The following is a 195169-nucleotide window of genomic DNA, read 5'->3' as shown; positions in this document are numbered from 1 at the left end:
GGTTATCAAAACCATCGCCCGCGACGCCTACGGCTTCCGAAACCCCGAAAACCAACGCCTACGCACCCGCACCACCACCACGCGACGCCACCGCGGACACCTCAACCCCGCTTAAGTTCGAAGAGCCGGCATACCCTGGAGTCACGCATTGCCCCGGCCGTCCACAAGACGGGTGATAGCTAAATGTCGGCGGGTTCAGTGAGCACCTGCAAGATCGATGATAATGCCAGTGAGGCACCGCCTCGGACCGCTCAATCGGGTAATCTGGCCTTCTCGGTCGCTGGCTTCGGTGTCGAGGTAGCCAATCATCAGGGCTGGTCGCCTGGCCGACAACCGGAGGCGATGGGGCGTTACTGAAGGCAGGAGGTCGACCAAGCCTCCGCACGCTCAACGGCATCCCACCAGCCGACCTCTGGGCTCCCGACCCCGGCGGCGCTGGCCAGATCGGCTACGTCTATACCGCCCAATTCCGCAGCCGAGGCTGCAGCTCGGTCCGGCTACAGACCTCGCCGTACCCGAGATGACAGATGGCCCCGTCACGCTGTCGCCTTGGATCGCCATCCAATGGGTACTTGCCGGCTATGGCACGCGATGGCAGGTCGGTAGACGGCGAGCACTCTCGGCCGGAGGGCGTCGATGACACCGCAGTCGAAGCACTGGGCGAACTGAGCAAGGCCCTGGAGACGATCCACCGGGTACGAGGTCATCTGTACTCGGCGCACCAGCTCGTCGGCGGCGCGGATCTCACCCTCGACCGGGTGGTGAAGCTGCTCCGCGAGGCCGGGCACGACGAGGTGGCCGACCGAGTCGAGTACGAGTTGTTGGGGCGCAACGTGCTACCCGGCCGGTGGACCTTCCAGATCGTGGAGGAGTTCGACGACGGCTACTACGCCGCGTTCCAGGAGGTCGAGCGGGACGCGCGGGAGAAGCTAGCCGGCGGCCGGCGGCACATCTACGAAGCGGAGATGAAACAACGGCGGCGTACCCACGGGATGCCGGGGCACGAGGCTACGCCGTAGCTCCAAGCGGCAGGCCGCTCGGGAGCATCGAGGCCAGCGTGTTGGCTCTGGCCTCGATGATCCTCATTCGCGCCTGATACTCGGCCGGTTCCCGATGCGCGGCCTGGCTGGTGACCTGACCGGGCCACTTCCGGTAGAGCAGGCCGTACTCCCGCGTGAAGTAACCCTCGCTGACCGCGTTGGCGGCGAGTAGGAGGCCGGTGTCCTCGGAGGCGGGCAGGGCCATCCAGCCGCCCAGGGCGAAGACGAGATCCCTCCGCAGGCATAGCGTCGCCGGGTGCACCGATGCGCGGTAGTCGTTCGCCTGCCAGAACGACAGGACGGCGCCGCGGGCGATGACCCCGCCGGCCGGGTCCTTGTCCCAGCCAGCGGTTGACCCGTCGGGCAGCAGGTCGAGTACCCGCGAGGTAGTCCAGCCGATCTGCGGATGCGCGGTGAACGCGGCAATGTCCCGGGCGAGCGCGTCAGGGGTCAACTGGTCGTCGGCGTCCAGGACCTTGATGAGTTCCCCGGACACCCGGGACAACGCCAAGGTGCGAGCCACACCAGGCCCACCGGGACGGCCGGTGCCGAGACTGATCCGGGGATCATCGGGCAGCGCGTCGACCAGGGCGCCGGTCTGCCCGTCCTCCTGGACGAGCCACTGCCAGTCCCACCCGTCGGGCATCTCCTGCTTGAGCAATGAGGCGTAAGCGCCAGCAAGGTGCTCGATGCTGGGCGCGTGGACTGGCGTGATGACTGAGACGATCTGCGTCAAGTTTTCCACCGTTGGAGTTTGTGGGAGTACACAAGCTCTGTGCGGTCACCCGGCATCACGGCGTCGGCGACCTCGACGACGCGACCTGTGGTGTCGACCGAGGTCTTCCGCACGGTGAGCACGGAGACGCCCGGGTCGATGTCCAGCAGCTCGGCCTCATCAGGTGACGGCGGCCGGGCCCGAACCACGTCGTCGATCCGGTCCAGCTCGATGCCCAGCGTGTAGAGCTGGTGCTGCGTGCCGCCGGGCCATGGTTCCTTGCTCTCGTCGAGCAGGTCCGGGTTCGCGGCCACCAGGTCGTACGGCAGGTAGGAGTACGACAGCGTCAGCGGCGCGTTCTCGTGGCGGGAGGACGTCCAGTAGACCCGACGCAGCAGCGGCGTACCCGGCTCGACCTGCAAGGCCGTCGCCATCTCCTCGTCCGCGTCGACGCGGGTGTACTCGGCGTGGAACTTGAGGTCGTCGACGGTCAGGCCGGTGTCGTGCTCGATGGCGCCGGTCTTCAACCGCTCAGCCTCGTCGAGCAGGACCCGATCCTTCTCCCACTGGTACCGCTCGGTGTTGCGACGGCGTACCCGCTGGCGGGGTGCCCGCACGTAGGTGCCGCGCCCCTGCTCGGCCCGGACCAGGCCCCATTCTCGAAGCTGCCGGATCGCGTTGCGCACGCTGGTGCGGGACAGGCCGGACGTCTCGGCCAACTCGGTCTCGCTGGGCATAAGCGTGCCGGGGGCCAGCTCGCCGCTCATGATTTTCGCCCGCAACTCCTCCGCGAGTTGCAGGTAGCGTGGGCGCCAGTCCCGGCCATGCACACCGGTCACCGTACCCCCTAGACGTTCCAACGTCTGCCAGGTGGTCCCACCGGCGGGCCGCTCCGGCACCGCGGGCACCGTTATCCCTGGTCGCGGCGAGCAGGTACGACGTGGGCCGGCGGTACGAGGGGTGGCCATGCCCCGACGGTTGTTGGCGGTCACGGCTTCTCTCCCGTCCGTCCGCGCCAAGTGGCCAGCGCTCGCATTACCTGCCGTGCCTGCGTCAGTTCCTCAATGAGCCGGGTCAGTTGCGCTTCCGACAGGAGCACGGCTTGGGTTGCGCCGTACCGGGTGGCGTCGATCTTGACGGCCAGGTCCCGGCGCGCGAACCGGTCGACGAGCAGTTGAACGCTGATCCAGCCGGTCCGCTCCCGCCCGATGGTGGCCATGAAGCCGCGATGCATCGGGTCGTTCGGTCCGCAGCCCCGGCACCATGTCGGGCAACAGGCCGGCACAGTTGACGCCGCGTGCCTGCTTTCGGCCATGGCCTCGCCCTCAGTCATCGTCGGCCCCCTGTTCGCCGCCGGCTTGCAACAGCAGGGCGCGCAGCCGCTCGACCAGTTGAGCGGCCTGCGACATGGACAGCTCGGCCCAGGCGTTCCCGCCCCGGCACGTCGCGTGAACCGCGATCAGGGGCGCCTGAGCGTCGGCGCCGATGAGGTAGATGATGACCGTGCCGCTCGTCCGGGTGTCGCCGAACCGGTAGATCGGGCCGCGATGGCGGCGGGCCATGTGCGTCATCAGCGGTGGCACGAGGTGGCCGCAGCGATCCGGGGCGCACCAATCGGGGTGACCCGTGATCTCAGCTGGCTTGGTCGTTCGCGTCATCGCTGCCACCGCCCACCATTGCCCCGGTAGGACTGCGCCAGCGTCATCAGCGGCGCGTACCGCATCGCGGGCAGCTCCCGCGTCGGCGCGGCAGACCACCAGTACGTCGGCGCAGCAGAGTTCGTCAGGCGTCGAACCGGCACTGCATTGCTGCTGGCAGCCCGGGTCTACGGACGCCTTCGGGACCACCAGGACGAGAACCAGCCGCGCCGACGATGAGAGCCAGACATCGCACCTCCACAGGTAGGCGGGGGCCGGTGGCCAGCCACGGGGGGAATGCAGCCGGCCACCGGCCCGGATGAAGGCACGGCGCACCGTCCGACGCAGACGGGTCGGGTATCGCCGAGCCAACTTGTCCGCGCGGCTACCGCAACCGGTCCGACAGGTAGTTGAGTCGACCGGACTCCCCGGCCCTGACCTCCGTTGCACCGGACTTCCGGCGCACTTCGATGATGCTCACCCCCTCGCGCATCGTCAAGCAATTGCGTGCAATTGCTTCAGACCTGGGGTTGCCAGGTTCCGCTACCCGCACCAGATCGCCCCGGTTGCCCTGTTCTGCAGCCCGGGGCGATTGCGTGAAGATGCACGGCAGTGCAGCATCGGGATACGCGCGTCACGGGGCGCGGCAGGAAGGGGTTTGAGGATGCGGAACCTGGAGTTCCTGTGGAAGGACGTGGTCTCTGGCGGCGGCGGATGCCCGGCGCTGTACAAGACCGAAGGCGGCTACGTCGTCCAGGGCATCAAGCTGGATGACGCGACTCGCGCGCAGTTGCGCCAGCTCGCCGACGACGAGGACGGCGTCTTCGTCCCGGCGAACGTGCTCGACCGGCTGCGCGAGATGGGCTGAGGATGGGGACACCGCTCACCGACGACGAGTTCGCCGAGCAGCTCCGCACGTTCGCGCACACCGCGTTCCGGCTGGAGCTCCAGCCGGCGTACCTGGAGCCCAGCGAGCACGACACGGTGGCGAAGTTCCTGGCCGGCGACCCGGAGCCCCCGACCGAGGTTCCCGGGCTTGCCGCCTGGTTCGAGCAGATCACCGAGTTGACGCAGCAGGGCAAGCGGATCGAGCGCGTGCGGGTACACGAGGATCCGCCGACCGACTACCAGCGGTGGGAACGCTGGATCGGCCGGTGGAACGTCGAAGCCGGCGAGACGATCCACTACCTCACCCGGGCGAGGGCACACGAGATCGGTTTGCTGCCCGCAGCCGGCAACGTCGACTGGTGGCTACTCGACTCCAGCCGACTCATCCTGATGCGGTTTGATGAGGTGGGCCACCGGATCAGCAACGAGCTGGTGACCGATCCGGCGACCGTGGTGCAGGCGTGTGCGTGGCGGGACCTGGCAGTCCACTACGCCGCTCCGACCGACGTGCGGAGCGCAGCCGCCTAGCCCGAGGGAGTCATCCCGTGAACCCGATCGAAGAGTGGCTGACCCAGCCCGAAGGACTGGCCGATCGCCTGCGTGCCCTGCGCACGCAGGCCGGCCTGTCCGGCAAGCAGCTCGCCGAGGCGAACGGCTGGGCACCGTCGAAGGTCTCTCGACTGGAGAACGGCCGCCAGATGCCAGCCCCCGCCGACATCCACGCGTGGGCGCGCGCCTGCGGGGCCGACGACACCGCCGCTCAGGAACTACTGCGGATGCTCGGCGAGGTCCAGGCCGTGCACCGCGACTGGCGTCGCCGGATGCGCCAGGGCCAAGCCGCGGTGCAGGACAGCTACAACCAACTTGTCGCCGAATCGCGCCTGATCCGGCACTTCGAGACGGTGTACGTGCCGGGCCTGCTCCAGACCGCCGAGTACGCCCGTCGCGTCTTCACCGAGATGGTCGAGCTGCACAACCTCGACATCGCCGACGTGGACGCCGCCGTGGCCACCCGGATGCAGCGCCAGCAGCTCCTGTACGACACCAGCAAGCGATTCGAGTTCCTGCTAGCCGAGCCCGTGCTGCGGTGGCTACTACCCTCGCCCGAAGTCATGCGCGGGCAGCTCGACCGCCTGCAAACCGTGGTCGGCGTGCCGAACATCCGCTTCGGCATCCTGCCCCTCGGCGTCCCGCTCGCCACCACGCCGCAGAACTCCTTCCAGATGTACGACGACGTCGCCATCGTGGAAACCTTCGTCGGCGAAACCACCCACCGCGACGACGAAGCCGCCGCCTACGCCAAGGCCATCGAACGACTCTGGAACGAAGCCACCACCGGAGAAGACGCCCGAAGACTCATCGTTCGCGCTGCCCAGGACCTGCGGGACTAGGCCGAGGCCCTGGTGTTCGATCGCCTGCGCGACATGCGGACCGTGCGCTCCTGGTGGGGGTGGCCCGTGCCGGCCACCGTCCGCACTGTCACCGCCACGCGTTTCCAGGAGCTGGTCCAGACCGCCGCCGCGAGCGGCTTCAGCCGGTGTGCCAGGGGTGTCCTGGTCGAGCAGGACCTGGAGTACCTGCTGTTCCCGCAGCTCCCCGAAATGTCGCCGTCACCGTGCTGGATCTGCACCGTGGTGGCGATCCCCGCCTCCAGTGCGCTGGTCGGCGGCAGTGACCGGGAGATCCGGTATGACCGGCTCGACGTTTCCGTGGAGGACTTTCGCCGGCTGCCACACGTGCGCCGGCACCGGCGCGAAGAATTGTTGAACTGGCTGGCCTACGCGGCTTTCCAACGGCGCGGTTGAGCGACGACGACGGACACAAGCGGGCCGCCGTTCGCACACTGGGCTGGCGATTGCGCTGCCGAATTGGCCTCTTAAGGATCAAGGCGGCCCGCAAAGCGGGCCGCGCCGGCCCGGCCCCGGCCTGCTGGCGACCTCCGGCCGGCATCGGCCGGGCCGGCCGGCCGCGCTTACGAGCCACAAGAACGGAAGACCTCGGGGCTCCGCCCCGAACCCCGGCCCTCCTCAGAGATGCCGCCGCAGATAGCGCCTTATCACCTTTCTCCGGGGCTTGCTGCTGCCGCGTCGCGGCTTACTCGGCTTGTGCCTCTTCGCACGACTCACCGCCTGGGTACCGCCCACAACGCCGAGGAACACACCCAGGAGGCCCAGGGGCGTGCTTAACCGGTCGTTGATCTTCTCGATCAGTTTGGGATCCTTCGCCTCGACCACGCCGACCGCCACTACGAGCAGGACGGAGAGCGCAATGATTGGCCCAAACCGCTCGATCGTCTTGGCAGAAGGGTCGAGCCGTCGAGCAAAGAGCAGGAAGCACCCGAAGAGGTACTGGACTAGGAAGAGGGCATCCTTGGCGCTCTCGACGCCGCTGCGGGCCGCGTCTGCGATATCCGTGAGCCAGCCCGCCGGGTCGGATATCAGTTCAGCCGACTCCTGACGGAGCACGTCCGCGGGCTCCAAGCCAGCCGGGAACGATATCCCCTCCAGCGCTGCTAGCGCCGCCTCCATCGACCGCCCCAGGCTCGCCACATCCACCGCCCGGGCGAAGTTCGCCGTGGAGAACGCCGCCTCCATCGACCGCCCCAGGCTCGCCACATCCACCGCCCGGGCGAAGTTCATCGTGGAGAACGCCGCCTCCATCGACCGCCCCAGGCTCGCCACATCCACCGCCCGGGCGAAGTTCATCGTGGAGAACGCCGCCTCCATCGACCGCCCCAGGCTCGCCACATCCACCGCCCGGGCGAAGTTCGCCGTGGAAGACGCCGCCTCCATCGAGGGGGATTTGGACTCTGGAGGCGAAGTCACCTCCTGCGGTCGCCGTGCCTCTTCCTGCTGGTCGTCCTCAGGAAGCTCGTCTGGGTGGGGAAGTTCTGCCATCACGATCCTTTGATGCAGCGTGCCCGATGCGTGCCCGATCACCCGGTCGATCAGGGGTAACGATGGTCAAGAACAGCCGGAGACGACGAAGGCCCCTGATCTGCGTTTCCGCAGGTCAAGGGCCTTGCCGTTCCCTGGTGGCGGGTAGAGGATTCGAACCTCTGTAGCTTTCGCGACGGATTTACAGGCGACGCCCGATCGGAGGGGCTACACCGCCACTGACCAGCATCTTTGCGTCGATCATGGACGGTAGCCGGCTGATGTTCCCGTGGTGTTCCCGTAGAGGGAACAGCTCAGCCGAGCGCGTTGCCGATGCGGTCGTTGGCCCCGCCCTCTTCCCCGTCGATGCAGTTGGCGTAAACCCGCAACAGCACCGCCACGCTGTGGCCCAGCCGTCGAGCGACCTCGGTAGCCGTAACGCCAGCGTTCAGCCAGAGCGAGGCCGCCGCGTGCCGCAGGTCGTAGGGACGACGGGCCAGAGGCGAGGCAACCTGAGCCGGAGTGAACGCCTTCTTCCTCGCGAGCTTCCACCACCGGTCATAGACCGACTCCGACAACGGCCCGCCGTGCAGGCCCCGGAAGAATCGGCCGTCCGCAGCGACGCCGTGACTCCGCACATGCGCGGCCAGCAGTTCGACCAGCCGGGGCGGGATCGGTACTGGGCGCGTGTCGGTTCGTGCCCGGTGCTTGAGTCCCCGCCGCTCGTGAGGTTGGCCGTCATCGGTCCACGCCGTACCGGCCCGGGGCGCGGTCTCTGCGAGAGTGATTCGACCCCAGCCGTATTCGATCTTCTCGTGTTGGCATGGCCCGATCCCGGAAACGGTCACGTCCGCCAGGCGCTCACCGCAGTCGAGGCAGCGGCCTGGCAACTGACAGTCATGCCGCCGCAGGCCCGCAGCCTCAGAGGGACGGGTACCGGCGTAGTAGAGGCAGCCGAAGAAAGCCTTCATCCGGTCAGCGCGATCACCAAGCGCCGTCACTGCCTCCAGAATCGCGGCAACCTGCACCGGATTTGCGACCACCCGCCGGTCAACGGAAGAAGCGACCTCGGGCGCGGTCCACTGCATCCGGTCGATGGGATTAGCTTCCAGACGTCCCACCGCGACGGCATATCCGAGAGCGTTGTAGAAGATTGCCCTTTTCCTGCGAACGGTACTCGCGGCAGCGGGTTTCCCGTCGAGCCTGACGCAAATCCCATCGAGAACTTTTCGCACCGTGTCATGATTCTCCAACTCACTGACGCGCACTGACACCGATTCCAGCCAGGAAAGAGCGTTAGCGTGTGCCTCAGGCAACTCATCATCCCAGCTACGGGGATTCAAGGGCGGGCCGCAAGCGGCCCGCCGCCGTGTCGCGCCGGGGCGCGCGTGCGGCCTGGCGGCCGGTCACGCCCCGGCGCACACGGCGCGACATGTGATCACCAGAGACAGCAGCAGCGACGGCCAAGCCGCGGCCGGCATCGACGATCGGTCAGCGCGCCCGCGTCCAGGTCAGCCCGGCCAACGTCTACCGCTCGGTGGTCTGCGGGCGCACGCTAGGACGGGCAAGTGCTGTTTTGCCCTCCGGGCAGGGATCTTCGACAGAGATGGCCGGAGGACCGTACGGAGCTTGCGGCCGTGGGTGGTTGCGCTGGTCGCCATCTCCACCGTGAGTCCCAGGCGGAGCCGAGCAGGCGCGAGCCCAGGTGTCAAACTGAGGAGCGTTTGACACCTGAACTCCCGCCCGCTCCACGGTGTGTGGGACTCACGGCGGAGATGGCTCTGGTGCCCGGCGTGCGTCGTTGTGGCGGTGTCCGTCGTGGGTGGGGTCCGTGGCACGGGAGCCGACTTAGTCGATCTATCGTGTGGAAGCCGTAGAGTGGCGTCCCTCGATGCGCAGCCATGATCGTCGGGCACAGATCCGGCACAACTGAGACCGAAAACCCGTGTAAAACGTCGAGAGGCGTTGAGGGGCGCTGACCTGGTCAGACGCCGGGTCTGCCCGATTTTGAATGATCCTCATTCCACGTGCCGCATTAGTACGTGCAATCCCTGATTGGCCGGAACCGACCCGCTGTGAGCTGTAAGAACGCCCAGAAAAGATCATCCGGCACAACCAGGGCACAACCTAGCGTCGATCTTGGTCCACCAGGGCGGCTGCTAGCGCTCCTGGTCCGCGTCGCGCTGGGTCAGCACAGCTTGACGCTGCTGGCGATGTCGTTCCAGCCGTAGTTGCGGAAGTCATGGATCTGCGAGTTCGGCGGGAACACCAAGCGCCGGCCACCGTAATTTGCGTGCTCGTAAAGGCACCAGGTTGCGCTCGAGCGGTTGTAGGCAGAGCTGATTTTGTCGTTAGCGCCTATGTACGAGAGGTTGCTGGAGGGGCCGTGGATGTAGAGAACGGGTCCGCTGAAATTGATGTCGCTCCAGAGGCAGAATACCGTCGTCGTGCAGTCCGACCGGGCAGCGTTTGCCGGAGACGGGCTGAGGAGAGGGGCAAGCAGACCCGCTAGGCCGACGGTAAGCGCGGTAGCTAGGAATGTGCGCATTCGCTTCATGTGGTTCCATCCTTCACACTCGGTGATGTACTGGGACCTTGCTGTGGATCAGTTGCGCCTGACACGCGCGCAACACCTCTTCAACATCAGATACGGGTGTATCCGGTGCTGAGTTCACGGAAATTCGCAGAGCTCATACCCAATCGGCCCGGCTCTTCGTCGCGTCCGGCTGTCAAGCCAGAACACCGGGCGCCCGCCCCTCGAAGGTGGAAACGGTCGGCGGGATCACGGCCGAGAAGCGCGGAGCATCGCGCCCTGGTCGTCGCGCAGGTACGCGGGAGTCTGGTGGGACGGACCCAACGCGATGGCCGGCACAGCGCACCCGTGACGGTGGGAGATGCGGCGGGATGCCGGTGGGTGGCGTGTCTGGTCGGCCGAGCTACCGCCGTGGTGCGGGACGCATGTCCGGGCCGAACTCTGCCCCCAGGAGCGACCGCAGCAGTAGTACTTGATCGCAGTCATCGATGCTGCTGCAAGATCATCGGGCGCAGATCCGGCACAACTGAGCCCGGAAACGCCTGTAAAACGTTGAGAGGCGATGAAGGCCGCCGCCCTGCCCAGGGGCCGGATCTGTCCGATTCAGGATGATCTATCGGTGGCATTCGGCATTAGGGGTTCAAGTCCCGTCCCCTGGGCTCCACCAGCATTTTTGGCCGATGTTGCCGCCGTTGTTGGATGGTCAAGGGCGACGTCGGACGCGCTCACGCGGTCTGGGCCGCGCTGGATTACGGCGCCTACTACCTTACCGCCGAGCCGCACCTGGCCCCGTCGGTAATCCCCGCCGACATGGTCCACCCCATCCCGGCCGACGACATCTGACCTCGGACCCCCGCCCCGTTGGCCCGGCCGCAGAGACGGGTCGACGGCCCGCCGGACACACGACGTCGGCCAGCCCGGCACAGCGCCCGGCACGGCCGCGCACGCGGGGTCCGCTGAGGATCTGACCCGTCAGGCCGACGACAAGCGGGCATGACGAAGCCGCCCCCTGCCCGGCCCGAAGGCCAGGCAGGGGGCGGTGTCGGCGTTGTCAACGTGTTGGGACTCGGGGGAGTTGGAGTGTGCTGGGTGCTGGGTGCTGGTGGGACTGTGCGCCGGTGTTGTGCTCAGGCCGCTGTGGCCAGGCCGGTGACCTGGTTCCAGGCGGTGAACGCCATCAGGAGAAGGTGTTGATGGCCTGATCGAAGTTCAGGCGGGACAGCCCCGCGGTGGCGCAGTCGACGTTGGGAGTGACGACGCCCGCGACGAGGGTGACGGTGTCGCCCTGCAGGGTGCCGCTGGTGATGATGGCGCTGCCGCCCAGGGTCGCGGGGTTGGCGGGGTCGGTCTGGAGGGTGATCTCGTCGTCGCTGGTGGTGCCGTCGGACCAGGTGATACGTCCGGTGCCGGTGAGAGTGAACAGCAGACTACAGATGCCGCCACCGCCGACGCCGCTCACCGTGGCGGTGCCGTTCATCACCTCGTCGTACCAGTCCAGCTCCGGGTGGCTGCCGTTGGGCGAAAGACAGGGCGTGGGGCTGTTGGTGGAGACATGGGAGGTAACGGTCGAGGTGACGCCGGGCCGGAGCGGCGGCTCAAACAACACATAGCCCGCGGAGTCCGGGCAGAGCAGGTCGCCGAGGGCGGCCTGGGCGGGGGCCGGGCTCACCACGACGGCCGTAGCCGCCATAGCCAAGACGGCCATCAGGATGGCACCACGGTGACGGGAACGGCTGTGGATGGATGTCATGCGGGCTCCTTGCCCTCGCAGATCCGGCGCCACCGCCGCGATCCAGGGGCGGCAGCACCGGCATGGCGTTGTCAACTCGATTCGACAGCGCCGGGTGTCGGCGGTCAACCCTTCCCGTGGTGCGGCGGTCTGTCGGTGCGGTCGATCTCGATGGCGATCGGTGGGCCGTCGAGCCGCTGACACACTACGTCGAGGTAGCCCGGCCGGTCGGGGTGCGGACCGGGTAGGTCGGCGATGCTGGGCACCTCGCGTCGGACCCGCCACCCGTGCTCCACACCCCAAGCCACGACCCGCCGGGTCAGCTCGGCCGTAACCCGTGCGGCGGACCAGTTGGTGAACTCCAGCGGCGCCAGGTAGCGCTCCAGCGATGCCGCCGCCCGCCTTGACCGCTCCGCAAGGTCCACACTGGAACGATACGGCTCCGCCCCGACAACGCCGTCTGGCTACGTCGAGCGGAGTTCTTCGGCGCGGTCGGTATCCAGCGGGCAGCGCCATGGGCCGGCGGAGGGATGCGCACCGACGGCCGTCGGGGTGAACGTGCCGTGATACGGAGGTCGATAACCACCGACGCGGCAGCCGCAGCGGCCGTCCACCTGCTGCGCTGCCCGGCGGACGCGGCGGCCCCCGGCGCGGCCCCCGGCGCGGCACGTTAGCGTCGGGGCGTGAGCACCACCGGAACCCCGCGCGTCCTGCCCGTCGACGGCGGTATCGCCGAAGCCGCCTCCGTCCTGCGCGCGGGAGGGCTCGTCGCGTTTCCCACCGAGACCGTCTACGGGCTGGGCGCCAATGCCCTGGATGCCCACGCGGCGGCCCGGATCTTCGCGGCGAAGCAGCGGCCGAGCTTCGACCCGTTGATCACGCATCTGGCCGACGCGGCCGACCTGGCTTCCCTGGTGGGGGCGGTGCCTCCGGCGGTCGCCGAGTTGGCCGCGCGGTTCTGGCCGGGGCCGCTGACGCTGATCGTGGACCGTCCCGCCGCGATCCCGCACATCGTCACGTCGGGGCTGGAGACGATGGCCGTGCGGGTGCCGGACGAGCCGTCCGCGCGGGCGCTGATCGCCGCGGCCGGGGTGCCGGTGGCGGCGCCCAGCGCCAACCGGTTCGGTCAGTTGAGTCCCACCCGTGCCGAGCACGTGGTGGCCGGGCTGGGTGCGGCGGTCGACGTGGTGCTCGACGGCGGGCCGACCCGGTGTGGCATCGAGTCGACGATCGTCGACGCCAGGGAGGGGCAGCCGGTGGTGCTCCGGCTGGGCGCGCTGCCGGTGGAGGCCCTGGTCGAGGCGGTCGGTCCGGTGGCCGTACGGCCGGGCAGTTCGGGCCAGCCGGTGGCACCCGGCACGCTGGCGGCGCACTACGCCCCGCGTACCCCGCTGCGGGTGGTCGAGAAGGCGGAGTCGGCGGCCGGCGACGGCGGCCGACGGGGCGTGCTGGCCTTCCGGGAGCGGCCGGTGGGCGGTGCCTGGGCGGCGGTCGAGGTGCTCTCGCCGGAGGGCGACCTGACGGTGGCCGCGGCCCGGCTGTTCGACGCCCTGCACCGGCTGGACGCGGCCGGGGTGACCGAGATCGTGGCCGAGCGGGTACCGGACGTCGGGGTGGGGCGGGCGGTCAACGACCGGCTGGGCCGGGCGGCCGCCACCTGGCACGAGGGCTGACGACGCAGGGTCGGGGCGGCACCGCACGAGGGCTGACGCCGGCCGGCCGGACCAAGCCGGCCGGCCGGAGCGCTGGCCGGCGGGCGCCGGGCGGGCCGGGGCGCGCATGGGAAGCCGGGGTCGGGGTAGGAGGAACGGCAACAAACCCCCGAAAGTGAGGTGTGATGCCAATGCCGACCGCGCGCGACATCATGACGAGCGACGTGGCCTGCGTACGCGAACAGGACGACCTGCGGACCGCCGCCCGGCAGATGGCCCGGCTGGGGGTCGGCTCGCTCCCGATCTGCGGCGACGACGACCGGCTCAAGGGCATGCTGACCGACCGTGACATCGTGGTGAAGGTGCTGGCCGAGGGCCGGGACCCGGCGCGCGTGACGGCGGGCGAGCTGGCCCAGGGCGAGGCGGTGACCATCGGCGCGGACGACGACGCCGCGGAGATCCTGCGCACCATGGGCGAGCACAAGGTACGCCGGCTGCCGGTGATCGACGGGCACGAGCTGGTCGGGATCGTGGCCGTCGCCGACGTGGCCCGGTCACTGCCGGAGCGGCCGGTGGGTGACCTGATCGAGGCGATCTCCGAACGCTCCTGACCGAGGCGATCTCCGAACGCTCCTGACCGAGGCGATCTCCGAACGCTCCTGACCGAGGCGATCTCCGAACGCTCCTGACCGAGGCGATCTCCGAACGCTCCTGACCGCGGCGATCTTCGGACGACGCTCCAACGGCGGCGGGACACGGACGGGCGCGCGCACCTGACGGCAGGGGCGCGCGACCTACCGTGTGCCGGACAGGCGTCAGGGGTGGGGCCGGACGTGGACCTCGGTGGGCGGGGTGAGGCGGTCGCTGTCGCCGACCACGGGTGGGGCGAGGGGAACCGTTTCGCCCCGGGCGATGGCGCACACCCGGTCGCCGAGCCCGCGCCGCCTGATCTCGGCGAGGAAGTGGCCCAGCGGGGAGCGGAACACCGGGTAGTCGGGGTGAGGCGTTACCCGGGATCAGCCGGCGCATGCGGCGGGTCAGGAGGTGCCGGAGGAGCAGGAGGCCCTTCCTTGCCGCCGGGCGCTTCCTTGCCGCCGGGCGGCGGCAGGCGCTCCAGGAGGCGGGTGAGGGCGCCGTTGGCGAACGTGGCGCCGAGCGCCGACCCGGTGGCGATGCCCCAGCCGACGGGCCCGAGCGGGGTGCAGCCGAAGAACTGGCTCACCCCGGGTGTCTGCACCACGGCGGCCAGCACCCCGAGCGACGCGGCCGTGGACGCGAGCACGGCCGGGCTCGTCCCGCCGGCCAGGACGGTCTGCCCCAGCTGGGTGCCGACGAGCGAGGCGAGCGCGATCGTTCCGGCGCGGCGCGGCCGGCTGCCGGTGTACCGGGCGAGGGTCCAGCCCGCCGTCGCGCCCAGCGTGGTGGACGCCGCCCGCAGCCCGATCTCCCGGGTGAGCGACTCGCCGAGCGAGGTGTCCGGGCCCTCCCGCAGCAGGTCGTCCATGTGGTCGGAGGCGGGCGGCCGGATCGCGATGGCCAGCGCCGGGGCGAGGTCGGTGAGCAGGTTGACCAGGAGCAGTTGCCGCCCGGTGAGCGCGGACCGGCCGGTGGCGGCCGCGCTCAGCACGCTGAACGCGATCTCGCCGAGGTTGCCGCCGACCAGGATGCTCAGCGCGTGCCGGACCGACGACCACATGGCCCGCCCCTCGACGAGCGTCGCGATGATGGTCTCCAGCCGATCGTCGGTCACCACCAGGTCGGCGGCGGCGCGGGCGGCCGGGGTGCCCCGCTGGCCGAGGGCGATGCCGACGTCGGCCAGCCGGATCGCCGGGGCGTCGTTGGCCCCGTCCCCGGTCATGGCCACCGTGCGCCCGACCTTCTGCAACGCCTGGATGATCCGGACCTTGTGGGCGGGGGTGCAGCGGGCCACCACGTCGGTACGGGCCAGCCGCTCGGCGAGCGCGTCGTCGTCGAGGCGGTCCAGTTCGGTGGCGGTGGCCACCCGCTGGCCGTCGTCGGGGCTGATGGTGGCGGCGATCGCCTCGGCCGTCGCCGGGTGGTCACCGGTGATCATGATGGTGTGCACGCCGGCCTGCCGGATCCGGCGGACGGCGGGCGCGGCGGACTCGCGTACGCCGTCGGCGAGCGCCAGGAAGCCGACGAAGACCAGCCCGGTGACCTCGTCGTCGGCCACCGTCTCCCCGCTCACGGGGCGCTCGGCGACGGCCAGGATGCGGTGTCCGGCCCTCGCCCGGTCGGCGAGCATCCGGTGCAGCTCGTCGCGGCTTGCGTCGTCCAGCGGCTCGTCGCGGCCGTCGACCCCGCGCCGGGCGGCGCAGCGGGGAACCACCGTCTCCGGCGCGCCCTTGACGCTGAGCAGCAGCCCGTTCCGGGGCCGCCCGGTTGTGGCGTGGTAGCCCCGGGACGGCTCGAACGGCAGGCCACCCACCGCCCGCCACCCGTCCGCGCCCACCTGCTCGTCGATCCCGGCGGCCAGGGCGCCCCGGCGGACCGCCCGGTCCGTCTGTTGCGGCAGCTCGTCCGGGTCGTCCGCCTCGGGGGTGGCGCGCAGTGCCGCGGCGAGGGTCAGCCGTGGCGGCCCGTCCAGCTCTTCCGGGCTGGCGTACCGGGTGCCGGTGGAATCACCGACGCCGGCGAGCCGGAGCTGTCCCTCGGTGAGCGTGCCGGTCTTGTCGAAGCAGAGCACGTCCACCCGCCCCAGCGCCTCGATGGTGCGCGGGTTGCGGACCAGCGCGCCGTGCTCGGCCAGCCGCCGGGCTGCCGCCAGTTGGGCGGCGCTGACCAGGAACGGCAGCCCCTCCGGCACGGACGCCACCGCCAGGTTCGCGGCGGTCGCCGCGGTATCCGCCAGCGGTACGCCGCGCAGCAGGCCCGCTCCGGCCACCGCCACGGCCGACCCGGCGGCCAGTGGGATCGCGGCGTTGGTCAGCCTGCCGAGCCGGGCCTCCACCCCGCCGCGCGGGGGCGCCTGCCGGGCCATGGCCAGGCTGCGGCCGGCCTCGGTTTCGATGCCGGTGGCGACCACCACGGCGGTGCCGTGTCCGGCGGCGATCGTGGTGCCCTCGTACACCATGGAGTGCCGGTCGGCGACCGCGGCGGCGACCACCGGCTCGCTGGTCTTGCCCACCGGCAGCGACTCACCGGTCAGCGACGACTCGTCCGTCTCCAGCCCGTCCGCGGTGAGCACGCGGCAGTCCGCCGGTACGGCGTCCCCGGGGCCGAGCACGATCACGTCCCCCGGCACCAGGTCCTCGGCGGCCACCGTCCGCTCCCGCCCGTCCCGGCGGACCAGGGCGGTGACCGCCGAGCGGGACAGCAGCTCGGCCAGCGACCGTTCGGTGTTGCGCTGGTGCACCGCCCCGATCAGTGCCGAGCCGGTCACCACCCCGCCGACGAGGGCGGCGTCGACGAGGGAGCCGAAGCTCGCGGAGAGCACCGCCCCGGCGGCGAGCACCGGCGTGAGCGGGTTGGCCAGCTCGTCGACGAACGCCCGGAGCAGGCCGGCCGATCCGGGCGCGACCGCCGTGTCGCCGCCGTGGCGGCGTTCCGCCTCGACCGAATCGAGCCCGTCGGCGTCGGAGCCGAGCCGGCGGAGCACCGCGTCGGCCGGCATCAGGTGCCACGCGGTGACCGCCGGCGCCGGTGACTCGGCGTGGTGGGGCAGCCGGCCGGCGCGCCACACCCCGTGCAGGAAGGCCAGGGCGGCGGCCCCGTTGACCGCGGCCAGCGTCCGTCCGGGGAGCAGGTGCGGGGGCGCGGTGAACGCGTTGAGCGCCCCCAGGCCGGTCCCGGCCATCGACAGCCGGATGTTCTGGGCGGTCATCCGGCGGGCCACCCCGGCGGCCTCGATGATCAGGGCGGGGACCCGCAGGTCGGTGCCGACGAGCAGGTGCGCGCCCCAGGGCGGCAGGTCCTCAGGGCCGGCCAGCCCCAACCCGCAGTCGGACGCGCCGAGCGCCGCCCGGTCGGCGGAGAGCAGCATCACGACGGCGCCCTGGCGCTGCAACTGCCGTACGGTCTGGGCGAGCCGGGGGCCGCCGGGCAGCACGGCGTCGGCGAAGCCGTACCGGCGGTCGTCGTCGCCGGCCACCACCAGGCGTAGTCCAGCGCGCCGGGCGGCGGCTGGCAGGGCGTCGACCCCCGGGGCGGGCTCCGGCTCCACCCGCAGCAGGGCGACCAGGGTGTCGTCCTCGGCGAGGCCGAGCAGCAGGCCGTCGCCCTCGCGCAGCCGCCGGCTGTCCGGGGTGTCGCCCGGGTCGGTGGCGTCGATCTCGTTCAGCGGGCCCAGCTGCCACCCGTCGGCCTGGTGCACCCGATCGGGGGCGTCCGGGTCGAACAGCGCGAAGGCACGGCCCGCCACCTGCCCGGTGTCCGCCCCGGCCAGCGGGGCCAGGTCGGCGAGCACGCCCCGCTCGGAGCCGAGGACCGCCGCGTCCAGCACCACCGTGTCGATCCGGTCCAGCTCCCGCAGCACCCTGCGGTCCATGGCGACGACGCCGCGCCTGGCGAGCATCCGGCCGAGCTGGGCGGCGTACCCCTCGCGGCCGCTGCCCGGGGCCTTGGGCAGGCTGGACAGCGCCACGGAGGCGGCCCGTTTCGGGCCCACCACGGGGATCGCCGCCACGCCGGCCGCCGCGCCCGCCGGGAGGACCCGGGTGGCGTACCGCTCGGTCGGGCCGTCCGGCTTCGGGACCACGCGGGTGGTCGTCGGGGCGCGCGCCACTGCCCGGTCCGGGTCGCCCGTGAGCCGGGGCTCGGCCTTTGTCCAGGCCGCGAGCTGGGCGTGCGCCTCGCCCCACTGCACGACGCGCTGCGCGCCGTCCAGCACGATCCCGGCCCAGCCGCCGGTCAGCCCCTGCACGACCGCCTCGGCGAGGGGGAACAGCACGTCGGCGCGGGGATCGGCGCGCAGCCCCCGGTCGGCCAGGGCGTGCAGCTTCGGGTGCAGGTCGACGGCGCCGAGCAGCCCGGCCACCTCCCCCGGCACGGGGGTCAACGGCAGGATGCGCATCGCCGCGGAGATGGTCAGGCCGAGCGCGTCCGAGGCGAGCCCGCCGAGGGTACGCGGGGTGCGCGGTCCCTCCTCGGGCGGGTGCGGGGGCGGGATCTCCGGGTTCGGCTCGTGCTCGCAGGCCTGTTCGGCCCGGGCGACGGTGGCGATCAGGTCGCGCAGCCTCGGCTCCGGCGGCTCGACGGCCACCACCACGCGGCCGGAGGGGGCGTTCACCCGGGCCCACGCCACGCCGGGCATCCGTTCCAGCGCCGCCTCCACCTGGCGCGCCAGCTGGTCCCCGCCCTGCTGGCAGACGCCGTGCACCTCGATGTGGTGCCGGCCGTCCCGGGATCTCACCCGGCGCCGGGTCAGCCCCGCCGCGTGGGCCAGCCGGGTGGCGGCCGAGCCGGCGGTACGCGACGCGTCCCCGAGGAGGCGCGGGACGGCCCGGGACGCCTCACCGGCCAGGTGCGGCACCGCCACCGACGGCAGCAGGCGGCCGGCCATCCGGCCCAGCAGGGTCATCGAGCGGTACGGCCGGGGCGTCGCCGGCCAGGCTCCCCGCTGCCGCCGTTGCTCCCGCCGTACGCCATCTCGCCTCCCACGCTCGGTCCCGGCGGCCTGCCTTCCCGGGCGGGCGTCCGTTATGCCTCCTGTGTGGGGAACTTTCCGCCGGCGGCGGGGCATGTACGCGACCAGCGGTGGAACCCGGACGACGTCGTCGACAGCGCGGACGAATCGGGGAGGCCGGAATGAGCGTGATCACGCGAAACCTCAGCGACGCACGCGAGATGATCAAGACGTACTCCCGTCGGGTCGAGGTGCCGGTGCTGGGTGAGGTGGCCGTGCCCCCGCCCGACAAGGTCGCCTACTACGCCGGGCTCGGGGTGCTCGCCGCCGTCGGGGTCATCGAGTGGCCGATGGCCCTGGTCATCACCGCCGGCCACCTGCTCGCCGACCAGCACCTCTCCGGGCTGGCCAGGGGACTCGGGGACGCGCTGCAGTCGGCCTGACGGTCCGGCCGAGCCCCGTTCACCTCTGGGAGTTGACCTCAATCCGGGTTCAGGTTGCAGGCTGGTTGCATGCCGATCGAACTGCTGAGGTCCGAGACCGTGAGCCGGGAACCGCGGCCCCGCGGCGACCGCCCCCGTCGGGACGTCCACGGGCCGGGTCCGGCCTGGGTGTCCCGTACGGCCGGTCGCCGGTGACCTCCGCCGTCGCGCCCCAGGCCGCGCCGGAGCACCTGTTCGCGCCGCGGCTGCGGGCCATGACGGTCGGCGTGGTGGCCCTGGTCTCGTTGCTGGCCTTCGAGGCGCTGGCGGTCGGCACCGCGATGCCCACCGTCGCGCGTGGCCTCGACGGGCTGGCGCTGTACGGGCTCGCCTTCGGCGGGGCGTTCGCGTCGGGTGTGCTCGCCATGGTGGTCTCCGGCATCTGGTGCGACGTGCGGGGCCCCCGGCCGCCGGTGTGGCACGGGGTGGGCTGGTTCGTGGCCGGGCTGGTCGTCGCCGGGACGGCGTCGACGATGGGCATGCTCGTGCTCGGGCGGGTGGTCCAGGGGTTCGGCTCGGGCCTGCTGTCGGTGGCGCTGTACGTCGTGGTGGGACGGGTGTACCCGGAGGCGCTGCACCGCCGGATCTTCGCCGCCTTCGCGGCGGCGTGGGTCGTACCGTCGCTGGTCGGTCCGGCGCTGGCCGGGCTGGTCGTCGAACACCTCGGTTGGCGCTGGGTCTTCCTGGCGGTGCCGGCGCTGACGGTCCCGGCGGTGCTGCTGATCCAGCCCGGGCTGCGGACCGTCGACCCGCCCGTCGGGGTCCGGCTGCCCGCGGGCGCGATGGCCCGGATCGGCTGGGCCTGCGGGGCGGGCGCGAGCGCCGCGCTGCTGCACTACGGGGGGCAGCAGCGCGGCGTGCTCGCGGTCGGCCTGGTCGGGGCGGCCCTGGCCGGGCTGCTGTGCTGCGCCCCGCGCCTGCTGCCGGCCGGTTTCCTGCGGGCTGGCCGGGGCCTGCCGACGGTGGTCGGGCTGCGCGGGCTGGCGTCCGCCGCGTTCGCCGGCGCGGAGGTGGTGATCCCGCTGATGCTCTCCCGGGAGCGCGGGCTCTCCCCGACGGCCGCGGGCGTGGTGCTGACCGTCGGGGCGCTCTCCTGGGCGGCCGGGTCCTGGCTCCAGGGTCGGCTGCCTGCCCCCCGCTCCGCACCGAAGGACGGCCGACGCTGGCCGCCCACACCCCGCTCGGCCGCGACACTGGTCCGTGCCGGGCTGGCCTGCGTCGCCGTCGGGACCGCCGTGGTGGCCCTCGCGGTGCGGCCGGAGGTGGCGGTGCCGGTCGGGGTGCTCGGCTGGGCCGTCGCCGGGTTCGGCATGGGGATGCTCTATCCGTCGCTGTCGACGCTCACCCTGGAGCTGTCGGCCCCCGGCGAGCAGGGGCGCAACAGCTCCTCCCTGCAACTGTGCGACTCGCTGTTCGCCGCGACCGTGCTGGCGCTGGTCGGCGCGGTGCTCGCGATCGGGTCGGCCCCGGGCCCGGGCAGCTACACGGCGACCCTGGTGCTGGCGGCCGGCTTGGCCGCGGTCGGCGCCCTGCTCGCCGGCCGGGTACTGCCGGCCCGCGTACGGGGCGGCGCGGCCTGACGGCCCGCCACGGTGCCCACGCCACGGCGGCCGTGATCCGCGCCGGGGGCGGACCGCCTCACCGACTCGTACGGGGGAACCGGCCGGAAGTGAAAACTTTCCCCGTTCATGTTCGGCCTACGGTGACGCCATGTTCGTCTTCGTCACCACCGTCATGCTGTACGTCTTCGGTTTCGTCTTCCTCTACGGGGTGATCCGGATCGCCGTCCGGCACGCCTGCGAGGACCTGGAGGTCCGTCGCGCCCAGATGCTGCACGACGAGCGCAGCGCCGCCGCCGACGACCGGTCGTTCGTCCGGGCGAACCCGTTCGTCACCAACGGCTGAGCCCGACCGTCGAGCCCGGCTCTGAGCCCGGCTGCTGAGCCCGACCGTCGAACCCGGCTCCTGAGCCCGACCGTTGGACTTCGGGGCCTCCCGCGAGCGGCCGACCTGCGCTGGTGCGAGGATCGCACCCGTGATGGGGACGCTGAAGACCGAGCCCGCCCGGACCCGACTCGACCTGCTGGCACCGCCGGTCGCCGCCGCGATCGGGCAGTGGCCCGTCGACGCGCCCGTGCATGTCGACGACGTGCTCGTCGCGCCGATCGACGCGGAGCTGGCCGACACGGCTGCGTTCTGCGCCGCGTACGAGGTGGGGCTGGACGTGTCGGCCAACTGTGTGGTGGTCGCCGGCAAGCGGGAGGGCGAGATCCGGTACGCGGCCTGCATCGTGCTCGCCACCACCCGCGTCGACGTCAACGGGGTGGCCCGCCGGACGTTGGACGTCCGCAAGGCGAGCTTCGCGCCGATGGCCGACGCGGTCGAGCTCACCGGCATGGAGTACGGCGGGATCACGCCGATCGGGCTGCCCGAGGACTGGCCGATCCTGGTCGACGCGCGGGTGATCGCCACCCCGCACGTGATCGTCGGCTCCGGCGTACGGCACAGCAAGATCGCCCTGCCCGGGCCGGCGCTCGGCGCGCTCCCCGGCGCCCGCGTGGTGGAGGACCTGGCCAGGCCGGTCTAGGTAATTACATGCATCGATGCTGTTGCACGTGAAACATCACGGCGGCCACCCAGGGATGGCGTGCCGGCGCGATCGGCCGGCGGTCGACTCCCGGCACGATCGGCGACCCGGTCGCCCGGCGGCTGACCCCGGCGCGGCTGACCCCGGCGCGGCCGGCCCCGGCGCGGCTGACCCGACGCGGCCCGGCCCCGATCAGCCGGCGGTCGACTCTCGATGCTCGACCTCGGCCAGCGCGGCCAGCAGCGTCTCCGGCTCCTGCGCGCCCGCGACTGCGTACTTGCCGGCCAGCACGAACGTCGGGACGCTGGTGACCCCGAGTTCCCGGGCGGCGGCCAGGTCGGCGGCGACCTCCAGCACCCCCTGCGACGAGTCGAGGTAGGCGCTTGCCTCGGCCTCGTCGAGGCCGAGCTCGGCGGCGATCCGGGCCAGCGCCTCGCGCGACCCCACGTTCACGCCGTCGGTGAAATGGGCCTTGTACAGGGCGTCCACCGTCTCGGCGGCGTGCCCCCGCTCGGTGGCGTACCGGACGAGCCGGTGGGCGTCGAACGTGTTGGCCATGACCGCCCGGTCGAAGTCCAGCCGCAGCCCGGAGTCCGCGGCGACGCGGGTCACGTGGGCGAACATCTGCTCGGCCCGCTCCCGCCCGCCGAACTTCGCGGCCATCCCCTCGACCAACGGCTGGGGCGTCGGCACCGGCGACGGGTCGAGCTGGAACGGGCGGTACCGGACGCTCACCTCGCCGTCGTACGACGCCAGGGCCTGCTCCAGCCGGCGCTTGCCGATGTAGCACCAGGGGCAGACCACGTCGGCGTAGATCTCGATCTCCATGACCGGCCACAACCTCCTGGTCAGCGGTTCTGTTCCCGCCTGTGGCGCGCTTGCCGGGCTCAGTCCCCGGTGGCTGGCTCGCCGGCCACCCGGCTGCGCCGCGCTTCTGGCTGCGCGGCCTCGCGGCCTCCCGGCCTCGCAGCCTCCCGACCCTGCAGCCTGCCTGCTTACCGTCCCTCAGCCTGCCTGCTCGCGGACCTGGCGCTTGAGCCGGGCCAGGATGGCGCTGCCACCTCGCACCCGCAGCGGACTGATCGCCTGCGCGAGCCCCATCCGGTGGTAGAGGTCGTCCGGCACGGCGAGCACCTGCTCGGCGTTCGCCCCGGCCAGCCCCTCGGCGAGGATGCCGGCGAACGCGCGGGTCGTGGGCGCCTCCGGCGGGCAGTCGAACCAGGTGGTGACCGTCCCGTCCGGGGTCACCTGGGCGCGCAGGAAGAACGGCGTCTGACACTCGACGACCTGCTCCATGCCCTCCCGGCCGGCCAGCTCGGGCGGCAGTGGCGGGATGACGTCGGCGAACTCCAGCAGCATCTCCAGCACCACGTCGCGGGGCGCGGCGGCGAACTCGTCGACGATCTCGGCCAGCTTGCTGGGCATCTCCGGCATGCCGTCAGGCTACCGCCGTCCGGGTTGCCCCCTCCGCCACCCGAGCCGTCGCGGAGGGGGCAGCGAGGTTCAGCTGGTCGGGGCCTTCTCGCTGATGTCGCTCAGGGCCGAGTCGGGGTCCAGCCGCATCGCCAGGTCGCCGAGGGAGACGATGCCGACGAGCTTGCGGTCGCCGTCGCAGACCAGGACCCGGCGGATGGCGCGCTCGCGCATCAGCGCGGCGGCCTCCCCCGCGGTCGAGTGCTGCTCGATCATCACCACCTCCCGGGTGACGATCGACCCGATGGTGGTGGTGGCCGGGTCGCTGCGCTCGGCCACCGCCCGGACCACGATGTCGCGATCGGTCAACATGCCGGCGAGGCTGGCCCCGTCGGTGACCACCACGTCGCCGATGTCCGACTCCTTCATCACCCTGGCCGCCTCGTCCAGTGTGGTCTCCGCCGGCAGGTAGACCACCTGCTTCGTCATCACGTCGCTGACCCGGTAACCGGTCATGAGAGCCTCCGAATGCACCTGCGCCGATTCGGAGACCCGTACCCCGTGACGCCGTCGCTACACCAGGGCACCGCGCCCGACCATCAGGCGGTCGACCAGTCCGTCCACCGGCAGCTCGGTGCGCTCGCCGGTGGCCCGGTCGCGCAGCTCGACGTACCCCTCGGCGAGGCGGCGGCCGACCACGACGGCGCGCGGGATGCCGATCAGCTCCGCGTCGGTGAACTTCACCCCCGCCGAGACGTTCGTGCGGTCGTCGACCAGCACCCGCAGGCCGGCGTTTGAGAGGCGTCCGCCGAGGTCAAGCGCCGCGTCGAGCTGCGGCCCCTTCCCGGCCGCCACCACGTGTACGTCGCACGGCGCGACCGCCGCCGGCCAGACCAGTCCCCGGTCGTCGTGGTGCTGCTCGGCGACCGCCGCCACCGCCCGCGACACCCCGATGCCGTAGCAGCCCATGATGGGCCGGACCGGCTTGCCCTCCGGCCCGAGAACGTCCACGGCGAACGCGTCGGTGAACCGGCGGCCGAGCTGGAAGACGTGCCCCACCTCGATGCCCCGGCGCATGGTCAGCTCCCCGGCGTCGCAGGCCGGGCACGGGTCGCCGGGGCGTACCTCGGCCGCCTCGATCGTGCCGTCCGGGACGAAGTCCCGCCCGCAGACGACGTCGACGGCGTGCCGGCCGGGCTCGTTCGCCCCGGTCAGCCAGGCGGTGCCCGGCACCACCCGCGGGTCGACCAGGTACCGGACGCCGAGCTTGCCGAGGATCTGCGGCCCGATGTAGCCGCGAACCAGCTCGGGCCGCCCGGCCCAGTCCTCGAAGACCGCGACGGCGGCCGGGTGCAGGGCCGCCTCGACCCGCTTCAGGTCCACCTCCCGGTCCCCGGGCAGGCCGATCACCAGCAGCTCCGCCGCCTCCGCGCCGGGGCGCCGGACGGTCAGCACCACGTTCTTCAGGGTGTCGGCGGCGGTCCAGTCCGTCCGGCCGCCCAGCCCGCGCGCGTTGGCCAGCTCGACCAGCGAGGCGATGGTCGGCGTCTCCGGGGTGTCGTGCAGCTCCGCCGCCGGGTGCGCGTCCGGGTCCCCGGCGGCCGGGGCGCGGGTCACCACCGCCTCGGTGTTCGCCGCGTACGCGCAGGCGGTGCAGCCGACGAACGTGTCCTCGCCGACCGGCGCGGCCGCCAGGAACTCCTCCGACGCCGAGCCGCCCATCGCCCCGGACATCGCCCGCACCACCGTGTAGTCCAGCCCGAGCCGGTCGAAGATCCGCTGGTACGCCTCCCGGTGCCGGTCGTACGCGGCCCGGAGCCCGGCGTCGTCCAGGTCGAACGAGTACGCGTCCTTCATCAGGAACTCGCGCCCGCGCAGCAGCCCGGCCCGCGGCCGGGCCTCGTCCCGAAACTTCGTCTGGATCTGGAACAGCGTCACCGGGAAGTCCCGGTACGAGCTGAACAGGTCCTTCACCAGCAGCGCGGCCATCTCCTCATGGGTCGGGGCGAGCAGGTGCTCGGCGCCCCTACGATCGGCCAGGGTGAAGATGTCGTCGCCGTACTCGGCCCACCGGCCGCTGGTCCGGTAGGGCTCGGCCGGCAGCAGCGCCGGGAAGTGCACCTCCTGGTCGCCGATCGCCGCCATCTCCGCCCGGACGATCTCGGTGACCCGGTCGAGCACCAGCTTGCCCAGCGGCAGCCAGGTGTAGCCGCCCGGGGCGGCGCGGCGGACGTAGCCGGCGCGGAGCAGGAGCCGGTGGCTCGGCACCTCCGCGTCGGCCGGGTCCTCGCGCAGGGTCCGGAGCAGCAGAGTCGACATGCGCAGCAGCATTGGCGCAGCGTACGACCGGCGCGGCCGGGCGGGCGAACCTATTCCGGGCTCGGTGGGGGCTCGGCGAGGGCTCGGCGGGGGCTCGGCGGGGGCTCGGCCGTGAGGCCATGTCGGCGACATGGCGGCATCCCGGTCCCCGGATACCGCAATGTCGCCGACATGGAGTGGATCAAGCTCCGATCACACGGATTTCGCAGCGAGCGATAGGTGGTGTTCAGAGTTGGATGCGGCTCCGAATGTCCCGGGCGAGGGCTGCCTGGCTGTCGTCGTCGACCCCCAGGATGCCGTTCTCAGCCATCACGGCGTGGAACTGCTGCTGGTCGTAGGGCACCCCTGGAGGCAGGGGCGCAAGGTGCCAGTGCAGGTGGGCGTTGCCCTCCTGGCTGCCGAGGCTCATGGAGTACATCCGCTCGGTCGGTAGTGTCGCCGCGATGGCACGCGCGACCGCATGCACGATGCCTTGGAATCGGAGGAACTCGCGCTGCTCCATGTCGTGCACCCAGCTTTCCAGGTGACGCTTTGACGCAACCAGGCAGTAACCGAGCAGCGTCGGGTAGCGGGCGAGGAAGGCTATGGAGTCCTCGTTCTCGTAGACGAGGTGATGCCGATAGCCGGGGTCGCCAGCGATGAACGCGCAGACGAAGCAAGGCCCTCCGCTCACCCGGCGCATGTACTGCTCGAAGTCGAACGCGGCCTTCGCGAGTTGTGGATTCCCCATCCGAGGTGGCTAGACCCGGGCCGCGCTGTGAGGGCCATGTCGGCGACATTGCGGTATCCGAGGGGCAGGGATGCCGCAATGTCGCCGACATGGAGTGGATCAAGCCCGAGCCTCGACGGTGTAGACAGGCCGCCGGCCCTCCCACGTCGACCCGTCCACTGTCAGCAGGAAAACCAACGGCCGACCTTCTACCACTTTGCTGCCACACCGCCGACTGGTGCTGGACATCTGCCAGCCGTTCGCCTGCCCGAGATCGCGGTAGTAGTCGTAGACCTCGGGAAGGGTTTGCATCTGCTCGGGGTACGCATACACGGCGTAGGCGCCGCCGATGTAAGCGCTGTCGGCGATGCCTTCGCAGGGTTGGCCGTGTTCGGCGAAGACCTGGGTCATGCCCGGAGGCGCCTCGGTTATCAGGGGGTCCTTCGCAAGTCTGGCGGCGAAGGATTCTTCGGCTGCCAGACACGAGGGCCCCGACTGCGGTATCGAGATCGGGCCCCTGAATGACAGAGGCAGCGCGACGATGATGATTCCCGGGGGGATGGCGCCCAGCGCCATCAGGCCCAGGGCCTTCGCTGCTTTGCTCAACACGTCAACTCGCCTCCCCGCGTCCGAGGACGCTACCGCAGCTGCGGTTTCGGTCGGCTGAACCGTCTCCGGGTTGGTGTAACGGCACATCCGGGATCCGACGTGCGGATGGCCCGAACGACAAGGCCGGGGCCATCCCTGTCGTGTCCTTTGTCAGGGGCGCTTGGTGTACTCGATGAAGGCGCGCCAGGTGTGGGGGGCGAAGGTGAGCACCGGGCCGGTCGGGTCCTTGCTGTCGCGTACGCCGACGACGCCGGGCAGGTTGTCGGCCACCTCCACGCACTCGCTGTTCCCGCTGCGAGCGGCTTTGCGCCAGATTGCGCCGGTCAACTCCATGACGTCATCACTTCCTTCATCAGCAGCATCGACTGCCGCTGAGGTAGGGCCTCACTGCGGATGCTCTCCCATCTGGAGATCAGGGTAGCCACGTCCTCATCCTTGTCGACCGGTGTGCCGCCGAGCTGGTTCTCCAGGTAGCCGACCCAGCCGCCGTCGCCGTCTCGTGCAAGGGTGAACGGACCAGCCAGTCCAACATGCACGCTGACCTCTGCCGGGATGACGTGCACGCTGATATGCGGACGCTCGACGCACTCGATCAGGTGCGTGATCTGCTGCGCCATCAGGCCCCGGAACCCCTCGTCCACGCGGCGGAGAGCGGCCTCTTCGATCACCGCCACAAGCTTGGGCGGCTGCTGCTGGCCGAGAATCGCCTGTCGGTCCAGCCGGATCGCCACCCGCTTCTCGACCTCGTCGTCGCTCAGCATGTCGTCTGCTCGAATCACGGCTCGGGCATAGTTCTCCGTCTGCAAGAGGCCGGGAATGAGCGTCGGGTGGTAGCACCTGAGCTGGCGGGCGTTGCGCTCGGCTTCCAGCCACGGCCGGAGATAGTTCGGCTGGCGGTCCAGTTCCGCCATCTTGAGCAGCGACATCAGCAGGCCGCCCGTGTTCAGGACCTCGTCCGCCCGCTTCAGGAAATGGCGGTCGGCTGGTCGTTGACCTAGCTCCAACGCGGACACCTGCGAGCCCGAGAAGTGAACGAGTTTCCCGAAATCCTCCTGGCTGAGCCCGGCGTTCTGGCGTAGCCGGCGCAGTTGTGCCCGGATCAGCTCGACGGTCTCACCTTCCACGCTTCCTCCACGATTCTTCCGGCGCTTTCCACGGCCGCTCGGGGCGCACGAAACAGCCGACCGGACCCTCTCCAGCCCGACCCTCAATGCCTTCCGACAGTAGTGCCGTCCTCAGCAGACTGTTACACGACGGGCCGCCTCCCGTCCGGCCCGTCTCGGGGCCGTGCGCGAATCCATTCCCCCGGTGCGGCGCACGGCCCCGTCCCAGATCGCTGAAGGAGTTCGAGATGCGCAACCCGCTGCGCCTGTTCCGGTGCCGTACGGCCGTGCCGCCGCCACCGCTGCCCCGCCGGGTCCGGGGGGACAACCTGCCGGACTGGATGCGCGAGCCGACCCGGATCCTGCCGACGATGGACGCCGGGCGCCCCGGCCGGCTGACCCGGGCTCAGGAGTGGCGGGCCAACGGAGGGCGCTGGTGATTGCCGGGCGCCTCCCGGTGCCCCGCCTCGGGCCGTACCCGGACCGGCCGCGGGCGTACCCGCCGGGTCACCCGCCGCACCTGCCGCTGCGTCCGCTGTGGGTGTGCCGGGCCTGCGGGTCGCCGTGGCCGTGCGCGGAGGCGCGGCTGCTGCTCCGCGTCGAGTACGACGGCAGCCCCGTCGACCTGGCGATCTACCTGTCCGGGCTGTACCACGAGGCCACGCACGACCTGTTCCGGCTGAACCCGTACGACGGCCCGACCCCGCGCGAGCTGTTCGATCGCTTCGTCGCCTGGGCCCCGTACCGGAAAGGGGTGGCCGACCGATGACCGCGGCGGTGCCGCGAAAGGGGCGGCCCACCCACCGGTGGCCGCCCCTCTGCCGTGCCCTGCGCGACGCCGGCCGGGTCAGCGCACCTCGGCCTTCACGTACGCTGCCCACTGCTTGGCGAAGTCGTCGTACGACACGCCGAGAACCTCTCGCGTGACGTCCTGGATCTTCTTGCCCCGGTAGTGCTCGATGACCAACTGGAAGAGCTTCTGCGCGCCGTACCGTTCCGCGATGAAGCTCATCGTCGAGTGGGCGAGCCAGTAGTGGTAGCTCCCGCGCCCCGCCATGTTCCACAGGCCGTTGCTCGGCAGGGGTAGGTCGTAGTTGAGGGAGCGGAGCACCGCCTTGCCCGAGGCCGCGCGTTCGCTGGCGGTGAAGGGCTGCTGTTCGTAGCCCAGGTACTCGGCGAACCCCTCGACCACCCAGTGTTCCCGGCCGTCGAGGGACGTCGCCCCCGGGCCGTGGTCGGCGAAGTTGTTCATGAGCGCGTGGGCCAACTCGTGCCGGAACAGCACCGACGGGGACTCCTGCGCGCCCGCGCCGAAGAAGGACCGGTCCGTGACGTCGACCAGCACACGGCTGCCCCCGACATCCGGGCCCTCGTCGTCGTCGACCGCCGACGCGGGCGGGAAGCCGAGGGCCATCCCGGACTCGCTGGTCGGCGCCTCCTTCCTCGTCTGGTAGAGCGCGCCCAGCTCCTTCTTCCCCTTCACCAGGCTGATGACGAAGCCCTGCGGGAACTCGCCGGTCACCCCGCCGGCCCGTACGGCGTCGAGGGTCTGCTCGGCGGCGCGCTCGGCCACCGGCGCGTACCGCTGCGCCTCCGCCCGCAGCGACGCATCGACGATCAGCACCGTGTGCGGCGTCTTCTCCACGTGGATGTTCTGCCACCTGTCCCAGGGCGCCGGGTGGTAGCTCATCTCCGTCTGCTTGAAGCCCTGCGGGACGTGCCCGGCCGCGGTGATCTTCAGTGGGGCGCCCTTGCCGGTACGGACGACGGTCCAGGTGTACATCTCGCCGACCGCCGCGCGGTCGTACTCGAACCGGTGGTTGAACGACACCGTCAGCTCGAAGCTGTGCCCCGCCCCGAAGGGCTTGAACTCGCCCTTGCGCAGCCGCACGAAACTGGCCTCGACCAGCGGGACCTTGCTCAGATTCTGGAACAGGGTGGTCTGCTGGGCGACCAGCCTTTTGTCGGCCGGGTCGAACGGGGCCAGGAACGCCTTCAGGTCCCGATCCTTGAGCGCCCTGGTGTGCTCGGCGAGCAGGGCCTCGATCTCCGCGGGCCGGACCGGGCCGTCCCGCTCGTCCAGCGCCTCCGCCGAACTGCCGTCCTGCCGGTCGACGTAGGCCTTCAGCCCGAACGCCGACCCGGCGCAGAGCGCCAGGACCACCACCACGGCCGTGAGAGAGACCCAGAGCCAGCGCTTCGACCTCTTGGCCGGAGGCGGCGGACCGTACGACCCCGCGGGGCCGACGTGCGCGGGCGGCGGGTAAGGCCCCGGGCCGTACGGGCCCGCGGGCGTAGATGTCGCCGGCCCGGCGGGCGGTGGCGCCGGTGGGCCGTACGGCGGGGGTGCCGGCGTCGGGTACGGCCCGGGCGGGGTGGGCGGCGGCGGCCCCCACGCTCCCGGCACCGGTTGACCCGGCGGGGGCGGGACAGGCGCGGAGGGCGGTCCCTCGGTCATGTCGGATCCTCGCTGGTGTTCGTCGGATCGGGGAGGCATCCACGGGCGACCGCCGATGCGTGACCCCCGGACGGGATCCGCGACATTATTTCTGGAGCCCCGCGGTCAGTTCTGCCCCGCCCTTCCGGTTCTGCCCCGCCATTCCCGCGAGCCGACGCCCGCCGCCCCTGTGGAGCTGCCCCGCCTGTGCGCCCGGGACGCCGTGCCCCGCCAGTGCGGGACGGCCCGGGACGGCCTGGGAGTTGGGACACGTCCCCTCGGGCCGGTACGTCCGGCCGCGGGGGCGGTGCCAGACTGGGCGCCGCGGGGCGATCCGAGGACGTGGGAGGGACGCAGTGCGCTGGCGCAGCTTCGTGGCGGTGGGCGACAGCTTCACCGAGGGCATGGACGACGCGTACCCGGACGGCACCTACCGCGGCTGGGCGGACCTGGTCGCGACCCGGCTGGCCGCCGAGGCGGGCCCCGACTTCCGGTACGCGAACCTGGCCATCCGGGGCCGCCTCTTCCCCAACGTCGTCGCCGAGCAGGTGCCGGCCGCCCTGGCGATGAAGCCGGATCTGATCAGCTTCGCGGCGGGCGGCAACGACGTGCTGCGCCGCACCTTCGACCCGAACGCCCTGGTCGCCCGCTTCGACGACGTCGTCGGCGAGCTTCGCTCCACCGGCACCGACGTGGTGCTGTTCCGGTTCGCCGACGTGATGGCCCGGCTGCCCGGCCAGCGGCTGGTCGCCCCCCGGGTCGCGCTGCTCAACAAGGCGGTCGGGGAGACCGCCGAGCGCCACGGGGCGATCCTCGTCGACCTGTACGCCGACGACACGTACCTGAACCCGATGCTGTGGAGCACGGACCGGCTGCACCTGTCGCCGGCCGGGCACCGGCGGGTCGCCGGGCAGGTGCTGGCCGCGCTCGGGGTCGGCTGCGACGAGGAGTGGCTGATGGTCCCGCCGTACCCCGCCCCGACGCCCTGGCTGGCCGCCCGCGCCGCGGACCTGCGCTGGGCGGGGCAGCACCTGATGCCGTGGATCAAGCGCCGACTGACGGGCCGCTCGTCGGGCGACACCGTCATCGCGAAGCGCCCGTCACTCAGCCCGATCAGCGACTGACCGGTCGCGCGGCGCGAACCGGCGTACCTTGGGGATCATGGCTGTGCCGAGTGATCCCGACCCCCGCCTCCAGTCGTACGCCGACCCGCGGCGACTGGTCACCACCGAGTGGCTCGCCGAGCACCTGGGCGACGCGGGCCTGGTCGTGATCGAGTCCGACGAGGACGTGCTGCTCTACGACACCGGGCACATCCCCGGCGCCGTGAAGGTCGACTGGCACACGGAGCTGAACGACCAGGTCACTCGCGACTACCTGGACGGCCCCGCCTTCGCCGAGCTGTGCGCCGCCAAGGGCATCGGCCGGGACGACACCGTCGTCTTCTACGGCGACAACTTCAACTGGTGGGCCGCGTACGCCCTCTGGGTCTTCTCCCTGTTCGGCCACCCGGATGTGCGGCTGCTCGACGGTGGCCGGCAGAAGTGGGTGGCCGAGGGGCGGGAGCTGACCCGGGAGCGGCCCACCCGGCCCCGCGCCCAGTATCCGGTGCCGGTGCGCGACGACGCGCCGATCCGCGCGTACCGGGAGCAGGTGATGGCGCATGTCGCCGCCGGCCGGCCGCTGGTCGACGTGCGGTCGCCGGGCGAGTACACCGGCGAGATGCTGCACATGCCGGACTATCCGCAGGAGGGCGCGCTGCGCGGCGGGCACATCCCGGGCGCGGTGAACAAGCCGTGGAAGTCCGCGGCCAACGACGACGGCACCTTCAGGTCGCCGGACGAGCTGCGCGCCATCTACGCCGACCAGCTCGGGCTGAGCCCGGACGACGACGTGATCGCGTACTGCCGGATCGGGGAGCGGTCCAGCCACACCTGGTTCGTGCTGCGGCACCTGCTCGGCTGGCCGCAGGTGCGCAACTACGACGGCTCGTGGACCGAGTGGGGCAACCTGGTCCGGGCGCCGGTGGCGAAGGGCGACCAGCCGGGCGGCCTCAGCGGCTGACCGACGCGCCGCCGGCCGGCTCGGCCGCGTTGTTTCCAGCAGGCCCGGTCTCGCCGGCGGCGTCGGCGTCGCCGGTGGGGCAGGGCACCCCGGCGACCTTGTTCGCGGCGATCCGCTCGCCCCGGAGGGCGCGCCAGCCGAGGATCGTGGCCAGGGCGAACGTCGCCGCAGCGGCCCAGCCGACCGGCGCCACCCCGTACGCGCGGCCGGCGAGCCCGGCCAGCGTCGCGCCGACCGGTGCCGTCAGCAGCCCCGCCACCCGTTGCGCCGCGCCGACCCGGCCGAGCAGCGCGGGCGGTACGTGCCGCTGCCCGTACGACGCCGACAGGCTGTTCCAGACGGAGGTGCCGGCGGCGAGGACGGCGAGCGCGAGCCCGCCCGGCACCGGGTGCCGGGACAGGGCGAGCCCGACCAGCGCCAGCGTCTGCCCGGCGAGCACCAGGCGCAGCACGGGCAGTGTGCCGTACCGGGCGGCGAGGCGGCCGGCCCCGAGCGCGCCGGCCAGCCCGCCGAGCACCACCCCGGCCAGGAACACCCCGTACGCCTCCTCGGGTACGCGGAGCACGTCCAGGGCGTAGAGCACCAGCACCGCCATCAGCCCGCTGATCGCCAGGTTCGTGAGCGCCGCGAGTCCGGTGACCCGCCCCACCACCCGGTCCCGCCGTACCCAGCGCACTCCAACCCACGCCTCCCGCCACACCGCCCCCCACCGCTCCGCGATCTTGCACTTTCGGCCCTTGTTCTGTCCTGTTTCGACGAATTTGTCGGGGCCGTAACTGCCAGATCGCGGGAGGGATGGGGTGAGGGTGAGGGCGAGGAACGCGGCTCCGGCGAAGGTCAGCGCGTCGAGGGCGAAGGGGAGGGGCGGGGCGGCCGCGAAGAGGAGGCCCGCGACCGGGGCGCCCAGCAGGCCGCCCGCGACCGCCGTGCCGGCCTGGAGGCGACCGTTGGCGGCGGCGAGCCGGTCCGGGCGTACCACGGCGGGCAGCACCGCGAAGCTCGCCGCGTCGAAGAGCGCGCCGAGCGCGGCGAGCAGGAACGCGGCCAGCGCCAGCAGCCCGACGCCGGCCCGGCCGGTCGCGACGACGACGGCCAGCGCGGCCACCACGACGGCGCGCAGCCCGTCCACCGCGGCCATCGTCCGCCGCCGGTCCCAGCGGTCCGCGTACACGCCGCCGAGCAGGCCGAACAGCAGCGGCGGGAGCTGCCCGGCGACGGTCACCACGGCCAGCGCGCGGGGGTCGCGGGTCAGGGTCGCGGCCAGCAGCGCCAGCGCGGGCGTACGCAGGCTGTCGCCGAACCGGGAGATGACGGTGGCGGACCAGAGCAGCCGATAGTTGCGACCGAGCCGGGCCGGCCGGTGCCCGGCAGCGACGCGGGTCGGGGCGGTAGGCGTCATGCCCCGGGACCCTCGGGCCTCGACCCGGTCGAGGGTCAAGTCGAGGGTCAAGCGGACACGGGCCGAAGGACGGGTGGCGCTGGTCAGGGTCAAGCGGCACGGGCCGAGGGCGGGCCGGGGCCAGCGCGTCCCGCCCGGACGGCGAATTGGGGCAGGCGCGCGTCGGGGATCACCGGTACGGTGAGCGCCGGCATCGGACCCTGGAGCAGACAGCGTGGACCGCACCTTCCAGGTCGACCTCCGCGGCGTGGTCGACCTGCTCAGTCACCATCTCTACGGCAGCCCGCGGGTCTACGTCCGCGAGCTGATGCAGAACGCGCTGGACGCGATCACCGCGCGTCGGGCCGCCGAGCCGGACGCCCCGGGGCTGGTCCGGATCGAGCCGCCCGAGCTGACCGGCGACGGCACGCTGCGGGTGCACGACACGGGCATCGGGCTCACCGAGGCGCAGGTGCACGAGCTGCTGGCCACCATCGGGCGCAGCTCGAAGCGCGACGACCTCGGCTTCTCCCGCCACGAGTTCCTCGGCCAGTTCGGCATCGGGCTGCTCTCCTGCTTCCTGGTCGCCGACGAGATCCGGGTGGTCACCCGGCACGCCGACCAGCCCACCGTGCTCTGGACGGGCCACTCCGACGGCCGGTACTCCGTGGCACTCGCCGCGGCCGGCGAGCAGCGGCCGGAGCCGGGCACGACGGTGATCCTCGTGCCGCGGCGCGACGCCGACCAGTGGTTCGCCACCGCGACCGTCACCGAGCTGGCCCGGCTCTACGGGTCGCTGCTGCCGGTGACCGTCCGGGTGGGCGACGTGGTGACCACCGCCGGCGACCCGCCGTGGCCCACCACCCCGGGCGCGCCGGTCGACCGTCCGGCCCTGGTCCGGTACGCCCGCCAGGCCCTCGGCGTCGACCCGTTCGACGTCGTGCCGCTGTCCGTGCCCGAGGCGGGGCTGACCGGCGTCGCCTTCATCCTGCCGACCCCGGTGAACCCGGCCGTCCGCGCCGGCCACCGGGTCCACCTCAAGCGGATGCTGCTCACCGAGCACGCCGACGGGCTGCTGCCCGACTGGGCGTTCTTCGCCCACTGCGTCGTGGACGCCACCGAGCTGCGGCCCACCGCCAGCCGCGAGGCGCTCTACGAGGACGGCCTGCTCACCGCAACCCGGGACGCCCTGGGCGAGCAGGTACGCGGCTGGCTGGTCCGGCTGGCCCGGCACGACCCGCGCCGGCTGGCCGAGTTCCTCCAGGTGCACCACCTCGGCGTCAAGGCGCTCGCCCTGCACGACGACGAGATGCTCCGCCTCGTCGACCAGTGGTGGCCGATGGACACCAACGTCGGCACGCTCACGCTGGCCGAGTTCCGGCAGCGGCACGGCCTGGTCCGCTACGCCGCCAGCCTGGACGAGTTCCGCCAGCTCGCGGCCGTCGCCGCCGCGCAGGACCTGGCCGTGGTCAACGCCGGCTACACGTACGACACCGAGCTGATCGAGCGGCTGCCCACCGTGGACCGGTCGGTGCTGATCGAACGGCTGGAGCCCAGCGACGTCACCACCCGCTTCGACGGCCTGGACCCGCAGGTCGAGCTGGCCCTGCGGCCGTTCCTCGCCGGGGCGCAGCGGGCCCTGGAACGGCTCGGCTGCGAGGTGGTGGTCCGGGCGTACGATCCGGTCTCGCTGCCCGCCCTCTACCTGGTCAGCCGGTCGGCGGCGTTCCACGACCAGCTCGCCGCGAGCCGGGACCGGGCCGACGAGCTGTGGGGTGGGGTGCTCGACGCGCTGGCCGCGTCGGCCCCGCCGGACCGGCCGCAGCTGGTGCTCAACCACCGCAACCCGCTGGTCCGCCGGGTCACCACGCTCGACGACCCGGACCTGGTCGCGCTCGCGGTCGAGGCGCTGTACGGGCAGGCCCTGCTGCTCGGGCACCACCCCATCCGCGCGGCCGACGCCGCGCTGCTGAACAGTTCCTTCCTCGGCCTGCTCGGCCGGGCCGTGCCGGGACGGGAGGTCGGGCAGTGAGCGACGACGAACTGTGGCGGATGCTGCACGAGGTCAGCGCCATGCCGTTCGGGGCCGGGCAGGTGGCGGCCGTGGAGCAGCTGCTGCGCCGGGCCGACGCCGGCGACGACCGGCACCTCGCCTTCGCCGCCCGGATGCAGGCCACCACCGCGTACGTCTACGGCGGGGAGCGGGCCAAGTCGTTCGTCACCTTCTCCTGGTGCCTGGCGGAGTTCGACCGCGACCCGCAGCCGTACCACCGGCGCTACAGCCACCAGCTGCTCTGGCACTTCAAGTACATGGTCAACGCGATGTTGAAGTTCCCGGAGCTGCCGCTGGACCGCACGTACGCGGTGCTCGACGACATGGAGCGCCGCTACCGGGACTCCGGGCACAGCCTCCAGGCCGTGTACAAGCACCGGTACCGGGTCGCCGACCACGTGGGCGACGCCGAGGCGGCCGAGCGGTGGTACCGGCTGTGGCTGACCACCCCGCGCGACGAGCTGTCCGACTGCGCCGGCTGCGACCCGAGCACCCAGGTCGCCCACCTCAGTGACGTCGGCCGCCACGAGGAGGCGGTGGCGCTGGCCGAGCCGGTCCTGGCCGGCCGGCTGACCTGCGCCGAACAGCCGCAGGCGATTCTCACCGCGCTGCTCGTGCCGTATCTGCGCACCGGCCGCCACGACGCGGCCCGGGACGCGCACCGGGAGGCGTACCGGCGGCTGCGCGGCAACCTCTCCGACCTGTGGGACATCGGCGACCACGTCGAGTTCTGCACGCTGACCGGCAACGAGGCCCGGGCGGTCGAGATCGTCGAGCGGCACCTGGACTGGCTGGACCGGGCGCCCACCCCGGCCGCCGCGATGCACTTCGCGGCCACCGCCTCCGCCGCGCTGCGGGCGGCGGCCGAGACCGGCGACGTCGTGCTGCACCGCCGAGCCTCCGGCGACCGGCCGGCGGGCGAGGTGTCCGCCGACGCGCTCGCCGCCGAGCTGGCCGGGACCGCGACCGCGCTGGCCGCCCGCTTCGACGCCCGCAACGGCTCGTCGCGCCAGTCGGAGTGGATTGCCCATCGGCTGGCCGTCCGGCCCACCGGGGAGCACCTGCCGCTGTCGGCCAGCCTGCGCCGCCGTCCCGCCCCGCCGGGTGGCCCTGCCCGGGTCCCGGCCCAGGCGGCCGCCCCGGCCGTCGAGGTGACCGTCCCGGCCGAAGCCACCGCCGACGAGCTGCTCGACCTGGCCGAGGAGTGCCTGCGTACCCACCGCCGCGACGGGCTCGTGGCCGCCCTTGCCGCGTACGACGAGCGGTTCGGCGGGGCCGAGCTGCCGCCCCGGACGGCGGCCCGCCGGGTGGAGCTGCGCTCGGGCGAGCTGACCCAGGCCGACGGCCCGGAGGCGGCGCGGGCGGCGAACCGGGCGGCGCTGGCCGCGTACCGGGAGCTGTCGGACCCGGTCCGGGAGCAGGTGGTCGCGGGCCGGCTCGGGGTGCTGCTCTGCATGGGCGGTGAGGATCCCGAGGAGGGACTGTCACTGGCCCGGGGGGCCGTCGACTTCTTCGACGGGCACGGCGACATCCGGGAGCGGGCCTCCGCGTACGACCGGCTCGCCCTGGCGCTGGTGCACCTGGGACGCTGGGAGGAGGCGCTCGCCGCCGTCGACCGGGCGGCGGGCGAGGCGGACGTCGACCCGTGGCTGGCCGCCCGGGTGTCGGTGCACCGCGCCCACATTCTGGAGGAGCTCGACCGGCCCGAGGAGTTCCGGGCGGCGGCCGAGCTCGCCCTCCGGTCGGCCCGCGAGGTCGGGGTCGGCGAGCTGGTTGCGGACGCCGCCCTGGCGTACGCGCGGGCGGTGGACGACCCGGCCGAGATGGTGGCCGCCTGCGACGAGGCGCTTCCGCACGCCCCGGCGGGGAGTCGCCTGCCGGTGCGGGTGTTCCGGGCGAGGGCGCTGCTGGCCGCCGACCGCGCGGCCGAGGCGGTGGACGACTTCGTCGAGGCGGTGACCCTCTGCGTGGAGCAGGGCGCCGACGGGGATGCCCTGCTGCGCTGGGAGCTGGCGAACGCGTACCGGGTGGCCGGGCGGCCCGCCGAGGCCGCCGAGGTGGCCGAGGAGGCGGTGCTCGGGCTGGACCGGCTCGGCGCGCAGGCCGAGGCCGACCGGTGCCGGCACCTCCTGGCCGGGATCTACGTCGACCTGGGTGAGCTGGACCCGGCGCTCGCCCTGCTGGAGCAGCTGGCCCGCAACCTCGACGGCCCCGACAACCTGCCGCACCGGGCGCAGGTGCTGGAGGAGGCCGGCGACCTGCTCTACGACGCCGACCGGGACGCGCTGGCCGCGCAGCGGTTCGCCGAGGCGGCGGTTGCGTACCGGCTGGCCGGGGCGGCGGTCGACGAGCTGCGTGCCCGACGCCGGGTGGCCGACGCGCTGTCCTGGTCCGGCGACGTGCCGGCGGCGGTACGCGCGGTCGAGGTGCTGGACGGGCTCGCCGCCGCGTTGACCGGGCAGCCGGAGGAACCGCCGGTGGTGACGTACGAGTTGGCGCTCGCGACCGAGGTCGCGGCCCGGGTGCTGGCCGGCGACGGGCGCCCCGACGAGGCGCTGGATCGGCTGGCCGGGGTGCCGGCGCGGTTGCGGTCGATCGAGGCGTTCGGGGAGGCGGCGCGGGTCGAGCTGCTCACCGGCGAGCTGCTGGCGCGCGCGGGCCGGCTCGGGGAGGCCGAGCGGCTGCTGCGCGAGGTGCTCGGCGGGCTGCCGTCGGGTTCCCGACCGGCGGCCCGGGCCGCGTGGCTGCTGGCCGGTGTGCTGGACGAGCTGGGCCGCCCCGACGACGCGGCGGCGGTGCGCGAGGAGCACGGCCTGACGGCCGACGGGGACTGAGCCCGTACGCAGGAGCACGGCCTGACGGCCGACGGGGACTGAGCGCGTACGCAGGAGCACGGCCTGACGGCCGACGAGGATGGAGCCCGTGCGCAGGAGCACGGCCTGACGGCCGACGGGGACGGCGTCCCGTGCGGCGATCGACCCGGTAACCGAGCATCCACCCCGACCAGGCGCGGGTCTACGCTTGCCCGGTGACGGTGGAACAACAGGCGCGAGGAGCGGCAGGCAGCGGACGGCGACGGTCCCGGCGGGACGAGATCCTGGAGATCGCGGTCGGGCTGTTCGCCGCGCGGGGCTACCACGGGGTGTCGATGGACGACATCGGGGCCGCGGCCGGCGTGACCGGGCCCGCCCTCTACCACCACTTCGCGGGCAAGGAGGCCATGCTGGCCGCCGCCCTGATCCCGGTCAGCGAGGGACTGCTCGCGGGCGGCCGGGAGCGGGCCGCCGGCCACCCGGACGACCCGCGCGGCGCGCTGGAGTCGCTGATCGACTTCCACGTCGACTTCGCGCTGGCCAACCCGGCCGTGATCGCCCTGCACCTGCACGAGCTGGACCGGCTGCCCGAGGAGCCGCGCCGGCGCATCCGCCGGCTCCAGCGGCTGTACGTCGAGGAGTGGGTGACCGTGCTGACCGCGCTGCACCCGGCTCTGCCCGACGGCGAGGCGCGGGTGCTGGCGCACGCCGCGTTCGGTCTGATGAACTCGACCCCGTTCCTCGGTGGTGAGGTCGACCGGCGGCGCCGGGCCGCGCTGCTGCGCGCCGCCACGCTGGCCGCCCTGCTCGCCGAGACGGACGCCTGAGCCGAAACACCCCAACGGGGCCCTGACCCGCCGCTGCCGACCCATGGGTAGCGACGCGGTCATGGTTGCCCACATCCGTCCCCACCCCTGGACGCTGGAGGAGAACATGATCGAGTCGCTGCTGGTCGCCAACCGGGGCGAGATCGCCCGCCGGATCATCCGTACCGCGAAGCGGCTCGGCGTCCGCGCGATCGCGGTGCACTCGGACGCCGACGCCGGCCTGCCGTTCGTGACCGAGGCCGACGAGGCGGTCTGCGTCGGCCCGGCCAACCCGGCGCAGAGCTACCGCAACGTCGAGGCGATCCTCGCCGCCGCCGAGTCCACCGGCGCGCGGGCCGTCCACCCCGGGTACGGCTTCCTGTCGGAGAACGCCGAGTTCGCCCGTACGGTCGAGGCCAGTGGGCTGATCTGGGTGGGGCCCGGCGCGGACGCGATCAGCGCGATGGGCGACAAGATCAACGCGCGGAACCTGATGGCGGCGGCCGGCGTGCCGGTCGCGCCCGGGACCACCGACCCGGCCGCCGACCTGGACGCGGCCGTCACCGCCGCCGCCGAGATCGGGTACCCGGTGATGGTCAAGGCCGCGGCGGGCGGCGGCGGCATGGGCATGGGCGTGGCGAACGACGAGGCCGCGCTGCGCACCGAGTACGACAAGGTGCGCTCCTTCGCCGAGCGCATGTTCGGCGACGGCTCGGTGCTGATCGAGCGGTACTTCCCCCGGGTGCGCCACGTCGAGGTGCAGATCCTCGGGCTGGCCGACGGCCGGGTGGTGGCCCTCGGCGAGCGGGAGTGCTCGGTGCAGCGGCGTAACCAGAAGCTGGTCGAGGAGTCGCCGTCCCCGGCGGTCTCCCCGGAGCTGCGGGCGCGGATCCTGGCCGCCGCGGTGCGGGCCGGGGAGGCGGTCGGGTACCGCAACGCGGGCACGGTGGAGTGTCTGCTCGATACTGCTACCCGAGAGTTCTTCTTCCTGGAGATGAACACGCGGCTGCAGGTCGAGCACCCGGTGACCGAGCTGGTCTACGGCGTCGACCTGGTGGAGGAGCAGCTCCGGGTGGCTGCCGGCCTCGCCCCGACCGTCGACCCGGACGCGCTCGCGCCGCGCGGGCACGCCATCGAGCTGCGGATCAACGCCGAGGACCCGAAGCGCTTCCTGCCCGGCCCCGGCGCGATCACGACGTGGAACGAGCCGGCCGGCGAGGGCGTACGGGTCGACTCCGGGTACGTCGCCGGCAACACGGTCACCCCGTTCTACGACAGCCTGATGGCCAAGCTGATCGTCAGCGGCAAGGACCGCGCCGAGGCCGTCGAGCGGGCGAGGGCGGCGGTGGCCGGTTTCGAGATCGTCGGCCCGAAGAACAACCTCCCCTTCTTCGCCGAACTGCTCACGAACGACGAGTTCCTCTCGGGCGACTACGACACGGGGATCGTCTCCCGCATGCGCTGACGCCTTCGTCGACCCCGGCGTGGATGCGGGACCGCCGGGCCGGGTGGGAGGCTGGAGTGACCAGCCAAGCACAGCACGCGTCACAGTGAGGTGGCCACTTATGACGGAACTGCCGGACTTCGTGTCCATTCGGGAGGTCGGGCCGCGCGACGGGCTCCAGAACGAGGACCCGATCCCCACCGACGCCAAGGTGCGGCTGCTCGACGCGCTCTCCGGCACGGGCGTACGGCGCATCGAGGCGGTCTCGTTCGTGCACCCGAAGGCGATCCCGCAGATGGCCGACGCCGACGAGGTGTGGCAGCGGGCGGCGAGGGCAGACGGCGTCCGCTACTCGGCGCTGGTGCCGAACACCCGGGGCGCGCAGCGGGCGCTCGCCGCCGGGTTCACCGAGATCGAGGTGGTGGTGTCGGCCAGCGACACGCACAACCGGCGCAACGTCAACCGGTCCACGGCCGAGTCGCTGGACGACATCGCGGAGCTGATCGACGTGCTGCACGGCGCGGGCGCCCGCGCGGAGGTGATCGTGGCGACCAGCTTCGGCTGCCCGTACGAGGGGGACGTCGATCCGCAGCGGGTGGCAGGCATCGTCGACCGCGTCGTCCGCGACGGCGCCGACCGGGTCGCGTTCGGCGACACCACGGGCATGGGCACGCCGCGCCGGGTCCGCGAGCTGATCACGGCGGTACGCGACCGCAACGCGCACATTCCGGTGCTGCTGCACTTCCACAACACCCGGGGCACCGCGCTGGCGAACCTCCTCACCGCCCTGGAGTTGGGGATCACCGAGTTCGACGCCAGCGTCGGTGGCCTGGGCGGCTGCCCGTACGCCCCGGGTGCCAGCGGCAACCTGGCGACGGAGGAGGCGGTGCACATGCTGCACGACATGGGCATCGACACCGGCATCGACCTCGACGCCCTGATCGAGGCGGCCGAGCTGGCCGAGGGCCTGGTCGGTAAGAGGCTCCCCTCCGGCGTGCTGCGGGCCGGCCCCCGTACCCGCCTGACCCCTCTGCCGGCGTAGGCGCCACCTCTCGCCGGCACGCGCCTCCATGCGCTAGCCTAACGATCGTTCAGGTCACTTGCCGTGCGGCTCCTGAGGCGGCACGGCCGGGTCAGGCGGCGAGGGAGTCGGCGTGACGCTCGACGGTGAGGCACTGGAGCAGCTGCGCAAGCGGGCCCGGGCCGGCGGTGCGGACAAGTACCACGCGGCGAACGCCGCCAAGGGCAAGCTCTTCGCCCGCGAGCGGGTGGCGCTGCTGGTCGACGAGGGCTCGTTCGTCGAGGACGGCCTGTACGCGAACGCGATGGCCGAGGGGCTGCCCGCCGACGGCGTCGTCACCGGCACCGCCACGATCGACGGCCGCCCCGTCTGCCTGATGGCCAACGACTCCACCGTGAAGGCCGGGAGCTGGGGCGCCCGCACGGTCGAGAAGATCATCCGGATCATCGAGCGCGCGTACACGACAAGCGTGCCGATGGTCTACCTGGTCGACTCGGCCGGCGCGCGGATCACCGACCAGGTCGAGCTGTTCCCCGGCCGGCGCGGCGCCGGAAAGATCTTCTGGAACCAGGTCCGCGCCTCCGGCTCGATCCCGCAGGTCTGCGCGCTGTTCGGGCCGAGCGCCGCCGGCGGGGCGTACATCCCGGCGTTCTGCGACGTGGTGGCCATGGTGGACGGCAACGCCAGCATGTATCTCGGCTCCGACCGGATGGTCGAGATGGTCACCGGCGAGAAGACCACCCTGGAGGCGATGGGCGGGGCCAAGGTGCACTGCGCCGAGTCCGGCGTCGGGCACTTCCTCTGCAAGACCGAGGCGGAGGCGCTGGACGTGGTCAGGCGCTACCTGTCGTACCTGCCGGCGAACTGGACCCAGCAGCCGCCCACGGCGCCCGCGATCGAAGCGCCCGAGAAGGCCGACCTGGCCGCCCTGGTCCCGGCCAGCGAGCGGCAGGCGTTCGACATGCGCCGGTACGTCAAGGGGCTGCTCGACGAGGGGTCCTTCTTCGAGATCCAGGCACTCTGGGCCAAGGAGCTGACCATCGGCTTCGGCCGGTTGAACGGCGAGGTCGTCGGCGTGGTCGGCAACAACTCGATGTTCAAGGGCGGCGTCCTCTTCGTCGACTCGGCCGACAAGGCGACCCGCTTCGTGCAGCTCTGTGACGCGTTCAACGTGCCGCTGCTCTTCCTCTCCGACGTGCCCGGGTTCATGGTCGGCAGCGCGGTGGAGAAGCAGGGCATCATCCGGCACGGGGCCAAGATGATCACCGCGATCTCCGAGGCGACGGTGCCGAAGATCTGCGTGGTGGTCCGCAAGGCGTACGGCGCGGGCCTGTACGCGATGGCCGGCCCGGGCTTCGAGCCGGACGCCACCATCGCGCTGCCGACCGCGAAGATCGCGGTGATGGGCGCGGAGGCGGCGGTCAACGCGGTCTACGCCAACAAGATCGCGGCGATCGCGGACGAGGCTGAGCGGGCCGCCTTCGTGGCCGCGAAGCGCGAGGAGTACGAGCGCGACATCGACATCGTCCGGCTCGCCAGCGAGCTCGTCGTCGACGCGATCGTCGAGCCGCACGAGCTGCGCGCCGAGTTGGTCCGCCGGTTCGCCGCCGCCCGCACCAAGGACCGGCACTTCTCCCGGCGCCGGCACGGCGTGACCCCGGTCTGACCGGGCCGCACCGCAATCCGGCCGACCCCGACCCGCCCCGGCCGCCACCGCATCCGGCCGGCCCCGGCCCGCCCCGGCCGCCACCGCATCCGGCCGGCCCCGGCCCGCCCCGGCCGCCACCCGCGCCACCCCGACAGAGGCCGTACCGACCCGGCGTCACGAGCGCCCGGCGGAGCAACCCGTACAGGAGGAACCGATGGACTTCCGGCTCACCGAGGAGCACGAGGCGCTGCGGCAGAGCGTGCGGGAATTCGCCCGCGAGGTGGTCGCCCCGGTCATCGCCGAGCACTACGAGAAGCACACCTTCCCGTACGAGATCATCCGGCAGATGGGCAAGATGGGCCTGTTCGGCCTGCCCTTCCCCGAGGAGCACGGCGGCATGGGCGGCGACTACTTCGCGCTCTGCCTGGCCCTGGAGGAGTTGGCCCGGGTCGACTCCAGCGTGGCGATCACCCTGGAGGCGGCCGTCTCCCTCGGCGCGATGCCGATCTACCGTTTCGGCACGGCGGAGCAGAAGGCGCGGTGGCTGCCGAAGCTCGTCAGCGGCGAGGCGCTCGCCGGTTTCGGCCTGACCGAGCCGGGCTTCGGCTCCGACGCCGGGGGCACCCAGACGAGGGCGGTCCTGGACGGCGACGAGTGGGTCATCAACGGCTCGAAGGCGTTCATCACCAACTCGGGCACGGACATCACGGCGCTGGTCACCGTCACGGCGGTCACCGGCACCCGCCCGGACGGCGCCAAGGAGCTGTCCACGATCATCGTGCCGTCCGGCACGCCCGGCTTCACCGTCGCGCCCGGGTACTCCAAGGTCGGCTGGACAGCCTCGGACACCCACGAGTTGACCTTCGACGACTGCCGGGTGCCGGCGGCCAACCTGCTCGGCGAGCGCGGCCGGGGCTTCGCCCAGTTCCTGCGCATCCTCGACGAGGGGCGGATCGCCATCGCCGCCCTGGCTGTCGGCCTCGCCCAGGGCTGCGTCGACGAGTCGGTCCGGTACGCCAAGGAGCGCCACGCGTTCGGCCAGCCGATCGGCAACTACCAGGCGATCCAGTTCAAGATCGCGGACATGGAGATGAAGGCGCACACCGCCCGGCTCGCGTACTACGACGCCGCCGCCCGGATGCTCGCCGGCGAGCCGTTCAAGCGCCAGGCCGCGATCGCCAAGCTGTACGCCAGCACGGTCGCCGTCGACAACGCCCGCGAGGCCACCCAGATCCACGGCGGCTACGGCTTCATGAACGAGTACCCGGTGGCCCGGTTCTGGCGGGACTCCAAGATCCTGGAGATCGGCGAGGGCACCAGCGAGGTGCAGCGGATGATCATCGCGCGCGACCTCGGCATGTGAGGCGAAGGGCCCTCATATAGAAGGCGGTCGCTCGCACCGCAACCCATTGTCGGATATCCGCGCCGTCAGGCGTCGGCAGGGCGACGGTTGGCTGCCCACCGTCGTACCCGATCCGTACCCTTCCTGCCCATGACGCCCGATCATGATCGTTCGCCGGATGGTGCGGGCGGTCGTACCGGACTGTCGGACCTGCTGCGCGCGTATCGCCGCGCCGCCGGCCTCACCCAGGTGGAGCTGGCGGTACGGGCGGGCATCGGCGTGCGGACGGTCCGCGACCTGGAGCGCGGCCGGTCCGCGCGGCCCCAGCGGACCACCGTCGACCTGCTCGCCGGAGCGCTCGACCTCTCCGGCCAGGCCCGCGCGGAGTTCGTCGCCGCCGCCCGGGGCGTCCCCCCGGCTGGCGCCACGTCGTTCGCCGTCTCCCCGCCCCCCGGCCCGGCGTCGGCGCCGTCGTGGGCCGGGCCGCCCGCAGCCGGCGGCGGGCCGTCACCGGTCGCCCTCTCCGCCGGTACGCCGATCGCGCTCCCGCCCCCGGTCGAGCTGATCGGCCGGGAGCGGGACGTGACCGAACTGGTCGACCTGGTCACCGCCGACGACGGCCCGACGGTGACCAGCCTGGTCGGGCTGGCCGGGGTGGGCAAGACCGCGCTTTCCCTGGCCGTCGCGCACGCCGTCCCCGACCGCGCCCCGGCCGCCGTCGCCGGGGTGCTCGTCGGGGAGGGCTCGGACGTCGCCGACGTGCTCTCCACGGCGGCGGCCGTCTTCGGCGCGGCCCGCCCGGGCGATCTCGTCGCCCGGCTCGCCGGCCGGCCGGCGCTGCTGCTGATCGACGCGGTGGAACGGGCGCCGGACCCGGTGGCGGAGGCCCTGCACCGACTCGCCGGGGCCGTTCCGACGCTGCGGATGCTGGTGACCGGTCGGCATCCGGTCGGCCTGCCCGGCGAGCGCGTCTGGCCGGTGACGCCGCTGGACGTACCGCCGCCGGAGCTGGACCTCGCCGGGCCGGAGGCGCTCGCCGGCTACCCGGCGGTGGCGCTGTTCGCCGCGCGGCTGGCCCAGGTGCGGCGCGAGCCGCCGGAGCCCCCGGAGCTGCCGGCCCTCGCCGCGCTGGTCCGCCGGCTGGGCGGGCTGCCGCTGGCCATCGAGCTCATGGCCGCCCGGGGGCGGATCCTCGACCTCAACGAGCTGCTCGACCGGTACGGCGACCGCGTCCTCGACCTCGCCGCCCCGCCCGCTCCGGTGCCCCGGGCGGGCTGGGCGGCGACCGAGGCCGGGGGCGCCCACGTCCCCCGGCCGCGCGACCCGGTCGCCGGGGTCCCACCCCGCGAGCCGGCGGTCGGCACCGAGGCGGCGCGGGGCGGGGCGGTCACCCTGCGGGACGCGGTGGCGACGAGCTACCGGCTCCTCGCCCCGGACGAGCGCGCGGCGCTGCGCCGGCTCTCGGCGTTCCGCAACCGCTGGTCCGTGGAACTGGCCGAGGAACTGCTCGCCGACGACCCGGAATCCGTCCCGCTGGACCCGGTGCCGCTGCTGGATCGGCTGCTCCAGCTCGGCCTGCTCAGCGTGCGGGGCGCCGGCCCGGTCCGGTTCCGGCTGCTCGACGCGGTCCGGGAGTTCGCCGCGGAGCAGGCCGTCGGCGCGGGGGAGCTGACCGAGGTCCGGCGGAGGCACGCCCAGGTCGTCGCCCGGCTGGTGGCCCGTACAGCCGCCGAGCTGGTCGGTCCCCAGTTGGTTCCGGCGCTGCGCCGGCTCGACGAGGCCACCGGCGACATCAGCACGGCGCTGGCCCATGCCGCCCTGGACGACCCGGTCACCGCGTTGCGGCTGGCCACCGGTCTGGTTCCGTGGTGGCGGTTCCGGGGCCGGGACGTCGTCGGGCGGCAGTGGCTGCGCCGGCTGCTGGCCGACCCCCGTACGGCGGACGTCGACCCTGGGCAGCGCGCGTGGGCGGCGCTCGGCGCGGCCCGGCTGGCCGCCGAGCACGGCGCGGCGGGGCAGGAGCTGCCTGCGGCCCGGGCCGCCTGGGCGGCGTTCCACCGGGCCGGCGACGTCAGCGGGGAGTTGGCGGCGCGGACGGTGCTCTGCGCGCTGCTGACCGCCACCGGGGCGTACGACGAGGCGCGGGAGCAGGCGACCGCCGCCCTCGCCCTGGCCACCCGCAACGGCCGGGTGCGCGACATGGCGGTGGCACAGGGCGAACTCGCGCGGCACCAACTCCGGGTGGGTGACCTGCCGGCCGCCCGGCGTCGCCTGGCCGCAATGGACCGGCTGGCCGCCCAGTGCGGGGAGCGGCGGCTGCGGGTGCTGGCCCGAGCCGACCTGGCCGAGGTGACCCGGCTGGAGGGCCGGTACGCCGACGCCGTCGAGCAGGGTCGACGGGTGGCCTCCGCGCTGGCGGAGCTGGGCGATCTGGGGCACCGGCGGCGGGTCCTCGGCACGGTCGGGCTGGCGCTGGCCCAGGACGGCCGCCCGGACGAGGCCGTCCAGGTGCTGGCCGACCTCCGCTGCTACTCGGAGGGGGAGGACCCGCCGGGGCGCGCGTGGCTGGGCCGGTCGAGGACGGTCCGCCCTGAACCCGTGGGGCAACGGCACGGCGATCTTCAACAGGACGGCATCTGCGCGCTGATCGAGGCGTACGTCGCCCTGCATCGAGGGGACCGGGAGTTGGCGGCGGAGTGGTTCGCCGCGGCGGCGGAGGCGGGCGTCGAGGAGGGGGCGCGACGGCCGGCGGAAGGGTGAAGCGGGGGTGGCGCGAGCGAAGGAGCCCCCTGGCGTTACCCCTCACTCATCGCTCGCGCCGGCACCCCCCGGTGCTCCCCCGCTGGAAGCACAGTAACCACAGTCGGCCAGCCGGTTTGTCCGCTACGGCCGGATAGCTCCAGCTGGGCGGGCAGGTTCTGCCGGTCTTTCTGCCGGTGCGCCTGGCCGCCGTCCTGGCCGGCTCCGGCGCCACCGCCGGAACGCGCCCGGGACGGTGGGTCAGCAGTCTTCCTCGACGGCCACCCCGGTGCTGCCCGCCGTCGCTCCGGGGTGTACGGCGTCGCGTACCTGCCGGAGACCTTCGAGGAGCACGCCCAGTGTGTCCGGCTCCAACTGCCCGACGAACCACTCCTCGATGATGCGCAGGTGCCCGGGGAGTGTCTCGTCCAGGCGCTCCAGGCCGGCGGTGGTGACCACCGCGTACGAGCTGCGCCGGTCGGACGGGCAGGCCCTGCGTCGGATGAGCCCGTCGCGTTCCATCCGGTCCACCACCCGGGTCACCCCGCTGGTGGAGAGCGAGGTCTGCGCGGCGAGGTCGGTCATCCGCAGTTGGTTGCCGGGAGAGCGGGCGAGGCGGGTCAGCACCTCGAACTCGACCGGCGAGAGCCCGTGCTCCTCGAACTGGGCGGCGAACCGGGCGGACAGCCCGGCGTGCGCCTCGACGAGCAGGCCGACCGCCGTGATCCGGGGGTCCTCGAACACGTTCTGGTCCACGTGCCCATCCTAGCAGTACTTGACACGGGGAATATTGCTGTAGCTATAGTTGCTGCGTCAGCCATTGGGCTACTGAAACGATTCCCCTGGAGGAGAGCACCATGACCAGCAGCACCGGATCGGTTACCCGCGAGTGGGACGGCCTCACCATCCCGACCGCCGGCACCTATCTGCTGGACGCGGCTCACAAGCGGGTCGGGTTCGTCGCCCGGCACATGATGGTCAGCAAGGTCCGCGGTGAGTTCGCCGAGGCGACGGCCACGGTCACCATCGCCGAGGACCCCGTGGAGTCGTCCGTCGTCGCCACCATCCAGGCCGCCAGCATCAACACGGCGCAGGCCGACCGCGACGCCCACCTGCGCAGCCCCGAGTTCCTGGACGTCGAGGCATTCCCGACCCTGGAATACCGGAGCACGGGCGTCAAGTCGCGCAACGGGAACGAGTTCGTCCTCTCCGGCGAGCTGACGATCAAGGGCGTCACCCGCCCGGTCGACCTGGAGGTCGAGTTCGAGGGCGTCGGCCACACCCCGTTCGGCACCGACGTGTTCGGCTTCACCGCCACCACCGAGATCGACCGCGAGGAGTTCGGCCTGACCTGGAACGTCGCCCTGGAGACGGGTGGCGTGCTGGTGGGCAAGAAGATCAAGATCGAGATCGAGGGGGAGGCCGTCCGCCAGGCCTGACCGCCGAGATCCACGAGGACCTGGGCCCGCGCCGCACCAGTCGGCGCGGGCCCGCGGCCGTCTCCGAGTTGCCCGCGTCGCCGAGAACGGCACCGAACGGTGCGATTCGTCACGCGCCGTTCCTCGCCGGGGACGGTGGCGGGGCCCGCCACCTGGGTAGTGATTCCGGCCGGGAGCGTCTTCCCGCCCGGCGCGGTCGTCCGTCGCGGTGATCGCCCGGCGTCGGCCTCTGGTCCGGCGCGGTGGGCGCTCTTACCGTAGATATTTCACAGTCCGCTTCGGGGTGATGTCGCCCCGTAGCGCCTCGGGCCGGGAGGGCACATGGGCAGGGACGTCGAGCAGGGTGCCTTCTCCCGGGAGGACCGGGTCCGCTACCGACAGAAGGTCCGACGGTGCCTGGACGTCTTCGCGTTGATGCTGGACGACTTCGGGTTCGACGCCGACCGGCCGATGACCGGCCTGGAAATCGAGCTGAACCTGATGGACCCGGCCGCCGAGCCGGCGATGCGCAACGAGGAGATCCTCGCCGCCATCGCCGACCCGCTCTTCCAGACCGAGCTGGGGCAGTTCAACCTGGAGCTGAACGCCAAGCCCCGGCTCATCGAGGGGACCGGCTTCTCCGACTACGAGCGCGAACTGCGCGCCAGCCTCAGCCGGGCGGACGAGCGGGCGGCCAGGTCCGATGCCCGCATCGTCCTGGTCGGCATCCTGCCCACCCTCACCGGACGCCACCTGGTGGCCGACAACCTCTCCACCAACGCCCGGTACCGGGTGCTCAACGACCAGATCGTCGGCGCCCGGGGCGAGGACATCGAGCTGGACATCCGGGGCGTGGAGCGGCTGCGTACGCACAACGACTCGATCGCGCCGGAGGCGGCCTGCACCAGCCTCCAGTTCCACCTCCAGGTCGCCCCGGACAGCTTCGCCGACTACTGGAACGCGTCGCAGGCCATCGCCGGCGTACAGGTCGCGGTCGGCGCCAACTCCCCCTTCCTGTACGGCCGGCAGCTCTGGGCCGAGACCCGGATCGCCCTGTTCGAGCAGGCCACCGACACCCGGCCGGACGAGCTGAAGGCCCAGGGCGTCCGCCCCCGGGTCTGGTTCGGCGAGCGCTGGATCACCTCGATCTTCGACCTGTTCGAGGAGAACGTGCGCTACTTCCCGCCGCTGCTGCCGATCTGCGACGACGAGGACCCCGTCGAGGTGCTGCACGCCGGCGGGGTGCCCGAGCTGAGCGAGCTGCGGCTGCACAACGGCACCGTCTACCGGTGGAACCGCCCGGTCTACGACATCATGGCCGGCCGCCCGCACCTTCGGGTGGAGAACCGGGTGCTGCCGGCCGGGCCGACCGTGGTCGACATGCTCGCCAACGCCGCGTTCTACTTCGGACTCGCTCGGGGCCTGGCCGAGGCGGACCGGCCGATCTGGAGCCAGCTGACCTTCAGCTCGGCGGAGGAGAACTTCCACGCGGCCGCCCGGCGGGGCATGAACGCCGTACTGCACTGGCCCCGCCTCGGCGACGTGCCGGTGGCCAGGCTGGTGCTGGACACGCTGCTGCCGACGGCCGCGGCCGGGCTGGACCGCTTCGGCGTCGCCCCGGCCGAGCGGGACCGGCTGCTCGGCATCATCGAGCAGCGCTGCCGTACCGGCCGCAACGGCGCGGTCTGGCAGACCGAGACGGTCTGGGCGGCCGAGCGCCACCGGGGCATGGACCGCGACGCGGCCCTGCACCACATGGTGCGGCGCTACGCGGAACTCCAGCGCGGCAACGAGCCGGTGCACACCTGGCCGGTCGACTGACCGGCCGCCCCGGCCGGCTCCGACCCGTCCGGCTCGGTCGGCTCACCCGACCCGGCCGACCCGGACGCCTGCGCGGTGGGCGCGTCGTCCGCCTCGCCGGTGCGCTGTCGCGGGATCGCCGCCGGCGTGTCGGGACGGCGGTGCCCCGCCCGCTGGGCCAGCGCGGCGGTCAGCATCGACCCGGCGAAGCCGGCGACGACGGCGTACGGCGCGACGAGGTGCGCCGACACCTGCTCCCGGCCGATCGCGGTGAGCCCGGGCGCGGCGAGCAGGTAGGCCAGCGCGACGAGCAACGGGCCGGCCGCGCCCGAGGCCGCCGCCCCGAGCCGGCGCTGCGGCGACCGGGCGGCACGCCGGGCGGCCAGCGCCCCGATCAGCGCCGCCGAGCCGAGCGCCAGCAGCGCTCCCGGCCAGTAGAACCAGTCCCGGATCCAGAAGCTCGGGCTGTCGGCACCGAGCTGCCAGATGCCGAGCTGGGCGCTGGTCAGCCCACGTCCGGACAGCACGTCGTCGAGCACCGCGACCACCGCGAGCCCCCAGAGCCAGCCGACGGTGGCGATGACGTTGGTGGCGGCGGCCGGCGAGCGCAGCGCCCAGACCGCTGCCAGCAGCCCGAGCAGCAGGCCCACACCGGCGTAGCAGGCGGCCACGGTCTGCGGCGCCGAGACGCCCGGCAGGCTGGCCGCCCGGGCCGGCACGGCCACCAGCAGTACGGTGAGCAGGGCGCCGACGGCGCCGGCCAGCGCCAGCACGACGGCCGTCCCCGGGCCGCCGTCGCCCGTCGGACGGGCCGTCCAGCCCTCGGCCGGCGAGGACGGGCCGACGGTGGCGTCGGCCCCCACGGTCACGGTCTCCGGGGCCGGCGACGCCAGGAGTTCGTCGCGTCCGGCGGACACCGGCTGCCGCAGCCGCTGGGCGCATACCGCCCCCGCGATCGTCGAGGTGCCCGCGATCCAGGTCGACCAGGCGAGGCCGGCCACCCAGACCGCCTCGCCCGCGGTGGCGTCCGCCGCCGTCCAGTTGATGATGCCCAGCCCGTAGCCGACGCCCAGTTGGGCCGCGCCCGCGCCGGCGGCGACGCCGACAGCGGTGGCGATCGATCCTCCCCAGCCCAGTCCGGCCATGCCGGGCAGCGTAACCTTCCTGGGCCGGCGCGGCGAGTCGCGGCGGAACGGCCCGGGGCCGGAACGCTTGGCGCGGCCCCGATACGGTCGCCGGTGAAGAGGTGGTGGGCGCGATGACCGACGGGAACACCGGTGCGGAGACGTACCCGGATGGGCCGGCGACCGACGGGCCGGGCCGGCTGACGAAGGTGCTCGGCGGCGGCCTCGCCGTCGCGCTGCTGGCCACGATCGGCGCGACCGGCGGCTGGCTGCTCGCCGGTGAGGACAGCAGCCCGCCCGCGCCACCGGACGCGCGTGCCAGCGCCCCGCTGCAGCCCTCCACCGCACCAGCGCGCCCGCCCAGGCCACCGGCCTGACCGTGCCGCCCGTCGTCGGCACGGACTTCGAGGACGCCCGGGAGGAACTGCGGGAGCGGCGCCTCGGCTGGCGGCTGGTGTTCGGCACGGGGACGGGGCGGCAGGTGTCCCGCAGCGCCCCTTCGCCGGGTACGCCCGTGAACCGGGGCACGACCGTCACGCTGTACGTCGCCGGGCCCGCGCCCGCGCTCACCGTGCCGGACCTGCTCGGCGAGGACTGCGACGACGCGGTCGACGAGCTGGTCGACGAGGGCCTGTACCCGCGCTACCGCACGGGGCGCGAGGGCACCGTCACCGCCCAGCACCCCGGCCCTGACGCCCCGGCCGCGTGGAACGACGAGGTGGCCCTGACCTGCGGCGAGGAGGGGTCCGACCCGACCGGGGAGCCGACGCCCACCCCGTGACCCGGAACGCGGCGGCGATCCCGGCCGATGTGGCGGACAGCGACTAACGTGGATGCCGAGCCGCCCGGTGGGGAAAGGACGGTGCCATGCGCGACGACCACGACGAGCCGTCTGCCGCCGACGACGGCGGCGACCGCACCCGCCCGTTGCCCTCCGGGACGGGCGACGAGACACGCCAGCTGCCCCCGGCCGGGGGTCGGGAAGGGCCGGGTGACGAGACCCGCCCGCCGCCCCCCACCGGGGGCCGGGAAGAGCCGGTGGACCCGACCCGCCCACTTCCGCCGGCCGGGGCGGACGCCCGTCCGGAGCCCGCACCCACCGTGTGGTCCGGACGGGCCGGGGTGCCGCCACCGCGCCCGGCGGAGTACCGCGAGCCGGCCGGCGGCGACTGGTACGCCGAGGAGCAGGCCGGCCGGCGTTGGTGGACGCCGATCGTGCTGGGCATCGTGGCCCTGCTGCTGCTCGGTCTGCTCGGCGCCGGTCTCTGGCTGATCCTCCAGGCGGAGGACACCCCGGCTCCGCGGCGGAGCGCGTCCGCTCGCCCGACCACCGCTCCGGCGACCAGTGGGGTGCCGACGGCCGAGGCCACGACCGAGCGCCCGAGCACGACGCCGCCGGTCACGACCCCGGCCGCGGTGCCGATGCCGCCCCTGGTGGGGCTGCCGCGCGCGAGCGCCGAGCGGGTTCTGGACGAGTTGGGCATCGATCACCGGGTCGAGACGCGGGTGTCCGACCAGCCGGCCGGCACCGTGATCGAGACCGACCCGGAGGCGGGCCGACTGGTACCCGCCGACGAGGAGGCCGTCCTGGTGGTCGCCGCGCCGCCCGCTACGACCGGGGCGACACCGTCGACCACAGCGGGGCCCACCACCACCCCCACGCCCTGACGGCCCGGCGGCCGGCGTCCCGGCCGCGACCGTGCCGAGTCGGACCGGCGGGCAGCGGGTCGCACCTGCGGTCGACGGCCGGCGCGAGGGTCACCACATCCGGCGTCTGGTCCCCACCAGGCCCAGCCCGGCGAGGGAGATGGCGAGGCCGATGACGCCCGACCAGAACAGCGATCGGCTGACGGCGTCCTCGCGGGAGTCCGCCGCCGTGGCCGTCGCCTCGCCGTCGGCCTCCGCGTCGGCCCGGCCCGGGACGCCGCCGTCGTCCTCGGGCTGCTGGGCGGGGCCGGGCCAACCCGACTCGGTGGGGACCCGCCACCCCGGCTCGGAGCCGGCCCGCTCGTCGATCACGGTGATCTCCGGCGCCGGGACCGGGATGCCCGGTTCGGTGGCGGACACGGCCGGGTAGCGGGCCACCATCACGAGGGTGGTCGCGGCGCCGAGGAGCGCCAGCAGGGCGAAGGCGTAGAGGGTAAGGGACCTGCGGTGCCGCCGCGCGGTGGGCAGAGTGACCATGACCATCCCAGGTTCAGGGTCCGGGATGCGCGGGGTGGAGACGTTCGCCGGGGTGGCGTACCGATTCTATGGCGCTCCCGCGCGCCCTGACCTGGGATTGGGCCGCTCAGCCCACCCGGACCGGAGTGCGGGCCACCGGGCGGCGCTGGCGCACGGGGGTGTGCTGTCGGGGCTGCGGGGCGACGCGGAGTTGGCGCAGCCCGGCCGCCTGCACGAAGATCGACCGCCGGTTGACCGCGTCCCCCGTGGCGTTCAACTCGTAACCGTCGAGCCACACCCAACCGTCGTACGTGGGCCAGTCGTGCACCCGGATCACCCGGAACATGATCGGCCTGAGGAACTGGACACTCGCCGCACGAGTCACGTGCAGGACGTCACCGGAGCGGGGAAGCACAGAGGGCTCCTGGGGAAGATCGGCCGGCATGGGAGGCCGGCGGGAGCGGGTTTTCGGGGGATCGTGTGGCCCGGCGTCGGGGTCGTGCCCCTGGGGACGGGTCCTGCGGGTGGCGGTGGTCGGGTCGTGCCCGCTGGTGGCGTGCCGTTGCCCGACCATCACCCGGCTGCTCCCCGTCGTCGCGCCCGCCGCCACAGCCATCCGGCGTCCAGCGGCGGGGTCTTGAGCTCGAGGGCAGTCTGTCGTGTGGTGCCGGAGCCGGGACGCTCGACCGGTGCCCTCCGCCGTGACGGAGGACCCCTTCTCCGGCGGCCGACCGGAACGGTGAGTGACCCAAGCCCTACGGACAGACTGCATCAGTGGCGTCCGACATGCAAGTTGCACGTAGACTTTTGCCGATACGTGAACGCCTTCCGCAAATAGAAGGTTGATGCGGCCGTCGCGAGAGCGGCAGACTGGACGCCGGTTTCGCCGTCGCGGCCGGCCGATGACCGGCACCATCCCCCGCCGCGAACGCTCGCCCGCCGCTCGACGGTCGCGCCCCCGGCGGGCGTCGAACCCGGGCGCGATCGACCGGAGGTAGCCGGGTGAGCCCGAGCAGCGAGCGGTCCCGCCAAACGGTCCGACAGGTGACACCGTGAGCGAGCGGCGCAGCCCCACGATCCGGCGTCGTCGGCTCGGTGCCGAACTGCGCCGCCACCGCGAGAAGGTCGGCATCACCATCGAAGGGGTCGCCGAGCGGCTGGAGTGCTCCGCGTCGAAGATCTCCCGCATCGAGACCGGCCACACCACGGCCACCCCGCGCGACGTCCGCGACATGCTGCTCATCTACGGGGTGACCGGCGTCGAGAGCGACGAGCTGGTGCAGATCGCCCGGGAGGCCCGACAGAAGGGCTGGTGGCACCCGTACAGCACGGTCCTGGTCGGGGCGTACGTCGGCCTGGAGGCGGCCGCCAGTTCGATCCGGGCGTACGAGCAACAGGTCGTACCGGGGCTGCTCGAGACCGAGGAGTACGCCTCTGCGATGATCCGGGCCGCGCGGCCGGACTTCACGGCCGAGGAGGTTCGGCAGCGGGTGCGTGTCCGTCTGGGCCGTCAGTCGTTGTTGACCCAGGACGATCCGGTCGATCTGTGGGTGGTGCTCGATGAGGCGGTGCTGAGCCGGCCGGTGGGCGGCGACGCGGTGATGCGTGGCCAGCTCCAGCGGCTGGTGGAGGTGGCGCAACTGCCGAACGTGACGCTTCAGATCCTGCCTTTCGAGGTCGGGGCGCACGCCGGCATGGACGGCACATTCACCATCCTCAGCTTCCCCGAAGCGGGTGATCCCGATGTCGTGTACGCGGAGAACGCCACGGGTGGGCTCTTCCTCGAGAAGAGCGACGAACTGCAGAAGTACAGCTTCATCTTCGATCACGTTCGAGCGGCGGCCATACGCCCGGAGGAATCCATAGCACACATCGCGAAACTGGCAGAGGAGCCGTCGTGGAAATGGCGACCAAGGGGTCCCTGGACCTGACGCAGGCAGCGTGGTTCAAGAGCTCGAAGAGCGGACCGAACTGCGACAACTGCGTCGAGGTGGCGTACGTGACCGGTGCGGTCGGAGTGCGGGACTCGAAGGACAAGACCGGGCCGGCTCTGATCTTCACGCCGGCTGGCTGGCACGCCTTTGTCGCCGGCACCAGGGGCGGTGCGTTCGTCCGGGACTGACCGACTCGGGCAACGGCGGGCGCGGCCCGTCCGGCAACGTCGCCGGGCGGTCCGCGCCCGCTGCGCGTCCGGCCCGGACCAATCGGAGCGCGCCCTGCTCACTGCCCCGACCGATCGGCGCGTGAGCCGTCGCCACCGCCGTCCCGGCTCGTTGTACCCCTCGATACGGCGCTGGTCGACAACCCGCCGCACGGATCGGCAACCGAGCGAGGCAGGCGAGACGATGACGACGATCGGGTCAGACAACCTCACCAACGGCCCAGGCAAGCCGGAGCGGTTCGGCGGCAAGTACCGCGGGGCCCGGCGGGACACCGTCCTGACCGAGGTGGTCTCCGGCGACACCGAGATCGGCGACCGGGACGGCGGGCCGGGGGCCGCCGAGCAGTCCGCCCCGCTGACGCTGCCCTCGCTCGACCCGAACCCGCTCACCGAGCCGTCGTTCCCGCCGGCGGGCTGGTCCGTCGAGCCGGCGGTCGCCGAGTCGCTGGTGGACCACCCGTTGCTGCGCGGCCTGCTGATGGAGTTGCCGCCGAAGGGCAGCGTGCCGCCACCCGGCTGGCTGGACCGCTGGTTCGAGGCCACGCGGGCGATCCTGGAACTGCTGTACGTGCAGGGCCCCGGCCGCGCGCGGTGACGGCCACGCCGGCCGGTGACGGCCGAGGTGCGGTGACGGCCGACGTGTCCGGTCGGGTGAGCCCGGTCAGACGGCGAACGTGGCGGGGCGCTCGGTGGCCGGGGTGGGCGGCTTCGCCTTCCACAGCCCGGTCTTCTGCGCCGCCAGGCGCCCGAGGTAGGCCGGGTTGAGGATGACGTAGCGGCGCCAGAGCCGCTTGGGCTCCAGGCCCAGCCGCCAGAACCACTCCAGGCCCGCCCGCTGCATCCAGGCAGGGGGCCGCTTGAGCAGGCCGGCGTGGTAGTCGAAGGCCGCCCCGACCGCCATCAGCGGCATGTCGAGCAGCGGCCGCATGGCGTACGTGAAGATCTCCTGGCGTGGGCAGCCGAGCCCGACCAGGACGAGCCGGGCACCGCTGGCCCTGATCCGGTCGGCGATCTCCACGTCCTCGCCCGGCTGCACGGCGCGGAACTTCGACGGCTCCACCCCGGCGATCTTGAGTGCCGGGAACATCCGCTCCAGCGCCGGGATGAGCCGGGACAGGGTCTCCTCGGTGGAGCCGTAGAGGTAGACCGGCAGGCCCTCGTCGGCGAACCGCCGCAGCACGTGCAGGGTCAGCAGCGGACCGTAGACCCGGTCGGCGAGGTTGGCCCGGTGCAGCAGGTTCAGGGCCCAGCGCACCGGCTGTCCGTCCGGGGTGACCACGTCGAACGAGTTGAGCCGGGCGTTGTGGGCCGGATCGAGGACGCCGGTCATCACGCCGTGCACGGCGAGCGCGGTCAGCGCCAGGGGCCGGCGCTCCCGTGCCGCCGCCAGCACCTGCTCGGTCGCCGATTCGTAGTCGGTGGCGTCCACCAGGACGCCGAGGACGTTGCGCTTGGTGGCGGTCATGCCTTCGGCACCCACTTGTCCACGTTGGCCTCGTAGATCTCACGCATGATCATGGGTACGTCGTAGACCTGCTTCCAGTCCGGGTAGTCGGCCTGGAACGCCTCGTTGGAGCCGATCCACCACTTGTGGTCGCCGATCCGGTTCGCCTCGACGTACTCGGTGATCATCTCCTGCCCGCTGATCCGCTCGGCCAGCGCGAACGCCTCCCGGTTCGAGGTGTTCGAGTGCCGGCCGCCGCCCAGGTTGTAGACCGCGGCGGAGCGCGGGTTGCGGAAGAACGCCTCGAACGCGGACACCACGTCGGAGCTGTGGATGGCGTCGCGCACCTGCTTGCCCTGGTAGCCGAAGATCCGGTACGTCCGGCGTTCCATGTTGGCCCGCATGACGTACCCGAGGAAGCCGTGCAGCTCGGTCGCGGAGTGCGCCGGGCCGGTCAGCGTCCCACCCCGGAAGCAGGCCGTGCGCATGCCGAAGTAGCGGCCGTACTCCTGCACCATCACGTCCGCGGCCACCTTCGAGGCGCCGAAGACCGAGTGCAGGCACGCGTCGATCGACATGTCCTCGCGGATGCCCTGCTCGTACGGGTGGCCCGGCTCGATCTCCCAGCGGGTCTCCAGCTCGACCAGGGGAAGGCTGTTCGGCCGGTCGCCGTACACCTTGTTGGTCGAGCAGTGGATCACTGGCGCCTCGAGGCAGTGCTCGCGGACGTTCTGGAGCACGTTGAGGGTGCCCACGGCGTTGACGTCGAAGTCGGTGAACGGGTCCTGGACCGCCCAGTCGTGCGACGGCTGCGCGGCGGTGTGGATCACCACGGCGATGTCGCGGCCGTACCGGGCGAACAGCTTCGCCAGCGAGTCGCGGTCCCGGATGTCGATGCTGTGGTGCGTGTACGCCCCGCCCAGCTCGTCACTCAGCCGACGGACGTTCCACGCGGTCGACGCCTCCGCGCCGAAGAACTCCTGCCGCATGTCGTTGTCGATGCCGACGACGTCGAGACCGAGGCCGGCGAAGTGCCGGACCGCCTCGGAGCCGATCAGGCCGCCCGACCCGGTCACCAACGCGACACTCACACGCCACTCCTGGTCCATCGGAGGCAGGGAACGATTCGGAGCATAGCGTGACGTCCGGCACGGCCGCCGATGCGATGGACGGCCCCGACACGAAGCGAGGGCCCCGCGATCGCGCGGAGCCCTCGTGCTGGTGGGGAAGGAGGGAGTTGAACCCTCACGCCCTTTCGGGCACACGGACCTGAACCGTGCGCGTCTGCCATTCCGCCACTTCCCCGTGGCCTGACCTGGGAAACTGTAGCCTGCCCCGGTGCCGCTGTCGCCAGCGGGCTCGGCACATCCTACGGCCTCCTCGGCCCTCGCCACGACCGGTTATCGCTCGCGGCGGACGAAACTGTAGCACGCCCGGGGAGGCCCCTCGGAACGGACCGGCCACGGCCGGCCGAGCGGCGTGTGAGCTGCGCGCGCGCCGGCCGGATACCATCATGTCCTCGGGACCCGAGGAGGAGCCGGTGAGCGTGCTGCAACGCTTCGAGAAGCGTCTGGAAGGCCTGGTGGAGGGAGCCTTCGCCAAGGTCTTCAAAGGGGTGGTCCACCCCGTGGAGATCCTCAACGCCATGCAGCGGGAGGCCGAGGCGCACAAGGCGATCCTGGCCGGCGGGCGCACGTTGGTGCCCAACCGCTACGTGATCGACCTCTCGCCGTACGACCACAGTCGTCTGGCGCCGTACGCCGCCGCGCTGGCCCAGGAGCTGGCCCAGTCGCAGGCGGAGTTCATCGGCGAGCAGGCGTGGACGGTCTACGGCGACGTGATCGTCGAGATCGAGCGTGGCGAGGGCTTGGACACGGGCATGTTCCGGGTGACCGCCGAGGTCTACACCGGTGGCGACGTCGCCCCGGTCTCGGCGCCCGGCGGCTACGACCAGGGCGGCTATGACGCCGGCCCGCCCGCGTACCCGGCCTACGACCAGGGTGGCGGCTACGGCCCCCCGCCCGGGCACGGCGGCGGGCGCAACGTCCGGCTGGTCTCCGGCGACGGCCGCACCTACCCTCTCCAGATGGGCTCGACGGTCATCGGCCGCGGCGACCAGGCGAACCTGCGCCTGCCCGACGTCGGCATCTCCCGCCGCCACGCGCGGCTGGACTTCGACGGCGGTCAGGTCGTGCTGACCGACCTCGGCTCGACCAACGGCACCATGGTCAACGGCCAGCGGGTGTCGGCCGTGGCGCTCAACCCCGGCGACATGATCCAGCTCGGCACCACCACCCTGACCTTCCGCGTGGACGGCTGATCCGCCTTGCCGGAACTCGTCATCACCGTCGCCCGGTTCGGGTTCCTCATCCTGCTGTGGATCTTCGTGTTCACGGTGGTCGGCGTGATCCGCCGGGACCTGTTCGCCGGCGCCCGGTCGGGCCGACTGGTCGCCGCACCCCGGGGTGTGGGGGCCTCGACCGGGCAGGCGGCGAAGCCGGCGAAGGTGAAGCGGGGCAGGGCCGCGCACCAGCTCGTGGTGACCGCGGGTCAGCTGGCCGGCACCCGGATCACCCTGGGAGAGTCCCAGATCACCATCGGTCGGGCCGAGGATTCCACCCTCGTCATCACCGACGACTACGCCTCGGCGCGGCACGCCCGGCTCGTGCCGCGGGAGGGCCAGTGGTTCGTCGAGGACCTCGGTTCGACTAACGGCACCTACCTGGATCGCGCTAAGGTCACCGGACCGACCCCCGTCCCCCTCGGCGTGCCGATCCGGATCGGCCGCACCTCTCTCGAATTACGGCCATGACTCTGACCCTGCGCTATGCGGCCCACAGCGACCGCGGTCTGATCCGAGACGGTAACCAGGACTCCGTCTACGCCGGGCCGCGGCTTCTCGCCGTCGCCGACGGCATGGGCGGCATGGCCGCCGGTGACGTCGCCAGCAACATCGTCATCGGTGCCATGGCGCCACTCGACGAGGACGTCCCTGGCGACGCCCTCGTCGACGCGCTGCGTTCCGCCGTGGGCACCGCCAACCAGCAACTCCGCGACACCGTGGACGCCAACCCGCAGCTGGAGGGGATGGGCACCACGCTCACCGCCACCCTCTTCTCCGGCAGCAAGCTGGGAATGGTGCACATCGGTGACTCGCGGGCGTATCTCCTGCGCAACGGCGAGTTCGCGCAGATCACCAAGGACGACACGTACGTCCAGATGCTCGTCGACGAGGGGCGGATCAGCGCCGAGGAGGCGAGCAGCCACCCCCAGCGCTCGCTGCTCACCCGGGCGCTCGACGGCCGCGACATCGACCCGGAGTACAGCGTCCGGCAGGTGCTGCCCGGCGACCGCTACCTGATCTGTAGCGACGGCCTCTCCGGCGTGGTCAGTGCCGAGACGATCGCCGACACCATGCGCGAGTACGCCGACCCGCAGCAGTGCGTCGAGCGGCTGGTGCAGCTCGCGCTGCGCGGCGGCGGCCCGGACAACATCACCGTGATCATCGCGGACGCCACCGACGCGGACATCGTCGAGGCGAGCCCGATCGTCGGCGGCGCCGCCGCCCGCGACCGGGGGATGGCCACGTCCGCCGACGTCTCCACCCCCGCCGCCCGCGCGTCGGCGCTCTCCGCGCCGCGTCCGCCGGCGCCGGAGGACCCGGCGGACGTCGACGACGACGCGGACCGCCCGCGGCGCCACCCGCTGCGGGCCGTGGCCATGCTCGTGGCCCTGCTGGTCATCCTCGGCGGTGCGCTGTTCGGCGGGTGGAGCTACACCCAGCGGCAGTACTACGTCGGGGCCACCGAGGACGGCCGGGTGGCCGTCTTCCGGGGCGTCCAGGGCCAGGTCGCCGGCCTGGACCTCTCCGCCGTGCACTCCACCAGCCCCGCCAAGCTGGACGACCTCACCCTGGCCGCTCAGGAGCAGGTCAAGCAGGGCATCCCCGCCAGGAGCGAGCCCGACGCCGAGCGCCGGCTGGCCGAGCTGACCAGCGACGACCCGAACAACCCGAACCTCAAGCCGATGTGCCCGCCCAGCCCCACCGCCATGCCTGCCCCGGTGACGGCCGCCCCGACCCCGCCGGCGGCCACTCCGAGCGCGAGCCGTACCGCCGCCGCCAGCGGCCGGCCGTCCGTCTCCCCCAGCGCCATCGCCCCCGCGCCCACCACCACACCCGACGCGCCGCCCTCCGACACCGCCCCGCCGGCCGATCCGGCCGGATGCCGGTCGCCGGAGTGAGCGTCGGCTGAGAATCCGAGGACGCATCCGTGACCGCAACGGCCACACCGGCAGCCTCGCCCGGCGCGACGGGCGAGCAGCCCGGCGTACGCCTGGCCCGGTCCCGCCGCAACGCCGAGCTGTCGCTGCTGCTGCTGGCGCTGGTCCTGGTCGCCGCGTACGGGGCGACGGTCGAGGCGACCGTGCTCGACACGGTCACCCCGGACTTCTGGGTCCCGGCGGCGGTGCTGGCCGCGGTCTTCCTCGCCCTGCACGTGGCCATCCGGTTCCTGGCGCCGTTCGCCGACCCGGCCCTGCTGCCGGCGGTGGCGCTGCTCAACGGGATCGGCGTGGGCTTCCTGCGCCGGCTCGACCTGGGCAGGGCCGCCCCGGAGGACCGGGAGTCGCTGGCCATCTTCGCCGGGCAGGGTGGGCGGCAGTTCGCCTGGACGCTGGCCGCGGTGGTCCTCGCCGCCGGGCTCCTCGCGCTCATGCGCGACCACCGCGCGGTCTCCCGGTACGCGTACACGCTGGGCCTGGCCGGCATCGTGCTGGTGATGATCCCAGCGGTGCTGCCCGCGAAGTACTCGGAGATCTACGGCGCGAAGCTGTGGATCAAGGTCGGCGGCTTCACCATCCAGCCGGGTGAGTTCGCCAAGCTGGCGCTGCTCGCCTTCTTCGCCTACTACCTGGTGCGCAAGCGTGAGGTGCTGTCGCTGGCCAGCCGCCGGGTGCTCGGCATCGACTTCCCCCGTGGGCGCGACCTCGGGCCCGTGCTCGCGGTCTGGGCGCTGAGCCTGCTGGTGCTCGTCTTCGAGAAGGACCTCGGCACGTCGCTGCTGTACTTCGGCATGTTCGTGGTGACCCTGTACATCGCCACCGAGCGGGTCAGTTGGCTGCTGATCGGCCTGCTCCTGTTCTTCGGCGGCGCGTACCTGGCGTACGTGCTGGGCGGCACCATCGGCGGGCCGTTCGCGAACTTCCACCTGCGGGCCGAGATCTGGCTGGACCCGTTCGCCAAGCCGTACGACGACGGCTACCAGCTCGTCCAGGGGCTGCTCGGGCTCGGCAGCGGCGGCCTGTTCGGCTCCGGCCCGGGCGGCGGGGAGCCGCTGGAGATCCCGGAGGTGCAGAACGACTTCATCTTCGCCGGCATCGGCGAGGAGATCGGCCTGTTCGGGCTCTCCGCCCTGCTGGTGGTCTACCTGCTGATCGTGGAGCGGGGGCTGCGCGCCGCGCTGGCCGTCCGGGACTCGTTCGGCAAGCTGCTCGCCGGCGGCCTGGCCTTCACCCTGGGCCTCCAGGTCTTCGTGATCGTGGGCGGGATCAGCAAGCTCATCCCGCTGACCGGGCAGACCACCCCGTTCCTCTCCGCCGGTGGTTCGTCGCTGATGGCGAACTGGCTGCTCATCGCGGTGCTGCTGCGGGTTTCCGACGCCGCCCGTCGGCCGGTGACCCCCGGCCCGGCGGCCCGACCCGGGGGCGGCCCGCCGGAGCAGCTGCACGGGGCCCCCACGGAGGTGATCCGCACGTGAACGCACCCCTGCGCCGCGTCGGTGTGGTCGTCATGGTCCTGTTCGGCCTGCTCTTCGCCAACCTGAACTGGATCCAGGCGTACAAGGCCGACGAATACCGCAACAGCGACTACAACGGTCGCGTCCAGGTGGCCGAGTACAAGCACCGGCGGGGCAACATCGAGGCCGGCGGCACGGCGCTGGCCACCAGCAAGGAGACCGACGGCAAGTACAGGTACCTGCGCACCTACCCCGGCGGGGAGAAGTACGCGCACGTGCTCGGCTACAAGCCGGTCAACCTGGCCGAGCGCGGCATCGAGCAGGTCGAGAACGACTACCTGGCCGGCACCAGCGACGCGCTGATCGCCAACCGGATCAAGGACATGTTCACCGGCAACGAGACCGGCGGCGGCAACGTGCTGCTGACCCTGTCCAAGCGGGCCCAGGACGCGGCGTACAACGGGTTGGCCGACAACCAGGTCGGCGCGAAGAAGGGCGCGGCGATCGCGATCGACCCGCGTACCGGGGCGGTGCAGGCGCTGGTCTCCATGCCGAGCTTCGACCCGAACCCGCTGGCCAGCCACGACTCGGAAGAGGCGCAGGCGGCGTACGACAAGCTGGACAAGGATTCGGACAAGCCGCTGACGAACCGGGCGCTGGAGGAGGTGCTGCCCCCGGGCTCCACCTTCAAGGTCGTGATGGCCGCCGCCGCGCTGGAGAACGGCATCGGCAAGAACACCAAGATCCCGGCCGGCTCCAGCTACACCGCGCCGACCTCGGGCACCCCGATCCGCAACGCCGCGCCGGGGATCTGCCCCGAGTCGGAGGTGTCCCTGGCCGAGGCGGTCCGGGAGTCCTGCAACACCGGCTTCGCCCAACTGGGCGTGCGGCTGGGCGCGGACACGGTCAAGGAGAAGGCCCGCCAGTTCGGCTTCGAGCAGGACGACCTCTCGGTCGGGCAGCTCGGCAAGGGCGGCCTGTCCGTGGCGGCCAGCCGCACCGGGGACATGCAGAACCCGGACGGCGGCACCGACCCGGCCGCGCTGGCCCAGTCCTCGATCGGGCAGAACAACGTGCGGATGACCCCGCTGCAGGGCGCCCTGATCGCCGGGGCGGTCGCCAACAACGGCACGCAGATGCGGCCGTACCTGGTGAAGCAGCTCCTCGCGCCGGACCGCACCACCACCTACACCGCCGACCCGAAGAAGCTGCGGGAGCCGGTCAGCGCGCAGGTCGCGTCGGACCTGCGCGACATGATGGTCGGCGTGGTCGAGGGCGGCACCGGCCGCAACGCGCGCTTCAACGGCTACACGGTCGGCGGCAAGACCGGCACCGCCCAGTCCGCCCCGGACCGCCCCGACCACGGCTGGTTCATCGGCTTCGCCCTCGACAAGAACGGCACCCCGGTCTCCGCGGTCTGCGTGGTGCTGGAGCAGGCGGGCAGCGGCGGAAGCGCGGAGGCGGCCCGGATCGCCGGCAAGATCATGCAGGCGGCCGCCGCCGACGCCGGGGGCCGCTGACATGCTCAGCCCCGGCGTCCAGCTCGGCAACCGCTACCGCCTCGACGAGCGGATCGCCAGCGGCGGCATGGGCGACGTGTGGCGCGGCACCGACCAGGTGCTGGGGCGTACGGTCGCGGTGAAGAGCCTGCTCCCGGCGCTGCTCGACGAGCCGGGCTTTGCCGAGCGGTTCCGGGGCGAGGCCCGCACGATGGCCACCATCAACCACCCCGGGGTGGTGGACGTCTACGACTTCGGCAGCGACCAGCAGATCGCCTTCCTGGTGATGGAGTACGTGGAGGGTGACCCGCTCTCCGCCACGCTCAGCCGGGTGGGCCGGCTCACCCCGGCCCGCACCATGGCCCTGGTCGCGCAGGCCGCCGACGCGCTGCACGCCGCGCACCTCAAGGGGATCGTGCACCGGGACGTGAAGCCGGGCAACCTGCTCGTCCGGCCCAACGGCACCCTCGTGCTCACCGATTTCGGCATCGCCCGGTCCGACCTGGTCGGGCAGCTCACCGCCGCCGGCTCGGTGCTCGGCACCGCGTCGTACATCTCGCCGGAGCAGGCCACCGGCGCGGTCGCCACGCCGGCCTCCGACGTGTACGCCCTCGGCGTGGTCGCGTACCAGTGCCTGGCCGGGCGGCGGCCGTTCGAGGGTGACAATCCGCTCGAAATCGCCATGAGGCACGTTCGGGACGCTCCCCGGCCGCTGCCGGCGGACATCCCGCCGCAGGTCCGGGCGATCGTCGAGCGGGCGATGGCGAAGGACCCGGCCGCCCGCTGGCCCAGCGCGGCCGCCCTGGCGGGGGTGGCCCGGCAGGCGAAACTGACCCTCGGCCAGCAGTCCCGTACCGGCGGACACCTCGGCCAGGTCTCGGCCGCGCCGGCGTCCCCGGCCGGCCCGCAGGCCCGCGCCCAGGTCCGGCCCGTGTCGCACCAGCAGCCCCGCCCGCCCGCGGTCGCGCAGCGGCCGGTGGCGGCGTCCGCGCCGCCGCAGCCCCGCCCGCCGGTCGCCCACCAGCCGGCACACCCGCCGGTCGCCGCGCCGCGCCCGCCGGTGGTCGCCACTCCGGCGTACCCGCGCGGGGCCGCGGCGGTGCCGGCGGCCCCGGTCCACCCGGCCGGCCCGGCGTACGCCCGTCAGCCCGGCCTGCCGCCCGCCCCGCCGGCGCGTGGCGGGCCGGGCAAGGTGCTGCTCGTGCTGCTGCTGGCCGTGCTGGTTCTGATCTGTTCGGGCGTGCTTTCCTACAACCTGCGGAAGAACACCGGTGCGGGGGACCTCGGCCCACGGACAGTGACGTCCGGCGCGCTGAGGACCGACGGACGCGACGATGCTCCCGACACGTCGTACCGTCGGATGGAACGGCTCCTGCCGGGCGGCGGCGAGACGACGACGAGCGAAGGACGACAGACGCGATGACAGCGCAGGCCCGCCTGCTCGGTGGCAGGTACCAGGTCGGCGAGTTGCTCGGCTACGGCGGCATGGCCGAGGTGCACCGCGGCCGCGACCTCCGGCTCGGTCGGGACGTCGCGATCAAGATGCTCCGGACCGACCTGGCCCGGGACGCGACGTTCCAGATGCGGTTCCGCCGCGAGGCGCAGAACGCCGCGTCCCTCAACCACCCTGCCATCGTCGCCGTGTACGACACCGGCGAGGAGACCGCGCCGACCGGCGAGACACTGCCGTTCATCGTGATGGAGTTCGTCAACGGGCGGACCCTCAAGGAGGTGCTGGGCGCCGAGGGCCGGCTCCAGCCGCGCCGGGCGCTGGAGATCTGCGCCGACATGTGCGCCGCGCTGGAGTTCAGCCACCGGCACGGCATCATCCACCGGGACATCAAGCCGGGCAACGTGATGCTCACGCAGACCGGCCAGGTCAAGGTGATGGACTTCGGCATCGCCCGGGCGTTGGCCAGCGGCGCCACCACGATGACCCAGACCAGTGCCGTCATCGGCACCGCGCAGTACCTCTCCCCGGAGCAGGCGCGCGGCGAGGCGGTCGACGCCCGCTCCGACGTGTACGCCGCCGGCTGTGTGCTGTTCGAGCTGCTCTGCGGGCACCCGCCGTTCGTCGGGGACAGCCCGGTCAGCGTGGCGTACCAGCACGTGCGGGAGGCCCCGCCGACGCCCAGCGACATCAACCCGGACGTGACCCCGGCGATCGACGCGATCGTGCTCAAGGCGCTGTCCAAGAACCCGCTCAACCGTTACCAGAGCGCCGGGGAGATGCGCGCGGACCTGCTCCGCGCGGCCGCCGGTCGACCGGTGCTGGCCACCCCGGTGATGCGCGAGAGCGAGACCGTCCCGATGGCGCAGGCCGCCGCGGGGGGTTACCAGACCCAGGTGTTGGGCCCGCAGACCCGGCAGCAGGTGCCGGCCCGGGTCGGCGACCCGCGCAAGCGGAAGAGCTCCTCCTGGGTGATCGCCGTCTTCGCCGCCCTCGGCGTGCTCGCGGTGATCGCCCTGGTCGCCGGCATCCTGCTCAGCCAGGGCGCCGGGAAGGTCCGGGTGCCGAGCCTGGAGGGCAAGGCCAAGGACGCGGCCGTGGCCGAGATCCAGAGCGCGGGGCTGGTGCCCACGGAGGGCGAGCAGGTCTTCAACAGCACCTGCAAGGTCGACACGGTCGCCCAGCAGAACCCGGCTCCGGACACCGAACTGGAGGAGGGCCAGGGGGTCACCTTCCAGCTCTGCGGCGGCAAGCCCGAGGTGACCATCCCGGACGCCCTCGTCGGATCCCAGTTCAAGAACGTCGAGCAGCAGCTCGAGGGCCTGAAGCTCGTGGTGAAGGAGAAGCCGGTCGACAGTGCGCAGCCGGAGGGGACGGTGACGAAGGTGACCCCGAAGGAGGGCACCAGGGTCCCCGAGGACACCGAGGTGACCGTGGAGGTCTCCCGGGGCAACATCCGCGATGTGCCGCGCGTCACCGGGCTGACGGAGGATGAGGCGAGGCGGGAGCTCCGGCAGGCCGGCTACAACGTGCAGGTCCGCGACGGCGACGAGGTGCCGGCGGACCAGGCCGGCCGGGTGACCGGCCAGAGCCCGGCCCCCGGCGCGAAGCTGGAGAAGGGGAAGACCGTCACCATCGAGGTCTCCATCCCGCTGCCTACCGCGGAGCCGTCCGAGTCGACGCCGACGCCGTCGAGCAGCCCGACCGGTGGCGGGGGCGGGCTGTTCCCGTTCCCGCCGGCTCGCCTCAACGAGGGCTGACGCCAAACCAGTCCTTCAGACGCCGAACCCGGCCCTCGACAGGGGGCCGGGTTCGCGCTTTCCGGCGTTGTGCCGCCTTGGCCGCCGGTGGGTCAGGCGGCGGCGAACGCGGCGCGGCGGCGGGCGTCCACCTCGGCGGCCAACTCCGGGGCGCGCTCCAGAGCCTCCGGGTGGCCGCAGCTCGCCAGCCAGTTCGCCAGCATCAGGTGCCCGCCCTCGGTGAGCACCGACTCCGGGTGGAACTGGACGCCCTCGACCGGCAGCGTGCGGTGCCGCATGGCCATCACCACCCCGGAGCCCGTCCAGCCGGTGACCTCCAGCTCGTCCGGCAGCGTCTCGGGCAGCACGGCCAGCGAGTGGTAGCGGGTGGCGGTGAACGGGTCCGGCAGCCCGGCCAGTACGCCGACCGACTTGTGCCGCACCTCGGAGGTCTTGCCGTGCAGCAGCTCCGGCGCGCGGGCCACGGTCGCCCCGAACGCCTCGCCGATCGCCTGGTGGCCGAGGCACACGCCGAAGATCGGCAGCTCGCCCGCGTACCGGCGGATCACGTCCAGGCAGATGCCGGCCCGGTCCGGGCTGCCCGGCCCGGGCGAGAGCAGCACCCCGGCCGCCCCGGCCCGGCCCACCTCGTCCAGGCCGATCTCGTCGTTGCGCCGGACCTCGCAGTCCACGCCGAGCTGGCCGAGGTACTGCACGAGGTTGAACACGAACGAGTCGTAGTTGTCGATCACCAGGACGCGCATCGGTTCACCTGCTCGGAGAGGGGGGCGGGGTGTTGTTCTGCTGGGTGTCGTAAGGCAGCTCGTGCCCGTCGCCGGAGGTGTCCCCGGTCACGCCGGAGTCGGCGCCCCCCGGGTTGCCGGAGTCCTGGGTCACCTGCACGTCGTCGAAGGGGAGCAGCGGCTCGGCCCACGGGAACACCACGTACCAGAGCAGAGCCACCGTCGCGGCGACGAGCGCGAGCGAGCCGATCAGCTTGCCGGGCAGGCCCAGCGGAAGCTTGCGCCAGATCCAGGCGTACACGCCTCAGCCCCCCAGCTCCGCCGGTCGCCCGGACGCCTTGGCCTGCGTGCGCTTCAGCTCCGCGTGGACGATCAGCCGCTGGTAGTTGTCGAACTTCGGGTTGCAGGTGGTCAGCGTGAGCAGCCGCTTCTTCGGCGGCTCGCCCGGCTCCATCGGCACCGGCGCGACCACCTCGACCTGGTTCGGCCGGACGATCCGGCTCTTGTACACCTCGTAGACGTACCACTCGGTCTTGCCCTCGACCACGATGGCGTCGCCGTCGTGCAGCTCGTCCAGCCGCCAGAAGGTGGCGCGGTTGCGGTGGCCGGCGACGGAGAAGTTGCCCAGCTCACCCGGCATCGCGCTGTCCGGGTAGTGGCCCGGGGCGTACCGGATGTCCTGCTGGGTGACCCCCTCCACGACGACCCAGTGCTTGTCGAGCTTCGGGATGTACAGCCCGGCGAGCGGCTTGCCGTGGGCCGGCGGCTTCGGCTTGGTGGTCGGGCCGGTCGGGGCGACCGTCGGGTCGTCGCTCGGGTCCCAGGCCTGGGCGAGCTGCTGGGAGAGGTCGTTCTGGTGGGCGTCGACGATGGCGGACTTGCCCCACACCTCGTAGCCGGCGAACAGGAGCACCACGAGGCCGAAGGTGATCATCAACTCGCCGGTGACCCGTACGCCGGTGCGCAGCCGCGACCAGACGGACGGGCGGGTCAGCTCGGAGTACACGCTCCGGTAGCCCTCGCCGGTCTGCGTCGCCCGGAGCTGGATCACCCGTTCGCCGCGTCGAAGCTTGGACGGCTCGGTGGGAGCCGCGTCGGCGGGGTCGTCGGAGACCGGGGGCCGGGGCACCGCGCCCATGAGTGCGGTCGTGTCGAGGCCGGGACCACGGGCCGGGTTCCGGCCGGGAACCGCCGGGATCAGCGCGGTGGCCGCCGGATCGGCGGGGTTCGGAGTCGGGCTCGATCCCGGCGTGCCCGCGGTCTGGAGCGGGGCGGCCGGCGGGGGCGGCGTGGGACGGTCGGCCGGGCGGGGGCCGATGGTCGGGATGAGGGCCGTGGGAGCGTCCGCCGGGGCCATCGGGTGGCCGCTCCCCGATTCGACGCCCTGGCCGCCGGGCGGGCCGTACGGCTGGGCGGCCGGACGCGGCGTGGGCCGCCCGGGGTCGGCACCGGCCCACGGCGGCGGGGCGGGCTGCCGGTGCGTCTGCGGGGGCTGGGGGGCCGCCGGCCGGGGCGGCAGCACCGGGTCGGGCCAGGGGCCGCCGGTGTTGTGCGGCTGGGGCGCGTCCTGCCAGCCGTCCCAGCGGTCGTCCGGTGCCCGGCTCACCGGGGCACCGTCGCGGAGCGCAGGGCCGTCGAGTCCTCGAACGCGGGCACCGTGACCGTCGAGACGGTCTCCCGGTACCCCAGGTGGAAGTCGCGGACGTCGTCCATGAACCACTGGACTCCCTCGGAGGCGGCGAGGGCATGCTTGAGGGCAGCGGGATCGCCGATTGCTACGATCTTGAACGGTGGAGAGTACACCCGGCCGTGCAGCAGCAGGGTGTTACCCACGCAGCGTACCGCGCTGGTCGTGAGCACCCGCACGTTCATGATTGACATGGCCTCCGCGCCGCCGGCCCAGAGCGCGTTCACCACCGCCTGGACGTCCTGCTGGTGGACCACCAGGTCGTCGTTCGACGCGCCGGCGGGCAGGCCCTGGTCGGGGCCGCCGGGAGCGTCGTCGAGCTCGACGGTCAGCCCCGTCCCGGTCAGCGCGGTGAACCCGGCGGCCTGCCGGCTGGCGGCGGCCCGGTCCCGCTGCTCCCTGATCGGGCCGTCGGAGTCGGCCAGGGTGGCGGTCGCGTTCTCGACCTGTGCCCGCAGCCGAGCGGCCTGCTGCTCGCTCGCCTCGACCTGCTTGCGGCGGTCCTCGATGAGCTGGGTGAGCTGGGGGCGGCGGTCCTCACGCAGGGCGGTGCCGTCGGCGGTCGTCGCGCTCGTGGTGAAGAGCAGCCCGGCCGCGGCGGCGATCAGCGGCACGCCCATCGACCAGCCGGGACGCCGTTGCCGTGGGCGCCTGGGCAGGAGGACGGCGACCGCCCGCCGAAGGGCCTTCTGCCAGGAGGCCGCGCCGGATGTGTACTCCACCGAGCGTTCCTTCCGCGTCGTCTGGTGTCGGCCGTCGGGACGAGGGCCGGTGCGGTGACCGAACAGTCCCGCCTATTTCGGTCACTCCGTGCATCGGCCTGACCCCATTCATGGCTAGGACGGCCGTTCAGGACTACGCTAGCTGTCGAACATTATTGGCCATGGACCGTCGCCCCCGCGCCCGGTTGTCAGGCCGGACGAGGTCGTCACCCCTGGAGAGCGTCGTGCCCAAGTCTCAGGTCCGCAAGAAGAAGGTGTACACCCCGCCGACGGACGTGCGTCCGACGGCTACGGCGGCGACGCGCAAGCCCAGCCCGGTCTGGCTGCCCATCACGGCGGTCGCCCTGATCGTCGCCGGCATCGGCTGGCTGGTGGTGTACTACCTCTCCGAGCAGGCGTACCCGGTGATGTCGTGGGGTTACTGGAACCTCGCGGTGGGCTTCGGCGCGATGGTCGGCTCCCTGGTCCTGCTCTCCCGCTGGCGCTGACCCCGCGCGGCAGCACCCGCCCGCCTCGGCTCCGCGGCCGGGCGGGCGGCGGCCTGGTCCGCTCGTGCGGCTCCGCAGCCCCGCCCGTGTCGCCCCGGGCGGCGCACGTCACTCGCACGGCCCCTGGGCGTCCTGGCACCGCGCACCCTATGGTGGGCGCAGGGCGGCGCGGCCGGTGCGAGAAGAGTCACGTTACCACTGGGTAACCTCGCGCGTAGGCTGCACTGCATGGCCGAGCGGAGCGAGGTCATCGACCGGTCCGGTCGCCGGGCGAGGCAGCGACACCACGCGGCCACGCCCTGACCCCGGTCCGGTCGCCGAGCCGCTCGACAGGCAGCAGACCGGGAGGCCAAACTCGATGGGCAGCGTCCAGATCGTCACCACGATCCTCGCGGCCGCCATCACCGCCGTGGCGGTGTGGCTTGCGGTACGCGCGGTCATGAAGATGGTGGCAGTCATCCGGCTGGGTCAGCCGGACCCCCAGCGGTTCACCGACAAGGGCACCCGGACGAAGACCATGCTGGCCGAGACCGCCGGCCACACCCGCATGCTCAAGTGGAGCGTGGTGGGTGCCGCGCACTGGTTCGTGATGGTCGCGTTCATCGTGCTCTCACTGCTGGTGCTGGAGGCGTACTTCGAGGTCGTCAGCCCGGGCGGCGGCCTGCCGGTCGTCGGGCACTGGACGGTCTTCGGCCTGGCCACCGAGCTCATCGGGGTGTTCGGCCTGGCCGGCATCCTGGTGCTGATGGCGATCCGGCTGCGCAACCGGCCCACCCGGCCCGGCGGGCGCTCCCGGTTCACCGGCTCGACCATGTGGCAGGGCTACTTCGTCGAGTGGGTCGTGCTGCTGGTTCTGATCTTCGGGTTCCTGATCCGCGGCTTCAAGGTCGCCACCGATCAGTTCGAGTACCCGGCCTGGGCCACCCCGGTCAGCCACGCGCTCGGCGGCGCGCTGCCCGCGTGGGAGGCCGGCGTCAGCGTGGCCGCGCTGATCAAGATCGCCATTTCGATGACCTGGCTCATCGTGATCTCGCTGAACGTCACCATGGGCGTCGCCTGGCACCGGTTCCTGGCGTTCCCCAACATCTTCTTCAAGCGCGAGCCGGCCAAGCCGGCAGGCTCCGGCCTCGGCGCGCTGCGGCCGATGATGAGCGGGGGCAAGCCGCTCGACTTCGAGGAGGCCGACCCCGAGAAGGACCAGTTCGGCGTCGCCCAGGTCGAGCAGTTCACCTGGAAGGGCCTGCTGGACTTCAGCACCTGCACCGAGTGCGGCCGCTGCCAGTCCCAGTGCCCGGCCTGGAACACGGGCAAGCCGCTGTCGCCGAAGCTGCTCGTGCTCAGCCTGCGCGACCACGCGTACGCCAAGGCGCCGTACCTGCTGGCCGGCGGCGGCAAGGACCTGACCGGCGAGGAGAAGGCGACCGCCGCCCAGCTCGCCCACGTGGACGTGCTGGCGCTGGCCGAGGCCGACAAGCCACTGATCGGCGGGGCCGAGGAGGGCGGCGTCATCGACCCGGACGTGCTCTGGTCCTGCACCACCTGCGGCGCCTGCGTCGAGCAGTGCCCGGTGGACATCGAACACGTCGACCACATCGTCGACATGCGCCGCTACCAGGTGCTGATCGAGTCGAGCTTCCCGTCCGAGGCCGGCGTGATGCTGCGCAACCTGGAGAACAAGGGCAACCCGTGGGGTGCCCCGCAGAACACCCGCGAGGACTGGACCAAGGGCCTCGGCTTCGAGGTGCCCCGCGTCGGCGAGACCGAGGACTTCGAGTACCTGTTCTGGGTGGGCTGCGCCGGCGCCTTCGAGGACCGGGCGAAGAAGACCACCCGCGCGGTCGCCACGCTGCTGCAGGAGGCCGGCGTCTCCTTCGCCATCCTCGGCGAGGGCGAGACCTGCACCGGCGACCCCGCCCGCCGGATCGGCAACGAGTTCGTCTTCCAGATGCTCGCCCAGCAGAACGTCGAGACGCTGAACGAGGCGTTCGAGGGCCGGGAGAAGAGCAAGCGCAAGATCGTCGCCACCTGCCCGCACTGCTTCAACACCCTCGGCAACGAGTACGGGCAGCTCGGCGGGGAGTTCGAGGTGGTGCACCACACCCAGCTCCTGGCCCACCTGGTCAGCACCGGCAGGCTCACCCCGGTGCAACCGGTCGACGGCGGCGTCACCTACCACGACCCCTGCTACCTGGGCCGGCACAACCGGGTCTTCGCCCCGCCGCGCGAGGTGCTCGGCAGCGCCATCGCAGGCGGAGCCGGAGATGGCCAGGGCGGCAGCGCAGCCCGGTCCGGTGCGGGCCGCTCCAGCGGCCTGACCGAGATGCCGCGCAACAGCGAGCGCTCCTTCTGCTGCGGCGCCGGCGGCGCCCGGATGTGGATGGAGGAGAAGATCGGCAAGCGGATCAACGTGGACCGGGTCGAGGAGGCCATGTCCACCGGGGCGAAGACCATCGCCGTCGGCTGCCCGTTCTGCTCGACGATGCTCAACGACGGCGTGAACGGCAAGGGCGTCGGGGAGCAGGTCGAGGTCGTCGACGTCGCGAGCGTGCTGCTGCGCTCGGTCAAGCCCGACCAGACGCGCGGCGACAAGGAGGCCGAGCCGGTCGCCGGCTGACCGCCGGCCCGGGCGCGGCGCCACCCGTCGCCCGTTGACCAAGAGGCTTGCGTCAGATTGGAGATCAGCTCTGACGCAAGCCTCTTGGTCATTTGTTCCGGGGCCGAGCGGCCACGCCCGCCCGCGCGAGGTGGTGTGCCGGCGGGCCCGCCGTGGAACAATCGCGCCGAGGTGAACCCATCATCGACAGCCCATTGCTGACCACGCTGTTGCCCCTTGTCGGCTTCGTGCTGCTGACCGCGGGCAACGCGTTCTTCGTCGCGGCCGAGTTCGCCCTCGTCACCGTCGACCGCCCGGAGATCGACCGGCGGGCCGCGGCCGGCGACGGCGGGGCCACGACGGTACGCGGCGCGCTGCGCGAGCTCTCCTTCCAGCTCTCCGGGGCGCAGCTCGGCATCACCATCACCGCCCTGCTCACCGGTTACCTCGCCGAGCCGGCGCTCGCCCGCCTGTTCACCCCGCTGCTGCACCCGCTCGGGGCCACCGCCGACCGGGTCACCCCGTTCCTCGCCCTGGCCCTGGCGACCCTCGTGTCCATGCTCTTCGGCGAGCTGGTGCCGAAGAACCTGGCGCTGGCCCGGCCGATGCCCGCCGCGCTGGCCACCGCCCGCGGCATGCGCGGCTTCTCCCGCACGTTCGGCTGGCTGATCCGGGGCCTGAACGGCTCGGCGAACGCGCTGGTGCGGCGCCTGGGGGTGGAACCCCAGGAGGAGTTGGCCAGCGCCCGCTCCCCGGAGGAACTGGGCCTGCTCGCCGCGATCTCGGCCCGCGCCGGGGCGCTCCCCCCGGACACCGCGATGCTGCTGCGCCGCACCATCCGCTTCGGCGAGAAGCGGGCCGCCGAGGCGATGACCCCCCGGGTCGACGTGATCGCCCTGCGCGCCACGGCCAGCGTCGCCGAGCTGCTCACCCTCGCCCAGCAGACCGGCCGCACCCGGTTCCCCGTCTTCGAGGAGACCCTCGACCTGGTCACCGGCGTCGCCGGGGTGTCGGACGCGCTCGGCGTACCGCTGGCCCGTCGGGCCGCCACGAGCGTCGCGTCGGTCGCCCGGGAGCCGGTGTACGTACCGGAGAGCCTGGACCTCGACGGGGTTCTGGCCGCCCTGCGGGCCGCCGGCGCGGACCTGGCGATCGTGGTCGACGAGTACGGCGGCACCGACGGCGTCGTGACCGTCGAGGACCTGGTGGAGGAGCTGGTCGGGGAGATCGCCGACGAGTTCGACCCGGACGCGGTCGACGACGCCGGACCGGTCGAGCTGACCGTGCCGGGCGGGGAGCGCACCGCGCTGGTCGACGGCGTCCTGCGCGAGGACGAGTTGGCCGAGCAGACCGGCTTCCGGCTGCCCGAGGGTCCGTACGAGACGCTGGCGGGCTTCCTGATGGCCCGCCTCGGCCACATCCCCGTGGCCGGCGAGACGGTCGAGGAGGACGGCTGGGAGTTCACCGTGGTCGAGGTGGAGCGGCACCGGGTCGAGCAGGTGCGGGTGGTCCGCCCGGAGGAGCCCGGCGACGATGCTTGAGCTGCTGGTGACCGTGCTGCTGCTGCTCGGCAACGCCTTCTTCGTGGGCAGCGAGTTCGCGCTGATCGCGTCCCGCCGGACGGTGATCGAGCCGCTGGCCGTCACGTCGAAGCGGGCCCGCTGGGCGCTGTCCGCGATGAACCAGATCCCGCTGATGATCGCCGGAGCGCAGCTCGGCATCACGATCTGCTCGCTGGGCCTCGGCGCGATCGCCGAGCCGGCGCTGGCCCACCTGCTGGAGGTGCCGTTCCACGCGGTGGGCCTGCCGTCCGGCGCGGTGCATCCGGTGGCCTTCCTGATCGCGCTCGGCATGGTGGTCTTCCTGCACACCGTCGTCGGCGAGATGGTGCCGAAGAACATCACCCTGGCCGGGCCGGAGCCGTCCGCGCTCTGGCTCGGGCCGGCGATGCTGGCGTTCTGCACGGCCACCAAGCCGCTGCTGGTGGCCATGAAGTGGGCGTCGCGTCAGGTGCTGCGGCTGTGGCGGGTGGAGGCGACGGACGCGGTCAAGACGGTCTTCACGGCCGAGGAACTGGCCGGGCTGGTGTCCCAGGCGCGGACGGAGGGACTGCTCGACGCGGAGGAGCACGCCCGGATCACGGGCGCGCTCGCGCTGCACAGCCGTACGGCGGCCGACGCCCTGCGGCCGTGGTCGACGGTGACCACCGTCGCCGAGGACGTCTCCCCGGCCTCCCTGGAGGTGCTGGCCACCCGCACCGGCCGCTCCCGGTTCCCGGTGGTGCAGCGGGCCACCCGGCGGGTGCTCGGCTTCGTGCACGTCAAGGACGTGCTGGGGTACGCCGGGGCGGACCGCCGGGCGCCCGTGCCGCCCGAGGTCTACCACCCGCTGGCCGTGGTGCCGCCGGACCGTACGCTGGCCGACCTGCTCCTGTCGATGCGCCGGGAGCGGCGGCACATGGTCCTGGTGAGCGACGGCCGCCGCCCGCTGGGCGTGGTGACCCTCGACGACGTGTTGACGGCCATCGTCGGCTGAGTCCTCGCCCCGGCTGCCGCACCCGTTGTGCGCGTTCGGTCGCCGGGGCGTGACGGCCCGTCGACCGGCCTTGATTCCCCGCGCGGGCTTCCCTAATGTGGGGCGCTGACCGCTGTGGCTTGTCTGTCTCGATCTTCCCCCTCGCGAGGCGCCCGGCGGTCGGTTGCGAAGGAGTTCATGCCGGTGGCAACCATGCCTCCTCATCGTCGTGCGCCCGGACTACCGTCCGCTCGCCCGGGCCGCGCACGCCGGGTCGCACACCGCCTGCTCACCCTGGTCGCGGCCGTCGCCGTCGGCGCCGGCGTGCTGGCCGCGCCCGCGTACGCCGCGCCGTCGGTCGACGAGCTCGAGGCGCAGATCGACAAGCAGTGGGAGCAGCTCGAACCCACGATCGAGCAGTACAACAAGGTGCGCGCCCAGCTGAAGGTCAACAAGAAGAAGTCGGACGAGCTGCAGAAGAAGATCGAGCCGCTGGCGCTGGAGGCCGACCTGGCCATGAGCCGCGTCGGCGACCTCGCCTCCCGGTACTACATGTCCGGCCCGTCCCAGGAGCTCAGCGCGTTGCTGGTCAGCACCAAGCCCGGAACGCTCGCCGAGCAGCTGACGATCCTGGACCGCCTCGCCGCGCAGGAGCGCAAGCAGATCGAGGGGGTCATGGCGGTGCGCGCCAAGTACGACGGCGAGAAGCAGAAGCTCGACACCCTGATCGCCGACCAGGAGAAGAAGACCAAGGAGCTGGCGGCCAAGAAGACGAAGATCAACACGGAGATCAAGCGGCTGCAGGGCATGATGCCGAAGACCGTGGTGGTCACCGAGGGCTGCCCCACGGTCACCGGCGTGATCAGCGATGCGGCCCGGATCGCCATCCGCACCGCCTGTGCCCAGGTCGGCGACCCGTACGTGTGGGGTGCCGCCGGGCCGGACGCGTTCGACTGCTCCGGCCTGACCCAGTACGCCTACAAGGCTGCCGACATCTATCTGCCGCACTTCACCGGCGATCAGTGGAAAAAGGGCACGCTCATCCCGCGCTCCGAGGCGCACCCGGGCGACCTGGTGTTCTTCTTCAGTGACCTGCACCACGTCGGCCTCTACCTCGGCAACGGCAAGATGGTGCACGCGCCCCGGATCGGCAAACCGGTTCAGGTGGCGAGCATCAACTACATGCCGATTGCCGGCTTCCGCCGCCTCTGACGCCCACGCAACCAGGAAACGGCCCCCGCTCGAGCGGGGGCCGTTTTCGTGCGGGTGACGGTCAGCGCGGAGCGCCCACCGCCGCCGGCAGCACGTCGACGTCGTCCTGGTTGACGTACATCACCCGGTGGCCGAACTGGATCTGCACGTACCGGTTCTCGCCCCGGATCACCGTCCAGTCGCCCGGCGACGAGCCGTCGAAGGTGACGGCCCGGTAGTACTCGCCGGCCAGCACGCCGCCGACGGCGTACCGCTGGCCCGCCGAGAGGGTGTACTGCAGCGGCGAGATCGCCTGGTAGGGCACGCCGGCCGGGTACGCCGCCGCCTCCGGGTACGCCCGCCCGTACACCGGGATCGTGGCCCTGCCGGCCTTCGGGGTCACCACGAAGCCCTCCGCCCACTTGGCGGTGGGTGCCGCGGCCGGGTTGTGGAACCAGGCCTTCTGGCCGAGGTACCAGATCGCGGTCCAGTCACCCCGGACGTCCGCGAGGGCGTACGTCTGGCCGGTCGAGGCGCGGGCGCCGTGGTCGGAGACGTACATCGTGTTCGGCGTGCCGTCCGGGCGCAGCCCGCGGTCGTTCACCAGCGGCGAGTCGGCGCTCGGCCCGGTGTGCAGGATGACCGAGGACGATCCGCGCAGCGGGCAGGGCGCGATCGGCGGCGGCGGGCTCGGGACACCGGGCGGCTGCCGGTTGCACCCGGTGAACGCCGGCTGGTTGCTCGCGTAGTCGGGGTCGATGGTGACCAGCCCGGTCTGCGGGGTGGCGGTCGACTGGAACGGCGCCTTGAGCAGGTCGAAGTAGTGCGACCAGTTCCAGTACGGGCCCGGGTCCCAGTGCATCCCCCGCACCGTCGACGCCACCGTGCCGGGGACGTTGTCGTGGCCGAGGATGTGCTGCCGGTCCAGCGGGATCTGGAACCGCAGCGCGAGGTGCCGCACCAGCTTCGCGGAGGTGCGGTACATCGCCTCCGTGTACCAGGTGCCGTGGCCGGCGAAGCCCTCGTGCTCGAGGCCGATGGACTTGGCGTTGACGTACCAGTTGCCGGCGTGCCAGCCGACGTCCTTGGCCTTGATGTGCTGGGCGATGTAGCCGTCCACCGAGCGCAGCGTGTAGTGCCAGCCCAGGTAGTCCGCCCGCTTCACCAGGTTGACGCTCGGGGTGAAGTAGCCCTCGGTGTCGTGGATGATGATGTACTCGATCTTCTGCTGCTCCGGCCGGTTGGCCAGGTCGTGGTTGCCGTACTGGCCGGCGCCGGGGCCGGTCTTCGCGTACGGGGCCGGGATCCACTCGCAGGGCAGCCCGACCGGGCACTCCAGGCCGTCCGGCCGCTCCGCGCGCCGCAGCCCGAGGCGGTTCACCGCGGACTCGTCCGGGTCGACCGCGCGCGCGGTCAGCGTCACCTGGTGCCCGTCGTCGGTCGTCCGGCTCGCGCCGGCGTTGATCTGGCCGTACACCTCGTCGGCGAAGGCCGCCGCGGCGTCCTCGGTGTCCGCGCCGGCGTAGCGGGCCACCGCGCCGTACCAGGCCGCCGGGTCGCTGTCGGCGCCGACCGGGCCGGCCAGCTCCTTCTGGTACGACGCGAGCAGCGCCGCCCCGCCGCGGATGTTCGTGGCCGGGTCGGCGATGAGCGCCTCCTCGCTGGCACCGGTGAGCCCCGCGGCGGCCTCCAGGGTCCGCAGGCCGGGCAGCGCCGGGGCCGGCTCGGCCGGGCCGGACTCGGGAACCACCAGCGGCCGGGAGTCGTCGCCCCGAGGGTCCTCGCCCTCGTCGACATGGGCGCTGGCGGCCTCGGCCGAGGCGACCCGCTCGGCGTCGGTCAGGTGCATCGGGCCGAACCCGCCGCTCGTGCTCGGGCGGCCGGCGTGGGTGTCCCACCGGGACTCCAGGTAGGACACGCCGAGCAGGACGCTCTCCGGTACGCCGTACTCGGCCGCGGCGGCCGCGTACTGCTGCTGGCGATCGGTGGGTGCGTCGGCGGACCCGGTGCCGAGCGGCTCGGCCGCGACGGGCCCGGCGGCGAAGGGTAGGACCGCGGTGGCCGCTGCCACCACGGCGGCGAGCAGGACGCGTCTGCTCGCCGGTAGGTTGGATCGGGGCATCGAACCTCCCGAGTGAGGGTCTGGGTGAGGCCACCCTCCCGCCGCCGCCCCGCGGGGTCAATACCTTTCCGGTTCTCGATATCGAGTGAAGGAAAGCTACGGAGACCCCGGTCATACGGAGTGTCACAGCCCGTCGGGTTGCGAATCGGTAACAGCCGTCTCTACTCTGGTCAACCGTCGGCCGGTCACAGCGCCGCCTAAACCGGGCGGTGACGGCCCGACACCGCCGAGTCGCCTCCGGGCGAGCCGGGGACCCAGGTACGCCGGGGTGAATCCGCAGCCTCGCTGCGGTAGGGCGCTTTCCCTTCCCGCCCGAACCCGTCAGCTAACCCGGTAGGCGGTACGGAAGAAGGAGAACGGAGCCCGGTGGCACACCATGCCCCGCGGCGCCCGTCGCGCCGGTCGGCTCACGCCGACCGGATGCCGGCTGCGCCGCGTCCACGCTGGTCACGCTTCACCACCGCCCTGGCCGCCCTCGCCGGCGCCGCCGTCGTCCTGGCGGGCGTCGCGCCCCCGGCCCACGCCGAGCCGTCGGTCGCCGAGATCGAGCAGCAGATCGACCAGGACTGGAACAAGCTCGAACCGCTCATCGAGCGGCACAACGCCACCCGCCAGGACCTCGCCGCGAAGCGGAAGCAGGCCGACGCGCTCGCCCGGCAGATCGGGCCGTTGCAGCGTCAGGTGGACGAGGCGATGGCGAAGGTCAACGGCCTCGCCGTCGAGGCGTACAAGGGTGAGAATCTTTCGGCCGTGAACGCGCTGCTGGGCAGCCGCTCCGCGAGCCAGATGCTGGGGCAGCTGGAGCTGCTCGACCAGTTCGCCCACCGCCAGCAGCGCGACGTCCAGACGGTCGTCGACCTGCGCGACCGGCTGGCCGCGAAGAAGCAGCCGCTGGACGAGATGGTCGCCCAGCTCACCCGCACGGAGGCGCAGCTCGCGGCGAAGCGTAAGCAGATCAACGCCGAGATCGACCGGCTGCAGAAGCTCCGCATCAAGGTGTACGGCAGCGGTGGCGGCGGCGCGCTGCGGCCCGCCCCGTGCCCGGCGAGCTACCCGGGCGGCGGCGCCGGGATCGCGGTCAAGTTCGCCTGCGCCCAGATCGGCAAGCCGTACGTGTGGGGCGCCGCGGGCCCGAACGCGTTCGACTGCTCCGGCCTGATGATGGCCGCGTGGGCGAGGGCCGGCGTCTCGCTGCCGCACAACGCGGCCCGGCAGCGGGCCGTGACCGCCCGGGTGAGCCGCGCCGACCTGCGCCCCGGCGACCTCGTCTTCTACTACGCCGACCTGCACCACGTCGGCATGTACGTCGGTGGCGGCTGGGTCGTGCACGCCTCCCAGGCCGGCGTCCCGATCAAGATGAAGCGCGTCGACGACGGCCAGGTCAACAGCTACGGCCGCCCCGGCTGACGGGTACGGGGCCCCTGCGGGACGGGGGCCCCTGCTCGCCGCCGGGCGGTGTCAGCGGGTGGGCCAGGTGCGCCAGTTCCGCCAGGACCGGCTCGGGGTCGGGCCGCGCTGCCCCTGGTAGCGCGAGCCGTAGACGGCCGACCCGTACGGGTGCTCGGCCGGCGACGAGAGCCGGAAGATGCACAGCTGCCCGATCTTCATTCCCGGCCACAGGGTGATCGGCAGGTTCGCCACGTTGGACAGCTCCAGCGTGACGTGCCCGGAGAAGCCCGGGTCGATGAAGCCGGCGGTCGAGTGGGTCAGCAGCCCGAGCCGGCCGAGCGAGCTCTTGCCTTCGAGGCGGCCCGCGAGCTGATCGCCGAGCGAGATCACCTCCAGCGTCGAGGCGAGCACGAACTCGCCCGGATGCAGCACGAACGGCTCGCCGTCGGGCACCTCCACCGCCGACGTCAGGTCGTCCTGCTGGAGCGACGGGTCGATGTGCGTGTAGAGGTGGTTGTTGAAGACGCGGAAGAGCTTGTCGAGGCGCACGTCGATGCTCGACGGCTGCACCAGGGTCGGCTCGAACGGCTCCAGCGCGAGCGTGCCAGCGTTCAGCTCGCTGACGAGGTCGCGGTCGGAGAGCAGCATCGCAACACCATAGCGAGCCTGGTGACAGCCGCTGCGACCGGTTCGGGGGACCTGCGTGTCGTGGTCGCTGATCGTACATTTGTTCGATAGGATGCCGGCATGGCTTCCTGGTCCGAATTCGCCGCTGACGAGCCACGACTCGCCGACGGGATCCGCCTCCTCATGCAGCAGTACGGGCCGGGCTTCGGCTACCTGGCCACCGTCCGTGCCGACGGCGGGCCCCGGGTGCACCCGGTGTCCCCGGTGATCACCGACGAGGGGCTCTTCTGCTTCGTCATCGACTCCCCGAAGCGGCGCGACCTGGAGCGCGACGGCCGCTACGCGCTGCACTCCTTCCCACCTGAGGACAGCGACGACGAGGCGTACGTGGCGGGGCGCGCCCGGCCCGTGACCGACCAGGCGCGGGTGGCCCGGTTGGCCGAGATCGGGCGGGCCGCGCCGCAGGTCGACTGGCGGCTGTTCGAGTTCACCGTCGACGTGGCGATGCTGACCCGGCGGGCGCACGGCGGCTCCTCCGCTCCTGGCGAGGGCCCGGGCCGGCCGGCCGTGCAGGTCTGGCTGGACCCGCTGGCGGCGAGGCCCGCGGGCGGCGCAAGTGTCGACGTACCCGATCAGGGGCCGGCCCGGCGTGCGCGGGGCGCCCACCGCGCGGCGGCCTGACCCCCGAAGACGCCGGTGCCGGCCCCGTCGTAGGACGGAGCCGGCACCGGAGTGTCAGCAGCGGTGGTACGTCAGGCCGCGCGGTAGGCGTTCCACGCGGTCAGCATCCGGCTCGCCTGACCAGGGGTGAACTGGTACATGCACGAGTCGTAGGTGTAGTCCATGAAGTTGGTGATCGGGTCCAGGCCCGCCGCGGTGCAGGTGTCCCGCCCGGTGGGGCACTGGAACGCCGCCGAGCCCTCGGCCGGGGTGTCGTCCACACTGTCGCCGAAGCCGGAGCAGCCGCCCTGGAAGGTGTGGTACAGGTTCAGCCAGTGGCCGACCTCGTGGGTGCCGGTGTCGCCCTGGTTGTAGTTGGTGGCGGTGCCACCCGGCAGCGACTCGCCCAGCACGACCACGCCGTCCGAGCTGCTCAACTTCCGCTGCGGGAAGGTCGCCCAGCCGAGCAGGTCGTCGCTCAGCTCGCCGAGGTAGACGTTCAGCGTGTTCTTGCCGCCCTCCCGCAGGGTGCTCTTCATCGAGCGCTCGGCGGACGAGCCGTACACGATCGGGTACCAGGCCGGGTTGGTGACCCGGTTGATCTTCTGCAGCTGGAACGCGAAGGCGGTGGCCGCGCCGCCGGTGGCGCCGCTGTACGCCTGGTTCAGCACGCTGATCTGCTGGGTGATCATCGAGTCCGGGATGTTGCCACCGGCCCGGGTGCTGTCCCGCTGGATGACGTGGACGATGACCGGGATGGTCACGCTCGCGACCGGCGTGGCCCCGGCGCCGGGGCGGAAGTTGGCCCGCTCGCGCAGGGCGGCGGCCAGGTCCGCCTCGCGCTCACGGACCTGGGCGGAGGTCAGCTCGTTCGGCTCGTGCTTGGCGTGGCCGCCGGCCTTGATCCGGGCGTCCGTGTGGACGTCGGCCGGCTCGACGCAGGCGTCCGACGGGGCGGCGGAGAAGGCCGACGCGGCCGGGACGACGCCCACCGCGGCGGTGCTGAGCAGCAGCGCGAGGGTCGTCGACGCGACGCCGGCGGTCCGCCGGGTCAGCAGGTTGGGACGGAGTCCCATGGGCCCACCTCTTTCTGACGACGCGACAGGGGGTATGTCACGCCGAGGCTGAAACGTGGAGGTGACGTTACATCCGATCGACGAATTTGAGAATGGCCATGTATTGCTGGGGTGAAAACTTCTGCGGGTTTTTCCTGGTGGAATGTCGTCTTTGGGGGTGCCGGGAGGGCTGGTGACGCGTCCGAGGGGGGTACCTGGTGCAGAGTGGCGGCGACCTCAGGTACAGTGGTGCCGCCTGCGGGTGTAGTTCAATGGCAGAACATCAGCTTCCCAAGCTGACAGTGCGGGTTCGATTCCCGTCACCCGCTCCACGATCGAGGCCCTGGCCAGGACGACAGTCCCAGCCAGGGCCTTCGATGTTCCAAGGTTGAAGGATCATGCAGCGTGCCATCGGGCCTCCCTGGCCGGGCAGCCCGCCGCGCCGTGGTCAGACGTCGAGATCTTGTCGGCGGCTGTGGGGTGGCGGCTGCGCCGATCGTTTCGGCGAGGCCGTCAGAGTGGGTCGAGGCGGCGCTTGAGCAGGCAAAACTCGTTGCCTTCCGGGTCGGCGAGGACGTGCCAGGATGCCTCGGCAGGCTGACCGATGTCGACGAGTTTGGCCCCGGCGGCCAGGAGACGCTCGAGCTCGGCGTCCTGATCGCGGTCGGTGGGGTTGACGTCGATGTGCAGCCGGGCACGCCCGTTCTTCGGCTCGTCGTCGCGGATGAGGAAGATCGTCGGCTGCGGGCCGCCGAACCCTTCGCGCGGACCTATCTCGATGCAGCCCTCCGCTTCGCGATCGAGCTCTATGAAATCCAGGACCTCGCACCAGAACCGCGCCAGCAACTCGGGGTCGTGGCACTTGAGCACGAGCTCACTGATACGGCATGCCATTGACGAGGCCTACTCTCCGTGTGGGATCTGCCTGGGCGGCCGCACGAGGATCTCACGGGCTCCCTGCAGTGGGAACAAGCTCGCAACCTAACGGGCGAGGCGAGCGGGGGTCGAACCAATTTCAGGCTCTCGCCTGGCCGGGGCACCGGGCGAGGACCGTAGGGAGCGCGGTAGGGCAGTTTGTGAACACGGTGAGCGAGGCATTCGAGCGGCGATCCGAAGTAGCAGTCAACCTCGCCGCGAACTCGCCGCCAGGGGCCGTGTCCGACGCCCCAACTCGATTCCCATCACCCGCTTCGGGCTTGCCGTCGAGCCGTACGATGCGGCACATGCCGGACTGGGCGCGGCCGTACGGTTACGGGGGCGGCCAGGGCGATCTCTACACCTTGCGCTACGTCGTCGCCGTCGGCGCGTCCGCCGTCGGTCTCCTTCCGCTCTGCGGCCTTCCCGGAAGCGGCCTACCTGGGGGTGTGGCCATCGGCCTCTTCGTGTCGATCTGGCAGCTGGTGCTGTGGCGGGTGACGCTGGTGGGCGTCTACGTCAGCGACCACGGCATCAAGATCCGTACGGTCTTCCGTACGCGGGTCATTCCCTGGTCGCAGGTGACCCGCGTCTGGGCAGGCGAGGCCGCCCACTACGCCGCCTGGCAGATCTGGGTGTCAGCCCGGGATCCGGAGCGGGACGTCGAGACGCCCATCTGGCGTCAGGGCTCCCGGGCGGCGCACCGCAACCGAATTCTCCTGCCACCCGACGAGTTCGCCGCGGTCCTGGGTGCCCTCAATTCGTACCGCTGATCGCTGGCGCGCCGGACCTCGGGGCCGATCCGGCGGGAACGGGTACGGGGATGGCCGCAGCAGCGTGCGGCCATCCCCGGCAGAGTCGACGGTTCAGCAGGTGGTGTTGCGGGCCGGGACCCAACCGTCCAGTGCGGGGTCTTCGGCGCCGTGGCCGTAGATCCAGACGTCGTCGTCGACGCCCCAGACCTGGCCGTGCCAGCGGAACCCGCGACCCGCCGTCAGCGTGCGCAGGATGAAGGAGCTCTGGGGCGCGGCGCGGAGCCAGGTGTTCTCCGTGAGGTTGCAGACGAAGCCGGGGGCGTCGCTTGCCGAGGCCGGCGGGGCTGCCACCGCCGCGCCGCCAAGGATGACGATCCCGGCCGTCAGGGCGTGCAGAAGTCGACGTTTCACTTGCGTCCTTTCGGTATGGCACGTGACGGTTCTCCATTGTGGTCGGTCTTGCGCACGGGGCGGTATGGGGAACCCTTACCAGGCGATCCCCGTCGGGGCCTGCTCCAGCCGGGGCGGACAACCGGCGTCGCACCAGCGAGGCATGACGCGGCGGGCGGTACGGAGCGGTCCCCGCCGGTACAGTGCGCTCGTGTTCGCGATCAGTCTGGACGACGGCGCCGAGCTGCGCCCGCTGGAGCCGTGGCAGGCCGAGGAGTACCTCGCCCACATGGACCGGGCGCGTGCCGCGGTGGACCCGTGGATCCCGTGGGCGAGCCGGGCCACCGACCTGGACTCCGCCCGCGCCATCCTGCAGCGGTTCGCGGACCTCGCGGCCCGCGACGCCGGCCGGCTGTACGGCATCTGGCTCGACGGCACGCTCGTCGGCGGGGTCATGTTCGTCTCCTTCGACGCCGCCGCCGGCAGGTGCGAGCTCGGCTGCTGGCTGGAGCCGGCCGGCCAGGGCCGCGGGCTGGTCACCCGGGCGGCCGGGCACCTCGTCGACTGGGCGGTGCGCGTGCGGGGCATCCACCGGGTGGCGTGGCTGTGCCGCCCGGAGAACACCGCCAGCAGCAACGTCGCCCGGCGGCTCGGCATGCGGCGGGACGGGGTGCTGCGGGACGAGTTCCTCTACCAGGGCGTCCGGTACGACACCGAGGTCTGGTCGCTGCTCGCGCCGGAGTGGCTGGCCCGCACCCCCGCCGACCGCTGACCCGGCCCACTGGGCGTACCGGCGGTCTTCGCGCCGGCCCTCGGCGCGCGCCCGGCCCTGGTCACGGTGACCCCGACGGTCGGCCCGCCGGGGACCCGGCACACGGACGTGAGCCTCTGGTACGTGCTCGTCGGCGACCGCGAGCAGCGGATCACCCCCGACCGGGCGGAGTTCCACGGCGTGCGGTGGTGGACGCCGCGCGAGGTGGCCGACGCCGCCCCGGGGACCGTGGAGCCGCACCTGGGGCGGATGCTGGCCAAGCTCGCCACGCTGTGAGAACACCGCGGGCCGTACCCTGGCGATCATGCGGATTGGCATCGTGATCCTGCCCGACCAGCGCTGGTCGGAGTCGCAGCGGCGGTGGCGGCGGGCGGAGGAGTGGGGCTTCGACCACGCCTGGACGTACGACCATCTGGGCTGGCGGGACCTGGTCGACGGGCCGTGGTTCGACTCGGTGACGACGCTGACCGCCGCCGCCACGGTGACCTCCCGGATTCGGCTGGGCACCCTCGTCGCCTCGCCCAACTTCCGGCACCCGGCGGCGTTCGCCCGCCAGGTCACTGCCCTCGACGACGTCTCGGGCGGCCGGTTCCTGCTCGGCCTCGGCGCGGGCGGCATCGGCTTCGACTCCGCCGTGCTCGGGGGCGAGACGCTGCCGCCGCGCCAGCGGGTCGACCGGTTCGCCGAGTTCACCGAGCTGCTCGACCTGATCCTGCGCGAGGACGGCACGACCTGGCGTGGCGACTGGTTCGCCGCCGTGGACGCCCGCAGCAACCCGGGCTGCGTGCAGACCCCGCGGGTGCCGTTCGTGGTGGCCGCCAACGGCCCCCGGTCGATGCGGCTGGCGGCCCGGTACGGCCAGGGCTGGGTGACCACCGGCGCCGGCGGCGACGACGTGGAGAGCTGGTGGGGGACGGTGCGCGAACTGTCGGCCCGGATGGACCGGACGCTGGCCGAGGCGGGACGCGACCCCGCGACGCTGGACCGTTACCTCTCCCTCGACTCCGCCCCCGCGTTCTCGCTGAGCAGCGCGGACTTCTTCGCCGAGCAGGTCCGGCGGGCCGCCGACCTCGGCTTCACCGACGTGGTGACGCACTGGCCGCGCGCCAGCAGCTGGTACGCCGGGGACGAGGCGATCCTGCTGGACGTCGCCACCCGCCTCCTGCCGGAGCTGCGCGGCCTCGCCACCGCGTGAGCCCCGGGCCGGCGGGCGAGAAGGGAGCCATTCCCTACGTGCCGAGGACGCCCCCTACGTGCCGAGGACGCCGTCGCCAGCCGAGACGAGGCGGAAGCGGACGCAGACGATCCGGCTGTCGTCCGTGACCGGGGTGCCCACCCGGGCCCAGTAGGCGGCGTGGCCGGCTCGCCACTCCTCGATCGACCGGTCGCCCTCCCCCTCCGACCGGGCGAAGTCCCAGGGGACGTCGGCGAAGCGGACCACCTCGACGCCGGTCACCTCGACGACGCCGACCAGGGTGTCGTGGTCGTCCACGAGGGCCAGTCGCTCGCCGACGTGCTCCAGTTCCTCGCCCTCGTCTGCGTACTCGTCGAGCAGGCCGGCCGTCGCCGTCTTGACGCCGTTGCGCACCAGGGTGTTGAGCCTCGCCCGCATCTCCCCGGGGGTGCCGAGGTCGAGGGTGCGCAGTCCGCCGATCCGAGGCCACATCCTGCCGAGGCTACGCGCCGGCCGCCGCCCGGGCCGGGATCGGACCCCACCACGGGCGCCGGTGGCGTTACGGTGACGGCGAGGCCGAGGCGACGAGGAGGCGGGCGATGGCGGACCGGCGTGCGGTGCTGATCCCGGGGCGGGGCTACGACACCCGGGCGCCGCTGTTCGCGTACGTCGGCGAGGCGCTGCGCCGCCGCGGCTTCGTCACTCACGAGATCAGCTGGCAGGTGCCACCGGACCTGGGCGCGGACCGGGCGGCGCTCTGGGTGACCGAGCAGGTCCTGCCGGCGCTGGCCGAGCCCACCGACCTGCTGGTCGGCAAGTCGCTCGGCAGCTTCGCCGCGCCGCTCGCGGCCGAGCACGGGCTGCGCGCGGTCTGGCTCACCCCGCTGGTGCGCCGCGCCGACGTGGCCGAGGCGCTGAGCCGGGCGAGCGACCCGTTCCTGCTCGTCGGCGGCACCGCCGACAGCCTCTGGGACGGTGCGGGGGCCCGCCGGCTCACGCCGCACGTGCTGGAGATCGACGAGGCCGACCACGGGCTGCTGGTGCCCGGCCCGCTGGCCCGCTCGGCCGAGGCGCTGGGCCGGGTCTGCACCGCGGTGGAGGAATTCGTCAGATGAGCCGCCCGGCGTGGTCGGCCGCCGCCAGCACCCGCTCGTCCCCGGTGGCCGCGTGCGCGTCGAGGACCGCGTCGGCCAGCTTCACCACGTGCTCGTCGCCGTGCCGAGCCGCCCGGTCGAACACCTCGGCCGGGGTACCGGGGGCCGCCGTGGCGGGTGGCACGCCGTCCGGCGGGGCGTAGACGGCGGTGACCGCCGCCGTCGCGGACCAGGCGGCGGCGAAGCTCGGCGCCCCGAGCGCGGGGTCGAGATCCGGCAGCACGCGCAGCACCGCCGTCGGCGCGGTCACCGCGTGCACCAGCATGACGGCGTTGCCGTGGGCGTACCGCAGATAGCCCAGGGCGGCGCGGTGCGTCAGCTCGACGAGGCCCCGCTCCGCCTCGGCCGGGGTCCGCGCCGGCCGCAGTGCCGCGAGCGCGGCCTCCCATTCCGGTACGTCCGGCAGCCGGCCGAGCCGCTCCAGGATGCCGCCGCTCTGGTCGGCGATCCGGGGCAGCCCGGCCAGCGCCGCAGTCACCCCCGCCCCGCCGGCCGCCGGCAGGGCCGTGACCTGAGTCGGCCCGGCCGTCGGGGCCGCGACCTCAGCATCCCAGGGCGGCCGGGTGGCCCCGACGCCAGCCAGTCGCCGGCGCGCTTCGGGTCGCCCAGCGCGGCCCGCCAGTCGTCGATCGGTCGTACGCCGCGGGGCAGCTCGTCCAGCCGGCGACGGTAGCCGTCCAGCCAGCGGTGTACGCCGTCGTCGTGCCCGTGCCGCACGAGGGCCTCGGCCGCCATGGGGCCGTGGTTGGTGAGCCAGCCCTCGTACTCGGGACCGGTCTGGTGCAGCCGCTGGTACGCCTCGTCCAGGATGCCGTAGTCCATACCGGGATCGTCCGACCTCAACCTCGTTTGAGGTCAATGCCTCGCGCCGAGGTCTCGCCCTCAGCCGAGCCGGGCGGCGTCGACCAGGCCGCGTACCCGCAGCTCGGCGGCGAGTTCGGGCGGACAGTCGACCACCACGGCGGACGCGCCGAGGACCTGGGCGCCCCGGGCGGCGCAGATCGCGTACAGGGCGCGGAGCTGGGCGCCGGTGGCTACCCAGTCGTCGACCACCAGCACCCGGTCCCCGGGGCCGAGGTGCCGGTCCCGTACCCCCAGGTCGACCCGGCGGCCCCGGAAGTCCGGCGGGCTCTGCGCCCACGTCGTCGGCCCGGCAGGCGCCCGCCCGTCCCCCGCCTTGTATGCGGGCACGAACCCGACCCCGAGTGCGGTGGCGGCGAGCGGGCCGAGCAGCAGCCCGGTGACGGCCGGGGCGAGCACCACGGTCGGCCGGGCGTCCCGGAACGGTTCCGCGAGGGCCGGCCCGAGGCGCGCCAGCACGTCCGCGTCGCGCCACCAGGCGGAGGCGTCGCTGACCAGGTGGCCGCTCTGCGGGCCGGGATCGATCCAGCGGAACAGCTCGACCAGACGTTCGCTCAGCTCGGCGGGCATGCCGACCATCGTGCGGCATCGCCGCGAGGGGGGCGGGGACGGCGCCGAAGTCCGCGCTCAGCCACCAGGCGCGGCCGGGGCCGTGCGGCCCACCTCGCCTCGGATGATCGGGTACACGTATGCGGGCAATTGCGAACATAACAGCATGATCACGTTGACTTCGGAAGTGCTTCTCTCGTTACGGTTCGGGCCGGTTTTGCTCAGTCGACGAAAGGACCGGACCGGTGGCTGGCAGGCACTCCCGCACCCGCTTCTCCCTCTCGCCGGCCGCGATCGCGGCCACCGCCGCCATCGGCGTCGCGCTCGTCGTCGGCGGGACCGTCGGCGCCGTGCACCTGACCTCCGGCGAGGCGTCGCCGACAGCCGCCGCAGAGACCCCGGCGGACATCCTCGCCGCCACCCCGTCGGCGTCGCCGAGCCCCAGCCTCTCGCCCAGCCCCAGCCCCAGCCTCTCGCCGAGCGCCACCGCCAGCCCGACGGCCACCCGGAGCCAGGCCGCGTCCCGGAGCAAGCCGCGGACCTCCGTGCCGAAGCCGACCGCCACGACCAGGAAGGCCGCGCCGACCAGCAAGGTCGTCGACAGCGGAACCTGCGGCGCGTCCTTCTACGACGAGGGGCAGATGACGGCCAACGGGGAGACCTTCGACCCGAGCGCCCTCACCGCCGCGCACAAGACGCTGCCGTTCAACACGAAGGTCCGGGTGACCAACCCGGCGAACGGCAAGTCCGTCACCGTGCGGATCAACGACCGCGGCCCGTTCGTCGCGGGCCGGTGCCTCGACCTGTCCCGCGCCGCCTTTGCGGCCATCGCGTCGGTCGACCTCGGCGAGTTGACCGTCCGGTACGAGGTGCTGGGCTGACGCGTACGCAACCGGCGATGGCCGAGGTGACCGGAGTCGATCAGCCCCGCTTCCGGGGCCGCCCGGGTAGAACATCATCGGATGACGGGCCAGGATCATTCACCCGTTCATCCGGATCAGGCATGCTGTCCTTCGTACGCACGCATGCCTTCCAGTCGGGCCGCGGCCCGCTGAGCCCAGGATCCCGCGCCGGCCTCGGCGCGGCCCTTGTCCTGCTCGCGATCGTCTCCGCGGTGGAGCTGGCGGACGGCCGTCCGGCGCACTACATCGCGCTGATGGTCGCCGCGCCCTTCCTCGCCGCGGCCCTCGCCTCCTGGCGGGTGGTGCTCGGGGTGGGAGCCGTGGCGACCGCCATCGGCTCCGCCTTCGCGCTCACCGAGCCGAGGACGTCCCTGGTCACCGCGGTCAACGTGGCCGGCATCGCGCTGGCCACCGGAATCGCGGCGGCGGTGGCGGCGGTACGCCAGCGGCAGGCCGAGCGGATCGCCGAGCTGTCCAAGCTGGCGGCGGTGGCCCAGCAGGCGGTGCTGCGTCCACTGGGCCCGCAGGTGGGCACCCTCATGGTGGCCGGGCGCTACATCTCCTCCAGCACCACCGCGGAGATCGGCGGCGACCTGTACGAGGCCATGGACACCCCGTACGGCGTGCGAATGATCATCGGCGACGTACGCGGCAAGGGGCTGGACGCGGTCCGGCTGGCCAGCATCGTGCTGGGCTCGTACCGGCACGTCGCGTACGAGCGGGCCGACCTGCGGGCCGTGGTCGCGGACCTGGACCGGGCGGTGGCCCGCAACGTCGGCGACGAGGACTTCGTCACGGCGGCCCTGGTCGAGGAGCGGGGCGGGACGTTGACCATCGTCAACTGCGGCCACCCGCCGCCGCTGCTGCTGCGCCGGGGCGCGGTGATCCCGCTGGAGCCGCCGGCCCCGGCCCCGCCGCTGGGCTTCATGCCGGTGGTCCGGCCCCGGGTGGAGCGCCTGGAGCCGGGCGACCGGTTGCTGCTGTTCACCGACGGCCTCGGCGAGGCCCGGCGGGACGGCGAGTTCTTCCCGACGGCGGACCGGGCATGGCGGCTGCTCGGCCACGGCACCGTCGGCGACGGTCTGGCGTCGCTGGAGACGGCCCTGGTCGAGTGGGTGCATGGCCGGCTCGACGACGACATCGCCCTGGTTCTGATGGAGTACGCGGGCCCGGTCAGCGACGCGACCGCACCCGTACCGAGCTGGGAGCTCGGCGCCGCCGAGGGCTAGCCGACCCCGGCGGAGCCTCGCGCGCCCGCCGCCCGGGCGTGCCGCCGGCCGGGCCCCGTCGTGCTTCGGTCGCCGGCCGCCGACGGGCGAAGTCGGAATGTGTAATCGCCGTCACTTCCGCGAGCGGCTTGTCGCTTCCTACCGGCGAGTAATACAGTCTTGGTTACTGATCGGTAACACGTGTCCGGAAGCGGGGCCTGCGAGCATGACCCACTACAAGAGCAACCTTCGGGACCTCGAGTTCAACCTGTTCGAGGTCTTCGGGGCGGACCGGACGTTCGGCCAGGAGCCGTACACGGATCTGGACGTCGACACCGCCCGCAGCTTCCTCTCCGAGGTCGACCGCCTGGCCCGCGAGGACCTGGCCGCCAGCTACGCGGACAGCGACCGCAACCCGCCGGTCTTCGACCCGGCCACGCACACCGCGCCGCTGCCGGAGTCCCTCCGGAAGTCGTACCAGGCGTTCATGGACTCCGAGTTCTGGCGGCTGGACCTCCCCGAGGCGCTGGGCGGCACCAGCGCCCCGCGCGCCCTCTGGTGGTCGATCGCCGAGCTGGTGCTCGGCGCGAACGCGCCGATCTGGATGTACGCCTCCGGCCCGTCCTTCGCCCACGTGCTGTACGCCGAGGGCACCGAGCGACAGAAGAAGTGGGCCAGGATCCTCGTCGACAAGCAGTGGGGCTCCACGATGGTGCTCACCGAGCCTGACGCCGGCTCGGACGTCGGGGCCGGCCGCACCCGCGCCATCCCGCAGCCCGACGGCTCGTGGCACATCGAGGGCGTGAAGCGGTTCATCACCTCGGGCGAGCACGACCTGTCCGACAACATCGTCCACTACGTGCTGGCCCGCCCGGTCGGCGTCGAGGGCGTGGGCGGCGCGGGCACCAAGGGCCTGTCCCTGTTCGTCGTGCCGAAGTACCACTTCGACGAGGAGACCGGCGAACTGGGCGAGCGCAACGGCGTCTTCGCCACCAACGTCGAGCACAAGATGGGCCTGAAGGCCTCCAACACCTGCGAGATGACCTTCGGCGAGCACGGCGTGCCCGCTAAGGGCTGGCTGCTGGGCGAGAAGCACGACGGCATCCGGCAGATGTTCATGATCATCGAGTACGCCCGGATGATGGTGGGCACGAAGGCCATCGCCACCCTGTCGACCGGCTACCTGAACGCGCTCGAGTACGCCAAGAACCGGGTGCAGGGCGCCGACCTGATCCAGACGGCCGACAAGACGGCTCCCCGGGTCACCATCACCCACCACCCCGACGTGCGGCGTTCGCTGATGCTTCAGAAGTCGTACGCCGAGGGGCTGCGGGCGCTGGTCTGCTACACCTCGTCCTGGCAGGACAAGGTCGCCATCGCCGAGGCGGCGGGCGACGAGCAGGCCACGAAGCTGGCCAAGCGGGTCAACGACCTGCTGCTGCCGCTGGTCAAGGGCGTCGGCTCGGAGCGGGCGTACGAACTGCTCGGCCACGAGGCGTTGCAGACCTTCGGCGGCTCCGGATTCCTCCAGGACTACCCGCTGGAGCAGTACGTCCGGGACGCCAAGATCGACACCCTGTACGAGGGCACCACGGCGATCCAGAGCCTCGACCTGGTCTTCCGAAAGATCGTCCGGGACAACGGCAAGGCCCTGCTGACGGTCGCCGGGGAGATCCAGGAGTTCATCACCTCCGAGGGCGGCAACGGCCAGCTCAAGGAGGAGCGGCAGGCGCTCGGCAAGGCGCTCGCCGAGGTGCAGACCATCCTCGGGGTGCTGACCGGCTGGCTGGGCGAGGCGCAGGGCGGCGACGCCCGCGCGCTATACAAGGTCGGCCTCAGCAGCCGCCGGTTCCTGCTCGCTGTCGGCGACCTCGTCGTCGGCTGGCTGCTGCAGCGGCAGGCCGACGTCGCGTTGCGCGCCCTGGCCGGCGAGGTCTCGGCCGCCGACAAGGCGTTCTACACCGGTAAGGTCGCCGCCGCGAGGTTCTTCGCCCGCGAGGTGCTGCCCCGCATCGGCGCCGACCGGCGGATCATCTCCAACGTCGACCTGGACGTCATGGACCTCCCGGAGGAGGCGTTCTGAGCCGCTGAAGGGCAGCTCAACGACACCGACGGCCGGCGGGCGGACAGCCCGCCGGCCGTCGCCGCGTGGCCCTTCCGTCGCGTCGCCCGCGTGTCGGTCCGCGTGGCCTTGTCCGCTATGGCGGACGCCGTCCCGGGTAGTTGCCGGCCCCGGCGGGTAACCGTGGCTCGGACGTCAATGAACGCCCAGAGCCACCGCACGGGGGAGTGCAGCGCACATGGGCATTGGTAGCGGAATCTTCCTCATCGCCATCGGCGCGATTCTGACCTTCGCCATCCGGGCCAACGTCTGGTGGGTGGACCTGCGCGCGGTCGGCTGGGTGTTCATCCTGGCCGGACTGGCCGTGCTGCTCACCACGCTCTGGTTCTGGCAGGACCGGCGCAAGCGGGCGCGCACCCTGATCGTCGAGGAAAACAGACTTTCCCACCCGACGGCGATGATGCCGCCGCCGCCCGACCCGCCGCCGCCGACGGCGCCGCCGTCCTGAGCGACCCCGAAACGCAGGGGCCCCGGTCGCACCGGGGCCCCTGCCAGGTTTGCGGGGCCGACGGTGAGCCGGGCGGCCGGTGCGTTGACGAGGGCCCTTCCTCGTGCCTCAGCCGCGGGCGGTGTGCCGGGCGGTGATGTCGGCGTGGACCAGTTCCGCCCAGGGCTGCCGCGTGCGGTGCACGACCACGTCCGTGGTACGCAGGCCCTCCCTGTCGGCGCGTACCGGGTCGAGCAGGGCGGAGAGCAGCGAGACGCCCGGGTTGTGGGCGACCAGCAACACCGTCTCCGCGTGCGTCGGCAGCGACCGGAGCAGCGTCAGCAGGTCCCCCGGGCGGGCCTCGTACACGGCCGCCTCGTAGCGCACCACAGGTGCCGATCCGGCGGGCCCCGCCTCGTCCGGCGAGCCGGTCATGCCCATCGCCACCCCGTGCCACGTCTCGCGCGTACGCCGGGCGGTCGAGCAGAGCACCACGTCCGGCAGGAGGGCGTGCCGGGCCAGCCAGGCGCCGGCGGCTGCCGCGTCCGCCCTGCCGCGGGTGGTCAGGCCCCGGTCCGCGTCCGGGCCGTCCCCCGGCGGCTCCGCCTTGGCGTGCCGCACCAGCACCAGCGTCCGTTCCATGCCTCCCGGGTCCGTCATGGCACAAGCTTGCCCGATTGGCGATCACCACGCCTGGGTATGAGGTTGCGTGCCGCAACCTCATCCATGGCCGCGGCGGGTAGAAGCGCCAGCTGATAGCCAAGGAGGCGACAAGATGGGCATCGGTGCCAGCATCTTCCTCATCGCGGTGGGTGCGATCTTCGCGTTCGCCGTGCAGGCCGACCTGGGGTGGCTGGACGTCAGCGTCGTCGGCTGGGTGCTGATGCTCGCCGGCGTCGTCGGCCTGCTCACCACCCTCTACTTCTGGAACAACCGGCGGCGCACCGTGGTCGCCACGCCGGTGCGGGAGGACCACGTGGTCGCCGACCGGGTCGTCCCGGTGCAGGACGACCGCGTCGTCGAGGAGTACCGCGAGGTGCGGCGCCCGCGCCGTACGGTCTGACTCCCCGAGCCGGACTGCGGGGGCCCGCGAGGGGGCGGGCCCCCGCAGTCACGTCCTGATCGACGGGATCGGGCCGGAAGGGCCGCGCACAGTCAGGCGAAGAGGGCGAAGTAGATCGCGATGTGGTGGCAGATCGCCGCGACCAGGGTGCAGGCGTGGAAGAACTCGTGGTGGCCGAAGACCGTCGGCCACGGGTTGGGCCGGCGCAGCGCGTAGAAGACCGCACCCACGCTGTAGACGGCGCCGCCGACCGCGAGCAGCACCAGCGCGGTGACCCCGCCCTCCCGCAGGATCTGCGGCAGCATCGTGACCGATACCCAGCCGAGCGCCAGGTACAGCGGGGCGGAGACCCAGCGTGGGGCGTGCGGCCACACCAGTTTGAGCGCCACGCCGGCCAGCGCGCCGCCCCAGACCAGGCCGAGCATCAGCGCCGCGTGCCCGACGTCGAGCAGCAGGACGCAGAACGGGGTGTACGTGCCGGCGATGAACACGAAGATCATCGAATGGTCCATCCGGCGCATGACCTGGAAGCCGCGCTCTGTCCACACCCGGCGGTGGTAGAGCGCGCTGGTGCCGAAGAGCCCGCAGACCGTGAGGCTGTAGACCAGGCAGCTCACGAAGGGGGCCCAGCCGGGGCGGGCGGCGGCGATCGAGCAGAGCACGGCGCCGCAGGCGACCGCGACGAAGAACGCGTAGGTGTGCAGCCAGCCGCGCATCCGGGGCTTACCGATGTCGACCGGCCTGAGTCGAGGCGGTGCGGGGATCGTCACGTACTCAGGTTACGACACCGTAGGTTACTGGCAGGTATGGCCATCCCCGTGCCTGGCCAGAGGGACGATCGGGGATCATGGCGGGATGCGGATGCGGCCCGTCGGGAGGAACGCCCTGCTGCTCGACTGCGACGACCCCGACCAGGTGGAGGCGTGGCGCGCCGAGCTGTGGCACCGCCGGGCGGCCGGCGAACTGGACGCCGCCGACATCGTCCCGGCGGCCCGCACCGTGCTGCTCGACGGGGTATCCGACCCGGAGCGGGCCGCCGCGCTCGTCGCCGGCTGGACCCCGCGCCCGGCGGACCCCGCCGCGCCCGCCGCCCAGGTCGAGGTCCCCGTCACGTACGACGGGGAGGACCTGCCGGTCGTCGCCGGCCACTGGGGCGTGGACGTGCCCGACGTGGTCGCCCGCCTCGCCGGCACGCCGTTCCGGGTCGCCTTCTGCGGCTTCGCGCCCGGGTTCGCGTACCTGACCGGACTGCCGCCGGAGCTGGCGGTGCCCCGGCTGGCCACACCCCGACCCCGGGTGCCGGCCGGATCGGTCGCCCTGGCCGGCGAGTACGCCGGCATCTACCCCAGCGCCTCGCCGGGCGGCTGGCTGCTGGTCGGCCGTACCACGCTGACCCTGTTCGACGTACGCGCCGACCCGCCGGCCCGGCTCACCCCCGGCACCCGGGTCCGCCTGGTGACCGCGTGATCCCCACCAGCCGGCTGGAGGTGCTCCGGGCCGGGGCGCTCACCACCGTCCAGGACCAGGGCCGGCCCGGCTGGGCGCATCTCGGCGTACCCCGGTCGGGGGCGCTCGACCCGGCGGCCCTGCGGCTGGCCAACCGCCTCGTCGGCAACCCCGAGACCGCCGCCGGCCTGGAGACCACCCTGACCGGCTGCGAGCTGCGACTCACCCGGGCCGGCACGGTCGCGGTCACCGGCGCGGAGGCCGACGTCCGGATCGGCGACCGGCCCGGCGACGTCGGCCGCCCCCTCTCCGTGCCGGCCGGCGCGGTGCTGCGGATCGGCCCCGCCCGGCACGGGCTGCGCAACTGGCTCGCGGTCGCCGGCGGGATCGCCGTCGAGCCGGTGCTCGGCAGCCGGTCCACCGACACCCTCTCCGGCCTCGGCCCGCCCCCGCTGTCCGACGGCGACAGCCTGCCCCTCGGGGCCCCCTCCGCCGACCCCGCGCCGGTGGACCTCGCCCTCGGGTCGCCCGTGCCGACGGAACTCCGGCTCACGCTGCGCCCCGGCCCCCGGCAGGACTGGTTCACCCCGGCCGCGCTCGACCTGCTGTGCTCCACCCCGTACACCGTGAGCCCGGTGAGCAACCGGGTCGGCGCGCGACTGACCGGCGTGCCGCTGCACCGCGCGGTGGCCGGGGAACTGCCCAGCGAGGGGCTCGTGCTGGGCGCGGTGCAGGTGCCGGCGGACGGGCAGCCCCTGGTATTCCTCGCCGACCACCCGACCACCGGCGGCTACCCCGTCGTCGGGGTGGTGGACGACGTGACCCCGCTCGCGCAGGCGCGGCCAGGCACTACGGTGAGGTTCCATGGACCTGAACGCTGACCTCGGCGAGGGATTCGGCATCTGGCGGCTCGGCGACGACGAGGCGCTGCTGGACGTCGTGACCTCGGCGAACGTCGCCTGCGGCTTCCACGGCGGCGACCCGTCCACCATGCGCCGGGTCTGCGCGGCCGCCGCCGAGCGGGGCGTGGCGATCGGCGCGCAGGTCGGCTACCGCGACCTCGCCGGCTTCGGCCGCCGCCACATCGAGTACGGCTTCACCGAGCTGCGCGACGAGGTGACGTACCAGATCGGCGCGCTCGACGCCTTCTGCCGCGCGTTCGGCACCCGGGTCCGCTACCTCAAACCACACGGCGCGCTCTACCACGCGGCGGCCGTGGACCAGGCCCAGGCCGCCGCGCTGGTCGCCGCGGTCAACGACTACGACCGCGAGCTGCCGGTGCTCTGCGCGCCCGGCTCGGTGCTCGCCCAGCTCGCCGTCGGCGCGGGCGTACGGGTCGTCGCCGAGGGCTTCGCCGACCGGGGCTACCTGCCCAACGGATCGCTGGTGCCGCGCACCGCCCTGGGGGCGCTGGTCACCGACCCCGACCAGGTGGCCGAGCGGGCCGTCCGCATGGCCACCGAGCGGACGGTGGTGGCGGTGGACGGCACAATCATCCCCTGCCAGGTCGACTCGATCTGCCTGCACGGAGACACCCCCGGCGCCGTGGCGTCCGCCACCATGGTGCGCGCCGCGCTGCTCGACGCGGGGGTGCAGCTGACTCCGTTCGCCTGATCCGGCGTGGTCCGCTGGGCGGTGGCGGTCAGGCGTCCAGGCCGCGCAGGACCAGCGGAAGCCGCGCGGCGGCCCCCGCGACCACCCGGACCGGTACGCCCCAGTCCTGCCGGGTCAGGTGGCAGGCCGCGTGCTCGGCGTCCGCGTCGCACGTCGCCGCCTGCGCCGTCACCTGGAGCACCCCGCCCGGCACGGCGTCGTTGACCACCAGCCGGCGGGACAGCTCCGTTCCGGTGCCCGCGCCCTCCAGCAGCAGCTCCGGCGGGGACGCGGAGACCACCAGCCGGGTCGACGGCCCGAACGTGTCGTCCAGCTTCTGCCCCGGGGCCGGCGTGAAGACCACGTCCAGCGTCACCTCGCCGGCCGCCACGTCGGTCGGCTTCCGCTCCGTTCGGTGCCGCGGGCCCTCGACAGTGCTCGCCCCGGCGGCGGTCAGCGCGCCCGGGGCCAGCCTGGTCAGCCGGTGCGCCGCCGACTCCACCACCAGCACCCCGCCGTCGGCGGTGAGCACCAGGTCGCTCGGCTCGGCCAGCCCGTCGGCGACCGTGCCGACCAGGTTCGTCTCGGGGTCGTAGCGGCGGACGGCGCCGTTGTACGTGTCGGCGATCAGCACCGAGCCGTCCGGCAGCGCGCAGACGCCCAGCGGGTGCTGCAACAGCGCCCGGTCGGCCGGGCCGTCGACGTGGCCGAAGTCGAACAGCCCCTGCCCGACGGCCGTGCCCATGACGCCGTTCCGGACGTACCGGACAGCACTGGTCTCGCTGTCGGCGATCCAGAGCCGGCTGCCGTCCGCCGAGACGGACAGGCCGGACGGCTGAGCCATCCACACCTCGGCCAGCGGGCCGTCGCGCAGCGCCTCGACCGTGGTGCCGGCGTACATGCCGGCGGTGCGCTTGATCGGGTCGAACCACCAGAGCTGGTGGATGCCGGCCATGGCGACGACGATCCGGTCGTCGTACCAGGCCAGGTCCCAGGGGGAGGAGAGGTCGACGGAGAGCGCGTCGTGGGCGTGGTCGTCGACGGTGGACCGCCACTGCCGCCCGGTGCCGGCCACGGTGAGCACCTCGCCGGTCTCCAGCCGTACGCCCCGCAGCAGGTGGTTGACGGTGTCCGCGACCACCAGGTCGTACCCGGCCACCTCCGCGACGTGCTCCGGGAGCAGGCAGACTCCCTGCGGCTCGGAGAAGCCGGCTGTGCCGGCCGGGCCGTCGGCGCGACCCCGGCTGCCCGAACCGATCCGGCGCAGCACCGTCTCGCCGTCGGGGGCCAGCTCGACCAGCGAGTGCCGGGCCGAGTCGGACACCAGCAGATTGCCGTCGCGGAGCACGACGGCCTTGCCGGGAAATCGCAGGGTGGTCTCCGGCTCGGCGGGCGGCACGTACGGGCCGTCGCCCCGGTGCAGGGTGCCCTTCGCCTCGTGGGTGACGACCAGCTCGTCGATCAGCCGGGCCAGCCCCTCGGCGTGCCCCTCGCCCGCCATGGTGGCCACGACGTAGCCCTCGGGGTCGATCACGGCCAGCGTCGGCCAGGCCCGGGCTGCGTACTGCTGCCACATGTCCAGCTCGGGATCGTCGAGTACGGGGTGGTGCACGCCGTACCGCTCCACGGCGGCGGCGAGGGCGTCCGGGTCCTTCTCGTGCTCGAACTTCGGCGAGTGGACGCCGATCACGACCAGCACATCGGCGTACTTCTCCTCGAGCGGACGCAACTCGTCGAGCACGTGCAGGCAGTTGATGCAGCAGAAGGTCCAGAAGTCTAGGATCGTGCAACGACCTTTTAGCGACTCGATCGTCAGGGCCTTGCCGCCTGTGTTCAACCAGGCACGACCTCGCAACTCTGGCGCGCGCACTCGCGGAGACATGACTCCATCATGCCGCACCATCGGCGACCAGCCTGCGCGCCGAGGAGGCGGGAGAGGTGTACGCGACACCGCCTCGCCCAGCGTGAGAGATGACGTCGCAGTGCGGTAGCGACCTCCTGCGAGGCGGTAGACCTCTGGAGGCCCGACAGGCGCGGCCAGGTCGCCGAGGCCGACGAGCGCAGTGTGCTCGCGGTTACGACGCTCCTCGACGACCTCGACGCGACGCACGACGACAGACGTCGCAGTGACGCGGACGACGACGGCGGGGTAGGAGTCGTCGCCGACGTTGATCGTCGCGCCTATAGCGACGACCGGGCGCGGCCCGTGTCGCCCGGCCTGCGGGCCGACGAGGTCGACGCGAGGCGCGAAGGTCGGACGGGTCGGGCAGGAGGGTGCAGGGGTGACGTCGAGGGTCATGCGGGCAAACTAGTCGATACCTACGACGCTGTCGGGGGTCGTCGAGGGGATGGTGAGAGCACCTCAGAAACGCGAAAAGCGCTCGCCGAGGTAGACACCTAGGCGAGCGCTTCGTCGCGTCGTAGGGCCTCCTACGAGGGGTCGGCGGGGACGTTCTCGGCTGCGACCTCTTCGGGCAGCACGAGGTAACGCGTGCCGATCAGACGCTCGCCGGTCATCGAGGCAGCGAGGCTCGCGACCCGGCCGTCGGTCATGATGCGCGGTCGAGGTGCCTGCGACGGCGTCACGCCCCAGGCGTCGCGGTCGTCGGGCTGGTGCGGGTCGTGCCGGGGGACGTAGTCCCAGACCGCGCGATGCGCTTTCACGTAGCGGTCGACGACCGGCGCGAGGTCGACGCGCGCGAGGCCGTAGGCGCGGGCCTGCTCGACGGCGTCAGCGATCACCTCGCGAGCGACCAGCGCGAGAGGCGACGCGAGGCGAGGTCGAGGTGCGGGCGAGCAGCCGCGGGGAGGGTCGAGGGCGACGCGAGCGAGGTCGAGGGCGAGGCCCGAGGGCGGGGGCATTTTTGGTCGGATGACGCTCCACCTGCTCTCTCTATTGGTTGCCGAGAGAGAAGAGAGAGAGCGAGAAGTCAGGTCCATATAAAGGGCTGGTGGAGCGTCACAATTCCAAAAGTGCCCCCAGCTCTCCAGCCTTCTCGGCGTCGCGCTCGCGTCGTCGAGGGCGTCCCCGCCCCCTCCTCGGCGACCTCACGGCGCGCGCCGCGCAGCTCGACCAGCTCGTCGGCGTCGCCCAGCTCGTCGAGGTCGACCAGGCCGTCGAGGTCGTCGCCGCCTCGGAAACGCAGAAGCCCGGCACCTCGCCGAAGCAAGGCACCGGGCCGTCAGGGGCGCTCGCCTCACGCGAGCGCGGGTCATGGTGGGTCGCTGTCGCCATCGTTCATCGAGGCGGCTCCTTCGAGGTCGGCGTCAGGTCGTCATATGACCTATGCGCCGGAAGGGATCAACGTGTTCACCGGCCGGTGAACGTCGACTGGGCTGGAGCCGGGGCGTCTCGAACAGTTGATTCCTTCGTCGCACCCATCCTGGCAAGGCGCGCTTTCCTTGCTCTGGCAACCCGCGCCGGGGACTGGAAGACCTCCAAGAGCACCTCATCCATCAATGTCAAGGTGAGGTCGGCGTCCTCGGCCGAGACAGGGTCGACGAAGTCGCCATGCGCCATGTCGTTGCCGAAGTGGCGAATCTCGTGCGCCCCCTCCTTGATGTGTTCACGGATAATCCGCTGTTCTGCCATCTGCTCGATCTTCGAGTTGAGACTGCCGCTCCTGATGCCCATCTCCTTTGCAGTCGCCTCGATAACCGCTCGGGCGAGCATCAGGCAGGCTCGGTACGCGTTGATCTCCCGCGACTTGTGAGCCTCCGTCGCCGCTTCGGCGATGTGAACAGGAACGTCTGCGAAGGCGCGGCCAGTCGGTTGCGCGAGCGGGAGCCATTCGAGCCGATCGTTGAAGGAGTCAAGGACTCTAAAGATCTCCTCGGCATACATATCTGGGTCAAGCTCAGAACCACGGAGCGTGATGCGGGCAAGGTTTGTCTTACCGCAAGAGTTGCACCTAAAGGCGGCCATCAACGTCAACGGCGGGCGCTCGCCAGGTCCCTCGCGACCTTCCTGCACGGCGACCTCGCCACCGCTCGGCGACATATGGGCCAACCGCCGACACCACCCACAAGTCCTGCTCGCCACGACGAGAGCCTACCGCTGCCCATCAGCGCCCGCCGGCCGGCAAGCGACGAAGGGGCCGGCGGCCAAGCGGCGCGCCGGCGCTTGGGCGGTCACGACAACGCGGGTACGCGGTCACGCGGCCACCGTGGTGCCCGCCCGGCCGGCGCGCGCTTCCTACATCCGCCTGCGAAGCGGCAACGCGGCCAGGGCAGCGACTCGCATCGACGACGAGGCACATATACCGGTGGCGAAGCCCCAGGACGCCAACGGAGAATGCAAGCGCAGCTCGATCGAGGGGGCCGGCGTGGCAGAGCACGAGACGGGGTCACACGACGAGGAGTCGGCCTGGCCGTCAAAGGCAAGCGACCTTCACGCCATAGGGGACAACTGGCAACATCACGCCCAGATCGGGTGGCAGAGGGGAAACCCGTATGGGCCGATGGCTGGTTATCGTCGCGCGGCTGAGGTCCTGGCCACGCATATTGCCGGCTGCCGCTTTGACAACGACCTTCTCATCTACCCCTTTGCAAACTGCTGGCGTCATCACATAGAGCTGCACCTCAAAAGCCTACTAAACGATCTCCGACATCTCCAGGGCCAGCCGTCGGTTAACCGGCCACACCACAAGATCGACGCTCTTTGGGGCGAGGTCCGCCCGCTGATTGTCGCGGCCCACGGTCAGCACAAGGAACTTGGACATGTCACCCGCGTCCTAACCCAGCTCGCGAAACTCGACGCCGACGGCCAAGAATTCAGATACAGCGTCCGAAAAGATGGACACCCAGCGTTGCGGGGTGTCGACCGGCTCGACCTTAACGAGTTCCATAACGCGCTACTCGGCGTCTCGGACTACCTGGCCGCCGTGGATGCGGCAACAGACAATGAACAGAGGGCCAAGGACGAGATCGACGAGTACTACAGCGACTTCTACGGGTAACTCCTGCCCAGGGCCGACCGGCCAGCGACCGGCCGACCCTGCTGGGGGCGGTTAGACGGCGGCCGTGGCCATCATCGCGCGGGCGGCCGACACATGCCGGCGGGCCGCGCGCTGGTCGCAACTGTCGGCGACGCCGACAAGCGTCGAGGCGAAGTGTGGTTTGAGCGGCGCTTCACTCGACGAGTCGCACCTCGCGAGGTCGTCTTCGTGCACGAGGGGCGAGGCTACTTCCCGCAGCGGCACGACGCGTCGCTCGTGTAAACGCGCGAGAGCGCCCCACGACGTCGAGGTCGTAGGGCGCTCCTGGGCGGTGCTGGTCTACTCGTCGGCGTCCTCGTGCATCAGGTGCGCGAGCGCAGCAGCCATGCCCAGCACTGCGACGGGCAGACAGGCGACCAGCGTCGTTATCTGCCACGGCGCAGCCTCGATGCCCGCAGCGACGAGCAGGTGGTATGCGACCTGGCCGAGGGCGCCCACGACGAGCGAGCCGATGCCGGACCACTTCGCGAACCTGCGAGCGCGTCGCGGGACGTCGCCAGACAGCCACGCCCGCAGCGAGTAGGCGGCGTAGACCTCGACGCCCACCGGCAGCGTTATCGCAGTGTTGACGCTGAAGGAGTCTGCGATGCCGGGCAGCGGGTGCACGACACCGAACCCGGTGAGTGCGCCCCGGCCCACCCAGCCGGACCAGATCGCGACGAAGGCGGGCAGGCCGATCAGCACGAGCGGCCACGTCGAGACTCGACGAGGTCGACGCGACGCAGGGCGGGTGCCCAGGTGTCCACCGGGCGCGACCTGCGGCGACTCCTCGACGGGCGAGGCGGGCGGGTGCTCGACGAGCACAGGCGACGAGACTCGATCAGACTCGCCAGGCGCGGCCAGTACGTCGGGCGTACCTGGCGCAGACCTGGTGGGCGTCGAGGTCAGACCTGGTACGCCCAGGGCAGACCCGGCAGGCGCGGGCGAGACTGGCACCAGACCCGGCGCAGACTCGGCGAAGGTCCACGGGTCCGGGACGACCTCAGCGGCGGCAGCCTCAGCGATCAGAGCGCCGCGCAGGGCGGTCGCCTTCGGCGCGCCTACGCGCAGGTCGGACATGATGCGGTTACGCGAGGGGATTCCGCCCACCTCCTCGACGAGGTTACGGGCGGCGGGCAGCAGCTCGTCGAGCGAACGAGCAGGGGCGGGGGCGGTCATCGCGCGCCCCCGTTCGGCCGGGCGGCGGTCGCGACGACAGCGGCGAGAGTCGCGAGGTACGCGACGAGGCCCCGAGCGGGGCCGGCATAGGCAGCGACGAGGCGCGCCGAGCGCCAGGTAGGGTCGGACATAGCGAGACCTCCTACGTCTCGTTAGGGCCTCGGGCAGCGCTGCAATCGCTCGCTCGGGGCCTGCTTTATTTGGTTGTGGTGCGAGGTGGTGCGGTCTAGGCGGTGAGCATCGCGCGAGCAGTCTTCAAGTACTCGTAGGCGGTCCTCGTCGAGCGCCCGATAACCTCGGCGACCTCTCGCGCCGTGGCGGACGGGTTCTCGGCCAGGAGGGCAGCGACCTTCGCGGCCGTCTCGTCGACCACAGGCGCGGGGTGCGAGGTCGTGCCGTCCGCCCAGACGATCAGCAGACGCTCCTCGGGCTTGAATCGCAGGCCCTGTCGACCAGCGCGCGTAACCTCGACCTTCGCGACGGCCAAGCCGAGCAGACCTCGACGCTCCCCCTCGGGCAGGTCAAACCACGCAGGGATGCCCTGCGCGAGGTCGAGCAGCGGCGAGATATCAGCCTCAGGCATGGGCAGGCTCGCGAGAGCGTCCTCGGCAGCCTTCACCTTCGCTCGAAGCTCGGGCATGACCTCGGCGGCGTCCTCTTCATTGAAGGTGCCCGCAGCGACCAGGCGGCGCACGCGAGCGAGGTCGGCGCGGGCGGCGTCGAGCGCGTCCTGCGCGGCATCGCGGGCGGCCAGGTCTTCGGGCGCGACGCGAGCGACCCAGGCGTCTGCGACTGCTTCGAGCAGCGGGTCGCCGGGCTCCAGCGCGGCGAGGCGACGCAGGAAAGCGAGCGCGACGGCTTCGTCGGTGTCGGCGACAGGTGCGCTGAAACCTACACAGCCCTTCGCGTTGCCGTAGTTGCCGCAGCGGTAGACCTTGCAGGTAGTGCGCCCGCTGCGCTGCGTGCGTGAGCCGCAGTGGGCACAGGTGAGGACGTCTGCGAGAAACGACGTGCTGGGTCGATCGCCGACCTTCACGAAGCGACCATTGCGGGCGCTAACCTCTGCGCGCTGATCGACGAGCTTTAGCAGGCGAGCGCGTTCGGCAGGAGTGATGACACCTTCGCCGAGGCTCACCGTCTGGCCCTTCTCGTCGAGGTAGGGCTCTGCGGTCGCCTTCCATCGACCCGAGGGCAGCTTCTCGCGGATCGACTGGAGTCCCGCCCAGCCGGGCGACCGGATGAGGTTGGCGACCGTCCCGATGCCCCAGGTCTTACCGCGCGGGGACGCGACGCCTTCGTCGTTAAGGCGCTTCGTGACGCCCCAGATCGTCTCGCCTGCGAGCAGCTCGTCGGCGATGCGTCGAGCGATCGGGAACGTCTCCGGGTCGCGCACCAGCTTCCCGCCTTCGTTGCGCGTGCCGTACGGGGCGGGGCCGCCCAACCAGGCGCCCTCAGCGCGGCGGAAGCGCTTCGCGCGAGACACGCGCTTCGAGAGGTTCTCGATCTCCTCGCGGGCCAGCTCGGCGCGGAGGATGTGCTCCATACGACGACGGGAGTCGCCCGTGTCGGTGCCGTCCACGCCGAGGATGCGACGCGAGCCGTCGGCGTGCTCGTCGAGGATGCGGCCGATCTCGACTGCTCCTCGACGGTCGGCGCGGTCCAGCGCCCAGACGAGGAGCGTGCGGAAGCGGTCGCCGACGCGCAGCTCGGCGAGTGCCTTCATCCACTCTGGGCGGGCCTTCAGCGAGTAGCGAGACGCGCCGGTGCCTTCGCGCTCGATGAAGACTGCGACGACGGCCAGGCCGAGACGCGCGGCGAGGTCGCGCTCTTCTGCCTCCTGCTCGGCCAGCGAGCGCCCGTTACGGGCGTCGCCTTCTGCGTTCTTGTGCGACCTGCGCAGGTAGAGGGCGCAGCAGCGGGACGGGTCGAGCAGCTCGCGAGGGGAGCAGGAGCGCTGTCGCTCGGGGTCGAGGTGTACAGGGTCGAGGGGGATGTCAGGGGCGGTCATGCGGCGGAGCGTAGCAGCAGGTTTGTTAGACCTTCGTGTACGCCAAAAATTCTGCGATCGTGATCTTGCCGCGTAGATCGGACAGCTTCAGGTCCCGCCCACCGGTGTTCAGCCAGCCCCGTCCGCGCAGCTCCGGAGCCCGTACTCGTGCGCTCATGCCCTCAGTCTGCCCGACGGGCGCGGCCCGACCCGCCCGCCCCCGCGGCCGGTTCGATCACACCACCCGTACGACGAAGGCGGGGCCACGGTGTCCGTGGCCCCGCCTTCCCCGCGTCGCGTTACTTGCTCGCCGGCTTGAGGCAGAGCACCCGGTCGGCCCCGCTGCCGGGCAGGACGACGTACGGCTGAGCCGGGTCGGCGCACTTGTCCTTGTTGTCGGCCCGCGAGACCACGGTGAAGGAGCCGGCCTCGCCGCAGGTCGCCGCCGCCGCGGTGCCGTCCGACTGCTTGACGCACGAGCCCACGGCCGGGTTGAAGCCCGCCGGCTTCTCGTCGCCGCCGACCTTGCCGAGCAGGAACAGCAGGCCCAGCGGCACGGCCAGGATCAGCACGGCGGCCAGCAGCACGACGGCCAGCACCCGGCCGTTGCGGACCTTCGGCGTCGGCGCCTCGGCCTTCGGCTCGGCGGCGTCCGGCTTGAACGAGTCGAACCGGTTCTGCTCCGGCTCCGCGCCCCACGGCGGGGCAGCCTGCTGCGGGCCGCCGGCCTGGTGGGGACCGCCGGCTTGGTGGGGACCGCCGGGCGGGAAAGCGGGCGGGAACCCGCCGTGGTCCGGCTCGCCGAACGGGTTCGGGCCCGCGCCGTGGCCGCCGGCCGGTGTGCCCGGGCCACCGAACCGCTCATCCGGACGCTCGGGGCCGCCGTGCGGGCGGGTCCCGTTCATCGGCCGGTTACTGGGGACCGGGTCCGCGAACGACGGCATGCCGGACGGGAACGCGGGCGGGGCCATCCCCGGCCCGTCGCCGAAGCCGTGCTGCTGCGTCGGCTCCCCGAAGCCGTGCTGCTGCCCAGGCCCGTCGCCGAATCCGTGCTGCTGGGCCGGTTCTCCGAACCCGTGTTGCTGGGCCGACCCGTCGCCGAAACCGTGCTGCTGCGGCTCGTCGAACCGCAGCGGTCCCCGGTCGTCGTACCGGCCCTGCGTGCCGGGGTCGTCGTACCGCGCCGGGGGCGGGTTGTGGTCGGCATGGAACGCCGGCTCCTCCGCCTGCGCCGGCTCGGCGACCGGCTCCGGACGGGAGGGGCGGCCGTAGACCCGGGGCTGGGGCGCGGGCGTGCCACCGGGGTGGACCGGCTGGTCGGTCGGCGCCACCCGGCTGGCCATCGGCACGGAGGCGCTCGCCGAGATGCTCCCGCCGCCGGCCGGTGCCTCACCGCCCGACACGGGCACGGCGGCCCGGGCGGACGCGCCGGATTCCGCCGAGGCCCGCGGAGCGGGCACGAACGGGCCGGCGGGTGACTGGGGATCCTCCGTCCGGCCCCACCCGGCGTCGACGCCCGCCGACTCCGTTCCGGGCTGCTCGGCGCGGGCCGGCGGCTCGCCCCCGGGGGCGAACTGGGCCGGCGGCGCGTAGTCGGCCGGCGGCGCGTAGTCGGCCGGTGGGGCGTAGTCGGCCGGCGGGGCGGCGGCCAGGCTGGCGCCCGGCACGCGCTGCTCCTGCGGCGGCAGAGGGACGGCGTTGGCCGGCGAGATCCCGGGCGCCGGGGCCGGCTGGTACAGCGGCCGGTCCTTCGGCTGGTCGGGCTCCCACCCCCCGGCGGCCTGCTGCTGCGCGGCGGCTTCGGCCTCGGCGCGACCCCATGCCTCGCCCGGCGCCCACGGCTCGACGTCCGGCACGGCGGGCCGCTCGGCCGACCACGGCTGCGGGTCCTCCGCCGGGGCGCCCCAGGCGGGTTGCCCATCGACGCCGACACCCCCGGTGGCGCGGGCCGGTGGCACGGAGGTGGGCTCGGCCGACGCCCAGCCGGGCGCCTCCGGGCGAGCGTCCTGCTGCGCTGGCGCCGGGGCACCACCCCACGCGCCGGCCTGGCCCGATTCGTCCGCGGCGGGCCAGGCACTTGGCTGGGGCTGGTCGTCGCGCTGCCCCGCCGTCGCCGTCCAGCCGCCCGAGCGGGCCGGGTCGTCCTGCTGCTCGGCGGGCGCTCCCGCCGTCCAGCCGCCGGAGCGGGCGGGGTCGTCGGGGTTGTGCCACGCCTCCTGCGGCGGGCTGGCGGGGACGCGGGCGGCGCCACGGGCGGCGGGCTCGGCCTGGCCCCAGGCGGGCGGGGCCTGCTCGGCCGCCCCGGGCTGCTGCTCCGCCGGCGGGCCCGCCGTCCAGCCACCCGAGCGCGCCGGGTCGTCCTGGGCGGCAGCCGGGGAGCCGGCGACCCAGCCGTCCGAGCGGGCCGGGTCGTCCTGCTGCTCGGCGGGCGCTCCCGCCGTCCAGCCGCCCGAGCGGGCGGGGTCGTCCTGCTGGGCCGCGTTCCAGCCGCCGGAGTGGGCGGGGTCGTCCTGCTGGGTTGCGTTCCAGCCGCCGGAGCGGGCTGGGTCGTCGGGGTTGTGCCAGGCCTCCTGGGGAGGGTTGGCCGGGCCGGGGACGCGGGCGGCGCCGCGGACGGCGGGCTCGGCCTGGCCCCAGGCGGGCGGGGCCGGTTCGGCCGCTCCGCCCCAGGCGGGCGCCGGCTGGTCGGGCTGCGCCCCCCAGGCGGGCTGGACGTTGCCGTTCGGCGCGGGCTGGCCGGGGGTCCAGGCGGGGGCGCCCTGCTCGCCCTGGCCGGGGGTCCAGGCGGGGCCGCCTTGCTCGCCCTGGCCGGGAGTCCAGGCGGGGGCGCCCTGCTCGCCCTGACCGGGGGTCCAGGCAGGGCCGCCCTGCTCGCCCTGTGCGTACGCCGGCTGGTCGGACTGGGTCCAGGCGGGCTGCGTGGCGGCGGGCTGCTGCTGCCCCCAGGCCGCGGGCTCGCCCGGCTGTGGCTGTGGCACCTGGGCGGCTCCCCGGGCGGCGGCCGACGGCTGGTCGCCCGGCGGCGTGGCGCCCCACGGGTTGCCCTGCGGCGCGGTCCACGCGGCGGTCGGGGGCTGGTCGTTCGGCGGGACTGGGACGGCGCCCCAGGCCGCGGTCGGCGGCTGGTCGTGCTGTGCCGCCCAGGCGGGCGCGGGCGGGTTCGGCCGGGCGGCGGGCGGTGGGGGTGCCCAGCCCAGGTCCGGGTTGGCGACGCCGTACGGCGCCGGTGCGCCGGCGCCCGGCGACACCTCGTCCGGCTGCTGGCCGGGGTGGTGCGGGCCCTCGGACGTCATCGGTGCGCCTCCTCCATGACATGTTGGCCGCCGATGCCGACCCGGTGCGTCGGCGAAGCCGGCGCCGCCGGGGGTACCGGCCGTGCGGGCTCCCCGCACCGTATCCGGTGGCCGTCCATGGCGTCCGGGGAGCACCGGCCGTCACTCCGCGTAGTCGGACGGTGTCGAGCAGCTTCTATCGAGCGCGACGGGTCCGGGTGGGCGGCCGACGACCGAGTCCCAACCGTACCGGGCGGTGTCGCGAGGCGGAATCCCGGTGTCAATCGGTCCGGAACGCCGATGACCCGCCCGGGGTCCACCGGGCGGGTCATCGAACTGGAGGAGGCGAGGAGAGTCGGTGTGAGTCAGCTCATGTGACGCTGGGCGATGGCGAGAAGCTCCTCGCGAACCGCGGGCGAGGTGGCGGAGCGCAGCGCGTGCTCGATGGCACGGGCGCGGCGGTTGGCGTCGCGGCGGTTGCGGATTCGCTCGATCATGCTCATCTGGGTCTCAGCTCCTGGCTATTCGGTTGTCGGCCCCTGATGTCTCTATTCAAGCGCATCCCGACCCGAACTTCCATCGATTATTAGGTGAGCTCCGCCACCTGCCTAAGGATCGTAGGCTCACAGGGCCTGATGGCCGACGTTCTTTCCCCAATGGACACGGCCGGTGTGCCGGGCGTTCACCCGTGGCACACCGGCCGTGGTTGGTGCTACTCGACCGTCAGGTCCAGGCCAGCAGCGCCGCCTCCGGGTCGGTCAGGAAGTCCCCGACGTCGCGTAGGAACTTCGAGCCCAGCTCACCGTCGATGATCCGGTGATCGAAGGACAGGCCCAGCGTGGTGACCTGGCGGGGACGGACCTTCCCCTTGTGCACCCAGGGCTGCTCGCGGACCGCGCCGAAGGCCAGGATCGCCGACTCGCCCGGAGGCAGGATCGGCGTGCCGGTGTCCACCCCGAACACCCCGACGTTGGTGATCGTCAGGGTGCCGGCGGACATGTCAGCCGGCGAGGTGCGGCCGGCCTTCGCCGTCTGCACCAGGTCGGTCAGCGCGTCCGCCAGCTCCCGGAGCGAGAGCCGGCCGGCGTCCTTGATGTTTGGCACGATCAGGCCGCGTTCGGTGGCCGCCGCGATGCCCAGGTTGACGTACTCCTTGACGACGATCTCGTCGCCGGCCCAGGTCGAGTTGACCATCGGGTGACGCTTGACCGCCAGCAGCACCGCCTTGGCGACCAGCAGCAGCGGCGAGATCCGGACGTCGCGCCACTCGCGCCGGCCGCGGAGCCGGTCCAGGGCCTTCATCGCCCGGGTCACGTCGACGGTCAGGAACTCCGTCACGTGTGGGGCGGTGAAGGCCGAGCGGGACATGTTCTCGGCCGTGAGCCTGCGTACCCCCTTGACGGGGATGCGCCGCTCGCGGTCCGCGCCGAAGCTCGCCGCGGCGGTGGCCGGGGCCGCGGCCGTCAGCGGCTCGGCCGCCGTCGTGGGGGCGTCCGCCGCCCGCTGGACGTCCTCCCGGGTGATCGAGCCCTGCGGGCCCGACCCGGTCAGCGCGGCCAGGTCGACGCCGAGGTCCTTGGCGAGCTTGCGCACCGGTGGCTTGGCCAGCACCAGCCCGCCGGTCCGGCCGCCACCATTGACGGCCGGCGCGGCCGGCGCGGTGACGACCGGGGCCGGTGCCGCCGCGACCTGCGCCGGGACCGTGCTGGCCTGCGCCGGGGCTGCGCTGGCCTGCGCCGGGACGCCGCCCTTGCGGGGCCGCCGCTTCGCCGCGGTGGTACGCGGGCCGTAGCCGACGAGCACGGCCGTCCGCCCGCCCGGGGCGACGCCGCCGATCAGACCCGGCTCGACCATGCCCTCGCTCGGGGCCACCTCGACCGCGGCCAGCGACGCCGCCGACGGGGTGGGCAGGTCGGAAGCCGGGGCAGCGGTGGTCGACGCCTCGACCGGCCCGGCGCCCGGGTCGGTGTCGATCGCGATGATCGGGGTGCCGACCTCGACCGTGCTTCCCTCCGGGTGGAAGATCGCGTGCACCTGGCCGGCCCACTTCGCCGGGATCTCGACGGCCGCCTTGGCCGTCTCCACCTCGACGATGGGCTGGTTCAGCTCGATGACGTCGCCGACCTTGACCAGCCAGGCGAGGATCTCGCCCTCGGTCAGGCCCTCGCCCAGGTCGGGAAGGTTGAACTCCTTGATCCGCGACATGCCGCTCACCAGCCGAAGGTGCGGTCGACGCCGTCGAGCACCCGGTCGAGGTCGGGCAGGTACTCCTCCTCCACCCGGGACGCCGGGTAGGGGGTGTCGAAGCCGGTCACCCGCAGCACCGGGGACTCCAGGGAGTAGAAGCACTCCTCGGTGATCCGGGCCGCGATCTCCGCGCCGAGACCCAGGTTGCTCGGGGCCTCGTGGACCACCACGCAGCGGCCGGTGCGCCGCACCGACTCGTACACGGCGGTCAGGTCCAGCGGGGACAGCGTTCGCAGGTCGACGACCTCCAGCTCCCGGCCGTCCTCGGCCGCGGCCGTCGCCGCGTCCAGGCAGGTCCGCACCATCGGCCCGTACGCCAGCAGGGTGGCGTCGGTGCCGGGCCGCACGACGCGTGCGGCGTGCAGCGGGTACGCCTCGGACAGCGGGGCGTCCAGCTCGACCTGCCCCTTCTCCCAGTAGCGCCGCTTCGGCTCCAGGAAGACGATCGGGTCGTCCGAGGCGATCGCCTGCTGGATCATCCAGTACGCGTCCTGCGGGTTGCCGCAGCTCACCACCTTCAGGCCGGCGGTGTGCGCGAAGTACGCCTCCGGCGACTCGGAGTGGTGTTCGACCGCGCCGATGCCGCCGCCGTACGGGATGCGGATGACCATCGGGATGTTGAGCTTGCCCCGCGAGCGGTAGTGCATCTTCGCCACCTGCGACACGATCTGGTCGTACGCGGGGTACACGAAGCCGTCGAACTGGATCTCGCAGACCGGGCGGAAGCCGCGGATGGCCAGGCCGACCGCGGTGCCGATGATGCCGGACTCGGCCAGCGGGGTGTCGATCACCCGCTGGTCGCCGAAGTCCTTCTGGAGCCCGTCGGTGATCCGGAAGACGCCGCCGAGCTTGCCGACGTCCTCGCCCATGATGACGACCTTCTGGTCGTGCTCCAGGGCCCGGCGCAGGCCGGCGTTGAGGGCCTTGCCGAGGGTGAGCGTCTCCGTGGCCATCAGTGGGCGCTCCCCTCGAACGAAGCCAGGTAGGTGCCGAACTGCTCGCGCTGCCGGTCGAGCTCCGGCGAGCCGTTGGGGTACACGTGGTCGAACAGCGTCAGCGGCTCCGGGTCGGGCATGGCCAGCACCCGCTCGCGCAGGTCCACGGACTCGGCGCGGGCCTGCGCGTCGACCTCGGCGAAGAACGACTCGTCGGCGATCTGCTGCTTCGTCAGGAACGCCCTCATCCGGGCGATCGGGTCCTTGGCCTGCCAGGACTCGACCTCGCTGGCGATGCGGTACCGGGTCGGGTCGTCGGAGGTGGTGTGGGCGCCCATCCGGTAGGTGTACGCCTCGATCAGGCTCGGGCCCTGCCCGTGCCGCGCGTTGTCCAGCGCGTGCCGGGTCACCGCGTACGAGGCGAGGACGTCGTTGCCGTCCACCCGTACGCCGGGGAAGCCGAAGCCGCCGGCCCGCCGGTAGAGCGGTACGCGGGTCTGCCGCTCCAGCGGCTGGGAGATGGCGTACTGGTTGTTCTGGCAGAAGAACACCAGGGGGGCGTTGAAGACGCTGGCCCAGACGAACGACTCGTTCACGTCGCCCTGGCTGGTGGCGCCGTCGCCGAAGTACGCGATCACCGCCTCGCCCTCGTCGCCGCCGGTCTTGCCGTCCATGGCGACGCCCATGGCGTATCCGGTCGCGTGCAGGGTCTGCGCCCCGATCACGATCGTGTACATGTTGAACTTGAACTCGTTCGGGTCCCAGCCGCCCTGGTCGACGCCGCGGAACAGGCCGAGCGGCATGATCGGGTCGATCCCGCGGCAGTAGAGGACGCCGTGCTCCCGGTATGTCGGGAAGGCCATGTCCTGCGGCCGTAGCGCGCGGCCGGAACCGACCTGCGCGGCCTCCTGGCCCAGCAGGCTGGCCCACAGGCCCAGCTCGCCCTGCCGCTGCAACGCGGTGGCCTCGGCGTCGAGCTTGCGGACCAGTACGAGGTCGCGGTACAGCCCGCGGTACTCCTCGTCGGTGAAGCCGACGCGGTACTCGGTCCCGTCGGGGCCGAACGCGCTCTCGATGCGTTCGCCCTCGGGTGTGAGCAGTTGTACGAGCTCCGGGTCACCGGTGCTCGCGGTGGCCTTCGGCTTGGAACGGGGTGCAGCCCGCCGGCCGCGGGTGGTGACCCCGGGATCGCCCTTTGCCATCCGTCTCTCCCTGTCGTGTATGCGTCGGCGCCGGGGGTGACCCGTCCGCGCAAGTGGTGGGCCGTCCGGCCGGGTGCCGGGCGGTTCCTGGCGGCCGCGCCTAGCCCTGGTCGGGGTTGCCGCGCGGCGTGAGCCGGGCTCGGGGGAACCCGGTTCGGGAGCGCCGGCGCTCAGCCGTGCCTGCCGCCGGGGGTGCGCGGAGGTCGCGGCTGCGTTGCCGTCGTGGTCCATATTCGCAGAGGCAGGTGAGGCGGCCCACAGTACGCCCGGCCTGTCCCAGGCCATTGTCGGCTTGACGGCCGATCGGGGTCTTTGTCATATATCGGCACCCCGCCTCCCACCGGGCCGGACAAAATGTGTGTCGACACGCTGTGGCGCCTGGTGGACTGAGCGCCACTGGTCCAAGCTGAATGCAGCCCAACGTGGCATTTAGGTAGTTATGTCCGCTTAGTCCGGCCTCTTCGCGCGACGCCGCCGCCGGACGGGCAGTGGCCGACGAGAAGGAGGGGCGCGTGTCCGAGCCAGGTGAGGAGCCCGCCGTTCCGTTCCCCGGCCGGCACCGGGCCGCGGCCGGCTACCGGCGGGTGGTCGGGGCGCACCGCGCCGCCGGCGCCGGCGCCGGCCGGGGATACCTCCTCACCGTCGCCCTGCTCGCCGGCACCGCCTCCATGCCGATCCTCGCCGCGATCAGCGCCGGCTCGGCCACCGTCGGCAGCAGTGCCCTGCCGGACAGCAGCACCCCGTTCATCCCCACGCCGTCGGTGGGCCCGGTGGTCGTCCCGGTGCCGGCGACCGACCAGCCCGCACCGGCCGCCTCGCCCGCGCGGACCCAGGCCACCGCCGTCCCGCGCCGCCCGCGGCCGGCCGCTCCCGAGCGACCCGTTCCGGGGGCGGCACGTCCCAGTACGTCCCCCACCACCCGGCCCGCGGCGCCGTCCCCGTCGACCCGGTCGCCGCGCCCGTCCCCGACACTGTCACCGGCGGCCACCGGCCGGCCGACGCCGGACCCGTCGCCCACGGCCGCGCCGCTGCCGCTCCCCATCCCGCTGCCGTTCCCGTGCCCGTTGCCGCTCGCGTTGCCGATTCCGTCACCGCTCGGCACCGGCCAGCCCATCGATTGACGCTGGCCGCCCGGGAACGGGCACCCATAGCGGATCTTGGTGCGAATCGGCCCCTGTAGGGGCCGAAATCCTCCAAGATCTGCGCCGGTGCATGGGCTCTTCCGGTGAGCGGGACGCCGACGGGGGTCGTCGAGGAGCCGTCTTCTGCGGCACCTGGGCCGGCCTGCGGGCGGCCGGCTGGTCACCGAGCTGACCGCACCTGCCGTGCTGGTCGACTGTCAGTCTCGCTGGGGGCTCTGGGCGTCCGTCCAGAGCGCCTCGAAGTGCTCCACGTACCGGTCGAAGGGACCGCCCGCCTCGCGGCGGCGGAAGTGCAGCGTCACCGAGTCCTGGCCCAGTCCGGCGCCGATGTGTGTCGCCACGATCGCCTCGTCGTCGAAGACCCAGACGGACATGGCGACGTGTCGGTCGGACAGTCGTACCGGCAGCGGCGCCGGAGACTTGGCGATCTCGGCGCGGGTCATGGCGATTCGCGTCGCAAGAGTCAGCGGTGTGGCCTCGATACGTTCCCGCTCCGTGGTGACCGGGCTATCCGGATCACCCAACAGGAACCGTATGTCTGCACCGCTGCGGACCTTCTCACCCAGCGTGGCCGCCGCGTTGGGCACCTCCAGCCAGACGAAATAGCTCGTGTAGCCACCGAACCACAGTCGGGACCCCGCGCGCTCGATCAGCTCTCGGAAGAGCGAGCGCGGCAGGTCGGAGCGGCGCGGGTAGACGCCGATCAGCTCACGGCCGGTTCCTACCTTGACCGTTCGGCGAACAACTTCGGGCCACAGCACATCAACATCCTGACCCAACACCCCGGCCGCCCGCACTCGGGAACGCGGGTGGGGAATGCGACCCCGGCTGATCCACCGTTCGACGGTCTTCGCGTCCACCTCGCACTTCGCGGCGAGTTCGCCGATGGTCAGACCTGCCATGACAAGTGCCTCACGCAGCGCCTCGTTCCTCGGCATCACAGGGGACCTTTCCTAGACGTCCCCCGATGGTCGCATGCCGGCGGTTCAACGGTCCGTAACTTGCTGCGAGCGTTTCACTCGCCGCCCGGCCCAGAGGGCTCGCCGCGTGAGTGTGCCAGCGTGAGGCGGAGGGAACACCTGCCGAGCCGCCCCACCTGGCGCTGCCAGGCGTGCGGGATCGCCTGGCCCTGCTCGTCGGCGAAGCTGCGTCTTCTCGCCGAGTACCGCGAGGACCGGGCGGCCCTGATGATCTACCTGACGACCCTTCATACGGAGGCCGTCGAGCAACTGGCGGAGCTGGACAGTGTCAACCTGGCCGAGCGCTTCACCGGCTGGGCCCGCGCCCGGTGAGTCCTCGCGTCGGCTGCCGGTCAGGCGCCGTCGTCGGCGAGTCGGTGGCGGTTCGCCTCGATCCAGGCGTCCAGGGCGGCCGGGTCGTCCGGGTCCACCCCGTCGGCCATGAGCTGGGCGACCGCCGCCGTGGCCGGGCTGCGCCGCTCGCCGGTCGAGTAGAGCCGCGCGAACTCCGGGATCATCTCCTCGATCGCCGTGTCGGTCCGGGCCGCCGCCGTCGCCGGTAGCCCCTTGCGCCGGGCCGCGTACGCCGCCCAGCCGCGCAGCACCCGGGGGAGCATGGCGGCGTCGTCCATGTCCAGCACGGCCCGCCGGTGCACCCAGTCCAGCAGGAACAGCTCCGCCACGGTGGGACTCCAGCGCAGCGGGTCGGCGTCCGGGAAGCTCGCCGCGTGGTCGAGCAGCAGGCTGAGGCAGAAGTGCAGCGAGGCCAGGCCGGCGTCGTCGGACGGGTCCAGGGCGAACCGGGCCGCCTCGGGCGAGGCGAGGAAGTCGCGTACCAGCTCCGTCCGTTCGTCGGCGGAGAGCGGCAGGGCGTCCCGGACGGAGTCGGCGGCGGGTGGGGGCAGCAGCGCCAGCCGGGCGCCGGCCAGGGCCCGGTCCGTGGCGAGCGACCCCTCGGCGGGCAGTTCGCCCAGGGCGTCGGTGACGGCCAGGTGCCGCTCGACCTCGGCGCGCATCCGGGCCGGATCCTCCTCCCGGAACCAGGTCAGCTCGCCGGTCCCGACCAGCTCGCGGACCTGCTCGACGATCCGCTCCGCCGGGCCGCCGACGAAGACGTCCTTGGCGATGCCGATGTTGTGGTCCACCAGGGCCACCACCGCGTGCTCCGGGCCGCCGGCCGCGTCGTCGTACGCGAAGGTGGCCAGGTAGGACGTCTGGTCGCCGTACACGTCGCCGTACGACCAGGTGCCGGTGAGGTGCACCCGGCCGAGCTGCTCGGCCCAGGCCGGGGCGAGCGTGCCGGGGCGTACCCGGGCCGCCCCCTCCGCGCCCGGCACGAGGGACGCGAAGACCGAGCGGATGGTCCGTGCGGCGCCGCTGCGGCGGCGGGAGGTGGCGGCCAGGAAGCCGGCGACGAACTCCCGGACCGCCGTCTCGCGGTCGGTTTCGGCGACCGCGTAGACGCTGCCGAGCAGTGCCGCGCCGAGCATCTCGGCGTCGAGGGCGGTGTCGAGCCTGGTCACGTCGCGTGCGGCGTGCAGCACCGCGTCGTAGGGGGTCTGAGGCGTGGCCATGCATCGACCCTACGCCCGCGGAGGGGCCCCGAACAGCGAAGGCGAACGCGCCGCGCCCGGCACGCCGTGGCGGATCGTGAAAAGGGGAGCCCTTTTCCACCGGCGGCGTTCTTCCTCACCCCGCGGCGTCGTGCAGCGCCTGCCTCGCCCGTCCGTAGCGGGCCAGCACGTCCTCGGCCGGCGCGACCACGTACTCCCGGCCGACCGCGCCCACCGCGGCGACCAGCCGCCGTTCGGCCCGGCGCCGGGCCCGGCGGGCCGCCCACCGCACCACCGGCCGGGCCAGCGTCGCCACCAGCAGCCCGGCGAGCAGGCCGCCGAGCAGTAGCACGGTGGGTAGCGGGACCACGCCGACGCGTGGGGGCTCCAGGGGCGGCAGGCCCAGCGCGCGCAGCGCGTAGCCGAGCGCGAGCCAGCCGAGGCCGGCGACGGCCGCGACGGTGAGCAGCCACTGCAGCCCGCCGACGACGCGCCACCAGGCGGGGCGCCGGTCCATCCCCAGGTCGGTGCCGGCCACCGCGCGGTCCAGCGCGTCCGGCAGGTCGCCCATCCGGGATCGTGCGGCGGAGCTCACCGCGCCCGCCCACGGCGCCGGCAGGCCGGCGCCGGCCCGGTCGGCCAGCGCCCGGACGGCCAGCCCGAGCGCGGCGCGCTGCGCGGCGGTCGGATCGGGTACGGAGGTGGCGGCCACCAGGCTCTCCGCCGGCTCGCCCGGCTCGGCGTCGGCGGCCGGGCCGGGCAGGTGCAGCCGGCGCAGCGGGTCGGGGCGCAGCCGCCGCAGGCCCCGCACCAGCGGCCAGCCCGTTGCCCCGGCGGCCCGGTGCCGGTACGCCGCCTCGACCGCGTCCGCCACCGCCGGCACGCCGGCCGCCCCGGCCAGCGCCCGGTTCAGACCGGCAACCGTCTCCGTGCCCGGCCCGGCGGCGGACGCCTCGGCGGCGACCAACTCGTCCAGACCGGCGACGACGTCGTCCACGTCCCCCGCGAGGCGGCGCAGCGCGGCCTGCCGCTCGGCGACCGTACGCTCCAACGCCCCGCGCAGCTCGACGATCCCGGACGGGTCGACGGCCGCGGTGGCCAGCAGCGGTACCCGCTCCAGCCCGTCGGCGTCGAGCAGCCGGCGCAGGTCGGCCAGGACCCGGGGCAGCTCGGCCGGGGGCAGCCGGTCGGCCTGGTTGAGCACGACCAGCGTCACGTCCCGGTGCCGGTGGAACTCGCGCAGGTAGCTGGTGTGGATCACCCGGTCGGCGTACTTCTGCGGGTCGACCACCCAGACCACGAGGTCGACCAGGCCGAGCAGCCGGTCCACCTCCAGCCGGTGCGACCACTGCACCGAGTCGAAGTCGGGCAGGTCGAGCAGGACCAGCCCGTGCAGGTCGCGCTCGTCGTCGCCGTCCAGCACGCTCTCCCGGACGAACCGGTGCCGGGGCAGCACGCCGATCCAGTCGAGCAGTTGGTTGGCCCCGTCGAGCGGGCCCCAGACGCAGGCGTGCGCCACGCCGGTGGTGGGACGGCGCACCCCGACCGGGGACAGCTCCAGCCGGGCGAGCGCGTTGAACAGGCTCGACTTGCCGCTGCCGGTGGCGCCGGCGAGGGCCACGACGGTGTGGTCGCGGGAGAGCGCGAGCCGGGTGCCGGCCCGCTCGACCAGGGTGTGCGCCGGCACCAGCCGGGTGTCCGGCAGTTGGCCGTCCACCGCGCCGAGGAACCGGCGGACCGCCTCCAGGCGGGCGACGAGCGCGTCCGCGTCGACCCGCTGGTCGCCCCGGAACGCCTCGCGCATCCGGCCGACGATGCCGGTCATGGGGCACCGCCCTCCCCGGCCGGCGGTGGGGGCAGCGGTGCCGCGTCGGCCCCCGCCAGGCTGCTGCGCTGCCGGGCCGCCTCGACCAGGTCGGCCGCCGTCCGCAGCCTCTCGCCGGTGTCCGCCGCGGGGCGGGCCTCCTCCGTCCGCGCGAGGAAGCGGGCGGCCTCGGCGTGCAGCAGGTCCCGGACCCGCTCCAGCAGGTCGCCCCGGGCCTTGCCGGCCAGCGTACGCACGGCCTGGTCGCCGAAGATCGCCTGGAGCACCGCCTGCGCGGCGACCGTCGTGCCGGCCCCGGTGGCCACCTCCAGCCCGGTCGGGATGAACGCGGTCGAGGCGAACACGGCGATCATCACGGCCAGCCCGGTGGCGTTCACCGCGTACGCGGCCGTCCGGGCCACGAACCGGCGGTCGCCGCCCTCGGCCCGGACCAGCTCCAGCACCCCGCGCTGCCAGTCACGGACCAGCCGCTCGGCGCGCTCGGGGAAGTCGTCGGCCGGGTGGGCGAGCGCCGGGTCGAGCAGCGCCGCCCCGGCCGGATGGGCCCGCCACCCCGTGTACGCGTTCTCGGCCGCCTCGGCGGCGACGCCGCGCAGCAGCGTGACGAGTTGGGACTCGATGGCGGTGCGCAGCTCGGCGGCGGGCGCGGGCCGGCCGGTCACCGCCGCCACCAGCCTGTCCCGCAGCCGGCCGATCCGCGCCTCCAGGGTGCGGAAGAACTCCCCGGTGCCGACGAACTCCTGCCACCGGGCGAGCACCTCGCCGCGCAGCAGCCGGCCGTCCGAGAGCCCCTGCTCGACGGTCCGCTCGGCCCCCCGGTACGCGGCCCGGACCCGCTCGTCGAGGGCCTCCGCGGCGGCCTCCTGCTCGTCGGCGGCCTCGGCCAGCCCGGCGACGGCGGGGTGCAGGGCGGCCAGCGCTCCGTCGAGGGTCTGCCGGACGACGGCGGCCCGGGCCTCGGCGTCGGCGGCCAGCCCGGCGAACCAGGCGCTCAGCGGTGCGGTGACCTTCTCCGGGAGCAGCCCCTGCCCGTCCACCCACGTCTCGGGCAGGACGAACAGCGGGGCCGCGCCGAGGCCCTGGGCGGTGAGCATCTCCGCCAGGTGGGCGGCCACCTCGTCGGTCGCCTCGGCGGGCACCCGGTCGAGCACCATGGCGATCACCACGCCGCGGGCGCGGGCGGTGTGCAGCAGCTCCCAGGGGACGGCGTCGGCGTACCGGGCGGCGGTGGTGACGAAGAGCCAGAGGTCGGCGGCGGCGAGCAGCTGGCCGGCCAGCGCCCGGTTTGCGTCGACCACCGAGTCGATGTCGGGGGCGTCGAGGAACGCCAGGCCGGGGGGCAGCGCCGGGGCGGTGACCAACTGCAGGGTGCCGGGATCCTCGCTGGGCTCGTTGGTGCGGGTGAGGCCGGGCAGCAGCTCGCCCTGGCGGAACCAGGCGGTGTCCGCCGGGCTGCACACCAGCACCGGGGAGCGGGTGGTCGGCCGGAGCACCCCGGCCGCGCTGACCCGGGCCTGGACCAGGCTGTTGACCAGCGTCGACTTGCCGGCCCCGGTGGAGCCCCCGACCACCACCAGCAGCGGCGCGTCGAGCCGGGCCAGCCGGGGCAGCAGGTAGTCGTCGAGCTGCGCGGTGAGGGCCGCGCCGGCCTGCCGGGCCGGCTCGGCCGAGGGCAGGGCGAGCGGGAAGCGGGCCGCGCCGGTCGCGGCCCGCAGGCCGGCGAGCGCGGTGGGCAGGCCGTCTCCGGAGGGGACGGAGGAGCCCTCTCCGGCGTCCCCAGGGCCGGTACGGGCGGCGACGGCGGGCGCACCGGTGCGGGTGGCGGGATCACCGTGCGTCGTCACCGCTAAAGCGTGCCCGACCGACGCAAGGGAAGACAACCGGACCTGCCGTAGGCGAAGTTGCGTCTGGTCCGCTCAACCCGACTTGACGATTGCCGCAGGCGTGGCACTATTGAGTCCGGTTCACTCAACTTGTGGCGAGTGTGTGCAGGGGTGGCCCCGCCACCTGCGCCAACGTAAGAAGCGAGGAAGCGAACATGGCACGTGCGGTCGGTATCGACCTCGGCACGACGAACTCCTGCGTCAGCGTTCTCGAGGGCGGTGAGCCCACCGTCATCGCGAACGCCGAGGGCTCGCGGACGACCCCGTCGATCGTCGCGTTCGCCCGCAACGGCGAGGTGCTCGTCGGTGAGGTCGCCAAGCGCCAGGCGGTGACGAACCCGGACCGGACCATCCGGTCGGTCAAGCGGGAGATCGGCACCAACTGGACCGTCGACATCGACGGCAAGAAGTACACCCCGCAGGAGATCTCGGCGCGCACGCTGATGAAGCTGAAGCGGGACGCCGAGGCGTACCTGGGCGAGCAGATCACCGACGCGGTGATCACCGTCCCCGCCTACTTCAACGACGGCCAGCGCCAGGCCACCAAGGAGGCCGGCGAGATCGCCGGCTTCAACGTGCTGCGGATCGTGAACGAGCCGACCGCGGCCGCCCTGGCGTACGGGCTGGACAAGGGCTCCAAGGAGCAGACCGTCCTGGTCTTCGACCTCGGCGGCGGCACCTTCGACGTGTCGCTGCTGGAGCTGGCCGAGGGCGTCATCGAGGTCAAGTCGACCAGCGGTGACAACCACCTCGGCGGCGACGACTGGGACCAGCGGATCATCGACCACCTGGTGAAGACCTTCCGGGGCGAGCACGGCATCGACCTGGGTCAGGACAAGATGGCCCTCCAGCGGCTCCGCGAGGCGGCCGAGAAGGCCAAGATCGAGCTGTCGGCGGCCACCACCACCAACATCAACCTGCCGTACATCACCGCCGGCGCCGCCGGTCCGCTGCACCTCGACGTGACCCTGAGCCGCGCCGAGTTCCAGCGGATGACGCAGGACCTGCTGGACCGCTGCAAGGGCCCGTTCGAGCAGGCCGTCAAGGACGCCGGGATCAAGGTCTCCGACGTCGACCACGTCATCCTGGTCGGCGGCTCGACCCGGATGCCGGCCGTGACCGACCTGGTCAAGCAGCTCACCGGCAAGGAGCCCAACAAGGGCGTCAACCCGGACGAGGTCGTCGCCGTCGGCGCCGCCCTCCAGGCCGGCGTGCTCAAGGGCGAGGTCAAGGACGTCCTGCTGCTCGACGTGACCCCGCTGAGCCTGGGCATCGAGACCAAGGGCGGCATCTTCACCAAGCTCATCGAGCGCAACACCACCATCCCGACCAAGCGCTCCGAGATCTTCACCACGGCGGACGACAACCAGCCGTCGGTGCTGATCCAGGTGTTCCAGGGCGAGCGGGAGATCGCGGCCTACAACAAGAAGCTCGGCACCTTCGAGCTGACCGGCCTGCCCCCGGCCCCGCGCGGCGTGCCGCAGATCGAGGTCACGTTCGACATCGACGCCAACGGCATCGTGAACGTGCACGCCAAGGACATGGGCACCGGCAAGGAGCAGAAGATGACCATCACCGGCGGCTCCTCGCTGCCGAAGGACGACATCGAGCGGATGCGCCGGGACGCCGAGGAGCACGCGGAGGAGGACAAGCGCCGCCGCGAGGAGGCCGAGACCCGCAACCTGGCCGAGGCGCTCCAGTGGCAGACCGAGAAGTTCCTCGCCGAGAGCGGCGACAAGCTGCCCGGCGAGAACCGTGACCAGCTCAACGAGGCCCTCGGCGAGCTGCGCTCCGCGCTCGGCGGCCAGGACATCGAGAAGATCAAGGCGGCCCACGAGAAGCTGGCGCAGGTCTCCCAGCAGGCCGGCTCGCTGCTGTACGCGTCCCAGCAGGCCGAGCAGGGCCAGCAGCCGGGCGCGGCTGGCGCGGGCACCGGGGCGGCTGGCGGCGCGCAGGCCGGCGCCGACGACGTGGTCGACGCGGAGATCGTGGACGAGGACAAGAAGTGACGATCCGCCTCGGACGCGTTCCCACCCGCGGAAGGGATGAGGTGACCGCATGACGGAGAAGCCACGAGCCGCCGACCCGGGCTCGACCCGGTCGGCGCCGGGTGGCTCCGCGGCCGCCGGGCAGGCCGGCGGCGACGAGCCGCGGGTCGTCATCCGCGACAATCGCAAGATCAAGGAGGCCCCCGCCGCCACCGACGCCGGGGCGGACACCCCGGCGGAGGGCCTGGTGGAGGAGGCCGAGGTGGTGGTCGACGAGATCAAGGTCGAGTCGACGGTGGAGGGGCCGCCCGTGGTCGACGCCCCGGCGGAGCCCGTCGAGGGCGAGGCCGCCCCGGCCGCCCCCGGTCCGCTCGGCGCCGAGCTGGAGGCGCTGCGGGCCGAGCTCGACGAGCGGACCCGGGACCTGCAGCGGGTGTCGGCGGAGTACGCCAACTACCGCAAGCGGGTGGACCGGGACCGCAGCCTGGTCCAGGAGCAGGCCACCGGCTCGGTGCTGGCCGCGCTGCTGCCGATCCTGGACGACCTGGACCGGGCCCGCGAGCACGGCGACCTGGTAGGACCGTTCGGCACGGTGGCCGAGCAGCTCACCACGGCACTCGGCAAGTTCGGCCTGACGGCGTTCGGCGAGCAGGGCGACCCGTTCGACCCGACGCGCCACGAGGCGGTGGCCCACCAGACCTCCGCCGACGTGACCGAACCGACCTGCGTGCAGGTCATGCGCCGGGGCTACCAGCTCGGCGAGCGGCTGCTGCGACCCGCCATGGTCGCGGTCGCCGACCCGGAGTAAGTGCCGACCCGCGACGTCCCGCCCGCCCGCACCGGGCGGGCGGGACGACCGGGGTACGTCCCGTGGAAGGGGGTGGACCGGTGAGTGCCAAGGACTGGGTCGAGAAGGACTACTACGCCACGCTGGGCGTGCAGAAGTCCGCCTCCTCGGACGAGATCAAGAAGTCGTACCGGAAGCTGGCCCGGGAGTCCCACCCGGACCACAACCCCGGCGACCCGAAGGCCGAGGAGCGGTTCAAGGCCGTCTCCGAGGCGTACGCGGTGCTCGGCGACGAGACCAAGCGCCGCGAGTACGACGAGATGCGCTCCCTGTTCGGCTCCGGCGCCTTCCGGCGCAACGCCCGGGGCGCGGGCGGGCCCGGCGGGCAGCCGTTCGACGTCTCCGACCTGTTCGGCGGCGCGGCCGGCGGCGGCCGCTTCGGCGGTGGTGGCGGCTTCCAGGACCTGTTCAGCTCGATGTTCTCGGGCGGCGGGGGCGGTGGCCCGGCCCGCCCGCGCGGCCCGGCCCGGGGCCGGGACGTCGAGACCGAGGTGGCGCTCGACTTCGGCGACGCCGTACGCGGCGTGACGCTGCCGCTGACCCTGCGCGCTCCCGGCGTCTGCGACACCTGCCACGGCAACGGGGCGAAGCCGGGCACCCAGCCCGCGACCTGCCCCGCCTGCCACGGCACCGGGACGACGACCCGCAACCAGGGGGCGTTCAGCTTCTCCGAGCCGTGCCGCAACTGCCAGGGCGTCGGCACGATCGTCGTGGAGAAGTGCCCGGAGTGCCAGGGCACCGGCGGGGTCACCAAGACCCGCACGCTGAACGTCCGCTTTCCCGCCGGGGTGGCCGACGGCCAGCGGATCCGACTGGCCGGTCGCGGCGAGCCGGGCGAGCGCGGCGGACCGGCCGGCGACCTGTTCGTGCAGGTGAAGGTCCGCCCGGACGAGCTGTTCGGGCGTACCGGGGACGACCTGACGCTGACCGTGCCGATCACCTTCCCGGAGGCCGTGCTCGGCACGGACCTGCGGGTGCCCACCCTCGACGGCGCGGTCACCCTGCGGGTGCCGCCGGGCACGCCGAGCGGGCGGGTGCTGCGGGCCCGGGGCAAAGGCGTGGTGCGCCGGGACGGCCGGGCGGGCGACCTGCTGGTCACCCTCGACGTGGTGGTCCCGGCGCGGGTGTCCGACGAGGCGCGGGCGGCGCTGGAGGCGTTCGCCGAGCAGACGCCCCCGGCGGGCCGGGAACATCTCGACGCGCGGGTGCGTCGGATCAGTTGAGTTCGCTGGAGTGCGTGCGGAGGTGAGCGGGGATGTCGCCGGAGTTCATCGGCTCGGATGACCCTGCCTACGAGGCCAAGGTGCTGATGATCTCGGTCGCGGCGCGGATGGCGGGGATGCACCCCCAGACGCTGCGCCAGTACGACCGGCTCGGGCTGGTGCAGCCGGGGCGGGCCGCCGGCGGCGGGCGACGCTACAGCGTCCGGGACGTGGTGCTGCTGCGCGAGGTGCAGCGGCTCAGCCAGGACGACGGCATCAACCTGGCCGGGGTCAAGCGCATCATCGGCCTGGAGCGCCTGCTGGAGGAGGCGCAGCAGCGCATCGCCCGACTGGAGGCGGAACTCGACGCCGCGTACCGGCGGGTGGCCGAGCTGGAGTCGCTGGCCCGGTTCCCCGGCCGCGACCTGGTGCCCACCAACCGCACCTCCACCGCCCTGGTGGTCTGGCGTCCCCGACGCGCCGGCGGCGAACGCGACCGCTGACCGTCCCGCCAGTCCGGACCGCACACCGGCCCGACCCGCTTTCCCGGAATCCCGGCGCGGGCCGGGCCGGTTTCGTTAACCTCGGGATCAGGGTCCCGTACGCGTGACACGGGTCCGTCACACCGGGGTGGATCGACCGCGCGGGCGAGGGAGAGCCATGTCGAAACCGGGCGAGAAGGTGGCGCAGCAGGCGGAGGAACGACTCAACCGGGTCGCCGAGTCGGTCCGGGAGAAGTTCGACGAGATCACCGAACGACGGTTCAACGACAAGATGAGCGACAGTCGGTTCGCCGAGAAGATCAAGAACGGCCTGTTCGCCGGCCAGGCCGACCACGGCGTCGACAAGGGGCGGATCGACGCGCGGCGCCGGCAGGAGGAAGCGCGGCGGGGCGGATCACCCGCCTGACAGCCGGTACGCCGACGGGCCGGGACCCACGGGGGGTCCCGGCCCGTCCGTCGTGGGGTGCGGGTGATCCACCCATGTCGGCGACATGGGGGTGTCCGAGCGCTCGGATGCCGCCATGTCGCCGACATCGACAGCCAGGGCGGCGTCCGATCTCGTACGTCCTACTTGTCCTGCTGACCGACCTGCTGCGGGTGACAACCCGGATCACCCGTCAGCCGGCCCGAATGGTCGAGTCGCTCGGGCGGCCCACCGTGGCAGCATGCCTCCGGCGTGCCGGTTTGCGCGCGACCGGCGGGAGGAGCGAAGTGGACGGGGTGGCTGGGCAGCGGATCGGTGCGATCGAGTTCCGCGTGCTCGGACCCGTCGAGGTGCGCGTCGGGAACGCACCGCTCGACCTCGGCGCCGCCCAGCTGCGTACGCTGGTCGCCGCCCTGCTGCTCGACGCCAACCGGGTGGTGCCCGCCTCGACCCTCGTCGACCGGCTGTGGGCCGACAAGCCGGTGGCGAGCGCCCGGGGCAGCCTGCAGGCGTACGTCTCCCGGCTGCGCCGGCTGCTCGACGGGGCCGGCGTACCGGCCGCCGAGATCCTCGCCACCCGGCCGTCCGGGTACCTGCTGGCCGTACCCGAGACCGCTGTCGACGTGACCGGCTTCGAACGGGCCGTACGCGCCGCCCACGAGCTGCGCGACGCCGGCCGCCCCGCCGACGCCCGACAGGTCCTCGCCGAGGGCCTCACCCTGTGGCGTGGTCCGGCCTACGCGGACATCTCCGTGCCCGCCGTACGCGCGGAGGCGGTGCGCCTGGACGAGGGGCGCTGGTCCGCCCGGGAGTTGGCGGCCGAACTCGACCTCGCCCTCGGCCGACACGCGCAGCTCGCCGACGAACTGCTCGCCGCCGTGGCCGGGGCGCCCCTGCGGGAGCGGCTGCGCGGCGCGCTCATGCTCGCGCTCTATCGCAGCGGCCGGCAGGCCGACGCGCTCGCGGTGTACGTCGAGGGTCGCACGCTGCTCGCCGAGGAACTCGGTGTCGACCCAGGCCGGGAACTGCAGCAGCTCTACGAACGGGTGCTCCGCCAGGACCCGGCGCTCGACCTGCCGGTCGCCGCCGTGACCGCGGCCCCGGTCCCCGCCCCGCGACCCGCCGCGCCGGCCGGGCTGGCCGCCCCGGTCCCCGCCCCGCGACCCGCCGCGCCGGCCCGGCTGGCCGCCCCGGCGCCGGCCAGGCCGCCGGTGGTGGGGCGCGACGAGGAACTGGCCCGCCTCGACGCCGCGCTCGCCGCCGCCCGGGCCGGCGTCCCCACCGTGGTGACGCTGACCGGCGAGGCGGGCATCGGCAAGACCCGGTTGGCCGAGGAGGCCGCGGCACGCGCCAGCGCGGCCGGCGCCCTCGTGGTGTGGGGCCGCTGCTGGGAACACGAGGGCGCGCCGGACCTGTGGCCGTGGACGCAGGCGCTGCGCGAGATCGTCGAGGACGGCCCGGACGGGCGGGAACTGCTGTCCGGTCGTGCCGCCCCGGCGGCGCTCCTGCTTCCGGACCCGGGCGGACACGGCGCGAGCCTCGACACGACCAGCCCGGCCCAGGCCCGCGCCCAGCTCGTCGACGCCGTGGTGGCGCTGCTCGCCGCCGCGGCCCGCCGCCGGCCGCTGCTCGTCGTGCTCGAGGATCTGCACTGGGCCGACCAGGAGTCGTTGCACCTGCTCGAACTCGTCGCCGCGCACCTGCGCGACGCGCCCGTCGCCGTCGTGGCCACGGTACGGCTGCCCAACGACGTCACCGAGGACCCGAGTGGGCACCTGCTCGCGGGTCTCGCCCGGATCGGCGCCCACCGGGTCACCCTCCACGGCCTCGGCGTCGACGACGTACGCACGTACATCACCGAGGCGACCGGCAGGCCGGTGTCGCCGGAGGTGGCGAGCGCGGTGGCGGCGCGTACGGACGGCAACCCCTTCTTCATCACCCAGGTGGTCCGTCTCGGCGGCCCGGACGCGGTTCTCGACGGCGGCGTCGTGCCGGCGGGGGTCCGGGAGGCGGTGGCCCGGCGGTTGCGCCGGGTCGAGCCGGCGGACCGGGCGGTGCTGGAGGCCGCCGCGGTGGCCGGGCGGGTCTTCGACCTGCCGCTGCTGGAGGCGGTCGCCGGGGTGCCCGCGCCGACCATCGACGCCGCCGTGGACCGGGCCCTGCGCTCGGGTCTGCTCGGCGAGGAGCAGGCGGCGGTGCCGCGGTTCCGGTTCGCGCACGCGCTGGTCCAGGAGACGCTGCTCGCCGAGGTGCCCCGGGCCCGCCGCGCCCGGCTGCACGACCGGGCCGCCGACGCGATCGAGGCGCGGTACCCGGACAGCCTGCCGGAGCACGCGGCCGTGCTCGCCCACCACCTGGCCGCCAGCGGCAGCGACCCGCAGCGGTGCGTCGGGTACACGCTGCTGGCCGCCGAACACGCCCGCGGCCGCTGGGCCTTCGACGAGGCGGAGCGCCACCTGCGGGCCGCGCTGGACCGGATCGTCCTGGTGCCCGGCCAACCGGGCCGGGAGCTGGAGTTGCAGGCCCGCACGGCCCTCGGTTCCCTGCTCACCCTCTCCCTGGGCTACGACGCGCCGGCCGTCGCCGAGCAGCGCCGCCTCGCGCTCGCGCTCTCGCGTGCCGCCGGCTCGGTCGACGACCTGCTCTCGGCACTCTGGGGGATCTGGGGAACCGCGCTGGTCAGCGGGCGGATCGGGGACGCCGACCGGGCCGTGGTGGAGCTGGACCTGGCCGCCGCCGAACGCGACGACGCCATGCTGCGCATCGCGGCGCTGCACGCCAGGGGGCAGGTCCGCTGGCATCAGGGCCGGCTCGCCGAGGCACGGGCGGAGTTGGAGGCGTGCGTGCCGCTCGCCGACCGGCACGCCGCGGCCATCCGGCTGGACATCTTCCTCCAGCACCCGGCGGCCACCAGCCGGGGCTGGCTCTCCATCGTGCTGGCGATGCTCGGCCTGCCCGACGAGTCAACGCGGACGGCCGCGGCGGCGCGCCGCCGCGGCGAGGAGCTGGGCGATCCGTACACGAAGGCGTACCTGCAGGTGCTGGAGTCGTGGCGGCGGCTGTGGCTCGACGACGCGGCGGGCGCGTTCGACGCCGCGGCCGAGGGCCTCGCGATCTGCCGCGAGCGGGGCTTCGCCCAGCTCGAAGCGTTCTCCCTGGGCCCGCTCGGCTGGGGGCGCGTACGCGGTGGCGACCCGGCGGGGATCGACGAGGTGCGGACCGCGGTCGAGGTGTTCGCCGGGGCCGGGGCGATGTTCGGTCATCTGCTGCTCGGCGTACTCGGTGAGTTGGAACTGCTCGCCGGCTGCCCCGAGCAGGCGCTGGCCGCGATCGACCGGGGCATCGCGGCGTCGGACCGCAACGGCGAGGAGTTCTTCCTGGTCGAGCTGTACCGGCTGCGCGCCCGGACGCTCGAACGACTGGGTGAGCCCGAGGCGGCGTCGGCGGCGGTGCGGCGCGGGCTGGAAATCGGTCAGCAGCAGGGCGCGGCACTCTTCGTGGCCCGGCTGCGCGGGCCCCGTCCGCTGTACTCGGTGGACCGGCCTGCCTGAGGGCGCGGCGTGGCCGGGTTCCCGGCCCGGTCGAGGACGCGGCGACGCGCGGTGTGACCAGGCTCCGCCCGGCCGGCGACGCGCGGTGTGACCAGGCTCCGCCCGGCCGGCGACGCGCGGTGTGACCAGGCTCCGCCCGGCCGGCGACGCGCGGTGTGACCGGGCCCACGCCCGGGCCGACCGCGCCGCGTGACCAGGCTTTACGGCCCGCTCGACCGCGCCGCATGGCTCCGGCAAGCGTCGCGCAAGCGCCCCGCAAGCGCCGGCTGACAGGGTCCCCATGTTGCCTCACCATGCCCGGAGACCCGCATGTCCTTCACCCTGTCCGCCCGCCGACGCCTCGCCGCGCTACTTGCCGGCGTGGTGGCGGTGCCCCTGCTCGGGGCGGTGACGGCGCCGCCACAAGCGACGGCCGCCGCCTCCACCCCCACCGTCACCATCGTCGACCTCGGCGTCATGGGGCGGCTCAACGACGTCAGCACGGCCGTCGGAGAGCTGAACGACGCCGGGCTCGTCGCCGCCGGCCGGTGGATCGAGGGGGTCGACTCGCACACCAGCGCCCTGCTGCTCCAGGCCGGGAAGCCCCCCGTCGACCTGCACCCCCTCATTCCCGGCGCCGGTGGCAGCACCACCCGGGACGTGAACGACGCCGGCGACGCGGTGGGCTTCTGGACCGGCTCCGGCGAGAGCGCCGGCTCGTTCCTCTACCGCGACGGCGCCGTCACCAAGCTCGACCTGCTGAGCGCGGAGGCGATCAGCGACACCGGCTTCGTCGCCGGCGGCGACTGGGTCCGGGACCCGCAGGGCGAGGTGCTGCGCCTGGGCAGCCTCGGCGGCGGGCAGACCCACGCCGACGGGGTCAACGACGAGGGCGTGGTCGTGGGTGTCTCCGACACCGACCCGGCGCCGGACGTGCTGTCGCCCCGCGCCTTCCGTACCAGGCCCGGCAAGCCGATCTCCGCCGACGACGCCCTGGCCTCCCCGCTCGGCGGGCGCTCGCAGGCCTTCGACGTCAACGACGCCGGTCAGGTCGCCGGCTGGGGCGGCGAGCCCGGCAGCGGCGGCCACCAGCCGGTCATCTGGCAGGCCAACGGCATTCCGGCCCTCTACCGCACCAGCTACGGCGGGGAGGTCAACGCGCTCAACGAGGCCGGTGCCGGCGTCGGCGCGATGCGGATGCAGAACCTCACGTACGACCACGCGGCGCTGTTCCAGGACGGCGGGGTCACCGACCTCAACACCCTGCTGCCCGAGGGCAGCGACTGGGAACTGGTGGCAGCCACCGGCATCAACGACGCCGGGCAGATCAGCGGCTACGGCCGCCGCAACGGCGACTGGGCCCGGCACGCGTTCGTCATGACCCTCGGCGAGGGGCCGGTGCTCGACAGCGTCCGCGTCGAGCACCAGGAGTACCCGAGTGGCACGTGGGTGGACGCCACCCGCAACGGCACCACCGACGGCAACACGGTCCGGGTGACCGTACGGTTCACCAACCGCAGTGAGCTGGCCAGCATCACCACGGTCGAGCTCGTCGACGCCGAGACCGGCGAGGTGGTGGAGAACGGCAAGCGGCTCGACGTCCTCGACCCGGGGGAGAGCCTGACCCGCCAGTTCCGCTGGGACACCGTGGGCCTGGCGTGGAACCGCGACGGCAGCGCCCACCCCGACCCGCGACGCCTGATCGTCCGGCTGCGCGTGTCGGACAGGGTCCGCGACGCCAGGGAGATCCCGCTGCTGGTGAAGCCGCGGCCGGTGATCCTGGTCCACGGCTACAAGAGCAACGCCGCGTCGTCCTGGGGCAAGTACCAGCCGTTCCTCGAATCGGCGCACCCGCTGCTGCACGGCTGGGCGGTCGGCGACGGCCAGGAGGTGGGGGTGCTCAGGACCGGCTCGCTGGACGCGCCGTTCGAGCGTACGAACACGATCTCGGAGAACGCGCGGCAGGAGGCGGCGTACATCGACGGCGTCCGGGCACGGACCGACGCCTGGCACGTCGACGTCGTCGCCCACTCGATGGGCGGTCTGATCTCCCGCTGGTACGTGCAGGAGCTGATGCCGGAGTCGAAGGACTCCCGCCCGGTGGTCAACCGGCTGATCATGATGGGTACCCCCAACATGGGCTCGCCCTGCGCGGACCTGGCCCTGGACACCGCGGCGATCGCCGGTGAGGAAGCCCCGCTGATGCCCGCCACCCAGCAGCTCAGCACCGCCTACGTCGCGACCTCGTTCAACCCGAACATCACCGACCGGCGCGGGGTGACCTTCTCCAACATGGTCGGAGTGGGGCACGTGGTGCCGTGCTACTTCCACGGGGTGGGCGACGGCGTCGTCACCCGGGACAGCGCCCGGTACGTCTACGAGGACGTGCCGGAGTCCGACAGCTTCCACACCTCGATGACCGAGGAACTCGCCGACTTCACCTCGTACGTCCTGCCCCGCCTGGCCCGCGACCCCCGGCAGAACGACACCCCGGACCGCACCAACCTCGTACCCGGGGAGGAGCGGGCCCCGATCGTGGCCCCGCAGGGGATCGGCGCCGCGGTTCCGGCCGTCCCGGCCGGCGCGACGGTCGACGTACCGCTCGACGTGCCCACCGGCGAGCAGGCCGGCGTGGTCGCCATGGCGCCGCCGTCGGTCGGCGTCACCCTGCTCGACCCCTCCGGCGCCGAGCGCGGCAGCTCCCCGGCCGCGGCCGACGCCGACCAGCCCTTCCGCGGGCTCGTCGTCGACGACCCCGCGGCCGGTCGCTGGACGCTCCGGCTGACGAACACGGGCACCGGCGAGGCGCGGGTGCCGCTGAGCGCCTGGATCGCGGGCAACCCGCTCACCGTCGAGGCGACGGCGGCGCAGGTCGCCCCGGACGGCACCGTGCGGGTGTCCGCCCGGCTCGACCACGACGGCAAGGCCGTGCCGGGGGCCGACGTCGAGGCGGTGGTGCTCGGTGAGCGGGGCGACCGTGCCGAGCTGACCCTGCACGACGACGGCGGCCACGACGACGGCGCCGCCGGCGACGGCGTGTACGCCGGCACGCTCGTGCTGGGCGCCGGCCCGCACTCGGTCGTCGTGACGGCGAAGTCCGACCGGGGCACCCGGGTGGGCCGCACCGCCGTCGAGGTGGAGCCGGTCGACACGGGCTCGTACACCCTGTCGGTGGAGGCCGGGCCCGGCGGTCAGGTGACCGTCGAGCCGCAGCAGGACGAGTACCCGGCCGGCACGGAGGTGACCCTGCACGCCGCGCCGAAGCCCGGCTTCCTGCTCCAGGGCTGGACCGTGGACGGCAAGCCCGCTGGCACGACCCGGGACCTGAAGCTGAAGATGGACCGGGACCACACGGTGGTCGCCCGCTTCCTGACCTACGCCATCACCGACCTGGGCAGCCTCTCCCCGGATCCGCAGGACTCGGTCGAGGGCCTCGCGCTCAACGACAGGGGCCAGGTCGTCGGCCGGACGATCGTGGTCCGCCGGGACGGCAGCAAGACCGCCCGCGCCTTCCTCTGGGAGGACGGGACGATGCGCAACCTCGGCACCCTGCCCTGCACCACCAGCAGCGGCGCGGACGGGCAGTGCGTCAGCTTCGCCGGCGACATCAACAACGACGGCGTCGTGGTCGGCACCAGCGAGGAGGTCAACCGCGGCAGCGACCACAAGGACGGCTGGCACGCCTTCCGCTGGGCGGACGGCCGGATGACCGCGCTGCCCGCCATGCCCGACGCGGTCGGCGGCGGCTTCGCCAGCGCGTACGGCATCAACGACGACGGCGAGATCGTCGGATACTCGATGGAGCAGGACCCCGACTGGGACTACCGGTGGTGGGCGGTCCGCTGGAACGCCTCGGGCGAGCGGACGGTCGCCACCCAGGACATCGCGTTCGACACCGCACCGACCCGGGCCGGCATCAACGCCTCGGGGGCGGTGGTCGGGCACGAGTACGTGCCGAACGGCTGGCGGGCGGCGGTCTGGGCCGACGGCGAGGTCAGCCCCGTCGCCGTCCCGACCGCCTGCGCGGCCGACGGCAGCCGGGCGCACGACATCGCCGACAACGGCACCGTGGTCGGGGAGGTCTGCACCCTGGGGACCTACGACCAGAAGAACGCCTTCGTCTCCCGGGACGGGAAGACCACCGACCTCGGGCGCGGCGTCGCGTACGCGGTGAACGAGTCCGGCCTGGTGGTCGGCACGGGGCAGACGCTGTCGTGGGACTCGACCGGCCGGGCCGTGCTCTGGCAGGACGGCGTCAAGTACGAGCTGGCCAGCCTGGCCGGCGGCGGCTGCCAGGGCGAGGGAGAGGAGGTCTACAGCTCGCCCTGCGTGGGCCTGACCTCGGCCGTCGACGTCAACGAGCGCGGACAGATCCTGGTGAACGGATCGGTGACCACCCGCAAGCCCGGTGACCCGAAGACGGTGCTGCGGGTGGCTCGGCCCCTGCTGCTGACGCCGGTCACGGCGACCGCCGACCTCGACGTCGAGCAGGCCGTCTCGGCGCCCACCACCGCCCCGGGCGCCCCGGTCACCTGGACGACCACGGTGACCAACGCCGGGCCCGACACCGCCACGGCCGTGCACCTGGAGACGCTCCTGCCCGACGGGGTCACCGTCACCGGTTGCACCGTGAGCACCGGGGAGGCCTGCGAGGCCGACACCACCCTGCGTTCCGTGGTCCTGTCCGAGCTGGCCGGCGGCGAGTCGGTGCGGCTCACGGTGCGGGGAACGGTCACGGCCGGGCCCGGCGCCACGCTGACCGCGACGGCTCAGGCCTGGTCCCGACCGGTGCCGGACCTGACCCGCGACAACGACTCCGCGACCGCGACGACGACCGTGGTCCAGCTGCTCGACAGGACCGCGCTGAAGTTCTGGGACCAGTGGGTGGGCTCCACCAGCTACCCGTCCACCGTCACGCTGACCAACCGGCTCAGCGTGCCGCTGCCGGTGACCGGGGTGTCCGCGACCGGCGACTTCGCCGCGTCGACCAGCTGCCCCGCCGTCCTGGCGCCCGAGGCGTCGTGCCTGGTGCAGGTGACGTTCACGCCAACCGCCCTGGGGACGCGGACCGGCACCGTGAAGATAACCACCGAGGTGACCACGCTGACCGTGGCGGTCGACGGCAACGGGATCGCCGCGAACGCCCGGCCCGTCGTGACGAGTCCCGCCCCGGTGACCGTGCCAGAGGGCTCCGAGGTCGTCCTCACGGTGCCGTTCACCGACGCGGACACCGCCGACACCCACACCGCCCAGGTGGTCTGGCCCCGCCAGCCGATGCCCGGACCGATCCCCGCGAAGGTGGGCGAGCGGGACGGCAGCGGGACGGTGACGGCGACCTGGACGTACAGCGACAACTTCTCGGACACGGCGGCCGTGATCGTGACGGACAGCAAGGGCGAGGTGGGCTTCGCCCCGGCGCCGTTCACCGTGGCGAACGTCGCGCCGACGGTCTCGGTCGGGCCGGACGCGACCCTGGAACCGGGCGGCACGCTGACCCGGAACGGCTCGGTCACCGACCCGAGCGCGGTGGACGCCGTGACCGCGACGGTGGACTACGGCGACGGCACCGGTGCGCAGCCGCTGCCGCTCGGCGCGGACCGTACCTTCGCGCTCTCCCACGGCTACGCCACGGCCGGCACGTACACCGTGACCGTGACCGCCCGTGACGACGACGGCGGGGTCGGCGCGGCGAGCTTCACCGTGACCGTCCGGGCCCGTAACGAGGCGCCCCACCTGGAGTGGATGCCGCCGGCCGCCACGCCGGCCGAGGGCGAGCCGCTGTCGATGCCGGGTTCGGTCACCGACCCGGACGGCGACGCCGTCACCGTCACCGTGGACTACGGCGACGGTACGGAGCCGGGGCCGGTCCAGGTGCGGGACGGCCGGTTCGTCCTCGACCACACCTACGCCGAGGACGGCGAGCACACCGTCACGCTCCGGGCGGACGACGGCCGCGGGGGCACGGACAGCGGCACCGTCCGGGTCGTCGTGCTCAACGCCGCACCGCGGGTACGCATCGACGCGCCCACCTCGGGCCTGGTCGTGCCCGTGGGCACGGAGGTGCGACTGGCCGGCTCCTTCACCGACGCCGGCCGGAAGGACACCCACACGGCGCGGTGGCTGGTGGACGGCGTGGCGGTGCCGGGCGCGGTCGACGAGCGGGACGGGTCCGGCACGGTTACGGCCACCCGGCGGTTCACGGAGCCGGGGGTGTATCCGCTGCAACTGACCGTGACCGACGACGACGGCGGCAGCGGGAGCACGGTCGACGTGGGGGACGCCGAGGCGTACGTCGTCGTGTACGACCCGGACGGCGGCTTCGTCACCGGCGGTGTCCGCCTGACCGTGGGCGACCAGAAGGCATCCCTCGGCTTCGTCGCCCGGTACGAGAAGGACGCCACCACGCCCAGCGGGGAGACGCAGCTGTCGGTGCGGGACGCCGGGCTGGACCTGCACAGCACCAGCTACGAGTGGCTGACCGTCGGGCCGGGCCGGGCGCAGTACCGGGGCACCGGAACGCTCGGCGGGCGCAGCGGCTACGCCTTCCTGGTCAGCGTGGTCGACGGCGCCGTGGTCGGCGGCCCGGACCGGATCCGGGTGAAGGTGTGGGAGGTCGCGACCGGGACCGTCGTGTACGACACCCAGCCCGGTGCCCCGCTGACCGCGGATCCGACCACCGCGGTCGACGGCGGGAACCTGGTCGTGCACCCGTAGCGGGTGTGCGACGGACTGGCGGGGCGCACCGGGGGGGTGCGCCCCGCCAGTCATCACGTACTAGAGGCGGCGGTTCTCCCGTACCAGGCCGCCCTCGCACCAGTCCCGGTAGGCGAAGAGGTCCGGCCGGGCCGTCAGCACGCGGCTGTTGTGCGCCCAGGTCCGCATCAACTGGTCGCCGTCGCGCTCGGCCTGCTCGACCAGCTTCCGGAAGCGCCGCTTCGGGTGGGCGCGGAAGTTCGTCCGGATGGCGTCGGCGGCGTAGATGTAGAGGCAGTGCAGGGTGAATCGGCGGGCCGGGCAGGCCGGGTCCATTGCCAGCGCGAAGAGGGTCTGCACCAGATGGTCCCCGGCCAGCAGCAGGTCCCAGTCCGGCGGCATCGACGCCAGCGGCACCGAATCCGGCTGGTACGCCCACGCCCGCAACTCCGCCGGGGATGGGTCGACGGGGTTGGCGAAGCCGCGGAACGTCGACTCCTGCACGTTCACCGGCCAACCTTCCGGTCGCGTCCGCGGGGGACCGGCCGCCCGTGGACCCTGGCTGTTGGGGCGAAACCGTAACCCGCGCCATCGACCAGTGGAAGGGCCGAACACATTCGATGGCCCGACGGACAGGGCCGGGCCGACCGTACGGTCGACCCGGCCCCTGTGCGGTCCGGCGGTCCGGCGTCAGTCGGCGGCGCTGACCGCCGGCTGCGTCCGCTGGCGGGCTGCCCGCCTCCGCAGCCACCGCTTGAACCAGGCGAAGTCCGGCAGCCGGGCCAGCATCGGCCCGGTCACCACGGTGATCAGCACGTACGTCGTCGCCAGCGCCGCGAGCTTCGGCTCGACGCTCCCGGCGGCCACGGCGAGCCCCGCGATGACGATCGAGAACTCCCCGCGCGGCACCAGGGCCAGGCCGGCCCGCCATCGACCGGGCTCCTTGATCCCCACCCGCCGGGCGGCCAGGTAGCCGGTGAGCGTCTTCGTCGCCATCGTCACCAGGGCCAGCCCGAGCGCCGGCAGCAGCACCGGCGGGATGTCCCGCGGGTCGGTGACCAGCCCGAAGAAGAGGAAGAAGACCGCGGCGAAGAGATCGCGTAGCGGGGAGAGCATCTCGGTCGCGTGGTGTGCGACCGGGCCGGAGAGGGCGATGCCGACGAGGAACGCGCCGACCGCCGCCGACACCTGGAGCTTCGCCGCGACGCCGGCGACCAGCAGGGTCAGCCCGAGCACGCCCAGCAGCAGCGCCTCCGGGTCCTTGGCCGACATGGCCGAGGAGATCAGGTGGCCGTACCGGATCGCGACCACCAGCACCAGCAGCACCGTGCCGACCGCCACGGCGAGCGCGATGCCGCCGCCCAGTAGGCCGCTGCCGGCGAGCACGGCGGTGAGCAGCGGCAGGTAGAGCGCCATCGCCAGGTCCTCGATGACCAGCACCGAGAGGACGACCGGGGTCTCCCGGTTACCGAGGCGGCCCAGGTCGGCCAGCACCTTGGCGATCACCCCGGACGAGGAGACCCAGGTGATGCCGGCCAGCACGACGGCGGCCACCCAGTTCCAGCCGAGCAGCAGGGCGAAGGCCGCGCCGGGCAGGGCGTTGAGCAGCCCGTCGAGCAGACCGGCGGGCGCCGCCGAGCGGAGGTTGCCGACCAGTTCGCCGGCCGAGTACTCCAGGCCGAGCATGACGAGCAGCAGGATCACGCCGATCTCGGCGCCGACGGCGAAGAACTCCTCGCTGGCGGCGAGCGGCTCGATGCCGCCGTGCCCGAAGACGAGCCCGGCGAGCAGGTAGAGCGGAATGGGTGAGAGGCCGATCCGGCGGCCGAACCGGCCGAGGAGCCCCAGCAGGAACAGCAGGGCCCCGACCTCGATGAGCAGTGTTTTGGTCTCGTGCATCCGCGCCTCAGCCGTCCGGGTCGCTGTCGGCCAGGATGGCGCTGACGCCGTCGAGCCCCTGGCGGGTACCGACCACGACCACCACGTCACCGGCGTCGAAGCGGAAGGCGGGGTCCGGCGAGACGATCACCTCGCCGTGGCGCAGCACGGCCACGATCGAGGCGCTGGTGCGGGTGCGCGCCTTGGTGTCGCCCAGCCGCCGGTTGACGTACTTCGAGCCGGCGGGGATGGCGATCTGCTCGGTGAGCAGCCCGGCCGCCTGGTCGCGCAGGCCGGAGAGCTGCCCGAGCATCAGCGAGGCGCCGAGGATGTCGGCCAACGCCTCCGCCTCGTCGTCTGTCAGGGGTATGTCGGCCTGACAGGAGTCGGGATCGTCCGGGTCGTACAGGACGAGGTCACGGCGGCCATTGCGGTGGGAGACCACGCCGAGCCGGCGTCCGGATTCCGTCACCAGGTCGTGACGCACGCCGATCCCGGGCAGGGCAGTCTGTTCGACACGTACTCGCACGTCGGCAAGGGTACAGAGGGAGGAGAAGGTCGATGACCGGTCGACTCCCGCGTGGGGTGGTCGCGCTGCTGGTCGTACCGCTGCTGGCCGGCTGTTCGGTCGGCGACGTCCGCCGCCGGCCGTGCGGCCCGACCCGGACGGCCAGGCGTGGCTGGTCGGTGACCGCCGGGACCGGGGCGGCTTTCCGTCGGTCTGGCGGTTCCACGGCGGATGGACGCCGGTGCGCGCCGACGGGCACCCCGAGGAGATCTCCTCCGTCGCGCCGATCGGCGGCGGCCTGCTCGCGGTGAACGGCCCGGCTGGCACCGGCGTGGTCGGCGAGGACCGGTACCACGCCCTCGGCTGGCCGCCGGGGCGCGACCACTACCTCACCGTCCTGCCCGACGGCACGATCGCCGCCCGCGGCCCGGCGGATTTCCTCCTGGCCACCGGCCGGTACGCGGACCGCCGCTGGGTGCGGGTGGCGCTGGAGGCGGCCTGACGCGGCCCCGGGGCCGTGAGGCCGTCGGGCGCGTTGGCGTCCTGGACCCATTCCTCCGCCCTGTGGAGCTGCCCCGTTCGTGCTATCGAGGCGGCCTATCGAGGCGGCGCGGCGAGGGTACGCGCGGCGCAGGGCCTCGCGGCGAGCTCGGTGGTAAGGGCTGCGGGTCCGTGACTCCGCTCGTTCTGCGTGCCGGCCAAGTGCGCCGGGCCGGCAGGCGATAGCACAGACGGGGCAGCTCCACAGTCGCCGCAGCACCCTCCCGCGCCCGCCCGCGCCGCCCGACAAGTGACTCAGCTCACACTCCCAAGGTTGAGCGGAATAGGCTCAACTCTGGTTGTGTCGTTTCCAGTGGACACGCCGATCCGGGGGAGCCCATGAACACGGAACGTCTCACCACCAAGAGCCGCGAAACGATCACCGGTGCCGTCGCGCTGGCGAACCAGCGTGGTCACGCCACCGTGGAGCCCTGGCACCTGCTGCTGTCGCTGCTGGACACCGAGGGCTCGACCGCCGCCGGCCTGCTGCGCGCCGTCGGGGCCGACCCCGCCGAGCTGCGCCGGGTCGCCCAGCGCACGGTCGACGCCCTGCCCGCGGCCCGCGGCTCCAGCATCGCCGAGCCCACCCTGGCCCGGGAGTTCGTCAACGCCATCGGCGCCGCCGAGCAGATCGCCCGCCCGCTGGGCGACGAGTACACCTCGACCGAGCACCTGCTCGCCGGCCTGGCGCGGGTCGGCGGCGCGGTGTCCGTCGCGCTGCGCAACGCCGGCGCGACCGAGGAGAACCTGGTGGCCGCCTTCCCGACCGTCCGGGGCGGGGACCGGCGGGTCACCAGCGCCGACCCCGAGCAGACCTACCAGGCGCTGGCCAAGTACGGCGTCGACCTGACCGCCAGCGCCCGCGAGGGGAAGATCGACCCGGTGATCGGCCGGGACTCCGAGATTCGCCGGGTGATCCAGGTGCTGTCCCGGCGTACCAAGAACAACCCGGTGCTGATCGGAGAGCCCGGCGTCGGCAAGACCGCAATCGTGGAGGGCCTGGCCCAGCGCATCGTGGCCGGCGACGTGCCCGAGTCGCTGCGGGACAAGAAGCTGGTCTCGCTCGACCTCGGCGCGATGGTGGCCGGCGCCCAGTACCGCGGCCAGTTCGAGGAGCGGCTGAAGTCCGTGCTGGAGGAGATCAAGAACTCCGACGGGCAGGTCATCACGTTCCTCGACGAGCTGCACACCGTGGTCGGCGCCGGCAAGGGCGAGGGCTCGATGGACGCCGGCAACATGCTCAAGCCCATGCTCGCCCGCGGCGAGCTGCGCATGGTGGGCGCGACCACGCTGGACGAGTACCGCGAGCACATCGAGAAGGACCCGGCACTGGAGCGCCGCTTCCAGCCGGTGCTGGTCGGCGAGCCGACGATCGAGGACACCATCGGCATCCTGCGCGGCCTCAAGGAACGCTACGAGGTGCACCACGGCGTACGGATCACCGACGCGGCGCTGGTCGCCGCCGCCGCCCTGTCCGACCGCTACATCGCCGACCGGTTCCTGCCGGACAAGGCGATCGACCTGGTCGACGAGTCCGCGTCCCGGCTGCGCATGGAGATCGACTCCCGCCCGGTCGAGGTGGACGAGATCGAGCGCGCCGTGCGCCGGCTGGAGATCGAGGAGATGGCGCTGGCCAAGGAGCCGGACGCCGCCTCCGCCGAGCGGCTGGAGCGGCTGCGCAAGGAGTTGGCCGACAAGCGCGAGCAGCTCACCGCGCTCTCCGAACGCTGGCAGCTGGAGAAGAGCCACATCACCAAGCTCTCCACCGCCAAGGAGGAGCTGGAGCGGCTCGGCGGCGAGGCCGAGCGGGCCGAGCGCGACGGCGAGCTGGAACGGGCCGCCGAGCTGCGGTACGGCCGCATCCCGGCGCTCAACGCCGAGCTGAAGCAGGCCGAGGAGGAGCTGGCCCGGCTCCAGGCCGACGGCGCGATGCTCAAGGAGGAGGTCGGCGCGGACGACATCGCGGCCGTCGTCGCCTCGTGGACCGGCATTCCCGCCGGCCGCCTGCTGGAGGGCGAGACCGCGAAGCTGCTCCGGATGGAGGAGTCGCTGGGCGCCCGCGTGGTCGGCCAGCCCGAGGCGGTCTCGGCCGTCTCCGACGCGGTCCGGCGCGCCCGGGCCGGGGTCGCCGACCCGGACCGCCCGACCGGCAGCTTCCTCTTCCTCGGGCCGACCGGCGTCGGCAAGACCGAGCTGGCCAAGGCCCTCGCCGAGTTCCTGTTCGACGACGAGCGGGCGATGGTCCGCATCGACATGAGCGAGTACGGCGAGAAGCACTCCGTGGCCCGCCTGGTAGGCGCCCCGCCCGGATACGTCGGCTATGAGGAGGGCGGGCAGCTCACCGAGGCGGTGCGCCGCCGGCCGTACTCGGTGGTGCTGCTGGACGAGGTGGAGAAGGCCCACCCGGACGTCTTCGACGTGCTGCTCCAGGTGCTCGACGACGGACGGCTCACCGATGGCCAGGGCCGTACGGTCGACTTCCGCAACTCGATCCTGATCCTCACCTCCAACCTCGGGTCGTCGGTGATCAGCGACCTGACGCTGGCCGAGGAGCAGCGCCGCGAGGGGGTGCTCGCCGTGGTGCGCTCGCACTTCAAGCCGGAGTTCCTCAACCGCCTCGACGACATCGTGGTCTTCGCCGGCCTGCGGGGCGACGACCTGCGCGCCATCGTGGACATCCAGCTGACGCGGATGCGGCGGCGGCTCGCCGACCGCCGGCTCGGGCTGGAGATCACCGAGGCGGCCCGGACCTGGCTCGCCGAGCACGGGTACGACCCGATCTACGGCGCCCGTCCGCTGCGCCGGCTGGTGCAGTCCGCCATCGGCGACCAACTCGCCAGGGCGCTGCTCTCCGGCACGGTCCGCGACGGCGACACGGTCCGGGTCGACCTGGCCGACGCCAAGGACGGCCTGACGGTCACCGCCGCCTGACCCGTACCGACCAGCCCGCCCGGCCGGCCCCCTCGCACGGGCCGGCCGGCCCCGCCTCTGGTGATCAAGAAGTTTGCGTCGTGGAGCCGCGCATCGGTGACGCAAACTTCTTGGTCAACAGGGTCAGGCAGTGCGCGAGCGGGCAGTAGGGAGGCATGGTGGGGATCGGAAGGAAGGACCGGGAGCTCGACGCGGCCGTCCACGAGCTCGCCGGGGCCGACACCCTGGCGTTCGGTGGGGTGGGGATAGCCGGCACGCTGCTGCCCGCGACCGAGGCGTACCGATACCTGGAGCGGACGCTCGACGAGCGCCCCGGGGCAGCCCGGGAAAAGGTCGACTGGTTGCTCGGGCACGGGTCGCCGGCCGGGAAGGCGTACGCCGCGACACTGCTCGCCCGGGTCGACGCGGGGGCGGGCCGGGCGGCGTGGCAGCGGCTCCGCGAGGACGGGGGCGAGTTCACCACGTTCAGCGGATGCCTGATGGGGCGGGCGACGCTGCGCGAGTACGCCACCGCCCAGCTCGCGGGAAGCTGATCAACCAGCCAGGGGCGCGCTGGCCGATCGGGGCTGCCGCCCGTGGAACGCGGGCCGTACCGTCCGAGCCATGACCGCACCCGTGTCCGTCCCGGTCCGCCCGCCCCGACCGACCTCGGTGACCGTCGCCTGCTGGCTGCAGGTCGCCGCGGTGGCGGTGCTGCTCGGGCTGGTCGGCATGGTGGCGTTCGAGGCGGTGTGGTTCGACGCGCAGATCGACGAGGTGGCCCGGCTGGTTCCGGGCGCCGATCCGGCCGAGGTGCGGGGCGAGCGGACGGGCAACGTCGTCGGGGCGCTCTTCCTCGGCGTACCCGCCCTGCTTCTCGCCGGCTGGCTCGCCGGCACCGCCCTGCCGCTGCGCCGGGGCCGGAACACCGCGCGCATCCTGGTCTACGTCTCCAGCGGCGCGCAACTGCTGCTCTGCCTCTTCCAGGCGTGCTCCGGGGCGCTGGTGATCCCGTTCGTCCTCGCGCTCGGCTTCGATGAGGGGATGGACGCCGAGCCCGAGCCGTTTCCCGACGATGTCCCGTGGCAGGAGTCGAGGTTCCTGGAGACCCTGTACGACCGGCAGCAGGCCCACGACGACGTGATCTTCCCGGTCGGCGGGATCGGCGTGCTGACCGTTTACCTGCTCACCGCGACCGTGGTGTTGCTGCTTTCCCTGTCGTCCGCGAACCGGTACTTCCGGCCCCGCGCCGAGCAGTGGCCGGGCGGGCCGTCGCCGTACGCCGGCTGGCCCCCTGGGCCGTATCCGATGGTGGCGCCTGTGGCGCCGTATCCGATGGGGCCGACGGTTCCGCAGCCCGGCGCCTGGGTGCCGGCCGGTTGTCCGGTCCCGCCGGGCTACCTGATCTGCCCCGACCCGGCTGTGCACGTGGCCCGCGCGGCGGCCCCCGCCGAGCCGCCCGGCAGCGATCGCCCCGAAACCCTCGGTGCCTGAGTCTTCACCCAGTCATGCGAGAGTTTCCCGACGTGCGCGCGGTTGTTACCGTCTCCGCCAACGCACGTGGGGAGGCGGTCGTGGACGGTTCCGTGGCATACCTGGTGACGACGCTGGGGTGCCTCGTCGGGGTGGCCGGCGTCGTGATCGCCGTGGTGGCGCTCCGCAAGGCCCGCGCCAGGCCCCGCCCGCAGGCACCGGGCGATCCGTTCCGCGACCGGGACGCCGACGCGCTGCGCGGTGACCCGCGGCGGCTGCGTCCCGGCGACATCGTCGAGATCCGCGGCGTGTCGTACGCGGTGCGCGGCTCGGTGCGGCTCGACGAGGGCGGATGGAGCTGGTCCGAGCACCTGCTCGACGACGCCGCGGGCGGCCGGCGTTGGCTCTCGGTCGAGGAGGACCCGGACCTGGAGCTGGTGCTCTGGACGGCGGAGCCGAGCGCCACGCTGACCCCGGGCGCCCCGACCGTCGATTTCGACGGGCGTCGGTTCGCCAGCCAGGAGTCCGGCTCCGCGCGCTTCACTGCCACCGGGACGACCGGCCTCGACCCGGCCGGCACCATGCGCTACCACGACTACCGGTCCCCCGATGGGGCCCGGCTCTCCTTCGAGGCGTACGGGACCGCGGGGTGGGAGGTCGCCCGGGGCGAGCTGCTGCACCGCGCCGAGGTGATGGTGTACCCGCAGGGCGACCCGGGCAAGGTGGACTGACTGTGCTGGTCACCCTGGACGCCCCGTACGTCGACACCCGCGCCGCCGACCTCAGCCTCGCCCTCGACGACGCCGAGCGCCCCGCGCTGCACGTGCTCGACCTCGACCTGCCCGCCGGGCTCCGGCTGCGCCTGCGCCTGCTCGGTGCCTCGCACCAGGTGGTGCTCCGCGCGGCGGGGGCCGAGCTGACCGAGACCGTCGCGTGCCTGCCCGGCCGGCCGCCGGAGCTGCCCGCCACGCTGCTCGACGCGGCGAACGGCTACCGGTTCGCCGCGACCGTGCTCCGCCCGCCGCCCGGAGAGCTCAGCGACCGGGTCGGCGCCCTCCGCGCCGAGCTGGCCGGCGACCCGTACGCGCTGGTCGGGGTCTTCCCCGGCGACGTCGACGCGGTGACCGCCCTCGCGGTGCGGCCCGACCCGCCCGGCGGGACGGTCGGCTGGCACACCTGGCACGCGTACCCCCAGACCAACGAGCTGGTCCTGACCGAGACGGTGGTAAGCCTGTGACGTACCGACGGTGGTTCGTGGTCGGAGCGGCGTTCGCCGTCATCGGCGCGCTGGTCGCCGCCTTCGCGATCTTCTACGGCAACTTCTCCCCGCGCGGCTACGTCGAGGACCGCTACAGCCGGGCCGTCAGCCGGGACATCGACGACGACGCGGTCGCGTACACGTCGGCGAAGTCGCCGAGCCAGGTCGCCAAGGAGGTGACCGACGCCTGGCAGCCGGCCGACCAGTACGTCGACGGCAGCGGCGTCTACCTGCGCTACGACGACGACTCGGTGGTGATCCTGCCGATCGCCGCCGGCTCGCTGATCCTGCTCGAGCGCATGTCCACCGCCTACCCCCGCTACCACTCGACCGTCGGGTCGCACTGGGGCTGGGGACGCGGCAGCACGGTCCGGGGCGGCGGCCCCGGCTCGGGCAAGTAGCCCGACGACCCCCTCACCCTGGAGCCTCCTGTGCAGAACCTCGTCACCGATCTGCTGGTCACCCTCGCCTACGGCGTGGTCGGCGTCGTCCTGATGGGCATCGGCTACGCGCTGGTCGACGTCGCCACCCCGGGCAAGCTCCACGAGCTCATCTGGACCGAGCGCAACCGCAACGCCGCGCTGCTGCTCGCGTCCAACCTGGCCGGCGTCGGCACGATCGTGGTCGCCGCGATCGTGGCCAGCGACGACGACTTCGTCCTCGGCCTCGTCGGCGCGGCCGCGTACGGGATCGTCGGCCTGGTCATCATGGCGGCGGCGTTCGTGCTGCTCGACGCGGTGACCCCGGGCCGGCTCGGCGAGCTGCTGGTGGACCCGGAGCCGCACCCGGCGGTGGGGGTGTCCGCCGTGGTGCACCTGGCCACCGGCGCGATCATCGCCGCGGCGATCAGCTGATGGCCGGGACGCAGCCCGACGGCGGGCGGAAGCCGGAGGCGAGCAAGACCGCCGGCGCCTGGATCATTGGCATCTCTACCGTGGTGATGGTCGCCTGCATCGGTCTCAGTGTGGCCGGCGGCGGCGACGACGGCGGTACGGACGTGCCCGCCCCGACCGCGGTCGAACGCGGCGACACCGTGCCGATCCTCGAGCGCTCCTCCGCCAGCCAGGGCATCTGCTACGGCTGGGTGCTGGAGGACTTCTACGCCTACGACGACGAACCGCTCAGCGTCGGCTCCAACCTCGGCGACGGGGTGGCGGTCGAGGGCAACCCGGCCTGCCCGCGCTGGCTGCAGGTGCACGCCCGGGTCGGTTACATTCCGGAGAGCAGCGAGAGCAACGACTCCGCGAGCGTCGCCGTCAGCGGTTCCAGCGACATCTCCGTCGGCGACCTGACGCGCATGGCGAACGGGCTGGAGCGGTTCGGGCTCACCGACGAGGTGTTCATCGACGACCCGGGCTGGGCCACCACCAGGGCCGCCGTGATGCTGCCGCTGCTCGCCGCCGAGGTGGAACTGGTCGAGCCGGCAGCCGCCCCCGCCGCCGACCCGACCGCCTCGCGGGCCCCACTGCCCGACGCCGGCACCGACCTGTGGCGGGACCGCTGGGGCTACCTGATCGCCACCGGCGCCCTGCTGCTGGTCACCGCGCTGTTCGTCACCGTGGGCCTGGTGCAGCGTCGCCGGCAGCTCGCCAGGGCTGCCGCCGCGGCTTCCGGCCGTACCCGGGAAGAGGCGTGACGGTCGACGCCCCGGCGGCGGCGGACGGCGGCCCGGTCGCCGGCTCCCGTTGTCGGCTGGCCCGCGCGGCGGTGCTGGTCGCGGTGTTCGTCTGCGCCGCCTGCGGCCTGGTGTACGAGCTGGCCCTGGTCGCGCTCGGCAGCTACCTGATCGGCGACGCCGTCGGGCAGGCGTCGATCGTGCTCGGCGTGATGGTCTTCGCGATGGGCGTCGGTGCGCTCGCCGCCAAGCCGTTGCAGTCGCGGGCCGCCGCCGCGTTCGCCGCGATCGAGCTGACCCTCGCCCTGCTCGGCGGGCTCTCGGTGCTCGGCCTGTACGCCGCCTTCGCCTGGCTCGACCTGTACGGGCCGGCGCTGGTCGGCACCGCGTTCGTGCTCGGCCTGCTGATCGGCGCGGAGATCCCGCTGCTCATGGTGCTGCTGCAACGCATCCGCGAGCAGTCCGCCGGCAGTGCCGTGGCGGACCTCTTCGCCGCCGACTACGTCGGCGCGCTGCTCGGCGGGCTGGCCTTCCCGTTCCTGCTGATGCCGGTCTTCGGCCAGCTCAAGGGCGCGCTCGTGGTCGGGGCGGTGAACGCGGTGGCCGGCCTCGCGCTGGTGGGCACGGTGTTCCGGGCGGAGCTGAGCCGCCGGGCGCGGGTCGCGCTCACCGCCGGCACCGTCGTGGTCGCCCTCTGCCTCTCGTACGCCTGGATCACCGCCCGCGACTTCGAGGTGACCGCCCGGCAGCAGCTCTACCGGGATCCGGTGGTGCACGCCGAGCGCAGCCGCTACCAGGAGATCGTGCTGACCCGCTCGGTGCGGGAGCCCGGCCACGCCGACACCGACCTGCGGCTCTACCTCAACGGCGACCTCCAGTTCAGCTCGATCGACGAGTACCGCTACCACGAGGCGCTGGCGCATCCGGCGCTGAACGGCCCGCGGGGCGAGGTGCTGGTGCTCGGGGCGGGGGACGGGCTGGTCGTCCGGGAGATCCTGCGGTACGGCGACGTGCGCCGGGTCACGGTGGTCGACCTCGACCCGGCGGTGGTGCGGCTCGCCCGCAGCGAGCCGCAGCTGCGCCGGCTCAACGGCGACGCGTTCGCCGACCCCCGGGTGCGGGTGGTCAACGTCGACGCGTTCGGCTGGCTGCGCGGCGCGGCGGAGCGGTTCGACGTGGTGGTGGCCGACCTGCCCGACCCGGACGAGACGGCCACCGCCAAGCTCTACACGGTCGAGTTCTACGCGCTGGTCCGGTCGGTGCTCGCCGAGGGTGGCCGGCTGGTGGTGCAGTCCGGGTCGCCGTACTTCGCGCCCCGGTCGTACTGGTCGATCGAGGCGTCGGTACGCGAGGCCGGCTTCGCCACCGTGCCGTACCACGTGGACGTGCCGAGCTTCGGTGACTGGGGCTTCGTGCTCGCCGCGCCGGGCGACGCCCCGCCGGCCCTGGCGCTGCCGGCCGACGCCCCCCGGCTGCGGTTCCTGGACGCCGGGACGCTGCGCTCGGCCGCGAGCTTCCCCGCCGACCGGGGCCGGCTGGACGTGCCCGCGTCCACCCTGTTGCAGCCCAGGGTCCTGGAGTACGCCCGCGTGGAGTGGCGCGGCTACTAGGACGGGACGGCGTGGCCGGCCATCCGCCGCCCGCCGGCCACCGGTCGGCGCGCCCGGGCGTCGCCACCCGTGCCGCGCTGGCCGGTAGTCGATACGGTGTGGGCGCGATCCAAGGAAGGAGAACCGTGGTCGACCCCCACAGCCCGCCGGCCCGGACACGTCCGGCCGTCGTCACCGTTTCCAGCTACCTGCTGCTGTCCTTCGCCGCGATCCAGGTGATCAACCTGATCCTGACGCTGGCGTTCATCGGGAAGACCCGCGACGTGCTGCGGGACGCGTACTCCGGTACCTCCGCCAACGGCGCGGAGGGGCTGGCGGACATCGCTTTCGCGTTCGGTCTCGGCGCGGCCGTCCTCGTCCTGCTGCTCGCGGCCGGGCTGGCGGTGCTCGCCGTGCTGAACAACCGGGGCAAGAACGGCTCCCGGATCACGACCTGGGTGCTCGGTGGCATCCTGGCCTGCTGCACCGGCACGAACCTGATCAGCGGCCTGGCGGGTGGCCTTGTCACCCCCAGCGGCCAGACGTCCGGCGACGTGCCCAGCGGGCAGGAGATCCAGCGCCGGCTGGAGGAGGCACTGCCCTCGTGGCTCGGCCCGCTCGGCGTCACGCTCAACGTGGTCGGGCTGCTGGCCCTGCTGGCCGCGCTGATCCTGCTGGCCCTGCCGGCGTCGAACGAGTTCTTCCGCAAGCCGCAGCAGGGCTGGGAGCCGCCGGTTCCGGGCGGAACCTACCCGGCGTACCCGCAGGCCCCCGGCCACCCCCAGTCCCCGGGCTACCCGCAGGTTCCGGGATACCCGCAGGCTCCCGGCTACCCGCAGGCTCCCGGCTACCCGCAGGCTCCCGGCTACCCGCAGGCTCCGGGCTACCCCCAGGGCCCCGGATACCAGGACCCGGGATATCCGCCGGCCCCGGGCCAGCCCACCTCGCCGTACGCGCCCCCGACCACGGGCCCGTCGTCGGCCCCGCCGGCCGCCGGCCCGTCTGAGCCCGGGCAGCCGCAGGACGGCGGCGGCACCCCGCCGGCCGACCGCCCGGGCGAAGAGCCGTCCGCGCCACGCTGACGGACGGCGGGTCGGCCCGGCGCGGTGAGCATCGGATAACAGCGACATCGACGGTCCCTCCGAGTAGGTTCCTTCCGGACGCCTACCGGAGGGACCTGTCGTGTCGTACCCCGATCAGGCGCCGGCCCGTCGCTGCGCGCCGGTGTGGCTGGCTGCCGCGGTGCTGGCGCTGATGGCCGTCGGCGCCCTGGCCTACGCGGTCGTCGGCCTGGCCACCCTCGACGGCACCGTCGACCGGTTCCGCGCGGCGGCCGGCGGCACGGCCGCCGGTCCGGAGGAGACCGACGGGTTCGTCACGCTGCTCCGGGCCGTCGTCGTCGTGTCGGCGATCCTGACCGTGCTGGTCGGCGCCCTGCTCGTGGGTCTGGCGCTCGGGCTGCTCGCGCGGCGCAACGGCGCCCGGGTGGCGACCTGGGGCGTCTGTGGGCTGGGCCTGCTCGCCGGCTGCTGCGGCCTGGCGACGCTGGTCGGCGAGCGGGCCACGCCGCTGCGGCTGGGCGGCGACCGGACGACGGCCGAGCTGCTCGGCCAGCTCGCCGAGGCGTACCCGCCCTGGTGGGTCCCGGTCAACGCGGCGCTGTCGGTCGGCCAGGTGCTCGGCTACCTCGTGGTGGCCGTGCTGCTGGCCCTGCCGCAGGCGAACGCGTGGTTCCGCCGGCCCCGCCCCGCGCCCGTCCCGGTCGGGTTCCCGCCGGCCGTGCCCCCGTCTCCGTTCCGCTGAGGGGCCGCCGTGTCGGAGCAGGCACCCGCCGAGCGGCGCGCGCTGGTGACCGGGGCGACCAGCGGCATCGGCGCCGAGTTCGCCCGCCGGCTGGCCGCCGACGGGTGGGCCCTCGTGCTGGTGGCCCGCGACGCCGCCCGGCTGGCCGAGGCCGCCGCCGGTCTGACCGACCGGTACGGCCACCCCGTCGAGGTCCTTCCGGCGGACCTGTCCACCGACGACGGCTGCGCCGCCGTGGAGGCCCGGCTGGCCGACGGCTCCCCGGTCGAGCTGCTGGTCAACAACGCCGGCATCAGCCTCAACCAGCCCTTCCTGCGCTCGTCGGTGGCGGAGGAGGAGCGTCTGCTGCGGCTGAACGTGCACGCCGTGCTGCGGCTGACCCTGGCCGCAGTCGGTCCGATGATCCGACGTGGTCACGGGGCAGTGATAAATGTCTCTTCGGTCGCGGGCTTCGCCCCGGTCATGCCCGGTTCGACGTACCCGGCCAGCAAGGCGTGGGTCACCGCGTTCAGCGAGTCCGTGGACCTGTCCACCCGGCGCGGCGGGGTCCGCGTCATGGCCCTCTGCCCCGGCTACACGCGTACGGGCGCGCACGAGCGAGTCGGCATCGACACCTCCGGAACACCCGGGTTCCTGTGGCTCCAGCCGGCGCAGGTGGTCGACGAGGCCCTGCGTGACCTGCGGAAAGGCCGTTCCGTGAGCGTTCCGTCCGGGCGTTACAAGCTGGCCGTGGCCGGCATGCGGTACGCGCCCCGGAGCCTGCTGCGCCGGTTCACCCGGGACACCCGCGGGCGCGACGACCCCCGTTCGGGCTGAGCCGACGCACAGTACGACGCCGACGGACGGCCGTCACCGCCCGTCACGGTCGCACAGAGTAGCCGGCGATCGCCGGCCGTCGGTCGCCCACATGGTTGAGCGGAGTGGACCCCGCACGCGTCTCTCAAACTTGCGCAGTACCCTCTATCGCCATGGAGGACCACGACGACCTGCGTAAATTCATCACCGACCTGGCCGTGGTCCACGGGCGGGTGGTGCTCTCCTCCGGCCGGGAGGCGGACTGGTACGTGGACCTGCGGCGCGTAACGCTCCATCACCGGGCCGCGCCGTTGGTCGGTCGGGCGCTGCTCGACCTGACCTCCGACTGGGAGTACGACGCCGTCGGCGGTCTGACCCTGGGCGCGGACCCGGTCGCGCTCGCCATGCTGCACGCCGCGTCGGAGATCGACCGTCCTCTCGATGCGTTCGTGGTCCGCAAAACGGGTAAGACACATGGACTGCAACGTCGCATCGAGGGACCGGACGTGGCCGGACGACGGGTATTGGCGGTCGAAGATACGTCGACGACGGGTGGCAGCGTGCTGACCGCGGTGGAGGCACTGCGCGAGGCCGGGGCTCACGTCGTGGGCGTGGCGGTTATTGTTGATCGCGGCGCCGGGGACGCGGTTGGAGCCGCCGGACTGCCCTATCGGGCGGCCTTTACGCTGGCTGACCTCGGCCTTGTGGCCTAAAAGTTTGCCGATTCGGATCTGCTGATATGCAGGCGGATCGATGCTGCTGGTGGAAGGATGGAATACGTGGGAACTGCGTTGGCTGAAATGACCATGCCTCAGATCTCGCCGCTTGCCGGCGAGCCGATCGAACGTGCCGACGCCGAGCGTCTGGCGGGGGTCCTCAAGGCCCTTGCCGATCCCGCCCGGCTGCGGCTGCTCAGCCTGATCCAGTCGGCCCCCGAGGGGGAGGCCTGCGTGTGCGACCTGACCGCACCGCTCGGCCTCTCCCAGCCGACGGTCAGCCACCACCTGCGTATCCTCACCGAGGCCGGCTTGCTGGAGCGGGAGAAGCGCGGTGTCTGGGCGTACTACCGGCTGGTGCCGACCGCGATCGCCACGATCGCGGATCTGCTGACCCCGCCGCGTAAGCGGGCCACCAAGAAGGCCCGCTGAGGCTCTGCGCCGGGCCGTCCCGTACCGGGGACGGAGCCGGGTGGCGTGTCAGGGGTGGCGCCACCGGGCGGTGACGCCTGCCCGTCACCAGCAGCTGCCTTTCCAACTCGCCGGAACGAACCTGTCCGGTCGCGGCTCGACGACGGCCGGCCCCCGCCACGGGGACCGGCCGTCGCCGTCGCGGCGTCGGTTCGGTTCTGGCTGGTCGGGTACGGGGTCAGCGACCTTCGCCGTGCTCCGGCCAGCGCCCGCCGCCCTGCGGCGGGTACGGCTGCTGCTGCGGCGGCTGCCCGTACGGGTGCTGCTGGTACGGCTGCTGCGGCTGCCCGTACGGGTGCTGCTGGTACGGCTGCTGCGGCTGGTCCTGGCGCCGGTGCTCGACGGCGTCCCGGGCCGCCTCGATGGCGCCGGCCACGGTCGCCGTGGCGACCACCGTCACGGCCTCGCCCCGCTTGCGCGCGCGCCGGTCCCGCAGGAACTCGAAGAAGATCGGCAGCACCGAGATCACGATGATCAGCGCGACCACCGGCAGGATGTACCGGTCGATCTTGTCGCCGATCGCCTCGTAGATCTGGTCGGCCAGCAGGTAGCCGATCAGCAGGATGCCGTCCACCCAGACGATCGCGCCGACCACGTTCCACAGGAAGAACTGCTTGGCCGGCATGCCGAGCACCCCGGCCACCGGGTTGAGGAACGTGCGGACGATCGGGATGAACCGGGCCAGCACCACGGCCTTGGCCGGGCCGAACTTCTGGAAGTAGTACTCGGCCTTCTCCACGTACTCCCGCTTGAACAGCCGGGAGTTGGGCTTGTCGAACATCCGCCGGCCGTACCGGGCGCCGAGCCAGTGCCCGAGCTGGGCGCCGACGATGGCGCAGATCGGCCCGCCGATCAGCAGCCCGGCCAGGGAGAGCCGGGTGCCGCTGCCGAAGATCGCGTCGGCCACCGGCGAGGCGGCGACGCCGGCCAGGAACAGCAGCGAGTCGCCCGGGAAGAAGAACCCGACCAGCAGGCCCGTCTCGGCGAACAGGATCACCCAGACGCCGACCAGGCCGAAGGTGTGAAGCAGGTCCTTCGGGTCGAGCGGGTTCAGGGCGAGGCTCTCGGAGACCGTCCGGGCCTTCTCTGCTGTGTCCACGGCCACACAGGTTACCCAACCCACCTGTGCCCCCGCGCCGGGCCGGCCGGCGCGGGGGTGGTGGCTCAGAGCCGGGGGTCGACCGGCTCGGACTCACAGGCGAGGATCGCGAAGACCAGCTCGTGGCGGCGCCAGAGCGGGGCGTCCGCCGCCAGCGCGTCCAGCGCGGCCAGGCCCAGGGCGTGCTCCCGCAGGGCCAGCCCGCGCTTGCGGCCCAGCGACCGGCGACGCAGCGCGGCGAGCTGCTCCGGCTCGGTGTAGTCCGGCCCGTAGATGAGCCGCAGGTACTCCCGGCCGCGGCACTTGATCCCGGGCTGGACCAGGGAGCCCTTCGGCGACCTGGCGGCCAGCCCGGCGTACGGCTTGACGACCATGCCCTCCCCGCCGTCGGCGGTGAGCGCCAGCCACCAGTCGGTGGCGGCGGCCTCGGCGGCGGCGTCGGCCAGGTCGACGACCCGCCGCCGGGTGGCCGTGAAGAACTCCGGGTCCGCCGCGCGCAGCCGGTCCGCCAGGTCGAGGTGCCAGGCGTGGTCCCGGTCGGCGTGGCTGACCCCCGCGCCCGCGAGCACCGCGAACGGGGCGAGGGTCACCCCGCGCAGCCCGTCGGTCGGCCCCACGTACGCCCGGTACGCCGCCGAGTACGCCTCGACGTCCGCGCGTCGCCCGGCCATCCGCTCCCGGAGCCCCGCCACCGGCAGGCCCCGGCCGGCCGCCGCGTCGAGCGTGGCGAGCACCGCCGGCAGGGCGGCCCGCCCGGCCGCGCCCACGCCGGCGTACTGCTCGCGGATCAGCCCGCCCGCCTTCGCCGACCAGGGCAGCAGCTCGCAGTCGAGCAGCAGCCAGTCGGTGTCCAGCTCGGCCCAGAGCCCGGCCGCGGTCACGGCCGCGCGGACCCGGGCCAGCAGCTCGGCGTCCAGCGGCGGCCCGAAGAACGGCCGGCCCGTGCGGGTGTGCACCACGCCGCCGCCGAACCGTCCGCCGGCCTCGTCGCGCTGCACCAGCACCACGGCCCGCGAGCCCATGTGTTTCTCCTCGCAGACCACCCGGTCCACGCCCGCCGCGCGGTAGTCGGCGAACGCCTGCGCCGGGTGCTCCAGGAACCCGTCGACCGTCGACGTCGAGCAGGGGGCCATGGTCGGCGGCAGCCAGACCAGCCGGTGCGGGTCGACCGCGAACCGGCTCATCACCTCCAGCGCGGCGGCCGCGTTCTCCGCCGGCACGGTCAGCTTCCCGTACGCGTGCTCCACGTGCCGGCGGCCCGTGACGTCGCCCAGGTCCAGCACCGCGTCCGGGCGGGTCGGCGTCGGCGCGACCAGCGGCCGGGCCGGGGCGTACCACTCCTTGACCGCCGGAACGGAGACCAGTTCCCGCTCCGGGTAGCGCAGCGCCGTCAGCCGCCCGCCGAAGACGCAGCCGGTGTCGACGCAGATCGTGTTGTTCACCCACTCCGGCTCCGGCGTCGGCGTGTGGCCGTACACGACCATGGCCGAGCCGCGGTAGTCGCGCGCCCACGGGTAGCGCACCGGCAGGCCGTACTCGTCGGTCTCGCCCGTCGTCTCCCCGTACAGCGCGAAAGACCGCACCCGGCCGGACGCGCGGCCGTGGTACTCCTCCTTCAGCCCGGCGTGCGCCACCACCAGCCGGCCGCCGTCGAGCACGAAGTGGCTGACCAGGCCGTCGACGAACGCGGCCACCTCCGCCACGAACTCCGCCGGCTCCGCCTCCAGCTGGGCCATCGTCTCCGCCAGGCCGTGGGTGAGCCGCACGTCCCGGCCGCGCAGCCTGCGCAGCAGCTTCTGCTCGTGGTTGCCCGGCACGCAGATCGCGTGTCCGGCCGCCACCATGCCCATCACCAGGCGGAGCACCCCGGGCGAGTCCGGGCCGCGGTCCACCAGGTCACCCACGAAGACCGCGGTACGACCAGCCGGGTGCACCGCGTCCACCGGGCGGCCCGCGTCGTCGCGGCGCAGTTCCCAGCCCAGCCGCAGCAGCAGCACCTCCAGCTCCTCGCGGCAGCCGTGCACGTCCCCGACGATGTCGAACGGCCCGGTCAGCTCGCGCCGGTCGTTGAACAGCCGCTCGTACCGGATCTCGGCGGCGTCGATCTCCTCCACGCCGCGCAGCACGTGCACCTTGCGGAACCCCTCCCGGGCCAGCAGCCCGTACGACCGCCGCAGGTCCCGCTGCATCCGGGCGAGCACCTGCCGGCCGTGCGTGCGGTCGGCCCGGCCCTGGGTCCGCTCCCAGGCCAGCGCCTCCGGCACGTCGAGCACGATCGCGACCGGCAGGACGTCGTGCTCCCGGGCCACCCGCACCAGCCCGGCCCGGGCGTGCGGCTGAAGGTTGGTGGCGTCCACGACCGTGAGCCGCCCCCGCCGCAGCCGTAGCCCGGCGACGTGGTGCAGCGCGTCGAAGGCGTCCGAGGAGGCCGACTGGTCGTTCTCGTCGTCGGAGACCATGCCGCGGAAGGCGTCCGAGGAGAGCACCTGACTCGGCGCGAAGTGCCGCCGGGCGAACGTGGACTTGCCGGAGCCGGAGACCCCGACCAGCGCCACCAGGGCCAGCTCGGGGATGTCGAGGGTGGTCATCGGGTCGGCTCCTCCTTCCGGGTCGTCGTTGCCTCAGTGCTGGTCAGCACCGCCAGCTGGGTCGGGCTGCCCACCTCGGGGTCGTCGTCGCCGACGCCCCGGATCTCGGCCGTGTAGCCGTACGCCGCGCCGACCCGCTCGACCCAGGCGGCGAACTCGGCCCGGGTCCACTCGAAGCGGTGATCGGCGTGCCGGAACCGGCCCGCCCCCAGCCCCTCGTAGCGGACGTTGTACTCGGCGTTCGGCGTGGTCACGACCACCGTCGCCGGTCGGGCGTGACCGAACACGGCGTCCTCCAGCGCCGGCAGGCGCGGCGGGTCGACGTGCTCGATCACCTCCATCAGCACGGCCGCGTCGTACCCGCGCAGGCGGTCGTCCCGGTAGGTCAGCGCGGACTGCCACAGCCGGATCCGGTCCCGCTGCCGCTGCGGCAGCCGGTCCAGCCGCAACCGCCGGGCGGCCATGTCGAGCGCCCGGGTGGAGACGTCGGTGCCGACGATCTCGGCGTACCGGCGGTCGCCGACCAGAGCCGACAGCAGCGCGCCGCCGCCGCAGCCCAGGTCCAGCACCCGGGTCGCCCCGCCGGCGGCCAGCGCCGCGAGCACCGCCTCCCGGCGGCGTACCGCGAGCGACGGCCGGCGCGGCGTCGCCTCGTCCTCCTCCTCGCCCACGCTGTCGACGGGCGGCTCCTCGGTCAGCCGCTGCTCGGCGAGGCGGGCCAGCGCCTCGCCGGCCAGTGCGCGGCGGTGGGCCAGGTAGCGGCGGGTGATGGTACCCCGCTCCGGGTGGTCGGCGAGCCAGCCCGCGCCCGCCCGGAGCAGCTTGTCGATCTCGTCGGGCGCCACCCAGTAGTGCTTCGCGTCGTCGAGCACCGGCAGCAGCACGTACAGGTGGTTGAGGGCGTCGGCGAGCCGCAGCGTGCCGGTCAGCGTCAGGTCGACGTACCGGCTGTCGCCCCACTCCGGGTACGCCTCGTCGAGCGGGATCGGGGCGGCGGTCACCGTCCAGCCCAGCGGGGCGAACACCCGCTCGGCCAGTTCGGCGCCGCCCCGGCAGCGCAGCACCGGCACCCGCACCTCCAGGGGGATCGGGCTGGCCGCCAGTTCGGGGCGGTCCCGGGACTCCCCGCGCAGGGCCGAGCGGAACACCCGGCCCAGCGCGGAGGAGAGGAGGCTCGACGCGGCGTACGGGCGGTCGTTGACGTACTGGCCGAGGGTGAAGGTGTCCGGCGTGGCCTGCTGCGTCTTTGCGCCTTTCCGCCCGCGCCCGCCGGTCAGCCGCAGCGGATCCACGTCGACCAGGAGGGCCGCCGTGCAGCGCTGCTCGTTCGCCTCGGGGTAGAACACGTGCGCGGTGCCGGCGGGCAGGTCGAAGCTCTGCACCCGGTCGGGGTGCTTGACCAGCAGGTAGCCGAGGTCGGTCGCCGGGTGGTGCGTGGTGGTGAGGGTGAGCAGCACGTTTCCGATGCTCTCAGGTTCGTCGATCTTGTGTCGTTCGGTTTTTGTCGGCTTCGGCTTCGGCTTCGGTGGGGGTTTCCGGGGAGCCCCGCCCGCTCCGGGCGGTCAGGCTTGATCCCTGCGCGGGCGGGGCTCCCCGGAAACCCTGTCGTGGTCCCGGCGTCGTCCGGGCGTTGCGCTGCTGTCCCTCGTCGGCCTGTCAGACGTGGCGGTGCCCCGCCGACCACGAGGTCGGCGGGGCATTTGGGTTGTTGCTTGTTGCCTCGTTCCTGTTGGGTTGCTTGGCTTCTGTCAGGCGACGAAGCGGGTGCGGCGGCGCTTGGCCACCAGGTAGCCGCCGACGCCGGCCACGAGGAGCAGGGCGCCGATGCCGGCGATCAGGCCGGTGGAGGAGCCGGTGATCGGCAGGGTGCCGCCGTCACCGCCGCCCTCGCCGCCGTCGTCGGTCGCGTTCACCACGAGCTTTGCGGTGTCGTTGGCGGGCTTCAGGTCCTTGTAGAAGCCGCCCTCGCACTGGCAGGGGACGTTCACCTTCACGAGGCCGGTCGCATTCGCGATTACCTTGTCGATGCGCAGCTCGAAGTCCATGACGGCCTCGTCGTCCGCCTTCAGGAACGACTCGAAGTAGCACCGGTAGTGGCGGGCGCCCGGCTTACCCGGCTCGCCCCAGGTGTCACCCTTGACGGGGGCGCAGTTCTCCGGCACCGCGGCGGCGGTGGTGCCCTCGGGCACGTCGACCGACATGTAGGTGATGCTGCTGCCGGAGCGGCTGTAGTCGAGCGTCGCCGGGCCGTTGTTGCGTACCCCGACGGCGGCCTTGACCTTGTCGCCCGCCTTGCCGGTGAGCTTGGCTCCAATCGCCTCAAGGTCGGTGCCGTTCTCGCCGGTGACCGTGACCTCCAAGCTGGACCAGTTGTTGTCTGGCCGAGTGTCGGCTTGCGCGCTTTGGGCGCTCAGCGCCTCCACCTTGGTGAGGCTCAGCTCGCCGTCGGTGCCCGGCTCGCCGAGGGTGATCCCCCGGCTGTCGAGGTAGGCCTCGTAGTCCTCGAACTCGGCCGGGGTCATCCAGAGGATGTCCCCGTACTTGAACCCCGGCGCGAAGCTGTCCTTTCCGAGGAGATACGGCAGGTTGGCGCCGAACGTCGGCCCCGCCGGCAGTTCCTCGGTGAACTGGCAGCTACGCAGTTCGTCATCCACGTACGTGCAGTTGCTGTAGCGCTTGCCGGCGTTCAGGCCGTAGTCGTTCATGAAGATGACGCTGGCACCCTTGGCGACGGCCGCGGCCTTGTTGCGGATTCGCAGCGGCGCTGTGAACGCCTTGCCTGGCGGAAGAGAGAGCCGAATGGGGGAACCGGCGGCCAAATCGACGCCCTCGCCGACCCGGACGGTGGCGTCGTGACTGACCGACTTGAAGCCGGAGCCGCTCAGGGTTGTGGTGAGCTTGCCGCTGTCGCCGTCCTTCGCCTCGTCGGTCGGTGCGACGATCACCTGAAAGAGCCCGGCGATGTTGGTGCCCCCCTCGTCCAGGCTGTACTCGTAATGGAGGGTGCAGGTCAGGAGTCCAGTGGACGGGCTGGTGCAGTCCGAGCCGCTGTTCTGCTCTTCTTCGACGGTCACCTTGCCGGCGAGGTCGGTGTAGTCGTACTTGATGGTGAACCCGGCCGGTAGTACGACCGGGGCCGAGGCGCTGAGGATCACACTGGGGTACTTGCCGGCGGAGTCGGCTGCGATCGTCAGGTCAGGGGTGTAAACACCGAGCTTGGCCTGGGTCTTCTCGGCGGCGGCGGGGGTGGCGGAGGCGGCGACGAGCGCGCCTGCGACGCCGAGTCCGGCCAGCCAGCGCCGAGTGGAGTGCTTGAGCATGAGGGGGATTCCTCCCGTGGGGATCAGGGTGGAGCCCGTGAATCTTAAGGATCTTTTAAGTTCGTAGGTCACCCCGGCCCGTCGATCCCTTTCCGAACGGGCCGAACGGTTGGTCACATCTGCCGCAACGTCCGACCATCCCGTCCACGTACGGTGACCGGCCACCACTGCCGCGGCATTCGCCGTCTGGTTGTGTGCGGCGGACTGAGCTGCCCCGATACGGGACGAGTCGACGGGACGTGTGCGGGAGCGGGTCGCCGCAACGATCTGCCCGTCCGGTTCCGTCATCACAGGCAGGACACCGGGAGGTGCAGTGACGTACGAGGAGTTCGCCGACTCGCGGCTGACCGCGCTGCTGCGGTACGCGGTCATGCTGACCGGCGACCCGCATCAGGCGCAGGACCTGGTGCAGGAGACGATGGTGCGGGTCCAGTTGAACTGGCGCCGGGTGGTGCGGGCGGACTCGCCCGAGCGGTACGTGCGCCGGATGCTGACCAACCAGTACGTCGACTGGCGACGCGGTTCGTGGATGCGCCGGGTGCTGCTGCGCGCCGAGCCGGACGAGGCCGTCCCGGTGTCGACGGACCACGCGCAGAGCGCTGTGGACCGGGACCAGATCTGGACCTGGCTGGCCCGGCTGCCCCGCCGGCAACGCGCCACTCTGGTCCTGCGCTACTACGAGGACCTGCCCGACGCGGAGATCGCCGAGATTCTCGGCTGCGCCGTCGGCACCGTCCGCTCGTCCATCTCCCGCGCCCTGGCCACTCTCCGGGCCGAACATGTGGAGCTGTGCTCATGATCGAGGACGACCTGCGGGCCGCGTTCACCCGGCACGAACCGCTCGCCCCGCCCACCGGCCCGTTGCGGGCCGCCATCGACCGGATCGCCGCTGCCCGTCGGAGCCGCCGCCGACGGCGCCGGGTCGGCGCGGCCGCCCTGGCCCTGCTGGCCGTCACCGGGCTGGGCGCGGTGCGGCTCGCCGTGCCCGAGGACCGCCCGGCGCGCGGGGATCTGCTTCTCGGGCAGGCGACCGGGCATCCGCCGGCCGGGGCGGTGAACCTGCTGCTGCTCGGCGTCGACTCGGCGTCCGGCGCGCGGCCCCCGCTGGCCGACTCGGTGCTGCTGCTGCACCTGCCGGCCGACCGCAGCCGGCTCTACCTGCTCTCCCTCCCGCGCGACGTCCGGGTGCCCGTCCCCGGCCACGGCACCGACAAGCTCAACGCCGCCTTCGCCTTCGGCAGCGGCTCGGACGGGCGGGCCGACCTGGCCGAGGGCTACCGCCTCACCGAGCAGGCCGTACGCCAGTTGACGGGACTGAGGATCGACGCGGGCGCGGTGCTGACCTACCCGGTGCTGCGGGACCTCACCGACGCGCTCGACGGGGTGCGGCTCTGCCTGCCGGACGAGGTCCGCTCCAGCCACACCCGTCGGGTGTTCCCGGCTGGCTGTCAGCATCTGGACGGCGACGGCGCGGTCGACCTGCTCCGGCAGCGCCGGTCGCTGCCCGACGGGACGCTGGACCGGGACCGGAACGCCCAACGGTTCGCCGCGGCCCTGCTCCGGCGGGTCGACGAGCGGGGCGCGTTGACCGACCCGGTGCGGCTGTCGCGGCTGCTGGCCGAGGTGGCCCCGGACGTCACGGTCAGCCTCGCCGGCGGCTCGTTGTTCGACCTGCTGCCGCTGGCGGCGAAGCTGAGGTCCATCGAGGCCGTGGGCCTCAGCCTGCCGACCGTCCCGGTCGACGCCCCGAGTTCCCAGCTCGCCCCGGACCCGGCCGCCGCCCCGGCGCTGCTCGCCGCGCTGCGCGAGGACCGGCTCGCCGAGTGGGTCACCGCCCACCCCGAGCACGTCACCGTGTCAGGTCAGCGGTAGTCCTCCTCGTCGCCCGCGACCACCCGGGCCTGCTCCATCGCGTCCCAGTCGCCGACCTCCAGGCCCCGGCTCGGCTCCGGCTCGCCGTCGGCCGGGTCGGTCGACATGGCCTGCTCTAAGGCGTCGGCCGGGGGCGCCTCCGGGTCGCGCTCCTCCGGCGCGAGGTGCTCGCTCGGGGCGAAGTCCTCTTCGGGCTGAGCCATCGTCCCTCCCTGTCGATCCGGCGGAAAGCTACCCAACACCGTACGGGCTGCGCGGGGTCCACGCTCGGCGGCGGCGGAAGCCGAGTCGCCCGAATCGCCCCTCCGGCCCCGACCCGCGGTGCCAGGATGGGTGCCGTGGGCTTCCTGATCCGGCTGGCGATCACCGCGGTCGCGCTGTGGATCACCGCGTTGGTGGTGCCCGGCGTCCAGGTGACCGGCCGGGGCGGGGGCGAGACGGCCCTCACCCTCGTGGTGGTGGCGCTGATCTTCGGTGTGGTCAACGCCGTGCTCAGGCCGGTGATCAGAGTGGTGGGCTGTGCCTTCTACCTGTTGACCCTGGGCCTGTTCGCCCTGGTGGTCAACGCGCTGCTGTTCCTGCTCACCGGCTGGATCGCCCGCCAGTTGGACCTGCCGTTCCGGGTGGACGGTTTCTGGCCCGCCTTCTGGGGCGCCATCGTGATGGCGGTGGTGAGCTGGCTGATCAGCGTGGTGGTGCCGGACGCCCGGAGGGAGCGGTGAGCCGCCGACCCGGCCCGGCCACGGCGTACGTACCGAAGGGTCGGTTGTGTCGGCCGGTCCCTACTGCGGGATACTGCCGGCGGAGGACAGCGCGGTCCGGCGCACGCACGGAAGACAGCGGCCAGTACGGCCGAGAGCGGTAAGTAAGGAGCGTTCGACATGCCCATCGCTTCCCCCGAGGCTTACGCCGAGATGCTGGACCGGGCCAAGGCCGGCAGGTTCGCGTACCCCGCGATCAACGTGACCTCCTCGCAGACGCTGAACGCGGCGCTGAAGGGCTTCGCCGACGCGGAGAGCGACGGCATCATCCAGGTCTCCACCGGCGGCGCGGAGTACCTGTCCGGCCCGTCGGTCAAGGACATGGTCACCGGCTCCGTGGCGTTCGCCGCGTACGCCCACGAGGTCGCCAAGAACTACCCGGTCAACATCGCCCTGCACACCGACCACTGCCCGAAGGACAAGCTGGACAAGTTCGTCCGCCCGCTGATGGGAATCTCGCAGGAGCGCGTCAAGCGCGGCGAGGAGCCGCTGTTCCAGTCGCACATGTGGGACGGCTCGGCGGTTCCGGTGGCGGAGAACCTGGAGATCGCCGAGCAGCTCCTCGCGGAGGCCGCCAAGGGCAAGATCGTCCTTGAGATCGAGGTCGGCGTCGTCGGCGGCGAGGAGGACGGCGTCGAGAACGCCATCAACGAGAAGCTCTACACCACCGTCGAGGACGGCCTGGCCATGGTCGACGCGCTCGGCCTGGGCGAGAAGGGCCGCTACATGGCGGCGCTGACCTTCGGCAACGTGCACGGCGTGTACAAGCCGGGCAACGTCAAGCTCCGCCCCCAGGTGCTCCACGACATCCAGGTCGCGGTCGGCGCCAAGTACGGCAAGGAGAAGCCGCTCAGCCTCGTCTTCCACGGCGGCTCCGGCTCGCTGCTCTCCGAGATCCGCGAGGCGCTGGACTACGGCGTGGTGAAGATGAACATCGACACCGACACCCAGTACTGCTTCACCCGTCCGGTGGCGGACCACATGTTCCGCAACTACGACGGCGTGCTCAAGGTCGACGGCGAGGTCGGCAACAAGAAGATGTACGACCCGCGCGTCTGGGGCAAGGCCGCCGAGGCCGGCATGGCCGCCCGCGTCGTGGAGGCCTGCGAGGCGCTGCGCTCCGCGGGCACCAAGATGAAGTAGGGACGTACGACAACGGCGGCCGGCACCGAGAGCGGGTGCCGGCCGCCGTTCTGTACGGAGTCCCTGTTGACGCCCGCGGTGGAAGCGCTCGTTCAGCCGGCCGTCAGCAGCCGGATCGCCTCGCGTACGTCGTCGGTGAGGTGCACCGTGCCGGACAGGTCACCGAACGGCGAGGCGGCCAGCAGCGGGCGCAGCAGCGACTCGACCGGCAGCTCCCGGGTCCAGTACGCCCGGTCCAGGAAGACGTACGCGCCGCTCGCCCCGTCCGTGCCGTAGTACGTCTTCGTGGCCGCCTGGAACACCTCCTGCACGGTGCCCGCCCGGCCGGGCGCGAAGACGATCCCGCCCCGGGCCAGCCGCAGGATCGTGTCTTCCCGGATCGCGTTCGAGAAGTACTTGGCGATCCGACCGGCGAACAGGTTCGCGGGCTCGTGGCCGTACAGCCAGGTGGGGATCGCGAGCCCGCCGGCCCGCGCCCAGCCCAGGTCCCCGCGCTGCCGGGGCACGCCCGACGGCGCCGCCCACCGGGCGCGGACCTCCAGCGCGGCGGCGGTGTAGCGCTCGTGGTCGGTGAAGTCCGGCGCGGTCGCCAGCAGGTCGATCGCCTCCGTCAGCTCCTCCGCCGGTCGCGTCGACAGGTACGCCCCGAGGTTGGCCGCCTCCATCACGCCCGGCCCGCCGCCGGTCACCACCAGCCGGTCGGCCCGGGCCAGCTCCCAGCCCAGGACCGCCGCCATCCGGTACGGCACGCTGCCGCGCGGCACCGCGTGCCCGCCCATCACGCCCACCACCGACTGCGGCCCGCGCGCGGCCAGCCAGGCGCGGGTGGCGTCGACGAGCGCGTTGTCCACGCCGTGGTCGTGCAGCCGCTGGCCGAGCGCCTCCCGGACGTCGGGCAGCGCCCCGCCGTGCGCCCGGAAGTGCTCGTACACCCGGGTGTCGTACATGGCGGTGAAGCCGCCCTCGGCGAAGCCCGCGGCCAGGTCGTCCGGCGTGTAGAGGTGCGACGGCTGGGTCGGGTACGGCAGCCCGGAGAACGGCGGCACCACGTTCGCGCCGCGCCGGACCAGGTCCGCGCCCACCTCTCGGGAGGCGAAGCGGCAGCCGACGAAGAGGGTGCCGGTCACCTCCGTCCGGGCCAGGTCGGGGACCGGGTCGAGGTCGAGGCGCAGGCCCTGGACGGTCAACCCGGCCAGGGTGCCGGTGGTCAACCGCTGGTCGAACGCGCTGCGGGTCTCGATCTCGAGGGAGCTGGTGTCGGTCGGTTCGATGACGTCTGCGGGAGGTGGGGTCGGCACCAGGCCATCCTGCCCGCCCCGGGCAACCCGCCAAACCGGTCCCGGGCACCCCGTGCCGGTGCCGGACCGACGGGAGCCCGGCGGCCGGCCGCCGGGCTCCCGCGTAACCGGGTCCTGGGGAGGCTCCGGACCAATAGTTGTAGTGGAAAATACTGCCGGGCGGCATGGGCCGCAGGTTGGGTGGCGGGCACCACAGGCGTGACCAACGCCTCAGCCGTTCAGCCAGGCGGGTCCGCGGACCCGCCTGGCGCGCCGCATCGCGAAGCGGGTTGAATGGGACGATGCAGAACCTGTTGCCTGAGCCGCCGGCCACCCTCCTGCCGGCCGACGCCGACGCCGACGCCGCGCTCGCCGACGCCGCCGAGGCCGGCACCGACGAGGCGTACGCCCCGGTCGCGGCCAGCTTCCCCAGCTACAGCGCGGCCTGGGGTGCGCTCGCGAGCCGGGCCCTGGCCGCCGGCCAGGTCATCCCGGCGTACGCGTACGCCCGGACCGGCTATCACCGCGGCCTCGACCAGCTGCGCCGCAGCGGCTGGAAGGGGCACGGCCCGGTGCCCTGGTCCCACGCGCCCAACCGGGGCTTCCTCCGCTGCCTCTACGTGCTCTCCCGGGCCGCGGGCGAGATCGGCGAGGCGGACGAGGCCGCCCGCTGCGCCCAGTTCCTGCGCGACTGCGACCCGGCGGCCGCGGACGCGCTGGCCAGCAACTGACCCGTCCCCGCCGACCGACCACGGCCGGTCCGACGGCTCGTCGGGCCGGCCGTGGTGCCGCTTACAGGCCCTCGGCCACCGCTGCGGCGATCTTCAGCCAGGCGTCCCGGGTGGCCGAGGAGAGCTGCCCGTACCGGAGCGGCTCGCCCGTGTCGATCAACCTCTCGTACGGTGCCAGCAGCACCGCCCGGGTGCGGGCGGCGAAGTGGTCCTGGATGGCCGGCAGGTCGATCTCCTTGCGCGACGGCGGCATGGACACCACCGTCACCGCCTGCCGGACCAGCCGCTGCCGCCCGCTCTGCTCCAGGTGGTCCAGCATCCGGGCGGCGGTCTCCGCCGAGTCGTTCCGAGCCGACATGGTGACCACCAACTGGTCGGTGGCGTCCATCGCGGCCTGCCAGTTCTGCGCCCGGACGTTGTTCCCCGTGTCCACGAAGATCAGCTTGTAGAACCGGCTGACCACCTCCCGGATCTCGGCGAACGCCGAGGCGGTGAGCATCTCCCCGCCGGTCGCCGACTCGTCCGAGGCGAGCACGTCGAACATCCCCTCGCCCTGCGAGCGCACGTACTGCGACAGGTCGCCGACGCGCCCGTGCGCGCCCTGGAACTGGCCCAGGTCGCGCAGCAGGTCCCGCACCGTACGGGAGTGGAAGTCCTGCTGGGCGCGCATTCCGAGCGTGCCCTGGGTCTCGTTGTTGTCCCAGGCGAGCACGTAGCCGCCGCGCTTCTGGCCGAACGTCATGGCCAGCAGCAGGATGGCGACCGTCTTGCCGGCGCCGCCCTTGGGGTTGACCACGGTCACCTGGCGCAGGCCGCCGAAGTTGCGCCGCACCATCTCGATGTCGCGGCGCAACTCCTGCTCGTGCCGGCCGGGTGCGAGTCGGACCAGGCCCATCCGGTTGACCACCGCCCGTACGCCCATCGTGGCCAGCGGCTCGGCCGGCCGCGCCTGGCGGCGCCGGGCGAAGTCCTCGGCGGTCGGCGGGGCGTGCGTGCCCGGCGCCCAGGCCTGGTCCGGGTAGCCCGGCGGCACCCGGGTCACCCCGTCCGCCTCCTGGTACGGCGGCTGCGGCGCGGGCGGCTGGCCCTGCTGCGGCCAGGCCGGCGGGTGCCAGCCGGGCGTCCCGGGCTGCGCCGCCCCCGTCTCGCCGGGCTGGGCCGGCCCGGGGCCCCACCCGACCGGCGGGGCGGCGCCCACGTACCCGGGCGCGTACGGGTCGGCCGGCGCTCCCGCGACGGGCGGGTACGCGGTCGGGGTCAGCGGACCGGGCGGGTTCAACACCGGCGGGTACGGTCCGGGCGGATGCGGCGGAACCGGCTGCCCGGCCCCCTCCACCTGCTGCCCGGCGACCTCGGTCGGCGGGGCGGGTGCCTCGGTCGGCGGGAACGGCTGGTGCGCCGGCTGCCCCGCCCGTACGGCCTCGGGGCCGTCGGTCGTGGGCGGTCGCACCGTCTCGGGGTCGCCGCTCACCGGTGGGTGCACCGGCTCGGGGTCGCCGTTCGCGGCGGGCCGCGGCGCCTCCGCGCCGCCGTTCGTGGGCCGCTGCGGCGGCAGCGCCCACGGCGACTCGCCGGGTCCACGTACGCCGCCGTTCGTCCGGCCCGTCTCCGCCGCCGGATGCGTCTCGGCCGGTGCGTCCGGCGCCGGCTCAACCGACTCGACCTGCCCATCCGCCGCCGCCCCGTCGGGCGCGGCCGCCTCGACGGGCCCGCTCGCCACCCAATCGGGCGCGACCGCCTCACCCTGCCCGTTCGCCGCCGCCCCGTCGGAGGTGGCTGCCTCGGCCGGGTCCGCCACCGGCTGACCAACGTCGAACGTCGGGCCCGCCGTCGTCCAGCGGGCGTCGGCCGCCGCCGATCGGCCCTCGGCCGTCCCGCTCGCCGGTCCGCCCTCGGCGGTGCCGTTCGCGGTTCGGGATCCGGCGGTGCCGCCCGCGGCCTCGGGTTCGGCGGTGCCGCCCGTCGACGCCTCGGCGGCGACCTGCCCGTCCATCGTGAAGGGAAGGTTCAGGTCCACGGGCGCGGGCTGGGCGGCCTGCGTCCCGACGCCGGGCCGGTGTGGCGCGTACCCGCTGTGCGGGTCGAGCGACGGGTACATCTGCGCCGCGAGGCTCGGGTACGCGTTCCGCGCGTCCGTCGTGTCCGCGTACCCGTGCTGCGGGTCGGCGTACCCGTCTCCGGCTGCGTGCGGCGCGACGGTGGCCGGCGGGCGAGGGGCCGGCGGCCAGCCGGCCTCGGCCCGCGGCGGGGCGGGTGCGGCCGGCCCGGGATCGGTCGGGTCCGGTCGCCACAGCGGTTCGATGTCCCGATCCGGCGCCGGCTGCTGGCCGGGTACGTGGACCCGGTCGACGTTCTCGTCCACGACGGTTCCTTCCCATTCCTCCTGCCGAGGATAGGCCCCCGCGGCGCAGCCGCCCGGCCATCGACGCCGGGGTGGGTGATCGCCGCCGCCCCGCGCCGGCGGTCCGGCCTGCGGGATCAGGCCGTCCAGACCGCCCAGGCGCCCGGCTCGATCCACCAGGACCGCTTGCGGCTCAGTTCCCCCGCGGCCCCGTCGTCGAGGTACGGCACCCGCTCGTCGCGCGGGATGACGGCCACCGCCCGGCCCCGGGCCCGGCGTACCTCGAAACGCACCCGCTTCCTGCCGAGCATCGAGCGGGTCACCACGGGCACGGCCACCGCCACCTCCACCACGCCGTCCGTCGGGTCGGCGGTAGTGAGCAGCGGCAGCCCGTCGAGCTGGGCGTACCCGCCCGCGTTGCCGACCGCGCACGCCAGCAGCGGGTCGTCGCCGTCCGAGAGCACCGCGTCGTCGACCTCCACCCGGCCCCGCCAGGGCAGCGGACGACCAGCCTCGTCGGCCGCGCCGAGCAGCGCGCCGTCCAGCGTCACCGAGCCACCGTCGTTGCGCAGCAGGTCGAGCCGGCGCGGGTTGCCGTCCAGCACCGCGGCGGCCACCGCCGCCGGGTCGCGCGGCAGCCCGAGCTGAGCGGCCAGGTCCCGCTGCTCGCCGCCCCGGGCGGGATCGAGCGGGAGTACGCCGACCGGCGGCAGGTCCGGCACCGTACGGTCGCCGGGCAGGTCGTCGGGGCGGCGGCTGGGCGGCGGAGCGTACCGGCGGACGAGCCGGCGCAGGACGGCGCGCAACTGGGCGTCGCTCGCCGTGGCGACGACCAGCCGGGTCTTGGAGTCCGGGTCGGGCCAGGTGAGGCCGTCGGGGCGGGGCGGGCCGTCGAGCCGGGCCAGCACCTCGTCGATCTCGGCGTCGGAGCGGGCGGTGACCGTCTCGACGCGGGCGCCCCGGGCGGTGAGCGCGTCGGCGCAGGCCAGCACCGGCACCCGGGGAGTCTCGCAGCGCTCGTCGGCCTTCCCGGCGTCGGCCTTCCCGGCGTCGGCCTTCCCGGCGTCGGCCTTCCCCGAGTCGGTCTTCTCCGGGCTCTCGGTCGCGCCGCCGCAGCAGGCTCCGCCGCTGCCGCACCCTCCGCCGGGAGCGTCCCGCTCCGAGCCGAGAGTGAGCAGCACCACGTCGTACACGAAGCCTCCTGACCTCCCGCCGCGACCCCTGCCGGCCACGCCGTCACTACTTGTTAGCCTGACACCCCGGGCTCGCTGACCGGTCGCCACCTGGCACCCGAGCCTTCTGAAGGCGGTGGAGATGCCAGCGATCGTGCTCCTCGGCGCTCAGTGGGGCGACGAGGGCAAGGGCAAGGTTACCGACCTGCTCGGCGAGCGGGTCGACTACGTCGTGCGCTACTCCGGCGGCAACAACGCCGGGCACACCGTCATCACGCCGGACGGGCAGAAGTACGCCCTGCACCTGATGCCGTCGGGCGCGCTCTCGCCGAACGCGATGATCGTCATCGGCAACGGTGTGGTGGTCGACCCGAAGGTGCTGCTGACCGAGATCGACGGGCTCGCCGAGCGCGGGGTCGACGTGTCCCGGCTGCGGATCTCCGGCGACGCGCACCTGATCATGCCGCACCACCGGGCGCTGGACCGGGTCGTCGAGCGCTACCTCGGCTCGTCCCGGATCGGCACCACCGGCCGCGGCATCGGGCCGGCGTACGGGGACAAGGTCGCCCGGATGGGCATCCGGCTGCAGGACCTGCTCGACCCGGGCATCCTGCGCAAGAAGCTGGAACTCGCGCTGCGCGAGAAGAACCAGATCCTGTTCAAGGTCTACAACCGCAAGGCGATCGACGTCGACGCGACGGTCGAGGAGTACCTGGAGTACGCCGAGCGGCTGCGGCCGTACATCGCGGAGACCCGGGTGATGCTCTGGGACGCCCTGGACCGCGGCGAGACGGTGCTGCTGGAGGGTGCCCAGGCGACCATGCTCGACATGGACCACGGCACGTACCCCTTCGTCACCTCGTCGAACCCGACGGCCGGCGGGGCGTGCGTGGGCGCGGGCATCCCGCCGACGGCGATCAGCAGGGTCATCGCGGTGAGCAAGGCGTACACGACCCGGGTCGGCTCGGGCCCGTTCCCGACGGAGCTGTTCGACGACAACGGCCAGCACCTGCGCAAGGTCGGCCACGAGTACGGCACCACCACCGGCCGGGAGCGCCGGTGCGGCTGGTTCGACGCCGTCGTCGCCCGGTACGCCTGCCGCCTCAACGGCGTCACCGACCTGGTCGTCACGAAGCTGGACGTGCTGACCGGAATGCCGAAGGTGCCGATCTGCGTCGGGTACGAGATCAACGGCGAGCGGTTCGACGACATGCCGATGACGCAGACCGACTTCCACCACGCCAAGCCGATCTACGAGGAGCTGGACGGCTGGTGGGAGGACATCACGACGGCCAGGACCGAGGCCGAGCTCCCGGAGAACGCCCGCCGCTACATCGCCCGGATCGAGGAGCTGTGCGGCACCCGGGTCAGCGTGGTCGGCGTCGGGCCGGGCCGCGAGGAAAACGTAACCCGCCACCCCCTCCTCCCCTGACCCCGAGCCCCGCCCGCTCGCCGGGCTCCCTAACCCTCCTCGGTGGTCAAGAGAAATGGCTCTTGATCACCGAGGAGCCTCTCGAACTCGTCCGGCGGGTCGCCGCCGAGCAGGACGGAATGGTCACCGCCGCCCAGGCGTTGGCTGCCGGGCTGACCAGGGACCAGGTTCGCCACCTGTGTGACGCGTATCGCACGTGGATGTTTCGTCCCGGCCGAGAGCGTCGCCGGTGCGGGACCGGGGCTTACCCCTGCCGGCATGCGCCGTGCCCGCATCCGAGCCGCCGTCGCCTGTCTCGGGCCAGGCGCCTTCGCCGTCCTGGACACGGCCCTTGAGCTGCACCGCATTGCCGGGCTGCCCCGAAGTTCGGCGATTCATGCCTCCGTGCCGGTGGCCCGCCCCCGGCCCCAGCGACTCAGCGACCCCTTGCTCGTCGTCCATCAGTTGACGACGGCACCCGGCGACATCGTCCAAGTGTCCGGTATCCCGGTCACGTCGCCGCTGCGTACGGTGACCGATGTGATACTCCGCCAGAGCCGGTATCCGGCGGTGGCGGTGCTCGACTCGGCATTGAACCGTCGGCTCCTGACCGACGAGGACCTGGCGGCGGTCCCCGCACTGATGCGGGGTCGGCGGGGCGCGGTGGCCGCGCGGGCGTACCTCGCGGACGCGGACGGTCGGGCGCAGTCGCCGCTCGAGACACGGGCGCGCCTGCGGTGCGTCGACGGCGGCGTTCCACCGGACGTGCTGCAACTGGAGGTCCGCGACGAGGAAGGTCGCCTGCTCGGCATCGGCGACCTGGGCTGGCGCGCGGCGAGGCTGATCGCCGAGGCCGACGGCAACGGCCCGCATGCCGCGCCGGACGCCCTCTTCGCGGACCGCCGTCGCCAGAACCGTCTGGTCAACGCGGGGTGGCGGATCCTACGCTTCACCTGGGCCGACACCCTTCACCCGGACTACATCCCCCGCACCGTCCGCCGCGCGATGTCCGCCCACCACTGACGCCTCCCACGCGGCGGCGGGTGCGGCGGTGGGCAGCCTTTTGATCAAGACGTTTGCGTCATACCGGCGATCAACTTTGACGCAAATCTCTTGATCACGAGCCGACGGTGATGGCGCAGGTGGGGTGGGTAGGATTTGGCAGCGTGCGGGTACTTCTTCTGGGTGGTGGGGGGCGTGAGCATGCGCTCGCCCTCGGGCTGGTGGCCGATCCGGCCGTCGAGGCGCTGATCGCGGCGCCGGGTAACCCCGGCATCGCCGATGTCGCCGAGCTGCGGCAGACCGACCTTACCGATCCGGCCGCCGTCGCCGCGTTGGCCGTCGAGGCCGCCGCCGACCTGGTCGTGATCGGCCCGGAGGCGCCGCTGGTCGCCGGGGTGGCCGACGCCGTACGGGCCAAGGGGATCCCCGTGTTCGGCCCGTCCGCCGAGGCGGCCCGGCTGGAGGGCTCGAAGGCGTTCGCCAAGGACGTGATGACCGCCGCCGGCGTGCCGACCGCCCGCGCGTACACGTGTGCCGATCCGGGAAGCGTCGCGAAGGCGCTGGATGAGTTCGGGCCGCCGTACGTGGTGAAGAACGACGGGCTGGCCGCCGGCAAGGGTGTCGTCGTCACCGACGACCGGGCGACCGCGGAGCGGCATGCGCGTGACTGCGGCCGGGTCGTCATCGAGGAGTACCTGGCCGGCCCGGAGGTCTCCCTCTTCGTGGTCACCGACGGCGAGGCGGCGGTGCCGCTGCTGCCGGCGCAGGACTTCAAGCGGGTCGGCGACGGCGACTCCGGTCCGAACACCGGCGGCATGGGGGCGTACGCTCCGCTGCCCTGGGCGCCGCCCGGCCTGGTCGACGAGGTGATGCGGGACGTCGTCCACCCGACCCTGGCCGAGATGCGCCGCCGGGGCACCCCGTTCGCCGGGCTGCTCTACGTCGGGCTGGCGATCACGGCCGGCGGCCCCCGGGTGATCGAGTTCAACGCGCGCTTCGGCGACCCGGAGACCCAGGTCGTCCTCGCGCTGCTGGAGACCCCGCTCGCCGGCCTGCTGCACGCCGCGGCGACGGGCACCCTGGCCGCGCACCCGCCGCTGCGCTGGCGCGAGGGCGCGGCGGTGACCGTGGTGGTCGCCGCCGAGAACTACCCCGCCGCCCCGCGCACCGGCGACGTGATCACCGGCGCCGACCGTCCGGGCGTCATCCACGCCGGCACCGTCCGCCGGGCCGCCGACGGCGCGCTGCTCTCCGCCGGCGGCCGGGTCCTCTGCGGTACGGCCACCGGCCCCACCCTGGCCGCCGCGCGCGACGCCGCGTACGCGCTGGTGGACGGCATCGGGCTGGCCGGCTCGCACCACCGCACGGACATCGCGGCCGGGGCCGTCGACGGCCGGATCACGGTACCGACGAGCTGACCGGGCGGCGCCGGGGTGAACCCCGTCAGCCGTAGTAGCGGCGTAGCTCGCGCGTCAGCACCTTGCCGGTGGCGTTGCGCGGCAGGTACCTGACGAAGACCACGTCGCGGGGCACCGAGAACCGGGCCAGGTAGTGCCGGACGTACTCGCGGACCGCCTCGGGGTCGAGGGTCTCGCCGGGGTGCAGGGCGAGGAACGCGCGAGCCGCTGGCCGTACTCCGCGTCCGGTACGCCGATCACGGCCGCCTCCCGGACCTGGGGCAGCCGGGCGATCAGGTCCTCCACCTCGGACGGGAAGACGTTCTCGCCACCGGAGACGATCATGTCGTCGGCCCGGCCGTCGACGAAGAGCAACCCGTCGGGGTTGAGCCGGCCGAGGTCCCCGGTGTCCAGCAGCCCGTTGTGCGACTCGCGCCCGGCGCCCGAGGTGTAGCCCTCGAACAGCATCTCGTTGCCGACGAAGATCCGGCCGACCCGGCCGGGAGGCACCGGCCGGCCCCCGTCGTCGAGGACGCGCAGCCGGGTGCCGTGCGGCGGACAGCCGGCGGTGGTGGGGGCGGCGCGCAGGTCGTCCGGGGTCGCGATCGACGCCCAGGAGACCTCGGTCGAGCCGTACAGGTTGAACAGGATGTCGCCGTACGCGTCCATGAACCTCGTGGCGAGCCCGCCGGGCAGCGCCGACCCGCTCACCGCGACCACCTTCAGCGGCGGCCGCGGGTCCGGTACCGGCATCTCCAGCAGCCGTTGCAGCATCACCGGTACGGCGAACATCGCGTCGCAGCGCCGCGCCACCAGCGCGTCCAGCGTCGCGGTCCAGCAGCTCCCGGTACGTCAGCGCGACGCCCGTCTCGTCGACGAGGGCGGTGCGGCCCGGGTCCCGGGCGACGGCCTGGCGCAGCTCGCCCGCGAGGCTCCAGCCCCACCTGCGCAGCGCGTTGAGCTGGGAGACGACCCGGATCGGGCCGCCCGGGGCGAGCAGCCCGCGCCGGGTCATCGTGGTGACGGTGAACGGCAGATCCATCCGCGGGCCTCCTTCGGTGCTGAACCGAGGGCCCCCATCCGGGGACTCTTTCGCCGGGCGCTTCCTCCATCGTGCATCGCCGGCCGGGCGGCCGCCCGGTTGGCAGGTGTCGAGCCGGGTCACCGCCCGGGTGCAAGGGTGTCGGACGGGCCGCGGTCAGCGGACGTGGACGCCGGAGATGGCCCGCGAGATGACCAGCCGCTGGATCTCCGACGTGCCCTCGAAGATGGTGTAGATCTTGGCGTCCCGGTACCAGCGCTCGACCGGGTGGTCCCGCAGGAAGCCGGCCCCGCCGAGCAGCTGCACGGCCTTCTCGGTGACCGACACGGCCACCTCGCCGGCCTTCAGCTTGGACATCGAGCCCTCGCCCGCGGTGAACGGGCGGTTGTTGCGTCCCATCCAGGACGCCCGCCAGACCAGCAGCCGGGCGGCGTCGATCTCCATCTTCATGTCGGCCAGCGCGAACGCGACCGCCTGGTTCTCGATGATCGGCCGCCCGAACTGGACCCGGCTCTTCGCGTAGTCCAGCGCGTACTCGTAGGCGGCCCGGGCCACGCCGAGCGCCTGCGCGCCGACGGTGGGCCGGGACAGCTCGAAGGTGCGCATCGCGGCCTGCCCGGCGGCCCGCCGCCCGGAGCGGGCCCGGTCGAGCCGTTCCAGCAGGGCCTCCCGCTCGCCGAGCAGGCAGCGCCCCGGCACCAGCACGTCGTCGAGGAAGACGTCCGCCGTGTGCGAGGCCCGCAGGCCCAGCTTGCGCAGCTTCCGGGTCGCGCTCAACCCGGGGGTCCCCGGGGGTACGACGAACGCGGCCTGCCCGCGCGAGCCCAGTTCGGGGTCGACCGAGGCGGTGACCACGTGCACCCCGGCGATGCCGCCGTTGGTGGCGTACGCCTTCTGCCCGTTCAGCACCCACTCGTCGGTGGCCTCGTCGTAGACGGCCCGGGTGCGCATCGCGCCGACGTCCGAGCCGGCCTCCGGCTCGGTGGTGCAGAACGCGGCGACGGCCGGCTCGTCGGCCGAGCCGAAGCACTGCGGGACCCACTCGACGAGCTGGTCGGAGGTGCCCGCGCCGTAGATCGCGGCCACCGCGAGCGAGGTGCCGAAGATGCTCAGGCCGATGCCCGCGTCGCCCCAGAAGAGTTCCTCGCTGGCGATCGGCAGGGACAGGCCGGTGGGGTCGGCCCAGCAGGTGGCGAGGAACTCGAAGCCGTACAGCCCGACCTTCGCCGCCTCCTGGACGACCGGCCAGGGGGTTTCCTCCCGCGCGTCCCACTCGGCGGCGGCCGGGCGCACGACCTCGGCGGCGAAGCCGTGCACCCAGTCCCGCAGGTCCCGCTGTTCCTCGTTCAGGTCGAGCGAGAACTCGGCCATGTCAGGCCTTGGGGATGTCGAAAAGGTTGGCGATGTTCGCGGCGAGGCCCAGGTCGCCCTTGGCCTTCAGCTTGCCGGTCATGAACATCATGACGGGGTTGCCGCCGCCGGAGACGACCTTCAGGAACTCGACCGGGCCCATGGTGAGGCTCAGCTTCGGGTCGTGCTGGGGGGTCTGGTTGACCGTGCACGCGCCGTCGGCGATGACGACCTCGTACGTGTCGGTGCCGCCGTCAGGACGGCCGGTGATGTTCCAGTGGATCACGGCGTTGGTGGAGCCGGCCCGGTCGGCGCGGAACAGCGACGGCATCCGGCCGAAGACCTCGTCCAGGATCTTGCCGCGGAGGTCGCCGGACATCACCTCGGCGATCTTGTCGTCGGGGGTGGACTTGACCAGCTGCGCGAACTCCTTCGGGCCCACGTTGGCGAAGTTGGCCGGGTCGAAGTCAGTCATGGGGATGTACCTTCCGGGCGACGACTGTGGTTACTCTCGCGTAACGTTACGCACGAGTAGGTATGCTTGCAAGGTGTCCGGCACACCCACCTTCAAGCGCCTTCCCCGGGCCGTACGCGAGCAGCAGATGCTCGACGCGGCCGTCCGGGTCTTCTCCCGACGTGGCTTCCACGCGGCCAGCATGGACGAGATCGCCGAGAATGCCGGCATCTCGAAGCCCATGGTGTACGCGTACCTGGGCACCAAGGAGGAGCTGTTCATCGCCTGCCTGCACCGGGAGGGCACCCGGATGACGGAGGCCATCGCCGGGGCGGCGGCCCCCGACCTGGCCGCCGACGAGCGGCTCTGGCGCGGGCTGCGGGCGTTCTTCGGCTTCGTCGGCGCGCACCGGGACGGCTGGGCCGTGCTCTACCGGCAGGCCCGGGGCTCGCAACCGTTCGCCGCCGAACTGGCCGCCATGCGGGCCCGCCTCGTCGAGGTGGTGGCGGGAATGCTCGACCACGCGCTGCGCGCCAGGGGGCGCGAGGTCGGCGAGACCGACCTGGAGGTCGTCGCGTACGCCCTGGTCGGCGCGAGCGAGTCGCTGGCCGACTGGCTCGCCGACCACCCGGACGCCGACGCGGAGAAGACCGCCACCCGGATGATGAACGTCGCCTGGCTCGGTGCGGACCAACTCCTGCGCGGCGTCACCTGGCGCCCGCCCCAGGGGTAAGGGAGGGCCCCCTGTTAACGCGTTCAGTAGAGCAGGGGCCCCTTGTTAACACCCGCCGCACGGGGCCAGCCCGTCGTCAGCGCCGGGCGGCGGCGCGCTGGTGAGCGCGGCGGCGCAGCCAACGGGCGGCCTCCACGAGCAGGGTGACCAGCAGCGAGAGGCCGAGGCCGGCCAGGAGTCCCTTGACCGGGTCCCGCTCGAAGGCCAGGCCGCCGTAGTAGCCGAGCAGTGCGCAATAGGTGGCCCAGCTGCCCGTCGCCACGACGTCGTAGAGCAGGAAGCGGCGCAGCGGGTAGTGGACCGCCCCCATGGTGAGGGTGACGGCGGTTCGCCCGCCGGGGACGTACCGCGCGGTGGTCAGGATGAGCCCGCCATGCCGGCCCACCGCCCGGCGGGCCCACTCCGAACCGGCCCGGCGGCGGCTGTCGGCGGGCAGCCGCGCGAGCCGCTGGGCGCCTCCGCGCCGGCCGATGCCGTACGAGCAGTGGTCGCCGGTCAGCGCGCCGAGCGTCGCCACGACGATCACCAGGGCCAGTGCCGGGTGCCCGCCCGTCGCGAACACCCCGGCGGTGACCACCACGGTCTCGCCGGGCACCGCCGGGAAGACGGCGTCCACCGCGGTGACCAGGAAGATCACCAGGTACACCCACGGCGAGGTGATCGTGCCGTAGAGCAGGTCGAGCACCGGCTGCATGTCCCCATGCTCGGCGGGCAGCGTGTTAGGAAGGGGCCCTTCCTATACAAAAGGCGTTAACAAGGTGCCCTTCCTTACCGCCTTGCCCTCGGCGGTGGGCGAGTGGGAAAGAAGCTCGACCGGGGCGTCCAGCGCCTCCTCCACCGCCGACGGCCAGTCGGCCGGCGGGTCGTCGTACAGCGGGCGGGCGCGCAGCAGGCGGGCGGTGAGCGCGGCCTGCCGGTCCAGGTCGCCGGGCGGGCCGGGCTCCAGCCGGTCGATCGTGTCGTACCGGCGGCACAGCCGCAGCCGGGCCCGGCCGCCCGCGGATCGTGCCGGACCGGCGAGGTCCAGGTGGGTCAGCGCGAGGCCGTCGACCCCGCCGGCCGCGTCGAGGGCGTACCGGTGGGCGACCGCGTCGAAGTGGCCGAACCGGAACCGGCCCTGCCAGGGGTTGGTCGGGTTGCGCGGGTCGGTCAGCGGCAGCGTCGGGTCCTCGGTGACCAGCGGCCCCGGGCCGTGCCGGGTGGTCACGACCCGCAGTACGCCCAGCCGCCGCGCCCCGCCCGCCAGGCCCGCCTCGGCGAGCAGGCCCTCGGCGTTGGCGAAGGTCGTCGTGCTCCACGTCGTGTACGGGTGGAAGCCGTGCCACTCGTCGAGCAGCACCCCCTGCGCGCCCTCGAACACGCAGGTCCCGGCGCGCAGCGCCCCGGCCAGGTACGCCCGGTCGACGATCGCCACCCGCCCGGCGAACCCGGTGAACGCGGGCAGGCAGTCCTCGACCGGGGGCGCGTCCAGCGGGCCGAGCTCGGCGGTCAGCCGGCCCCGCAGCGCGGCCAGCCGGCGGCGCAGCAGCTCGGGGCTGCGGCAGTCGGCCACCCGGGGCGCCTCGTCGGGGTGGGCGAGGCCGTACGCGACCGCCTCGCCCACCCCGAGCCCGCAGGAGCCGTGCCGGTCGGCCCCCCGGGCGATCTCCCGGGCCCGGTTGGCGGCCCGGTGGTACGGCGTCGCCAGCAGCGCCTCCCCGTCGACCGTGAGCCGGTCGAGCGCGTCCGGCACCCCCACCGCGGCGAGGTGGTCGGCCTCGGCGGCCAGCGCCAGCGGGTCCACCACCACGTGCCGCGACAGGTGGGTACGCACCCCGGGGCGGAACGTCCCCGCCCCGAACTGCGCGAACGTGTGGTGCCGCCCGTCGCGCAGGACGACGTTGTGCGCCGCCTGCGCGCCCCCGTTGAAGCGGACCACCGTGTGGACCGGCCGGCTCGCGCAGAGCCAGTCCACGACGGTGCCCTTGCCGGCGTCGCCGTAGCCGAGGTCGACCACGATGGTGTGGTTCACATGATCCTCCGAAGGGCGCCCGGCCTTTGGCCGGGGAGGAATTCGGACTCCGTCACAAGCGATCCGGGTGGAGCCGCGACGGCTCCGAGAACAATGGTTTGGTGACCTACCCGTCCTGACTTCTTACACCGCCGGGTCCACTGTGTAAGGTGACGGTTGTGCGGACGGCCTACAAGTGTCGGGCGTATCCGACGCCCGAGCAGGCGGCGGTGTTCCGCCGCACATTCGGTTGCGTACGCCTCGTGTGGAACCGGGCCCTCGCCGAACGCCATGCTGCCTACCATCAGCGGGGCGAGAGAACCTCGTACCGGCAGACCGACGCCGCGCTTACGGCATGGAAAAAGACCACCGAGCTGGCGTTCCTGTCGGAGGTGTCGTCGGTGCCGTTGCAGCAGAGCCTGCGGCACCAGCACACCGCGTTTGCGAACTTCTTCGCCGGTCGGGCCCGGTACCCGCGCTACAAGAGCCGCAACGGTCGCCAGTCGGCGCACTACACCCGCTCGGCGTTTCGCATGAGAAACGGCGCGTTGCACGTGGCGAAGACGACCGGGCCACTGGCGTTCGTGTGGTCGTTCGACGACTCCGACATCGCCACACTTGCCCCGACCATGGTCGTGATCTCCCGGGAGCCGGACGGCCGCTGGTACGTGACGTTCGCCGTCGACACCGACAACCCCGAACCGCGCGAGCCAACTGGGTACGAGATCGGCGTTGACCTCGGCGTCACCGATTTCGCCGTAACCAGCGACGGGCAGCGGATCGCCAACCCCCGCCACCTTGAGCGCAAGGCTCGCAACCTTGCCCGCTACCAACGGCGCATGGCCCGATGCCAGCGCGGCAGCGCGAACCGGGCCAAGGCCAAAGCGAAGGTCGCCCGCGCGCATCGTAAAGTCCGCAACGCTCGTGCGGACTTCCTCCACCGCACGAGCACCCACCTGGTCCGGGCCGCGGACACGATCGTGATCGAAGACCTCGCGGTCACGAACATGGTCCGTAACCGCAGCCTCGCCAAGGCGATTTCCGACTGCGGCTGGGCCGAGTTCCGCCGCCAACTGGAGTACAAGGCCGCACGCGCCGGCCGTACCCTCGTGGTGATCGGCCGCTGGTATCCCAGCAGCAAGACCTGCTCGGCGTGCGGGCATCTGCTCGCCGCCCTGAGTCTTTCCACCCGGCACTGGACGTGCCCGACCTGCCGCACCCGTCATGATCGGGACGTGAACGCGGCGAAGAACATCCTTGCGGCTGGTCGAGCCGTAGCCAGGCACACCCCTGGCGATGCCTGTGGAGCTGATGTCAGACGGCAAGGGTCCTCCCTTCCGCAATCGGCCGTGAAACAGGAACCCCGCGCCGTGAGGCGCCCGGCCTGAAGCCGGATCGGCCGCAAGGCCGTGGGACTCCCCCTCCGCTAGGAGGCGGAGGAAGTCAAAGCCTGTTGACCCCGCCCCGCTTGGTGCCCGGCGCGGGCAGCGGCGAGACGGCGGTGCGTCGGCCGCCGCCCAGCCGGGCCAGCGCCTTCGACACCGTGCCCGTGGCCGCCGAGCCGGCCCGCCGCAGGTCCCGCAGCCCCTCGTCCAGGTCGATGGCCTGCTCGCCGAGGCCGATGGTGAGCGCGATGGTCTCGCAGACCGCGTTCAGGTCGTCCAGCTCGAGGGCGTTCTGCCCGAGCAGGCCGCGCCAGAAGTCCAGCACCTTCCCGTTGCCGGCGTACGAGCTGCCGGCGGGGAGGAGGTAGTACGTGTCCCAGCGCCGGGTCACCTCGTCCACGACCTGCCGCAGCGGCACGTCCTCACGCAGGTCGTCGCCGATCAGGCGGGCCACCTCGCGGGACTTCACCCGGGGGTAGGCCAGCTCGTCGCCGATGACGAACAGGTAGCCGCGCCGGCCCCGCTTCTCCCAGCAGTCCGTCACGGTGTGCCGGGCCATGTAGTACAGCGCCAGCTCGTACGACTCCGTCATCTGGCCGCCACCGCCGCCCTCCAGCACGATCCGGCCGAGGTCGTCGTCCATGCGGTTGTCCGACTCGAACTGCCCGACCTGCAACGGCACCCGGTCGCAGGTGGCGTCGCCGATCGCCCCGAACATGATCTGCGGGTCGCGGGCGTAGCCCTGCCGCTGCAGCAGCCCGAGCAGCTGCGGCAGCTTGGTCTGGAGCACGCGCGGCACGTTGCGCATCGAGCCGGTGACGTCGAAGAGCACGGTGATGGCCAGCGACTGCGGGTGCTCGTCCGAGTCGCGGCTCTCGCGTACGGCGCCGCGCGGGTCGAGCGCGGGGTGCACCTTGCGGGCGCCGCTGTCGCTGTAGGAGAAGGCGCTGGCGCCGGTGGCCCGGCGGTAGCGGTCGGCGGCGTCGTACACGTCGGTGGACCAGATTCCGCTGCCCATGGCAGCCTCCTTTAGGGGTTGAGGGTGAAGGGTCGGAAGGTGCGCGGCCCGTACAGCCGCTCCAGCACCTCGTCGAGTTCGCCGAGCAGCCGCCAGGCGTCGTCGGGCCGGGCCGCGAGGGTCGGCTGCGCGCAGCCGTCGGCGAAGGCGCGTAGCTCGCGTGGGGCCCGGTCGGCCATCAGCCACGTCATGCAGCGGGCGGCCATGGCGAGGTCGGTGCCGGGGCCGCAGGGCCGCCGCGCGGCGACCTCCGGCGGGTACCAGTCCTCGTGGCCGGGCACCAGCGCCGGCACGGTGCCCCCGTCGACCGCCGAGAGGCACCAGTCGACGAGCACCACGCCGTGCGCGTCCGGCTCGACCAGGACGTGCCGGGGCAGCACCGCGCCGTGCACCACGCCGGCCCGGTGGGCCAGGCCGAGCGCCACGAGCAGCCGCCGCCACATCCAGGCCGCGTCGCGGGCGTCCAGCCCGTCCGGGTACGCCCGGCGCACCTCGTCGAGGCTGCGCAGGCCGGGGACGCTGGCCAGTACGTTGATCCGCCGCTCGGTGCCGGTCGTCGCGTCCCGGTGCCGGAACGAGTCCACGAGCCGGGGCACGTACGGCAGGTGCCGCGGGTCGCCCCGCTCCTCGATCGTGCGCAGCGCGTGCGCCTCGCGGGCCGTCAGGTCGTTGTCGGCCGGGTCGCGGGGCAGCTTGAGCAGCCGGTCCGCGCCCACGTCGTACAGGTCGGCCAGGTCGCCGGCGTACCGGAGGTCGCCGAGGCGGTAGCCGCCGAGCACGATCGTGCGGCCGGCGCGCCAGCGGGTGGTGACCCGGACGAACGCGTCGGTGGCGTCGGCGCGTACCCGCTCGTCGGCCGCGCCCAGCCGGTCGGGGTGCAGCGCCGCGACCAGCTCGCGGTAGCGGCGGGCCGGCGCGTCGGTGCCGAACAGGTCGGCGTCGGTGCGGGCCGCCGCGACCAGGCGGATCGCCTCGTCGGTCCTCACCGCACCGTCTCCTCGCGGGCGGGGCGCAGCAGCGCCGGGTGCAGCAGCCGGGCGTCACCGGCCCGGTAGAGCTTGGCGCGGGGGCCGCCGCGCGCCCCGCCGCGCTCGGTGCTGGCGCCGGTGCTCTCGACGAAGCCCGGCACGGAGAGCACCTTGCGGTGGAAGTTGCCGGCGTGCAGCGGGTGTCCCCAGACCGTCTCGTAGACCTCCCGCAGCTCGGTGACGGTGAACTCCGGGTCGAGGAAGCGGGTGGCCAGCGGCGTGTACTCCAGCTTGGAGCGGGCCCGCTCCAGCCCGTCGTCGATGATCCGGCCGTGGTCGAAGGCGAGCTGGCGGCTGCTCAGCGCGGTCACCGGCAGCCAGGCCGCCTCGTCGGCGTCGCTGCCGGCGGTCGCGTCGGGTAGGTCGGGGGCGAACGCCAGGTGGGCGACCGAGACGATCCGCATCCGGGGGTCCCGGTCCGGCGCGCCGTAGCTGGCGAGCTGCTCCAGGTGGACGCGGCGCAGCCGCTCGCCGCCGAGCCCGGTCTCCTCGGCCAGCTCGCGGCGGGCGGCGGCGGCCAGGTCCTCGTCGGGGCGGACGAAGCCGCCGGGCAGCGCCCAGTGCCCCGCGTACGGCGGCTCGGCCCGGCGGACGAGCAGCAGGTGCAGCGCGCCCTCGCGGATGGTCAGCGCGACCACGTCCACGGTGACGGCGACGGCCGGGTAGTCCCGGGGGTCGTACGCGGCCAGGAAGTCCTGCTCGTTCACGGCGTCACTCCCACTTCGGCATTACTCTCAATTCGAGAAGAACTCGATGTGAGAACAACTTAGCGCACGAAGGAGTGAACGCCAAGCCCTCCGTGTCTCAGCTCACGACGCCCGCCAGGTGCGGGCGGCCCGCCCGCGCGTCGTGCAACCCGAACTCCCACGTCGTGCCCGCCTGGCGGGCGTTGAACGCCACCGTGGACGGCAGCCGCACCGGCAGCTTGAACGCCACCTCCACCGTGTACGCGTCCGGCAGCCGGCTCTCCAGCGCGGCCAGGCAGCGGGCCTTGCTCCACATTCCGTGCGCGATCGGGCGCGGGAAGCCGAACAGCCGCGCGCCGAGCCGGGACGTGTGGATCGGGTTGTGGTCGCCGGAGACCCGGGCGTAGTCCCTGCCGACCCGGGGGGTCGGCCGCCACAGCGCGGACGCGGCCGGCGCCGGGGGCCGTTCGCCCGGGTCGCGCCGCCCACCGCCGCCCGCCCCGCGCTCCTTCCCGAGGCACGTCGAGACGCTTCGCCAGACCTCCTCGCCGCCGACCGACGCGACCAGCACCACGTCGACCTGCCGGCCCCGGTCGTGCGGGCGCAGGTTCTCCGCGTACGCGCGGAAGCCCAGCGTCTCGCCGGCGTCGATCGGCCGGTGCACCCTGATCCGGTTGGCCAGGTGCACCAGGCCGACCAGCGGCATCGGGAACTCCGGGGCCGCCATGAGGCGCAGCATCAGTGGAAAGCCCATGACGTACGGATACGTCGCCGGCAGCCGGTCGACGAGCCGGAACCCGCAGACCCGGTCGTAGTCGGCCAGGTGGACCCGGTCGACGGTCACCCCGGCGACGGCCAGCTCCACCTCGGGCGGCGCGACGGCGCGACGGCGGCCGGCCCCGGGCAGCGCCCCGAGCACGGCCTGACGGTAGAGCGGGCCAGTGGCCGGCAGCCGGGGCAGCTCCACGACCGTCCGGCCGGCCGGCGCGCCCGCCCCCGCCGCCTCGGCGTCGCGAGCCTGCCGGGTCGCGTCCAGGGCGTAGCTCGACAGGTCCCGGGTCGCGTCCTCGGCGTAGCTGGACAGGTCCTGGGTGCCCGCGGTCGCCAGGTCGTACGGGTCCGGCCGGGCGGCCCGGGCGGCGGCCAGGTCCCGCGCCGAGAGGATCTCGGTCGGCCCCTCGATCAGCTCGTGCACCGACAGCTCGTCGGCGTCCTCTTCCCTGCCCATCACGCCCCCAGCAGACTCTGACCGCACACCCGGACGATGTTGCCGCTGACTGCGGCGCTGGCCGGCCACGCCAGCCAGCCGATGGTCTCGCCGACGTCCACGGGCAGGCCGCCCTGCGCCATGCTGTTCATCCGGCGGCCCGCCTCGCGCAGCATGAGCGGCATGCGGGCGGTCAGCCGGGTCTCGATGAAGCCCGGCGCGACCGCGTTGACGCTGATCCCGCGCTCGCGCAGCACCGGGGCCAGCGACTGCACCAGGCCGATCACGCCGGCCTTGGACGTGGCGTAGTTGGTCTGGCCCCGGTTGCCGGCGATCCCGGCGATCGAGGAGACGGAGACGATCCGCCCGCCGGGCGGGATCAGCCCGCGCTCCAGCAGCAGGTCGTTGATCCGCTCCTGACTGGACAGGTTGACGTCGAGGACGGAGTCCCACCGGTCGGCGTCCATCCGGCCGAGGGTCTTGTCCCGGGTGATGCCGGCGTTGTGCACCACCGCGTCGACCCGGCCGTGCCGGCCCGCCAGGTGGTCGGCGAGCCGCGTCGGGGCGTCCGGGGCGGTCAGGTCGAGCTGCACGGCGGTGCCGGCGATCTCGTTCGCCACGGCGGCCAGCGCGTCTCCGGCGGCGGGGACGTCCAGCGCCACCACCCGGGCGCCGTCGCGGGCGAGCACCCGGGCCAGCGCCGCCCCGATGCCCCGGGCCGCCCCGGTGACCAGGACGACCTGCCCGTCCAGCGGGCGGTTCCAGTCGGCCGGCGGCTCGGCCGCGCCGGCGCCGACGCGGATCACCTGCCCCGAGACGTACGCGGACCGGCCGGACAGCAGGAAGCGCAGCGTGGCCTCCAGGCCGGTCGTCGTGCCGGCGTCGGCGTTCGGGGTGACGTAGACGAGTTGGGCGGTGACGCCCCGGCCGAACTCCTTGCCGATGCTGCGGGTGAGCCCCTCCAAGGCCCGCTGGGCGGTGGCCGCGCGGGGCGTGGCGCACTCCTCGGGCGGGGTGCCGAGCACGATCACCCGGCCGCTGGCCAGCACCGAGCGGGCCTGCGGGTGGAAGAAGTCGTAGAGCTGGCGCAGGCCGGTGGAGTCGGTGATGCCGCTGGCGTCGTACACCAGGGCGGCGTACCGGGAGGTGGCGTCGGTGGCGGCGGCCGGATCGCGCAGCTCGACTCCGGCGAAGGTGAGAATCCTGGTGACCGGCTCCGCGAGCCGGCCGCCGTCGGCCGAGCCGAGCAGCACCGGCCCGGTGACCAGCGGTTCGCCCGGGGTGTGGCGGCGCAGGCGTGGGGGGTCGGGCAGCCCGAGGCGCTTGACCAGCGCGCGGCCGGCCCCCGATCGGACGAAGCTCGCGTACCTGTCGGTCATAGGCGTAGCCTACTGGCCAGTAGGTTGTGGGCAAGTCCTGATTTGGAGGCGGGATCGTGCAGAGCATCCGGCGGGTCGCGGTCATCGGCGGCAACCGCATCCCCTTCGCCCGGTCCAACTCCCGGTACGCCAGCGCGTCCAACGCGGACATGCTCGGCGCGGCGCTGGACGGGCTCGTCGCCCGGTTCGGGCTGGCCGGGCAGCGGGTCGGCGAGGTGGTCGCCGGCGCGGTGCTCAAGCACTCCCGGGACTTCAACCTGACCCGCGAGGTGGTGCTCGGCTCGAAGCTCGACCCGCACACCCCGGCGTACGACATCCAGCAGGCGTGCGGCACGGGACTGGAGGCGGCGATCCTGGTCGCCAACAAGATCGCCCTCGGTCAGCTCGACGTGGGCATCGCCGGCGGCGTCGACACCACCTCCGACGCGCCGCTGGCGATCAACGAGGACATGCGCCGCGCCCTGCTCCGGATCAACTCCGCGCGCACCCTCGCGGGGCGGCTGAAGGCGGCGGCGAAGCTGCGCCCGTCGCAGCCGTTCCGGCCGGAGATCCCGCGCAACGCCGAACCGCGTACCGGGCTGTCCATGGGCGAGCACGCCGCCCGCACCGCGCTGCGCTGGAACGTCGACCGGCAGAGCCAGGACGAGTTGGCGCTGCGCTCCCACCAGCGGCTCGCCGCCGCGTACGAGCGGGGCTTCTTCGACGACCTGGTGACCCCGTACCTGGGGCTGACCCGCGACCAGAACCTGCGTCCGGACACCAGCCTGGAGAAGCTGGGCTCACTGAGGCCGGTCTTCGGCCGCAAGGGGCCGGACGCCGACCGCGCCACCATGACCGCCGGCAACTCATCGCCGCTGACCGACGGGGCGTCCACCGTGCTGCTCGCCTCCGAGGAGTGGGCGGCCGAGCACAACCTCCCCGTGCTGGCCTTCCTCACCTGGTGCGAGACGGCGGCCGTCGACTTCGTGCACGGCGACGAGGGCCTGCTGATGGCCCCCGCGTACGCGGTGCCCCGGATGCTGGCCCGGGCCGGGCTGACGCTCCAGGACTTCGACTTCTACGAGATCCACGAGGCGTTCGCCGCGCAGGTGCTGGCGACGCTGGCCGCCTGGGAGTCGCCGGAGTTCTGCAAGGACCGGCTCGGCCTGGACGCCCCGCTCGGCGCGATCGACCGGGACCGGATCAACGTGAACGGCTCGTCGCTGGCGGCCGGGCACCCGTTCGCGGCCACCGGCGGCCGGATCGTCGCGACCCTGGCCAAGCTGCTGGCCGAGAAGGGCGGTGGGCGGGGGCTGATCTCCATCTGCGCGGCCGGCGGCCAGGGCGTGACGGCGATCCTGGAGCGCTGAGGCCCTGGCGCAACCGGACCGTTCCCCTGTTCCGGCGGCAAATCGGATAAGCGCTCACATTAACCCCGGAATGCCCCGAGGATGAGGACGATTCGTCTCTCTTCGGGAGGTTCCTCGTGAAACTGCAACGTTGGCTGCTGGCGGCGCTCTCCGGCGCGGCCCTGGTCCTGGCGCCCGCCGCCGTTCCCGGCGCGCCGACCGTCACCGGCCAAGCCGCCGCGCTCGCCGCCGACCGCTCCGGCCAGCCCGGCGGCGGGCGCGGTGGCGGGCTGCTCGAGCCGACCGCCACCCGGCCTCCGGGCGGCGGGACGTCGGACCAGACGGCGAACGGCCTCTGCCGGCCCGGCACCCCGCCGAACGCGCCGCCGACCACCTCGTTCCTGAGCAGCAACCCGCTGCTCGGCCCGGCGGTGCTGCCCACCGCGTCGCCGGTCGGGCCGTTGCTCGCCGGCTACCAGCGCTTCGGCGCGCTCAGCGAGGCGCAGTTCAGCCAGCAGTACATGAACGGCACCCAGACCGCCTACGTCTTCCCGCCCGCCGGCGGCTTCGTCATCGCCCCGGACGGCCGGCCCGTCGCGCAGGCCCAGACGCTGCTCGCCGGCTACCGCCTCGACCGCTTCGGCTTCCCCGGCGGTGCGTTCCTCTCCCCGCTCGGCACGCCGTTCAGCTCCCGGGCGCTGCCCCCGCAGAGCCTGAACACCCCGGAGAACGCCCCGCTGGCCAACTACCACGTGTACTGCGTGCTCCAGCCGTTCACGGTCGACTCCGGCCCGATCGCGCCGTGGTTCGCCCAGCCCGGGCAGGGCACCCAGTTCCGCCTCAACCCCGCGTACCTGCCGCAGGCCGGCAGCAGCCTGACCGTCACCTGGCTGCTGCAGAACGGGTACCTGGTCGAGGAGAACCTGCTGCAGTAGGTGAGTCGGAGTCGAACGGGAGGTCGGGTGTGGACCGGTACGAGGTGCGCGGGGCGCTGCTGGCGGCGGGGCTGTCGCCGGACGCCTTCGAGATCGAGGACGTCCACGAGCACGTGCCGGTCCCACCCGACTTCTGGTTCCTGCGCCACTCGCCGGGCGGGCGCTGGGAGATCGGCCTGTACGAGCGCGGCGTGCACGACGTCCGCCAGGTCTTCGACTCCGAGGAGGCCGCCGCCGACGGACTCTGGACCGCCCTGACCGGCCGCCCGGCCCCGTCCTGACCTGGCAGCCGGGCGTTCACTGGCCGTTCGTTCCGCGCACCCGCGTCGCACGCGTTGATGATCATGAGGTTGGCGGGGCGAAATGTCCGATCCGCCGCCGCCAAACCCATGATCGTCGAGGGGTGGGCGGGTGAGTCAGGCGGTGGAGCCGCCGTCCACGGCGATCGACGCGCCGGTGATGTGCCGGCCGTCCTCGCCCGCCAGGTGGCTGACCGTCGCCGCCACGTCCTCCGGCCTGCCGTACCGGCCGAGCGCGATGTGCGCCCGCTGCGCGTCCGCGAACGCGCCGTCCGCCGGGTTCATGTCGGTGTCGGTGGAGCCGGGGAGGATCACGTTGACCGTGATGCCGCGCGGGCCGAGCTCGCGGGCGAGCGCCTTGGTCAGGCCGTTGACCGCGGTCTTGGTCATGGCGTAGACGCTCACCCCGGGGTCCGTGACGCGGCTGGCGTAGCTGCTGCCGATGTTGACGATCCGTCCGCCGTCGCGCAGGTGGCGTACCGCCGCCTGGGTCGCCACGAACACCGCGCGCACGTGCACGGCGATGGCCTGGTCGAGGTCGTCCAGGCTGACCTGCTCGATCGGCCCGGCCGAGAACACCCCGGCGCTGTTGACCAGGATGTCCAGGCGCCCCAGCTCGGCGGCGGCCTGGTCGACCGCCCCGACCAGCGCCGTCGCGTCGGTGCTGTCGGCCCGGATCGCCAGGCCGGTGCGCCCGTACGACTCGACGTCGGCGACGACGGCCTTCGCCTCGTCCTCCGCCGCGCGGTAGGTGAACGCCACGTGCGCCCCGTCCTTGGCCAGGCGGCGTACGACGGCGGCGCCGATACCGCGGCTCCCACCGGTCACCAGGGCAACCTTGCCGGTAAGTCTGGACACTCTTCCCCATTCCCGTCGGTCGGTCGACTCAGCAAAATGATCACCCTATCCATCGGGTTGCCGACCGTCTCTACCGTGGACGCACCCCGTCCGGACGCACCGGCGGCGGCACTCGTGAGGGAGTCGGAATGCCCCGTCAAGCCCTGCTCCGTACCACCGTCGTCGCCCTGGTCGCCGTGCTGGCGGTCAGCGGCTGCGCGTCCAGCGGCAGCGGCAAGAAAAACAGGAAGTCCGGCGCGAAGACGTCGGCGGCCAAGGGCTCCGGCTACGCCGGCAGCGGTACGACCGGCTCCGGCTCGACGGGTGCCGGGAGCGGCAGCAGCGGCGGGCAGTCCGGTACGACCTCGACGACGAGCACCCCGAAGCCGGCCGGCCCGACCATCGAGTACTTCCGGGTCGCGCGGAAGCCCTCCTGCCCGGCCGGGACCAGCGCCAACCCCGTCGCCGGGACCCCGGTCGTGCTGGAGTGGAGGTCCCGCCACGTCGACTCGGTCGCCCTCTCCGTCGACGGCCCGGGCGTGTACGGCGACAACTACCCGGCCGCCGGCAGCGAGACCCTGAACTTCCCCTGCTCGGGCTCGGAGGGCGACGTGCAGAAGCACACGTACCTGCTGACCGTGCGCAACGCGTACGGCAAGCGGACGAAGACGCTCGTGGTGAGCGCGACCGTGCACGACGTGCCGCAGGTGTGACCGGGCGGGGGCCGGGCCGCCACGTCGCCGACATGGCGGCTTTCTCGCCGGGCGGATGCCGCCATGTCGGCGACATGGAGTGGATCAATGTAGCCAGCCGAGGCGGGCGTACTCGACGAGGAGCCGGCGGCGGCGGTCCGCGCATGGCCAGGGCTCGCCGCAGCCGGCGCAGTCCCAACTCAGCCGTACCGGAACATGTGCCTTTCCGTCGGTGATGGGTCGCGGGGCGGGGCCGCCTGCCGGGCCGGTTGGTTCGGTGGAAGGGGCCGTGGGCCGCACGCGCACGGCGTCGAGCCGCACCAGCACCCGTCGCTGCCGCGGGCCGTCGGCTCCACCCAGTTCGACGCCGCGCAGGTTCAGCCAGATGCCGTCGCTGTGCCGCTCGCGGCGGCCCACCTCGATCACCCGCAGCGTCAACGCGCCCAAGCCGTAGCAGTAGTGCAACTCGGGGGCTTCCACGATGTCCCCCACCCCGATCGGGGTCGAGCGTCGTCCCGTCATGAGGTGACCTGGGCAGTGCGGGGACGTGGCCCCGGGACAGGCAGCCGACTCAGCCAGACGAAGGTCAGCAGGGGCGCCGGCTTGGGCATCGCCCGACGGTGCGGCCTCAGCCAGGCCCGCAACCCGACGGGCTTGGGCTTCGGCTGGTCGGCCGGCAGCACCGGTCGACCCAGTTCGACCAGCCGGTTGGCCGCCGCGTTCGCCGGCCGGCACGGCCCGGGATCCAGGCAGACCCCGCAGAGGCCGGTCTCCTGATCGGGTACATGGGTGGCCAGCATTTCGTGGGCCGCTTCCGCCTCCGCCTCATCACGCTTACGGAGCCGGCTTTTCGATTGGTAGACGCTCATCTCTCACTCCTGTCGTGAGGGGCGGGCGTACGGCGGCGCGCCACAAGCCGCGGGAACGCAGCCGTGGACGGTCGCTGCCGGACGACGGGCCGTACGCCCGCCCCATCTCGGTCGGCGTCGCGCCGTCGGATCGGCGCGATGCCGGGCCGGCCGGGAGCCGTTGCGATCGGGCCGCGCCACGTCCCCGCCCAGGTGGGTAGCGCTGCCGGGTGGTAGACAGGAGGGGAGTCGTCCCCGGGGGCGCGGTCCGTTGCGATTGCTCCCTTTCGACTCGTGCAGGGGCCGGGAGTGGGAGAGGCCGCCAAACCGACCCACCCCGGTCCACTTCTTCGCGACAACCTTACTGCCATTCGAGTAAGGCAGCAAGGGTGAGACTGTGTTGTAGTGGGATCCTTGGCGGGCCGCCGGACAGGAGCCGATCGTGAACGGACCAGAGTGGGTCAGCGTCTCGATGCCGTACGTCGTTGCGCGTTCACCGCACGACCGGGACGCCTGGAGCGAAGAGGCGGCCCAGCACGGCGGGGTCGGCACCCAACGCCTGTTGGAGGTCGGTGAGGTCGCGGCCCCAGAGATGGTGGCCGAGGCACTGCGAATCGCGCCGGGCGCTCAGGTGGTGGTCCGTCGACGACTCATGCTGTTGGACGACCGGCCGGTGGAGTTGACGGACTCGTACTATCCGACATCCATCGCCCAGGGGACGGCGCTCGGCGAGCATCGCAAGATCCGCGGCGGTGCGATCGGCTTGCTCGCCGAGTTGGGCTATCGTCCCGCTCAGGTGAGAGAGGACGTCTACACCCGAGTGCCCGACACTGCGGAACGGAGTGCGCTCAACCTGACCGAGCGGGACTGGGTGCTTGGCCTGACGCGCCTGCTCAGCACGGACGAGGGCGTGCCGATCGAGGTGAGCGTCATGACCATGGTGCCGCACGGTCGACACCTGCGATACCAGTTGTCCGTCGACTAGCGAACGGGGGAACGGACTTGGCCAGCGGAAGCGACGGTCGGCCTCGTCACGAGCAGATCGCCGCCGACATCCGGGCCCGGATCATGGCGGGCGACCTGCCTCCCGGTTCCCAACTACCGTCCATCCCCACACTGGTGACGCAGTACGCCGCCGCTACCGCAACCGTGCAACGTGCGCTGGCGACGCTGAAGGCGGAGGGAGCCGTCTACAGCGAGGTCGGCCGGGGCGTGTACGTACGGGACAGGAAGCCGCTCGTGGTCGAAGCCGTCGCCTACCTCCCGCCCACGCCCGGCCGGTACGCCTACCAACTGCTCGATGTCGCCGAGGTCGTGCCGCCTGCCGAGGTCGCACTCGGACTCGGCCTTGCCGACGGGGAGTCCGCTGTCCTGCGGCACCGGCTCCTGCTGTTCGACGGCGAGCCGGTCGAGTTGTCTTGGTCGTACTACCCGAGCGCGATCGCCCGTGGGACCGAGCTGGCCGAGCGCAAGAAGATCGGGGGCGGAGCCGGGAGGGTGCTGGCAGAGCTCGGCCACCCGCAGCGGGAACTGTTGGACCGTGTTTCGGCGCGGATGCCCACCACGGACGAGATCGAGGCCCTGGGCCTACCCCCGTACGTTCCGGTCATGCGGCAGGTCCGGGTGATCCGATCTTCGGACGGCCGACCGGTCGAGGTGTCGATCCTCGTCAAGGGCAGCCACCTGCACGAGTTGCGCTACCACCAGCCCATTCAGGGTGACCGCTGAGAGCGGGCAGGCCAAGGGCTGGCTGAGGCCGTGACCGGCGCGTACGGGAGAATGAGCTGCGTGACGACGATCCCGAACGTGCTCGCCCACCGCTACGCCTCGCCCGAACTGGCCGCCCTCTGGTCGCCCGAGGAGAAGGTACGGATGGAGCGGCGGCTCTGGCTCGCCGTCCTCCGCGCCCAGCGGGACCTGGGCGTCGCGGTGCCCGACGGCGTGGTCGAGGCGTACGAGCGGGTGCTCGACGACGTCGACCTGGCCTCGATCGCCGAGCGCGAGCGGGTCACCCGGCACGACGTGAAGGCGCGGATCGAGGAGTTCAGCGCGCTCGCCGGGCACGAGCACGTGCACAAGGGGATGACCTCCCGCGACCTCACCGAGAACGTCGAGCAGCTCCAGGTGCGCCGGTCGCTGGAGCTGATCCGGGACCGGGTCGTCGCCGCGCTCGCCCGGTTGGCCTGGCTCGCCCAGGAGCACTCGGGCCTGGTGATGACGGGTCGCTCGCACAACGTCGCCGCGCAGGCCACGACGCTGGGCAAGCGCTTCGCCTCCGCCGCCGAGGAACTGCTGATCGCGTACGAGCGGTTGCAGGACCTGATCGACTGGTACCCGCTGCGCGGGATCAAGGGTCCGGTGGGCACGGCGGCCGACCAGCTCGACCTGTTCGACGGCGACGCAGGCAGGGTCGCCGAGCTGGAGCGGCGGGTCGCCGAGCACCTCGGCTTCCGCCGGGTGCTGGACAGCGTCGGCCAGGTCTACCCGCGCTCGATCGACCTGGCGGTACTCGCCGCGCTGGCCCAGGTCGCCGCCGCGCCGTCGTCGCTGGCCACCACGATCCGGCTGATGGTCGGCCAGGAGCTGGTCACCGAGGGGTTCAAGCCAGGCCAGGTGGGCTCCAGCGCGATGCCGCACAAGATGAACACCCGGTCCAGCGAGCGGGTGAACGGGTTCGCGGTGATCATCCGGGGCTACCTGTCGATGGTCGGCGAGTTGGCCGGGGACCAGTGGAACGAGGGGGACGTCTCCTGCTCGGTGGTCCGCCGGGTGGCCCTGCCGGACGCGTTCTTCGCCGCCGACGGGCTGTTCCAGACGTTCCTCACGGTGCTGGACGAGTTCGGGGCGTACCCGGCGGTGATCAACCGGGAGCTGGAGCGCTTCCTGCCCTTCCTCGCCACCACGAAGATCCTGGTCGCGGCCGTGCGTCGGGGCGTCGGCCGGGAGGTCGCGCACGAGGCGATCAAGGAGCACGCGGTCGCGGTGGCGCTGGACATGCGCGAGCGGGGCGCCGCCGAGAACGACCTCTTCGACCGCCTCGCCGCCGACCCCCGGCTCGGCCTCACCAGGGACGAGATCGACGGCCTGGTCGCCGACCGGGCCGCGTTCGTCGGCGCGGCCGCGGCCCAGGTCGACGCGGTGACGAAGCGCATCGCCGACGTGGTCACGAGCCACCCGGACGCGGCGGCGTACTCCCCACCCCCCATCCTCTGACCGCCCACCCGCCCCCCGGCCCCGGTGATCATGGAGTTGACGGTGATGTGGATCTCGAAAACTGCCGCCAACTCCATGATCAACAGGATCGGTGGGCCCGGAGCGTCAGGGCTTGCGGGTGGGGGTCTCCGCGGCGGAGCTCAGGTTCGGGGCGCTCGCCGGTTCCGCGATGCCGCCGGGGGACTCCGTGAACGCCGGCTCCTGGGCGGTGTCCGCCGCGATGAGTGGCTGGTCCGGAGGCATGACGTCGGGCACCTTGGGCGCCACGATGACCGCCGTGCCGTAGGCGCAGATCTCCATCCACATCTCGCCGCAGTCGCGGCTGTCGAAGCGCATCCCCACCACGGCGTTCGCGCCGAGGCGGCGGGCCTCCTCGCCGAGCCGGGCCACCGAGTCCGTACGCCAGCGGGTGAGGTTGTCCGGCGCCATCGGATCGTACGCGCCGCCGCGAAGGTTCTTCACCCCCTCGCGGTACGGGTTGCGGGTCCTGGCCATCGAGGACACCACTTCGCCGAGAATCTGGCGGATCTCGTAGCCGGGCAGTTGATCCGTCGTCACGACCAGCACGTTTCCGATGCTGTCGCACCGGCGGGCGACGGTTCGTCAGCCGTCGCCAGCTGAACGGATGCTGAGAAACGGGTCGGCGCGGACGGCCGGCGCTTCGCCGACCATCCGCGCCGTACGCGGCGTCAACCCGCCCACATCACCCAGACGGGGGTCCGGAGGGCTGGACCGTCAGACACCGGCCACCGAGGTGATCCAGGCCCGGTTGTACGCGACGCTGCCGTAGTTCTGGATGCTCACGCCGTCGGCGGTCGAGGCGACGCCGACCTGGCGCCCGTTGTAGAACTGCGGTCCGCCCGAGTCGCCGCTCCAGGCGTTGCCGGTGATCCGGCTGCTCCGGATGGCCTGGCCGCCGTACGCGTCGGTGGCGCTGTTGCTGGTCACCTGGACGGTGGCGGTCTTGAGCTGGCTGGACGCGGAGCAGCCGCTGTAGCAGGTCCTGCCCCAGCCGTAGATCGAGTTGGTGGAGCCGATCGGCGGGTTGCTGCTGGCCAGCGAGACGACGGAGGTGGTCACCGGGCTGGAGAGCCGCATCAACGCGAGGTCGTAGCGGGTGTAGGTGGCGCTGACGGTACGGGTGGTGCCGCCCGAGGCGTAGTAGACGCTGCCGACCCGGACGGACATGCTGCCGTTGAGGCAGTGCCGGGCGGTGAGCACCCACGACGAGGCGATCACGCTGCCGGAGCAGGTGAACGAGCCGTTGCTGAAGACGGCGGCGGCCCAGGGCGCGGACGAGACGTAGCTGCCGCCGATGATGTACGGGCTGACGGGTTCGGCGGGGGCGGCGACGGCGCCGCTGGCGGCGCCCAGCACGCCGACGAACGCGGTGCCGAGCACGGCGAGCAGGGAACGGATACGCATGGGACGTACTCCTTGCCTCACGGACCC

At 73.1% G+C, this 195169-nt stretch carries 185 protein-coding genes, 2 tRNA genes, 2 pseudogenes and 1 riboswitch; of the genes and pseudogenes, 103 read left to right on the top strand and 86 right to left on the bottom strand.

The window, feature by feature from the left end:
* Positions 1 to 581: 581 nt before the first annotated feature.
* Positions 582 to 1019 (top strand): hypothetical protein, encoded by a 438-nt coding sequence (locus ABGB16_RS03190; RefSeq protein ID WP_347666434.1) that lies wholly within the window; start codon positions 582 to 584, stop codon positions 1017 to 1019.
* Here the strand turns inward: ABGB16_RS03190 and ABGB16_RS03185 are convergent.
* The 5 genes from ABGB16_RS03185 to ABGB16_RS03165 all read right to left on the bottom strand — a co-directional run bounded on the left by ABGB16_RS03185 (position 1009) and on the right by ABGB16_RS03165 (position 3556).
* Positions 1009 to 1785 (bottom strand): glycosyltransferase, encoded by a 777-nt coding sequence (locus ABGB16_RS03185; protein WP_347666433.1) that lies wholly within the window; start codon positions 1783 to 1785, stop codon positions 1009 to 1011. The genes ABGB16_RS03190 and ABGB16_RS03185 overlap by 11 nt on opposite strands.
* The gene (locus tag ABGB16_RS03180; RefSeq protein ID WP_347666432.1) at positions 1773 to 2594 is read right to left on the bottom strand and encodes a GntR family transcriptional regulator; all 822 of its coding nucleotides are present in this window, start codon (positions 2592 to 2594) and stop codon (positions 1773 to 1775) included. Before ABGB16_RS03180 ends, ABGB16_RS03185 begins: the two co-directional genes overlap by 13 nt.
* A 149-nt stretch (positions 2595 to 2743) precedes the next feature.
* Positions 2744 to 3088 carry a hypothetical protein gene (locus tag ABGB16_RS03175; RefSeq protein ID WP_347666431.1) on the bottom strand — a complete coding sequence of 115 codons (345 nt, stop codon included), beginning with the start codon at positions 3086 to 3088 and terminating at the stop codon, positions 2744 to 2746.
* Positions 3081 to 3422, bottom strand: coding sequence for a hypothetical protein (locus tag ABGB16_RS03170; RefSeq protein ID WP_347666430.1), 342 nt, complete (start codon positions 3420 to 3422; stop codon positions 3081 to 3083). Before ABGB16_RS03170 ends, ABGB16_RS03175 begins: the two co-directional genes overlap by 8 nt.
* A complete protein-coding gene (locus tag ABGB16_RS03165) occupies positions 3410 to 3556 on the bottom strand; it encodes a hypothetical protein (protein ID WP_347666429.1) in 147 nt (48 codons plus the stop codon). The genes ABGB16_RS03170 and ABGB16_RS03165 overlap by 13 nt, the downstream gene beginning before the upstream one ends.
* Positions 3557 to 4056: 500 nt before the next feature.
* Here ABGB16_RS03165 and ABGB16_RS03160 point away from each other — a divergent pair, with 500 nt between their 5' ends.
* The 4 genes from ABGB16_RS03160 to ABGB16_RS03145 are packed head-to-tail and all read left to right on the top strand — an operon-like array spanning position 4057 to position 6085.
* Positions 4057 to 4260 carry a lipid A biosynthesis lauroyl acyltransferase gene (locus ABGB16_RS03160; protein WP_347666428.1) on the top strand — a complete coding sequence of 68 codons (204 nt, stop codon included), beginning with the start codon at positions 4057 to 4059 and terminating at the stop codon, positions 4258 to 4260.
* A gap of 2 nt (positions 4261 to 4262) precedes the next feature.
* On the top strand, positions 4263 to 4808 hold the full coding sequence (locus ABGB16_RS03155) for a DUF6879 family protein (protein ID WP_347666427.1): 546 nt from the start codon (positions 4263 to 4265) through the stop codon (positions 4806 to 4808).
* 17 nt (positions 4809 to 4825) lie between these two features.
* Entirely contained in the window at positions 4826 to 5671 is an 846-nt protein-coding gene (locus ABGB16_RS03150; protein ID WP_347666426.1) for a helix-turn-helix transcriptional regulator, read from the top strand.
* A 33-nt stretch (positions 5672 to 5704) separates the two neighbouring features.
* Complete coding sequence (locus tag ABGB16_RS03145) at positions 5705 to 6085, top strand: hypothetical protein (RefSeq protein ID WP_347666425.1); 381 nt, start codon at positions 5705 to 5707, stop codon at positions 6083 to 6085.
* A gap of 222 nt (positions 6086 to 6307) precedes the next feature.
* On the opposite strand, the gene ABGB16_RS03140 is transcribed toward ABGB16_RS03145, so the two are convergent.
* The 3 genes from ABGB16_RS03140 to ABGB16_RS03130 all read right to left on the bottom strand — a co-directional run bounded on the left by ABGB16_RS03140 (position 6308) and on the right by ABGB16_RS03130 (position 9713).
* Positions 6308 to 7177, bottom strand: coding sequence for a hypothetical protein (locus ABGB16_RS03140; RefSeq protein ID WP_347666424.1), 870 nt, complete (start codon positions 7175 to 7177; stop codon positions 6308 to 6310).
* 293 nt (positions 7178 to 7470) lie between these two features.
* Positions 7471 to 8424, bottom strand: coding sequence for a hypothetical protein (locus ABGB16_RS03135; RefSeq protein WP_347666423.1), 954 nt, complete (start codon positions 8422 to 8424; stop codon positions 7471 to 7473).
* A gap of 920 nt (positions 8425 to 9344) precedes the next feature.
* Positions 9345 to 9713: a peptidase inhibitor family I36 protein gene (locus ABGB16_RS03130; RefSeq protein ID WP_347666422.1), complete on the bottom strand. Its 369-nt coding sequence runs from the start codon at positions 9711 to 9713 to the stop codon at positions 9345 to 9347.
* A 675-nt stretch (positions 9714 to 10388) separates the two neighbouring features.
* Here ABGB16_RS03130 and ABGB16_RS03125 point away from each other — a divergent pair.
* The gene (locus tag ABGB16_RS03125) at positions 10389 to 10532 is read left to right on the top strand and encodes a hypothetical protein (protein ID WP_347666421.1); all 144 of its coding nucleotides are present in this window, start codon (positions 10389 to 10391) and stop codon (positions 10530 to 10532) included.
* Between the two features lie 334 nt (positions 10533 to 10866).
* Here the strand turns inward: ABGB16_RS03125 and ABGB16_RS03120 are convergent, their stop codons facing one another.
* Both ABGB16_RS03120 and ABGB16_RS03115 read right to left on the bottom strand, forming a co-directional pair.
* Positions 10867 to 11394, bottom strand: a complete 528-nt coding sequence (locus ABGB16_RS03120) for a hypothetical protein (protein WP_347666420.1) — start codon at positions 11392 to 11394, stop codon at positions 10867 to 10869.
* Between the two features lie 149 nt (positions 11395 to 11543).
* A complete protein-coding gene (locus ABGB16_RS03115; RefSeq protein WP_347666419.1) occupies positions 11544 to 11843 on the bottom strand; it encodes a hypothetical protein in 300 nt (99 codons plus the stop codon).
* Positions 11844 to 12128: 285 nt separating this feature from the next.
* On the opposite strand from ABGB16_RS03115, the gene ABGB16_RS03110 reads away from it, so the two are divergent.
* A complete protein-coding gene (locus ABGB16_RS03110; protein ID WP_347666441.1) occupies positions 12129 to 13091 on the top strand; it encodes an L-threonylcarbamoyladenylate synthase in 963 nt (320 codons plus the stop codon).
* A gap of 170 nt (positions 13092 to 13261) precedes the next feature.
* Positions 13262 to 13681 carry a CBS domain-containing protein gene (locus ABGB16_RS03105; RefSeq protein WP_347666418.1) on the top strand — a complete coding sequence of 140 codons (420 nt, stop codon included), beginning with the start codon at positions 13262 to 13264 and terminating at the stop codon, positions 13679 to 13681.
* Between the two features lie 204 nt (positions 13682 to 13885).
* Here ABGB16_RS03105 and ABGB16_RS03100 read toward each other — a convergent pair whose 3' ends face one another.
* The gene (locus ABGB16_RS03100; protein ID WP_347666417.1) at positions 13886 to 14056 is read right to left on the bottom strand and encodes a hypothetical protein; all 171 of its coding nucleotides are present in this window, start codon (positions 14054 to 14056) and stop codon (positions 13886 to 13888) included.
* Positions 14057 to 14076: 20 nt separating this feature from the next.
* A complete protein-coding gene (locus ABGB16_RS03095) occupies positions 14077 to 18609 on the bottom strand; it encodes a cation-translocating P-type ATPase (protein WP_347666416.1) in 4533 nt (1510 codons plus the stop codon).
* Positions 18610 to 18836: 227 nt separating this feature from the next.
* Here ABGB16_RS03095 and ABGB16_RS03090 point away from each other — a divergent pair, with 227 nt between their 5' ends.
* From ABGB16_RS03090 to ABGB16_RS03075, 4 genes are all read left to right on the top strand, one after another.
* On the top strand, positions 18837 to 19097 hold the full coding sequence (locus tag ABGB16_RS03090; RefSeq protein ID WP_347666415.1) for a hypothetical protein: 261 nt from the start codon (positions 18837 to 18839) through the stop codon (positions 19095 to 19097).
* Between the two features lie 191 nt (positions 19098 to 19288).
* The gene (locus ABGB16_RS03085) at positions 19289 to 20716 is read left to right on the top strand and encodes an MFS transporter (protein WP_347666414.1); all 1428 of its coding nucleotides are present in this window, start codon (positions 19289 to 19291) and stop codon (positions 20714 to 20716) included.
* A 130-nt stretch (positions 20717 to 20846) separates the two neighbouring features.
* Entirely contained in the window at positions 20847 to 21041 is a 195-nt protein-coding gene (locus tag ABGB16_RS03080) for a hypothetical protein (RefSeq protein ID WP_347666413.1), read from the top strand.
* A 133-nt stretch (positions 21042 to 21174) separates the two neighbouring features.
* The gene (locus ABGB16_RS03075; RefSeq protein ID WP_347666440.1) at positions 21175 to 21723 is read left to right on the top strand and encodes a YbaK/EbsC family protein; all 549 of its coding nucleotides are present in this window, start codon (positions 21175 to 21177) and stop codon (positions 21721 to 21723) included.
* Between the two features lie 192 nt (positions 21724 to 21915).
* Here the strand turns inward: ABGB16_RS03075 and ABGB16_RS03070 are convergent, their stop codons facing one another.
* The 8 genes from ABGB16_RS03070 to ABGB16_RS03035 form a co-directional block, all read right to left on the bottom strand.
* Positions 21916 to 22551 carry a DsbA family oxidoreductase gene (locus ABGB16_RS03070; RefSeq protein WP_347666412.1) on the bottom strand — a complete coding sequence of 212 codons (636 nt, stop codon included), beginning with the start codon at positions 22549 to 22551 and terminating at the stop codon, positions 21916 to 21918.
* A gap of 177 nt (positions 22552 to 22728) precedes the next feature.
* Entirely contained in the window at positions 22729 to 23157 is a 429-nt protein-coding gene (locus ABGB16_RS03065; RefSeq protein WP_347666411.1) for a SufE family protein, read from the bottom strand.
* Positions 23158 to 23226: 69 nt separating this feature from the next.
* Positions 23227 to 23652: a CBS domain-containing protein gene (locus tag ABGB16_RS03060; RefSeq protein WP_347666410.1), complete on the bottom strand. Its 426-nt coding sequence runs from the start codon at positions 23650 to 23652 to the stop codon at positions 23227 to 23229.
* A gap of 57 nt (positions 23653 to 23709) precedes the next feature.
* A complete protein-coding gene (locus ABGB16_RS03055) occupies positions 23710 to 25467 on the bottom strand; it encodes a proline--tRNA ligase (protein WP_347666409.1) in 1758 nt (585 codons plus the stop codon).
* Between the two features lie 214 nt (positions 25468 to 25681).
* Complete coding sequence (locus tag ABGB16_RS03050; RefSeq protein WP_347666408.1) at positions 25682 to 26185, bottom strand: HIT family protein; 504 nt, start codon at positions 26183 to 26185, stop codon at positions 25682 to 25684.
* A gap of 99 nt (positions 26186 to 26284) precedes the next feature.
* Complete coding sequence (locus ABGB16_RS03045) at positions 26285 to 26773, bottom strand: hypothetical protein (RefSeq protein WP_347666407.1); 489 nt, start codon at positions 26771 to 26773, stop codon at positions 26285 to 26287.
* 150 nt (positions 26774 to 26923) lie between these two features.
* Positions 26924 to 27106 (bottom strand): DUF397 domain-containing protein, encoded by a 183-nt coding sequence (locus ABGB16_RS03040; protein WP_347666406.1) that lies wholly within the window; start codon positions 27104 to 27106, stop codon positions 26924 to 26926.
* Entirely contained in the window at positions 27097 to 27897 is an 801-nt protein-coding gene (locus ABGB16_RS03035; RefSeq protein WP_347666405.1) for a helix-turn-helix transcriptional regulator, read from the bottom strand. The genes ABGB16_RS03040 and ABGB16_RS03035 overlap by 10 nt, the downstream gene beginning before the upstream one ends.
* A gap of 227 nt (positions 27898 to 28124) precedes the next feature.
* Between ABGB16_RS03035 and ABGB16_RS03030 the strand changes: the two genes are divergently transcribed.
* Together ABGB16_RS03030 and ABGB16_RS03025 are read left to right on the top strand one after the other, a co-directional pair.
* Positions 28125 to 28316, top strand: a complete 192-nt coding sequence (locus ABGB16_RS03030) for a hypothetical protein (RefSeq protein WP_347666404.1) — start codon at positions 28125 to 28127, stop codon at positions 28314 to 28316.
* Positions 28313 to 28645 carry a hypothetical protein gene (locus tag ABGB16_RS03025; protein ID WP_347666403.1) on the top strand — a complete coding sequence of 111 codons (333 nt, stop codon included), beginning with the start codon at positions 28313 to 28315 and terminating at the stop codon, positions 28643 to 28645. Before ABGB16_RS03030 ends, ABGB16_RS03025 begins: the two co-directional genes overlap by 4 nt.
* A 78-nt stretch (positions 28646 to 28723) precedes the next feature.
* Here ABGB16_RS03025 and ABGB16_RS03020 read toward each other — a convergent pair whose 3' ends face one another.
* The gene (locus tag ABGB16_RS03020) at positions 28724 to 30046 is read right to left on the bottom strand and encodes a hypothetical protein (RefSeq protein ID WP_347666402.1); all 1323 of its coding nucleotides are present in this window, start codon (positions 30044 to 30046) and stop codon (positions 28724 to 28726) included.
* Between the two features lie 623 nt (positions 30047 to 30669).
* Between ABGB16_RS03020 and ABGB16_RS03015 the strand changes: the two genes are divergently transcribed.
* Together ABGB16_RS03015 and ABGB16_RS03010 are read left to right on the top strand one after the other, a co-directional pair.
* On the top strand, positions 30670 to 31437 hold the full coding sequence (locus ABGB16_RS03015) for an SGNH/GDSL hydrolase family protein (protein WP_347666401.1): 768 nt from the start codon (positions 30670 to 30672) through the stop codon (positions 31435 to 31437).
* Between the two features lie 37 nt (positions 31438 to 31474).
* Complete coding sequence (locus ABGB16_RS03010; RefSeq protein ID WP_347666400.1) at positions 31475 to 32377, top strand: sulfurtransferase; 903 nt, start codon at positions 31475 to 31477, stop codon at positions 32375 to 32377.
* Here the strand turns inward: ABGB16_RS03010 and ABGB16_RS03005 are convergent.
* Entirely contained in the window at positions 32367 to 33827 is a 1461-nt protein-coding gene (locus ABGB16_RS03005; RefSeq protein ID WP_347666399.1) for an MFS transporter, read from the bottom strand. The genes ABGB16_RS03010 and ABGB16_RS03005 overlap by 11 nt on opposite strands.
* A gap of 163 nt (positions 33828 to 33990) precedes the next feature.
* Here ABGB16_RS03005 and ABGB16_RS03000 point away from each other — a divergent pair, with 163 nt between their 5' ends.
* From ABGB16_RS03000 to ABGB16_RS02965, 8 genes are all read left to right on the top strand, one after another.
* Positions 33991 to 35787, top strand: a complete 1797-nt coding sequence (locus ABGB16_RS03000; protein ID WP_347666398.1) for an HSP90 family protein — start codon at positions 33991 to 33993, stop codon at positions 35785 to 35787.
* On the top strand, positions 35784 to 38642 hold the full coding sequence (locus ABGB16_RS02995) for a hypothetical protein (protein WP_347666397.1): 2859 nt from the start codon (positions 35784 to 35786) through the stop codon (positions 38640 to 38642). Before ABGB16_RS03000 ends, ABGB16_RS02995 begins: the two co-directional genes overlap by 4 nt.
* 194 nt (positions 38643 to 38836) lie before the next feature.
* Positions 38837 to 39448 (top strand): helix-turn-helix domain-containing protein, encoded by a 612-nt coding sequence (locus tag ABGB16_RS02990; protein ID WP_347666396.1) that lies wholly within the window; start codon positions 38837 to 38839, stop codon positions 39446 to 39448.
* Positions 39449 to 39554: 106 nt separating this feature from the next.
* Positions 39555 to 40892, top strand: a complete 1338-nt coding sequence (locus tag ABGB16_RS02985) for a biotin carboxylase N-terminal domain-containing protein (protein WP_347666439.1) — start codon at positions 39555 to 39557, stop codon at positions 40890 to 40892.
* A gap of 100 nt (positions 40893 to 40992) precedes the next feature.
* The gene (locus ABGB16_RS02980) at positions 40993 to 41913 is read left to right on the top strand and encodes a hydroxymethylglutaryl-CoA lyase (protein WP_347666395.1); all 921 of its coding nucleotides are present in this window, start codon (positions 40993 to 40995) and stop codon (positions 41911 to 41913) included.
* Positions 41914 to 42025: 112 nt separating this feature from the next.
* Entirely contained in the window at positions 42026 to 43558 is a 1533-nt protein-coding gene (locus tag ABGB16_RS02975) for an acyl-CoA carboxylase subunit beta (protein ID WP_347666394.1), read from the top strand.
* A gap of 196 nt (positions 43559 to 43754) precedes the next feature.
* Positions 43755 to 44903 carry an acyl-CoA dehydrogenase family protein gene (locus ABGB16_RS02970; protein WP_347666393.1) on the top strand — a complete coding sequence of 383 codons (1149 nt, stop codon included), beginning with the start codon at positions 43755 to 43757 and terminating at the stop codon, positions 44901 to 44903.
* 129 nt (positions 44904 to 45032) lie between these two features.
* Entirely contained in the window at positions 45033 to 47642 is a 2610-nt protein-coding gene (locus ABGB16_RS02965; protein WP_347666392.1) for a helix-turn-helix domain-containing protein, read from the top strand.
* Positions 47643 to 47882: 240 nt separating this feature from the next.
* Here the strand turns inward: ABGB16_RS02965 and ABGB16_RS02960 are convergent, their stop codons facing one another.
* Positions 47883 to 48377, bottom strand: coding sequence for a MarR family transcriptional regulator (locus ABGB16_RS02960; protein ID WP_347666391.1), 495 nt, complete (start codon positions 48375 to 48377; stop codon positions 47883 to 47885).
* A gap of 101 nt (positions 48378 to 48478) precedes the next feature.
* On the opposite strand from ABGB16_RS02960, the gene ABGB16_RS02955 reads away from it, so the two are divergent.
* A complete protein-coding gene (locus ABGB16_RS02955) occupies positions 48479 to 49060 on the top strand; it encodes a YceI family protein (protein ID WP_347666390.1) in 582 nt (193 codons plus the stop codon).
* Positions 49061 to 49381: 321 nt separating this feature from the next.
* On the top strand, positions 49382 to 50860 hold the full coding sequence (locus tag ABGB16_RS02950; protein WP_347666389.1) for a glutamate--cysteine ligase: 1479 nt from the start codon (positions 49382 to 49384) through the stop codon (positions 50858 to 50860).
* Here the strand turns inward: ABGB16_RS02950 and ABGB16_RS02945 are convergent.
* Positions 50806 to 51984, bottom strand: coding sequence for a hypothetical protein (locus ABGB16_RS02945; protein ID WP_347666388.1), 1179 nt, complete (start codon positions 51982 to 51984; stop codon positions 50806 to 50808). The genes ABGB16_RS02950 and ABGB16_RS02945 overlap by 55 nt on opposite strands.
* Positions 51985 to 52097: 113 nt before the next feature.
* Here ABGB16_RS02945 and ABGB16_RS02940 point away from each other — a divergent pair, with 113 nt between their 5' ends.
* From ABGB16_RS02940 to ABGB16_RS02930, 3 genes are all read left to right on the top strand, one after another.
* Positions 52098 to 52340 (top strand): hypothetical protein, encoded by a 243-nt coding sequence (locus ABGB16_RS02940; RefSeq protein ID WP_347666387.1) that lies wholly within the window; start codon positions 52098 to 52100, stop codon positions 52338 to 52340.
* Positions 52341 to 52342: 2 nt separating this feature from the next.
* Positions 52343 to 52744: a PASTA domain-containing protein gene (locus ABGB16_RS02935; protein ID WP_347666386.1), complete on the top strand. Its 402-nt coding sequence runs from the start codon at positions 52343 to 52345 to the stop codon at positions 52742 to 52744.
* An 86-nt stretch (positions 52745 to 52830) separates the two neighbouring features.
* Positions 52831 to 53631, top strand: coding sequence for a PASTA domain-containing protein (locus ABGB16_RS02930; RefSeq protein ID WP_347666385.1), 801 nt, complete (start codon positions 52831 to 52833; stop codon positions 53629 to 53631).
* A gap of 90 nt (positions 53632 to 53721) precedes the next feature.
* Here ABGB16_RS02930 and ABGB16_RS02925 read toward each other — a convergent pair whose 3' ends face one another.
* Positions 53722 to 54153 (bottom strand): hypothetical protein, encoded by a 432-nt coding sequence (locus ABGB16_RS02925; protein WP_347666384.1) that lies wholly within the window; start codon positions 54151 to 54153, stop codon positions 53722 to 53724.
* Positions 54154 to 54253: 100 nt separating this feature from the next.
* Positions 54254 to 54541 carry a hypothetical protein gene (locus tag ABGB16_RS02920; protein ID WP_347666383.1) on the bottom strand — a complete coding sequence of 96 codons (288 nt, stop codon included), beginning with the start codon at positions 54539 to 54541 and terminating at the stop codon, positions 54254 to 54256.
* A 637-nt stretch (positions 54542 to 55178) separates the two neighbouring features.
* Here ABGB16_RS02920 and ABGB16_RS02915 point away from each other — a divergent pair.
* The 3 genes from ABGB16_RS02915 (at position 55179) to ABGB16_RS02905 (ending at position 56882) form a co-directional block, all read left to right on the top strand.
* Positions 55179 to 56057: a helix-turn-helix transcriptional regulator gene (locus tag ABGB16_RS02915; protein WP_347666382.1), complete on the top strand. Its 879-nt coding sequence runs from the start codon at positions 55179 to 55181 to the stop codon at positions 56055 to 56057.
* A complete protein-coding gene (locus ABGB16_RS02910) occupies positions 56030 to 56248 on the top strand; it encodes a DUF397 domain-containing protein (protein WP_347666381.1) in 219 nt (72 codons plus the stop codon). The genes ABGB16_RS02915 and ABGB16_RS02910 overlap by 28 nt, the downstream gene beginning before the upstream one ends.
* A gap of 223 nt (positions 56249 to 56471) precedes the next feature.
* Positions 56472 to 56882, top strand: a complete 411-nt coding sequence (locus tag ABGB16_RS02905) for a hypothetical protein (protein WP_347666380.1) — start codon at positions 56472 to 56474, stop codon at positions 56880 to 56882.
* 66 nt (positions 56883 to 56948) lie between these two features.
* Here the strand turns inward: ABGB16_RS02905 and ABGB16_RS02900 are convergent, their stop codons facing one another.
* From ABGB16_RS02900 to ABGB16_RS02890, 3 genes are all read right to left on the bottom strand, one after another.
* A complete protein-coding gene (locus tag ABGB16_RS02900; RefSeq protein WP_347666379.1) occupies positions 56949 to 57752 on the bottom strand; it encodes a WecB/TagA/CpsF family glycosyltransferase in 804 nt (267 codons plus the stop codon).
* Positions 57749 to 58822, bottom strand: a complete 1074-nt coding sequence (locus ABGB16_RS02895; protein WP_347666378.1) for an NAD-dependent epimerase/dehydratase family protein — start codon at positions 58820 to 58822, stop codon at positions 57749 to 57751. The genes ABGB16_RS02900 and ABGB16_RS02895 overlap by 4 nt, the downstream gene beginning before the upstream one ends.
* A 128-nt stretch (positions 58823 to 58950) precedes the next feature.
* Positions 58951 to 59036 (bottom strand) — tRNA-Leu (locus tag ABGB16_RS02890).
* A 208-nt stretch (positions 59037 to 59244) separates the two neighbouring features.
* Between ABGB16_RS02890 and ABGB16_RS02885 the strand changes: the two genes are divergently transcribed.
* From ABGB16_RS02885 to pknB, 7 genes are read left to right on the top strand one after another with little or no spacing between them, the layout of a single operon-like run.
* Positions 59245 to 60051 (top strand): DUF3662 and FHA domain-containing protein, encoded by an 807-nt coding sequence (locus ABGB16_RS02885; protein ID WP_347666377.1) that lies wholly within the window; start codon positions 59245 to 59247, stop codon positions 60049 to 60051.
* 6 nt (positions 60052 to 60057) lie between these two features.
* Complete coding sequence (locus ABGB16_RS02880; RefSeq protein ID WP_347666376.1) at positions 60058 to 60543, top strand: FHA domain-containing protein; 486 nt, start codon at positions 60058 to 60060, stop codon at positions 60541 to 60543.
* Positions 60540 to 61973 carry a PP2C family serine/threonine-protein phosphatase gene (locus ABGB16_RS02875; protein ID WP_347666375.1) on the top strand — a complete coding sequence of 478 codons (1434 nt, stop codon included), beginning with the start codon at positions 60540 to 60542 and terminating at the stop codon, positions 61971 to 61973. Before ABGB16_RS02880 ends, ABGB16_RS02875 begins: the two co-directional genes overlap by 4 nt.
* 29 nt (positions 61974 to 62002) lie before the next feature.
* On the top strand, positions 62003 to 63487 hold the full coding sequence (locus ABGB16_RS02870; protein ID WP_347666374.1) for an FtsW/RodA/SpoVE family cell cycle protein: 1485 nt from the start codon (positions 62003 to 62005) through the stop codon (positions 63485 to 63487).
* Positions 63484 to 64986 (top strand): penicillin-binding protein 2, encoded by a 1503-nt coding sequence (locus tag ABGB16_RS02865; RefSeq protein ID WP_347666373.1) that lies wholly within the window; start codon positions 63484 to 63486, stop codon positions 64984 to 64986. Before ABGB16_RS02870 ends, ABGB16_RS02865 begins: the two co-directional genes overlap by 4 nt.
* Before the next feature lies 1 nt (position 64987).
* Positions 64988 to 66388, top strand: coding sequence for a protein kinase (locus ABGB16_RS02860; RefSeq protein WP_347666372.1), 1401 nt, complete (start codon positions 64988 to 64990; stop codon positions 66386 to 66388).
* Entirely contained in the window at positions 66385 to 68175 is a 1791-nt protein-coding gene (pknB, locus tag ABGB16_RS02855; protein ID WP_347666371.1) for a Stk1 family PASTA domain-containing Ser/Thr kinase, read from the top strand. Before ABGB16_RS02860 ends, pknB begins: the two co-directional genes overlap by 4 nt.
* Before the next feature lie 92 nt (positions 68176 to 68267).
* Here the strand turns inward: pknB and ABGB16_RS02850 are convergent, their stop codons facing one another.
* Genes ABGB16_RS02850 through ABGB16_RS02835 form a run of 4 tightly spaced genes read right to left on the bottom strand, consistent with a single transcriptional unit; the run spans position 68268 to position 71306 of the window.
* Complete coding sequence (locus tag ABGB16_RS02850; protein ID WP_347666370.1) at positions 68268 to 68918, bottom strand: aminodeoxychorismate/anthranilate synthase component II; 651 nt, start codon at positions 68916 to 68918, stop codon at positions 68268 to 68270.
* Between the two features lie 4 nt (positions 68919 to 68922).
* Positions 68923 to 69198, bottom strand: a complete 276-nt coding sequence (locus ABGB16_RS02845) for a hypothetical protein (protein ID WP_347666369.1) — start codon at positions 69196 to 69198, stop codon at positions 68923 to 68925.
* Positions 69199 to 69201: 3 nt separating this feature from the next.
* On the bottom strand, positions 69202 to 70503 hold the full coding sequence (locus tag ABGB16_RS02840; protein WP_347666368.1) for a class E sortase: 1302 nt from the start codon (positions 70501 to 70503) through the stop codon (positions 69202 to 69204).
* A complete protein-coding gene (locus ABGB16_RS02835; RefSeq protein WP_347666367.1) occupies positions 70500 to 71306 on the bottom strand; it encodes a DUF881 domain-containing protein in 807 nt (268 codons plus the stop codon). The genes ABGB16_RS02840 and ABGB16_RS02835 overlap by 4 nt, the downstream gene beginning before the upstream one ends.
* Positions 71307 to 71530: 224 nt before the next feature.
* Between ABGB16_RS02835 and ABGB16_RS02830 the strand changes: the two genes are divergently transcribed.
* The 5 genes from ABGB16_RS02830 (at position 71531) to ABGB16_RS02810 (ending at position 78113) form a co-directional block, all read left to right on the top strand.
* Positions 71531 to 71794, top strand: a complete 264-nt coding sequence (locus tag ABGB16_RS02830) for a cell division protein CrgA (RefSeq protein ID WP_117668059.1) — start codon at positions 71531 to 71533, stop codon at positions 71792 to 71794.
* 358 nt (positions 71795 to 72152) lie between these two features.
* On the top strand, positions 72153 to 74408 hold the full coding sequence (locus tag ABGB16_RS02825) for a (Fe-S)-binding protein (protein WP_347666366.1): 2256 nt from the start codon (positions 72153 to 72155) through the stop codon (positions 74406 to 74408).
* A gap of 209 nt (positions 74409 to 74617) precedes the next feature.
* Positions 74618 to 75928, top strand: a complete 1311-nt coding sequence (locus ABGB16_RS02820) for a hemolysin family protein (RefSeq protein WP_347666438.1) — start codon at positions 74618 to 74620, stop codon at positions 75926 to 75928.
* A complete protein-coding gene (locus tag ABGB16_RS02815; RefSeq protein WP_347666365.1) occupies positions 75921 to 76922 on the top strand; it encodes a hemolysin family protein in 1002 nt (333 codons plus the stop codon). The genes ABGB16_RS02820 and ABGB16_RS02815 overlap by 8 nt, the downstream gene beginning before the upstream one ends.
* Before the next feature lie 177 nt (positions 76923 to 77099).
* Positions 77100 to 78113: an NlpC/P60 family protein gene (locus ABGB16_RS02810; RefSeq protein ID WP_347666364.1), complete on the top strand. Its 1014-nt coding sequence runs from the start codon at positions 77100 to 77102 to the stop codon at positions 78111 to 78113.
* A gap of 61 nt (positions 78114 to 78174) precedes the next feature.
* On the opposite strand, the gene ABGB16_RS02805 is transcribed toward ABGB16_RS02810, so the two are convergent.
* The gene (locus tag ABGB16_RS02805) at positions 78175 to 80214 is read right to left on the bottom strand and encodes a peptidoglycan recognition family protein (RefSeq protein WP_347666363.1); all 2040 of its coding nucleotides are present in this window, start codon (positions 80212 to 80214) and stop codon (positions 78175 to 78177) included.
* A gap of 214 nt (positions 80215 to 80428) precedes the next feature.
* Positions 80429 to 80568, top strand: a riboswitch (cyclic di-AMP (ydaO/yuaA leader).
* Between the two features lie 66 nt (positions 80569 to 80634).
* Between ABGB16_RS02805 and ABGB16_RS02800 the strand changes: the two genes are divergently transcribed.
* Positions 80635 to 81621, top strand: coding sequence for an NlpC/P60 family protein (locus ABGB16_RS02800; RefSeq protein ID WP_347666362.1), 987 nt, complete (start codon positions 80635 to 80637; stop codon positions 81619 to 81621).
* A gap of 51 nt (positions 81622 to 81672) precedes the next feature.
* Here ABGB16_RS02800 and dcd read toward each other — a convergent pair whose 3' ends face one another.
* A complete protein-coding gene (gene dcd, locus ABGB16_RS02795; RefSeq protein ID WP_347666361.1) occupies positions 81673 to 82251 on the bottom strand; it encodes a dCTP deaminase in 579 nt (192 codons plus the stop codon).
* 99 nt (positions 82252 to 82350) lie between these two features.
* Between dcd and ABGB16_RS02790 the strand changes: the two genes are divergently transcribed.
* Positions 82351 to 82911 carry a pyridoxamine 5'-phosphate oxidase family protein gene (locus tag ABGB16_RS02790; protein WP_347666360.1) on the top strand — a complete coding sequence of 187 codons (561 nt, stop codon included), beginning with the start codon at positions 82351 to 82353 and terminating at the stop codon, positions 82909 to 82911.
* Between the two features lie 71 nt (positions 82912 to 82982).
* Here the strand turns inward: ABGB16_RS02790 and ABGB16_RS02785 are convergent, their stop codons facing one another.
* On the bottom strand, positions 82983 to 83966 hold the full coding sequence (locus tag ABGB16_RS02785) for a zinc metalloprotease (RefSeq protein ID WP_347666359.1): 984 nt from the start codon (positions 83964 to 83966) through the stop codon (positions 82983 to 82985).
* A 237-nt stretch (positions 83967 to 84203) separates the two neighbouring features.
* Between ABGB16_RS02785 and ABGB16_RS02780 the strand changes: the two genes are divergently transcribed.
* A tRNA-Gly gene (locus ABGB16_RS02780) sits at positions 84204 to 84277 on the top strand.
* Between the two features lie 181 nt (positions 84278 to 84458).
* On the opposite strand, the gene ABGB16_RS02775 is transcribed toward ABGB16_RS02780, so the two are convergent.
* Positions 84459 to 84839 (bottom strand): VOC family protein, encoded by a 381-nt coding sequence (locus tag ABGB16_RS02775; protein ID WP_347666358.1) that lies wholly within the window; start codon positions 84837 to 84839, stop codon positions 84459 to 84461.
* A gap of 329 nt (positions 84840 to 85168) precedes the next feature.
* Between ABGB16_RS02775 and ABGB16_RS02770 the strand changes: the two genes are divergently transcribed.
* Positions 85169 to 85633: a PH domain-containing protein gene (locus ABGB16_RS02770; protein WP_347666357.1), complete on the top strand. Its 465-nt coding sequence runs from the start codon at positions 85169 to 85171 to the stop codon at positions 85631 to 85633.
* A gap of 93 nt (positions 85634 to 85726) precedes the next feature.
* Here ABGB16_RS02770 and ABGB16_RS02765 read toward each other — a convergent pair whose 3' ends face one another.
* Positions 85727 to 86026, bottom strand: coding sequence for a hypothetical protein (locus ABGB16_RS02765; RefSeq protein ID WP_347666356.1), 300 nt, complete (start codon positions 86024 to 86026; stop codon positions 85727 to 85729).
* A 190-nt stretch (positions 86027 to 86216) separates the two neighbouring features.
* On the opposite strand from ABGB16_RS02765, the gene ABGB16_RS02760 reads away from it, so the two are divergent.
* The 3 genes from ABGB16_RS02760 (at position 86217) to ABGB16_RS02750 (ending at position 87972) form a co-directional block, all read left to right on the top strand.
* A complete protein-coding gene (locus ABGB16_RS02760) occupies positions 86217 to 86777 on the top strand; it encodes a GNAT family protein (RefSeq protein ID WP_347666355.1) in 561 nt (186 codons plus the stop codon).
* A gap of 66 nt (positions 86778 to 86843) precedes the next feature.
* Positions 86844 to 87053 carry a hypothetical protein gene (locus ABGB16_RS02755; RefSeq protein ID WP_347666354.1) on the top strand — a complete coding sequence of 70 codons (210 nt, stop codon included), beginning with the start codon at positions 86844 to 86846 and terminating at the stop codon, positions 87051 to 87053.
* A gap of 28 nt (positions 87054 to 87081) precedes the next feature.
* Positions 87082 to 87972 carry an LLM class flavin-dependent oxidoreductase gene (locus ABGB16_RS02750; protein WP_347666353.1) on the top strand — a complete coding sequence of 297 codons (891 nt, stop codon included), beginning with the start codon at positions 87082 to 87084 and terminating at the stop codon, positions 87970 to 87972.
* 54 nt (positions 87973 to 88026) lie between these two features.
* Here the strand turns inward: ABGB16_RS02750 and ABGB16_RS02745 are convergent, their stop codons facing one another.
* The gene (locus ABGB16_RS02745) at positions 88027 to 88443 is read right to left on the bottom strand and encodes an ASCH domain-containing protein (protein WP_347666352.1); all 417 of its coding nucleotides are present in this window, start codon (positions 88441 to 88443) and stop codon (positions 88027 to 88029) included.
* A 107-nt stretch (positions 88444 to 88550) separates the two neighbouring features.
* Here ABGB16_RS02745 and ABGB16_RS02740 point away from each other — a divergent pair, with 107 nt between their 5' ends.
* The gene (locus ABGB16_RS02740; protein ID WP_347666351.1) at positions 88551 to 89066 is read left to right on the top strand and encodes an alpha/beta hydrolase; all 516 of its coding nucleotides are present in this window, start codon (positions 88551 to 88553) and stop codon (positions 89064 to 89066) included.
* On the opposite strand, the gene ABGB16_RS02735 is transcribed toward ABGB16_RS02740, so the two are convergent.
* The 3 genes from ABGB16_RS02735 to ABGB16_RS02725 are packed head-to-tail and all read right to left on the bottom strand — an operon-like array spanning position 89059 to position 90536.
* Positions 89059 to 89583 carry a hypothetical protein gene (locus tag ABGB16_RS02735; RefSeq protein ID WP_347666350.1) on the bottom strand — a complete coding sequence of 175 codons (525 nt, stop codon included), beginning with the start codon at positions 89581 to 89583 and terminating at the stop codon, positions 89059 to 89061. The two genes, ABGB16_RS02740 and ABGB16_RS02735, sit on opposite strands and share 8 nt — an antisense overlap.
* Complete coding sequence (locus ABGB16_RS02730) at positions 89580 to 89927, bottom strand: hypothetical protein (RefSeq protein WP_347666349.1); 348 nt, start codon at positions 89925 to 89927, stop codon at positions 89580 to 89582. The genes ABGB16_RS02735 and ABGB16_RS02730 overlap by 4 nt, the downstream gene beginning before the upstream one ends.
* 60 nt (positions 89928 to 89987) lie before the next feature.
* The gene (locus tag ABGB16_RS02725; RefSeq protein WP_347666348.1) at positions 89988 to 90536 is read right to left on the bottom strand and encodes a phosphoribosyltransferase family protein; all 549 of its coding nucleotides are present in this window, start codon (positions 90534 to 90536) and stop codon (positions 89988 to 89990) included.
* Between the two features lie 224 nt (positions 90537 to 90760).
* Here ABGB16_RS02725 and ABGB16_RS02720 point away from each other — a divergent pair, with 224 nt between their 5' ends.
* The 4 genes from ABGB16_RS02720 to ABGB16_RS02705 all read left to right on the top strand — a co-directional run bounded on the left by ABGB16_RS02720 (position 90761) and on the right by ABGB16_RS02705 (position 95195).
* Positions 90761 to 91396: a septal ring lytic transglycosylase RlpA family protein gene (locus ABGB16_RS02720; RefSeq protein WP_347666347.1), complete on the top strand. Its 636-nt coding sequence runs from the start codon at positions 90761 to 90763 to the stop codon at positions 91394 to 91396.
* 122 nt (positions 91397 to 91518) lie between these two features.
* Positions 91519 to 92646: a PP2C family protein-serine/threonine phosphatase gene (locus ABGB16_RS02715; protein WP_347666346.1), complete on the top strand. Its 1128-nt coding sequence runs from the start codon at positions 91519 to 91521 to the stop codon at positions 92644 to 92646.
* Between the two features lie 205 nt (positions 92647 to 92851).
* Positions 92852 to 94708 (top strand): acyl-CoA dehydrogenase, encoded by a 1857-nt coding sequence (locus ABGB16_RS02710; protein ID WP_347666345.1) that lies wholly within the window; start codon positions 92852 to 92854, stop codon positions 94706 to 94708.
* Positions 94709 to 94925: 217 nt separating this feature from the next.
* Entirely contained in the window at positions 94926 to 95195 is a 270-nt protein-coding gene (locus ABGB16_RS02705; RefSeq protein ID WP_043961115.1) for a DUF6458 family protein, read from the top strand.
* 108 nt (positions 95196 to 95303) lie between these two features.
* Here the strand turns inward: ABGB16_RS02705 and ABGB16_RS02700 are convergent, their stop codons facing one another.
* Positions 95304 to 95834 (bottom strand): histidine phosphatase family protein, encoded by a 531-nt coding sequence (locus tag ABGB16_RS02700; protein ID WP_347666344.1) that lies wholly within the window; start codon positions 95832 to 95834, stop codon positions 95304 to 95306.
* A gap of 115 nt (positions 95835 to 95949) precedes the next feature.
* Between ABGB16_RS02700 and ABGB16_RS02695 the strand changes: the two genes are divergently transcribed.
* Positions 95950 to 96237 (top strand): DUF6458 family protein, encoded by a 288-nt coding sequence (locus ABGB16_RS02695; RefSeq protein ID WP_347666343.1) that lies wholly within the window; start codon positions 95950 to 95952, stop codon positions 96235 to 96237.
* Between the two features lie 92 nt (positions 96238 to 96329).
* On the opposite strand, the gene ABGB16_RS02690 is transcribed toward ABGB16_RS02695, so the two are convergent.
* The gene (locus ABGB16_RS02690) at positions 96330 to 97007 is read right to left on the bottom strand and encodes a hemolysin III family protein (RefSeq protein WP_347666342.1); all 678 of its coding nucleotides are present in this window, start codon (positions 97005 to 97007) and stop codon (positions 96330 to 96332) included.
* Between the two features lie 85 nt (positions 97008 to 97092).
* Here ABGB16_RS02690 and ABGB16_RS02685 point away from each other — a divergent pair, with 85 nt between their 5' ends.
* The 3 genes from ABGB16_RS02685 to ABGB16_RS02675 are packed head-to-tail and all read left to right on the top strand — an operon-like array spanning position 97093 to position 99297.
* Complete coding sequence (locus ABGB16_RS02685; RefSeq protein ID WP_347666341.1) at positions 97093 to 97704, top strand: allophanate hydrolase subunit 1; 612 nt, start codon at positions 97093 to 97095, stop codon at positions 97702 to 97704.
* Positions 97701 to 98564: a biotin-dependent carboxyltransferase family protein gene (locus tag ABGB16_RS02680; protein ID WP_347666340.1), complete on the top strand. Its 864-nt coding sequence runs from the start codon at positions 97701 to 97703 to the stop codon at positions 98562 to 98564. The genes ABGB16_RS02685 and ABGB16_RS02680 overlap by 4 nt, the downstream gene beginning before the upstream one ends.
* Positions 98548 to 99297, top strand: a complete 750-nt coding sequence (locus tag ABGB16_RS02675; protein WP_347666339.1) for a 5-oxoprolinase subunit PxpA — start codon at positions 98548 to 98550, stop codon at positions 99295 to 99297. Before ABGB16_RS02680 ends, ABGB16_RS02675 begins: the two co-directional genes overlap by 17 nt.
* 28 nt (positions 99298 to 99325) lie before the next feature.
* On the opposite strand, the gene ABGB16_RS02670 is transcribed toward ABGB16_RS02675, so the two are convergent.
* Positions 99326 to 101158, bottom strand: a complete 1833-nt coding sequence (locus ABGB16_RS02670; protein WP_347666338.1) for an NHL domain-containing thioredoxin family protein — start codon at positions 101156 to 101158, stop codon at positions 99326 to 99328.
* Positions 101159 to 101341: 183 nt separating this feature from the next.
* Here ABGB16_RS02670 and ABGB16_RS02665 point away from each other — a divergent pair, with 183 nt between their 5' ends.
* Positions 101342 to 101677 (top strand): hypothetical protein, encoded by a 336-nt coding sequence (locus tag ABGB16_RS02665; protein WP_347666337.1) that lies wholly within the window; start codon positions 101342 to 101344, stop codon positions 101675 to 101677.
* A gap of 29 nt (positions 101678 to 101706) precedes the next feature.
* Here the strand turns inward: ABGB16_RS02665 and ABGB16_RS02660 are convergent, their stop codons facing one another.
* A complete protein-coding gene (locus tag ABGB16_RS02660) occupies positions 101707 to 102018 on the bottom strand; it encodes a hypothetical protein (protein WP_347666336.1) in 312 nt (103 codons plus the stop codon).
* A 568-nt stretch (positions 102019 to 102586) separates the two neighbouring features.
* Positions 102587 to 103318, bottom strand: a complete 732-nt coding sequence (locus tag ABGB16_RS02655; RefSeq protein ID WP_347666335.1) for a DUF4145 domain-containing protein — start codon at positions 103316 to 103318, stop codon at positions 102587 to 102589.
* A gap of 283 nt (positions 103319 to 103601) precedes the next feature.
* On the opposite strand from ABGB16_RS02655, the gene ABGB16_RS02650 reads away from it, so the two are divergent.
* Complete coding sequence (locus ABGB16_RS02650) at positions 103602 to 104234, top strand: hypothetical protein (protein ID WP_347666334.1); 633 nt, start codon at positions 103602 to 103604, stop codon at positions 104232 to 104234.
* A gap of 51 nt (positions 104235 to 104285) precedes the next feature.
* Here ABGB16_RS02650 and ABGB16_RS02645 read toward each other — a convergent pair whose 3' ends face one another.
* The 9 genes from ABGB16_RS02645 to pdhA all read right to left on the bottom strand — a co-directional run bounded on the left by ABGB16_RS02645 (position 104286) and on the right by pdhA (position 115074).
* The gene (locus ABGB16_RS02645; RefSeq protein WP_347666333.1) at positions 104286 to 104447 is read right to left on the bottom strand and encodes a hypothetical protein; all 162 of its coding nucleotides are present in this window, start codon (positions 104445 to 104447) and stop codon (positions 104286 to 104288) included.
* Positions 104448 to 104552: 105 nt separating this feature from the next.
* The gene (locus tag ABGB16_RS02640) at positions 104553 to 105431 is read right to left on the bottom strand and encodes an ABC transporter permease (RefSeq protein ID WP_347666332.1); all 879 of its coding nucleotides are present in this window, start codon (positions 105429 to 105431) and stop codon (positions 104553 to 104555) included.
* 226 nt (positions 105432 to 105657) lie between these two features.
* On the bottom strand, positions 105658 to 107439 hold the full coding sequence (locus ABGB16_RS02635) for a recombinase family protein (protein WP_347666331.1): 1782 nt from the start codon (positions 107437 to 107439) through the stop codon (positions 105658 to 105660).
* A 25-nt stretch (positions 107440 to 107464) separates the two neighbouring features.
* Positions 107465 to 107596 carry a hypothetical protein gene (locus ABGB16_RS02630; protein ID WP_347666330.1) on the bottom strand — a complete coding sequence of 44 codons (132 nt, stop codon included), beginning with the start codon at positions 107594 to 107596 and terminating at the stop codon, positions 107465 to 107467.
* Positions 107597 to 107717: 121 nt separating this feature from the next.
* The gene (locus ABGB16_RS02625; protein ID WP_347666329.1) at positions 107718 to 110711 is read right to left on the bottom strand and encodes a hypothetical protein; all 2994 of its coding nucleotides are present in this window, start codon (positions 110709 to 110711) and stop codon (positions 107718 to 107720) included.
* Between the two features lie 344 nt (positions 110712 to 111055).
* Positions 111056 to 111193 (bottom strand): hypothetical protein, encoded by a 138-nt coding sequence (locus ABGB16_RS02620; protein ID WP_347666328.1) that lies wholly within the window; start codon positions 111191 to 111193, stop codon positions 111056 to 111058.
* A gap of 220 nt (positions 111194 to 111413) precedes the next feature.
* Positions 111414 to 112895 carry a dihydrolipoamide acetyltransferase family protein gene (locus ABGB16_RS02615; protein WP_347666437.1) on the bottom strand — a complete coding sequence of 494 codons (1482 nt, stop codon included), beginning with the start codon at positions 112893 to 112895 and terminating at the stop codon, positions 111414 to 111416.
* Between the two features lie 5 nt (positions 112896 to 112900).
* On the bottom strand, positions 112901 to 113890 hold the full coding sequence (locus ABGB16_RS02610; protein WP_347666327.1) for an alpha-ketoacid dehydrogenase subunit beta: 990 nt from the start codon (positions 113888 to 113890) through the stop codon (positions 112901 to 112903).
* Positions 113890 to 115074: a pyruvate dehydrogenase (acetyl-transferring) E1 component subunit alpha gene (gene pdhA / locus ABGB16_RS02605; RefSeq protein WP_347666326.1), complete on the bottom strand. Its 1185-nt coding sequence runs from the start codon at positions 115072 to 115074 to the stop codon at positions 113890 to 113892. Before pdhA ends, ABGB16_RS02610 begins: the two co-directional genes overlap by 1 nt.
* Before the next feature lie 512 nt (positions 115075 to 115586).
* Between pdhA and ABGB16_RS02600 the strand changes: the two genes are divergently transcribed.
* On the top strand, positions 115587 to 116195 hold the full coding sequence (locus tag ABGB16_RS02600) for a hypothetical protein (RefSeq protein WP_347666325.1): 609 nt from the start codon (positions 115587 to 115589) through the stop codon (positions 116193 to 116195).
* Between the two features lie 218 nt (positions 116196 to 116413).
* Here ABGB16_RS02600 and ABGB16_RS02595 read toward each other — a convergent pair whose 3' ends face one another.
* Entirely contained in the window at positions 116414 to 117154 is a 741-nt protein-coding gene (locus ABGB16_RS02595) for a helix-turn-helix transcriptional regulator (protein ID WP_347666324.1), read from the bottom strand.
* Between the two features lie 123 nt (positions 117155 to 117277).
* Between ABGB16_RS02595 and ABGB16_RS02590 the strand changes: the two genes are divergently transcribed.
* Complete coding sequence (locus tag ABGB16_RS02590) at positions 117278 to 117508, top strand: flavin reductase (protein WP_347666323.1); 231 nt, start codon at positions 117278 to 117280, stop codon at positions 117506 to 117508.
* A gap of 20 nt (positions 117509 to 117528) precedes the next feature.
* Here the strand turns inward: ABGB16_RS02590 and ABGB16_RS02585 are convergent, their stop codons facing one another.
* From ABGB16_RS02585 to ABGB16_RS02575, 3 genes are all read right to left on the bottom strand, one after another.
* A complete protein-coding gene (locus ABGB16_RS02585; RefSeq protein WP_347666322.1) occupies positions 117529 to 118749 on the bottom strand; it encodes a hypothetical protein in 1221 nt (406 codons plus the stop codon).
* 115 nt (positions 118750 to 118864) lie between these two features.
* The gene (locus ABGB16_RS02580) at positions 118865 to 120553 is read right to left on the bottom strand and encodes a GTPase (protein ID WP_347666321.1); all 1689 of its coding nucleotides are present in this window, start codon (positions 120551 to 120553) and stop codon (positions 118865 to 118867) included.
* Positions 120550 to 122397, bottom strand: coding sequence for a GTPase domain-containing protein (locus tag ABGB16_RS02575; protein WP_347666320.1), 1848 nt, complete (start codon positions 122395 to 122397; stop codon positions 120550 to 120552). The genes ABGB16_RS02580 and ABGB16_RS02575 overlap by 4 nt, the downstream gene beginning before the upstream one ends.
* 194 nt (positions 122398 to 122591) lie before the next feature.
* Between ABGB16_RS02575 and dnaK the strand changes: the two genes are divergently transcribed.
* The 7 genes from dnaK to ABGB16_RS02540 all read left to right on the top strand — a co-directional run bounded on the left by dnaK (position 122592) and on the right by ABGB16_RS02540 (position 137644).
* Entirely contained in the window at positions 122592 to 124445 is a 1854-nt protein-coding gene (dnaK, locus tag ABGB16_RS02570) for a molecular chaperone DnaK (RefSeq protein ID WP_347666319.1), read from the top strand.
* A gap of 49 nt (positions 124446 to 124494) precedes the next feature.
* Positions 124495 to 125232 (top strand): nucleotide exchange factor GrpE, encoded by a 738-nt coding sequence (gene grpE, locus ABGB16_RS02565; RefSeq protein ID WP_347666318.1) that lies wholly within the window; start codon positions 124495 to 124497, stop codon positions 125230 to 125232.
* Positions 125233 to 125312: 80 nt separating this feature from the next.
* Positions 125313 to 126494: a molecular chaperone DnaJ gene (gene dnaJ / locus ABGB16_RS02560; RefSeq protein WP_347666317.1), complete on the top strand. Its 1182-nt coding sequence runs from the start codon at positions 125313 to 125315 to the stop codon at positions 126492 to 126494.
* Positions 126495 to 126526: 32 nt separating this feature from the next.
* Entirely contained in the window at positions 126527 to 126976 is a 450-nt protein-coding gene (locus tag ABGB16_RS02555) for a helix-turn-helix transcriptional regulator (protein WP_347666316.1), read from the top strand.
* Between the two features lie 157 nt (positions 126977 to 127133).
* Positions 127134 to 127382: a hypothetical protein gene (locus tag ABGB16_RS02550; protein WP_347666315.1), complete on the top strand. Its 249-nt coding sequence runs from the start codon at positions 127134 to 127136 to the stop codon at positions 127380 to 127382.
* Between the two features lie 305 nt (positions 127383 to 127687).
* A complete protein-coding gene (locus tag ABGB16_RS02545; protein ID WP_347666314.1) occupies positions 127688 to 130951 on the top strand; it encodes a BTAD domain-containing putative transcriptional regulator in 3264 nt (1087 codons plus the stop codon).
* Positions 130952 to 131260: 309 nt separating this feature from the next.
* A complete protein-coding gene (locus ABGB16_RS02540; RefSeq protein ID WP_347666313.1) occupies positions 131261 to 137644 on the top strand; it encodes a PKD domain-containing protein in 6384 nt (2127 codons plus the stop codon).
* A 60-nt stretch (positions 137645 to 137704) separates the two neighbouring features.
* On the opposite strand, the gene ABGB16_RS02535 is transcribed toward ABGB16_RS02540, so the two are convergent.
* From ABGB16_RS02535 to ABGB16_RS02525, 3 genes are all read right to left on the bottom strand, one after another.
* Positions 137705 to 138133, bottom strand: coding sequence for a hypothetical protein (locus ABGB16_RS02535; protein WP_347666312.1), 429 nt, complete (start codon positions 138131 to 138133; stop codon positions 137705 to 137707).
* Between the two features lie 180 nt (positions 138134 to 138313).
* Entirely contained in the window at positions 138314 to 139522 is a 1209-nt protein-coding gene (locus ABGB16_RS02530) for a cation:proton antiporter (protein ID WP_347666311.1), read from the bottom strand.
* A gap of 7 nt (positions 139523 to 139529) precedes the next feature.
* The gene (locus tag ABGB16_RS02525; RefSeq protein WP_347666310.1) at positions 139530 to 140030 is read right to left on the bottom strand and encodes a cation:proton antiporter regulatory subunit; all 501 of its coding nucleotides are present in this window, start codon (positions 140028 to 140030) and stop codon (positions 139530 to 139532) included.
* Between the two features lie 121 nt (positions 140031 to 140151).
* Here ABGB16_RS02525 and ABGB16_RS02520 point away from each other — a divergent pair, with 121 nt between their 5' ends.
* The 15 genes from ABGB16_RS02520 to ABGB16_RS02450 all read left to right on the top strand — a co-directional run bounded on the left by ABGB16_RS02520 (position 140152) and on the right by ABGB16_RS02450 (position 153140).
* Positions 140152 to 140511 carry a hypothetical protein gene (locus ABGB16_RS02520; RefSeq protein ID WP_347666309.1) on the top strand — a complete coding sequence of 120 codons (360 nt, stop codon included), beginning with the start codon at positions 140152 to 140154 and terminating at the stop codon, positions 140509 to 140511.
* A gap of 377 nt (positions 140512 to 140888) precedes the next feature.
* Positions 140889 to 143480: an ATP-dependent chaperone ClpB gene (gene clpB, locus ABGB16_RS02515; RefSeq protein WP_347666308.1), complete on the top strand. Its 2592-nt coding sequence runs from the start codon at positions 140889 to 140891 to the stop codon at positions 143478 to 143480.
* A 155-nt stretch (positions 143481 to 143635) separates the two neighbouring features.
* Positions 143636 to 144013, top strand: a complete 378-nt coding sequence (locus ABGB16_RS02510) for a hypothetical protein (protein ID WP_347666307.1) — start codon at positions 143636 to 143638, stop codon at positions 144011 to 144013.
* A gap of 70 nt (positions 144014 to 144083) precedes the next feature.
* A complete protein-coding gene (locus ABGB16_RS02505; protein ID WP_347666306.1) occupies positions 144084 to 144953 on the top strand; it encodes a hypothetical protein in 870 nt (289 codons plus the stop codon).
* 80 nt (positions 144954 to 145033) lie between these two features.
* Positions 145034 to 145663, top strand: a complete 630-nt coding sequence (locus ABGB16_RS02500) for a DUF4178 domain-containing protein (RefSeq protein WP_347666305.1) — start codon at positions 145034 to 145036, stop codon at positions 145661 to 145663.
* Between the two features lie 2 nt (positions 145664 to 145665).
* Positions 145666 to 146169, top strand: a complete 504-nt coding sequence (locus tag ABGB16_RS02495) for a DUF2617 family protein (RefSeq protein WP_347666304.1) — start codon at positions 145666 to 145668, stop codon at positions 146167 to 146169.
* Complete coding sequence (locus ABGB16_RS02490; RefSeq protein WP_347666303.1) at positions 146166 to 146591, top strand: DUF4247 domain-containing protein; 426 nt, start codon at positions 146166 to 146168, stop codon at positions 146589 to 146591. The genes ABGB16_RS02495 and ABGB16_RS02490 overlap by 4 nt, the downstream gene beginning before the upstream one ends.
* A 30-nt stretch (positions 146592 to 146621) precedes the next feature.
* A complete protein-coding gene (locus ABGB16_RS02485; protein ID WP_347666302.1) occupies positions 146622 to 147044 on the top strand; it encodes a DUF350 domain-containing protein in 423 nt (140 codons plus the stop codon).
* Positions 147044 to 147826, top strand: coding sequence for a hypothetical protein (locus ABGB16_RS02480; RefSeq protein ID WP_347666301.1), 783 nt, complete (start codon positions 147044 to 147046; stop codon positions 147824 to 147826). The genes ABGB16_RS02485 and ABGB16_RS02480 overlap by 1 nt, the downstream gene beginning before the upstream one ends.
* Before the next feature lie 56 nt (positions 147827 to 147882).
* Positions 147883 to 149415, top strand: a complete 1533-nt coding sequence (locus tag ABGB16_RS02475; RefSeq protein WP_347666436.1) for a polyamine aminopropyltransferase — start codon at positions 147883 to 147885, stop codon at positions 149413 to 149415.
* A 125-nt stretch (positions 149416 to 149540) separates the two neighbouring features.
* Positions 149541 to 150476, top strand: coding sequence for a hypothetical protein (locus ABGB16_RS02470; protein ID WP_347666300.1), 936 nt, complete (start codon positions 149541 to 149543; stop codon positions 150474 to 150476).
* Between the two features lie 100 nt (positions 150477 to 150576).
* Entirely contained in the window at positions 150577 to 151197 is a 621-nt protein-coding gene (locus ABGB16_RS02465) for a hypothetical protein (protein ID WP_347666299.1), read from the top strand.
* A gap of 9 nt (positions 151198 to 151206) precedes the next feature.
* Positions 151207 to 152013 (top strand): SDR family NAD(P)-dependent oxidoreductase, encoded by an 807-nt coding sequence (locus ABGB16_RS02460; protein WP_347666298.1) that lies wholly within the window; start codon positions 151207 to 151209, stop codon positions 152011 to 152013.
* A gap of 152 nt (positions 152014 to 152165) precedes the next feature.
* Positions 152166 to 152705 carry an orotate phosphoribosyltransferase gene (gene pyrE, locus ABGB16_RS02455; protein ID WP_347666297.1) on the top strand — a complete coding sequence of 180 codons (540 nt, stop codon included), beginning with the start codon at positions 152166 to 152168 and terminating at the stop codon, positions 152703 to 152705.
* Between the two features lie 57 nt (positions 152706 to 152762).
* Entirely contained in the window at positions 152763 to 153140 is a 378-nt protein-coding gene (locus ABGB16_RS02450; protein WP_007073957.1) for a metalloregulator ArsR/SmtB family transcription factor, read from the top strand.
* A gap of 217 nt (positions 153141 to 153357) precedes the next feature.
* Here ABGB16_RS02450 and ABGB16_RS02445 read toward each other — a convergent pair whose 3' ends face one another.
* The 4 genes from ABGB16_RS02445 to ABGB16_RS02430 all read right to left on the bottom strand — a co-directional run bounded on the left by ABGB16_RS02445 (position 153358) and on the right by ABGB16_RS02430 (position 160474).
* Entirely contained in the window at positions 153358 to 154284 is a 927-nt protein-coding gene (locus ABGB16_RS02445; protein WP_347666296.1) for a DedA family protein, read from the bottom strand.
* A gap of 59 nt (positions 154285 to 154343) precedes the next feature.
* Entirely contained in the window at positions 154344 to 156866 is a 2523-nt protein-coding gene (locus tag ABGB16_RS02440) for a polynucleotide kinase-phosphatase (RefSeq protein WP_347666295.1), read from the bottom strand.
* Positions 156863 to 158323: a 3' terminal RNA ribose 2'-O-methyltransferase Hen1 gene (locus ABGB16_RS02435; RefSeq protein WP_347666294.1), complete on the bottom strand. Its 1461-nt coding sequence runs from the start codon at positions 158321 to 158323 to the stop codon at positions 156863 to 156865. Before ABGB16_RS02435 ends, ABGB16_RS02440 begins: the two co-directional genes overlap by 4 nt.
* Positions 158324 to 158614: 291 nt before the next feature.
* Complete coding sequence (locus ABGB16_RS02430; RefSeq protein ID WP_347666293.1) at positions 158615 to 160474, bottom strand: LPXTG cell wall anchor domain-containing protein; 1860 nt, start codon at positions 160472 to 160474, stop codon at positions 158615 to 158617.
* 25 nt (positions 160475 to 160499) lie between these two features.
* Between ABGB16_RS02430 and ABGB16_RS02425 the strand changes: the two genes are divergently transcribed.
* Together ABGB16_RS02425 and ABGB16_RS02420 are read left to right on the top strand one after the other, a co-directional pair.
* Complete coding sequence (locus tag ABGB16_RS02425; protein ID WP_347666292.1) at positions 160500 to 160985, top strand: SigE family RNA polymerase sigma factor; 486 nt, start codon at positions 160500 to 160502, stop codon at positions 160983 to 160985.
* Positions 160982 to 162058, top strand: coding sequence for an LCP family protein (locus ABGB16_RS02420; RefSeq protein ID WP_347666291.1), 1077 nt, complete (start codon positions 160982 to 160984; stop codon positions 162056 to 162058). The genes ABGB16_RS02425 and ABGB16_RS02420 overlap by 4 nt, the downstream gene beginning before the upstream one ends.
* On the opposite strand, the gene ABGB16_RS02415 is transcribed toward ABGB16_RS02420, so the two are convergent.
* Positions 162049 to 162261, bottom strand: coding sequence for a hypothetical protein (locus ABGB16_RS02415; RefSeq protein ID WP_347666290.1), 213 nt, complete (start codon positions 162259 to 162261; stop codon positions 162049 to 162051). The two genes, ABGB16_RS02420 and ABGB16_RS02415, sit on opposite strands and share 10 nt — an antisense overlap.
* Before the next feature lie 126 nt (positions 162262 to 162387).
* On the opposite strand from ABGB16_RS02415, the gene ABGB16_RS02410 reads away from it, so the two are divergent.
* Both ABGB16_RS02410 and fbaA read left to right on the top strand, forming a co-directional pair.
* The gene (locus tag ABGB16_RS02410; RefSeq protein ID WP_347666289.1) at positions 162388 to 162780 is read left to right on the top strand and encodes a phage holin family protein; all 393 of its coding nucleotides are present in this window, start codon (positions 162388 to 162390) and stop codon (positions 162778 to 162780) included.
* A 159-nt stretch (positions 162781 to 162939) separates the two neighbouring features.
* Complete coding sequence (fbaA, locus tag ABGB16_RS02405) at positions 162940 to 163962, top strand: class II fructose-bisphosphate aldolase (protein ID WP_347666288.1); 1023 nt, start codon at positions 162940 to 162942, stop codon at positions 163960 to 163962.
* Between the two features lie 92 nt (positions 163963 to 164054).
* On the opposite strand, the gene ABGB16_RS02400 is transcribed toward fbaA, so the two are convergent.
* Complete coding sequence (locus ABGB16_RS02400; protein WP_347666287.1) at positions 164055 to 165260, bottom strand: hypothetical protein; 1206 nt, start codon at positions 165258 to 165260, stop codon at positions 164055 to 164057.
* A 281-nt stretch (positions 165261 to 165541) separates the two neighbouring features.
* On the opposite strand from ABGB16_RS02400, the gene ABGB16_RS02395 reads away from it, so the two are divergent.
* Positions 165542 to 165970: a DUF3151 domain-containing protein gene (locus tag ABGB16_RS02395; RefSeq protein WP_347666286.1), complete on the top strand. Its 429-nt coding sequence runs from the start codon at positions 165542 to 165544 to the stop codon at positions 165968 to 165970.
* Between the two features lie 61 nt (positions 165971 to 166031).
* Here the strand turns inward: ABGB16_RS02395 and ABGB16_RS02390 are convergent, their stop codons facing one another.
* Together ABGB16_RS02390 and ABGB16_RS02385 are read right to left on the bottom strand one after the other, a co-directional pair.
* Complete coding sequence (locus ABGB16_RS02390; RefSeq protein WP_347666285.1) at positions 166032 to 168332, bottom strand: chromosome partitioning protein; 2301 nt, start codon at positions 168330 to 168332, stop codon at positions 166032 to 166034.
* A 116-nt stretch (positions 168333 to 168448) separates the two neighbouring features.
* Positions 168449 to 169504: a hypothetical protein gene (locus ABGB16_RS02385; RefSeq protein WP_347666284.1), complete on the bottom strand. Its 1056-nt coding sequence runs from the start codon at positions 169502 to 169504 to the stop codon at positions 168449 to 168451.
* A 121-nt stretch (positions 169505 to 169625) separates the two neighbouring features.
* Here ABGB16_RS02385 and ABGB16_RS02380 point away from each other — a divergent pair, with 121 nt between their 5' ends.
* The 3 genes from ABGB16_RS02380 to purD all read left to right on the top strand — a co-directional run bounded on the left by ABGB16_RS02380 (position 169626) and on the right by purD (position 173314).
* Positions 169626 to 170915 (top strand): adenylosuccinate synthase, encoded by a 1290-nt coding sequence (locus tag ABGB16_RS02380; RefSeq protein WP_347666283.1) that lies wholly within the window; start codon positions 169626 to 169628, stop codon positions 170913 to 170915.
* Between the two features lie 444 nt (positions 170916 to 171359).
* A complete protein-coding gene (locus tag ABGB16_RS02375; protein WP_347666282.1) occupies positions 171360 to 171917 on the top strand; it encodes a hypothetical protein in 558 nt (185 codons plus the stop codon).
* A 143-nt stretch (positions 171918 to 172060) separates the two neighbouring features.
* Positions 172061 to 173314: a phosphoribosylamine--glycine ligase gene (gene purD / locus ABGB16_RS02370; RefSeq protein ID WP_347666281.1), complete on the top strand. Its 1254-nt coding sequence runs from the start codon at positions 172061 to 172063 to the stop codon at positions 173312 to 173314.
* Positions 173315 to 173339: 25 nt separating this feature from the next.
* Here the strand turns inward: purD and ABGB16_RS02365 are convergent.
* From ABGB16_RS02365 to ABGB16_RS02355, 3 genes and pseudogenes are all read right to left on the bottom strand, one after another.
* A pseudogene (locus ABGB16_RS02365) lies at positions 173340 to 174067 on the bottom strand (AMP-binding protein).
* 424 nt (positions 174068 to 174491) lie between these two features.
* The gene (locus tag ABGB16_RS02360; RefSeq protein ID WP_347666280.1) at positions 174492 to 175706 is read right to left on the bottom strand and encodes an acyl-CoA dehydrogenase family protein; all 1215 of its coding nucleotides are present in this window, start codon (positions 175704 to 175706) and stop codon (positions 174492 to 174494) included.
* Between the two features lies 1 nt (position 175707).
* A complete protein-coding gene (locus ABGB16_RS02355) occupies positions 175708 to 176160 on the bottom strand; it encodes an SCP2 sterol-binding domain-containing protein (RefSeq protein WP_347666279.1) in 453 nt (150 codons plus the stop codon).
* 73 nt (positions 176161 to 176233) lie between these two features.
* On the opposite strand from ABGB16_RS02355, the gene ABGB16_RS02350 reads away from it, so the two are divergent.
* Positions 176234 to 176872: a TetR/AcrR family transcriptional regulator gene (locus ABGB16_RS02350; RefSeq protein ID WP_347666278.1), complete on the top strand. Its 639-nt coding sequence runs from the start codon at positions 176234 to 176236 to the stop codon at positions 176870 to 176872.
* A 76-nt stretch (positions 176873 to 176948) separates the two neighbouring features.
* On the opposite strand, the gene ABGB16_RS02345 is transcribed toward ABGB16_RS02350, so the two are convergent.
* Entirely contained in the window at positions 176949 to 177566 is a 618-nt protein-coding gene (locus tag ABGB16_RS02345; protein ID WP_347666277.1) for a DedA family protein, read from the bottom strand.
* Positions 177567 to 177608: 42 nt separating this feature from the next.
* Positions 177609 to 178883, bottom strand: coding sequence for an adenylosuccinate synthetase (locus tag ABGB16_RS02340; RefSeq protein ID WP_347666276.1), 1275 nt, complete (start codon positions 178881 to 178883; stop codon positions 177609 to 177611).
* A gap of 158 nt (positions 178884 to 179041) precedes the next feature.
* Here ABGB16_RS02340 and ABGB16_RS02335 point away from each other — a divergent pair, with 158 nt between their 5' ends.
* Entirely contained in the window at positions 179042 to 180250 is a 1209-nt protein-coding gene (locus ABGB16_RS02335) for an RNA-guided endonuclease TnpB family protein (protein WP_347666275.1), read from the top strand.
* Between the two features lie 55 nt (positions 180251 to 180305).
* On the opposite strand, the gene ABGB16_RS02330 is transcribed toward ABGB16_RS02335, so the two are convergent.
* The 5 genes from ABGB16_RS02330 to ABGB16_RS02310 form a co-directional block, all read right to left on the bottom strand.
* Positions 180306 to 181265 carry a hypothetical protein gene (locus tag ABGB16_RS02330; protein ID WP_347666274.1) on the bottom strand — a complete coding sequence of 320 codons (960 nt, stop codon included), beginning with the start codon at positions 181263 to 181265 and terminating at the stop codon, positions 180306 to 180308.
* An 11-nt stretch (positions 181266 to 181276) separates the two neighbouring features.
* Positions 181277 to 182251 carry a serine/threonine protein kinase gene (locus ABGB16_RS02325; protein WP_347666273.1) on the bottom strand — a complete coding sequence of 325 codons (975 nt, stop codon included), beginning with the start codon at positions 182249 to 182251 and terminating at the stop codon, positions 181277 to 181279.
* Entirely contained in the window at positions 182248 to 183000 is a 753-nt protein-coding gene (locus ABGB16_RS02320; RefSeq protein ID WP_347666272.1) for an NUDIX domain-containing protein, read from the bottom strand. Before ABGB16_RS02320 ends, ABGB16_RS02325 begins: the two co-directional genes overlap by 4 nt.
* 97 nt (positions 183001 to 183097) lie before the next feature.
* Entirely contained in the window at positions 183098 to 184207 is a 1110-nt protein-coding gene (locus ABGB16_RS02315; protein ID WP_347666435.1) for a MaoC/PaaZ C-terminal domain-containing protein, read from the bottom strand.
* Complete coding sequence (locus ABGB16_RS02310) at positions 184207 to 185565, bottom strand: 3-oxoacyl-ACP reductase (protein ID WP_347666271.1); 1359 nt, start codon at positions 185563 to 185565, stop codon at positions 184207 to 184209. Before ABGB16_RS02310 ends, ABGB16_RS02315 begins: the two co-directional genes overlap by 1 nt.
* A gap of 56 nt (positions 185566 to 185621) precedes the next feature.
* Between ABGB16_RS02310 and ABGB16_RS02305 the strand changes: the two genes are divergently transcribed.
* From ABGB16_RS02305 to ABGB16_RS02295, 3 genes are all read left to right on the top strand, one after another.
* Entirely contained in the window at positions 185622 to 186914 is a 1293-nt protein-coding gene (locus ABGB16_RS02305) for an acetyl-CoA C-acetyltransferase (protein ID WP_347666270.1), read from the top strand.
* 116 nt (positions 186915 to 187030) lie between these two features.
* On the top strand, positions 187031 to 187828 hold the full coding sequence (locus tag ABGB16_RS02300; RefSeq protein WP_347666269.1) for a TNT domain-containing protein: 798 nt from the start codon (positions 187031 to 187033) through the stop codon (positions 187826 to 187828).
* A gap of 29 nt (positions 187829 to 187857) precedes the next feature.
* Positions 187858 to 188109: a hypothetical protein gene (locus ABGB16_RS02295; protein WP_347666268.1), complete on the top strand. Its 252-nt coding sequence runs from the start codon at positions 187858 to 187860 to the stop codon at positions 188107 to 188109.
* 135 nt (positions 188110 to 188244) lie between these two features.
* Here ABGB16_RS02295 and ABGB16_RS02290 read toward each other — a convergent pair whose 3' ends face one another.
* Positions 188245 to 188985, bottom strand: coding sequence for a 3-oxoacyl-ACP reductase family protein (locus tag ABGB16_RS02290; RefSeq protein ID WP_347666267.1), 741 nt, complete (start codon positions 188983 to 188985; stop codon positions 188245 to 188247).
* Between the two features lie 128 nt (positions 188986 to 189113).
* Here ABGB16_RS02290 and ABGB16_RS02285 point away from each other — a divergent pair, with 128 nt between their 5' ends.
* Positions 189114 to 189677, top strand: coding sequence for a hypothetical protein (locus ABGB16_RS02285; RefSeq protein ID WP_347666266.1), 564 nt, complete (start codon positions 189114 to 189116; stop codon positions 189675 to 189677).
* Between the two features lie 84 nt (positions 189678 to 189761).
* On the opposite strand, the gene ABGB16_RS02280 is transcribed toward ABGB16_RS02285, so the two are convergent.
* A complete protein-coding gene (locus ABGB16_RS02280; protein ID WP_347666265.1) occupies positions 189762 to 190178 on the bottom strand; it encodes a hypothetical protein in 417 nt (138 codons plus the stop codon).
* Positions 190175 to 190525 (bottom strand): hypothetical protein, encoded by a 351-nt coding sequence (locus tag ABGB16_RS02275; protein ID WP_347666264.1) that lies wholly within the window; start codon positions 190523 to 190525, stop codon positions 190175 to 190177. Before ABGB16_RS02275 ends, ABGB16_RS02280 begins: the two co-directional genes overlap by 4 nt.
* 421 nt (positions 190526 to 190946) lie before the next feature.
* Here ABGB16_RS02275 and ABGB16_RS02270 point away from each other — a divergent pair, with 421 nt between their 5' ends.
* From ABGB16_RS02270 to purB, 3 genes are read left to right on the top strand one after another with little or no spacing between them, the layout of a single operon-like run.
* Positions 190947 to 191489: a UTRA domain-containing protein gene (locus tag ABGB16_RS02270; protein ID WP_347666263.1), complete on the top strand. Its 543-nt coding sequence runs from the start codon at positions 190947 to 190949 to the stop codon at positions 191487 to 191489.
* A 17-nt stretch (positions 191490 to 191506) separates the two neighbouring features.
* A complete protein-coding gene (locus ABGB16_RS02265; RefSeq protein ID WP_347666262.1) occupies positions 191507 to 192232 on the top strand; it encodes a GntR family transcriptional regulator in 726 nt (241 codons plus the stop codon).
* 60 nt (positions 192233 to 192292) lie between these two features.
* Positions 192293 to 193717: an adenylosuccinate lyase gene (gene purB, locus ABGB16_RS02260; protein WP_347666261.1), complete on the top strand. Its 1425-nt coding sequence runs from the start codon at positions 192293 to 192295 to the stop codon at positions 193715 to 193717.
* Positions 193718 to 193822: 105 nt separating this feature from the next.
* On the opposite strand, the pseudogene ABGB16_RS02255 reads toward purB, so the two are convergent.
* Both ABGB16_RS02255 and ABGB16_RS02250 read right to left on the bottom strand, forming a co-directional pair.
* Positions 193823 to 194389 (bottom strand): annotated as a pseudogene (locus ABGB16_RS02255) (YbjQ family protein).
* Between the two features lie 63 nt (positions 194390 to 194452).
* A complete protein-coding gene (locus ABGB16_RS02250) occupies positions 194453 to 195142 on the bottom strand; it encodes a DUF1986 domain-containing protein (RefSeq protein ID WP_347666260.1) in 690 nt (229 codons plus the stop codon).
* Positions 195143 to 195169 lie beyond the last annotated feature (27 nt).

Origin of the sequence: Micromonospora sp. B11E3 (assembly GCF_039871625.1) — a bacterium.
Classification (GTDB): Bacteria; Actinomycetota; Actinomycetes; order Mycobacteriales; family Micromonosporaceae; genus Micromonospora.
This window is presented reverse-complemented; position numbering and strand designations above follow the sequence as displayed.

What these genes read in the sequence shown, in the direction of transcription:
- ABGB16_RS03130 (WP_347666422.1), bottom strand. Translation starts at nt 9,713, where the DNA reads ATGAAGCGAATGCGCACATTCCTAGCTACCGCGCTTACCGTCGGCCTA.
- ABGB16_RS02620 (WP_347666328.1), bottom strand. Translation starts at nt 111,193, where the DNA reads ATGAGCATGATCGAGCGAATCCGCAACCGCCGCGACGCCAACCGCCGC.
- ABGB16_RS02955 (WP_347666390.1), top strand. Translation starts at nt 48,479, where the DNA reads ATGACCAGCAGCACCGGATCGGTTACCCGCGAGTGGGACGGCCTCACC.
- ABGB16_RS03140 (WP_347666424.1), bottom strand. Translation starts at nt 7,177, where the DNA reads ATGGCAGAACTTCCCCACCCAGACGAGCTTCCTGAGGACGACCAGCAG.
- ABGB16_RS03030 (WP_347666404.1), top strand. Translation starts at nt 28,125, where the DNA reads ATGCGCAACCCGCTGCGCCTGTTCCGGTGCCGTACGGCCGTGCCGCCG.
- ABGB16_RS02860 (WP_347666372.1), top strand. Translation starts at nt 64,988, where the DNA reads ATGCTCAGCCCCGGCGTCCAGCTCGGCAACCGCTACCGCCTCGACGAG.
- ABGB16_RS02540 (WP_347666313.1), top strand. Translation starts at nt 131,261, where the DNA reads ATGTCCTTCACCCTGTCCGCCCGCCGACGCCTCGCCGCGCTACTTGCC.
- ABGB16_RS02810 (WP_347666364.1), top strand. Translation starts at nt 77,100, where the DNA reads ATGCCGGTGGCAACCATGCCTCCTCATCGTCGTGCGCCCGGACTACCG.
- ABGB16_RS02965 (WP_347666392.1), top strand. Translation starts at nt 45,033, where the DNA reads ATGACGCCCGATCATGATCGTTCGCCGGATGGTGCGGGCGGTCGTACC.
- ABGB16_RS02480 (WP_347666301.1), top strand. Translation starts at nt 147,044, where the DNA reads ATGGCCGGGACGCAGCCCGACGGCGGGCGGAAGCCGGAGGCGAGCAAG.
- ABGB16_RS02705 (WP_043961115.1), top strand. Translation starts at nt 94,926, where the DNA reads ATGGGCATTGGTAGCGGAATCTTCCTCATCGCCATCGGCGCGATTCTG.
- ABGB16_RS03040 (WP_347666406.1), bottom strand. Translation starts at nt 27,106, where the DNA reads ATGGAGTTGACCGGCGCAATCTGGCGCAAAGCCGCTCGCAGCGGGAAC.
- ABGB16_RS02330 (WP_347666274.1), bottom strand. Translation starts at nt 181,265, where the DNA reads ATGGGCAGCGGAATCTGGTCCACCGACGTGTACGACGCCGCCGACCGC.
- ABGB16_RS02725 (WP_347666348.1), bottom strand. Translation starts at nt 90,536, where the DNA reads ATGCCCGCCGAGCTGAGCGAACGTCTGGTCGAGCTGTTCCGCTGGATC.
- ABGB16_RS02950 (WP_347666389.1), top strand. Translation starts at nt 49,382, where the DNA reads ATGGGCAGGGACGTCGAGCAGGGTGCCTTCTCCCGGGAGGACCGGGTC.
- ABGB16_RS03105 (WP_347666418.1), top strand. Translation starts at nt 13,262, where the DNA reads ATGCCGACCGCGCGCGACATCATGACGAGCGACGTGGCCTGCGTACGC.
- ABGB16_RS03010 (WP_347666400.1), top strand. Translation starts at nt 31,475, where the DNA reads ATGGCTGTGCCGAGTGATCCCGACCCCCGCCTCCAGTCGTACGCCGAC.
- ABGB16_RS03160 (WP_347666428.1), top strand. Translation starts at nt 4,057, where the DNA reads ATGCGGAACCTGGAGTTCCTGTGGAAGGACGTGGTCTCTGGCGGCGGC.
- ABGB16_RS03095 (WP_347666416.1), bottom strand. Translation starts at nt 18,609, where the DNA reads ATGACCCTGCTGGGCCGGATGGCCGGCCGCCTGCTGCCGTCGGTGGCG.
- ABGB16_RS02985 (WP_347666439.1), top strand. Translation starts at nt 39,555, where the DNA reads ATGATCGAGTCGCTGCTGGTCGCCAACCGGGGCGAGATCGCCCGCCGG.
- ABGB16_RS02615 (WP_347666437.1), bottom strand. Translation starts at nt 112,895, where the DNA reads ATGTCGCGGATCAAGGAGTTCAACCTTCCCGACCTGGGCGAGGGCCTG.
- ABGB16_RS02595 (WP_347666324.1), bottom strand. Translation starts at nt 117,154, where the DNA reads ATGCCGAGGAACGAGGCGCTGCGTGAGGCACTTGTCATGGCAGGTCTG.
- ABGB16_RS02685 (WP_347666341.1), top strand. Translation starts at nt 97,093, where the DNA reads ATGCGGATGCGGCCCGTCGGGAGGAACGCCCTGCTGCTCGACTGCGAC.
- ABGB16_RS02925 (WP_347666384.1), bottom strand. Translation starts at nt 54,153, where the DNA reads ATGGTCATGGTCACTCTGCCCACCGCGCGGCGGCACCGCAGGTCCCTT.
- ABGB16_RS02970 (WP_347666393.1), top strand. Translation starts at nt 43,755, where the DNA reads ATGGACTTCCGGCTCACCGAGGAGCACGAGGCGCTGCGGCAGAGCGTG.
- ABGB16_RS02280 (WP_347666265.1), bottom strand. Translation starts at nt 190,178, where the DNA reads ATGACGGGACGACGCTCGACCCCGATCGGGGTGGGGGACATCGTGGAA.
- ABGB16_RS02380 (WP_347666283.1), top strand. Translation starts at nt 169,626, where the DNA reads ATGCCAGCGATCGTGCTCCTCGGCGCTCAGTGGGGCGACGAGGGCAAG.
- pdhA (WP_347666326.1), bottom strand. Translation starts at nt 115,074, where the DNA reads ATGGCAAAGGGCGATCCCGGGGTCACCACCCGCGGCCGGCGGGCTGCA.
- ABGB16_RS02675 (WP_347666339.1), top strand. Translation starts at nt 98,548, where the DNA reads ATGGACCTGAACGCTGACCTCGGCGAGGGATTCGGCATCTGGCGGCTC.
- ABGB16_RS03080 (WP_347666413.1), top strand. Translation starts at nt 20,847, where the DNA reads ATGTTCGTCTTCGTCACCACCGTCATGCTGTACGTCTTCGGTTTCGTC.
- ABGB16_RS02740 (WP_347666351.1), top strand. Translation starts at nt 88,551, where the DNA reads ATGGCGGACCGGCGTGCGGTGCTGATCCCGGGGCGGGGCTACGACACC.
- pknB (WP_347666371.1), top strand. Translation starts at nt 66,385, where the DNA reads ATGACAGCGCAGGCCCGCCTGCTCGGTGGCAGGTACCAGGTCGGCGAG.
- ABGB16_RS02710 (WP_347666345.1), top strand. Translation starts at nt 92,852, where the DNA reads ATGACCCACTACAAGAGCAACCTTCGGGACCTCGAGTTCAACCTGTTC.
- ABGB16_RS02805 (WP_347666363.1), bottom strand. Translation starts at nt 80,214, where the DNA reads ATGCCCCGATCCAACCTACCGGCGAGCAGACGCGTCCTGCTCGCCGCC.
- ABGB16_RS03120 (WP_347666420.1), bottom strand. Translation starts at nt 11,394, where the DNA reads ATGGCCGTCTTGGCTATGGCGGCTACGGCCGTCGTGGTGAGCCCGGCC.
- ABGB16_RS02550 (WP_347666315.1), top strand. Translation starts at nt 127,134, where the DNA reads ATGTCGAAACCGGGCGAGAAGGTGGCGCAGCAGGCGGAGGAACGACTC.
- ABGB16_RS02530 (WP_347666311.1), bottom strand. Translation starts at nt 139,522, where the DNA reads ATGCACGAGACCAAAACACTGCTCATCGAGGTCGGGGCCCTGCTGTTC.
- ABGB16_RS02555 (WP_347666316.1), top strand. Translation starts at nt 126,527, where the DNA reads ATGTCGCCGGAGTTCATCGGCTCGGATGACCCTGCCTACGAGGCCAAG.
- ABGB16_RS02510 (WP_347666307.1), top strand. Translation starts at nt 143,636, where the DNA reads ATGGTGGGGATCGGAAGGAAGGACCGGGAGCTCGACGCGGCCGTCCAC.
- ABGB16_RS02275 (WP_347666264.1), bottom strand. Translation starts at nt 190,525, where the DNA reads ATGAGCGTCTACCAATCGAAAAGCCGGCTCCGTAAGCGTGATGAGGCG.
- ABGB16_RS03050 (WP_347666408.1), bottom strand. Translation starts at nt 26,185, where the DNA reads ATGGGGAATCCACAACTCGCGAAGGCCGCGTTCGACTTCGAGCAGTAC.
- ABGB16_RS02580 (WP_347666321.1), bottom strand. Translation starts at nt 120,553, where the DNA reads ATGACCGGCATCGTCGGCCGGATGCGCGAGGCGTTCCGGGGCGACCAG.
- ABGB16_RS03055 (WP_347666409.1), bottom strand. Translation starts at nt 25,467, where the DNA reads ATGCTGCTGCGCATGTCGACTCTGCTGCTCCGGACCCTGCGCGAGGAC.
- ABGB16_RS02410 (WP_347666289.1), top strand. Translation starts at nt 162,388, where the DNA reads ATGGGTGCCGTGGGCTTCCTGATCCGGCTGGCGATCACCGCGGTCGCG.
- grpE (WP_347666318.1), top strand. Translation starts at nt 124,495, where the DNA reads ATGACGGAGAAGCCACGAGCCGCCGACCCGGGCTCGACCCGGTCGGCG.
- ABGB16_RS02355 (WP_347666279.1), bottom strand. Translation starts at nt 176,160, where the DNA reads ATGACTGACTTCGACCCGGCCAACTTCGCCAACGTGGGCCCGAAGGAG.
- ABGB16_RS02700 (WP_347666344.1), bottom strand. Translation starts at nt 95,834, where the DNA reads ATGACGGACCCGGGAGGCATGGAACGGACGCTGGTGCTGGTGCGGCAC.
- ABGB16_RS02850 (WP_347666370.1), bottom strand. Translation starts at nt 68,918, where the DNA reads ATGCGCGTCCTGGTGATCGACAACTACGACTCGTTCGTGTTCAACCTC.
- ABGB16_RS02635 (WP_347666331.1), bottom strand. Translation starts at nt 107,439, where the DNA reads ATGACCGCCCCTGACATCCCCCTCGACCCTGTACACCTCGACCCCGAG.
- dnaK (WP_347666319.1), top strand. Translation starts at nt 122,592, where the DNA reads ATGGCACGTGCGGTCGGTATCGACCTCGGCACGACGAACTCCTGCGTC.
- ABGB16_RS02395 (WP_347666286.1), top strand. Translation starts at nt 165,542, where the DNA reads ATGCAGAACCTGTTGCCTGAGCCGCCGGCCACCCTCCTGCCGGCCGAC.
- ABGB16_RS02715 (WP_347666346.1), top strand. Translation starts at nt 91,519, where the DNA reads ATGCTGTCCTTCGTACGCACGCATGCCTTCCAGTCGGGCCGCGGCCCG.
- ABGB16_RS02310 (WP_347666271.1), bottom strand. Translation starts at nt 185,565, where the DNA reads ATGACCGACAGGTACGCGAGCTTCGTCCGATCGGGGGCCGGCCGCGCG.
- ABGB16_RS02505 (WP_347666306.1), top strand. Translation starts at nt 144,084, where the DNA reads ATGACCGCACCCGTGTCCGTCCCGGTCCGCCCGCCCCGACCGACCTCG.
- ABGB16_RS03060 (WP_347666410.1), bottom strand. Translation starts at nt 23,652, where the DNA reads ATGACCGGTTACCGGGTCAGCGACGTGATGACGAAGCAGGTGGTCTAC.
- ABGB16_RS02825 (WP_347666366.1), top strand. Translation starts at nt 72,153, where the DNA reads ATGGGCAGCGTCCAGATCGTCACCACGATCCTCGCGGCCGCCATCACC.
- ABGB16_RS02730 (WP_347666349.1), bottom strand. Translation starts at nt 89,927, where the DNA reads ATGGACTACGGCATCCTGGACGAGGCGTACCAGCGGCTGCACCAGACC.
- ABGB16_RS02875 (WP_347666375.1), top strand. Translation starts at nt 60,540, where the DNA reads ATGACTCTGACCCTGCGCTATGCGGCCCACAGCGACCGCGGTCTGATC.
- ABGB16_RS03125 (WP_347666421.1), top strand. Translation starts at nt 10,389, where the DNA reads ATGGTCAAGGGCGACGTCGGACGCGCTCACGCGGTCTGGGCCGCGCTG.
- ABGB16_RS02785 (WP_347666359.1), bottom strand. Translation starts at nt 83,966, where the DNA reads ATGGGACTCCGTCCCAACCTGCTGACCCGGCGGACCGCCGGCGTCGCG.
- ABGB16_RS02285 (WP_347666266.1), top strand. Translation starts at nt 189,114, where the DNA reads ATGCCCCGTCAAGCCCTGCTCCGTACCACCGTCGTCGCCCTGGTCGCC.
- ABGB16_RS02940 (WP_347666387.1), top strand. Translation starts at nt 52,098, where the DNA reads ATGACCGACGGGAACACCGGTGCGGAGACGTACCCGGATGGGCCGGCG.
- ABGB16_RS02770 (WP_347666357.1), top strand. Translation starts at nt 85,169, where the DNA reads ATGCCGGACTGGGCGCGGCCGTACGGTTACGGGGGCGGCCAGGGCGAT.
- ABGB16_RS02980 (WP_347666395.1), top strand. Translation starts at nt 40,993, where the DNA reads ATGACGGAACTGCCGGACTTCGTGTCCATTCGGGAGGTCGGGCCGCGC.
- ABGB16_RS02450 (WP_007073957.1), top strand. Translation starts at nt 152,763, where the DNA reads ATGGAATACGTGGGAACTGCGTTGGCTGAAATGACCATGCCTCAGATC.
- ABGB16_RS02885 (WP_347666377.1), top strand. Translation starts at nt 59,245, where the DNA reads ATGTCCTCGGGACCCGAGGAGGAGCCGGTGAGCGTGCTGCAACGCTTC.
- ABGB16_RS02910 (WP_347666381.1), top strand. Translation starts at nt 56,030, where the DNA reads ATGGCGACCAAGGGGTCCCTGGACCTGACGCAGGCAGCGTGGTTCAAG.
- ABGB16_RS02815 (WP_347666365.1), top strand. Translation starts at nt 75,921, where the DNA reads ATGCTTGAGCTGCTGGTGACCGTGCTGCTGCTGCTCGGCAACGCCTTC.
- ABGB16_RS03145 (WP_347666425.1), top strand. Translation starts at nt 5,705, where the DNA reads ATGCGGACCGTGCGCTCCTGGTGGGGGTGGCCCGTGCCGGCCACCGTC.
- pyrE (WP_347666297.1), top strand. Translation starts at nt 152,166, where the DNA reads ATGGAGGACCACGACGACCTGCGTAAATTCATCACCGACCTGGCCGTG.
- ABGB16_RS02775 (WP_347666358.1), bottom strand. Translation starts at nt 84,839, where the DNA reads ATGGCATGCCGTATCAGTGAGCTCGTGCTCAAGTGCCACGACCCCGAG.
- ABGB16_RS03070 (WP_347666412.1), bottom strand. Translation starts at nt 22,551, where the DNA reads ATGGAGATCGAGATCTACGCCGACGTGGTCTGCCCCTGGTGCTACATC.
- ABGB16_RS03075 (WP_347666440.1), top strand. Translation starts at nt 21,175, where the DNA reads ATGGGGACGCTGAAGACCGAGCCCGCCCGGACCCGACTCGACCTGCTG.
- ABGB16_RS02900 (WP_347666379.1), bottom strand. Translation starts at nt 57,752, where the DNA reads ATGACCGCCACCAAGCGCAACGTCCTCGGCGTCCTGGTGGACGCCACC.
- ABGB16_RS02345 (WP_347666277.1), bottom strand. Translation starts at nt 177,566, where the DNA reads ATGCAGCCGGTGCTCGACCTGCTCTACGGCACGATCACCTCGCCGTGG.
- ABGB16_RS02640 (WP_347666332.1), bottom strand. Translation starts at nt 105,431, where the DNA reads ATGACCGCCCCCGCCCCTGCTCGTTCGCTCGACGAGCTGCTGCCCGCC.
- ABGB16_RS03155 (WP_347666427.1), top strand. Translation starts at nt 4,263, where the DNA reads ATGGGGACACCGCTCACCGACGACGAGTTCGCCGAGCAGCTCCGCACG.
- ABGB16_RS02630 (WP_347666330.1), bottom strand. Translation starts at nt 107,596, where the DNA reads ATGAGCGCACGAGTACGGGCTCCGGAGCTGCGCGGACGGGGCTGGCTG.
- ABGB16_RS02750 (WP_347666353.1), top strand. Translation starts at nt 87,082, where the DNA reads ATGCGGATTGGCATCGTGATCCTGCCCGACCAGCGCTGGTCGGAGTCG.
- ABGB16_RS03175 (WP_347666431.1), bottom strand. Translation starts at nt 3,088, where the DNA reads ATGACTGAGGGCGAGGCCATGGCCGAAAGCAGGCACGCGGCGTCAACT.
- ABGB16_RS03190 (WP_347666434.1), top strand. Translation starts at nt 582, where the DNA reads ATGGCACGCGATGGCAGGTCGGTAGACGGCGAGCACTCTCGGCCGGAG.
- ABGB16_RS02430 (WP_347666293.1), bottom strand. Translation starts at nt 160,474, where the DNA reads ATGACGGAACCGGACGGGCAGATCGTTGCGGCGACCCGCTCCCGCACA.
- dcd (WP_347666361.1), bottom strand. Translation starts at nt 82,251, where the DNA reads ATGCTGCTCTCCGACCGCGACCTCGTCAGCGAGCTGAACGCTGGCACG.
- fbaA (WP_347666288.1), top strand. Translation starts at nt 162,940, where the DNA reads ATGCCCATCGCTTCCCCCGAGGCTTACGCCGAGATGCTGGACCGGGCC.
- ABGB16_RS02625 (WP_347666329.1), bottom strand. Translation starts at nt 110,711, where the DNA reads ATGACGTCCGAGGGCCCGCACCACCCCGGCCAGCAGCCGGACGAGGTG.
- ABGB16_RS03090 (WP_347666415.1), top strand. Translation starts at nt 18,837, where the DNA reads ATGAGCGTGATCACGCGAAACCTCAGCGACGCACGCGAGATGATCAAG.
- ABGB16_RS02315 (WP_347666435.1), bottom strand. Translation starts at nt 184,207, where the DNA reads ATGGGCAGGGAAGAGGACGCCGACGAGCTGTCGGTGCACGAGCTGATC.
- clpB (WP_347666308.1), top strand. Translation starts at nt 140,889, where the DNA reads ATGAACACGGAACGTCTCACCACCAAGAGCCGCGAAACGATCACCGGT.
- ABGB16_RS02930 (WP_347666385.1), top strand. Translation starts at nt 52,831, where the DNA reads ATGCGCGACGACCACGACGAGCCGTCTGCCGCCGACGACGGCGGCGAC.
- ABGB16_RS02670 (WP_347666338.1), bottom strand. Translation starts at nt 101,158, where the DNA reads ATGTCTCCGCGAGTGCGCGCGCCAGAGTTGCGAGGTCGTGCCTGGTTG.
- ABGB16_RS02800 (WP_347666362.1), top strand. Translation starts at nt 80,635, where the DNA reads ATGCCGGCTGCGCCGCGTCCACGCTGGTCACGCTTCACCACCGCCCTG.
- ABGB16_RS02440 (WP_347666295.1), bottom strand. Translation starts at nt 156,866, where the DNA reads ATGACCACCCTCGACATCCCCGAGCTGGCCCTGGTGGCGCTGGTCGGG.
- ABGB16_RS03065 (WP_347666411.1), bottom strand. Translation starts at nt 23,157, where the DNA reads ATGCCGGAGATGCCCAGCAAGCTGGCCGAGATCGTCGACGAGTTCGCC.
- ABGB16_RS02905 (WP_347666380.1), top strand. Translation starts at nt 56,472, where the DNA reads ATGACGACGATCGGGTCAGACAACCTCACCAACGGCCCAGGCAAGCCG.
- ABGB16_RS02415 (WP_347666290.1), bottom strand. Translation starts at nt 162,261, where the DNA reads ATGGCTCAGCCCGAAGAGGACTTCGCCCCGAGCGAGCACCTCGCGCCG.
- ABGB16_RS02610 (WP_347666327.1), bottom strand. Translation starts at nt 113,890, where the DNA reads ATGGCCACGGAGACGCTCACCCTCGGCAAGGCCCTCAACGCCGGCCTG.
- ABGB16_RS02945 (WP_347666388.1), bottom strand. Translation starts at nt 51,984, where the DNA reads ATGGCCGGACTGGGCTGGGGAGGATCGATCGCCACCGCTGTCGGCGTC.
- ABGB16_RS02695 (WP_347666343.1), top strand. Translation starts at nt 95,950, where the DNA reads ATGGGCATCGGTGCCAGCATCTTCCTCATCGCGGTGGGTGCGATCTTC.
- ABGB16_RS02585 (WP_347666322.1), bottom strand. Translation starts at nt 118,749, where the DNA reads ATGGCCACGCCTCAGACCCCCTACGACGCGGTGCTGCACGCCGCACGC.
- ABGB16_RS02745 (WP_347666352.1), bottom strand. Translation starts at nt 88,443, where the DNA reads ATGTGGCCTCGGATCGGCGGACTGCGCACCCTCGACCTCGGCACCCCC.
- ABGB16_RS02420 (WP_347666291.1), top strand. Translation starts at nt 160,982, where the DNA reads ATGATCGAGGACGACCTGCGGGCCGCGTTCACCCGGCACGAACCGCTC.
- ABGB16_RS02790 (WP_347666360.1), top strand. Translation starts at nt 82,351, where the DNA reads ATGGCTTCCTGGTCCGAATTCGCCGCTGACGAGCCACGACTCGCCGAC.
- ABGB16_RS02250 (WP_347666260.1), bottom strand. Translation starts at nt 195,142, where the DNA reads ATGCGTATCCGTTCCCTGCTCGCCGTGCTCGGCACCGCGTTCGTCGGC.
- ABGB16_RS02360 (WP_347666280.1), bottom strand. Translation starts at nt 175,706, where the DNA reads ATGGCCGAGTTCTCGCTCGACCTGAACGAGGAACAGCGGGACCTGCGG.